The sequence below is a fragment of the Paenibacillus sp. BK720 genome, from assembly GCF_011761545.1.
In the GTDB taxonomy this organism is placed as follows: domain Bacteria; phylum Bacillota; class Bacilli; order Paenibacillales; family Paenibacillaceae; genus Pristimantibacillus.
This window is the reverse complement of record NZ_JAASRQ010000007.1, coordinates 1-230,686: the sequence shown is the minus strand read 5'-3', so window position 1 is coordinate 230,686 and position 230,686 is coordinate 1. Positions and strand designations below refer to the sequence as shown.

The following is a 230,686-nucleotide window of genomic DNA, read 5'->3' as shown; positions in this document are numbered from 1 at the left end:
ATTCCTTGCTCGCTCTCCTCACAATATCACTTGTTATAAAGCGGATTAGGGGAGAGATGGCAAATGAGTCAAAGGGATGGCGCGGACAAGCCCCTCAAATGGTGGCAATTATCTCTTATGGGAGTCGCGTGTACAATCGGTACGGGTTATTTCCTGGGGACCGGGGTTGGCATCAGGATCGGAGGCCCGGGGATTCTTTTGGCCTTTCTGCTTGCCGCCTTTTCGACCTTTGTCGTATTTGATTTACTGGCTCGCATGACCGCCGACGATCCTTTGGACGGATCTTTCTGCGCTTATGCGAACAAAGCATTTGGGCGCTGGGCGGAATTTTCGAGCGGGTGGGTATACTGGTCCTCCGAATTGCTTATTATGGGTAGTCAGATGGCTGCGCTATCCCTATTTACTCGTCTCTGGTTTCCGAATGTTCCTTTATGGATCTTTGCATCCGTTTACGCTTTTTTAGGCATTTGTATTATCGCTATTGGGACAAAGGGCTTTGAACGGATGGAGCACGTCTTTGCGGTCATGAAGCTGGCCGCAATCATTCTTTTTATTCTTATCGCCGCATTAGCATTATTTGGCGTCTTTGGGACAGGCAAACACAAGCCCGGCTGGCCGGTTCCTTTATTCCCTCATGGGCTAAAAGGCGGATGGTCGAGCATGATCTACGCGTTTTACTCCTTTGGCGGCATTGAAGTTATGGGTCTATTGGCGATACGGCTCAAGGAGCCAAAAGAAGCGCCTAAAGCGGGCAGGGTCATGATAAGCGTTCTTACCGCTTTATATTTGGTTTCGCTTACTCTAGCGCTGTCTCTTGCACCTTGGAGCACAATAGATCATAAGGAAAGCGCTTTTGTCTCCTCTCTGGAAGGTTACGGGATTGCTTTTGTACCCCATTTATTTAACGCGGTATTCATAATCGCCGGTTTTTCCACCATGATCGCTTCCTTATTTGCGGTGACGAAAATTATGGTTACTTTGGCTAAAGACGGTAACGCCCCCAAGCTGTTTGCCAAAGTCGGCAAAGGAAAACGCAGCATGCCGTACTTTGCCTTCGGTCTAACGATTGTAATGCTGGCCGGGTCTATTCTGATGGCCTTGCTTATGCCGGACAGCGTCTATGAATACATTACGACCGCAGCCGCGCAAATGCTGCTTTATAATTGGATTTTTACGCTAATGACAGCAGGTAAACTTCTCCGGTTAAGCATGTGGGGGCAAATAAAAAGATGGATTGGCGTTGGAATCATCGTATTAGCGGTGACCGGTACTTTGTTTCATCATACAAGCCGACCGGGATTTTTTATCAGCATCGGGTTCCTCGCTTTAATCGGAGGCTTGACCTTGCTTATGCGAAAAAGATGGAAATCCCCCTCTCTTCAGCCTGCTTCAAAGTAAAATAAACCAACTCCCTATCGGCTATTGAGGGAAGATTTGGCTTAGATGATGCTCCAAATGCTCCAGGTAATCTTTTATCAGCCATTCCAGCGTATGCGTCTCGCCGTTAGCAAGTCTGATCTGGCATGACGTTAACGTTTCGACGGGTACTGCCGACATCACTCTAACCATCGCTCGGTTCAGGCTTTCCCATAAGGCTATAATCTCTCCGGCAGGCGCCGATGCATATTGCTGCGCTTTAACCCAATTGTCCTGGTTATAAGGAGTAATCACATACGGCCCAGAGGCAGATGGAGCTTCAATGATCCTTCTCATATTATTAATGGCCGAATCGCATAAATGGCCGAGAGTTTGAAGACTGGACCATTTCCCGAGCGCTCGCGGCGTTGTCATCCTCTCCTCGGACCAAGCTCTTAAATGCAATGGTACCGATTCAACGTATCTCTCAAGCTGCGCAACCGTTTGTGTAATCATCCTTATCGCTCCTTCTAACGTAGTTGCTCCATTATAACAACGATGGCTCAAGAGCATTATGGAGAGTATTCGATGGTTAACTTCAATGATTTTGATAATAAAAAAACCTCCTGAAGGAATGTTTCCATTCCAACCGGGAGGTTTCTCTTAACAACTTACAAACCAAGGCCTTCAAACGAAGTGACGCTTTTCCCGTCCACATCCACATGAAGGGTATCGCCGGCTTGCGGAATCAAAGCCCAAATATTCGGCAGATAACGGGGAATATTATTGCGGGAAGAAGGAATCGTAATGTTATCGCCGTTAAAATACATCGAAGAGGAAGAACCGCCGTCCATGCACATGGCATTGACAGCTCCACGCTCGTAGAGCAAGTCCTGCACTTCTTTGATACTTGCGCCAACCGAACGGGTCTGACGACCGTCTATCACGACAAAAATGATGCTGCCATCCGCTTTTTGGCCAATGGCCGTGCGTGGACCCCAGCCCCAACCGCCGTCTCCTTCAACCATTTTCTGACCGTTTACGATGAGCTGGGGTTTAAAGCCCGCTGCATATTGTACGCCTAGGTTGACCAATTCATTCGCGCTGTACTTGCCGGTAATCATCACGCCATCCTTCGTAATCCCGGCTACAAATTCTTTCGTATTCTTATTCTGGCTTTTAATAACGCCGTCTTCAATAACGACACCGGTTGAAGCTCCTCCGTTGCCATGCCCATCCAAATCGACAAATCCGCTCGCGTTAATAGCGGCAAGGGCTTTCGCCCGCTTAGCAATAACAAAGATTTGTTCGCCGTGGTCGCTCAGCTTCGAGCTAACCAGCTTAACCCGATTCGGATTGGAGATCGTGATGACTTTTCCTTTGTAGTAATGCGTAGGATTGGTGTAACTCTCAATCGACTCTACGTGCACGTACAAATCCTTATCCGACTTTACGTCGACCAGGCCGCCTAAATCGCCTGCTCCCGATGCGCTATTCACGTAATTCGGATTATTTATATTTTCCAGCATAGCGTCCAAGTCACTTTGCGGTAAAAAAGTGTACTTCGCCCACTGCCGATGTTGTGACGATAATATGGTCTCCGCCGCCATCGCCCGGAGACGATATCCGGAATCTGTAAAGAACATAAAGATACCCGAGATAATCGCCCATACGAGAATAAAGACCCCTATAATACCAAAAAATTTCTTCACAAGTTCCATCCTTTCTTTGCGGACTTCACCCTTTCGATGATAGCCCATTATAAATGCAACAGCTGCGTAAATACTAGAAGTAAATATTTTCAGTACAACCATCACGATGACTTCCACATCTATCAGACGCAACAAATCGATAAATATGTGCAGTTTTCCGCAATTTTTTTGTTGAAATTTTTTCCATGCAAAAAAGCAGCCTTCGTAAAGACTGCTTACCGTGATAACTTTATGTTCCTACCCGTTCCGTATAGGCGTTTTTGAACGACAGCTTTTTGAAGTCATCCTCATTAATAAAGAAGTATAGAAGTCCGGACAAATCCCATTCCATCCCCACTTCAGTGTTCGAATCTGCTTGAAATAATAAAATATCTTTTTGGGGATAACCACCGTATTGCAAAGCTGACATATGCCCTAAAAAACGATAACCAATTCCGACGTCATATGTTTCTTGAAACTTAGATTTAAAAATAAGCGAATATTTATCCAGAACGTCTTTCTTTTTAAGAATTTTATTTTGTTGCAAGTAATCCCCGTCCGGAATCGTTAATTCGAGTTTTTTCTGGATTATTCCCGACTTGAATACCTGTTCTTCCGTTAATGCTTCAGGTGAATCCAGTCTTATTAATTGCGAAGTATCCGCGGTATAATAAACCAAATTGTTTTTTCTTTTTTGTGAATCGAATTTCGGGTTATCATACCATAATTCATAATCATGGACGTAGAAGAAATACAAGATCCCGCTTGCGGGATATTCCGGATTCACGGAATCCATAGGGAATTCTTCCAAATTGATTTGCGCCAGAAAGGACATGGGATGCCCTTCCCAGGATGGCCAAACGAAAGAAGACGGTACATCCGGATGCCCGCCGATTTTACTGGTTCCAACCGCAATCTTATCTTCATCTACTATTTGGGGAACCATATAAAAGCCTGGTCTAATCTGTTGCTTAATAACATTCCAATACGAACCTAAACCCGCTTGATCAACCATGGAACCTATTTCGTCTAAGGTTGGATCGAACCTCTTATCGTTGTATAAAGCTATAAAACTGGATCCCATCTCTATATCTCCCTTCGAACACGATGACATAGAGAAAATCATGATCATCCCTATAACAACAACGGTGAAAAACCTCATAGCCTTATCTTTCATTTTTAAATATCGCCTTCAAAACCCTATCCAATCTGCCAGACTGGACTTGCTCTTTGATCCCCCATACTTGACCGAGCAATACAGGGGGAATAAAGATGGGATATATCCAAGAATAGGTCCCCTCAAGGACCAGCTCTCCAAGTTGAAAACGTCCTTGATCATCCAGCCGTATTGCCCATCGATCGCTGTAGGCGGTTATTTTTCTCTTCTCCACAAACTTTCTTGCCGTTGTATAATCAAATGTTTTTATGCGTTCTTTATTGCTTTGTTCGACCATAGCATTAAACTTCTTCTGTTTGTCTTGCCAGCTAAAAGTAGAATCCCATACTTCAATTAGCTGATAACCCTTCAGCCCCGAGTTAATAATAGCTTCATGAATATGATCGCTGACAAAAGGATAATGAACGACATTATCTCCCTCATGGAATTTGACGCGCATAATATGATGCGGCTTAACAAGCTCCTCATGAAAGGCATACTCCGTGTATTCCGAGATGATATTGCTTCCGTTTAACCTCTTAATCAGACTGTTCTCGGCATCAATACAGGATACATGGTTAAGCACGTGCAAGAAGTAATAGGTAACTCCTTCAAATTCAAAAGGAAGGAACTCTGCTTCTCCGGCATGAACGGTTGATTCAAATACAGTCTTTGCTTTCTGATTGATAAGGAGAGCTCCATTATGACAACCCATAATGTCACTTGGTTTGCCATAATCGCGCAAATCAACCTCCGGAGCATTCCACCGATCCCCTAACTGTGTTCCATTAAATTGCAAACGTTTAAAATCATCCATATTGTTAATTTTAAAGTTGTTAAAAGAGGGATGATAATCTAACAGCCAAATTTTCAAAGTTAAAACACTCCCAAATATTTAATCAAACACTCTAATTAGTATCGGATTAAGGAATGTTTAACATTATATCCCTGCTGCTCTATCACTATTAATCATGCTCCTCCAGCCAAACATCCTTGAAGTCAATCCAGCCTAACGGATTTAAATTCACGCCGCGTACGGATGGATGCAAATACGCATTTCGAGGCGTGCAGTATAATAATTCGGATACTTCCTCAAGAGTTACCTCGACAGGCTCCACTTGGCCCCCGAAACGTTCATATAAGGTAAGATACCGTTCATCCAGCAACATGTCGTTAGCCCTCCCTAACTTTCCAGGATAAGAAGTTGGGGCAAGTATACACTTCTTCCAAGCGTTTGGGTAGCATGAAGTTCGCGGATTTTACTTTTCGGGATCCGGGCACCATTTTGCAAGAGGGAGGAAACTGACGTACGCGGCTCCGCTTATATGAAGTTACCTATGAATGAACCAGGAGATTAGAAAAAGCAATGCGCCCAAGACGATAACCGTGTAAAAGAAATACGAGAACCACCGTAATGCCTTTGGCAAGCTTTTTAGGTCTGCCCGTTGACTCGGAACCCCCATTACCTTCTGATAATGTTCGGTAGCATCGTTAAAAGATACAACCGTTGAAGCGCTTGTTTCCGTATTCGGTAATTCTTCGTTCTTATTCATATCTTATCTCCTCCTTAATTGGCGGATAGATCTTGGGGCTGGACTCGATCGGTCTTGCTCAGCTTCATCCTATGCTGCCCGGAATCATAGCGGTAATGCCTCACCTCGACAAACGCTTGCCCAGCGCCTTCGCCGCCTGTAACGACAAGTTCGTCATTTCCGGACACCTGGAGCGGATAATGCGGATGCTGGAAGAAGCTTCCGGTCAGCTGTCCCGCTTCATCTTCGAAGGTAACCGGAAAAACCTGCCCGTCCTTCACTCCGAACAGATAAGCTTCAAGCGCATGACAGTCCGTATAACGCGGATAGTACGTAAAAAAATCGGCATCTCCGACCGTGATCATTTGAAGACTAATCATTGCGTCGGTTGGCTCAATAATCTCGAGGTCTTCCGGAAAAGACATTACTTTCACGGGATCCCCCCCGGCTGCAGGCTGCCAAATCGCTTCATAATCTCCCGTCCAGCTTAGATCGGTTTCCAGCCCGTAACAGCTAGGTGCGCCAAGAGAGACAACCGTCGCATGACTTTTTGGTTGGATAATCAATTGGCCAGCCCGGTGGGAGGCCGTCGCTCTAACCGAAAGATCTTCCTTGCTTAAGTCCGTCAAACCCTCGGTTTCGGATGACTCGGTTGTATCGGTTGAATCACCTAGTTGAGACGTTGAAGGGCTATTTTCCGTGTTTACGCTTTCATTGTCTTGCATGCGATGAGTTGCACATGATGTAAGCATCGTCATTAAAATAACGGTCAGAATAAGCAAATTTACTCTCATTAGCAATCTCCCATTTATAAAAATCTCATTTGCAGTTTAGACGGATGTTATAGCCCCTAGGTTGCTTACATGGTATATCGTATTTCGTTACTGAGCAGTCTCCGCTCTCTTCGTGATCCGATAATGGCTAGGGGACATTCCGTTATGCTGCTTGAACATTTTGCTGAAGTGATATTCTTCGAAATATCCGCACAGCTTGGCCACTTGATTGATGGGATAATCGGTAAAGACAAGATAACCGCATGCCTGACGATTGCGTATATGATCCAAATATTGTTTGGGTCCCATTCCCGTATGCTTCAGGAACATCTTGCGAAGATAGGAAGGAGAGATGTTATGCGTCTTGGCTAATTGTTCGATCCGCAGATTTTCTTTGTAGCTGCTCTCCAAGGTATGCTTGATCTTCTCATAAGATGCAAAAACGCCCGACTCGCCAATATTCCAATCCGGCGCCTTACTGTGCTGCAATTTGTTCAATAACAGCTGCAGCTGCGATTCGGGAACGCTGGAACCGTCCGCTATTCGGGCAGTCCAGCTCTGATTGATTTCCCGGAACCAAGCATCAAACTCTTCGGCTTGCGTATCACCGTATTGACTTAAGAATGGAAGGTTTAGCTTGCCAATCGGCATGACATCCTTCCATACCGCTTCATAGACAAGCTCCGCGCAATCAAACAACACCATGGTCATGCGAAGCGGTGCCTCCGGATCCGAACGCATGGACATTTCCAATCCCGGCCTCAAATACGCCAGCATTCCTGCCTGAACCCGATACTCGGTGTTCGTCAGGAAAGTCCCTCTCCCCTCATGAATCCAATAGAAGCTATGTACATTCACAAGATTGCGAATATCCTTCCAGCCGGGATACGTTAATTTATCGAGAATAAGGTGGATATGGACGACAAGATGCTTTGTTGCATGGCCAAGGTCTGCCACCATTCATAACCTCCAAGAATCATTAAGAGATAAACAGGCTCGAAAATGACAAGCGAAACTCGGTTTCTTCCATTCAGCTGCCCGAGTCGTCATGCTATATTATCCATATTATCAGACGATTCACAAGCTGGCTATGAATAGCTGAAGCCTAAGGAGGATCCGCATTGATTCGTACTTTTCCAGAGCATCTCATTCGTAAAACAACGCTTCTAGACGGACCGTGGGACTTTGTCAGAGATTCTGAAAATAAGGGACAGCAAGAAAACTGGTTCGAGCGATTTCCACATGCCGAGAAATCCCTCTATGTGCCTTCCTGCTGGAATAACGAACTTCATTTATATGATTACGAGGGTATCGCTTGGTACAGGAAAAAGCTGCGGACAGACCAAACTCAGCATGTCCGGCTTATTTTCCATGCCGTATTAGGCCATGCCGATGTCTATCTCGATGGACAACACCTAGGATACCATTATGGCGGATATACTCCGTTTGAAATTATCCTTCCCTCCCTGCCTGCCGGTGAGCATGAGCTGGTTGTCCGGACGGACAGTACCCTCGACCGCTTGACCATACCAACGGAAGTTGTGGATTGGTTCCATTACGGCGGTATTATACGCTCCGTTGAGCTTCAGACTGTGCCCGACATCTATATCGATAGCTTCGCAATTAACTATGAGCTGAATGGAGCAAACGCAGACATTAAGGTTGAGGTGCGTCTTCGCTCCCTCTCGCAAGCCGACGGAACCGCTCATTTCGCTTTATCCGAAAGCGAACGGGATATTTGCTCGAAGCAGATTTCCGTCGGAGCCGGCCAAACGGAAGTGCTTGAATTCGAGTTTCAACTGAACGATGTCCGGCTATGGAACCCCGGTCAGCCTGAGCTCTATCTTTTCCGGGCCGGCATCGAGCAAGACGACAGGTATGAGCGGATTGGTTTCCGCAAAATCGAAACAAAGGATCACCGGATTCTAATCAATGGCGCTCCCGTCTATCTAAGGGGCATTAACCGGCATGAGGAGCATCCGGAATGGGGCTTTGCCTTCCCTCCCAAGCTTATGCAGAAGGATCTCGACATCATTCTTGAGCTTGGCTGCAATACGGTGCGCGGCTCCCATTATCCCCAAAGCTCGTATTGGCTGGATTTGCTCGATGAGAACGGGATTATTTTCTGGAGCGAGATCCCGATTTGGGGTGCTGCACTGCCTAACGAGACCGTCTGCGAGCCTCTGTTTCAAGAGCGTGCGTTAACGATGATGGAAGAGATGGTTCGTATGCACATCCATCACCCTTCCGTTGTATTCTGGTCCGTTCACAACGAGATCGATTCGCGGACGCAAGATGCTTACGAGCTGACGAAGCGGATGGTCGGGCTCGTGAGAAAGCTGGATTCCAGCAGGCTTGTTACCTATGCCACCATGCATCCTCTCGAGGATGTTCTGCTTCCGTTATTCGATGTCATCGGCATCAACAAATATTATGGCTGGTATGAAGGCCAGGTTGAAGGCTTTAAGGAAATGCTTCAACAGTTCCATAAACGGGCGGAACGGTTGGGCGCGGGAGATAAACCGGTTCTGATGACGGAATTCGGCGGGGCCGGGATCTTTGGCGATGTCGGTTGGGAGCCGCGGCTGTTCAGCGAGGATTACCAAGCCCATATTGTCACCGAAGCGCTTGGCCTATTTAAAGAGGATCCCCGCGTAGGAGGCACTTATATCTGGCAATTTGCGGATATCCGGGGCGATCTGAAGAGCAGCGGCAAACATTTCCGCGACCGGGCGAGAAGCTTCAATAACAAAGGACTCGTCAATGAATACCGCAAGCCGAAGCAGTCCTTCCGCGAAGTGCGCCGCATCTACCGGGCTTGGAGCGAGCAGGATTCGTAGACAGGAAAAGAGACAGCCGATGCCGGTTGTCTCTTTTGTTCATTTATTGCTTTTGATAGCGGAACCTGTTATCCGCCATTTCAACGCCGCTGCAGTTTTCAAACCGAACAAGCCCGCCTGCGTCTGGCTCTGCCGTACTTTCTTGGCCCATTTGTTCAAGCAGAATATCGTTTCGACGGAAAACAAGCCCTTCCGTGCTCCGCGCCGATAGCAGCGGAGCTTGGGAGACTTTAAACCGGTTATCTTCTATTCTGATATTCCGGTGCACCGGCATCTCTCCCGTAGAATGCTCGTTCTCGGGAGCGATCCGGAGAATGGGAAACTCCGCTCCGCCGCTGAGATCGAATACATTGCCCGTAATGAGCAAATCCGTCACCGCGCCCGATTCATACCATGAATTCGCATCGGCCGAGACCAGAATGCCGCTCATGTGTATGCTTTCGAACCTGTTATCCCGTATAGTCGTTTTTCTTGGCGATGTTACCAATATGCCGCGGGTCGGAATGCGAGCAAAATGGTTTCTCTCAATAACAATTTCCGGGGTCCACGTCAGATTTTCCAGGACATCCTGTTCCCCAAGCAGGGTTGGAGCCGGCTGCTCCAAGGTCAGGAGGAACTCACGCGGATTAAGACTCTCTACCGCGGCAATCCTTCCGGCAGCGTAGGATGCAAGACTATCCGCGCTAACAAAAGCGACTTCGTCGCCAGGGAAGTAAGCCTGGAATCCATACGTTTGCGGATGCATGAATCTGACCTTCACTTGATTGGGTGCCGGTTGGTCAACCATTCGCAAGTAGGTACCATGAACGTTGATCGCATCGTCATGGGCACCGGCAAACTTGCTGTCCGTAATGGAAACAAGCCCACGGCAGCCGGATAAATGAATGAAGTCGGCGAATCCAGCAACCGTTCTTCCAGTCTCGCGGCGCGGCGCCAATTCCAGGCTGGAGAAGGTCAAGTCTTCGCTGAACTGGCCAACAACGCCTAATCCATGCATGAAATGGATTCCCAGCTCGGTCAGGCGAACCCGCCTGCAGCCTGCAATCAGAACGCCAACCTGGTCGCGTATGCCATCCCGCATTTGAACGGTTATCCCGGGCCTGACATCCGGAATGGCATTGTCACCGAAATGGAATCGAAGCCGGCGACTGCCGGTTTCTTCAATGCGCTTTGCCCGGGACGGCCAATCGTCCACCCGCCAGGTGCGGTTTGCGTCTATGTCGCAATGCTGCACCGGCCCTCCCCGGAAAGTCCAGCCCTCGCCTACCCAGGTAAGCCGCCCGTCTTCCAGCTTGTATTGCGAATCCGGATGCACCTGTACATCGAGTTCCTTTTCTCCGATCCGCTCTACCGTCATCTCCGTTACGGTCGGCCGGGCATAATCGAAGCGCAAATTGCGAATTTCAATATCCTCGCAGTTATCCAGCAGCAGCATCGTTTGTTTGCCATGGATAACGAACAGGGAGCCGTTTCCCTCCAGCGTAAGGCGGCGTTGACCTTTCATCAGCAACGCGATCGTTCTCGTGACGTCAGGATTCTCCTCTTCGCTGGCTGTATTGGTAATAGAATAGGCTGCTTTGTCTGCATGCTCCGGATAGAAATGATACGTTCCGTAAGGCACCTCCAGAACCACTGGGCCAGCATGAGCGCCAGCGGCCTCAAGGGCTAGCCGCATAATCGTCCCCGCGTTCGCTTGCAAATGCTCCGCATCGCCGAAGTCCGTCAGCGGAATCACCTTCACGGAAGCGAAATCCGGATTTCCGTATGTCGTCATGCCATACTCCTTCTTAGGTGTGGTCTGCTCACCGATATTCCGACTCTACCATTCCGCAATGCTGCCGTCCCGATGGCGCCATACCGGATTTCTCCAGTTATGTCCCACCGCAGCCATTTGTCTGACATGGTCTTCGTTAATTTCAATTCCGAGGCCGGGACCTTGCGGGATTGTCACTTGACCGTCCTTATAATCGAATACCGCCGGATCCTTGAGATAATCGAGCAAATCTCCGGTCTCATTGTAATGAATGCCCAGGCTTTGCTCCTGGATAAAAGCGTTATGGGAGGTCGCATCAACCTGCAGGCATGCGGCCAGAGCGATTGGTCCCAGAGGACAGTGAGGCGCAAGCGCCACATCGTAGGCCTCCGCCATCGAAGCAATCTTTTTGCATTCGGTAATTCCGCCTGCGTGCGACAGGTCCGGCTGGATAATATCCACCGCCCCATCGCTTAACAGCTGCTTGAAGTCCCATCGCGAGAACATCCGCTCGCCGGTCGCAATCGGAATCGACGTATGCTTGGTAAGCTCCTTGAGAGCTTCATTATTCTCCGGCAGTACCGGCTCCTCGATAAACATCGGACGGTACGGCTCCAATTCCTTGGCCAAAATCTTGGCCATGGGCTTATGGACACGCCCATGGAAGTCGATTCCGATCCCAATGGATGATCCAACCGCATCCCGTACCGCTGCTATGCGGGCAACGGCCTGGTCGATTTTGTCGTAGGAATCAATATATTGAAGCTCTTCCGTACCATTCATCTTCACGGCGGTAAATCCGGCAGCAACGATTCTCTTCGCTTCTTCCGCTACCTCGGCCGGACGGTCGCCGCCAATCCAGGAGTATACGCGCATCGTATCGCGGCAGGCGCCGCCAAGCAGTTGATAGACTGGAGCATTAAAGAACTTCCCTTTTATATCCCACAGGGCTTGGTCGATCCCCGAGATCGCGCTCATCAGAATCGGACCTCCCCGGTAAAATCCCGAACGATACATCATCGACCAATGATCCTCAATCCGCATCGGATCTTTGCCGATCAAATATTCCATCAGCTCGTGAACGCAAGCTTTTACCGTTTCCGCGCGCCCTTCCACGATAGGCTCGCCCCATCCCGTGATTCCTTCATCCGTTTCAATCTTGAGGAACAGCCAGCGCGGCGGAACTTGGAACAACTCATAGCTTTGGATTTTCATAATGTCCTCCTGGTAAATGAGTGATTGCAATGCAGCAGTTATGAAAGCGGTCGCAATAATCGGGAAATCGGTTTCAGCTAACTTATTCTTCGCCGGTAAGGAAATTCCCCCTTTAGCACAAAAGAAAAACGTGCTCGTCCAACAGGACGGCACGTTTCGGAAGCCGATCAAGATCGATTGGTTCATGGGAGATCAGGCAGACGGGCTCATCTCGGATAGCTGACATTCATAATATCCATAAACGGAACCTTATCCAATCCCGAGGCTGTCTCGACATGGACCCTGCCCGTTCTTGAATCCATCGCCGCAATAACGCCTTGAACCGGTTCTTCCCTGCCCCATACGGTAAGGACGATCGTGGATGTTTCGTAGAAAGCTTCGCTTAACTGATTCCCTATCTCTTCTAATACGAATTCGTCCCTGGTTGGACGCTTTGGCACCTTTGCTTTCGCCATCTTTGTCTATTACCTCCATTAAACCTTTCCGCTTGTTGTCCAATCATAACATATCCCGGGAGGATTCATGCGCCATTGGAGAGAAAAAAATCTTCCATCCGGTATAGCTGTTAAGAGCCAGCAGCCCGAACGCATTTTACTCCGCTCGCGGGAATAGACATAAAGGTGGCGAGAGATTGACGATGGAGGTAAAAGAATGGACAATACTCAAGGTCGTTCTGACAATAATGCCGCGATGCCTGAGCGGAAATCAGCGAAAAAGGAGCATCACCATGGCTTGTCGGCGTCGCAATGGAGCGCTTTAGACAGCCCGGCCGCTCTCCACTCGCAAACCGTAGGCGCTCGCGGCCCGATTCTCGAGCAAGACAGCGTGCTGCATGAGACGATGGAAGCCTTTATACATAACAAAATTCTCGAAAGACCCGTTCATGTCAAGGGCTGGGGTGCATTTGGCTACTTTCAGACCGTGCATTCCATGGCCGCCTACACCAAGCTCTGCTTCTTGCAGCAACCAGGCTATCAGGTTCCCGTTACGGTCAGGTTCTCGCTGGCGGTCAGCAACAAGGGAACACCGGATACCTCCCGCAACGTACGCGGTTTCTCGACCAAATTTTATACCGAAGACGGCGTCTTCGACCTGGTTTTCAACCATATTCCTGTCTTTCTGATCAGAGACCCTATTCGGTTTCCGGAATCCATAAATGCGTTATCGCCTTCGCCTATTAATAATTTAATTGACCCCGAGAGGTTCTGGAGCTTTGTCGCAAGAGCACCGGAATCCATTCATTTTCTGGTATGGCTGTATTCCGACGCCGGGACGGTTAAGAGTCTACGCCACATCCCGGGGCATAGCGTAAATACGTACGTCTGGAGAAACGCGCAAGGCGTCCGCACCTATGTCAAATACCACTGGCTTCCTTACGCCGGTGTTCAAACCATCGATGCCGGGGAATCTGCAGAACTTAGCTGCAAAAATCCGGATTACGCCGGTCAGGATCTGTACGATACGCTTGCTTGCGGAAAAACGGTAGAGTACGGGTTATACGTTCAGCTCATGGATCCTGCGGATGAGGCCAGCCTTCCCTATGATCCTCTCGACGATACGAAAATTTGGGATGAGGATCAGTTCCCTCTTCTTCCGGTCGGCAAGCTTGTCTTGAACCAGAATCCGGACGATTATCGGGAGCAGGTTGAGAAGCTTGCCTTTTCTCCTTCCAATCTGCTGGAGGGCGCCGAGCTGTCTGACGATAAAATGCTGCAAGGACGCTCGAATATATACGCGGACTCCCAGCGTCACCGGATCGGTCCGGATTTCCGTAAGGTGCCGATCAATCATCAGGCGAACTGGACTCCGGGCTCCATGCAAACCAGCGGCAATGGCCGTTATGTTGAAGGGCATCTTGTGAGGTCCGAAATTCCGAAATCCGATGATTTCACGCAAGCCGGACAGTTTTACGATCGTCTGCAGCCGGTACAGAAGGATCATCTCGTCAGCAATCTCGCCGGTGATCTTGGAGCGGCATGCGAGGAAACCCAAGCCATTGTGCTCGGTTATTTGAACAAGGCATCGGCCGAATTGGGGGAACGCGTTGCCAAGCAGATTCACGCGCAAAAAAGCTGACTTTACATGCAAAAACCGCTCCCGAAAAGGGAACGGTTTTGTTTTTGTCACAACAATAGAATAGATAGATCTGTTATACGGTTACTATGGCTCGAGTCTGAACACGGTAGATGCCTGAGCCGAGGGAAAGCACAAGCAATCCGCCTTCCTCCCGGAAATCAATAACGCCGGAAGCCGTGCGAAGATCGGCGCCATTGACCGAGATGGCATCAGGCAGCGCACCTTGCAATCTCACTTCCGCAGTCGTGTTGGGAGGAAGCTCAAACTCGTAGCTCACAGCACCGTCCACTCCTGCACTCCACCCGCTGCGGATCAATCCATAAACGGATTTATAGGAGGCTTTCGCGTAAGTAAGGCCGGAATCCGTGCGCGGACGGAAAATAATATGCTTATAGCCCGGCTGGGATTCATCCAGATCAAGTCCGGCTACCACCCTGTACAGCCATTCCCCGATAGAGCCGTAAGCGTAATGGTTATAGGAGTTCATATCGTCGCTCCAGAAGGTACCGTCCGCTTTTATGCCGTCCCAATGCTCCCAAATCGTTGTCGCCCCTTGGTGAATGGAATAGAGCCAGGACGGGTAATCCTCCTGCTGCACCAGCTTAACCGCCACGTCATGATAGCCGTTCTCGGACAATACATGACTCAGGTAAGGCGTTCCCACAAAGCCGGTCGTCAGATGGAACTTTTGCTCCGTTACGTAGTCTGCCAGCGTTTTGGCCAGCCTGTCGCGCACCGAACCTTTGACGAGTCCAAACATCAGCGGCAGTACATGAGCGGTCTGCGTATGAGCGGCAAGCCTCCCGTTAGGGGTTAGGAATTCGCGCTCGAAGGCCGCTACAATACGGTTGTAAAGCTCGCGATAGTGCTCGGCATCGTCCGTGCGGCCAAGCACCTCGGCGGTTTTGACGAAGAGTTCCGTGGAATAGGCATAATAACAGGTTGCGATCAGATCTCTTGGCGTTGCGCCGACGTAGTCCCCTTCCTTGGCGTCCAGGCCCAGCCAATCGCCGAAGTGGAAGCCGGTATTCCAGAGGCATTCGTCGCTGCCTTGTTTGCGAATATACTCGACCCATGCCTTCATGCTGTCATACTGCTCTTCAAGCACGCGCTTGTCTCCGTAGCTGAGGTAGATCGTCCAAGGACAGATTACCGCGGCGTCTCCCCAAGCCGCGGAGGAGTGAGAATTCTCGTCCAGCACATGCGGGATAACAAACGGCACTCCCCCGTCGCTGCGCTGATCCGTCTTCAGGTCGCGCAGCCATTTCGCGAAAAACGGTGCCACGCCGTAATTGAAGGCGGCGGTACGGATAAAGACCTGAGCGTCGCCCGTCCAGCCAAGCCGTTCATCACGCTGCGGGCAGTCCGTCGGAACATCCAGGAAATTGCCGCGTTGTCCCCATGCAATATTTTGCTGGAGCTTGTTTAATAAGGGATGAGAGCATTCGAAAGCACCCGAAGCCTCCATATCCGTATGAAGGACGTGTCCGGTGAATTGATCCAGATTAAGCGCAGCATCCTGCGGCCAACCCTCGATTTTGACATAACGGAAGCCTTGGAACGAGAAATGCGGTTCGTATTCCTCTTCCCCGCCTTTGCAGATATAACGCACCGTCTGCTTTGCTTTGCGCAAGTTGCCGATATAGAAGTTGCCTTCCCGGTCCAGAACCTCGGCATGCTGAATCGTCAGCTCCGTGTCTGGCGGCAGCTCGATGCGGAAATGCAGTCGCCCGACCATGTTTTGCCCCATATCGAGCACGGTTTCGCCGGCAGGGGTATGAATAAGAGCGATAGGCTTCAGCTTTTCGGTTATGCGCACGGGTTCGTTTTCCTGCATCACCAGGATATCCTTCGATTGAGCTAGCTCCGTTACGCCAGCCCAGGCCTGATCATTGAAGTCCGGCCCCGACCAGCCCTGAATTTCCAGCCGGGCATCATAGGTTTCGCCATGATACAGCTCCGACATGAGGATCGGACCGGTTGAAGCGCGCCAAGAGTTATCGCTGACGACGATTTCGGATGTTCCGTCTTCGTAGTCAATATGAAGCTGAAGGAGCAAGGCTCGAATGCTGCCGTAAATGCTCTTCTGGTTGTTCCAGGCAAGATCTCCCTTGTACCATCCGTTTGCCAGAGAAGCTCCGATTACATTGCTGCCTGCCGCAAGCCGCTTCGTAACATCGTAAGCTTGCGCCTGAAGCCTGCTCGAGTAACTCGTCCAGCCCGGCGTATATTCCCAATCGCCAACCCGTTGGCCGTTCAGCTCAAGCTCGTATAGTCCAAGCGAAGTCGCATACAAGGTTGCGCGGCGGATAGGGCCGCGAGCCGCAAAGCTTTTGCGGAGCATAAAAATCTCCTCCGACTGCGGATCGATAGATGACGCTTCGGGCGTTATCCATGATGCTTTCCAATCGGCGGCTTGGAGCAACCCCATCTCCCAATAGGCAGCCTCGCTCCATTGCGATTCGTTGCCTTTGTTATCCCATGACTTCACCCGGTAATAGTAACGGCCTCTTGCTTGCAGCGGCTGCCCGCCGTATTCGATCAACGTCGACTGCTCCGATTCTATGCGCCCCGTATCCCATACCAGCTCTGACTCATCAAACCCGTCCAATCCGCAGGATACCTGAATCCGATAAGCGAGCTGAAGCACATGAACGTCATTTGATTGAAGCTGCCAGCTGATACGAGGCGATGCAACTCCGAGTCCGATGGGATTGCGCAGGTATTCGCTGCGCAAATGGTTTACTTGCAATAAAGACATATTCGATAGTCCCCTTCCCGCAATCTAGTATGCTAAGCATTAACTTGATTGTAGGGCAGGATAGAATGACATTCAGGGGATGATCCGGACATTTTCATAGGGGTATCTGGACATCTTGCAAACGGTTTCGTACGATAGAGACAGATATTTTCCGCAGTTGAAAAGGAGCCTGAGCGATGAGCGCAAAACGAAGCACCTATGTCATGTCGGCTGCGTCTTTTTTCGAGCCTGGCGTACCGCTTTATGTTAACCGCGCCTACGAAAGCTTTGACATGGATGAGCATTCGCATGAATTCGTGGAAATTACTTACGTCAGCGAGGGTGCCGGCGTTCATTATATTGCCGGCGAAGCCGTGCCGGTTGAGCATGGGACGCTATTTTTTATCCCCGTCGGGCAAAGTCATGTATTCCGGCCGAAAACGCCCAAGAAAGACCGGCCTCTCATCGTTTACAATTGCATATTTCCGGCTTCGTACCTGGCCGAATTGCGGAACGGTTTTCCCCCATTCTCGGAGATCAATGCTTGCTTTGCGGATGAGAATTTGACCTGGTTTTCCGTGAAGGATCCTGCCGGCGAATTTCATTCGATGTTCCGCGAGCTCCATCAGGAGTTTGCGGCCAAGCCGCCTGGTTACCTCGTGATGCTCGCCTCTCTTGTTATGCGAATCCTGACGGAACTTTACCGGCACAAACTGCAGAACGGCGCACCTCCCGGAGAACGTCCGCAATGGATTAGCGTCGACGAGGCTATCGCGTATATCGACGCTCACTATTCAGCCGAGCTTAAGCTTGGAGAGCTGGCCGCGCAGGCACGGCTTAGCGAGCGTCAATTCAGCCGCTTATTCCGCCGTCAGACCGGCATGAGCTTTGTTGAATATATGCAGGGCATCCGCATGGATGCGGCTTGCAAGCTTCTGACCTCCAGCCGAAGCAGCGTGGAGGACATTGCCGGCGCGGTAGGCTACTCGGACCTAAAGTTCTTCTACCGCCTGTTCAAGAAAAAAACCGGGGTTACCCCCCGGCAATTTCGCGATGCTAGGCTTAAATAAGAGACAGGAATCTGTTCATAACGGGTTGCCGCTTCCATATTCCTTTTTTCTCAAAAGCTCATTAAAAATATTAGTTACTTCCGCATAGCCAATTAACCGGGAGCCTTCCTGAAGCTTAATGATTTTCCCAATCCAAAGACTATTGGGATACACTTCAGGCGTAATAAAGGTAATCGTTCCCTTTATTGTTTCCCCCGGTTCAACGATACCGCTCTCCTACTGGTGTTCACCTGTCGTTAAATAGTCGGGTTGCACCAGATGGACTGGCCGATATCCCGAATATGCCGGCCCCTGTCGGCCAATGTTTTCCTTAAAGCTGAGAATCGTACTGAGTGCTTCTATATCGTCCATGCATCTGTTCACCTTCAAATTCGAATAGTTACTTAAGCCGGAACGAATCCCCTTCGTCCACCGCATCGTACAGCTTGCAGCGGGAATCGGGCATCTTGAACGGAGAGTGGAGAATCAGCTTCCATTCCCCGTCAAACGTTTGGAAAAGCATGCCGTGACCGCTGTCGTCGAAAACAAGCGGCGCCAGCTGCTCCCACGGTCCTTCCAGCTTGCCCGTCGTTGAACGCGCAATGGTCTGGACATAACTCCCCTTATCGTAGGTAGACCATAACATGGTCAGATTGCCGTCCTTGGTCCGGTAGAGTTGGCAGCCGTCGGTTACATAGACCGACGGTGTACCGTCGACTTTATGATCGCCGTTATCCCACGGGGCTTCCGAGCCGTAAAACAAATGGATGGGATCCGATGCCCGATCGCTCAAATCGTCCGTCAATCTTACCGCATCGACGGTTCCGTCCGCCGTCTGCACCCACTCATGACAATAAACCATCCAAGGCTTTCCTTCTTCGTCCATGTACAAGGTGCCATCGAGCGTCATATGCTCTTCCGGCGGAACCGGAGCATCCCGCTTGATGATCTCGAACGGTCCCTCCAAAGAATCGGATACGGCGATAACGGAGCCGCGCCATTGAAGCGGATACCCCCCGTTCCCCTGTCCTTCCAGTTTCTTGTCGTTATTATGCAAGGTAACAAAAAGATAATATCTGCCTTTGTACGCATGAACCTCCGGCGCCCAAGCGCCATGCATCGGATTCGCCCATATTCCGTCTGGAATCGCGAATACCGCATACGGTCCTTCCCAATTGACGAGATCCTTGCTTTTATAAGCGAGCACGCCATAACGATCCATGCCATGAATCCTCGGTCCGCCGCCCGTATACAAATAATAGGTTTCCGTAGTCTTATCCGCTACGACGAACGGGTCATGCGCCGGAATATCGGCCAGCAGATGGCCTGAGCTTGGGTTTGCAATGTCTGAAGCGTCGTTATACACGTTCATATCAACAATCCCTTCCTATTGGTTGTAATCCCTAAGAACAATTCTGTATCGTTCCGGCTATTCCTTTATCCGCTCCCGAGTTTTCCTGCATGCTAGTCCAGATGCCGTCTCCTGTATTCGCCGGGCGGCATCCCCATCTGTTCCGTAAATACGTTCGTAAAATAATGAACCGACTTAAAGCCGGAATCCGCGGCAATTTCCTTCAGCGAAGCGAGAGAGGTTTTCAATAAAATCTCCGCATGCTTTAACCGCTCACTGCGCAAGTAGGCCAAGAAGGTATCTCCCCCGTCCATCTGAAACAAGCGCGATAGCTGCCTGGTTGACAAATTCATATAATCCGCAACCTCCTCAATCTTGAGCGGCCTGGAAAGATTGTCTCTAATGTATTGCTTCGACTGGCGTAGAACCGCATAACGGGTGGAATCGGTCGACCTGGCCGGGTTTGGCGCGGATGCGTTTCCATCCTGACCGTAAGGCTGCACCAGACTCGAAAGCAGCAAGCCGGCCATTGTGGTCAGGTCCTCGATCTCGTTGTATGGCTGGCAGGACGCATGATGGTACAGTCCAAGCCAATAATGGATAGACCGCGTATAATCGGCATTCTTAAATACCACGTTACCCGACTCCAGGTTACTGCCGTAGCGGCGCAATTCCTCTTCGCGCGAGCCATTCGGGTCGAGCTCGTAAGCCACGTAGATAAGCCCCATCCCGTTCTCGCTGCGGATCTGGTGCCAGACACCAGGCCGTGAAACGAACAACGTCCCTGCCTCAAGGCCATAAACGGTATCCTCATCCTGGTATTCGCCTTCGCCCGAAAAGACATAGCAAACTTCATAATAGGAATGCTTATGGATATGGTTGCTGTAATGCTTCGATCTCCAGTCCCAATAGTGAACCCTGAACGCGAGCCCGCTTGCCTTGCATTTCGTAAGCATTTCGTTTAAAAAACGGCTGCCTTTATCAATGGCTTCTATATTCATTTCTTCACATCCTGGCGTAAATTCTTAAAAGGATGGCTTTTTTAGCTAAATACACCTGATGCCAACAATCCTATAATCAGAGTATAAGTAATCGCTTACCAACCATTCAAGCAGAGGAGCGAAAAAAATGATTAATCAAAACGATGTAGAATTTTACAAAGAAAATGGCTATCTCTTGGTTCAAGGCTTATTCTCTCAGCAAGAGGTTGAGGATATGAGAAAAGCCATTGACGGCATTCTGAATCGTGCCGCTCAATCGAAGTTTGATGCCAACCATACCTGGCAAGGGGAGTACTTGCCGCCGGAGCAGCTGAAGAAGCTCGTCTTGAAGGGCTTCCATGACGTTCAATACCATGACGCGGCCTTCATGCGCGCGGCCATTCATCCGAATATGGCTGCCGTCTTATCCCAATTGATCGGTCCGAACGTTCAGCTGCATCATAGCAAAATGCTCGTAAAGCCTCCCGAAAACGGCGCGGCCTTCCCGCTGCACCAGGATGCTCCTTACTTCCCTCATGCGAGCCACACCATGCTGGCGGCAAGCGTTCACCTGGATGATTCCGATATGGAGAACGGCTGTCTATGCGTCATCCCGGGCACGCACAAGAACGGCATGATGCCGCATGTCGGACGCCATTACCTGGATCACCGGGAATATCCCATCTCGATGGCGACGCCTTGCCCAGCCAAAGCCGGGGACGTTCTCTTCTTCAACTATTTGACGGTTCACGGCTCGGACGTCAACCGCAGTACCCGCAACCGCCGCAACGTGCTGTTCCAATACCGCGATCCGATGGATGTCCCGACTTTGGATACGCATGTCAACTGGGGTCAAGGCCTTATGATATGCGGCGAAAACCCGATCTACCGCGAATACCATGCCAATCATACCCTGCAAGCGAAGTAATTATAGCGCCAAAAAGGCAGCCCGCGGGCTGCCTTTTCTCTATTCGGCGCTTGGCTCTCCCAGCGCTTTGCGAATTTCATACGGGGCTTCATCCACTTCCGTGTCCAGCCCCAAAGCCAGCTTCGCCAGCTGGCAGCCGATAAACGGGCCGGCCGTTAGACCGGATGCGCCAAGCCCGTTGCCGATAAGCAAATGATCCCAACCCGGAACGGCGCCAAATACCGGCAGAAAATCCGCGGTAAATGGACGGAAGCCTACGCGTACCTCCAGGAATGTACTGTCTGCAAGCTCCGGAGCAAGAGCTAGCCCCTTATTCAATACCTCCTGCATGCCTCCAGGCGTTATCCGCGTATCATAACCGGCAATGTCATTCTCGTGCGTCGCCCCAATGACTATACGCTGCTCGTCGAAAGCAAGAAGATACTGATCCGTTGGCGGCATAACAACAGGCCAGCTGTCAGTCCGGTGCTCATTGTTCTTCAGCTGTACATGCATGATTTGGGCTTTCTGATAGCTGACTTGGAAATCCAGCCCAAGAGGCCGCAGCAAAGACCCTGCCCAAGCTCCCGCGCAGACGACAACCTTATCAGCCCCATAGAAAATGGAACCGCTCTTAACGCCTGTAACCCTGTTCGCTTCGCAGGCCAATCTAGCATCGCCGAAAATCATTTCCGCTCCATTCCGAATAGCCGACCTAATGAGCGCATCGCGCAGCGCCCGGCCGTCCACTCGTGCAGCCCCGCCGATATGCACGGATGAAAAGCCTTCCGCTAGCAGCGGGAACCGCTCCCTCGTTGCGTTCTCGTCAAGGGAAGTTATGCTGCCGATCTCCGGCGCGTCTTTACGCTTTTCGTAAGCCCGCTCCGCCATTTTTGCGATTTTATCCGGATCCGTATGTATGCCGAGGGCTCCTACCCGGGCGTAACCCGTATCGGTCTCCCCTTCGGCCTCCAATTCCGCAATTAACGCCGGGTAATAACGCGCTCCGCCCTTGACAAGCTCGTACCAGGCTTTATTCCGTCTTTGCGACAGCCATGGGCAGATGATGCCTGCCGCGGCATCCGTAGCCTGTCCCTTGTCCTTGCGATCTATAAGAAGAACCTCGGCGCCGTTCTTCGCCAAGTGATAAGCCGTTGAAGCGCCAAGTATCCCTGCTCCGATAACGATAACCTTCATGAATACACTCCTTCCACCTTTTCTATTATAACGGTCTGCAACGCAAAAACGACAGCCGTAGCTGCCGTTTCGCATGTCATTATCGTTTTTGGCATTTTATCATCAAGAATGTAAATGGCGGTTTATTAGGCGCGTGTTTGTTCGGCTCGACCATTTCCGTTATTTCGAACAGCCCATAGTGCCCGAACTCTTGACGAATGGAGTCCGTGTCGTAAAAGAACATCTTGAGACCTTCCATGATCTCATAATAGTCCTTGTCCAGCTGTTTGCCTTTACCGTACATGGGAGCATCCTTCGATATCGTCGTAAAAACCATATAACCGTCAGGCTTTAACTGATTATAGCAAGCCTTGATAAATGTCCCCCTCGCTTCGGGACTCAGTAAATGAAGAAGCGCATAACTGTAAATCCCGTCATACAGCTTGCTATCGTACGGCATATCCTCTACCGAACCGTGAAAGATAGGGACGGTCAGCCCTGCTTTTTTTGCGAGGTCAATGGCGGTTTGGGAAATCTCGATCCCCGTTACCTTTATGCCGTTATCTAGAAATATTTTTGCGTTTCTCCCATAACCGATCCCCGGTATCAAAATCTCCTTCACGCTCTTCTCAAGGAAATAGTCCTTGGTCAGAATCGTCGAGTCGGATGGCTCATAGCCCCACATGGTCTGATTTTCAACAAAGCTTGCTTCCCAAAATTCGGTCATGCCTCAATCTCCTTATTGCTTCTAGGTTGTCAACAGCTTCCGATACGTCTGCTCATCCGATACGACATATAATCTGGCATCCGGCGGAATCGGATCGTTTAATTTGCGGTTAATGCCAAGATCCCCCCGATCGGACAGAAGCGTTGCTCCCTGCGCCAATGCCCCCTGGAAGGCATCCTTGTAGGTTTTCCATTCCGGTCTGACGGGAATTTCGTATATATCGTCACCAACCTCCCGCCGGATCAACTGGTTTATTATTTCCGAGCTTCCCTGCTGAAGCGCAGCCCGAACCGCCAGCCTGGAGACGGCATCGTAGGACAGGACAAAATCGTTGACATGGACATGCCGGAAATTTTTCGTGTTCTTCTCCTGCGTGATCTCCACCGTCGTATGGATCGCGGGATGCATCCGTTCGATGCTGGAGGCGATTAATAACGTCTTGCCGTCTGCAAGGGCCGGCTCGTCAATCCGAGTATCCGCAAAGATAATAACCGCCTTTGCCTGCTTGAGCATTGCCTTCTCCAGCACCTCCTCCGAGGAGGGATCTCCGCTTATGAAATGAATCTCGGCACGGTCCGTGACGGGATGCTTATCGGCTTCATCGATCACGACAATATGAGAGGCTGGCGAGAAGGACAAAATTTCCTCTATCGCATATTGGGCTTTCTTGCTCCAGTTAATGAGAATGATGTGGTCTTTTCCGTGAAAGTTCAATTTCCCTGCCTCCCAATGTTTATATACGGTGGATAAAAGATCGATGATTTTACCGATAATCAAGCTGAGCAGACCGATGCCGAATACGTAAATAAACAAAGTGAAAATTTTGCCCCAAACGGTTTTCGCGAAATAATCGCCGTATCCTACCGTCGCCATCGTCGTCATGACCCAGTAAAGCGCGTTGAACCAGGTATGAAAGGTCGTTGGCTCAATGGCGTACGCAATGGTGGCGCTGCCGAATACAAAGGCGATGACCACGATGAAGATGGTTCGTTTGGGTACCCGCAATACCTTCATCATCGTCCTCATAAAAAAAGGCAATACGCAGTCCTCCTCCGGATAAATTGGATATCGTTATCCCAAAGTATTCGGCAAGGAGGACAAAAACCCTTTACAGAAGCTTCCAATTCTCTTCCGTAAGATCGGCCATTACGGCCATAGCCGCCTTGCTGCCCGAAGCAGCGGCATAAATCAATTGCGAAGGCATCACATAAGCGGCATCCCCCGCGGCGTACACGCCTTCAACCGTGGTTTTTCCCATCTCGTTCGTGATAACAGCTCCGTTTTCCATCGTGTCGTAACCTAACGCCTCGCTAAAATCGAGGTTTGGAATTTGTGCCGGGTCAATAAAGCCCCCGCTGCGTTCAATCGACGTGCCATCCGTAAAATGAACCCGTTCCAGCATGCCGTTTTGCCCTGACAAAAACGAGATTGGCGTATCGATAACGGTTATGCCTCTAGCTGCAAGCTGCTCCCTCTGCTCAACATTTAGAGCTTCTGCAGCTCCGTTCGTGCATACGATACAATCGCGGCTCCAGTTCTGAAGCAGCTTCACTTTATGAAAGGCATGCGGTTGATCCGAAATGATAACCAGTGCCTGGTCTCTTAACTCCCAGCCATCGCAGAACGGACAGGCGAATAAGCTTTTCCCGTAGAATTCCCGGATGTCTTTAATCTCGGGCAGTTCTTCTCTCAATCCTCCGGCCAAGATGATCTTGCCCGCTTGAACTTGTTCCCCTGCCGAGGTGTCGATGACGAATCCTTCTTCCGAGCTCCGGATATCCGTCACGCCAATCTCCCAATGCTTAACCGTCGGATAACCAAGCACCTCTTCATAGGCGATACGCCGAAATTCCGAGGGTTTCACCCCGTCCCTCGTAATAAAGCCATGGGAAGCATGCGTTACCCGATTCCTCGGCCTTGCGTTGTCGAATAGGGCAACCGTCTTTCTTGCCCTGCCCAGCACCAGTGCTGCGTTCAGGCCAGCCGGCCCGCCTCCGATAATGGCAACATCGTATTTCATCAATGAATACCCTCCTTGTTCATGAATTTCGTAGACTTTAAAGACTCTTAATGTCTGTGATATAGGCAAAAAAGGACATTGCCCTGAAAAATGCCAAGGCAATGCGGCTTTATTTCATCAGATCCACAAGCTTCGTATTTCTCAAATGCTGTTCCATGGCATCTTCAGCCGTCAGCATCACTTGGTGAATCTGGCATTCCGGATTCCCGCTGCCGCAGCATTCGAAGATCGAAGTAGTCCCCTCAATCGCATGAATAACGTCCAGAAAAGAAAGGTCTTCCTTCTTTCCTCTCAGACGGTAACCGCCATTCGCTCCGGAAGCCGACTCAATCAGCCCCGCTTTTACAAGCTTGGTCAAGATCTTCGAAAGATACGTAGGCGATAAACCCTGCTTATCCGCAAGCTGCTGAACGCCAACCGGTCTGTCCGGTGCAGCTGCAATGAGAAAGGCCATGGTGTGTAAGGCGTAGTTCGTCGCTTTTGAATATTTCATGATGATGAGCTCCTAATCACAGACTTCATGTGTCTATAATAGCTTTGATTAGAATGAACCGTCAAGCGCTTTTCTATTCATCTGCAAAACAATTTTAAATCGTACTGAATAAATAATAGCCCAAACGACGAGCGTTCACTTTATCTTCGCGCCGTGCGACATCGCAAATAAGACGGTTTGCTCGCGGTCCATTCTCAATCCCGCAACCGAGATGGATTTGAAATCCACCCCCTCCATCTTAGCCCCTCTGACATCGGTATCTTGCAGCTTCGCTTTGGCCAGCACGGCCATCGAGAGATCAGAATCCCGCAAATCGGCCTTCTCCAGATTGGCTCCGGTCAAATCGGCTTCGATAGCACACGGCTGTCAAGCCCCCATGTGAACGCCTCGGAAAGTCAAGCTATTTATTTTTCAGTGCGGCGCAAAACAAAAAACCGCGTGCCCCGCGGTTTCGTGTTTAAAGGACGGGGGCTTGATACATCGTTTTGAAAATATGGCTCAGTTGAACGCTCATATGCTCCGGCGTCTGGCTGAAGCCTTCCTCATTCCATTGGATCAAAAGCCCCATGATGGCATTCACCTGATACGCAACAATAAACGAATTGCTCTGCCCTTTTAGCCCGGTGCTTTCAATGATAAGCGCCTTAATTTTCTCGAATAATGAGTAGTAGTAGGAAATGGAGGATCTCTTATCGAACACGATTTCATAGAAGGGCTGGTACTTTTTCACATGATGGAATATCCGGATGGTTCCGGGGTCGAGCATGGTGTGATTCAGTTCCGTCACATGCCGGTAAGGCTCGTAATAGGACTCCTCGAGATCTTTAAGCAGGTTATTCAGATGCTCGTCGAATAACGCCCCTACATCGTTGTAATGCAAATAGAAGGTTCCCCGATTGACGCCGGCCTCCCGGCACAGCATGGAGACGGAGATCGACTCCAGTGTCTGCTTCTTAAGCAAGGCAAGCAAAGCCTCGTGCAAAGCCCTCTTCGTCTTTATAATTCTAAGATCATTCTCGTTCATTATCCTGCTACACCTCATGACTGTCGGTTTATCGCAATTTCCAGTCTTATAAGTATAGCATCATCTGAGCAGAAAAAAAGTTGCAAACCTAAGCAAGTGTTTATTTTAGGATCCGGATTAGAAGCCTGCCGTCCAGCCCGCGTCCGCGGCAAAAACAACGCCGTTGTCGAAGCTCGATTCATCCGAAGCCGGGAACAGAGCCGCCTGCGCAATCTCCTCCGTCTGACCAACGCGCGTGATTATGCCTTGCGTCACAAATAAATCGGTTCGCGCAAATACAGGGTAACCATATGGCGTCACTCTCCGAATGAAATAGTATCCCGGGATCGTACGTTTTTCCTCCTTGAGAGAAACCCTTTACCATTTAATAATAGTTTTGCAAGATAGTTCATGTTTGAATAGGAGGAATTAATGATGAAACTTGCCCATTCTCATCACGCCTTCACTCGCAGACTACTATCCTTTGTTTTGGTGCTGTCCCTGCTGCTGACGTTTATTCCCGCGGCAGCAAATGCGGCAGACCGCGGTACCTGGGCACCCAATGTGTCCTATGCCGTGAACGACACCGTTACATACAACGGTACAACCTACAAATGCATTCAGAGCCATACTTCCTTAACAGGCTGGGAGCCTCCCGTTGTACCCGCCCTTTGGAATCCCGTTCAAGGCGGTGGCGGGGATACGACAGCGCCAAGCGTACCTGGTAATGTCCGGGTTACCTCAACCACCTCATCCAGCGTCACGATCGCATGGAATGCATCTACCGATAATGTGGGAGTAACCGGCTACGATGTCTATCGCGGAACCATACTTGCCGGCAGCACGAACTCCAGCACGCTTGCCTTTACCAATACCGGGCTTAGCGCCAGCACTTCATACTCCTTTACCGTAAAAGCGAAGGATGCGGCCGGCAATGCCTCGGCAGCAAGCACCGCGGTTAGCGCAACAACCTTAGCCCCCACAGCCGACCAGACAGTCCCTTCCGCCCCTGCCAGCTTGCGTTCAACGGCAACCACTTCAACCAGCGTATCGCTTGCCTGGAATGCTTCCACCGATAATGTCGGCGTAACCGGCTATGATGTCTACAGAGGAACCACGCTTGTTTTATCCGTCACAGGAACATCCGCTAACGTGACGGGACTTACCGCTTCTACTGCTTATAGCTTTACGGTCAAAGCGAAAGACGCGGCCGGAAATGTATCCGCGGCAAGCAACGCTTTAAGCGTCACTACAAGTCCAGCGAATACGGGCGGCGGCAGTCTGCCGAAGCATACGCTGACGGGTTACTGGCAGAACTTCGTGAACGGAGCCGCTAACGTGAAGCTTGGCGATGTGCCAAGCGAATACGATATTATCGTTGTGTCCTTTGCGGAGATGGACCAGTCGAAGCCTGGCGGAGTCACGTTCAGCGTGGATTCAAGCTTGTCTTCGGCGCTTGGCGGTTATACCAATGCCAACCTAATTAACGACATCAGTCAGAAGCATGCACAGGGCAAGAAAGTCATCTTATCCGTGGGCGGCGAGAAGGGCAATATTAACTTGAACAGCTCTTCGCCTAACGTATCTAATTTTGTGGACAGCATGTACGGCCTCATCACCCAGTTTGGTTTCGACGGCATCGATATCGATCTGGAGAACGGCATGAATGTAGCGAATCTCACCACCGCGGTGCGCCAGCTTCAGCAAAAGGTCGGTTCCGGCTTTATTCTAACCATGGCGCCTCAAACCATAGATATGCAGAATGCGAATACCTCTTATATGCAGCTCTATACCAACCTGAAGGATATCACTTCGGTCATTAATGTTCAGTACTATAACTCCGGCTGCATGCTTGGCCGTGACGGCAAATGTTACTCCCAAGGCACCGTTGATTTCCTGACCGCCCTTTCCGACCTTACGCTGCAATGGGTTGCCCCGTCGCAGCTCGGTATTGGCGTACCGGCTACTACATCGGCGGCAGGCGGCGGTTATGTCGCTCCTGCGGTTGTAAACCAAGCCGTTAAATGTCTGGCAACCGGCAGCGATTGCGGCACGTATAAGCCGGTAGCGAAATATCCGGATTTCCGCGGCGCTATGACCTGGTCCATTAACTGGGACGCATCCGGCAATTATCTATTGGCCAGAACCGTGAAGCCGTATCTCGCGACCTTGCCGTAAACCAACAAAAGGAGCTTATGCCAACGAGACATCGTTGGGCATAAGCTCCTTTTGTTCTTTATTATTCAAACCATTCGCTGAAATGTTCGGCCAGATAGGCCAGCTTGACTTCGGTCTGCCTGCCGCCTCCGCCTTCGTGCCCGTTAAACGGATAAATGACGATCTCTTTCTCCGTTTGAATCCGATTGTAGGTGGCGAAATACATTTGAGCCGGACAAGTCTCGTCCTTAAGCGCAACCGAGGCAAGCACGGGGCACTTAATCCGGTGAGCCAGATTCATCGTATCGAAATAGCTTAAGTTATCCATGACAAGATCGGTTTGCTCCGGATGCCTCTTCAAGTATTCGGCTACCGCGCCAAACGCTCCGTGATTCCCTTCAATGCGGGCGACCAGATTGCTGTTGCTCGGAACGTCGACCATAGCCAGCTTCGGACGGTTATCCAAGGCTACGACCGCCATGCCCAGCGCCCCGCCTTGGCTTCCGCCTTCAATGACAATCTTGTCCGCATCGATATCCGCCTGCGCGCAAGCGAAATCGATGGCTTTGAGACAATCCATGTAAGCATACCGGTAATAATATTCCCATTTGTTATGCACGCCTTTGCTGGCGACATTCGAGAGGAAGCCATGCGTATAGCTGGCGCTGTTGCCCGTTGGGCCGCCCTGGTCCCGGCAGTCCACGGCTAGAACGGCCATGCCCATCATCGTCCAATGCATATGACCGGCAGGCTCTCCCCGGCTTCCCGAGAAGCCATGGTAATGGATAAGGCACGGATATTTTTCTTGCTTCAGAAAGGCGGGGACAATAAGCCAGCCGCGGATTCTTGTCTCATCGAGGCCGTTAAACGCGATATCGTAAACCTTGACATGCTTGCCGGAATAATTAATCTCCGTCCGTTCCGGTTGAAGCGGTACAGCCCTTGCCTGTTCAATCGTAGCGCTCCAGAAGGAATCGAGATCGTCTTTGCCCGTTAACGGAGGAAGATAACGATATAAATCCCTGGTTACTTCTTCAATATAACCCATCTGTCAGATAAACCCCTTCTTCATTCATGTGATTAATGATTAATCCCACTAAATAAATTCAACCTCTGAAGCTTCCAGGAGTTTGACGCGTTCGGCAAATGAGCGGTTGTATTCTTCAATGATCTTTTCAGCGCTGCGGGAGCCTTGTCCGCATGTGCTGTGGGCATCCTTCACTACAATAACGTCGTAGCCCAGTTCGACTGCCCGCCGGCATGTCGCGTCAACGCATAAGTCCGTCTGCAGACCGGACAGGACCAGCTTTTTAATCCCTCTGGCGGCCAGCTCATCCTGAAGATTAGTCTCGCGGAAAGAATCAGGCACGTGCTTTTGAATAATTAGGTCTTGGGCTGCCGGCGCAATTGCGGTATGAATCTCCCAGCCCGGTGTATGGGTTTCCAGGGGTGCTCCCTCTTCCTCATTGTGCTGGACATAGATAACCGGATTATGACTCTCCCGCGCTTTGGCGAGGAGCAATTGAATACGGTTTAACAGCTGTTCCTCTTCATGAATAGGATAATCCTCGAGAAACATGCCGTTCTGAACGTCAATAACCATTAACGCAGTATCCTTGCTCACTTGCATACAGCTCCCTTCAATCGCATTAGGATAAATAAGGAGTTCGCTGAAGACCTTCCGGTATCCTTTTTAAAGGAGCAAAATCGCCGCGCCAAGCATTGGCGTCATCACCATGCAGGTCTTGAGCATAACCGCGGGCACGCGTTTCGTGAATTTCGCGCCGATATAAGAGCCAAGCATCGTGCCAATCACAACGGCGATCAGCAACTGAAGGTCCAAGTATCCGACAGAGTAATAACCGGCTCCTCCCGCTAACGCGATAGGCATAATAACAAGCATGGTTGTTCCTGCCGCGAACCGCATGGACATGCCCAGCATGAGCATCAGCCCAAGCTGGATGAATGGAGTTGATCCGATCCCGAACAAGCCGGACAAGGCCCCCGTTACCAAACCGATAGAAGCAGCGGACGCATAGAACCTCATGCCGCTTGCCTGCATCGGCGTTGATGGGCTTTTCCCGCCATGCTTAGCCTGATAAGCCATTCTGAACCAAAGAGCCAGACCGGAGCTGAACAGCATTCCGGAGGTCATCCAACCTAACCGATCCTCCGGAATAAAGGAAGACCAGCCCGAGCTGACCCAGGCGCCTGCCGCGCCTGCCAGGCCAACAATGGCGCCGGTCTTCAGAATCATATTGCCTTCGCGGTAATGGCTGACGGACCCGGATAAAGAGGAAAAGAACATCGCCGCAAGAGCGGTGCCAAGCGCCGTATGAATCGGATAACCGAAGGCAACCGTCAAGATCGCGATAATAAAACCCGATCCCCCTGCCCCGACAAACCCAAGCAAAAGTCCTAGAAGCAGCATTGCAGCCGTCACTTCAACAAGCATCATTTCTTACGTCCTCCAAACCTGATGCGCGACGGTAATCCCGATTGGCGGCGCAAAGTTCTCTTGAACATAGCTTTCCAGCTGAAGCATCATGACGGATTGATTATTTCCATACTCCGGCCACTCAGGCAGCTCAGAGGTATTCGGGTCACCGCAACGGATGAATGCATTCCAGCCTGCGCGCATCCCGGCAGCTAGACCTGCGGCTTCATCCGCAATGAAATAAGGATCGTTTGCTTGATTGGAGAGATCTCGCGTTGGGTTTTCTACATGGTTAATCAAGCTGCCTTCGTAACCGTGAATGGCTCCAAGCCAACCTCCGTACGTTAGCCTGTACATCCATACCTGCGCACCCGAGGCCGCAACCGCTTGCCCGAGCTGCATGCAGCCAATCGCATACAAATGCTCGGTTAACGCTTTGCTCCAGGCCTTTTCCGCGGGAATCGTCCCGGAATGCCGGATGAAGGAATGCCATACCATCTGTTGATTCTCGCCAAACAGTCTATTCAGCGTGTCGGCATGGGGCTGCTGTAAGCCCGGATCGTTGAAAATAAACATGGCCGCTTCGTCCTCGTTTGTTCCGATCAAGAGAGGCGGCAGCTTCTCTGCTTCTGTGAGATAATGGATGGGATCTAAAGGAATAAGAAGGCCATCCGCAACGGGCCCAAACATATGGAGATTGCCGGCTGTATCCGGTCCAACCTTCATCTGAGCCTCGATCAGCTGCTCGGCCGGCAGTTCGAGAAGCCGCTCCGCTTCCTCCGGCTTCAACCCTAACGTTTGAAGGAGTCTGCTCGTGGTGACGGCAGCGGTATTCCTGTCCCTTATGGATTGCGTCGCCCCGCTTTGCGCAACCGCTCGATGGAACAGTCCTTCCGCGGCCTTCATGGTGTACAAGGTTGCCGTACACTTGGCACCGGCGGAATTCCCCATAACGGTTACTCGCGCAGGATCGCCGCCAAAGGCGGCGATATTCGTCTGAACCCAGCGCAGCGCCGCGATAATGTCCAGCATGCCGTTATTTCCCGATGTCGCGTATTCCTCTCCAAGCACCTCTTCCAAGGCAAGAAAACCCATGGCCCCAAGCCGGTAGTTGAGCGAGACGAAGACCATATCTTCTTCGGCGGCATAACGGCTGCCGTCGCAGTCCGCACCTTTGCCGGATATAAATCCGCCGCCATGGACGTAAACAAGAACAGGCCGAAGCGCCCCCGCAGCACCGGATGTCCAGACATTCAGATTCAGACAATCCTCCGAGTACGCAAGCTCCGGAAAGGAACGGTTAGGGTCAACATGCTGATAAGCGATTGGGCCAAAAGCGCCGCAGTCCCTGATTCCCTCCCATGCCTGAGGCGCTTGAGGCGGCTTGAATCTCAGCTTTCCGACCGGTGCTTGCGCATATGGAATCCCTCTATATACATAGCAGCCGCTTAATTGAACGCCTTTTACTTGTCCCGATGACGTTTGAATAATCACTAGAGCCCTTCTCCCATCTGTATGGTGATGTGATCATTATAATCTTGAGAATCCATGAATTCTAATATATATTTAGGCATAGCAACTATAACCCTAAGGTTATAACAAGGAAAGAAAAGGTGAATCCATTGGAGCTCCTGCAACTGAAATATTTTCAAACGGCGGCGCGATTGCAGCACATGACGCAGGCCGCCCGGCAATTGCATATCTCTCAGCCTGCCCTTAGCAAAATGATCGCTTCCCTCGAAGCGGAGCTTGGGGTAAAGCTGTTCGAACGCACCAACAAATCAATCCGGCTTAATGAGCATGGCATCCATTTTCTGATCAAAGTGGATATCGCTCTTCAAGCTTTGGAGGATGGAAAGAAAGAGCTGCAGGATTTGGTGGAATCTCCTTCCGATTACATCACGCTGGATGTACGCGTCTCCTCCCATCTCCTTCCAGGCCTTCTTGCCGATTACCGCAAGACGAGACCGGATACGCAATTCCATCTGCTTCAGCACGCTTTGCCCGGCGAACATGCTTACGACTTTGACTTATGCCTGTCAGACGGGGCTGTGCCTCCGCCCGGCTGTCATTCGGTCGCCTTGCTGCGGGAGAGTATTGTCGTTGCGCTGCCCTCCGAGCATCGTCTGGCAAAGCGCGACCGGATCAGCCTGCAGGAATTGAAGGAGGAAAGATTCATCAGCCTTCCTCCCGGCAAATCGCTGCGGGAGACTACGGATGCCTTCTGCCGGCTCGCCGGCTTCACGCCGCCTATTCAGTTTGAAAGCGATGATCCCGCCACGGTCCGCGGTCTCATTCGGGCGGGTCAAGGGCTAGCTTTTCTTCCTGCCGTTACTTGGGGAGGCTCAACCGGACCGGACGTGGTTACTGTCCCTCTGAAGGAAGAATATTGCGAACGCTCCATCTCGCTTCATTGGCCCAAGGGACGATACCTGACACAAGCGGCCGCGTCGTTTCGGGATTGCACCATCCGGTACTTCTCGGAACTGGCCGATGCTTATTCCAAAGCCTGAAGCTCGTATAGCTCCCCGCTCAAGGATTGCAGATAAGGCGCCCATTCCCCGCTAATGTAGAGGTGGAGCTGATGCATCGCGCGGGTACATGCCGTATAGAACAGCTTCCTTTCGCTCTCGCGATGATAGGACTCCGACGATGCGTCGTAGATCGCGACGGCGTCAAACTCCACGCCTTTGGCCAGATAAGCCGGGATAACCATAATGCCTGATTCGAAGGTTAACGTTTCCGTTGTAATGAGGCGAATGTCTTCCATTCCGTTCGACGTCAGCGCTTCGTAAGCCTCCTTGCTTTCGGCTGCGTTCTTCGCAATGACGGCGATCGACCGGTGGCCTTCCGCCTGGAGAGACTCAAGATCTTGAACAAGCTGCCGGAGCAATGCCCCGCGGCTGCTAGCCGTCGTGATCAACGGCTTTTTGCCATGACGGTCAAACGGTACGATCTCTTCCCCGCCTGGGAGCATCAGCCTGGTGAACTCCACGATCTCTTTCGTCGACCGGTAGCTTTGCAGGAGCGGAATGAGGGTAGTACTCTCCTCCCCGTACAGCTTAAGCAGCGGCGAGTCTTTTCCCCCGAGCTTGGAGGATTGGGTAAAAATCGCCTGCCCGAAATCGCCAAGCACGGTCATGCGGGCATTCGGGAACAGCTTCTTCAGGAACGCGTATTGGAATGGCGAATAATCCTGGCCTTCGTCCACGAAGATGTGGCGGACAATCGTATTCATCCGGGAGCCTTCAATTAATTCCTTAAGAAACAGATAAGGCGTGGCATCTTCATAGAACAGCTCTTTTTTGGCCAGCTTCTCCTTCGTTTGCCTGCAAATTTCCGGCCAGTTGGCCGGCGCTGCCGCACCTTCGGTCATCCGGCTATAAGCCGTTTCGTCTTCGTCAAACAGCTGCGCGTAAAGCCCGTTTACATCGACGAACTTCATTTTCTTCACCATCCGGCGTAAAGGCTTGAAATGCTCCTTCACAATCATTTGGCGCAGCAGGTCTTCCTGTTGTTCGGAGAAGTCGAAGATTTGATCCTCTCCCTGATTCGTAAACTTGCGGGCGCGGTCCAGCGCTTTCGCATAACGCTCGGAAACGTCAAACAGCTCTTCGTCGCGCTGGAATTTCTTCAGGATCTCGCTGTAAGCCTCCACGTATTGCTCGTTATCAAGGTAATCAAGCTCTTTATCCACCCACTCCGCCGACAGCTCGTTGCGCGCGAATTTGCGCAGTTCCTTCAATACCCATTCCTGCAGCAGGATAACCCGATTGGCGAGGCGGACGGAAGGATCGTAACCGTAAAATTGCTCGGACAATTGCCTCGAAGTAATGAGCTCGCGATCCCGGAACCGTATGCTCTTAAACAACATGCCTTCACGGCTTAGCCATCCTGCGTACTTCTGAAGCGCATGAAGGAAGGCTTCCGATGCTTTGTACCGAATCCCGTCAACCCGTGCTTCATATCCATCAGCCGCTTCCTGCGTGAGCACGTATTCGATCTGTTCGAACGGGTCCTCCAGTTGCATGGCTGCCCCCAGCCAGTAGTCCAAATATTCCTGGAAGGTCGTCTGCTGCATGTTTTCCTCGCCAAGCTCGGGAAGAACGGTTGAAACATAACTATTAAACATCGGATTAGGCGAGAAAAGCACGATCTGGTCGGCCGTCAACCGCTCTCTGTGCTTATACAGCAAATACGCTGCCCGCTGAAGGGCAGCCGAGGTTTTCCCGCTTCCGGCCACTCCCTGCACGATCAGCATCCGGCTGGTATCGTTGCGGATAATCGCGTTTTGTTCCTTCTGAATCGTGGCCACTATGCTTTTCATCTGGTTATTGGCGCCTTGCCCGAGCACCTGCTGCAGCATGGAATCACCTATAGTGACGCTTGCATCAAAGAAATTTAGAAGCTCCCCGTCTTTAATCTGGTACTGCCGTTTGAGCTCCATCCTTCCTGCGATCCGTCCGCCAGGCGTCGCGTAGGAAGCAGGACCCGGAGAATAGTCGTAATACAAGCTTGCGATCGGCGTCCGCCAATCGTAGACCAGAAAGTTCATTCCGTCCGATGCCAGGAAGGACGATAAGCCGATATAGACCTGCTCTGCCTCATTCACGCCATCCTCTTTAAAATCAATGCGCCCGAAATAAGGGGATTGTTGAAGCCGTTTCAGGCTTTTCCACTGCTGGCGCCTTTTCTCGTGAGTCCGCTCCCGCTCGGATAATAACGCGGCCTGCTGATTGATGCTGAAGAACGTTTCTTCGAAATCTTCGTCCGAGCTTGTATTGACGGTCACTTCCTCCCAAAAATGCCTGCGTATATTCGAGGCCTGACCGTACAGCTGATCCACTTCCGGTTCGAGCTCCGCAATTTTTTCTTTCAGCTTAACTTTCACTTCATGAAGGCGATTTTGCTCCTGATCCCATTCTTTCTGCATCATAACTATAAACACACTCCTTCTCGAATTTTAAAAAAATCTCGAAAATAAACGTTTGACATTTGACAACCGCATGCGCCGCATGATATTATATAAGTGTAGATAAGATGTGCTTAGTGCGACCATACATATGAAACTCATGCAGAGGTTTTATTACTATAGCATGATTTTTTTTGATACGCAATCGTAAATTCCGCCTCGTTGTCCATACGAGGCTTTTTATTTTTATCCGTCATACAGCAAGACCGCCCTTCTCTTAAACGAAGGGCGGCCTTTTTTTTGTTTGTTACAGCTCAACGATTTTAGTCGCGATATTTTCGCAAAATGCCCGGTCATGCTCGACAAACAGAATGGTTGGCGTATGCTCCAGCAGCAACTCTTCGATCTGCATGCGGGAGATGACGTCGATAAAGTTCAAAGGTTCATCCCATACATGAAGATGCGCTTTCTCGCTTAAACTCTTCGCAATTAAGACCTTCTTCTTCTGGCCTCCGCTGAAGGCGGAAATATCCTTCTCGAACTGAATCCTGGAGAAATCCAGCTTGCGCAGAATAGCCTTAAAAAGACTTTCATCGATTCCGTGCTCTCTGGCGTAATCCGTCAAATTGCCCCGCAGGTGGGAAGTATCCTGGGACACGTAAGAAATTTTGAGGTTGCTTCCCTTGCGGAATGTCCCTGTATAAGTCAGGTCTTCTCCGACGATCAGCTTAAGAAGACTGGATTTGCCGGAGCCGTTACGGCCGGAAAGTGCGATGCGTTCTCCCTGCTCGATCGTAAAGCTGACGTCCGTGCATACTTCCTTATCGCCATAGTAAACCGAGAGCCGCTCCAGCTCCACAAGCTGAGGCTTATGGTAAGTCAGCTGCTCGAGCTTCAAGCTGTCGGAAGACTCGATATTTTTCAATAGCGTGGATTTCTCGTCGATTGCCGTTTGCTGACGCTGCTCCATCGACTTCGAGCGCTTCATCATTTTGGCTGCTTTATGTCCGATATAACCTTTGTCTACCTTGGAGCCGGAATTTCTCGTGCCGTTCTTTGTCTTCTCGACTTCATGAGACCAGTTATTCGTGCGTTTCGCCGCATCCGACAGCCGCTTAATATCTTTTTTCAGCTTATCATTCTCCGCCAGCTCGTATTGATCCTGCCGCTCCTTGTTCTCCCACCAGTCAGAGAAGTTGCCCTTCTGAATTTCGATATTCGTTCGGTTGATGGAGAGAATATGGTCAACGCAATGATCCAGGAAGGTACGGTCATGGGAGACTAGGATAAATCCGCTCTTGCTGTTCAAATATTGGCTGACCAGCTTCCGCGCGTTCATGTCCAGATGGTTGGTTGGTTCGTCGATAAGCAGGAAGCTGTCCTCTTTAAGGAATAAGGCGGCAAGCAGCACCTTTGTCTGCTCACCGTTCGAAAGCGTATTAAACGGCCGGTACAGAACATCATCGGATACCTGTAGCAGCGTCAATTCGCGCACGAGCTCCCATTGCTGGTAATCCGGATAAATTTCCTCGACGACATCCGCCGTCAAATATTCCGGATGCTCTACCCGGAACGGAAAATACTCGAACGTTACGTTCGCCGAAATATGTCCGCTGTATTCGTATTTGCCAAGCAGCAGGTTCATAAAGGTTGTTTTTCCCCGGCCGTTGCGACCGGTAAAGCCCAGCTTCCAGCTCGTATCAATCTGAAAGCTGACATTCTCAAAAATATTATCGTAGCTGCCCTCATGGGCAAACGTAAGGTTCGAGACATTAATCAATGACATGGAAATTCCCCCCGCAATCAAAAAGAGCTGCAAGAAAGTTACCTTTCTCGCAGCTCAAATGAATACGGCAAATCCGGCCCTTGGATACCGTCCAAACGGTCGGAAAAGGATATTCTCCTGAGTGAAAAAGAGGTAGTAACTCTCTTGCGCATAGAAAAATAAAACAATCGAAACGGATCGTTATCGTTCGTTTTATTCTTGTCTACCGTCGCAAGAAAATCCTACATATCTTTTTCAACCCCAATCCTTAAATTACAGGTATCTTAACATACCCTTTTTTGAAATTCAACCAATGGAATTGAGAAAATCCGTCATTCGACCAAAGGCTTTTTCCGCCGATGCTTGGACATACCGCGGAGAATAAGGATCCGCAAAGCCATGATTTCCGCCGAATTTGCGGATTTGGACCTGCGTGTTGCCCCGTAATTCGGCTATCAACTCATCCACGTTAAACGAGGGCTCGGCTTCCGGATAAAACAATAACACCGGGCAGGCAAGATTGATCTCCTTATAACTACGGATTCGGGAGCCATAGTAGCCCACCACCGCCGAGATATCGGGGCTCATGCCGCACATCCAGGATGCTGTTGCCCCAACGCTGAATCCAACAAGGAATAATTGTCGGTATTGCGGCTTTAGCTGACCGGTTAATGTTAGTATGGCGGAAGATGCTTTATCGAATCCGACATGCTCCGTAAAATTTCGGTAAGCCTCTTGCTCTTGTTCATAACCAAAAGGCTCTTTCCGGTCGAGCAGATTCGGAGCATATACATCATACCCCTGCTCAGCCAATTTTGTACACATCGTTGAGATATGCGAATTCAGACCGTAGATCTCATGGACTACGATAACGGCCTTATCCGAATGCTGCTTGATCTCAATCCTCGTCATTTTTGCCTTCTCTTCCCTTTCCTTTGCCTTTATGCTCGTCTGACGGCCCTTTCTTCGTCTTATCTTTCTCCGGTTTATCGTGCTTCGGTTTTTCGCGACCCGGTTTATCGTGCTTCGGCTTATCCTCTTTCTCCTCCTGTTTCTTCCCGGTATCCTTTGGTTTCTTCGAAATCCCAGGCGCTTTCGCAAAGGCCATTACCGGCTCGCCTTCAAGAGCTTCACTCATCAGCTTCTGGAATACGGCTGCTGCTGCCTTCGAGGTTGTCGTCAGGTAGTGGCTGGCATCCGTATGGTCATAACCCAGCCATACCGCTCCAACCAACTGCGGCGTATACCCGACAAACCAATTGTCCTTCATCCCTTGTCCGCCGGTTCCCGGCATTTCGGTAGTACCCGTCTTGCCTGCTACCTGGCGATCGCCAAGGGCCGCTGCGTCGCCGGTACCTTCCTTGACGACTCCTTCAAGCATCGCAGTCATCGTCCGGGCAACGGCAGGCTCCGTCACTTTCACGCTGCCGTTGGAATCGAATTGGGCTGTTGTCTCCCCTTCAGCCGGCTCGATCCGAGTAATGGCATGTGCCGGAATCCGCGTTCCGTCATTCGCGAATACGCCAAAAGCTTCAGCCATGGCGAGCGGCGAGACTCCTTCCTGCAAGCCGCCTAAAGCAAGTCCCAGCGTCCGGTCCGAATCCGTAAGCTCGATACCGAACCGCTTTGCGGCTTCCATCCCTGCATCAATCCCCATCTCATTAAGCAGCGATACCGCAGGCACATTATAAGAATGAATGAGTGCTTCATAGATCGATACTTCGCGATGATAGCTGCCGCCCGCATTTTTGGGCTGATAACCTCCGAAATTAACCGGTTCATCCATTAAAGTACTGTCCGGAGTATACCCACGCTCCAAAGCCGGCGTATACACCGATATCGGCTTCATCGTAGAGCCCGGCTGGCGTTTCAGCTGCACCGCCCGGTTAAAGCCGCGGAACGGCTGCTCGCCGCGGCCTCCGATGAGAGCCCGTATCCCGCCGTCTCTAGGATCTACAAGCACAGCCCCGCTTTGAATCAGCTGATCCGAGCTGCTCGACGGAAAGAGGCTGTCCTCCGAATAGACTTGCTCGGCGGCTTCCTGCATCTTCCTATCCAGAGTCGTATAGATCCGGAATCCTCCGTGAAGCACTTCATTTTCCGTTAATCCATATTTCTCGCTTGCCTCTCGAATGACCTGATCGATGAAATACGGGTATTTAATGGCGTCACTGCTGCTTGGCTTCGAGCTTTGAATATGAAGCGGCTCCTTTACCGAGGCCTCATAAGTCGATTGATCAATCTTGCCCTGATCCTTCATAAGCTTCAGCACGACGTTTCTGCGGGCTTTCGCTTCCTCCGGATGGCTGTAGGGCGAGAGTGCCGAAGGCGCCTTGATCATTCCGGCAAGCAGTGCCGATTGCGTAAGCGACAGTTCGTTCACCGGAATGCCAAAATACACCTCGGAAGCCTTCTTAATCCCCCAAGCCCCTTCGCCAAAATAAATCTGGTTCAAGTAAAAGGTTATAATCTGCTGCTTATCGTAATTTTTCTCGATTTTCTCGGCGAGCAGCAGCTCCTTCCACTTGCGGGTCCAGGTCCGTTCCTGGCTAAGAAACACGTTTTTCGCCAGCTGCTGCGTAATGGTGCTTGCTCCCTGTACCGTCTTGCCATTAGTCAGATTGGTCATCATGGCACGGGCAATCCCTTGCAAATCCGTGCCTTTATGCTCGAAGAACCGTTTGTCCTCTACGGCGACTACCGCTTCGATCAGTTGCTCCGGCAGGCTGTCATAGCTGACGGCTTCGGCTTTTTTCGGCGAAATGCGAAGCGCTTCTTCGTTATTCTGATCGTAAATGATCGTGGCGGCAGGCAGCGGCTCCTCCAGCAAGGACACATCCTGCCTCTCAACCATGAATTTAAATGCAATTACTCCCACTACGGCGAAAAAAACGCAGGCAAGCATAACAAGAAGGACAAGCTTCTTCCATAGTCCCCGTTTTTTTGCTTTTTGATAATGCATCTCTGATCTCATTTCAACTTCCTCCAAGCTTGCTGCAACAACCTGTTACTTTTGTCTTGGATAATCATTCGCAGTCAAGACCCGTTTTCTGTACGTAGGATCTAAACAAATGCCATTATAAGAAAAAGTCTGCGATATACGGACCTATAATATCAACCGCAGCAGCATGACGGTTACTACGCCCGTGATAATCGTGCCAAGCAAGCTGCGCGTGAATATCGCTACCAAGAAGGTGGGCAGCGCGGCAAACAGCTCGATGTTATCCTGCAGAGCGGTAAGCTTACCGCCGGTCATCAGCAGTTCATTGCCTAATAAGGCTGCCATAACCGCAACCGGTATATAGCTTAGCCATCGCATCGCGAGATCCGGGATTTGCAATCGGCTGAGCACAACAAGCGGCAGCACCCTGGGAACAAAAGTAACGATTGAAGCACCTAGTATAATGGCAAGAATATCCCATCTTATTTCCATCGTTCAATCAACACTCCTATTGTTGCCGCGCTTACGGTAGCGATAATAACCGCCACGCTTCCCGAGGTCACCGTGCTTGCACCTACAACGATAATCACCGCGCTTACGACAACGACCATATCTCTGAACAGCTTCTGGCGGCCTAATAGCTGCAAGACCAGCAGTCCAATAAACATCGCAGGCAACGCGAAATCGAGCCCGAACTTCTCCGGATTCGTAATCCATTGCCCCAGAAAAGCTCCCGCCATCGTAGCAAGTATCCAATTGAGATAGGCCGTTACATTCAGACCGTTCATCCAAGATTCGCTAAGCGCCCTCGTGTTTGAGGCTTTGTTCATAGCCACTCCAAAAGTCTCGTCCGTCAAAAGCGTACCGATCATCACGGTCTTGAACGCCGTCAACTGGCGGAAATAAGGAGACAATGCCGCGCTTAGCAGCAGATGCCGAAGATTAACGATAAATACGGTAAACACGATTGCCGCTATGGAGCCTTGCGAGGCTACCATACCGGCGATAATAAATTGCGCGGAGCCGGCATAAATAAGAATCGACATCAAGGTAATTTCCAGTACGCTTAACCCCGAGGTATGACCAACCACTCCCGCCGCGAATCCGATGCTTAAATACCCCAGTAAAGTAGGTACGCAATCCTTCACCCCTTGAAGGAAGCCGTTCTCGTCTCTTTCCATTCTAAGCTGTACGCTCTCTTGCTGCATGTACTTCCCTCTCTTACGATAAGCTATCCCTTTATCTTAACATAAAAAGAAGCCACCGAACGCGGCTTCCTTAATCCTTTTCAAGATGCATTTCCGTCTAATCGTTTGTTACGATAATTCATGCCGCACCTCTCCAAGCTGTCGATTCTCCTTAGGCTTTGACTTGAACAAGAGAATTCCTGCCAGAAGCGCAGCTATGCCAATGGCTTTCTGCGGCGTGAAAGGCACCCGCTCGAGTCCAAACCAACCGGCCGAATCCCACCATAAAGCGCAAAGCAGCTGGGAGGCCATTACGATCGTTGTCCCATAGCTTGGGCCCAATAGCCTTACTCCCTTTACGACGCAAGTGACTACGCCGATGCCAAGCAAGCCGCTGAACCAGAACCAGACGGGCATCGGCTTCCAGCTCAGCAAATCCGCTCCTTCAAACAGCAACCCCATGCCTAACGAAGCCATAAAGCCCATTCCAAGCACTAGAGCCGTAGTTGTATGCGAATTCGCGGCCGCATTGACTTTATTGTTGAACAAATTCTGCACGCTGACCAGCGAACCCGCCATCAATGCCAGTAATATACCTGTTAACATCATTTCTGCTCCTTCCGGTCCCCATTCTCGTAAATATTTTTTCCGGCAGTCTCTTCAAGTCCCTTGCGGTCTTTCACGAGAAGCGTTCCCCGGCTGCGCTCGATCAGGTTCATGCCGGTGAAGCCGAGAATAATGCGATTCAAGTGCCGGTAGCTTGTTCCGATAAGATTCGCCATATCCTTCAGATGAGTCGTGCTGACTATAGCATCCTCCGGGGTCGTTACGGAGAGCAAATAGCTTGCCAACCGGACTTCGACCGGGTACAAGAGATTAAAGCTAAGCGACACCGACTTGTTATAAAACTTTTCGGTGACGAGATGCAGCATAAATTGCAGGAACGGTACTTCTTCCCGATATAGCTTCAGCCAACGCTTGTGAAAAACAATGGTCTCCACTTTGGTTACCGCGGATACGGTATTCAAATTTTCCAATTCGTTCAGGCATTCAATCTCGCCGAGCACGCCTAGCGGGGAGGTAAAATTAATAAGCAGCGTCTTCCCGTCTGCCGAGGTCGTGTACACCTTCACTTTTCCAAGCATGAGAAAGAAGATATACTCCGGTATTTCGCCTTGCTTGCATAGCGTGTCGCCCGGTTCGAACCGGTATAACGCCAGATGCTGCCGAAGCGAGCTTGGGAATACATCGTCTAACGCGTATTGGGTTAGGTATTGATCGATCCTTGCATCATCCAAAATTTCTTTCAACGGGCGGCCTCCCCTTTCTAAGGGATATTTTATCCGGTCAGAACGATAAACATAAGATTCCGGTAATCATAAGGGCAATGCCGATCCATTGCGGGGCTCTTAACCGGATTGCCGCATTCCCGAACCAGCCGGCTTTTTCCATTCCTAATGTAACCAGGATCTGGGCAATCAGCACGGACGATACCGTAATGGCTGCTCCGTTATGGTGAAAAGCCGTAATGTTGCTGAAAATGATAAAAGCCGCAAACGCTCCTCCGAACCGGTAGCGAAGCTTCACTTGATTGAGCTGCTTCCACGACCGGTCGCCTGTGAGCCATACGATTAACAACGCGGCAGCAAAGCCCGTTCCTTGCGTCAGAACAGCGGCCTGCCAGGTGCCAAGCTGCTCGCCAATCGCTGAATTGGCAGTCCCTTGCAAGGTTAGAAACACACCGCCCAGCACGGCAAATAGAATGCCTCTCATCACTCGTCATCCTCCTCGTTCGTTTCGCTCTTCTAATTAAACGACGAGAGTGAAAAAACAAAAAGGACATATGTCCTAAACTCTCTCTTGAAAGACAAATAAAAAAAGCATCATTGCCTCTTAAGCAGCGATGCCTTCCTTATCTTTTTCCGTATACTCTTCGTTCTTGCCTTGCATTTGCTTGTTCATCTCGCGAAGCTCTTGCAGCATCGTATCCAGCTCGGTGCGCAGCTGATGAAGCTCGCTTTTGCAAAGGAATTGAAGCTTATCCAGTTCGCTTGTGCTCATATTGCCCATGCGGATCTGGTAAAGCAGCTTGTATTGCATCGATTCGCTTTCGCTGATTCGGTACTCCGGCATTCTTGCAGGTTCTGTTTTTTGGGCTTTCATCGCTTTATTTGGCTCCTTTATCGTTTGTTCTACCGTTAGCATAAAGGAGCTGTATTAAGGATGTATTTAGCCAATGTTAGATAAAAATTAATTTTCAATCCAAATGTTATTTCCGTGCTTTGATAATCAAGAACCAAGGATTAGTCATTAAACGGCCGTACCAACGCTTATACCAGTCTTCCGCTTCCGGGTGCTCCATATCCGCCTTGGCAGGCTGCGGTTCAATCATTCGATCCAGTGTAAAATATTCCGTCGTCGCGTTAACAATATCCATCATGGATTTATGATAAAAGGTTACCTCCACGGGTCCCGTCTCCTTCTTATTCCATACATCCGTTAATAATTCATGGGCGAAATAGTCCGTGCGTTCAAACTCACGGAACACCATAAACGGATGATGGACCGAGAATTGCATTGTACCGCCCGGCTTCAGCACGCGTCGCATCTCCCGGAAGACGGTTCCCCAATCCTCGACGTAATGCAGGGTAAGCGAGCTGACAATAAGGTCAAACGATTCGTCCTCAAACGGCAGCGTCCGGCCAAGCTCGCAGACCAATACGTTTGCTTTATCCCCTACTCTTCTCTTGCATGCCGCAACCATCTCCGGGCTAAGATCTATGGCTGTGACTTGCGCTCCACGTTCAACGAATTGCGCGGTATACCAGCCTGCAGCACAACCCGCATCCAGAACCGCCATGCCGGACATAGAGTCCGGCAGCAGCTTCATCATCGCCGGCCGTTCATAATAGGCATTATGCCCGCTGCTTTGATCGACGGACTGTTCGTACGCGATGGCCAATCGGTCAAATGCCTTCGAGACTTTTTCATTCATTATGCGTCACATCCTCTTGTGGACATTTCCTTTATTCACGAATGCTTGCGCGCCTTCCAGATGCAGCAGCTCCTTTTTCATTTGAAGCCCGCCTCTGTCAAACAAGACCATCTTACCACCCCGTAAACAAAACAAAAAGCCGCGAATTTAGCGGCTTCCTGCAACGACCTTATTCAACGATTAATTTGCCAACCATCTTGCTGTGGCCTGCGCCGCATACAACCGAGCAATGGAATTCATGCTCGCCGGCTTTGTCGGCCGTAAATTCCGCCGTACCGTTGTTTTCCTTGATATCGACGTTATAATCCGGAATCGCGAAGCCATGGAAGCCCTCGGCGTTGTTCAAGGTGATCTTTACTTTGTCGCCTTGTTTGACGCGGATTTCCGGCTGATCAAATTCGAAGTTCTTCGCTTTGATTGTGATCGCCTTCGATCCGCCACCGCCTGCGGCATTATTGCCGGCATTGGTCCCTGCGTTTGTTCCGGCGTTTGTTCCCGCATTGGTACCGGCGTTATTGCTTGCGCCCGTATTGGCATTATTGTTGTTCTTGCCTGAATTTGATCCGCATCCCGCAGCCGTTCCCATCACGGTTACGGCGAGAGCGGCAATCATAAGCAGCTTATGGATTTTCATTGCGGCTGTCTCCTATTCGCTTTTAATTTTTTGTCTGTTCCAGCTCGATAACGTTGGATTTGACTTCCGGTTCGTCATCGGCAATCCCTTTTGTTGAATTCCGGAACTCGCGCAGCGTATCGCCAAAGGCCCGTCCAAGCTGAGGCAGCTTTGCCGGCCCAAAAACAATCAAAGCGATAGCCAAAATAATAATCAGCCCTGAAATTCCTACGTTGTTAAACATACGATCCCTCCACAATCAAGTCGTTTGTACAGCAAACTTCCGCCTATAATAACGCGCCGATATAAAAGCGCTGATCTCGAAGAGCAGAATGAGTGGAACGGTCACGGACAAATGGGATACAAAATCCGGAGGTGAGATAAGTGTTCCCACAACCGCCAGACCTACATACGCAAATTTTCGCACCTGCTTCATTTTGCCCGGAGTCAGCATCCCGATTCGGGTAAGAAATGTCATAGCGAGCGGCATCTCGAAAGCAACCCCCATCGGAAGCAGGAAGCTGATCAGAAAAGACATGTAATGCTGGATGCCGTACACCTCTTGAGCTCCCATCGACTGATTCAGCTTGATCATGAACCGGATCATCATCGGCAGGGCTACGGTGTATCCGAATAACACGCCGCCAACGAACAGCAAGGACGAGGTCGGTACATAGACCAAGGTGCTTTTGGCCTCCGCGTCCGTCATGCCCGGTCTTGCGAATGCCCACAGATGGTACATGAGGAAAGGAAGCGTCAGGATAATCCCTACGAGCAGCGCGCATTTCATATACACTGCTATGCCGTCCGAGAGAGCAAAGACGCTCCATTCCACCTCAATGGCTCCCAAATGTCCTTTGACGAAGGTCAATATTTTCGGCGCCGCGTACAGCCCCACGCCCAAGGATGCCAAAAACCAGCCGGCCACATAAATGAGGCGTTTCCGAAGCTCGGTTAGATGACTGATCAGATCGCTGCCGACAGTCTCAGCCGCTTCGCCATGCTGATTGCTCACACGAGTGAACCGCCTTTATCGATGTACTTCTGAACCCCTTCCGCCGTCCGGTAAGCCAGCGCGCCAACCGTTGAGGTAGGGTTATATCCGCTGTTATGCGAGAAGTTGGATGCACCGCAGATGAAAACATTTTCCGCATCCCACATTTGCAGGTAATTATTGACGACGGATGTCTTGGGATCCGTTCCCATTATCGTTCCGCCCGTGTTATGGGTAGACTGATACGGAACAATGTTGTATTGCTTGAGCGAGTCGTGAATTTCCGTCTTTGTTCCGCCCATTTGATCGGCGATTTCCTTCGTCTTCTGCGCGATAAATTTGACAAGCTCGCGGTCCTGATCCTCGAAATCGAAGGTCATCCGGATAAGCGGCAATCCAAGCGCATCCTTGTATTCCGGATCAAGATCGAGGAAGTGATACCGGTTCGGCATGCTGGCGCCTTGCCCGGTAACCGACAACACGCGGTTTGAATTATGGATCGTCGCTTTTTTGAACTCGGCTCCCCATTTCGGCGTACCGGCCGGGACCGGCTGATACTGAATCGGGCGGAGACCGGTCTGCGTAAACCGGATGTTGGCGCCATGCAGGAACTTGAGATCGCTGTGATCAAAGTTATCGCCGTTGAAATCATCGATGCTGCTCCCAAGCGCGCCCGCGCCCATAGCCAAGTTAAATTCGCGATCCTCGTAAAAAATGCTCGTGCTGGCACCGTTTACTTGGTAAGCGTAATTGCGTCCGACAGAGCCTTTTTGCGACTGCGGATCATACGGTTCGCCTAGCTTGGAAAGCAACAGCAGTCTTACATTGGAGAAGACGTAGCTTGCAAGAATAACGACGTCGGCAGGCTGGATATATTCTTCTCCGGTCGGGGTATGCACGTAAGTGACGCCGGTTGCTTTTTTGCCTTCATGATTGATTTTGATCACGTTGGAATGGGTGCGGACCTCCAATTTCCCCGTCTGCTTCGCAACCGGGAGTACCGTGACAACGGGATCGGCTTTCGCGCCGTATTCGCAGCCGAACCTCTCGCAATACCCGCAGTATTGACATGGAGCACGCTCAACGCCATCCGGATTTTTATAAGGCTCCGACAGATTGGCCGAAGGGATTACATAAGGATTGTAGCCCAGCTTCTTGGCCGCATCCTCGAACAGCTTCATTCCCGGAGTCTTCTTCATGGGACCGGTAGCAAATGGAGTGGACATCTTCCCGATATTGGACGGCAGCTCCTTCTCTCCCGATATCCCCGCCATTTGCTCGTACTTCACAAAGTAAGGCTCGAGCTGATCATAGGTAATGCCCCAGTCGCGAAGCGTCATATTCTCCGGAATTTTTTTCTTGCCGTAACGCTCCACCGTCTTGCTGTAAATCTCGAAGTCGTAAGGGAGGAACCGATAGTATTGACCGTTCCAGTGAACCCCGGCCCCGCCTAAACCGTCGCCAAGCAAAAAGGAACCGTATGTACGCATCGGCAATGCTCTCATCTTCATGGTATTTCGAAACGTTACCGTTTCTTTGGACAAATCCTGCATCAGTTCATAACGGGCAGCGTAGCGAAGCTCGTCATGGACATGGTAATAATCCTGCGTATCACGGCTTTTGCCGCGTTCCAATCCAACCACGGAAATTCCGGCTTTGGTCAGCTCGGCGGCGATGATGCCGCCAACCCATCCCATTCCGACAATAACGACGGGAACCTTTGGTAGTGTAGTTGCCATCTATGCTTCACCCCTTATCTATCCGAGCTCAAGATGATCGTGCAAGCTTAACGGATCAAGTTTGACAAACTCGTCTTTGTCTACGTATTCGGTATAACTCATCTGGTTGCCGGGGAAATTTCTCATCTTCCAGCCTGCCATATTCCGGTTGCCCCCATATAGAGGGTCAGCATAAGCTCCTTCCAGCGTCAGATTGAGAAACATCGCGAAGAAGTTCGACGCAGGGAAATCCTTTATGCTGGTATCGTTCTTTTCAAAAGCGGTCAGAACGGCATCCTGATCCTCCGGCGCAATTTCGACAAACGGCTTCTGGTATTTGGTATTGCTGTATTGATTCAGGGCATCCAATCCTAACGCGATTAGTTCTCGACGTTTGAAGATGAGCTGATAGCCCTGCGTTTCCTCCGCCTTGTAATAAGGCGGGAGCATATAATCCCGGGCATTATAGCCGTATTGACTGACCATCTGGTGGTCGATGAAAAAGGCTACTCCCAGCTCCTTGGCGCCAGGACCCAAATCATCCTTCGGAAAGAGCCGTTCCGTTGCGGCTTCCGCCGTCAAGAACTGATCCTGACTAAAAAACATCAGCGCCTGATTATAGTCTCTATCCTCTGGTGCAGTCCCCGACTTGCCCGGTTCCGGTGCTGTTTCCTTCACCGTCTGCTTCATATTCGAACCTACAAGTCCTCCGATGACCCCGCCTAGCACTACCCCGCCAAGCGCTGTACCGGAATATTTAAGGAACCTTCTGCGCGATTCGTCCTGCGGCTGATTCGGTTTATCGTTCGCCATAATCGTTGTCTCCTTACTACCCGATTTAGTAGGTTTTCTAATTTTCTTCCAAGTGATCTTAAATTATTCATGAATTATTCCAATTGAGGAAACAGAAAAAAACCCGCCCTTTTTAATAGCGAGTTTACTGATAGCCTAGAACGGGTCGATCCTTACTTTAATACCATGGAAGCAGTTCTATCATTAGGAGGATTGTTAACTATGTTTAGAAGAAGAGCGACAATTAACAAAAAAGCTGCACCTTGTTACAAGGTGCAACGTCATGTCCATGAGTTTCTGGGCAGCACTCAGCTTGCCGAAGAAGGAAATGATCGTCATAATCATCGCTTCGCAGGTGTTACCGGACAGGCGATACCGCGAGGAAATAGCCATGTTCATGAAATTGACTTGACCAATACGGATTTCTTTAATCATTTTCATAAATTAAAAAAAATTACGACTGGTCCTGCTATCCCCGTCGGAAGAGGCAAGCACGTTCATTTTGTAAAAGGCCAGACGACCTTCAACGATGGTCATGTTCATCAATTTAAATTCTCGACTTTAATTCAAGCGCCGCTGGTTAAATAAAAATAAGATAGACTGTCGGCATAACCGGCAGTCTATCTCTTTTTCTGAAACTATGTTAATACGTTCACCGGCGAACCTGCCAAATACGCTTCGATATCTTCTACAATGCCCTTGTAGAAACCGCGGTACGCCGCTTCCGTTACGTAACCGATATGCGGGGTCGCAAGGACATTCGGGAGCAAGCGGAACGGATCGTCTTGAGGCAGCGGCTCCTGCTCGAATACGTCGATCCCTGCTCCGGCGATTTTGCCGCTCCTAAGAGCTTCAAGCAAAGGCTTCCGCTCCACAATAGGGCCGCGCGAAGTGTTAATGAGAAAAGCTGTCGGCCGCATCCGCTCCAGCTCTTTTTCACCAATCAAGCCCCGGGTACGATCGCTTAGCACCAAATGTATCGAAACGAAGTCGCTGCTCTCCAGCAGCTCTTCCTTGGAGCCAGCCAGCGTAACGCCGGCTGCCGCAGCTTTCTCTGCCGTCAGGTTCCGGCTCCACGCCGTCACCTTCATGCCGAAGGCTTGTCCGATCCTTGCCACATTGGTTCCGATATGGCCAAGTCCCAACAAGCCAAGCCTCTTGCCATGAAGATCGACGCCAATCGTGCTTTGCCAGCCGCCGTTTCTAACCGCTTCGTTCTCCGGCACCAGCTTTCGGGCGAGACCGAGAATAAGCGCCCAAGTCAGCTCGGTAGTCCCCTCGCCTCCCCCTTTTGTGCCGCATACCGTAATTCCCTGTTCGGCAGCTGTGGCCAGATCAATGGAAGCGTTGCGCATACCGGTTGTTACGAGAAGCTTCAGGTTAGGCAGCCGCTGCAGTAGCTCCTTGCGGAATGGCGTTCTTTCCCGCATGACGACAACAATCTCGCAATCCTGTACGGAAGCGATAAGCTCGTCCTGATTCTCGAAATGATGATTGAATACTTGAACCTCGATCCGATCCGTCACTTGCGACCAGTCCGCCATACGTAATGCAGCGTTCTGGTAATCATCCAATACGGCGCATTTCATTTGTTGTTCTCCTCCTTCTCTTAGAAAGCAAATAGAAAGCAAAACAGCAAGCTCCTTACCCGCTATTCTGGGGGGAGCTTGCTGCAAACAATCTCTATTATTTCGGTTGGATATAACCTTCCGCCTTGAGCAGTTCCGCAATCAATACGGCACCGCCGGCCGCACCGCGGAGCGTGTTATGAGACAAGCCAACGAATTTGAAATCGTACAGGGTATCCTCGCGCAGACGGCCTGCGGATACGCCCATTCCTTTTTCAATGTCGCGGTCGAGCTTCGTTTGCGGTCTGTTCTCTTCTTCGAAGTACGTGATGAATTGCTTAGGCGCGCTTGGCAGACCCAGCTCTTGCGGACGGCCTTTGTACTCGGACCAACGCGCGAGGATCTCTTCCTTCGAAGGCTTGTTCTCGAAATTCACGAACACCGTAGCAAGGTGACCGTCCGTTACCGGAACGCGGATGCACTGCGTCGTGATCAGCGGAGCGCTTGCTTTCACGACTTCGCCGTTCTCAACGCTGCCCCAGATACGGAGCGGCTCCTGCTCGCTCTTCTCTTCTTCCCCGCCGATGTAAGGAATCACGTTATCCAGCATATCCGGCCAGTCCGTAAAGTTCTTGCCTGCGCCGGAGATCGCTTGATACGTCGAAGCTACGACGGTAGTTGGCTTGAATTCGCGAAGAGCATGAAGCGCCGGTACATAGCTTTGAATCGAGCAGTTCGGTTTTACCGCGATAAAACCGGTCGTTGTACCGAGACGTTTTCTTTGGGCTTCAATAACTTCAAGATGTTCCGGGTTGATTTCGGGAATAACCATAGGAACGTCCGCCGTCCAGCGGTGAGCCGAGTTGTTGGACACGACAGGCGTACCCGTCTTCGCGTAAGCTTCTTCGAGCGCCTGGATCTCTTTCTTAGGCATATCTACCGCGCAGAATACAAAATCAACGCCCTCAGCAACCTCTTCGACCTTCGATGCGTCCTGGACCACGATATTTTTAACCGCTTCAGGGATTGGAGTGTCAAGCTTCCATCTGTTTTGAACCGATTCCACATACGTTTTGCCTGCCGAGCCTGCGCTTGCGGCAATAGCCGTTACTTCAAACCAAGGATGCTGATCCAGCAATTGCACGAAGCGCTGGCCAACCATGCCCGTTCCACCAACAATACCAACTTTAAGTTTTTGCGACATTTGTTCTTCAAATCCTCTCAGTCTGATTTTGTATGCCGTACCTTATACCTTACATGTATGCGGTACAAATCCCTTTGCTAGCCGCGAAAAATAAAAAAATCCCACCCCCAAGACCGTAGTCTCAGGGACGAGATTTGAATACCCGTGGTACCACCCTAAATTCGCGGATATGTCGCCATATCAGCCTCTTCAAGTACGGCATTGCAGTCCCAATGCTTATACTCTAGCTCTATAACAGGAGCTCCTGTCACACCATCCCCAGCCTTGCCGGTTCCGATGCGCTGCTCAGAGTCTTTCTTCAATAAATCATTCTTTACTCCTTTTCAGCATGCCGGAGCTCTCTGGAAAAGAATTGATTTATCTACTCGTCTCGTCATTGCATTTCATATTGCAGTTATAATAACAAAAAACGAATCCGAGGTAAACCCATTTTCGCAAAAAAATTAACGGCTGGCTGCCGCTCTGAGATTGAGCGTCTTGTAAGCTTTCGCGTAGACCCATAACGCGTTCAGCAGCAGGATGGCTCCCGTTGTCAAAAAGACTGCCCGGATGCCTAACCACGCCGCTATTTGCCCGCCGAGAATCGAACCGATGAAAACGCCTAAATAACCAGCAGACATTGTAAAACCAAACATCCTTCCCGTGAGAGCATCCGGCGTGATTTTTTTGATCAGAATATTAACCGACGGATTTAGTCCACCTGCCGCCAGTCCCAATAAAAATCGAAGCGCCATAAGCTCCCAAGGCTGATGGACCAATGCCTGCGGTATAAACAACAGTCCGGCAACAATCAAAGCGGCCAGCATCACTTTGTGCGCGCCAATCTTATCCGAAAGCCTGCCGAGCCTTGGCGCGGCGATCATGTTGGCCAGCCCGGACGCGGAAAATATAAACCCGGCCAACAAAGCCACATGCTCGGTACTGCTCGTTAAGCTTGTTACGTACACCGTTAGCACGGGCTCAATGGAATACATGGCGAGAGTCAAGGCAAAATACGTCACGAACAAAGTGATCGTCAGGTTCTTCTCGGGGATACTGCCCCAGACTTCCTTCATCTTCTGCGCTTTTTGGTCTATGCGCGTGAAATTCTCTTTCACAAACAACAAGGTTGTTAAAAAAGCGAACAATAAAAGAACTCCGGTAATAAAGAACACATTCCGCATGCCGAAATGCAATTCTATGAAACCGCCGATCGACGGACCTAACAAGGAACCCGCAATCCCGGCCGTAGACAAGGTCCCAAGCGCCCAGCCGGCATGGGCTTTCTCGGTCTGCGTTGCAATCAGCGCCGTGCAAGCCGAGGCGTATCCTGTAATGATTCCCTGCAGCAGGCGAAGGCCAATCAGCTCATACACGTTTTGGGCAAAGCCCATGCTGAAAATAACGATCGCCATGCCGAGGCTGGCCCGCAGCAGCATCGGCTTTCGCCCGTATTTGTCCGCCGCGATTCCCCATATCGGGGAAAACACGGCGGACAGAATAAAGGTAATCCCAAACGCTAAACCGGAATACTGCTCTACCATTCGGGTATCGGAAACGCCCAGATGGTGGATGTACAAAGGCAACACCGGGGCGATCTGGCTCATGCCGATGCTTGCGACGAATACGCCAAACCAACAGACGAACAGGTTTCTTTTCCAAATCGGCATACCTGTCATCTCCCTTCCTCCTGCTGCTGCCGGGTGCTCTATCCCAAGGTCTCGATCCAGGCCTCAACCGTCTTCACGTCCGCCTGACGCGGGAAGACCTTCTCGGTTAGGACGCGGTGAACTTCGGGATCCGCATCCAGACAGGCATCCTGCAATACGGTAATGGCATAATCCTTGTCTGCCGCCTCGCGGATCGTAGACAATACAACTCCGCTTGTCGAGATGCCGCAGAGAATAAGATTCTCGACCTGCTTCGCGCGAAGAATAACCTCCAGATTGCTTCCGGCAAAAGCGCTGATCCGGAACTTCGTAACGACCGGCTCGCCCGGCAGCGGCTTCACCGATTCGTGAATCTGCGTGGCATCGTCATGGATCGTCATGCCGCCGTGCTGCGCAACCACCGAAAATGACTTATTGCGGGGGCTTACTTCCGGATAGCCTTCGTTAAAGCCGACACGGACAAAAATAACCGGAATCCCATGCTTCCGCGCAGCCTCCAAAGCTTTCTGAAAAGGTTGAATAACCTCTTTGTTATCCGCAAACCGGGATACGATTCCGTTCTGCAAGTCCATGATTACAAATGCGCTTCGTTTCGCGTTCAACATCGGTTGTACACACTCCTAACGGTTATGTTAATATAAGCGGAGAACTCTCCTCTTGATATTAAACGGAGAGCTCTCCGGTTGTCAACCAAGCCTAAAAATCATGTTTCGCAGATAGGAAGTGATCCGGTCATGAATGAAGAATCAACGAATCACCCGCTGAAGCCCGAACGCCGGGATGCCGCCGAGAACCGTCAGCGGATATTAAATGCGGCTCTTCAATTGTTCGAACAGCATGGCGTGGAGCAGGTCAGCATGAATCAGATTGCCGCAGAAGCGCAAATCGGACCGGGTACGCTATACCGGCGTTACCGCAACAAAAGCGAGCTGTGCCTGGATCTTATGAAAGACAATCTGGTAATTTTATTCGAGGATATTTATGCCTACCTCGAAGATCATCACTCCGACTCGCCAAGCTCCAGACTAAAGGGTATTCTTGGCTTGTTTATCAAGTTCCGCGAAAAGAAATCCCAGCTGCTGCGCGGCGTTGAGGATTCTTCGCAAGCCAACCGGCCGAGCACCCGGCAAAAAGGCCCTCTCTACCATGAGCTGCATGAAATCCTTGTTCAGCTGTTTGACGAGATGCTTGCCGCTGAAGGTAAGCCCGAGCCGAACAGCGTATTCCGCGCCGATATGCTCCTCAATGGCGTAAGCAGCGAATCGTATCTGTTCCAGCGGGAGGTCCGCGGTTATACGCCGGAAGAGATCCTCGCGCATCTCAGCGCAACTTTTATCGCCGATAAATAGGCAACACGAAAAAACCAGCCCTATCCCTATGACTAGGAATGTGGGCTGGTTTTCGTTGTTTCACAAGCGCACTAAAGGCTTTTCCGCCGGTCCTTCGACAACTTCGCCGGTAATCGAGAAGCGCGAGCCGTGGCAAGGGCAATCCCAGGTCCGTTCCCCGTTATTCCATTCCACCTCGCAGCCCATATGCGTGCAGGTCGTATCGACGAGAAAGAGCTGACCGTCTTTATCCCGGTATCCTCCTGCACGGCGGCCTTGAATCTGCACGACGCTGCCTTCGTCCTTTTCAAGCTGCTCCGGACGTTTCTTGACATACTCCAGCTTGCCGGAAATCAGATGCTTCGCAACATCCGCGTTGTCCGAGATCAGCTTGCCGACTGTTTTCCATGACAGGGACCGGGAAGGCGTAAACAGCTCCGCGTACGGGTTATCCTTCTCCATAATAAGATCCCGGATAATGAGGGCAGCCGCCGTACCGTTCGTCATCCCCCATTTGCGGAAGCCCGTTGCGACAAAGACGTCGGGATGAGACGCCGTAATCCTTCCGATAAACGGTATTTTGTCCCCCGTAACCAGATCTTGGGCAGACCACCTGTAGGTAATTTCTTTAATCTTGAACTGATTCTCCGCAAACTTCCGCAGCTCATCATAATGATTGATCGTGCAGATTCCTTGTCCCGTCTTATGGCTTTGCCCGCCTAGAATAATCAGCTTATTCCCGTCCTCGAGCGGGGCATAACGCACGGAGCGCTTCGGATCCTCGGCACTCAGATACATGCCGCCCGGATACTCGTCTTCCACCTGCAAGCCAAGCACATAGGAGCGATCCGCGTGCATTCTTGCAAAATAAAAGCCTTGGCCGTCGTAAAACGGAAAATGGGTACAGGAAACAACATATTTGCACCCCACCCGATGTCCGTCGCTAGTCATCACTTTCGGCGTATCCACATGCTCCACGTCTACGGCGGTTGTCTGTTCATAGATTTTGCCGCCCGCCTTCAGAAATTCCCGAACAAGCTTCAGCAAATAGTTGAGCGGGTGAAACTGCGCTTGCGCATCCATCCGAACAGCGCCGAAGAGCGGCAGGTTAAGCGGAATTTTGTCCAAATAAGCACCTGGAATGCCTAGCTCCTGATAAGCTTTCGCTTCGTTTTCCACTTTGACGACATAATCGGCATGATGGGTATAGACGTAGGCGTCCTGTTCGGTATAACCGCAATCAATCCCATGCTTGCCGATCGTTTCGCGGATGAAGTCCATGGCGTCCTTCGCGGCCCCGTAGTAGAGCGAAGCTTTTTCCTTGCCTTCCGAGCGGATGAGCTCGTCAAAGATCAGATCGTGCTGCGCCGTGATTTTTGCGGTAGTGTGAGCGGTCGTTCCGTTCAGAATCTCTCCCGCTTCGAGCAGCACAACCCGAAGGCCCTCCTGACTCAACAAATAAGCGGTTGTTATACCGGAAATCCCTCCGCCTACTACAACCACATCGGCTGCCTCGTCTGATTCAAGCTTCGGAAACTTACCCTTTTCATGCTGGGATGCAGTCCAATAGGACTCGGGAAACTGCGGCAGATCTTTATGGTATGACATGGTTGTCGGTACCCCTCTCAACGGCATTTGGATTTCCTTAATTTGCACGTTTGGAAGGAATTTATGTGCAGGCCTGCCCTATTTATTCGGTTGACGTTCTCGAAGCTGCCGCAAAATAAGCACGCCTGCCATGATAATAACGCCGCTTAAGGCGTAGACGGTCGACAACGAGAATGCGTCCTTCAAATAGCCCGACAAAAACATGCCGACAACCATCATTCCCATGAACGCAGGCATAATAGCCCCTGATACGCGTCCCATAAAGGCCATCTCGGTGTTGCGCACGATGAGCGTTTGAATGCCTCCTTGAATGGCCGGATATACCAATCCGCTAATGATCAATAAGAGAATGGTCAGCCAAATCAACGCGGATATGCCGATGCCAATCGTGCAGATCGCCGTAGTTAGCAGACCGGCGATGAACAGCCGCTGCGGCTGTATTTTTTTCGCTATGCCTATCATCGCGGCACCTCCAATCAGCATGGCGGCGCCGTTTGTCATGACGAGCCATTGCAGAAAGGCTTTTGACTGTCCAAGCTGTTCCACCACGATAAAAATTTGGAGCGGCTGCGTTAGACCGGAAGCGAATCCGACAACCGCAAAGCTGAGGCATAAGGTTCGCAGAGCCTGGTTCGACCATACGTACTTTATGCCGGCTGTCAGCTCGCTCATAAAGCCGGATTGGAAGCCGGAATGCCGTTCGATCGCATCCCGGGGCAGCGTTGCCAGAATAAGCGATGATCCAAGGAATAAGACGGCCGTCAGAATAAGGGAGACATGAATGCCAAGCTTCAGAAAAATAAGCGTGCCAATAACCGGCCCAAGAACCGTAAAAACCGCGGCAAGGGTTTGGGACATCGCCATGACGCCTTGCAGCTGCTCGCCCGGCACATGGCGTTTGTACAGCTTCATCGCGGAAGGTTGGGAAAATTGCGACAGGCTTGCCGATAGAAAGGATCCAATCAGCAGAACATTCCAACCGCCGTTGATCAGCGCAAGCAGCACGCCTGCAACGGAGAGCGCCGAGAGCAGATCGCTCCCCACCATCGTCCGCTTCGGACGCCATCTGTCGGCAAAGGTGCCTCCGATTAAGGCGAACAGGAAGATAGGGGCAAATTCCGCCACCGAAATAAGAGAGACATAAACCGGATTATTGTGAGTGAGATCCGTAACATACAGCAATACCGCGTAATTCCGAATCCATATCCCGAGATGCAGCAGCACCCGGGAACCAATGATCGTACGCACATAACGATTGGAGAACATAACAACTACCTCGTGATTCGTAAGATTTTTTTGCATTGGCGATGGGATCGAGAAACGATCCCTAGTGTCATTTCGACGATACAACTGAGCTGCTGTCCTCACCTCTTTCCGATTGATTGCTGCTAGCTTAATCATGGATTTCCTATCGATTGCGTTTAATCAAATGATCGTATTTACTTGTTTAGTAATTTACTAATTTACTAAATAACTGGTGCTAGTGTAATCCGGATTAGCGGCCCGCGTCAAGGCATTTTTTATAAACTTGGCCAGCTCTTTCCCACCTATGAACTCAAAGACGGGAACAAAATTAATAAATCTTTTCTTCGCCCCCTGTCACAAATCCGGCCGTTCGATTGTCTTAGATACGAAACCGACAGATACGAGATAAATGGAGGAATCATAAGATGCTTTTACCGAAGAGGAATATGTAGGACTCCTTTTAGCCATAAACGCAATCAACAGCTGGAACCGCGTAGCGATTGCAACAGGCATGTTCCCTGACTGTTTCGTGAATTAAGCGTCACCTTTAATAGTCAAATAAACCACTCCTCGGGATGAGGGTGGTTTCTTGCCGTTCGTTAGAGTATGATCAAAATAGTTAAATTTTGGAGGTCGATAAGATTTGACGGCTAGCGATACAGCTTTGGATATTGAACAGCTTTACCGGGAGTATAAACCGCTTCTAACTTCCATCGCCTACCGGATGCTGGGTTCGATGAGTGAAGCGGAAGACGCGGTCCAGGATGTGTTCGTTACCGTAAGCAAGCTTAATGGCATCGACATCTCGCATCCAAAAGCGTATTTGGTCAAACTCCTTACCAATCGAGTCTTAAACGTAATGAAATCGGCTCCGCGAAAGCGCGAGAGCTACCCGGGACAATGGCTGCCCGAGCCGGTCAGTGACGGAACCCCGGAATCCTCGCCTCTCGATAATGTGATTCAGCATGAACAGTTGGGCTATGCCCTACTCGTGCTGCTTCAGAACTGCACGCCGCCCGAGCGTGCCGTATTTGTCCTGCGGGAATCCTTCGGTTATGAATACTCGGAGATCGCCGCCTTGCTGGATAAATCCGAAGCGGCCTGCCGGAAAATATTCAGCCGTGCGTCCGCCAAGATCGGTCACTCTTCTTCGCGAAGCGAAGAGAATAAGGCTACGCTCGATGAATCCATGACCCGCTTCGTGCAGTCCTTCTCCGAAGCGATCTATTCGGGACGGCTGGAAAGCTTCATCCATCTTCTTACCGATGACGCGGTCATGCTGACGGACGGCGGAGGCATCGTGCGCTCTGCGCTTAATCCGATTATGGGTCCGGGCAGAATTATCGCCTTTTTGGAGGGCATTGCGCGGAAAGGCGCCTTTGAAGGAAGCTGGCAGCCGATTATCGTCAGCGGACAGCAAGGATTGCTGCAAATCAAGGATAACGAGCCCGTTAAGGTCTATCTGTTCGAGCCCGATGAACAAACGGGTAAAATTCGTTCCGTATACTCCATCTCCAATCCGGAGAAGCTTACAAGAATCCTTTAAATACCCAGACCGTTTCCCTCTTGCCGGGAAATGGTCTTTTTTATTGCAAAATGTTTTCTTCCGGTGTAAAATAACCAAACATCCTACGTTTGAACGTTTGGGAAGGAGCAATGCTATGCTAAAGCAAACAAAGCGACTAACACTGGTTGAACAAGTGGCTGAACAGATTGAAGGATTAATTGCTTCCGGTCAATGGGCGGTTGGCACAAAGGTTCCCCCTGAGCCTGAGCTGATGGAGCAGCTGCAAGTCAGCCGCAATACGCTGAGGGAAGCGATCCGTGCCTTAACCCATGCCGGATTGCTGAAAACAAGACAAGGCGACGGCACTTACGTCAGCTCCTCCAGCGCGCTTGGACCCGTACTAAAGAAGCGGATTCAACGATCCAGCTGGCTGGAAACGCTGGAGGTCCGGCATGCCTTGGAAAAAGAAGCGGCTAGTCTCTCCGCAGAGCGGCGGGACGAGGAGGACTTGGAACGGATGGCTTATTGTCTGGAGCAGTGTAAAGAGGCTATTCACAGGACGGATGCCGACGGTTACGCCCATTGGGATATGGAGTTCCATCAGGCCATATTCGCTTCCTCGCGCAACGGGCTGCTTATCGAGCTGTACGATTATATTTCCGACAGCGTACCTCCTATTCTTGTGGACATGTTTAACAGAGACCGGTTCCACGGCTTCCATGACAACCACGCACGGCTGCTTGAGGCGATTAAAGAGCAGGACAGCGCCAAAGCGGTAGAGATGGTACACCAATACATCGGAGAAACACAGCAGCATTTTCAGAATGAAGATATCACCGGAGGACTAGAACAACATGGAACAAATCAGCAAAATAACAAAAGCAGACCTTAAGAAAATTTCCGGTCTGCTGCTCGCTTTAAGCCTTATTTTCGTAGCTGCCAATCTTAGGGCTCCCATCACTTCGGTCGGACCGTTAGTCAGCTACATCCGCGAATCAACCGGAATCTCCAATTCCGTTGCCGGACTTTTGACAACCGTTCCTTTGCTCGCGTTCACGTTTATGTCTCCCTTCGCCCCGCAGCTCGCCCGGCGATACGGAGTGGAACGCGTCATATTTATCGCTTTGATTTTTATCGGAATCGGTACGTTATGCCGCTCCATTTCAAGCTCCGTTGCCCTGTTTGGCGGGACGATCCTGATCGGCTTGTCCATTGCCGTCTGCAACGTCCTTATTCCCAGCCTTGTAAAAAAAGATTTCTCAAACAAAATCGGCTTAATGACCGGTATATATTCGGTATCGATGAACCTATGCGGCGCTCTTGCTTCCGGCATTAGCGTACCGCTTGCCCGCGATGCGGGCTTTGGCTGGCAAGGCGCGTTAAGCTGCTGGCTCGTGCTGACGGCCGTGGGCATCGTCTTCTGGCTGCCTAGAATGAACCAGTCCCGTCAAACGGCTACTATATCCCAAGCGAGTACGGCTGCGGGTGAAGCCAAGCCTTGGCGCTCCTCACTTGCTTGGCAGGTTACTTTGTTTATGGGACTGCAATCCTTTATCTTCTACAATCTTGTTGCCTGGCTTCCGGAAATTCTGAACAGCCGTGGCATGACCAATGATACCGCCGGCTGGATGCTGTCGCTTATCCAGTTCTCGATGCTGCCGTTTACGTTTGTTATCCCAATCATTGCAAGCCGGATGAAGAGTCAACGAGTACTCGTCGTTATTACAACGGTGCTGTACCTGGTTGGCATAGGCGGCTTGCTGCTGGACGGAAACGGCTTGGTTCCGTTATGGTCGGTGCTTATCGGCGTTGCCGGCGCAGGCTCGTTTAGCCTCGCGATGCTGTTTTTCACCCTGCGTACCCGCACTTCCCATGCCGCGGCGCAGTTGTCCGGAATGGCGCAATCGGTCGGCTACCTTCTGGCGGCTATCGGCCCGCTCGTCTTCGGGATGATCCACGACATGACCCATCGCTGGACGGTATCGATAGGTATGCTCATTGCCGCAAGTTTGCTTATCTTTATATTTGGCATGGGTGCTGCCCGGGACCGCTATGTGGGCGATGAACGATCCTAAGTTAACAAAAAAACCAACTCCGCTTTTCACATCTCGGAGTTGGTTTTTTATCTAGCCTTCCACGATATCCGCTTCCAGCTCGCTTGCGATTTCGAGCATTTTCGGAACTACCGCCTCATTGCTTACTGCCACATAGAGATCGCCGCTATACAGCCGGAAAGGAATCTTAACCTCCCCATAGCTCCACATAAAGAAATCGCCCTCAATGGACATCGTGCTCTCCGGGCCTTTTACCGTAAAGACCGTGGTGTATTCGAAATCCGGCTTGGCTGCAAACAATTGCTTGCATTCGTCTAACGTCATATCCTGAACGTTGCCTGTTTCCTTCAAAGATCTAGTAATGCGGTAACGCTGACTCATCGTAATAGGCCTCCCGTAAATCTTATGTAAGTGCCTATTAGTATACATGACTTCCGACCCGCCTTCAAAACGGAAAAACCAGGCTGCCCATTAAGAGACAGCCCGGTTCATAAATGACTATAGAATAACGCCGTCTTTAAAAATCGCAATCTCGCGGAAGCCGTTACGCTCGTTGTTCGTCTCCCTCTCGCCTGAAGCAAGCTCGACAATCTGGTGAAGCAGCTCTTCCTGAAGCTCCTCCATCCGCTTTCCTTCGATCAGCTGACCCGCGTTGTAATCGATCCAGTTCTTTTTTCGTTCCGCCAGCTGCGTATTTGTCGCGATCTTGACCGTTGGAACCGGACCGCCAAAAGGCGTGCCGCGTCCCGTCGTAAACAACACGATATGAGCGCCCGCAGCCGATAAAGCCGTAACCGATACCAGATCATTGCCGGGCGCTTGAACGAGATTGAGGCCCGGTTTTCTTGACGGTTCCCCATACTGGAGAACGTCGGTTACCGTTGCATGGCCGCCCTTTTGCGTGCAGCCAAGCGACTTTTCCTCAAGCGTCGTAATCCCGCCGTCCTTGTTGCCCGGTGACGGATTCTCGTAGATCTCCTGGCCATGGCGGATAAAATAGCCTTTAAAGTCATTAACGAGGCTAACTATCCCGTCGAAAACTTGCTCATCCGCCGCGCGGTCCATTAGAATCGTCTCCGCGCCAAACATCTCCGGCACTTCCGTTAACAGCGCCGTGCCCCCGGCAGCCGTAATCGCGTCCGCGATACGGCCCACCAGAGGGTTCGCCGTAATGCCGGAAAACCCGTCTGAACCGCCGCATTTCAGGCCAATCCGCAGCTTGGCAAGAGGCAGCTCCTGACGTTTGAATCCGCTGGCGTACCGGACCAGCTGTTCGATCAGCTTGAGCCCTTCCTCCAGCTCATCCTCCACCTCTTGGGATTTCAAGAACTTAACGCGGTCCGGATTATAATCGCCAATCGCTTTCTTGAAGGCTTCAATCTGGTTATTCTCGCAGCCGAGACCGATGACAAGCACGCCGGCCGCATTTCCGTGCCGGACAAGCGCGGACAGCAGCTTCTGCGTCGCCGTCAAATCGTCGCCAAGCTGGGAGCAGCCGTACGGATGAGGGAAATGGTACACGCCGTCAATTCCTTGCCCTTCGAACTGGCGGCCAGCAAGCTTGGCCAGCGTCTCGCAAGTTTTGTTAATGCAGCCAACCGTGTTGATAATCCAAATTTCATTCCGTATTCCGATCTCGCCGTCTTCGCGAACGTAACCTTTGAAGGTTGACGGCCAAGACGGACTGACCTCTGCCCTAGCCGTATCCGTCTTAGGCTTGTATTCATACTCCAGAACCTCGCCTAATCCGGTACGGAGATTATGCGTATGAACCCAGCTGCCAGGCGTTATATCTTCTCTGGCAATTCCAATCGAGTAACCGAATTTATGGACATGAGCGCCGGCCGCAACGGGTTGAATCATAATTTTATGCCCGCGCGGCACCGCTTTGTCCACCGTAACCGATTGCTCGCTGCCGTCGGCCGAAGGCCATCTGACGATCTCGCCGGGTTCGATATCCCTCAGAGCGATAACGACATCGTCCTGCGGATGAAGCAGCGTTGCGTTTGTAATCGTAGCATTTCTCATGCTTGTTCCTCCAATTGCGCAAACTCGGACGTTAACCGGTCCGCCAGGCCGGCTAATCCGTTTAGATCCGTTCCCCACCATGCGTCGCGCCCGAGAACAGTCTCCAGCAGCTCCTTCAAGCTGAGCTCGCCGTTATCCACCCTGTTCCAAAGGGAGGCAAGCTCCGCCAGCATCGCCGCATCGTCGCGGATGAGCAGCCGTCTTCCATCCAGACGGCTGCCGGCATAAACGCCTTCCTCCGATTCCTTTACTCGGTACAGCTTAAGCAAGGAGGCGAATGCCTTTACAATTAACGGAGGCAAATCGCCAGTTCGCTCGTGATAAGCCATTAGAGTCGGCAGCAGACGCACCTTGAATTTGGATAAACTATTCATCGCAATATCAATCAGCTTATGCCGCACGTAGGGATTGGCGAACCGTTCGATAACCTGCTCCGCATAAGCCTTCATCTCCGCTTCCGGCAGCGGAACGGATGGCACAATCTCATTGAAAACGACTTCGCGCAGTTGTGCGCCGTACTCCGGATGCTCGATGACTTCGCGAACTTCATTTAGTCCCTTCAGCAGCCCGTATGCCGCCATCCAGGTATGCGCTCCATTCAGGATCCGTACCTTCCGGAGCTGATAGGACTGCAGATCGTTTGTCCATACGACGTTTAATCCCGCCTTTACGAACGGAAATCGTTCGTCAAGCTCCTCTTCCCCTTCAATCGCCCAAATATGATAAGGCTCAGCCGCATTCAAGAGAAGGTCCTTGATCCCCCATTCCGCATAACGCTCATTCGCTTCTTCGGCCGGGAAGCCCGTTACAATGCGGTCTACCAGCGAATTCAGGAAACGGTTATGCTTCCGGATCCACGCCAAGAACGCTTCTGGCAGCTTCCAATCCGAAGCATGCTGCAGCACGATATCGCGCAGCTTATCGCCGTTACGCTCAACAAGCTCGCAAGGCAGCAATAGAAGACCTTTTGCCGGATCGCCGCCGAAATGCTCAAACCGGCGGTACAGAAGCAGCGTGAGCTTACCCGGGTACGATAAAACCGGCTGATCCGGCGCCCATTCCGATGTCTGGTAGACCAGACCCGCTTCCGTCGTATTGGACACGACAAGCTCCAGGTCAGGGTTAGCCGCAAGCGCGAGGAAACGGTCCCATTCCTGATACGGATCAATAAAGTCAGAGAAGACCGAGATCAGCTCGCGGCGATCAACGAGCTCCCCTTCATGCAGTCCTCTGATCCATTGATAATACAGACCGTCCTGCTCCCTGAGCTCCCGCAGCTTCGCTGCGCCCGTTGGACGAGGCTGGGATACCGCAATGCTGCCGTTAAAAAGCCCCTGTTCATTGCAGCGGTGAATCATCCAATCCACAAAGCCGCGAAGGAAATTGCCTTCGCCAATCTGCAGCACCTTTACCGGATAAGACTTCATCCGGTTATAGGATGAAGCCTCTCCTTCCTTCAGGCTGGCATAATTCAAGGATGGCAGATTATTCGTCAGAGCGCTCATTGGGCAACCTCCGCCTGAACCTGAATGCTCGCCGATTCCGAACCAAAACGGAAATATTGCTCCGCGTTGCGGTAGCAGATGCCTTCCACGATAGAACCAAGCAGTTCCATATCCGCGGGCACTTGCCCGGATTCCACCCAGTCGCCAAGCAAATTGCACAGAATCCGGCGGAAGTACTCGTGGCGCGGATAAGACAGGAAGCTCCGCGAGTCGGTTAGCATGCCGACAAACCGGCTGATCAAGCCCATATTCGCGAGCGATTTCATTTGGGCAAGCATGCCGTCGATCGTATCGTTGAACCACCATGCCGAGCCAAGCTGGATTTTTCCAGGAATCGTGCCGTCCTGGAAGCTGCCGATAATGGACGCAAGCACGTCGTTATCCGAAGCATTCAAGGAATAAAGAATCGTGCGCGGCAGGCCTCCGTTATTTTCCATGCTGTCGAGCAATCGGACAAGCGGTTCTGCCAACGAACCCGTGTTAATGGAATCATAACCGGTATCCGGACCCAGACGTTTCATCATCGCTGCGTTGTTGTTGCGATGCGCGTGAATATGAAGCTGCATCGCCCAGCCATGATCGGCATACAGACGGGACAGGCAGACCAGCGTGAAGGTCTTGTATTGCGCTTCTTCCTCCAGGCTTACCGGTTCGCCGCGGAGAGCTTTCGCAAAGATCGCAGCCGCTTGCTCTTCCGTCGCATCCGCATGCAGAACCGTGTCGATGGCATGGTCGGACAGCAGACAGCCGGTCTGATGGAAGAATTCCACTCTCTCCTTCAGCGCTTTCAGCAGCAGGCTGTAGTCAGAGACTTCATAACCGCTTGCCTCTTCCAGACGGCTGATCCAAGGCAGGAACGTCGCGCGGTTGATCTCGAGCGCCTTGTCCGGACGAAACGACGGCCTAACCTGAAAGCCGTGCCGGTCTTCCTCCCTTAGCTTGATGTGATACTCCAGCGAATCCGCCGGGTCATCCGTTGTGCATACGACGCGCACATTGGAAACGCGCACCAGCTCCTGCGGCGTCATCCCCGTACCCTCAAATACGTTATTCGCTTTCCCCCAGATAACAGGAGCATTCTTCTCGTTAATTATTTCATCTATTCCGAACAGCCGCTTTAGCTCCAGATGGGACCAATGATACAGCGGATTGCCGATCGCCATCGGAACGGTCCGGGCATAAGCGAGAAAACGGTCATAATCGCTGACACCCTCGCCGCCCGTCACATACTCCTCCGCAATGCCGTTAGCCCGCATCGCGCGCCATTTATAGTGATCGCCATACAGCCATACCTCGGTCAAGTTACGGAATGGCTTATTCTCGTAAATCGCTTTCGGATCGAGATGGCAATGATAGTCGATAATCGGCATCGGCTTTGCGAATTGCTCGTACAACCGGGCAGCGGTTTCGCTGTTTAATAGAAATTGATCATCCATAAAAGCCTTCATCCGAAATTCCCCCTATTCGTAAAAGCGTACCAGGTCATCGACTTTCACCGATTGGCCCGTACGGATCGATTTGTTGGCCGCAATGCCTGTCAGGATCGAACGAGCGCCGTCAATATGGTTAGCCGCGCGCTTGAAGCGGTCCTCCACCGGCACGCCAAAGATATCGTTCAGCAGAACCGGATCGCCGCCTCCGTGGCCGCCTTCGCCTTCTTCGAATTCCGCCGTATAGGCTTCGCCAAACATCGGGAAGACGATGATGTTGACGCCTTGAACCGCGCCTTCCAGGGCTTTATCGCCGCCGGAGTTCACGTAGGACTGTTCGATTACCGTCATTTCGATGCGGCCTTTGGTACCGTTGAACGCAATCCGGTAGCCTTCCCAAGGCAGATAAGCATTAAGAGAATACGTCAGCAGGGCTTTGTTCTTGTAACGAACCATGACGCTCATCGTGTCTTCGATCGAGATACCGTCGCCAAACACGCTTTGATCGCGGCGGTAGCCGTCTTCTTTCTCCGCGTCGTAATACATCGCTTTCAGATGCTCGTTGTTGTCGAGCGGCAGGGCAAACGGATCGTTCTCCGCGTTTGGATTGCCGGTCGCGCGGTCATAGAACTTGGTAACGCCGCGCTTCTCGGCATTTTCCCGGCCGTAGAACAGCAGGTCGCCCATCGCGAATACCGTATCCGGCTCCGAACCAATCCAGAAGTTCACGAGATCGAAATGATGCGTCGATTTGTGAACAAGGAGTCCGCCGCTGTTGCGTTTGTCGCGGTGCCACCTGCGGAAGTAGTCCGCGCCGTGCTGCGTATTCAGCAGCCATTCGAAGTGAACAGAGGTTACATCGCCGATGGTACCGTTTTCAATAAGCTCGCGGGCTTTTGTATGATGCGGAGCATAACGGTAGTTGAACGTTACGCGCACTTGGCGGCCCGTCCGCTCTACCGCGTCCAGAATCTCCTGGCATTTCTCTTCGTCTACCGTCATCGGCTTCTCCGTAATCACATCGCAGCCAAGCTCGAGAGCACGGATAATATATTCATGATGCGTGCGGTCTACGGTCGTAACGATCACAAATTGCGGCTTGATCTCCTCGATCATGCGTTCGAACTCGTCGCTCCTGTATGTCTTCACGGCCGGGTAATCGTATTTGTCCTGCAGAAGCTTGTTCGCGTAGTTCATGCGGGTCTGGTTAATATCGCAAAAGGCAAGCAGCTCCGATGTTTCGCGGTAGGTCGTGGCAATCGCTCCGTAAAAAAATTCCGCGCGCCCCCCGGTTCCGACTTGCACGTACGTTTTCTTGTTAGACATTGGTTTGCACATCTCCTTATTGGCTGTTATTGGATTTCTTATAATCCAAATGTACAGCAATATCTGCTCAATATCTCCGCAATCTATGCTAGAATTAATTCTATACCGCATATTTTGTCATTCGGGGGTCTTTGATCATGAATTTAAGCAATGAATTATTCTATGGAGATTCAGAGGATCTTTTCTTTCTGGAATATAACAAGCGCAAGGGTCATTTCACGATGTCCGTCGAGCATATCCACGGTCAATACGAGCTTTATTACCTGTTCAGCGGGGAACGGCAGTACTTCATTAAAGACCGCAAATATCCGATTGCTGCCGGGGATCTGGTCCTTATTCCGGCCAACGAGCTTCACAAAACCTCGGATACCGGCGTTCCGAACCATGCGAGAGTTGTCCTCTATTACAATGAAAAATATTTCGAGCAATACGGCAAGGATGAGGCAAAGCTGCTTCTATCCCCTTTCCTTGGCTCGCGCCGTGTCTTCCGGCTTGCCCATCAGGAGCGCCTTCGCTTTGAACAGCTCTTGTATGGCCTTCTTCAGGAGGTGCAGGAGCGCCCCCCTGGACATGAAATGCCGATTCGCCATGCGGTTGCCGAAGCCCTTCTGTTCGCGGCGCGCCATGCCATTCATACCGCGCCGGAGTCAAGCGACGGCTCCGTTCCCCCTTCCCCGGCGGCAGCCAAAGCGATGGAAATCGCCAGCTATGTTGCCGATCATTTCCGCGAGCCGCTTACGCTCGACAGCTTAAGCAGGCAGTTCCATCTAAGCGCCAGTTACTTGAGCCGCACGTTCAAGAAGTACACCGGCTTCGGGCTGACGGAATATATCGGCATTACCCGGGTGAAGGAAGCGCAGCAGCAGCTTCGCGAAACGGATGAACGAATTACCGAAATCGCGGCGGATGTCGGATTTGAAAGCCTGTCGCAGTTCGAGCGCGTTTTCAAGACGCATATCCGGCTCTCGCCCCGCGATTACCGGAGCCAATACGGGCAAAAGGAATAATTTGTTTAGCACAAAATATCCTTCGTCTTTTCCGTCTGCCTTAAGGTATAATAGAAGCCTTGCAACTAGAAAAACATCCGGGAGTCAGTAGCATCCATGAATTCACTGTCGCATTATCCAAAAGAAATTAAAGTGTTCCTTATCGCCAGTCTTATTAACGCCATTGGCAGCGCGCTGATGTGGCCGCTCGTCACGATGTTCGTCTTCGACCAGCTTGGCCGTACGATGTCCGACGCCGGGCTGGTCATTCTCGTTCAGTCCATCGGCGGAATTGCCGGACAACTGCTTGGAGGCGCGCTGTATCACCGGGTTGGCGTAAAAAAGCTGATTATCGGCGCACTCGCCTTAAATGCCGCGGGACTGCTGCTTCTGCCGGCTTTAAGTCATGCCTGGACCGTATTTATAGTCATGATGGGCCTCATCGGACTGTTCAACGCCTTGTCGATGCCCGCTATCCAGGCCTTTATCGGCTTCCGATTTGCCAAGCAGCGCGGAGAGCTCTTCAATATCGTCTATATCGCCAACAATATCGGCGTGGCGGTTGGGACCGCGCTAAGCGGCTTTCTGGCCGATGTCTCTTATTCGCTTAGCTTTGTCCTGAACGGCGTTACATCCGGCGTATTCGCCTTGTTCTTCCTCTTCTATCTGCAGCGGGTTGGTACGGGCAGCGGGGATCATGCGGCGGAATTGATTCGAAAGAAACGAGCTGCTAGCGGCGCAGGCCTATGGCAGCTCCTTACCGACATTCGGCTTTACTTGTTTATGGCTCTGGGCGGAATGCTGATCAACCTCGGCAACAGCATCTGGAATACCGGCGTCTCGCCTTTTATTATCGAGCAAGGAATGTCGAAGCAAATGTTTGGCTATCTCTGGACGCTTAACGGCATTCTGATCTTTGTCGCCCAGCCGGTGACCAATCTGATCAAACGGCTGGCAGCAAGCTCGATTAAATCCCAGCTAACGGCTAGCGCCGTACTGTATTTGAGCGGTTATGCCGTGATATTGCTCATGCACAGCTTCCCGGGCATGGTAATTGGCATGATCCTGACGACGTTAGGCGAAATGCTGATCGCGCCGGCCATTCCCGCGTTCTTAAGCGAGAACAGCGGCAAAAACGCTCCGTTCTATTTGGGCTTGACCGGCGGAATCGGTTCGGCCGGACGCGTGATCGGCCCGTATATGATGGGCGGACTTTATGACGGCGGCGGATTAACGCCCGTTGCTTGGCTTGCGGTTATTACCGCCGCGTTATCGGCAGGCTCCTTCCTGATTCATTCTTTGGTCAACAAAAAGAATCAGGGACCTGCCAAACGCTTGCAATCGGGCAGCGTCGGCGCTTCTTGAACAAAAGGCTTGAACCCGTGATGGTTCAAGCCTTTTTTTAATTACGGTTGTATATTTAGGAAAGATGCGTAGTTAAGCCGGAATATGACTCATATGTATGAAAAGGATGGCCATAATACCGCTGTTTCTGCCCTCAATGAAACTAAAATGATGCGAACTCGAGGGGGTGATACCGATTCCTCTTGTCACTCGTGCGACATTTAACGCTACCGGAGCAATTACCTTCACCGGGAATACGCTCGGTTTAAGCCGTTCCGAGACGGCCGGCGTTCCGGGAACCCAGGATAGCATAGGGGCTTTTTCGACGATCAATACCGCATCTGTTTACGGTACATATCCTGCCGGTACGACAAGCGCTTTTGCCAGCAACAGCTCCTCGGCGGTCCTGACCCTGCCGACGGGCAGCACCATTCTTTACGCCGAGCTGATCTGGGGCGGCTCCTATATTAACGGAACGACGGACCTTAGCGCGTTCATTAATAACCCCGTTTCCTTCACTACGCCAGCCGGAACGTTTACGGTCTCGCCGGATTCCGCAACGAGCAATCAGGTCAATCTGGGCAATGGCGCCTCGGCTTACGTACGGTCCAACAATGTAACTTCGCTTATATCGCAAGGCGGCGCAGGAACGTATACGACCGGCAACGTGGTTGGTACCATTGTCATCACGGGTGATTCTACCGCCAATCATTGCGGCTGGACGTTAGGCGTTATTTACCAGAACCCGTCCCTGCCCTTCCGCAACATGTCGCTGCGCGCCGGAGCGGTGCTCGTGCAGGCCGATTCCGGTCCGGTTTCCACGACCTTGACCGGATTTGCAACCCCTATCTCCGGTACGCTGGGAGGCAGGGCTTTGTTCAGCGCCCAGGAAGGCGACGCCAACCGGACCGGCGACCAGGCCTTGTTTGGTCCAACATCCGCAACAGCGGTTGCGTTATCGGGCCCAAACAACTTTGCGAACAACTTTTTTGCTTCGCAGATCAACAACGATGCAGGCAACCTGAATACAACGGGCACCTTCGGCAGCCGCAACCAGACGAACGGCGCTCCGGGCACCAATATTATCGGCGGCCGGCAAGGCTGGGATATTACGAACGTTGATGTGTCCGCTCGCCTCGTCAATAACCAGCCTTCCGCCGTGCTTACATTGACAACCTCCGGCGATGCTTACGTTGTCAACGGAAACGCCATTCAGATCAATATCAACTCGCCAACCATCAACGTCGTCAAAAGCGCAAGCGTCGCCGGTGCCGTCGTTGGAGATACCATTACGTATACCGTAACGGTCAGCAATACGGGTACGGCAAATGCGGCCAGCGTCGTTCTCACCGATGCTTTGCCGGCCGGGCTTACTTTCGTAAGCGGGAGCGTCACGGTTGGGGGGATACCGCGGCCTACTTACGATATCATTGCCGGCGCACCGCTCGGAGCCTTGAACATCAACGGCTCCGTTGTCGTTACTTACCGAGCCGTCGTCAGCTCGCTTCCGAGTACCTTCCTGCTGCCTAACAGCGCGCAAGCGGCCTTTACGTTCCAGATGGTCGCGGGCGGCAACAATATTACCGGCGTTATTCCTTCGAATACCGTATCCGTACCGGTCTACTCGCCAATTATCGGCATTACCAAAAGCTCGAACCGGACGACCGCAACCGTTGGCAGTACGGTTACTTATACCCTATTCGTTGCAAATACCGGTAATCGGGCCGCTAACGTTACGCTAACGGATAACATTCCAACGGGAAGCTCCTTTATCAGCGGAACCTTTCGGGTTAACGGCGTAGTCGTTGTTGGAGCCAACCCTGCCGCCGGCGTAGCGATCGGATCCGTTGCCGCAGGCGCGACGTCTACCGTTACCTTTGACGTACAGGTCAACGCTTTGCCGACTCCGCCGCAATTCGTGGACCAAGGCACGGCGGCTTATACGTTTTCGCCGCCCGATGGCCGTACCCTGTCCGGTTCGGCAGCCTCCAATACGCTAACCCTGCCCGTCTCGCTTCCGAGCATAACTTTAACCAAGTCCGTGAATGTAACGGATGTTGCCGTTGGAGAAACGCTTACCTATACTTCGGTCATTGCGAATAACGGAACGGAAGCCGTAACGAATGTGACATTGACGGATGTGCTCCCTTCGGGAGCAGCCTTTGTTGCGGGAAGCGTAACGATCGGCGGCACGCCGAACGCGACGGCGAATCCGGCAACCGGAATTGCCGTCGGAACCGTAGCGGCTAACAGCTCCGTTACCGTTAGCTTGCAAGCATTGGTCAGCTCCATGCCGGCCAGCGCTCAGCTGGTGAACCGTTCCAACGTTTCTTACACCGTAGGTACCTTCTCGGGTACGGCCGCTTCCAATACTACAACAACGCCTGTCTACCAACCCGTCATTCCGCTGACCAAATCGGCAAGCACAACCAAGGCTACGGTTGGCGATACCGTTACGTATACCATCCTTGCCCGCAACACCGGCAACCTGGCTGCGACCGTAACGCTGTTCGACAATATCCCTGCCGGATCGAGCTTTATTCCGGGCTCCGTAACGATTAACGGCGCGGCCAGCCCGGCTTCATCGCCGATCACGGGCATTGCGATCGGCAGTCTGGCGATTAACGCCTTGACAACCGTCACGTTCCAGACGCTGCTGAACGCCTTGCCGTCTCCGCCCGTTCTGAACGACCAGGCAACCTCAACGTATTCTTATACCTTGCCAAGCGGCAGGACGTTAAGCGGCAGCAGCAGCTCCAATACCGTGTCCATAACCGCTTCCTCGCCGAATGTTACCGTATCCAAAACGGTCAACGATACGGCAGCGGCCGTTCAGGACGTGCTCACATATACCGTACTCGTCACGAATAACGGGATAGCGCCGGTGACTAGCGTCGTATTATCCGACCCTATTCCTCAAGGAGCAGCCTTTGTTTCGGGCAGCGTTACGATTAACGGAACGCCTTCGTCTCTCGCTAATCCAAACGCAGGTATTTCGCTTGGCACGATTAGCGCCGGTACTACCGTCACGGTGGCTTTTCAGATTCGCTTCACATCGCTTCCTCCGTCGGGCAGCCTCAGCAATGCGGCGAGCGCGGCTTTCACTTCCGGCGCGTTTACCGGCAGTTCAACCTCAAATACCGTTACTACGCCGATCTCGCAAGCCGTTGTTACGGTAAACAAATCGGCAAGCACCGCCAATGCAACGGTTGGCGATACGTTTTCTTACAGCTTTGCTTTTACCAATACAGGCAATGCCGCGGCAAACGTTACGTTGTCGGATACGGTTCCGAGCGGCGCCGTTTTTATTGACAACAGCGTTCTTGTTAACGGAGTGCCTACTCCGAATGTCGGTCCGGCAACCGGCATTCCGGTTGGCGTTATACCTGCCGGAGGATCCGCAACGGTCAGTTATGTGGTAAACATCGTTTCTTATCCGGCTAGCAGACAGCTGGTCAATACAGCGACTGCAGCTTATAATTTCACGCTCTCCAACGGACGGGTCATTAACCGCTCCGCCTTATCCAATACGGTTACCGTTCAAGTTGCGCTGCCGAATGTTTCCCTAGTAAAAAGCGCCAGCCGAGCCGTTGTCGTAGCCGGCGATACCATGACTTTCGCGTCCGTTCTGACGAATAACGGCATCGCGGCGGTGAACAACATTGTTTTGCGTGACCCGCTTCAATCGAATGCGGCTTTTGTACCTGGAAGCGTGTTGGTTCAAAATGTTTCTCTGCCGGCAGCCTCTCCCGAAGCCGGCATATCACTCGGTAGCCTGGCGCCAGGAGCATCGGTTACCGTATCCTTCGAGGTGATGATAACGATGGCAATCCCTTCACAGATTACGAACCAATCGACTGCCAGCTTTACTTCCGGCACCTTCTCGGCAACATCCGCATCCAACACGACGGTTACGCCGGTCACACAGCCGCAAATCTCGGTCGTCAAAAGCGCCAGTACGAGCAATGCCACGCTTGGCGACTCCATTATTTACACGTTAATGGTATCCAATTCCGGCAATCTGGCAGCGGCGACGATTGTTACGGATACCATTCCGGCCGGCACTACCTTCACCGAGAATAGCGTTATCGTAAACGGAACGCCAATGCCGGGGATTTCCCCGGTTACCGGGATTGATATCGGCTCCCTGGCTCCCGGCGCAACAACAACGATTACTTTTGGCGTTGTCGTTACTTCTCTCCCGTCTCCGCAAACGATAAGCAATACGGGAACGGCATCTTACGCGTATACGCCCGCGGATGGCCGCACCTTAACCGGTTCCGTCGATTCCAATACGGTCACCTTCCCGGTATCGGCCCCAAATGTCGGGGTAGCACTAAGCGCGAATTATACCGTCGTAACGGTCGGGGATACCATCACTTACACGGCTGTCATTACGAATAACGGGATTGAAGCGATCAACAACGTGCAGTTTACCGATCCTGCCCCCGCGGGAACCTCGTTTATTCCGGGAACGGTTACGGTTAACGGCACGCCGGTTCCCGGAGCCAGCCCGATTGGCGGTATCCCGGTTGCCTCTATACCTCCCGGCGGCACAGTCACGATTACGTTCGACAATAGCGTCAACTCCGTACCGGATCCCGCCGTCCTTAACAATACGGCTTCGCTTACCTTTACTTCGGGAGCTTTCTCGGGTACGGCATTCTCCAATCAGGTATCGACGCCGGTAGATCTGCCCGTCGTTTCCGTAGTTAAAAGCGCCAGTACGTCGAATGCTTCCGTCGGCCAGACGGTCACTTACACTTTAACGGTATCGAATACGGGGAATTATCCGGCTACCGTTACGATAACCGACAATATTCCCGCCGGTACCTCCTTTGTGCCAAACAGCGCTTTAGTGGGTGGCAATCCCGTGCCAGGCGCTGACCCGGTAACCGGAATTCCGGTTGGCTCCGTAGCAGCCGGCGCATCGGTCAACGTCACGTTCTCGGTCGTTATCGATTCCCTGCCGTCGCCTCAGCAGCTGTCCAATACCGGCACGGCCGGCATAACCTATACGCTGCCGGACGGCAGGTCCTTTAATCAGACAGCCGTGTCCAATACGGTGACCTTCCCGGTCTCCGCGCCTAACGCCACGGTTGTCAAAAGCACACCGTCTACCGCCGTATCGGTTGGCGATACGGTCGTTTATACGACAACCGTTACGAACAGCGGCATCGCCACGATCTCGAACGTCCTATTCACCGACCCGATCCCTTCGGGCTCCAGTTTTGTTCCAGGTTCCCTTACCGTTGACGGCGTTGCGAGACCTGCGGCGAATCCTGCTACGGGCGTCATCATCGATGCCATCAGCCCGGGAGCTGCAACTACCATTGTATTTAACGTCCTTGTGACCTCCCTGCCTTCGCCGGCTGCGCTGAACAACCAGTCTTCCGTCACCTTCACATCCGGTACGTTCTCGGGTGTTACCTTCTCGAATAGCGTGACAACGCCGGTCTATCAACCGATTCTTAACGCGGTCAAAACGGGCAGTACCGCAAATGCTACGATTGGCGATACCATAACGTATACGGTGGCAATCACCAACACCGGCAACTACGGAGCGGACATTACGCTGACAGACACGATCCCGGCAGGTACCGTCTTTGTTCCGAACAGCGTAATTGTCAACAATCAGCCGGTGCCGGGCGCTGACCCGTCTACCGGCATTCCGCTAGGCAATGTAACAACGTCGGCTACCGTCTCCTTCTCCGTGCTTATCCAGTCGCTGCCGCCGGGACAACAGCTTACGAACCAGGCATCCGCGACTTACGCGTATACGCTTCCGGACGGCCGCACGTTAAACGGATCCTTCACTTCAAATACGCTGCTTATTCAAGTCTCCGCGCCAAACGTTGCGGTAGTCAAATCGGTTCCGGTCACAACAGCCGTGGTAGGCGATACCGTTACCTACACGATTGGGGTAACCAATAACGGCATTGCGCCAATCAATAACGTTATTGTTGTTGACCCTATCCCGACGGATTCGGTATTTGTCGCCAACAGCGTAACCGTAGACGGGCTTCCGCGTCCCGGCGCATCGCCGGCTGCCGGCATTTCGCTTAATACTATCGCTCCCGGCGTAACGTCAACCGTGACGTTTAATCTGACGATCACCTCATTGCCTTCACCTGCTCAACTTAGCAACCAAGCAAGCGCAACCTTTACTTCCGGCGCTTTCTCCGGAACGGCATTCTCCAATACCGTGGTCCTGCCGGTGTATCAAGCGATTATCGGGATTCTGAAAGCCGCGGATACGTCCAATGCTACGGTTGGCGATACCGTAACCTACAATCTGATTGTGAGCAATACCGGCAACTTGCCGGCACAGGTTACGATTACGGACCCTTCTCCAACCGGCGGCGCGTTTGTGCCGAACAGCGTGCTTGTTAACGGCGTGCCGCAGCCCGGCGTTAATCCTTCCTCCGGTTTCTCCATCGGCACCGTTAACCCTGGCGAGTCCGTTGTGGTATCCGTTTCGTACGAGGTCATTATCCAGACGCTGCCGCCTTCCCAACAGCTCGTTAATACGGCCAGCGGCAATTATTCGTATACGGCGCCGGACGGCAGAACGATGACCGGTACGGTCAGCTCCAATACGCTGTCTATCCCGGTATCTTCTCCGGATGTATCCGTCGTGAAAAGTACTACCGCAATCGATGCGGTTGTTGGCGATGTCATTACGTATACGATTGTCGTCACGAACCTTGGCATCAGCCCGGTCAACAACGTCATCCTGGTCGACCCTGTTCCTACAGGTACCGTATTCGTGCCGGGCAGCGTAACCGTGAACAGCATCCCGGTGCCTGCGGGTAATCCGAATACCGGCATCTCCGTCGGAACGATTGCATCCGGTGCGTCTTCGACGGTTACGTTTAACGTGCAGGTGGTCACGATATGACCCCGCCCCATGCATTCAAGCTGCTGAACCAGACGCATGTCCGGTTCAGCAGCGGCATTTACGATGGAGTCGCCTATTCCAATACGGTGCAGACGCCGCTTGCCGGGCCCATTATTACGGCGGATAAATCCGCTTTCCCGCAGAAGCTGAACCGGAATCAGTCCGTTACTTTCAGCATTCGTATTTCCAATACCGGCAACCGTTCTGCGGAAATACAGCTGCAAGACTTATTTCCGGCTGGTTTATCCTTTATTCCCAATAGCGTTCTGATCAACGGCTCCCCACTGCCGGGCGCTTCGCCGCAGGCGGGGATCCCGCTAGGGAGCATTCAGGTTGGCAGCACGGTTCAAGTCCTTTTTCAAGCCATCGTTGTGTTTATCCCTGACTCGCATCTATTCGAGAATGAGGCCACGCTGCTTTACGCGTTTTCTACCCAGGATGGCAGAGTCGTTTCCGAATCCGTATTATCCAATAAAGTCACGCTTGAGGTTGTGCCGTTTCAATTGGACGCGCACGCCAGCTTGAGTACGCCGGTCACCTTCCTCGGTGATGTCGTCTTCTATGATCTGATCATTCGGAACGACGGCCTGCTTCCGATGGAAAATGTCATGGTATATCTGCCGCTGCCCGAGGGATTTGAATTTGTGCCGGGCAGCGTTGTGATCGACGGCGTGCTTGTGCCCTGGATTGATCCCGCCTCCGGCATTTATATCGGATACCTGGCTCCGGGCGCGGTTGCGTCCATTCGGGTTGCGATCCGGCTTGCCGCGATGCCTGCCGAGACGCAGGTTCCGTTTCAGGCGATTATCGAGTATACCGTTAACGGTACGGTGTACCGCGCGCTGGCCAATCTGCTTATCTTAAACATTACCGCCCCTTCCTTTTCCGTAAGCTTGGGCGTAGACTCTGTCCGGGCTTCGGCATGTTCCAGCTTGACTTATACGGTAACGGTCAACAACGAGAACAGCTTTGCCGTCGACGCGTATCTCATCCGGCTTATTCCGCAAGGTACGGTGTTTCTTCCCGATAGCATCATGATCGACGGAATTCCCCGCAAAGGGACGAATCCCGCTTCGGGTCTTTCTCTAGGCACCTTATTAGCAGGATCAACTGCCGTAATGACTTATCAGGTCCTGCTCCGGAACGGGAAACAGGAAACCGGTTATCCTCAAATCCCGAATCAAGTCGAAGCCATTTATACGTACAGGTTGGCGGACGGTCGGGTAGTCAGGCAAAATGCCGTATCCAATCCGGTTGCAACCGATATTTTCGGAGCGGTTATTTCCGTTCGGGCTAGTGCAAAGCCGATGTATTACGAGGTGGAGCGTTCCGTCCGCTTTACCGTCTGCGTGCAAAATTCGGGTAATCTCGCAGCCGAAGTGACCTTGTACCGAACCGAATATCCGAAGGGCTTCTGTCTGCTTGACCCGCAGGTGAATGACAATCAGGTCCCTTCCTTCGGGGTATCGGAAGGCTTGAATCTCGGTCTCCTTGCTCCGGGTGCAACCGTAAAGGTCAGTTATTGGATTTACGTCACCGACTCCGAAGACATTGCGAACGAATTGCTCACGCAGGTTGCCACACGATTCACGGCCCGTTTCAGCTCCAATTATGAAGACAGCACCTGCAGCGGCGAAAGTACGTCGAATGAACTGATCCTGCCGGTTGATCAGGATATCGAATAAAAAAAGCAGAGGCTTCGGCAGCCTCTGCTTTTCCTTCTGTTACTCCACTGTAGGATCAATATTACATTCTTCAAGCTTTAAAAGCTTGGTCTTATACTTCCATTTGTATCCGAGCCAAATGGCAAGGAAAAACGGAATCCCGATATAGGAAGCAAGCATAAACGTCCAGTCTACCTTGCCGTCCGAGAACGCGCTGAAGCTTTGACCGATAATAACGATCATGCACATGACGCCCGCGAGAATCGGACCAAACGGATACCATAAAGAACGGTACGGCAGATCCTCTACTTTGCGTCCTTGCGCCACGTAAGCCTTGCGGAAACGGTAATGGCTGATCGCAATGCCCAGCCAAGCGATAAAGCCGGACATACCGGACGCGTTCAGCAGCCAGACGTAGACTTGTCCGTCGCCGAAGAAGGAAGCCAGGAAAGCCAGCATGCCAATCGCCGCCGTAGCAAGCAACGCATAGACCGGAATACCGCGCTTGTTCAATTTCGCGAAAATTTTCGGAGCTTTGCCTTCCTTCGCGAGTACCCATAACATACGGGTCGAAGCATACATGCCCGAGTTGCCGGCCGACAGTACCGAGCTCAGGATTACGGCGTTCATAACGGATGCGGCAATGCTGAGACCTGCTTTTTCAAAAATAATCGTAAATGGACTAGCCGCTACGCTGTCATCCGCAAGCGTGTCGGTTGTGTAGGGAATCAGCATCCCTACGACGAAGATCGCCAGGATGTAGAACAACAGAATTCTCCAGAATACGCTGCGGATCGCGCGCGGAACGTTCTCGCGGGGATTCTCGGATTCCCCTGCCGCGATACCTACCAGCTCCGTTCCCTGAAACGAGAAGCCTGCAGCCATACAGATCCCCAGGACCGCAAGCCATCCTCCCGATATGGGAGCATCGCCGGCCGTAAAGTTGCTAAAGCCAACCGCATCGCCTTTCCAGATTCCCACGATCATCAGAAGGCCGATGCCGATAAATACAATGACGGTTACAATCTTTATCATGGCGAACCAATATTCGGATTCACCGTAGCCTTTGACGGACAGCAGATTAAGACCAACCATTAAGACCAGGAACAGCGCGCTCCACAGGAAGGAAGGGCTGTTCGGAAGCCAGAATTTAATAATCAAGGTTGCGGCCGACAGCTCCGCAGCAATCGTAATGGCCCAGTTATACCAATAGTTCCAGCCGAGAGCAAAGCCCAAGGATGGATCCACGAATCTTGTCGCATACGTACTGAAAGTACCGGATACCGGCATGTAAGTCGCCATTTCGCCAAGACTGGTGACAAGAAAGTATACCATGATGCCAATAATGAAATAACCAAGCAATGCGCCGCCCGGACCGGCATCGTGAATCGCACCGCCGCTCGCGAGGAACAGCCCCGTGCCGATTGACCCGCCTAGGGAAATCATCGCCATATGCCTGGACTTCAGGCCTCTGCGTAATTTGTTCTCTTCTTTCACGAACTCATACTCCCCTTATCTACGTTTCCAATAGTGTCCCGATAATAGCAGCCTTATAAACGCAAAAAAGCCGCCTCTCTTTGCAAAAACAAGAAAGACCGCCTCGTCTTCCTCCATTCCAACTATCAAGATAGCACAACATATTGCCGTTGATTGAAGCAATATGACAGTTCCGTTCCTGTTCGGAGACGGCCCCAGCCCGTGACGGTCAGTAAACCGGACGGCTTCGGCGATGATGCCTTTCGTTCGGGATCCACGGTCTTACCGGACCTCCCCCTGATCTACTGATCAACATCGCGACCTCTACCTCATCGAATTGGATGAGGATTTACTATTTAATTTGACTGACATTGTCTTATATTAATGACCTAAGACCGATAAAGCAATGGATAAACAAACCAATTTTCCGTTTTGAACAAACGATTATACCAGGCGCAGGATACGACGATAGACGGTTTACAAAATTTCATCTTTCACCTTTTAAACTCATGAAAAACGGCAGCCATTTGGCTGCCGCTTGCTTCTTCTTATCCTTTGAGAAGTTTTCCGTTAAACAATATATTCAACGTGCGAATAAAGAGTACGAGCAGCACGGCGCTCAACAAAGCCAGAACGATAACGGCAATTGCGGTTAACGGCCATGAGTCGGCGTAAAGCGCGTACTTTAAAGCGGCATTGCTCAGCGCAGCCATCGGGAAGCTTACACCCCACCATGAAGCGCCAAACGGGATTGTTTTCTTGAACACTTTAAAGAACAGGACAAGGAACAAAAACAGGCCGAAGTAAAACAAGATGGACGCGAAGGAATCAACCCGCTGCTCGAAATTCGTGTAACCGAGAAATCCAACTTCGAACGGTGCAATCATAATAATCATGGAAGGCACTAGGCCGGCCGGCATCGGGGCGTGCTGGATCAGCCTGGATAGAATCAAGGTAAAGTAGACTAATGCCACAAATCCACCGATTGCAAGGGATAACAAGTTCACTTCGTGCGCCCAAGGAAAAGGCATTTGCCCGCCGGCAACGGAAATATCCAGGGTTCCCACCACGGGAACCAGCAAGGCTGGAACCATATTTTCAGGTTTGTGATTTCCGTTCAACAAGCGTGAAACGAAAACTAAACTTAGGACTAATGCCAGTACAGTCCCTATTCCCCAAATCACTTGTCCTGCCGCCTGACTATAGCTTCCAATAACCGAGGAAAGCAGAAGAATGGCAATCGTAATCGTACCAAAAAAATTCCCAAGGACGGGATGACTAAATTCGTTCTTTACTTGCTGAGGATATAAAACCCACTTTAAGAGGTAGCTTATGCTTAATACGATAAAGATGACAATAGCCAGAATCCCGATGGCATCCGCGATGACGGTGGAGGTACCCCATAGTTGGTTTGCTTCTCTCCAAGCGAGAGACAGACCGGATATCCCCATAACCGATGCAAATAGATTAACGGGCAAAAATTGGATGGAACCGATGCTTCTTTGTTTATTGACGGCAGTCATGGATTGCATCAAACGGACACCACTTTCTATAAGTTTTAGCGGAGTGCAATCTGCATGCCGATCAACGATCTCCTATTCGCCCATTGTATGAAAATCGCAACCATTGATCAATATCGTTGTTTCTATGATAACGATAGATAAAAACAATGATCTGTATAATTCCTCCATACACCGTCAATACTTGGAACACCTTTGCGACGAAATGGAGAGCAGCCAGGATGAAAGCGAGCGAAAAAATTACGGGAAATCAACTCAGTTTTCTGTTATTTACGTTTATTATCTCTACGAACTTATTAACGGTCCCTTCCTTCATGGTCATGTTCAGCATGCAAGACGCGTGGTTGTCCGCCCTGTTGGCACCGGTCACGGGAATCGTCAGCATATTGGTGATGATTGAACTGGCGAAGCGATATCCGGGTCAGACCCTTACGCAATACTGCTCGAAAATTCTCGGTAAAGGGTTAGGAAAATTAGTAGCGGCCAATTACGTTTATTACTGGTTTGTTTCTATCACGACCATTACAATGCAGCATACGGGGTTTATCAGTACGTTATTGCTTCCGAAAAGCCCTGTCCTCATCATCAGTCTGACATTTCTTGTCGTATGCGGTCTGGCTGCTCATCTTGGTATTGAAGTAATCGCCAGAAGCAACGAGTTTCTTACCATGCTGCTGCTTGTTTTTTTTGTGCCTCTTTTGATTCTAACCGTAAAAGAAGCTAATTTTAACGAGATTAAGCCGATTCTAAGCGATGGCCTCTTTCCCGTCTTAAGAGGAGCAGTCAACCCTGCAGGAGGCTTCATGAATCAGGTCTTTATATTGGGATGGCTCCTCCCTTACTTAAATCAGCTTAAGGCAGCCCGTAAAGTTTCATTTATTGCGCTTTCCGGCATTTCCCTGATTTCTGTCAGTATCGTGATGCTTACGATTATGATTTTTGGTCCGTTAACGGGCAAACTGACCTATTCCTTTTTGAGCGTTGTCCAATACATCGGAATCGAAGGCTCGTTCGAGCGCCTGGAGGCTATCGCGGTTTCCACTTGGGTAATAGGCTGTTTCGTTAAGGTTTCCGTGTCCATGTTTATTTTTAGCCTGTGCGTAAGCCAGCTATTTGAACTGCGCAATTACCGGAGCATGATCTTTCCGCTTACCCTGCTGTCTCTGGTCGGATCCGTCTGGATCTTCAGGAATAGCGCCGAGCTTCTGAATTATCTAGCCTTCACATTTCCGTTGTTGGCCTTCATGAATCAAAGTCTGATCCCTTTATTGCTGCTGTTGATCGACTCGATGAGAAAGAAAATGAAGCGTTCATTATTTCAATAAACCCTCCCCGATCGGCTCGAGCCAGATTTGAAATGCCAGAATAAAACTCGGTACCTTAACTTGAGCAATCAGCAGCGAGCCTACCAGCATGGAAAGGCCTAAAATCCCCCCGCAAACAACGATCTCCCTCGTCTCCTGCTTCCTTCGCAGGGTCCTCATGAAGTAAATAAACCAAGCTATCACAAAAAGAGCGTAACCAACGATACATGCAGTCAATGGATAATCTCCTTCCCGCTTAATTGCAGAGGAGGTCCAGCCATACCGGCGCCTCCGATGGACAGCTTCACGTCAATGGCGACCTCCGCTTCGGAAAACTTGCGGTCCCATTGCGCTTGTACGGCATTCCATGCCTTCGGCTTATTCCGGTAAAGCTCCCGTCCTAAACCAACGGCATCGGCGTTATATCGCTTTTGCAGCTTGACAACGGCATCCTTGATTTGTTTTTCCGCCGCTTTCTCTACTGCCTGTTGGACCAGCATAAGATTTTGCGGCCGAGTAACATCGAGAGTCGAATTATTCTCGATGAGGGTGCCTTTTGCATGCAATATAATTTTAAATTTAATGCGTTCCCCTTGAACGTCCGATGTAATCGTGCGATTGGCATGCGTGACGAGTACTCCCACGTTCCCTTTGCCATCAGGCAGCTCCGTATTGATTCGGCCATCCTCCATGTGATCTCTCGCCCAATTTAAGCCATTCGCCTCGTAACTATTCAGCATGCCGACTAATTTCATATCTTTAAACACGGCTGCCCCGGACAGCTTGAACACGCTGGTTTTGCTCTGGCCTATGCCTTCCGAATCCGCCTCAATGACTCCCATAATGGGAGTAACCCCTTGGCTGGTTGCCGCCATGAAGAAATCCCTCAAGGTTACGGCGATTTCGCTTTGCTCAATCTCCATCTCTTTGACAGCTTCCATCGGCACCTGATCAAAGGGATACTGCGCTTCCAGAACTTGTTTAGCCTCTCCCCCTTTTACGGCCATGATATATGTTTTTAAGCGTTGACGCGGATCGTGGGCGAATACGTCCAGCACGTCGTTAATCCCCTTCCTGCCCAATGACTCGCCAATGAAAATCACGCTGCGATGGGAGGTGAAGAGCCTCCTGGAGCTCTTTTTTTGAATTTTTTCAAACGCGTCGTTGACATTCATGCCCGTGGCAGACATGACAAAAAATTTTTTGTGCTGATCCCCCTTCCCCCCCGTCTGCGAAGAAGACGGAAGGGCAAGCTGCAGGGTCAACATGCTCTCGCCCTTCTCCGTCAAATCAAATGCCGAACCCGTTATAAACGCAAGATCGTTAATTTCCGTACGATCCCAGCAACCGCTGGTAACTAAGAGGAGTAAGACTAAGCAAATACGAAGCAATGGTTTCATCTTAAATCCTTTCTCTTTCTTAACCGACTGGCCATCAGCTACTTACGTTTATTGCGGTAGGGACTTGGCTTTTGTCCGGCAGGTTCCCGAACGGGATTGCTCCCTCCTGTTGCCTGCGGCCTGAATCTTCTCGACCAGATCGGCGATCGAATGAGGATATCCTTCAGATTGGTTGTTGTAATCGGGCCTAGCGGCGTCAAATACGGAACGCCAAACGAGCGCAAGGAGGCGACATGCAAAACGATGCATAAGAAACCAAGCACGATACCGTAAAGCCCTAGCGTTCCCGCCAAAAAAAGGAGCGGAAAACGCAGCAGCCGGATACCGCTCGCGAAATTATAGCGCGGAATGGCAAACGTGGCGATGCCCGTTATGGATACGATAATCACGACCGGAGCGGATATAATGCCTGCTTCCACGGCAGCCTGTCCGATAACCAATGCCCCCACGATGCTGATCGCTTGACCGATTTGCTTGGGCAGACGAATACCCGCTTCCCGAAGCGCCTCAAAGACAACCTCCATAGAGAGCGCTTCGAACATGGCGGGGAAAGGTGCGGCCTCTCTCGAGGATGCAATGCTCAATACCAAATTTGTCGGAATCATCTCTTGATGGAAGGTGGTTATCGCCACGTATAAAGAAGGAGCAAAGATCGCGATGAAAATAAACAAGAAACGAATCCAACGGACAAAAGTGGCAATCGGCCAACGTGTATAGTAGTCCTCGCTGGCTTGAAGCCCGGTCCAGAAGGTCATAGGAACAATTAACACAAACGGGGTGTTGTCGACTAGTATGGCTATTTTGCCTTCCAGAAGCTCGGCAACTACGACATCCGGGCGTTCCGTGCTATGAACCTGCGGAAACGGCGAGTACGGTAAATCCTCGATAAATTCCTCGATGTAACCGGAATCAAGAACGCCGTCAATTTGAATGCGGCTTACCCTATCGCGGACTTCTTCAATTAGAGAATCCTCGGCAATTCCAGCCACATAAGTGATGACAACCTGCGTCTGCGTCAAATCGCCGATTACGACGGACTCCGTTTTCAGCCTTGCTGATTTCAGTCTTCCCCGTATTAAGCCCAGGTTCGTTGCTATATTCTCGATAAATCCATCTCTTGGTCCGCGAATAACCTGCTCGGAGGAGGGCTCCTCAAGACTTCGGTGTTTGACGCCGTTTGCCTTGACCAGCAGAGCCTGACCGTCCGAGTCGGTTAAGACGGCTGCATAACCATCCAGCACCTGTCGAACGATCTCCTTCACTTGAGACGATAGCTTTGTCGCCCCCGCGGAGATGATTGATTCGCTTAATGCCGCCGCTCCCAAAGCTGCAGGCTCCGTCTCTTGTTCATTGCCGCTCTCGAATAACGGCTTCAGAATATGATCGTCAATGACCTGCTCGTCGACGAGACAGGCAAGATAAACAACAAGCGAATCTTGTCCGGCATAACGCGCTTTTCGGAATACAATGTCGGAGCAATTCTTGAATATGTCTCGGAAAATCGTCTCATTTTGCTCCAGAGCCGAGGAAAGCTCCTCCCTCCCGACATCCTCCGGCGACACTTCGGCTATGGATGGAAATTTGGGTTTTGCCCGCATCCATTTCTTGAACCGTTTCACTTGAAATGCCCCCTTAACAGATCCCACGGTATGGATATAGCTTCCCAATTATTGCCGTCTAATATTCCAACAAACAACATAAAACCATGAAGCTCAGCTCCATGGTTTCCTGATCTGTTGTGGGATATCTCAAGTTCTTGGCACAAGTATCGCATGATTATTTCTGATCTGACGGTAGGCAGCCGAGATACACATCAATAGGCCTGTTGTCACAAATACGCCAACCGGAAATGCCCATGTCCCCCAATCCGGGACGATAAGAGGCATTAACGATACGCCGAAGGCAACGGGCACAGGGGTTTTGAATACCTTGCAGAGAATAAAAGTGATCAGCACGTTAATCGCGCCGCTCCCAATCACTGAACCCGGCAACAGATGATACACGCCAACCGCAAGTATTGCCGTTAGAGTCAATACCGCCAAACGAGGCGATATCATCCTCCAATGGAATTTCTCCGTATGAAACAGCTCGAATATGAGGGCAAACACAGGCGGAATGATGAGTACATTTAATTTAGTTGTGAAGGCGAATCCGATCCAAAGAGCCAGAATCAAGGTTATAATGACCGTATCCTTCATCTTGCGAGCATCATTACTTGTCAATTTTGCCGGATCTCTGAACGCAAACGCGGCAATCATAATCACAAACGTGAATATAGCCGTAGAGATTGCGAACGTATAATCGTGCAGACCCAAAAAAATAGGCAGCAACGCAGCGGGAATCGTAGGGCCGAAATTAACGCGAAATACGTGCATCAGAATGACGATTAGAATTAAACCTAACCAGATCTTTAGCAAAGGCGGCATTGACATATAATTCAAGGAAGTTCCGATGAAGGCGCCCAATGTTGGGGAAAGCCATAAGTGAACTGGATTTTTGATCCAATGCGGTACCGGAAACACCATAACCCCCATTGCCATGCCGGCGATTTCGGGAAAAAGTATATCCCGCTGATTGGATACGGCAGCCACCGCAAGCATGAGACAAACTAAAAGGTATGCCGTTAAAAAACGCCCGGATTTAAGAGAATCCCAAAACATTTCGATTCGTCTCCTTTTCAAATCATCGCTTCGTTTCAGATGCTCCAAGACATCATCCCTAATATCCGCCAGCTTCTTACTTCCTATACAGATTATTGTAGCTATTTACTTCAAGAACCTAATTCGGGAAATCCACGTCCGGAGGTGGCATTTGAATGAAGGAGCAATCGGTTCGAGAATGACGTTTGCCTCGTATCCAAACATACTCCCGATCATATTTTTCCAATAAGCCCCCGCCCGTATATCTCTCGTTCAGAACTACCATTACGTATTGGCCGAAAAACAAAGCATTATCAAAATCCGCGTCAAATTGAAGGCGATTTTGATTCACGGTTATCCCATCCCTCTCTTTTCAGTACCTGTCTCGCACCTTCATTCTATGAAAGATGCTACGATAGATCAATATCGTAATCTCTATGCATACGATAGATAGAATTGATCGTTATTTCAAATTTGAATACAAAAAAGAGGTGTCCCATCGTCATTTCTCATGACTCAATATGGGACACCCCGATTTGAATTCGTTAGACCAAAGGCTGCTGATGCTGAAATACCTTCTTCACGTGCATGATCGAAGCAACATTACGCGTTGTGATGGAATAAACGCCCCACTCCGCGTATTGGCGCATCAGCGTTTCATCCTCGACGGTCCATGCATATACGGGCAGTCCCTGCCCAGCGGCATATTCCACAAACTCTTGCCGCAGGATTCCGTGATAAATATTTATTCCCATGCAGGAGGCTTCGCGGGCATCCGCACAGGTCTGAATCATCGCTTCCCTGTACGGCATGGTCTTGAATAGTTCGACATTGACGTTTAGCAGCTTGCTCATATCCGGCTGCAGCCGCTGCGCGAGCAGCGCTCGTTCCCGTTCGCAGCCCGAGAAGAAGGCTTGCTTCAGCAGGCCGAATTTTTGGACCAGCGCCGCAGCAGGCTCAATTGCCTCATCAACCTTCAAGTCCAAATTTATGATTTTGCCGGAAGCTTGTACGAGCGGCAATATATCTTCCAGCTTAAGAAGGGGCGGTACTATCCCTATCTCCGGCTCGGCTTGCAGTTTGGTTAGCTCCTCGTAAGTCCTATCGGCTATATTCGCATGAAACCGTTCAACGGTAAGCCATTCATCGTCATGTGCCAGCACGGGAACCCCGTCCTTGGTCACCCGGATATCTTCTTCCAGCACGTCGGCACCAAGCTCGAGTCCAATCCGGACCGAACGCAGCGTATGCGCCTCCGTGTTCATGCTGCCTGCGTGGGCCGTTATTAGCGGAAAGCTTCGCGTCATTCTTGTCACACTCCCAACCAGCGTCTTTATTTCATCATAAGCTTATTCGGATACCGCGTAAATCGCATTCGTGAAAGCAATCATCGTACGCACACCGCGTACGTTCCCTTTAAGCTCTGCCCTAACCCACTTTAACCCATTCCCTGGAACCTCGAAACGATACCGCTCTTGATCCGGGCTTGCATGCTGCTCTCCGATAACGCCAAGGTTGCTTGATAACGAGACCGAATAACGAGCTTCGGGAAACTCCCATAAGCCTGCTCTAACTTGAAAATCAATACTCACGGCAGCCTCGTAGCTATGGCTTCGTTCCTGCTCCGCCACGCGATCGCCAATCGTGTAAACCATCTTGTCGGAACGCAGCTCCAGCATCACTAACGGCCCCATTGTCACCGAAGCTCTTCCGGCGGCAAGCGCGCGAACGGCTTGTTCCGTTATGCTGCCTTCGCTGTCGTCGAGCTGCAAATACGTAACCGATAAAGGTTCGTCCGTCTGTTCCTGTGCATGCCAATCCCTTCCCGCTGTTGCCGCAATCCGGAAGCCGTCGTTTAACCGCTCGGTCCATAGGCGAAACGCCCGGGAATTGTCCGTCTTAATCGAAGGGAACGTGCCCGACCATACCTCGATATAATCGAGCTGGTTCCAGTCCCGAATTTCGAATTCCCAGAAGCAGCCCGTGCACATCGGATTGCCGACGCGATAAGGATGCGCCATGCCGGCAATCCCGCCAAACGCATGGACCTGCTCGATCCCTTCGTGAATATCGCCCGGACCCGCGGGGCGCCAGTCCACGAAGTCCGTCAGCCCGATCGTCACCATATGTCCGTGGAACGTTGTCCATTCCATGCCCGAAATAATGGTCAGTCCCGTCTCCTTCTCGACACTTTCCCTATCCTTTAAACCCGTCATCGTATTATGGTCGGTCAGTGCCACGCAATCAAAGCCAAGCGCCTTCGCCCCTTGCGCAAGCTCCAGCAGGGATTGCCTGCCGTCGCTGTGATTCGTATGACTGTGCAGCTCGCATGCCATCCAGCGCATCCCGTTAAGCCTCCTCATGATGAATTCGCAAGCGGTACCGGCAATCGTCCGTTACAATCTCATGGAGACTTAACGTAACCCTCCACAACCCTTCGATCAGCTCGCCGCTGACGAATCCCGGAGACGCATCCTTGCCTTCGATAAACAGCAGCTGTTCCGGATCATGCCGATGACCGGCGCCACGATGCCGTTTGGGGTCGTCGACGGATACGGTAATCAGGTTTTTAAGAGGAAGAAACGACTCCCAATTCTCCAGCAACCGATTGCGCTGCGCCGGTTCCGTGTATTTGTTGATGCCGGCCGCAATTAATGGTCGAGCTTGTTCGCGGTCCTCGAGATTTTTAGGTGTGTAAGCGAATTCGATCCAGAGCTTTCCGCCCTGTCGATCCAGATGAAAGCTGTAGGCAATATGCGTCTTGGAGCAGACCGGAGTCACCCGCCCCTCCGCTTCCAGAACAAGACGTTTCATGAAGAACGCGCCCCCTCTTCCTTAATCATGCTGCGAATGTAGAAGTAACCCATGAACGAGCATAGCAGGAAGGTAAAGAACGCCAGCGCCGAAGCCTGCTCCTTCTCCTGAAATACGCCGAATATTTGTTCCATCGATACGCCAAGCATTTGCGGTGCATTAGGCCCAAGCAGGAACGGCGCCGTGAACGAGCCGATTACGCCCATAAAGACGAAGGTTACCGCGACAAGCAGCGTTTTGTAAGTGAGAGGTACGATAAACCGGGTGAAGATTCGGAGTCTGCCCGCACCTACGTCTTTCGCGCTTTCCATCACCGAATCCGGTATCGCCGACAAGGCAGACCCGAGCAGCATGGTCGTGAACGGAATATTGAACCACAGATTCGCGATAATAATGCCTTTCATATCGAAAATAATACGCGGGATTCCGCTCCCGCCAAACAGCAGCACCCACCGGGCTGCCCAGCCGTGGTTGCCCAACAGCTGAATCAAGCCGTACGTGGCAATGACCGACGGGATAAACATCGGGATCATGTACATATTCCGGATCCACCCGACTAACCTGCCTTTGTTGAAACGCATGTAAGCAGCCAGCGCATAACTGACAAGGAGCACGATGACGACCGAAATAACCGTTACTTCCAGCGAGAATACGATGTTGGAGCGCATGAGCTTGTCGGTAAACAGGAACTTGTAATTCGACAGGTCGATGCCGCCCTCCTTATTGGTCAGGCTCTCCTTAAATGATACGGCGATTGGGATGACGACCGTGACGAACAGCAGAAGAAAAGAGGGGATGACCAGAAGCAAGCCCAGTATCCCCATTTTTACTTGTTTGCTCATCATTGCGCCGCTACGTCGCTCTGCCAGCGTTTGTTGATTTCATTGCCCAGGTCGCCGATGTTGAAGGTCCGGAAGCCTTCAGCCACGCCTTTGAAGGAATCTTGAATGTCCTGCGGCATGTTCGACAGCTGGATGCCAGGGAAACCGTGCATTTTCGTCACCACGACCGACTGCGCTTCCGGGGACAGAACGAAGTTCAGAAACTCGTTAACCGCGTCCTTCTTATCGGACAGCTTCGGTACCATCAAGTAAGTCGGACCGCCGTTGAATCCCGGCGTAATTTGCGCGATTTTCGTCGTAGCCGGCAGCTGGCCGTTACCGATTTGCTCTAGCGCCATATCCGACCAAGCCGGGATCATGTCGACTTCGCCGCTGATGAGCAGATCCAGCGTGCCTTGGTTTTTCTTCGGATAAATGCCTTTGCCGTACACGTATTTGCCAAGCTCCTTCAGCGTGTCGAAGCCTTTGCCCCACTGCTCCTCAATGCTTGGATCGGAATTATGAATCGCCTCTTCCGGAAGCTTGTCGTACAGCGTCGTTGTGACAAACGAGCTGCCGGCGCCGCCCGTGGAAGGATCGTTGTAAGCGAAGCGTTCCGGATTGGCTTTAATCCAAGCGAACAGCTCGTCCAGCGTCTTCGGAGGCGTCGGCACTTTCTCGCTGTTGTACGCGAGCACCACGGCGGACGAACGGTACGGGACGGCCAGGTTGGATACGTCCTTCATCGTATTCGCGTCAATGGAAGCAAGATTGCTGATTTTAGCCGGATCAAGCGTTTCCCACAGATCGTCTTTTTGTCCTTGGGTTACGTTGCTCAGCCCGTCCTCGTACAGATCGATGCCGCCGGAGCCTTTGCCCGCCTGCTTCGCCGCGAGAATGCGGTCATACGTAGGCTGCGCGCCGGTACCGGACGGAATATACACCTCTTTGACCTTGATGTTCGGATGGTCCTTCTCGAACATAGGGATAATCGTGTCCCAAAGATTCTTGACGTTCTCGGAGCCCGTGAAGTAGAAGCTGAACTCGACCGGTTTGGCCGACGTATCCGCCGAGGCCGTATTGCTGCCCGCATTCGTAGCGCCGGCGTTAGATGCCCCGGAATTGGCAGTATTCGTATTATTCGAGCTTCCGCAACCCGTGAGAAGAGCGGCGGTAACGGTTGTTACAGTCAATAAAGTTAGGGTGGATTTTTTGCTTAACATGCTTGTTTGCCTCCTTGGCATTGAGGAATTGTTGGTCATGCAGGGCATTCGACAGGCTTAATCTTCCGGATACGCAATGACTTTTTTGAAGCTGACATAAATCTGATCGCCTGAATTCATTTCCTTGACGGCATCCCGCGGCTGAAACGCGCGGATAACGCCATAATCCGGCAATTGAATGGAAACTTCCGCATAATGACCTAGAATCATAATTTGCTTGACGACGCCGGGCAGCCCTTCTTGCTCTTGTCTCGACATGTTGACATCTTCGGGCCGAATGGCCAGCCATACTCCGCCGGACAACGTTTTCGAGTTTGGAAACCTCAACTTCCCTACCGTTACTTGGCCTTCCGAAACCACCCCTTTCAAAAAATTCATCTTGCCGATAAATTGAGCGACATACAGCGTGTTCGGCTGATCGTAAATCTCCTGCGGCGATGCGATCTGCTCGATATTCCCATGATTCATCACGACGATGCGGTCGGAGATAGACAACGCCTCTTCCTGGTCATGCGTAACGAATACCATCGTGAGGCCGGTCTCTGCCTGAATCTCCCGCAGCTCCTCCCGCATCTCATGCCGAAGCTTAGCGTCAAGCGCCGAGAACGGCTCATCGAGCAGAAGAACGGCGGGCTTCAATAGCAGGGACCTGGCAAGCGCAATGCGCTGCTGTTGACCGCCCGACAGCTGGCCCGGAAATTTGTTTTCCGCGTCCGGCAACCGTACGAGCTTAAGCACGTCTTCGACCTGTTTACGGATATCGGCTTTCTTCATCTTTCGTATTTTAAGACCGAATGCCAGGTTCTCGAACACCGTCATATGCGGCCATAGATTGTAGCCCTGAAAGACCATCGAAGTCGGACGTTTCTCCGGCGGCGACTTGAGCACGCTCACGCCTTCGATGAGAATGTCCCCGGAATCCGGTTCGAGAAACCCGCCGATGCTGCGCAATACCGTCGTTTTGCCGCAGCCGGAGGGCCCTAGCAGCGTAATGAGCTCGCCCTTACGCACATCTAGCGAGATCGAAGTTACGCCTTCGCCGGTTTTATACCGTTTCGAAAGCTGTTGAACGGATAGCTGGATTTCCCGGCTGCCCCGAATTGGGTGAACTTCTTGCTTGTTACGTTGAATGCTTTGATTCTCTTGAATATCTTGGATGCTCTGAACCATAACCGTAATAGCCTCCTTTGTCTTGCGATAATGGCCTTGCCTCGTTACTTCAACGTAAACCCGCTGGACATGACATCCGAGCTGACGAAACGTTTGGCGGCAAGCAGCAGAATAATCGTTGGCGCCGTCAAAATGATGGAAAACACCGCGCCGGCAAAGGCTGGATAATCGCTGATAATGGAATACATCACAATCGGCATCGTTTTGTAATTCGGGATACCGACCAGGAACGTTCCTTGCGCTTCGTCCAGCGAGTTAAGGAAAGTGAAGATGGAAGCGACGATAATGCCCGGCATAGCCATAGGCAAAGTGATTTTAAGGAATACGCGGAACGGTCCCGCTCCCACGTCTCTCGCCGATTCTTCCTGTGCTTGGTGCACGTTCCGGAACGCGGCGGTTGGAATCCACGTCATGAACATTAGCACGTTGATCATATGAATCAGGACAACGCCAAGCAGCGTGTTCATCAGACCAAGCTTGTAGAAAAGCACCGCGATCGACACATACAGCCCCATCTTCGGAAACGCATGGGTTAAGAGGAAGGAAAACAGGAAGAAGCGGCTGAACGGGAATCGAATGCGCGCGAACGCATAAGCTGCCGGAATGCATAGCACGATAGACAGCCCCGTTACGATGGCGGCGATCATAAAGGACAAGCCGATGGATTGCGGAATGTCCTCCTGCTTGAAGACGAAAGCCCACCATTTCATGGACCATTCCGTTGGCATAACGTCGGGATAGCTCCATTTTCCGGTGAAGGCCAAAATAGCCAGGTTCAGCAATGGTCCCAGAAAGAAGACAACGAAGATGACAAGCACGATAAATTCAATGATTTTTCTTGTTCCGAGTGCTTTGAAATACCAGCGCATGAAGGGTAATCGCTCCTTTCGGTATGAATTTACGGTTATTTGGTAGACTGTCTGACGACTAGCCGTGGCACCAATTGATTGGGAAGCTCCTTGCTTTGTTCCTGCCGGATCAATCGGTCTAACAGCCGGACGGATTGCGTACCCATCTCCCCGGCATCCACCTTGACCGTCGTTAAGGATGGCGAGAACATGGCGGCAAAATCAACGTCATCGAATCCGACAACCGATACTTGCTCGGGAATCCGAACCCTTTGCTCCAGCAGAAACTTCATTGCGCCCATTGCGAGCATGTCATTTGTGGCGAAAAGAGCCGTATACGCGCCTTTCCGAAATTGATTCCACTCCCGGCTCATGATCTCGTAGCCTTCTCCGAAAGTCGAAGTCGCCGCGGATTGAATGGACACATCCGACTGCTGGAGACCGGCTTGCATGATAGAGGTCATGAATCCTTTCAGGCGCAAGTGGTGGCTTCGATGGCTTTGCGGCCCCGCAACGACGAATATCCGTTCATGCCCGGTTTGCGTCAAATGTTCGGCAACAAGCCGCCCGCCTTCTTCATCTTCGTTGACGATATGGATAACGCCGTCCACATCCGTCGAACCGTTCACCATGACGAACGGGATGCCGAAGTTCGTAATGTGATCAATCACGTTCTGCTGCAGCCGGCTGATGAGAATAAGCCCGTCCACCCGCTTCTCGATCATGAAGTCGGCCGATCGATACGACATATCGTGATCCGTTGTAACGAATATCGAATAATTCAGCCGTGCCGCTTCCAGCAAGACGGCATCGACGATTTTCCCATAGAAGGGATGTGAGGCAATCGGAAGATCCCTTCTATACAAAAGCACCCCAATGTTATGCGTTCTTTGCGACACCATAGCTCTTGCGACCGCATTCGGTTTGTATTGCAATTCTTCGACTAGCCCAAGTACCTTATCGCGAGCTTCCGGACTGGAATATCCATTCCCGGAAATAATCCGCGAAACGGTCGATTTGGACACTCCGGCGCGCCGGGCGATTTCTTTGATGGTCGGATTATCCACGGGTGCACTCCCTTTCACAGCTGTGAGACCGTTCCCATATGGGATCGTTCCCATACGTATAGATTAAAGAGCGGATGTTTTATCTGCGTTAAACCGACCCTAAGGAATTGTAAATCCAGCGGCATAAATGTCCAGAAAAATGGAAAACCGCCGAATCGTGTCATGATTTCGGCGGTTTTGTGTAAAATGTAAATGTATTCGGTTATTTATTTCTTGGGAGTATATCTATCTGGATAATTGAGCATGGCTGCAACTTGACCGTTAAAAAGGATGGTCCCGAATAAAGGGCTGGTCTTATCTAACGTTAATTGACAGCTTGTAATCGGTTTGTTTCCGACATTTATTCCTTTACCTAATGATTCGTCCGTTACTTCGACTCCATTATTGCGATAAATCTCCTCAACCTTAGCCTTCCATTGTTCATTATGCTCAAGTGTATCGTCTTTCCAGGTAACGCTTAACGGTTTACTTATTGCGGTATATCGATATTCCCCTTGGCCGCGCTGTTTGGTTAAGTTTTGCTCGACGTCTTCTATATCTTCCGGTTTAAACTTAGCGGTAATCCCAATTAAAACAGGTTCGGAGAAATAATAATCAAACGTCAAACTGTATTCAGCAGGCCGGCCACTTATCATTATCTTTCCTTTGCCGATGAAAGTGCTAGTAGTACCAAGAGTTGTTTTGGTTACATCCTTTTCTGAGATTCCTAGGACATGAAAGGCCTCGGTTACGTTCATACCCCATTTAAACTTTTTTATAGGCGGAGGAGTTCCGTATGAAGAGTGTCGACTGCAACCGGTAAAAATAAGCACAAGTACCGCCATTAACATGAAACATAGGCCACATTTACGCAAATCATTACCTCCTAATGCTCTGTTTGCGATACGTTATACCCAGTTTTTCCCTCACGGCATTATACGCTGGGCAAACCATAAATGTTGCGCTAAAAAAGGCAGCCGTATCCCCCAGCTGCCTCACTTGATGTTCATAACGTACAAACTATGATTTCAACCTCCGTATCATCAAAAGCCTCTTTGATAATCTCTCTTACTTTTCCCCATTGAAGCTTATCAAGGCCGCATCCTATTTGCGGCATAGCAAGCTTGGTTATTCCTTCAGATATACACAGCTCTTTCATCGATACAACAGCTTGAGTAAGGGATTCGTATGTGGGTTTATGCCAGTATTTCGACTTGGTAATCAGATTCAAGGCTCTTCCTACTTTATAGCATTTTCCTATTTCTAATGAACTCCTATTTGCCGCATCTTGAAGAGCTTTAAGTTTAAACCTCTTCCTAAATTCAACCGCAATTCCTGCACCCATTTTTGCATCCGAAGAAATGCAGTGAGCTAAGTAATAATCCTCTGTCATCGTGAACAGGTCTCTTTTTATTTCTTTAAAGTCCATGCATGCCGCCCCCATCCAGATCAATACGAAATGTCTTAATATAACATTACCACATCTTGGAACTTAACTGACCTATGTTTCAATGAAAATGGCAGCTGATCCTCTCACCAGCTGCCATTTTGCTACACTTCATTGTTCAAGTACTTAACTGCTTCTTACGAGAGAGTAGCTGTTTGTACTCTTCATCAAGCTCAACATACCGGATGTCAGTTGGCTTCAGCATGCTTAGTTCCGCAAGCACCGAAACGATGCGATTCGCGATAACCAGCTTCTCCTCTTCCAGCTGCTGTTCGTTCCTGTCGCCCGAACCTAGTACACTCTGCGTCCGCTCGCGAAACGCTTTGTAGCCGGATTCAATCCGCTTAATATGACCGTCCTCAAAAACGAGCAGCTTCGTGCAGATTTTATCCATCAGATATCTGTCATGCGAGACTACGATAAGCGTACCTCGATACTCCGACAGTGTCTCTTCAAGCTGCTCGCGGCTTGCCAGATCGAGATGGTTGGTCGGCTCATCCAGGATGAGCAAATCCTGCTCGCGCTGCATAAGCAGCGAAAGCTTGATCCGCGTGCGTTCTCCAAGGCTTAGCTGAGCTATCGGCTTTTGAAGCATAGACGCATCGAAGCCCATATTGGCCAGCAATGTCCGTGCTTTCCCAATATCGCTTCGGACTTCATGACTCTCCTGCAAAAGCTCGAGAACGGTTTGCCGCTGATTGAGATCCGATACATCCTGCGTTAAATATGCGACTTTGGCAGTTGGACTCATCCATAGCTGCCCGGAATCGACCGTTTTTTTGCCCAGCAGCAGTTGAATAAGCGTTGTTTTTCCGCAGCCGTTCGGCCCAAGCAAACCGATCTTCTCCCCGCGTTGCAAATAAAAAGAGCTATCCTTAAACAAGGAGCGCATGCCGTACGACTTGCTAATCCGCTGTGCTTCTACGATTCGCCGGCCGCGTTTGTCCGGGTGATCCCACCCAAAGAACACCTTAGCTTCCTCATTAGGCTTCTTCACGCCTTCAAGTTCGATCTTTTCCAGGCGATGAATGCGGGATTTGATTTGCTTATCCATGCTTTTGGCTTTGCTGCGGTAGAATTCCTTCACGCCTGCGCGCATCTCAGCCATTTTCCCAACCTTGCCTGCTTCGCGATGCGCTTTCTCGGACCAGCTTTTCAACCGTTTGATTTCCGCTTCAATCTTCTGCTCGTATTTCTGCCGTTCTTCATACTGATGCAGTTGACTCTGGAAGCGACGGGATTTTTCTTCCCTATAGAACGTGTAGTTACCCGGGAACGACGTCGACACGCCATCTTGCAGCTCAATGATCCGATCCACCGTTTGATCGAGAAAATAACGATCATGCGATATGACAATTGTCGTCCCGTTGTACCGTCGCAGCTCTTGGACGAGGGAATCTACCCCTTCGAAATCCAAATGATTCGTTGGTTCGTCGAGCAGTAAGATATCTGGCTTTGAGGACAAAATATGCGCAATCGCCAGCTTCGTCTTCTCTCCTCCGCTCAATCCCGCTAAACGCGCTCCGTCCCACTCCTTCACCTTTTGCAAGCCGAAATGGCTTGTAGTCTTTAGAAACTGCTCGGTTTCATGGGCCAATTCGGAATGATCTATCATGTTGCTGAAGGTATTAACGGTATACGAAGTCGACTGCAGCAAATAACCGATTCGAAGCTGATCCCGGTGGAAGGTGATCTTGCCATTGTCAGGAAGAATCGTACCGAAAATCAGGTTGGCTAGCGTTGTTTTTCCCGCCCCGTTCATCCCGACCAGGCCGATACGCTCACGGTTTGCCAAGTCGGCGTCTACGTTTACGAGCACATTCGTGTCGCCAAAGCTTTTTTTAATTCCGCGTAAAGTTAATATTGTCATTCCAATCACCACTTCTAGTTTAGTTAAACAACTGACAGGGGTTATGATTGTCGAATGACAAGGTGAAACGGCTACCGCCGTCCGTGGTGGCGAGCGCGTTTCAATCCGGTGAATTCTAAGCCATGTTTATTAGCACAGCTTATATGCGCTTAGAATTCAAAAAAACCGCAGGGCGCGCCTGCGGCTAAGGATATGCGGATATAGGAATAGCGTGAAAATACCCTAAATAGACGCCAATAAATGGCATCCACCAAGGTGGAAGGAGATCTCTCCAATAGACACACGTATCCTAATCCGCTCCGCGCATAGGCTGAGCTCTTATCACTTATCGTCATTTTCGAAAATCATGATCGACAGGAAATTAGGTCCACATGATGTCTGATTAGATACCTCCAATAATTTAAGATAACCCATTATAGCATGGCAATATCGCGCTTGCACCCCTCTATTTTCCAAAAGGGTAATAGGTTCCATTATCGGTCTTCATCTATAGCTAATGAATCGTCTCAAAAAACGCAAGATCAATTTGAAGATCATGAAGTTGTTTTAGATGGATTTCGGATATATGCTCCAAGAGTTCGAGTCCTTTGTCTGTTAACGAAAGAAGAATACTTCTCGCGTCATCCGGATTCGGCCGGCGCTTTATTAGTCCGGATTTCTGACAGCGGGATACTAAACCCACGCAAGCATGATGCGTAATTTGAAGCTTTTCAGCTGCCTCGGAAATAGTCGCGTAGTCACGTCCCGGATAGCCCTGTATGACAAGGAGTAATTGATGTTGCTGCGGCGTTAAACCTACCTCCTTGGCAACGTTTTCACTAAAATGCATAAATACACGCAATTTATACCTGAAGCTGGCCAATTGCTCGTACAAGGATTTTGTCATAATTTGAGTTGACATTAATACATGCTCCTCTACATATTTATATCGTAATACGATACAATTTTCGGAAAGTTGAGGTAAGCCAGTACTATTAAAGGGATTAATAATCCATTTTAGATTGGGGATGAGCTTATGAAAGCAATGGAGATTTTCAAATCCATTTCCATCGGAATATTGATTGCTGTATTTGCTCTTGGGCTTTTACCGTTTCTAGTCGTATTTAGTTTAGCAGACATGTACGGGTTACCTGAAAATTACGAATGGCTTGAGCCCCCTTCACTTTTGTTCATGCTCCCAAGAAAGAAGAAGGTTAAAAAAGAATAGTTGTTATTCTTTATTTGTGAAAGTGAATTTGTATTCCCAACTGCCGCAAATTATGAAGCCTTCATTCTGCAGACGATAGAGTCCCTCCAACTGCCCGGATCCCTTGTTTAAATAATTACTCCTGTTTAGAGTCAGGCCTCTCTTGTTTATCTTCTACTAAGAGGAGTGAGGGCTATGAAACGAGTTTCGAAGATTCTTCCGTTTTTCAAAAATCTGTACAGCCGCTTTCGCGATGATGACGTTCCTGCTCTAGGAGCGCAGCTTACGTATTATTTTATTTTGTCCTTTTTTCCGTTTCTAATTTTTGTGGTGAGCTTGATGAGTTTTGCCCGGCTGTCTGGAGATAGTGTCGTCGCTGAGCTAATTCGCTTGATGCCCGGGCAAACAGGCGAAGCGATCCAAGCGATTCTGGGGGAGGTAACAAACGACAGCAGGGGCACTTTGTTATCGATCGGCATGATTGCTACGCTCTGGTCGGCCTCCAATGGCGTGAATGCGGTCATTAAAGGAGTTAATAAAGCCTATGATGTCGAAGAAAACCGCCCGTTTTGGAAGGTTCGCGCGATTTCGCTTGCGGCTACGGTTGTGTTAGCGCTTGCTATTTTGCTGGCGATTGTTTTGCTGATTTTTGGAGAGGTGATCGGTGAGTTTCTGTTTGATTGGTTCGATTCCCCTGTAGGCTTCGGACTCATCTGGGGCACCTTGAAATACGTCGTTCCCATTTCGTTTATGATTGTTGTTTTCTCGCTGCTGTATTGGATTGTCCCCAATCGTAACATTCATTTCAAATCGGCCGTCCCGGGTGCTCTGTTTGCGACCTTCGGCTGGATTGCTTCATCGCTTCTGTTCCAATTCTATATTAACAACTTTGGGAACTATTCCAAGACGTACGGAAGCATTGGCGGCATTATCATCCTGCTGATCTGGCTGTATATCAGCTCAAATATTATTATTCTGGGCGGAGAGGTCAATGCTACACTTACAGCCGCGAAAGCAAGGCCCTCTGTTCATAACGCACTGCCGAACGGCAGCCGCAAGCAAAAACACTCTCTAAATCTGTAGTCCGACGAGCGGATTCAATAAAGCGACTAGCCAAGGGGCGCATGGCGCTTCCCCGATACAATGATGAAAACAGCAGCCGAACTTAATTAGCCGGCTGCTTTCATATGTCAGCACTCTATGCCTACGATGATTTCATAGCCATTATTTTGTAAATGCTTCTTTATAAATTTCAATGACCTTCGTAAGAATAGTAAGGTTATTATCTATGCTTCCGCATTCTAATCCATGATCGGCATTCGGAATTTCAAACGCCCTTTGATTGCTTTTCATTTTGAGTGCATGTTCCCTAGTAAAGTACGGATCGTTCCCGCCATAAATGACGATTCCCTCTGATGTATTTATAAATGGAATGGCATCGACTAAAGGGGTTAAGTAGATATGCTTTATCTTTCTCTGTAAACTTCTGTATACTTCACCTGCTACAATGGTCCCCATGCTTTTGCTAATAAAAATGATTTCATTATAGTTATCTATTATTTTTTGAATGGAGTCTAAACATTCCTCTACAACTCTTGATAAATCCTTCATGTCTAAACCGGTTCGAGCGGCTTGATAGCCGTATTCCATTATAAATAAATCATTATGGTATTGAAGAGCGGTATTCCCCGCATAGTAAAGAAGCGGTAGTTCACAAGAGTAATTTTTACCCGGGAATAGAACCACAAGTTTATGGTTTCGTTCTTGAACCGAAATAAGTTTTTGCTTTAAATCTGTTCCCCAATAGGACGGAACCGTAATCATCTCTAACTTCATTTCTTTTCAATCCCTTCGTATAACCGTTTATATGGCTATTTCCACCATTGTATGTCTAATGCACAGGTGAAAGCAAAGGAGGTTCACTTCAGTTAAATATCGCCTCGAAATAGTCAATAAGATTTCGCTATTTAGACATTAAAGCCTGATTGCTGTATGACAAAACCCGTCTATAATGAAGCCATTACCATGTGGTTGGAAAGGAGCTCTCCGGATTAAATGAATGAAAAGCAACAAGCGCCGCGGCAAGCCGGCAATAAAAATTATACGGCTGCCATCGTCACGATTTCGCTGATCGCAAATATCGTTATACTTCTCTTGTTCTTCTCGCCGATTGGCTACAAGGGAGATATCGATTTCGACCTTACCATCTTCCCCAGAATCAATGGGCTATTGAACAGCTTCACCTTTATCTTCCTGCTGGCCGCGTTGATCGCGATTCTGCGGAAGAACGTTAAGCTTCACAAAGGGTTCATTCTCGCAGCCTTTTCTTCAACCTTGTTGTTCCTTGTCTCCTATTTAACCTTTCATTATATGTCCTCGGAGACGGCGAGCTTTGGCGGAGAAGGCGTAATCCGGCCGATTTATTTCTTCATCCTTATCTCGCACAGCTTTCTGGCGGCCATCATCGTTCCGTTAGCTTTGTTCACGCTCGTATGGGGATGGACAAACCAGCTGCATAAGCATCGCAGAATCGCCCGTTGGACAATGCCGATCTGGCTTTATGTCAGCTTGACCGGGGTTGTCGTGTTCCTTATGATGGAACCTTATTATTAAGTTAATCTTAGCCATAGAGGGTTGTTGAAGATCATATCTTCGACAACCCTCTTGCATTTATCTCATCCCCTTCATTCCTTCATAGATTTTTCCTGTCCATATTGAGACCATAAGCCCTTTATCGGATCCCCGCATGCCACATAATTTTTCCATTCAATGGCTATAGTAAGGAAATCAATGGAATAGGAGGAGATCCATATGAACCCGTCTGTAGCAGCATCAGAGCAATACTTCAGCCGGCAATTCTTCGAACAAAGCGATTTTCAATCGAAAAAGCTGTTGATCGGCGGAATAGAATACAGACTATTCTATCTGGACACCTTGATTGATTCCTCCCATATTCAGGAGTTTATACTGAAACCGCTGCTCTCCCGGCCTATGAGTGAGGTTCGCGAGGTTATATCGATTCTCGACTATGCCGAGACCAATCGCCTCGAAGAAGCCGTTCAAGCAATTGTATGCGGCAAGACGGTGCTGCATCGCAACGGGGAGAGCAAATTGTATCTGCTTGGCGCGGATCTGAAGAAGGAACGCACCATTAATATTCCGACGAATGAACGTGTTCTTCGCGGAGCCAATGAAGCATTCATAGAGAATCTGGATACCAATCTTAATTTGATGCGCAAGATGATTCCTTCAACCGAGCTTATTGTCAAGACGTATACGATAGGACGATTATCCAAGACGAAGGTATCGGTTATGTACCTGAAGTCGGTCGCTGAGCCGTCACTTGTTGCAGAATTGGACAAGCGCCTGCTAAGCATCGACATCGATTATACGGATGCGCCAGGTTTTATTGACGAGCTAATCCGTGACAAGAAGTTCAGCTTGTTCCCTCAACTCTTAATTACCGAACGTCCTGATCGCGCGCGCGCGTATTTAATGGAGGGAAAAATGGTTATCGCGACGTCGGGATCGCCGGATGCCATTATTTTGCCGGTCACGTTCTGGTCTTTTTTCCAAAGCCCCGACGATTACCATATTAGCGCGATTCTTGGAACCTTTTTCCGGCTTCTTCGTCTTGCTTGCTTCCTGCTGACCATCGGGCTGCCGGCCTTTTACGTGTCAGTCAGTTCCTTTAATCCGCAGCTGCTGCCGATTAACTTCGTGAATACGCTGCAAAGCTCATTGAAATACGTAACTTTCCCACCGTTAGTCGAGACGCTTTCCATGATGCTTTTGCTTGAAATTTTAAGAGAGGCCACCATACGTCTAGCTAGTCCAGCCGGTCAAACCATAGGCGTTGTCGGCGGTATTGTTATCGGAACCGTAGTGGTACAATCCAATCTGGCGTCCAACACGATGGTTATCGTCGCCGCTTTAACGGGCTTGGCTTCTTTTGTTATTCCATCCTACGAGATGAGCAGCGCGGTAAGACTGCTCGGTTATCCTGCGATTTTACTTTCTTCGGTCTTTGGGCTGCTTGGTCTGGCTTTCTTTTTTATGTTGATGATTATTTACCTATGTCAAATGAGCACGATGGGACAGCCTTACTTTACTCCCCCTTTCACATTAAGCGGGATAAGGGATACACTGATCCGCTCACCCATTTGGAACCTGCGTAAAAGGCCAAACGGAACAGCATCATATAATCAAACTAGGCTGCGGCATCCAAGGAGTTGGAAGAGATGATGAAGGAAGAAGCGATCACCGGAAGACAGCTAATCACCTTAACCATAATGGCTCAGCTTGGCATCGAGGTTCTATCCCTCCCCCATGCGGGAGCCGAAACTGCCGGTCACGATACGTGGCTGGCTGTTTTGATTAGCGGATTAGCCGCGCAAATTGGAATTCTACTAATCTGGTGGCTGGGCAGCCGGTATCCGAACCGGAACTTCTATGCGTATACGCGAGAAATTGTTGGCAGACCTATCGGTATTGCCCTCAACCTTTTGTACGGATGTTATTATGCCTTCTCGGGGCTTCTCATTACAGCCCTATACGCCGATATTTTAAAACGTTGGATCTTTTTGTTTACTCCAAGATGGCTGATCTTCCTTATGCTGTTTATCCTTTGCGGATACGCAGCCACTTCTACGCTAAAGAGACTGGCCTTCATCTCGCAGACCTTTATGATTTTCCCCGTCATTTGCTTTCTCCTTATTGCGTTTAGCGGCATTTACGGGTTGGATCCAAGGAATCTTCTCCCGGTCTTGTCGGGAGGCTGGTCGCCTGTAATAAGAGGAGTATATGTCGCCTTCAGCGCTTATATCGGCTACGATCTGCTTCTATACGCTTATCCCTATGTGCATGCCGGCAAGAAAAAGATTCTGCTTGCGATATCCATTGCCAATGCTTCCACGATCGTCTTTTATGTAACCGTCTGCCTCGTCTGTACCACGATGTTTAGCCAGAGGCAGCTGATTATCGTGCCGGAGCCGATAATTTTTATATTAAAAAACTATCGCATTCAAATATTGCAAAGCCTGGATATTCTGTTTCTTGTCTTTTATGTCTTTGTAGTCTGCCCCACGATCAATGTGTACTTTTTTCTCGCTTCCAAAGCCTTTGTGCATTTGCGCACCGCAGGACTAGGCAAGCGGTATATCTGGGTCTGGATTCTTATTGCGGCTTGCTTTATTGCAAGCTTCTCACTGACAAAGCGCATTGATATTTTGCGAATCGCTTCCTTCCAGGATCGGTTTTCGATTCTCATCGTCGCTGCATTCCCACTTCTCCTGCTCCTTATTTCCGGGATACGGAGTGCCGGGAGGCATCGGGCATGAAGAGATCCATGATTGCCTTACTCATCTGCGTTTTTATTACAGGCTGCTGGGATCAGCTTCAATTAAAAAAGCTGCTTTTTGTCGATATTATCGGGATTGATTACGAAGGCAACAGCAAGCAGCTTAAAGTGGATTATGTCATCTCCGCCCTTCGGGAATCCAATCAAGGCGCTGGCAGGCCGACTTCCCTGCACATGGAGGCAACGGGGTCCAATCTGTATGACGCCGTTGCCAATACGAACAAGGAAATTCCAGGCACACTTTCGGTTCTCGAGACGAGGCTTTATCTGATAAGCTCCCGCTTCGCGAAGGACGAACCGCTGCGGCATCTGGACATTGCCAGCCAATTTGCTTCCAATCCGTTATACGCTTATTTGGCTGTATATGACGGTGATCTCTCAAAGCTGCTGGACCAAAAAGGGATGAGGGATCAGACCGTTTCCAACTACCTTATCGGTCTTCTTGATGACGAGATCCGCAGAGGAAAAATTCCTTCCAATAAATTGCTTCATTACATTCTCGGAGGTAACCAGTTCATGAACGATTTCGCCTTGAACAGGTTCGAGCCCTTTAAAGGCGATGCACGCTTGAACGGTACGGCCTTATTCAGCGACGGTCGTTATACCGGCAAAAATCTGAACAATGAGGAAACGCAGCTTGCAACCTTGATGGAAAGCCCGGCCGGGAAAAACCAATTGCTCTCCGGCCAACGGAATGGCAAGTCCTATTCGGTACTCGTACAATCTGCCAAACGCCACTTTCATATGGTTACGGATGCAGACAAGCTCCGTGAAATTGAAATTGCCTTGCAGCTGCAGCTCAAGCTGGTTGAGGATGGCTCCGAATTCAAGAAGCATACGGATAAGATGCTGCAGGAGATGGAATTCGCTATAGCAGCGGATCTTACGACAAGAATAACCAAGGTTATGGCCGCTCTTCAGCAGGCGAATTGCGATTACTTGCAGCTCGGCCATGAGGTCGCCGTCTATCATCCAAGCCTATTCAAAAATCTCGACTGGCGGGAGCAGTATCCTTCGCTTAGCATTAAGCCGAAAGTAACCGTAAAAATTCTGAACACTGCGATTTTGGAGTAAGAGAACGCCAGAGTTCGCCTGAGCCGTTCCAAGCGGACATAAAGACAAATGGCCCCCATTAAGGGGACCTGGCTATTTCGATAGTTGTACATGCAGACTCAAAAGTCCTTCCGTCGAATGGCATACAAACCTGCCGCAAGGAAAACCGCGAAATAGACGGCGGTGTAATATAAAAAAGCGTCCGATGGCGGATTTACGATTGAAAAGTAACCTAATGAATCTCTGGAAGAAAACGATTCGCCCAGGTCTTTAACCTGGAATAAATCCGATAGCATCCGCTGCTGCAGCGCATCGGTTGGTATAAGCAAACGAATCAGACCCGACACCATCTCCATCGTATCGGCTGTTTTCGTTGATTCATTCGACGTAAACATCCCCGCGGCAATAACCCGGTCGAGCATGGTACCCAGCCAGCCCATTCCGAAGAGCAGCACCATGGCAACTCCGTTGCCAAGCGGCGCAAGCCAGCAGGAGGCAAGCATCGTCAAGGTAACCATCAGCAGTACCGGAGTGACGAACAAAGCAAGCGCCGGACCAATGGCGGACCAATCCGGGTGAACACCCGTCGCATACGTTACGATCCCAAGAATGGACACGAATAAAATAAGCGCATATGCAAGACAAAACGTAACAAATCCGAGCCAGCGGCCAAAATACCAAAACGCGCGTTTTATCGGCCTCGCGAATACCGATTGCAGCACCCCATGCTCCGCTTCTCCTGTAATGGCAGCGACAGAGCTGAATATAGCCAGAAATCCTGTTGCAAAGGAGGCAAAGAAAAAACCGATCCATAGCAAAATAGCGCTTCCCCTGAAGCGGTCAATTAAATTATCCAAGCTTATAATGCCGGAGTCGTAATGCGATACCGATGCTCCGGCGCTTCGCGCGATAAAATAGAACGCGATCCAGAACAATATCGTAAGCAGCAAAGTCATCAAGGTGACTTTCTTGCGTATCAGCTCTTTCCAGGTTAACATCCATACGGCAATCACCGGTTTTCCCCCCTATGCTCCAAACCCGATACTGCCTGCAAAAACCATTCATCCAGGCTTGACTTCACTTTCCGTGTCTCGTATAAAGCCAGGCCCTGCTCAATCAGCAGACGGTTAAAATAGCCAACCTGCTCGTCCTCGGCAAGCTCGGCCTCCAGCCATAGCTCTCCCCAAGCAGGCGTGTCGCCGCCTTCCCAAGGTATGATGTCTACCGGCGTAATCATCGCTTCGCGAAGCCAATCCAGCAGCTCGGGAGTCATGCCGCCTACCCGGAAGCGCCATCTTGTTGAAGCCCGAAGCACGTCCGATACGCGCCCGTCGGCCAGAATTCTGCCATTGTTCAGCAGCGCCACATGATCGCACAAAAGCTCCACATCCTCTAATAGATGGGAGTTCAAGAAGATCGTTTTCCCTTCCTTGCGCAGACGCTGGAGCAGCTCTCTTACTTCATGACGGCCAACGGGGTCCAAAGCGGATGCCGGTTCGTCCAGAAATACGATGTCCGGATCGGCCAACAGCGCGCAGGCAAGGCCAAGCCGCTGCTGCATTCCTTTGGAATATCCTTTAATCCGGTCCCGTCCCCGCTGTCCGATCCCGACCTCGTCCAGCAATTGGTTAATCCGGCGGTTGACCTCTGAGCCTTTCATTCCGCATAGCTTGGCATGAAAACGCATCGCCTCTTCTCCGCTTAACCATCCGGGATAACGGAATAATTCCGGCAAATAGCCTATGCGCCTCCTAGCCTCCACCGAACCGGCCGGTTGACCGAACAATAACGCCTTCCCTTCCGTTGGCGTCGTTAACCCTACCAGCATTTTGACAATGGTGCTCTTGCCGGCCCCGTTAGGGCCAAGGAAGCCAAAGGCTTCCCCGGCAGGAATGCGGAGCGTGACATCGTGACAGCCGCGTCCGTTCCCGTAGTTTTTCGTTAAGTTGAATGTTTCGATGGCATAACTCATTGTGCGATCAATTCCTTCACAATCCGTTCGGCTTCTTCGCGGGAAGCAGCGTCATACATTTGAACCTGCGTAACTTTTCCGTTCTTCAGCCAAGTGGCGTTCCAGCCATTCCAATCATTTTTGCTGCCCTCGAAATAGACGTCCGTACCGTTCACGACCGATTTCGTCACGTTGCCGTTCGTAATAATCGGGAATGGTACCTCTCCTTCGGAAATTCGCGTGCTTTGCATCAATACGTTTTTCAGGTTAGCGGGCAGAACAGGGAATCGGATCAATGCTTCATAAGCGTCTTCCGCCTCAATAGACGGGTCCATTTCGACCACCGGAACCGGAATGATGTTGACTCCGACATAATGCGATTTCTCGTTTGAATCCACGAAGCTGTAATCGGCGTTGATTCCTTCGCCCATCCGCAGCGTGATCGCTTTGCCGTCAACGGACGCCGGCAGCAATTGCTTCGCTCCGAGCTTTTTCATCACATCGTTAATCTCATCCACATCCAAGCGAAGAGTAAGAGCCTGCCCTTGCTGGGCGTAAATTTGAAGCTCGGCTTGCTTCCCGTACGGCGGCAGATCCAGCTTCTCCTTAAGCTCAATCCCGTACTTCTCGCGTACTTGCCCTACCGTTAAATCGGAGGCGTCTTCACCGGTAAAGGTGCGCTCGAATTGGCCAAACTTGTTGCTCGATTCCGCAGACACATCGGCTCCGAAGAAGCCCTCCAATGCCGTTTTGAAATCATCCTCCTGCACAACCGCAACCTGATTCATCTTAAACTTGCCCAGAATGGAAGCCAGCGCTTCGTTTGTAGACGGAATCGCGATTGCGGCGCAGATCAGTACGGCAGCCGCGGCAACGCCCGTCTTCACGCCATGCTTCTTCAACCAGCCGCGATATGGGGATGGAACAGGCTTCGCCGCGCGGCGTTCCTGTTCTTCGAGGGCTCTCTCTGGATATGCGGAATGCTCTTCTCCGGTCATGGCCGTTAAACCTGCCGCTTTATGCTCCGTATCCTCCGCGGTTACGCCTTCCTTCGTCCACGCCGCCCAAGCCGTAGAACCCTCATGCTCTTTCAGCTTAAGCGCAAGCTTGGCCCAAGCGTCGTTCGTCTCTTCCGGAGTAGGCAAGTTTGCTTGCTTCCGTTCATCAATTGGATGATTTGTCATCTGCTCTCTCTCCTTATTCATGCGACCATTGATTTTCGTGCTTTAATGCTTGCTTTCTTAATCGTTCTCCCGCCCGCTTCAGCAGCATGCCTACTTGAGGCTGCTGCACGTTTAATTCCTGCGCGATCTCCGAATAGCTGTATCCCGAGTAACGGAGAAGCAGCAAATCTCTGTCCCTTTCGGGCAAAGCGTTCAGCCAGCCTTGAATCTGCTCTTCCTCATCCTGCCGGATTACGGTCTGCTCTCCGGATTGGAAGGTCTGCGGCTCCGTCATCAGCTGCTTCTCCTGCCGCTGCACCAGCATTCGTTCTCTTGCCTTCTGATCCAGATAATCGTAGGCGCTTCTTGTTAGAACCTGATGCAGCCAAGCCCCAACGGCTTCCGGCCTTGACGGCGGATTCTTGTATAATTTCAGGAATACCTCCTGAGCCAAATCCTCTGCAGCCGATTGATCCCGCAGGAGTGCTATTAATTTTCGAAGTACGGACGGATAATGCTTATGAAAGATATCTTTAAACAAATCCGGCGCCGGATTGGAAATATTCATTCTCCATTGCCTCCTTGATATTCAATTGCCTTAACGCTTGCCCCGGGCTTAACGTTGACATGTATAAGACGGCTATCGACTCTATTTTGTAACACCTGTAGCCCAAATATGAAAAAAAAGATAAAATGACGCAAAAAGAGACTCTACCAATCGAGCAAGTAGAGTCTCTCTAATGCGTCTTAAGCCTTAACGGTAAACTTGTCGCGCGCCAGCTTGGTGGCTTCCACCATGTTGCGCAGCGAAGCGATGGTTTCATCCTTGCCGCGCGTTTTCAATCCGCAGTCCGGATTAATCCAGAACAGCTTAGGATCAAGAACTTGAAGCGCGCGGTCAATCATGTTTGTCATTTCTTGAACATCCGGTACGCGAGGGCTATGAATATCGTAAACGCCAAGGCCGATGCCATGCTTGTACGTATTCACTTCAAAGCTGTGGATCAGCTCGCCGTGACTGCGGGAAGTCTCGATGGAGATAACGTCCGCATCCATCTCTTCGATCGAATCAATCATATCGTGGAATTCGCAATAGCACATATGAGTGTGAATTTGCGTGGTGTCCTGAACGGTGCACGTTGTCATGCGGAACGCTTTAACCGCCCAATCCAGATAAGGCTTCTGCTCCTCTTCCTTCAGTGGAAGACCTTCCCGTACAGCCGGCTCATCTACCTGGATCATGCCGATGCCGGCATTCTCAAGCGCTTCTACTTCCTGGCGAAGAGCATAAGCAAGCTGATAAGCGATTTGCTCGCGTTCAATGTCGTCGCGGACAAAAGACCAGTTCATAATCGTGATCGGCCCCGTAAGCATGCCTTTCACCGGACGGTTTGTTTTGGATTGCGCATAGACGGTTTCTTCAACTGTCATAGCTTCCTTGAAGGCAACATCCCCGAAAATAACCGGAGGCTTCACGCAACGGGAGCCGTAGGATTGCACCCAGCCGTTTTGAGTGAACGCAAAGCCCTCAAGCTTCTCGCCGAAAAATTCAACCATGTCCGTCCGCTCAAACTCGCCGTGCACCAGTACGTCAAGTCCGATTTCTTCCTGATAGCTGATCCAAGCATCAATCTGATCTTGGATAAAGCTCGAATACTGCTCGTTGTTCCATTCGCCTTTGCGCCACGACTGGCGCGCTTTGCGTACTTCCGTCGATTGCGGGAAGCTTCCGATCGTTGTGGTCGGGAACAACGGCAGCTGCCATTTCACCTGCTGAGCCGCATTGCGATCCGCAAACGGGGATTTTCTTGCCGGTGCTTGCGATGCAATGCGCGCTACCGCGGATTGAACATCCGAACGGTTCCGGGAAGCGGACTGCTCTAGCGCCCCAACGTCCGATTGGTTAGCCTGAAGCGCTTCGGCAACGGACGCTTCGCCATTGTTCAAGGCTTGCGTAAGCAGCACGACTTCGTCCAGCTTTTCATCCGCAAAGGCAAGCGCATTCTTAAGCTCGGGCTGAAGCTTGGTCTCAGGCTTTGTCGTAACAGGGACGTGGAGCAGGCTGCAGGAAGTTTGGACGAGCAGCTTGTCGGCCGGAACAATTCCTTGCAGCTCCTTCAAAAGCTCCAGCTTCTTCGCAAGCGATGCCTTCCAGATGCCGCGGCCGTCAATCACGCCGGCGCCAAGCACTTTGCCGGCCGGGAAGCCGTATTGGCGAATCGCGGACAGGTTGCCTTTTAATCCATGCACGAAATCTAAACCAATGCCTTGCACAGGCAGATTAACAATTTCCTTGTATTGATCCACGGATTCAAAATAAGTCTGCAGCAAAATGTTGAGACCAGGCACTGCTTCGGCAATTTTGCCGTATACCGTTCTCAGACGGGCCAAGTCGTCATTGCTCAGCTTGGTTACAAGCACCGGCTCATCGATTTGCACCCATTGAACGCCTTCCGCCGCAAGCTCTTGAAGCACCTGCACATACAGCTTAAGGAGGATCGAGAGCCAGGAGTCAACCTCGGAGCGGCCGTATCCCTTCGACAGCTTGAGGAAGGAGAACGGGCCAAGAATAACCGGTTTGCCTTCGATCCCGAGCTTCTCTTTCGCTTCGCGGTATGCGATAAGCGGTTTATTTTCCGTAAGAGCCGGCTGTGCGCCATAGAACTCCGGAACAATGTAATGATAGTTCGTGTTGAACCATTTCGTCATTTCGCTTGCCGCAGCGTCTTTCGTGCCCCGGGCGATGCCGTAATAGACGGAAATGGGAACCGGACCGCCGTTATAGGAAAACCGCTTCGGAACGATACCGAACATGGCGGCCGTATCCAATACCTGATCGTAGTAGCTGAAGTCATTCACCGGAATGAAATCGATGCCTTTGTCCTGCTGTTTGCGCAGATGGTTCAAGCGAATATCCTGCAGCTGTTTGTGAAGCTCGGATTCCTCCAGCTTGCCTGCCCAGAATGCTTCCAGCGCTTTTTTCCATTCGCGGTTTTCACCGATTCGAGGGTAACCCAATACACTGCTCTTTGCCATCTTGCAACAACTCCTTAAGCTTTTGTTACAAGAAAGATATCATGGATTTCAAGTTATAGTGTAACTGTAAAATACTATATCCAGCTATAGCCAATAGCTATATCAAGGAGCGGGAGCTATCGCTTGATGCAAAGCCTCGATATAAGCGGTTCCAAGCTTGGATAACGCGGTGCTCCGGTGCGCAATCCAGCCTACGTTAATCGTCTCGTCCGTCTCAAGCGGCACGGGTATAATCTCGTTTCCGTTCAGATCCGCGCTAAGCACGCCGGTTGAGATCGTGTAGCCGTTCAAGCCAATCAGAAGGTTGAACAACGTTGCGCGGTCGTTGACCCGGATGCTTTTCTTATGCGATAAGGTGCTTAGAATCTCCTCGGCGAAGTGGAAGGAGTTATACTCCCCTTGGTCAAAGGACAGATACGGAAACTCGTCCAGCTGGTCGATCGTTACCTTTGCTTGCTTCGCGAGAGGATTCTTGATGCTGATGAAAATATGCGGCTTGGCCGTAAACAGGCTCGTGAACTGCAGGTTCGAGTCCTTCAGCAGCTTATTGATGACTTTGCCGTTGAATTCGTTCAGATAAAGGATGCCAATCTCGCTTCGAAGGCTTTTTACGTCCTCGATAATTTCGTAGGTCTTCGTTTCCCTAAGCGACAACTCGTATTCCTCTTGGCCGTATTCCTGGACTAGACTTACAAAGGCATTTACGGCAAAAGCATAGTGCTGCGTGGACACCGAAAAATGCTGCGGAGACGGCTTTTTATTCAAGTACCGGCCTTCCAGCAGCTCCGCCTGCTCCACCACCTGACGGGCATAGCCGAGGAACTCTACTCCCTCCTTGGAGAGGGATATCCCTTTATTCGAGCGCTCGAATATGGCCAGCTGCAGCTCTTCTTCCAGATCCTTAATGGCGTTCGACAGCGTTGGCTGCGATATAAACAGCCTCTTCGCCGCTTCGTTAATGGAGCCGCGGTTCGCGACTTCAATGATGTATTTGAGTTGAGTTAAAGTCATCTTCGCCTCCCGATTGCTGTTGAAGCTTAAGTTTCTTCCTATCGCGTATGCCTACCTGTCCGTCTCGCCCGGCTGCCAGCCGGTATCTTGCGACCAGAGATGCGCTCTATGCAGAATGTCCCATACGATGGGGGCTTTGCCTTCAACATACTTGATCCGCTCATGCTTGTGCAATTCCATCAGGCGGTGCTTCTCTTGCCCGTAACGCAGGCAATCCTTAGGGTGCTGCCGCAAATAATCGCGGAGCAACAGGTTCATCTGCTCCGAGAAGCTTCCTGCCTGCCTCACGTGAATATGGGTTCTGCGAGTACCGGGCGCTTCTCTGAAATACCTCTTTGATAAATCCGGATTGTCATCCCTATACACGAATCCGAGCTGTTCAATATTGGGTTTATAACGATCCAGCTCGTCCAATCGGGAGACGGAGATTTGAATATCGATGATCGGCTTCGCATCCAAACCGCTAATCGAAGTTGATCCAATATGATCAATTCTTAACGCAATATCACCTAAAGCTTCCCGCAAGCTTGCGGCCGTCTCTTGGAACATGAACGGCCACCTCGGGTCATGCTCCGCAATTCTCCATTGGTCCTCCACGCTTACGACCTCCCTCCTGCCTTGAATCAGTCTTCAAACAATTCTTTGAGCACCGTCTTCCGGTTCTCGAGAAATCTGCGCGTCACAATATAGTGCAGCGTATCTTCATATGCGATTTCCTCAACGGGCTGTTCATCGAAATTATAAATTTGCGCTTCCGGATACCCCAGAAGAATCGGAGAATGCGTTGCGATGATGAACTGGGCCTCCTCCGATAAATCTTTAATAACGCGCATAAGCGCAAGCTGCCTGGCCGGCGATAACGCCGCCTCGGGCTCATCGAGGAGATAGATCGCTTTTTTGCCGAACCGGTGCTTGAACAGCGACAGGAAAGCTTCCCCGTGCGATTGCTGGTGCAAGGAACGGCCGCCGTAATTGCGTAACACATCGGGATCAAGAGTGTCGATATAAGAAGCAAAGTGATAAAAGGTTTCGGCGCGCAGAAAAAAACCGTTCGTCACCTTGGGCATCCAGGCTAGCCTTATAGCGTTGCCCAGTATCGCCGAAGATGCCTCTACTTCATAAGCGTTATTCCTGCCGCCTCCTGCCGTATGGAAGCCGCATTGATAGGCAATCGCCTCAAGCAAGGTGGATTTGCCCGATCCGTTCTCCCCAACCAGAAACGTTACGTTTGAACGGAAATGCAGCCTTTCCATCGACCGGATTGCCGGTATCGTGAAGGGATATTCCCGCTTGTTTATGTCCTCGTCCCGGCTGATCTCCACGCTTCTTAGAAACACAAGCTTCAACTCCTAGCTCTGAATACTTGAATGAGAGTTCTTGACTATGTAATAAAAGGGATCCTCAATCATTAACTCTTTGAGATCATTTTCGCTTAAGATATGAATCTCCTGCGCATGATCGCCTGTTCCATAGCCTTTGGTCAAAACAACGATAATTTCATTATCGCCGTCCTCATTCAGATCAGCAACCTCTATTACCGGATAATACGCAGGATTGGTTACATTGGACCATGGGAACGACTTGGACGCGTACGATGCGCTGACAGAGATCCTTGAACGAATCTCGGTTTCCCAATGTTTCATTCCCCATAAAAAAACGACTATCTCGTCAGGAGATAGTCATTGCTTCGTCAGGGCTGCACACGCGGCTTATCCGCTTGGCAATTCGGGCTTGGAACCAGCCCCAGCTGGGCCAGCTTCGTAAGATAATAGCATTCTTCCCGCATCATATGATCGGGCATTAACGGACTGATCCGGTCAAGCACCTCATCCGTAACTTCCAGCTCCTCCAGCTCCTTCAGAAAGGCGACAAACAGCTTCATCTCCACATCCACTTCTTTATGGAGCCGCCTGAAGACGGGAAAATCCTTCAATTCCGTCCTCATGTAACCTGCCATTTCCACGCTTTTTAAATAAAGCTCATTAAACCGTACTTCGAATAGCTGCGTCCGCTTGATCATCGGCTTCTCGACAAAATCGAGGTCGCTGCCGATCGAAGCGGCATGCCCTGCTGCATCGGGCAGCCACAAGAAATCATGATGAAGAGCATCAAACACAGGTACCGGCTTGCCGGCGGCAAGCTCCTTCAAAATTCGAAGATACTCCTCCAGCTCATTCACCATATGGTTGAGAAAAGTCGGAGTCAGCATAATCTTTACTTTCCCAAACAAGGCTCTTTCCAGCAAATTCAGCTTAAAAGACCGCATTTCGATCGTTAAATCAAGCGCTTGCCTGCTAATGGACAAACAATCCGTCTCCGATGAAGATTGTCTTGCATACTCGAGCAGCTGGTCAAAAGCCGTTATAAAATAGTTGGCAAGCTTGATATCATTGCTCTCTACCGGCGACAGGGTATTTAAAATAAACCTGCCATGATCGCCCAAAATTTGCAGCCAGAAGCGATGCTCATACCATTCAGACTTGGCCAATCGCTGATCCCTCCTCCGCTTCATTCCTATAGATGGTATGAAGGGAACCGCCCGGATATAACGTTTAACCTTGCTTTGGCTTGATTGTAAATAGAGCGATAAGCGCGGCGGCAACGCAGCATGCGGTTAACAGCCAGAATAAGGAGGATTTCGTATGCGCGATAAGCAACGCGGCTAAGGGAGGGCCTGCCGCAACGCCAAGAAACCGGATACTGCTGTATATGGAGGTGATCGTGCCGCGCTGCTCCTTCTCAATTCCTTCCGTCAGCAGGGCATCAAGGCTTGGCAATGCCGCTCCAAGGCCAATGGAACCCGCGAAGAGGATGATAATAATGAACCATATCGAGTCCCTTCCTCCAAATGCCAAAAAAATAAAGCTGCCTGCCGCTTCAATGAACCCAATGACGCTAATCCATTTCATCAGCTTCTTGTTCTGACCGATCCATTTGCCGATCGCCCATGAGGTGGAACAGAGGGCTGCAAGCGGAATAGCAACGAGACAGCCCTTGAGAAAGCCGTGACTCCCCCGTTCCTCCAAAATCTCGGATAAATAAAACAAGGAAGCGAATATCGCAAACATATTGATTCCGCCCGCCACGTATACGCCCCAAATCCATCTTCCCTTTTCATGGAACAAGGAAATGACATTCCGCACGAACTGGCCAAAAGGAACAGCCGGTTTTTTATCCTTCGGAGCTTTAACCCATATGGCAACTAAAAGAAAGGAAATCAGGCTGAATACCGGAATGAACCAAAATGGCATATACCACGTCCACATGGCCAAAGCCGACCCTATAATCGGGGCAAGTACTTTCCCAAACGTATTTGCCGTTTCGACAAGGCCAAGTCCGTTGCTTACATCCTCTTCCTTCTTGAATAAGTCCCCGACAAGCGGAAGCACGACCGGGAAGCAGCCTGCCGCTCCCAACCCCTGAAATAACCTCCCCGTCATAACAAGAGCATACGGTTTATCGAACGAAATAGCGGCAAAGCCGCAAAAAGCGCCGGCGGCCGCAACAAGCAGCAGCCCGGGCAGAATTACTTTTTTCCGGCCTATGCGGTCTGACAAATATCCGGCAATCGGAATAAATATGATGGCTACAGCCGCATAAGCCGTAATTAGCAAACTGGATTGTACCGCGGTTATTCCCATCGCTTTCTGCATGGAAGGAAGGACTGGAATCAAAATGGAATTCGCCAAGGTCATCGTTAAAGGAATAGTTGCGATGGAAGCCAAATCTAATTTTTTCTTCTTCTCCATTACATCCTCCAAGTAAATCAGTCGGGATTAAGTTGAGCACCGCTTATTAGAATGTCCTCTGCCGCGCAGTTTATGACGGAGAAAAATAATTGAATAGTAATTGAGTTGCTTGGGACTCTATACGTGTTCGTCAAACCAAAGGAGGAATTAATCCATGCAATTCGCAAACAACAATCAAGCAAGCCAGTCCCTTCATCAATGCGAGCAAATGATTCAACAGCTGGTTAACCAAACGCAGCAAGCCAGCCAAAATTATTCGATGCTGCTTCAGCAAGAGCAGCAAAACGCGCAGCGTCTTCAAGAACTTGCGGCCCGCGAGCAAAAAGCAGCCCAAATCATTCAGACCGCTCTTCAAGGTCATCAAACGGCTATCCAGCAGTTACAACAAGTATCGCAGATTTGCAAACAAGTGGAGAGCATGATTCATACGCAATTCAACTCCTCCGTTTCGCAATCCTTTAACACCCATACTCCGTCCTACAACACGGGTTATGCATCGCAGCATTCGTATACGAATTCGAACTTCAACTCCAACAACGAAGGCATGAACTCGCCATACCGTTCGATGCAATAAGACACAAGAGCCCGCTTAAGGCCGGTGCCTGAAGCGGGCTTTTTTATTTACCTGATTTTCCCGTAATCCTTCGCTTTGAATTGAAGCTTGCATTCAATCTCGACTTTGGGATACTCCTCGCGCCAATCCAGCTTCTTCCACGCTTCGTATGACATGCTGTTTCGGACGTGAATGCCGATGCCAAGGCTGTCCACCTTGTGCTGCTGCAGCTGCTTCACCAGCCGATTCGCGCTTTCGGACATTATCTCCGAAACTTTACGTTCCACCTCATGTCTCTGAGCGTCGATGCTAAGTTTTTTGTTCCCGATGTATTCATGAACAGAGCCTTTGAAATAGGCCTTGATCGTAACGTGCATCTTGCCGCCGGCTTTGCGTTCAACATGTACCTTGCGGTTGCTGAGAACGGAAGTGAACATGATATATTCCGGCGAACGCCCGTCTTCGCCGTTGCTCAAGTCCAAGCTCATGTCCCCTTTCTTGAATTTCCCCTTCAAAATGGAAAACAACAAGGCATCGCGATTCGGAATTTTGGCGATATATTTGTAATCCTGAAATAAAGCAATGCCATCAACCGTAATATCTTCGCCCGTTTCCTTCAGAATAGGCGCGACCGGATCGATTCCGTCCTCATAATAATCCCGCTCAAACTCGTATAGCGTTGTTTTCGGAATGCGGTTGTTGCTGCTCGATTTCTCCAGCAGCCGATTGATGTATTTGTCTGTAGACAAATGCTGCTTGTAATTCTTGATCAGCATTTCCTTCGCGTTCCCGTTTACCAAAGTGATCTTGACTAAGGGGGAAATGGAGGTGTCCCTTAATATGCTGTTTATCTCATTCGACAGGTCTTTGCGAGCAAGCGCCTCGGAATAAAGCAGTACGCGGATTTGTCCGTTAACAAGCAGCAGATCGGTTTCGTTGGCAAATTTAACTCTCGCGTCCTTTGAGCTTTTTCCGATTGCGGAATGGACTTCCCTTTTCACTTTTATCGTCGGTTCGGCTCTTGGTATACTGACGGTAATTTCCACCTGGTTCTCCGGAGCCGTATCATAACTGGCCGCATAGGTAAAACCAATGCGCTCCAATATCCGGTAATCGCATCCGGGAAGAACGACAAGCATCAATATCGCCAGCAAGCTTATCAGTAATTTATTCATGAGCGGCACTTCTCCCCATATTCTGAAACATAAGAACGACCAATAACAGAATGGGCAGACCAAATGCGATTCCGCATTCGATCATGCTCAGCGTGCTTAGCCAATCCCCAACCTCGTTTAGCGTCTCCGGAATATAAGCGATCAGAAAGCATGTCAACATGACTATAAAAGCAAGGAAGTTTGCTTTCAATTTCGGGAAAATTTGCTTCAGTACCTCCAGAGCGCACCATTCGTACATCAGGATCGAGAATAAGACGGTAAACAATACAAACCCGTACAGCAAATTCTCCATCCGCTCCATAAACGGAAAACGGATATAGGCTAACATTTCAAGCACGGGAAATGCCTTGTTCTTCAATTGCTCGAGACTATATACCCCGAAAGTAACGATCGAGAGATAGGTATAAGTCATGGTGGTCATGCCATTGCCTATGAGGACCGATTTTACGAACTTTGTCTTCTGGTTCGTATAGGCAAACATGAGAAGGACAACCTCGTAACCAAGAAGCGACGAAAAAATATCCAGACCTTCAAAATAAGTGAAATGCCCTCCTTTGAATAAGTATGGCGTAAGCCTAGACCAGTTGAAATCCGTATAGAAAAAGAACAGAAGAAAGAACATCCACACAAACAGCCAAAAAAATACCGTTGAGGCTTTCGTAATATTGTATAAGCCTTTTGTTAGCAGCCAGAAGACCAGGAGATCCATGATGAAGTTGAATTCCATCGGATCCGTAGTCGGGAAGGCATACATCTGGAAAATAAGAATATATTCCTTCCCCGCCATGCAGCCAAGCATGATCCATACCAAAGCCAAAGCCAAATAAACGGGTACCAGCATAAATTTGGGAATCGACTGCTCCAGGATTTGAAATATTGATCGCCCTTTCCCCAGCTTGTATACCGCCGCAATCAATAAAATATTTATGGTGGCGATAAGACCAAACCCCAGCATCGTAATCCAGCCGTTAGTGCCGAAGGTCTCCGCGAGCAGCTGCGGAAGAATTAACGCCATGACACCCGTTTGAATCATATGGACGAGGATGGTGGTATGGAATGGGGAGAGCTTTTCCTTCGTCTCCGTATTCATATGGTCACTCCTTGGTTTTATTTCGCACCATATTCGGGGAAGAGCTTTGCGAAGGTCTTTCCCGCAAGGCTGTGAAGGGAGCACGAATAAAAATGTCCTTCCAATCTTTTGGCTTAAACGGGGCAACCGGATTCAGATATGACGTCCCCATGCTGGTTAAGCCGCTCAAGTGAATGACGATAGCCGCGATGCCAAACACCAGTCCCAGATTGCCTAAGAAGCCTGCCAGCATGATGAGTCCAAACCGGATTAACCGAATCGAAGCACTCATCACATAACTCGGAATCACGAAAGACGCAATGGCGGAGGAAGCAACGGCAATGATAAGAATGTTACTGGTCAGCCCCGCCTGCACGGCCGCCTGTCCGATAACGATACCGCCTACGATGCCAATCGTCTGTCCGATTTTGGTCGGAAGTCTGGCTCCCGCTTCGCGAAGCAGCTCAATGGTTACTTCCATTAACAAAGCCTCATACAATGGCGGGAAAGGCACCCTGCTCCGGGATTCCGTTAACGTCATGAGCAAGTTTTCCGGAATCATCTCGTAATGAAACGTCGTAACCGATACATACAACGCGGTAAAGCTGATCGTAATAACAAACGCGACGAAGCGAAGCAGTCTGATGGCGCTGCCCAGTATCCACCGCTGATAGTAATCGTCCGACGAAGAGAAAAACTCGAAAAACGAGGTAGGCAGGGTCATGACGGACGGGCTTCCGTCCACGATTCCCGCTACCCGTCCGGCCACCAGCTTCGAGACAATCGCGTCGGGACGCTCGGAAGTCAGATACTGCGGGAAAATCGAATATTTGTTGTCGTCCAAGTATTGAATGAGCATATTCGTATCAAGAATGGCATCAACCTCGATTTGCTGAATGCGCTTCTTCGCCTCTTCGACAAACTTCATATTAACGATATCCTTCACGTAGAGCAGATACACGTCCGTCTTGGAAACCTCGCCAACGGAGAGCTTAATCACCTTGAGATGCGAGCTCTTCAGCCTGGAGCGAATCATCGCAAGGCTTGTATTGATTTGCTCGGTGAATGCATCGTGAGGGCCTGTAATGACCGTTTCCGTCTCCGATTGACTAATTGCCCTCGCTTCCGGGCTATAGACATTGAATACATAAGCATCCGGACCGTGAAAGATGGCAATGCCGCCGGATAAGACATCCAGAATCAGCGTTTTGCTGCTGGTTGTTTTAAAGGATTGCAAGTGCGCGAGCATCTTAGCGACATCCTCATCGCTTCCGCTTAGCAACGGAGACAAAATATGCCGGCTGAGCTTATCCTTATCCGTCAGCTGATCGAAATAAACAAGATCAACACGGTGATCCGGAAACGCACGGTGCGTAATATCGCTGCAGTCTATAAACTCGTCCATCGTGTGCGCGAGCGTCGGCGGCTGGGAGTTCTGCTCGGGCGGAGGCTGCTTATCCTGATTGCTCGCCGATTCTTTTATGATCATGTTTCGCAATGCTTTAGAAAAGGTCATCCGCGCATCCTCCTCTCCTGACAAGGATAGAATAAAACTTAGTTTGCATAATCTTCCTGAAAATTAACCAAAAAAAACCGCGATCCGAGATCGCGGCTTCTTAATATAGTCATCAGCTTAATAAAGTTGGTTATCTGTTTTCACCTTGACCTGCAGCGCACCGTTATCCGCTATCGAATCAATCGTGACGTCGGCTTTTCCTCTATAATTATTTTCGATGTAGCCAAAAATCGTGATTTCCTGTTTCGTAAGCTCATCCTCATACCTTAGCGTTATGGAGCCCTCACCGAAATTTTGGGGTAGGACATGGAGTTTTTGCTCCGAATGAGCCTTCAACCCGAAGGTTTGCGTACCGTTGGGAAAAACAAGAACCAGCTGGGAAATGTCCTCCTCCAGTTGATTGTGGACCGTAATCCGAAAGCCCTCGTCACTCTTATGGGATAAGACCATAATCGCCAGAGTAAACAAAATAAATGCGGCAGCAACAATTTTACGCATGACTACCTCCTCTTCTCGCTAGTTACCAGTGTAATCTCATTGCCGCCGCATGTAAAATAAACCAAAAAGAGAAGTTTGCCCGTTCTTTTGTTAAGCTCCTTGTTTTGCAGGTACGGAGAAGCCGAATTTCAAAAACACGTCAAGCGCTTCCTGCGTTTGCAAATAGGTATAGAAATCTTCCGCTTCCTTGCCGTGCTTCGTTGCTTTCACGATTCCCACCGGATACTGGATAGCCATGTAGGTTGCCGGATCTACGGTAAACGCGATTTTTACTTTATCCGAGGTTAAGGCATCGGTCTTATACACAAAGCCTGCATCCGCGTTGCCCGTCTCTACATATTGAAGCACTTGCCTAACGTCCTTGCCCTGCACGGCTTTGGATTGCAGCGAATCCCACAGCTTTGCATTCGTTAACGACTCTTTCGCGTAATTGCCGGCAGGAACGCTCTCCGGAATACCGATCGCAACATGCTTCACTTCCGCATTGGTTAGATCGGCTTCCGTTGCAAGAGCTGCGCCGCCATCAGCCGGAACTACGACAACAAGCTCATTGCTGAGCAAATTCGTTTGCTTATCCGTATCGATAAGCTGCTTGTCAACCAGTGCCTTCAAGTTCTTCGCAGCGGCGGATAGGAACAGGTCTGCCGGAGCACCTTGTTCAATTTGCCGCTGCAGAGCGCCCGACGCGCCGAAGTTGAAATTCAGCTTCACATTCGGATTTTTCTCTTTGTACATGTTTTGGATTTCGATAAGCGCGTCCGTCAAGCTCGCCGCCGCGGATATCGTAAGCTCAACTTGCGTTGTGCCGGCATGACTGCTGTCTGCGTTGGTCCCGGCTGCGTTCTTGTCAGCCGCCGTGTCGTTGTTCCCGCAAGCCGCCATAACGAGAACGGTGATAGCCAGACCTATTAAAACCAAACTGCTTTTAAACGTTTTCCTCATCCGGTCTCCTCCAAATATATCTGTTTATATCTATTTTTAACTAGTTTATATCATAGGTCATTATGCATTCCATCAGAAAATTGACTGTTTGCTACGGATGCGATCGCCATTGCTCGTGGATTCCTTCAATAAGTTATAGCGTTGGAATTCACGAGCAAAAGCGAACGGCTGTGCAGATTACAACTGCACAGCCGTTTTTTGTTAAGTCAAGTCTTCTTTCGTGATTGCAAATAAGAGATGATCTTCCCATTGACCGTTAATTTTTAGATAACGCTGAGCCAAGCCTTCTTGCCGAAAGCCGGCTTTTTGGAGGACGCGGATCGAACGCTCGTTTTTTGGCATTACGCCAGCCTGAATACGGTGGAGCTGCAGCTCGGCGAAGGCTTTGCTGACCGCTTCCGATACGGCTGATGTGGCATAACCGCGACCGTTATGAGCCTGATCGATAAAGTAGCCCATATACGCATTCTGGAACACGCCGCGGGATACGCTCGTCAGGGCTATCCGGCCTATCAGCTCGTCCCCTTCCCTCAGGAATACGCCGTAAAAATAAGCCTGCTCCCGCTGTGCCGCGGAAATACCGTTGCTAATTTCCTTCACCTGTTCTTCGAGCGTATAATGCCCTTCCCCTCTAATAGGTTCGAAAGGCTGGGAAAATGCGCGGTTCCTCAGCTTCAATTCAAGCATCGGCTTGGCATCTCCGAGCTCGAGCAAGCGCAAGTAAATCCCGTTCGTACTCATTGGCGCTATTCCTTCGAACGCTCGACCTTATGGACGAATTTATCCACTAATTGCTGCAGCACCTGCAAGGTGGCAAAGTCCGTTAACCGGCCGTCATCGTCAAATTTCAAATGCGCCTGGGCAAGCTTCAGCTCAGGACGGTTCACCGGATCCATATCGAGGGCGAAAATGAGCTGGCGCAGGTTGGTTTGCGCGCGTGCCGTGCCGCTTGGACCGGTTGTAGCACCCATTACGGCCACCGGCTTCGCAGCTAGCGGCGCGCCGATACTTTTCCGGGATACCCAATCAAGCGCATTCTTGAGAACGCCCGTGATAAGGCCGTTGTATTCGGGAGTACTGATCAGAAAACCGTCTGCGGAGCTGCACAGCTCGGCGAACTGCTTGACGGATTCCGGCAGATCCTCCTCGAGATCCTGGTTGTACAGCGGCAGATCGCCAAGGTCGGCGTAGGTGTATGTATAATTTTCCGGTAGAAACACCGCCGCGTTTTTCAGCAGCGTTTTGTTCAGGGAAGCCTTGCGCAAGCTGCCTGTCAGGCCAACAATATGATAGGATTGCGTCATGATGTGCATCTCTCCTTCAATTCTTAAAGTATACGGTGCAAATTACGGCACAGCTTTAAGATTAACCGATTTCATCCTCCTCGTACATAGCCGCCTCGCGGTCCCGGATATGCCGCCGCAGATTTGAAGCAAGCTCCCGGTCGATGGTTCCTTTCTCGTACAAGGTCTGAACCTCGTCCCTTTCGGCCTGAATGGCCACCCAGTGCAGCTCTTTCCTCGCTTCGTTGAAATCATGCGTCTTGTTTTTCGTATGAACAGGCATCGCCTTCATCCGTTTAATAATCTGATGATAATACGCCGTTACGCATTCGGTGGGATCGTCTTTCGTGTCGGGCTGGCATCTGGCATCCATCTCTTCAAGGACGGCCTCCGAACATTGAAGTCTTAATCCGCGCAGCGTGGCAATATCCGCATCGGTGAACGCCAATTTTCGGCCCGCGCTTGTAAAGTTTGCTTTCACTTTGCTCCATAAACCCTTCAGCACCATTCGCCATAGATGGAGCCGGTTGGCCAAAATCAGCTCGATTTGATCCAGCATCTTATAATAGAAATTCGCATGCTTCTCGCTGATCGTACCTTTCTCGAGCTGCTCGTTAACGTATTTCCGCTCGATATCGAGCGCGATCATCCGCATTTCCAGCTCCTGCTGGCGGCGGCGGGGCAGCGGCCGGTTCTGATTTTCAATCATCTCCAGCTCCAGAATCATCCTGCGGTATTCAGCAATAACGGACTCGATCGCCTCCTCGTTGGCCTCATGAGTTACCCGTTCCAGATGACGAATAGCAGCCCCCATCACCTTCATTTGCCATTCCCGCTCCTCATGCGCCTTCTCGGATTCGTCGGCGGCAACCCGTTTTTTCGCGATGAGCGGCAGCAGAATGCTGGCCGTCAGAAGCGATAAAAGAATAATAAAGGCGGCGAGAAAAACGATTAAGTCTCTTTGAGGGAACGGATCGCTATTGTTCAGCACAAGCGGAATCGAAAAAGCACCAGCGAGCGTAACGGCTCCCCGCACGCCGGAAACCGTCGTCAGAACGATGACTTTGAGTCTGAGCTTATCTTTTCCAAACCAGGTGAACAGAAAGGTCCAGACGAACCGAAGCACCAGCAGCAGGACGAAAATAACGATCGCGTAACCGATGACGACCCCGTTATTAAAATTGGGATCCTTGAAGATCACCGAGGCGACCTGCGGGATTTGAAGACCTAAAATAACAAAAACAAGCCCGTTCAAAATAAACAGAATAACCGACCAGGTATTGACCGACACCGCCTTCATCCTTGGCATGCTGTGATCAACCCGGTCATCTTCAATGGCATGGACGATCCCGCCAGCGACTGCCGCAAGGATACCGGATACGCCAAGCTCCTCCGCGATAAGATAGAGCAGAAACGGCGTAACGAGCTGCAGCAGCATATGCATCGTCTCGTCTTCCAGTCCCGCCCTTCTAAGCAGCTGCCGGATTCCTATGATGAGAAACGCCAGCACGGCCCCGATCAGCAGTCCGCCGGCAGCAATCATAATAAAGCTGAACGTTGCTTTGTGCAGCGAGAATACGCCCGTCATCGCTGCAGCAATCGCGAATTTGAAGGCAACGAGGCCGGAAGCATCGTTCATCAGGGCTTCGCCTTCCAATAGGCGCATCAAGCTTTTGGGCAGCTGAATCCGGCCGGCCAAGGCGCCTACGGCAACCGCATCCGTCGGAGACAGAATAGCCGCGAGACCAAAAGCGGCTGCAATAGGTATCGTCGGGATCATCCAGTGTATCGTGTAACCCACAACAACAACCGTTGCAAACACCAGCCCCACGGACAGCAGCAGAATGGGTGCCCTCAGCCTCCACAGCTCGTCGCGCGGAGTATTTCTTCCGTCGTTGTACAAGAGAGGAGCGATGAACAGGATAAAGAACAGTTCTGGCTCCAGATGCAAATGGAACCCAATCGGAATAACGGCAATAAGAGCTCCGAGAGCAATCTGTATAAGCGGAACCGGCACAAATGGAATAAAGCGGTAAATGACGTTGGAAACGCCAATCAGGACAAGCATAACGAGTACGATAATAAAAATTTCCAAGCGGGCTCCTCCATCCTTTCGTATTACAAAAGGGACCAGCCGCGTAATGCGATCGATCCCTTCCGTTCTTTCCGCTACCTGCCCATGTCCGTCAGTCCGGGAGCATGCTCATTTGGCAGCTCGGGATTGTATGGTACCGGATAACCGTTTGGCGGAGGCACAACTTGCAGATCCCCGCCGTTGCGGCTTGGCGATTTTCCGGTAAAGATCTCGCCTATTCTCGTCTCGTCCAACCGGAAGTTGAATTGGGCGTTATGAAAGCCCATTTCCACGTACTTCCGGCATTCCGGATATTTGTTAATATCGTAATTCGGTACGGGGAATAAATTGCCCCAATTGACGCCTAAGGTTTCCAAAGCCTTGGCAAACGCATTCTGATGGGCATTATCCCGGACAATCAGGAAAGCCAAGGTTTCCCGGAAGGCTTTATTCGAGCTCATCTCGTAGATCCGGGATTTTTGGAGTACGCCCGTTGATTCAAGCAGAAGATTGTCCAGAAGATCGGCAATTAAGTTGCCGTGATTATAAACATAATTGCCAAGCCAGGGATTGCCGCCTGCGTCTACCGGCAAAGAACCCTGTGCGCCAACAATAAAGTGATGCGGGTTCGCATGCTTCACCGCCTCGTCAAGCGGAGCATTGTCTACACCAGCATTACCCGGAATTTCTTCGCCTGAACCAGTCAAGAGTTGATTAATGGTTGTCTGCACCAGCTCGACATGGCTGATTTCCTCCAAGAACACGCCTCTAATCAAGTCGCGGTATTGCGTCGCTTTCCCTCTAAAGTTCGTGCTTTGGAAAAAATACTGCATCATCGTACGCATCTCGCCGTAATGACCGCCCAAAGCCTCCTGCAGCACTTTAGCTGCGGCCGGATCCGGTTTATCCGGTACAATCATGTTAATCAAATCTTGTTTGTAGAAATACAAGGTGAAACCTCCTTTAGTTGGCTTAAGCGATAATAGCATGCGTCTTAAGAAAGTAATTCATTCGATGGTAATGATTTGCCGGGGAATGGGACAAATTACGGGCAATCAGGAAAGCGAGGGATACCGATGCAAGAGCATGAAGAGATGTCTTACGGCGAGGATTATCATTACCTCCCGGTTACTTCAATAAAGAGCGGTAAGGGCCAGGAGGTTCTGCCCGACTTGTACGGTCTGACCGTCCAAATCGTGAATGTCTGTTTTATAGGGCTGCCCGGACAAAAAAACTGGGTCCTCGTCGATGCCGGCATGCCGCATGCTGCCGATACGATCATCGCCGAAGCAGAAAAACGCTTTGGTCCGGGAGCAAGACCGGACGCTATTCTTCTGACGCATGGACATTTCGATCATGTCGGATCGGTTGTGGAGTTGGTTCGCCATTGGAAGGCTCCCGTATACGCCCATCCGCTTGAGCTTCCATATCTCACCGGTCAGCGCAATTATCCGGAGCCTGACCCTACGGTAGACAGCGGGCTTGTTGCGAAGCTGTCCCCATTTTTTCCCGTTGATGCTATCGATTTAGGACTCCATATAGCAACGCTGCCGGAAGACGGCTCCGTTCCCCATCTGGCGGGATGGCGGTGGATTCCTACCCCCGGGCATTCTCCGGGACATGTATCCTTCTTCAGGGACAGTGACCGGACCTTGCTCGCAGGGGATGCTTTCGTAACCGTTAAGCAAGAGTCGATGTGGAGCGTCATTACGCAAGAGCTTGAAGTAAGCGGCCCTCCTCGCTACTTAACGACGGATTGGAAGGCGGCTTCCGAATCGGTCCGCAAGCTCGAGGCTCTAAAACCGGCCGTTGCCGTTACCGGGCACGGGATGCCGATAAAGGGAGATTTGCTCGCGAGCAGTCTGGAAAATCTGGCGCGCAATTTCGATATCCTGGCCGTTCCGGAGCATGGGAGGTACGTTCAATAACAAAAATAGACCGCGGATGGATGTCCGCGGTCTATTTTTGATTGAGGATTTAATCCAGAAACACCTTATCACCTTGCTTGACGGTGCCGGTCTTGACGACAGAAGCGTATACGCCGAAATGCAGGTTAAACTCTTCGTTCACTTTTCGAAGCAAAGTAGGATCCTTGACTTGCGTGTCCGGATTCATGGTAATGAGCACGCAGCGCTGGCAGAAGCTGTCCACTTGCAGCCGCGCATCGCTAATCTTCAGCCTTCGGCCGATCCAATCTCCTTCGGTAATCGAGTCGTCCGCGACCTTAACCACGAAGTTGGCACGGAAACGGCGCTCGTCAAGCTTCTTGCCCCAAGTCTGCTGAAGCTTGTTCAAGGAGCTGTCCGTAATGATCAGAATACTCGCTCCGTCCACGGACAGCAGCTGCGGATACTCGGGATGCGCTTCTTTCATAGCCGACATCGACAGCCTTGTCTTTGTCTGGCCCTGGACCTCCTCCAGCAGCCGTTCATCCCAGCCGTACTCTTGCCCGTCCGGTCCCGTAATCCGGATTTCCCCATCCTGGAACGTCGCCCGATAGTTCAATAGATTAGGGATGTTCCTTGCCGTTATATATTTATGCCAATCCTTCTTCGTCTCATCGTAAAAGGTGGCAAACCTGTCACCGAGCATGCCGTACTCTTCGATTGCGCAATGCTCAAGCTTCTCGCCCGCAAACGATTTCACCGGATAACGGTAAATCTCTTGAATCTCGCCGATTTGCACGTTCTTATACTCCTTTATCTTAACTGCTCAAGCAATTCAATGAGGCGCATGTATTGCCATTCCCGCTCCTGATCGGCAATAAGCTTGGCTTGCGCTTTATCAGCCAGATCCCGGATGGCCGTAGCCGCATAAGACGCGGCATGCACCGCATGACTGGCAACATGGGCCGTTGCGGCCGCATGACCGGCCGCCCGGGCGGCACGGGATGCTGCGCTGCTCGCGGCAATGACATCCCGAGCAGCGGTATGCGCGGCAGTTGCCGCCTTGCGCGCGGAGGACATCGGAAGCTCGCCTCGCGACCAGGCGCGGGCTGCAAGAATAGCCTCCCGCATCCGGTTATCCTCGGAGAGGACAACTTCGAAGCATGGACGGGCGCGGTCGGCACAATCTGCCGCCCATAAAGCCAGGACGCGATGATCGACCTGTTTGACCAGGTCTGCGATACGTCTGTCCGGATCGATTAGCCCCTTCATATTCTGCTCACCTGTCGACTGTCACTTTGTTCCATTGTTCCTCGATCTCCTTTATTTGTCGTAAATGATGACGGGTATGCATGTCGATCAGATCATGCCACTCTCTGGCATTCAACCAGCCAAATCCTCCATGTCTCACCTTATAGGAAGGAGGAATGGCGGCAATCCGCAAATCCCAAGCCCTTATGTTATCTATTAATTGATTCAGATCATGAAGATGATCGGCTTTATTTTTCGCGTCGTTAGGACTGTACTCCATGCCTTCCGGCAACTTGATCTTAACCGGCGGAAAAGCTCCCTCTCCGAACAATCTCTCCCCTGCTTCCGTTTTGCCGAGCGGCTGCTCGCTGCAGGACTCTTCGCATTGCCTGATATTGTCCAGATATTCAAGAGCAACATCACTGATATGCGAATAGACCTGGCCGATGGACCAGGTCCCGGGCTTCTTCCGGTAACGTAATTGTTCTATAGTATACTGATCAAGCTTCTCCATATAAGTATAAATAACTTCCAGACCTCTCATTGGCCACCTCTTTATGCACGCCCTACCTACAGTATATACCGTTCGCCAGAGATATTCATCTCTATGACCTGTTCAATAGAGCGGCTGTTGTTATTTACAATATGCCGGTTCTCCACGCCCGATTCCTTCCCTACTCCTGATGGGTAGGAAATGATATAAACTTGGTTGATAGCAAGCCTTTCCCCTCCCGGAAAAAGAAAACGCACTTTCCGTCAAGGGAGAAGTGCGTCTGTCTTCTTAAATTATAATAGTTCGCTATTCTTGCAGTCAATCGAGTTACAGCGTTGCTTCCGCTTTCGCTTTCGCTTCGGCAATGGCGGCAAGCGCTTTTCTCCAGCCTCCATAGGCAGTAATGTCCTCGCCATCAACCGTTCCGTAAGCCTCGCAGATAAAGCCTGGTACGATACTGCCGTCAGCGAGCTCGACTTTGCCAATCCCAAGCGGCGCCGGTATAGCAGCCGTGAAGGCTCCGAACGTGGCAATGGGCATCTCCCATACCTCTACTTCAATTGACGCCCCGCCCTGCGGCAGCTTTAGCAGCCCCGGCTTGGGCGGAATCGTCTGAAGCTTCATCAGCTTATAAGTCGGTGAAGTCCGGTCCTCGCGGATAAAAACGGCCCCATGCTCCTGCATTTGGCGTTCCAGAGGCAAACCTCGCATATGCAAGCCGCAAACGGCCACAAGCGTAGATGGCTGAGATTCTCGCGCCGTCCGAATAGTCTCGGCCAAACGGAACAGCATCCCTTCCTCACCCGATGCCGCAAACAGCGTAATCCCAAACGGCAAATCCGGTGCCGCATCGCCGGAAGGAACGGCAAGCGCGCTTTGATCCAGCAGGTTGCAGTGATTCGTATACAGCCCCATCGCGCTATTCGTGCTGACCGGGTCAGCCGCGACTTGCTCGCGAGTCCACGTTCCCCCTGCCGTCGGCATGATCAGCACCCCGTCTTGAAGCAGCTTTTTGGCTTCCAGCTTATAGCCCTGCAGCTTGTGAAAGGCGGTGAACACGGATGCCGCGTCAAATTCCGGCTTAGTCGCGCTGCGGAGTACCTTCTCCGTTACCGGAAACGTAACGCCGGAATGGGCCTCAATGAAGCTTCCCAGCGCCGACCAGCGCTCGGCTACCCATGGACCTTCATATAATAAGGCGGCCGCAGCCTGGAACAATTGAATATCGACGTATTCAACCGGAAGCTTGATCGCCTTAAGCTTGTTTACGGATTTCTCCCAAGCCAAGCGGTACGAATCGGCAAACGGTCCATAAAAAGTCAAGGGACCACCCGGAAGAAGCAGCTTTGCCGGGAGCTTGCGCTTGCCAGCCGGTATCTCCTTCGACCATGGATCATCCGCATGAATGCCCCGGACAACTTGGTCCACCAGCTCCGCATCCTCGAGATTATGGGCAAATACCGTCACGCAATCCAGACTTTCGCAAGCCGGAACAACCCCTTTGCTCGGCCATGCGCCAACGCTTGGTTTCAGACCAACCAGATTATTCAGCGCGGCAGGCACCCGGCCGGAGCCGGCCGTATCCGTTCCAAGGGAAAATACCGCATGCCCCAAAGCGACAGACACGGCAGAACCCGAGCTGGAGCCGCCGCTGATGAGCTCCGGACGCAGCGAATTATGCGTATCGCCGTAGGGACTTCTGGTCCCGACAAGCCCGGTTGCGAACTGGTCGAGGTTCGTTTTGCCGACCGGGATTGCGCCTGCTTGGATAAGTCGTTCGACAACCGCCGCGTGGGCGGAAGGCAGGTACGAATATTCTTCGCAGCCGGCCGTTGTGGGCATGCCGGCGACGTCGATGTTGTCTTTTACCGCAAACGGGATTCCCCACAGTGGCAGCTGCACACGATCCAGCTCCTGCAGTTGGTCCAGATAACACTGGATGTAAGCCAGCGACGGCGGCGTTATCCAAATATGCTTTTCTTTATCGGCTTCGGCACGTTCAATAATGGACTCAATCACTTGCGAAGGCGTTAGCGTACCTTTTAAGTATTGCTCTCTAAGCCAGGAAATGGTCAATACCGATTGAAGTTCGCTCATATACGGGTCAGCTCTCTTTCCGCTAGTTTCGAAATGCCAACAATCAATTGGCCGGCATTAACGCCGTCCCCCGGCTTAACATGCACGGAATGAATAATGCCGTCAAACGGAGCATTTTGCGAGAACTCCATTTTCATCGATTCTACGATAATAAGCGCATCGCCTTTCTTGATCGCATCGCCCGTACTTACAAGCACCTTCCAAACGCTGCCCGGCATGGAGCATTTCATGGCATCCACGTCAGAAGGCAGCTCTTCGTCGCTGACCGGCTTCGCGGAATCCTGCTCCGACACGTACTCGGCAAGTCCAAGCTCCTTCCAGCGCTCTCTTTCTTCATTAAATGCCATTTGCTGCCGGCTCCGGAACTTATCCGCGCTCTCCTCGATGGATTCCAGGAATTGCAGATATTGGCCAAGGTCAAACGTGGTTTCCGTAATATCCGCTTCGAACCTGCCGCGCGGGAAATCCTCCCTCAGCTGCAGCAATTCCTCAGCCGTAACCGGGTAAAATTGAATCTGGTCGAAGAAGCGGAGCAGCCACGGCCTGCCGGCCTTGAAGCTTTCCGTCGAACGCAGCTTGTTCCACATTTGGATCGTACGGCCAACAAACTGGTAGCCGCCAGGGCCTTCCATGCCGTACACGCACATGTAAGCTCCGCCGATGCCGACGGCATTCTCCGGCGTCCAGGTGCGGGCCGGATTGTACTTCGTTGTTACCAGCCGGTGACGCGGGTCGATTGGCGTAGCCAGAGGCGCGCCAAGATAGACGTCGCCGAGACCAAGCACCAGGTAACTGGCGTCAAATACAATGCGCTGAACATCATCGATGCTGTCAAGGCCGTTCACGCGTCGGATAAACTCCAGATTGCTCGGGCACCAAGGCGCATCCGGGCGAACATTTTGCTGGTAACGGTCAATCGCGAGCTGCGTAGCCGGATCATCCCACGATAAGGGCAGTCGGACAATACGGGACGGTACGCGGATCGATTCGAGCGGCGGCAGGCCGCCGTCAATGGCAAGCAGCTGTTTGGCCGCTTCGCGGACGCTCATCCGCGAGGCATCGATATGCACCTGCACCGAACGGACGCCAGGCGTCAGATCAAGCACCGGAATAACGCCGTTCTCGCGGATCGCTTCTACAAGGGCATGCACCTGGAAGCGAAGCAGAAGATCCAGCTCCAGGGAACCGTACTCGACAAGCAGATTCTCGTCGCCGCTGCAGCGGATGGTAATCGGGAACTTGCGCCCTGCGGCCTCGCGGTACAGAACCGGATATTCCGGCGAAAAGGCATCATGCGCCGCCGGCAGTCCGCCAGCTTGAAGCTCATTGGAACGCCCTTGCCCAATTGCGTCCAGCAGTTGCTCCTGCCGCTTGCGAAGCTCCTCCGCTTCTTCCAGCGTTACAAGCTGGAAGCGGACTTTATCGCCCGGATGAAGCTGGCCCAGCTTCCAGAACTCAGCCGAAGCCGTTGTTACCGGACAGACGAAGCCGCCAAGGCTAGGTCCGTCCGGACCAAGCAGGATCGGCATATCGCCGGTCAAGTCGAGCGTTCCGACCGCATAGGCATTATCGTGAATATTGGATGGGTGAAGGCCCGCTTCCCCGCCGTCTTCTCTCTCCCACAGCGGAGCCGGACCGATCAGCCGCACGCCGGTTCTCGAGCTGTTGAAGTGAACCTCAAAGCTTGTTTTCGCAAGCTGCTCCAAATACTCCGGCTTCAGAAACTCGCTTGTGCAATGCGGCCCCGGAATAACGCCAATCGTCCACTCGCGGGAAATTGACGGCTGCAGCTTTGCAGGGAGCGAAGCTTTAACTAAGCTCTCCGTCGTTCCTTGTTGGCGGTTCGCGCCAAGGACATCGCCGGTTCGCAGCGCGCGGCCGCCATGACCGCCAAAGCCGCCAAGCGTAAACGTTGACGCGCTGCCCAGAATAAGCGGCATGTCAAATCCTCCTTCGATCAGGAGGTACGTGCGCAGGCCTTCCTCCGACTCACCGAAGCTTAGCACTTGTCCGCGTTCCGCCCTTACCGGCGTGTACATTGGAATTGCCTCATCATCCAGAGCCGGCTTCATATCAGCACCGGTTACGCAGAACAGCATGCTCTCACGGAATTTATACGAGCCGCCGCGCAGCGTCAGCTCGAGACCGCTCGCTTGATCCGCGTTGCCGAGCAGCTTATTGCCGATCCGAAAGGCAAGCGGATCCATCGGTCCGCATGGCGGTACGCCTACATCCCAGTGGCCTACCCGGCCCGGATAGTCTTGAACCGTTGTCTGAACGCCGCCGTCCAACACTTCAAGCGCGGACTCTGCCGGGGCAAAGCCGTTTAACAGCTGCGTATATACATCGCCTGCAAGGAACTGACTCTCGTCGAGAAGCGCCTGAACATATTGCAGATTCGTCGTAATGCCATAAAAACGCGTCTCGTTTAAAGCCTGTTTCAGCTTGGCAATGGCATCCTCGCGGTTCTCGCCATGCACGATTACTTTAGCGAGCATGGGATCATACAGCGTGGTTACCGTAATGCCGTCGCGAACCCAAGTTTCCGTACGGGCTTCGCCGGAAAATAACGCCTGATCCAGCTGACCCGCGCTTGGACGGAAGCCTTGCAAGCAATCCTCCGCGTAGATGCGGGCCTGAATACTATGACCCTTGGACTCCGGAACAAGAGCTTCCAATCCGTTCAGCTCTCCCGCCGCTTCCTTCAGCATCCACTCCACGAGATCAAGACCAAGCACTTCCTCGGTTACGCCATGCTCCACCTGCAGGCGGGTATTTACTTCAAGGAAGTAGAACTTGCAGCTCGAAGGATCGTACAGGAACTCAACCGTTCCCGCGCTGCGGTAACCGGCCACGGCCGCAAGGCGCTTCGCGCAGGCAAGAATTTCAGCCCGCACTTCCTCCGGGAATTGCGGAGCCGGACTTTCCTCGACAACCTTCTGGTTGCGGCGCTGCACCGAGCAGTCCCGTTCGCCGAGAGCTACAACCTCGCCATTGCCGTTACCGAAGATCTGTACCTCCACATGGCGCGCTTTCGCAATATATTTCTCGAGGAACATGCCGCCGTTCTTGAAGTTAGCCTCCGCAAGATGGCGCACGCTACCGAAGGCAACGCGCAGCGCTTCTTCGTCCGTGCACACCCGCATGCCGATTCCGCCGCCGCCTGCCGTGCTTTTCAGAATTATTGGATAGCCGATATCGGCTGCATGGGCAACCGCTTCATCCAGCTCGGTCAGAAGAGGAGTACCGGGCAGGAGCGGAACGCTTGCTTTCTCGGCCAGCTCGCGGGCGGAATGCTTGAGGCCGAAGGCTTCCATTTGCTCTGGAGTAGGCCCAATAAAGACAATGCCGTTATCGCGGCATGCGCGGGCGAAATCCGCGTTTTCGCTCAGGAAACCGTAACCCGGATGGATAGCTTGCGCTCCGGTGTCTTTGGCAATCCGCAGAATAAGATCCGCGTTCAGATAGCTCTCCTTAGCCGGTCCTTCGCCCAGAAGCACCGCTTCATCCGCCATGTCTACATGCAGGCTGTCTTGGTCGGCTTTCGTATATACGGCAACGGAGGCAATTCCCATGTTGCGAAGGGTTCTTTCGATTCGAACCGCAATTGCTCCCCGGTTGGCAATCAGTACTTTAGTAAACATGTAATCTCTCCCCTTCTCCCCAGATGGCTAGTCGTTCCAGATCAAGACGCGAATCGGCGTCGGATTATAGGCATTGCACGGATTATTCAGCTGTGGACAATTGCTGATCAGAACAGCCGTCCGTCCGACGGATTGCATTTCCACGTAAGCTCCCGGCGAAGAAACGCCGTCGTCGAATTTCAAGCCGCCTTGCGGCGTAACCGGCACATTCATGAAAAAATTAACGTTCGGCGCCAAATCGCGCTTGCTGTAGGGCTCGCCCCGCCGTGCCAGCTGAAGCATGAACGTATCCCGGCAATTATGCATGTGCAGTTTCTCATGGGCGTAACGGACGGTATTGCTCTGAGCGGAGCAGGAGCCGCCAACCGTATCATGCCGGCCGCAGGTATCCGCAACGATCTTCACCAGTTCCTTGCCCGATTCGGCAAGCAGAACCGAGCCGGTGGTCAGGTAAATGTTCTGTTGATTCGTCATCGTAGCTACGGCACTGTAATGATCCTCCGGATTATCCGCATCGAAGAACAACGTATCCGCTGCTTGATTCCCCTCCAGATCCACGATGCGGAGCACTTGACCAGGCTCCAGATCATGCATCCAGCCATCCCCTGCCAGTACTACTTCGTTATAAATCGCTGCCTCAGGCAAGCGCGTGCTTTCTACCCGGTTAAAGCTTCCCATAGGTTGTATCCTCCTTAAATAAATTGCGGAAGCCATTTATACTTCGTAAGCGTCCACTTAATGAATTGCGAAGCCATTCAGCTTCGTAAGCATCGATTTTTCTTAATATTCCGTCTATTAAAGCCCCAGCAATTGATGGTAGCTCCATGTATTCTCGAATGCCCTGCGGTTCTCCGGCCTGAAGTTCAAGCAATAATCTTCCTCGCTTACCGGTTCGGCTGCCGACACTTCAATCGCAACCGGCACTGCCGGGTATTCCGTTCTTGGATCAAGCGGATTAGGAGTATTCGATACGACTAGCAGAACGTCCATCTCCGTGCGAAGCACGACCGATGCGCCCGCCTCGCAATGACCAAGCTCATAATGCATTTGCCCGTCGTCATCCACATACACCTTGGAGAACAAGTTCACAACCGGCGACATATCTCTCAAGCCAAGACCGCTCCGCGTTAGCTCGACAGCGAAGTTCTCTTGTCCGGACCGGAGCCATTCATTCCGAAGCTCCTGGTAGGTCGTCTTGCCGTACTTGCGGTCGGTTAACGCTCTTGTCGTGTAGCCGCTGATCGTATCATGCCAGCCCAGGCTGTCTTCCACGATGCTTGCAAGCACTCTGCCGTTATCGCTCATAAGCGTATTCCCTTTCGTCAAATGCGCGGTATATTGTGCCTTCAACGAATCCGGCATATTGTAGCGTTCCGTCAAATCCTTGGCGTTAAAAAGCATAATCGACAGGTTCGCGCCTGCTTCCATAGCCGTGAAGCGAATCTGTTTGCCCTTGCTTACGGCTCCCGACCATTTTTCCCCTGCGCGAATCGCTGTTTTCCAAGTGCTGCTCATCGTTATTTCCCCCTTTGAATAAAAAAAGCCCGGGAGAATGATCTCCCAGGCTTTTGTCCTTCCGTGTCATATGGCCGGGCTGCTTCGGTAAGCTTCCGCCATACGCCGTCTCTCGGACCAGACTTGACGTTTACCCGTCAACGGAACCCTAGACAGCTTTTTCGCTCCGTCAATTCCGGAGCTTATTCAAATGTGATGTTTGCTAACATATTGCAAGTATAAGTGGATCGATTTTCCGTGTCAATATACATTACATAAAAATTATTTAAATTCCGTCTCGATCGCTGGCGTTGCCGGGAAGATTGGAGCTGATGGCGTTTCCTGCGCCATGCGCAGCTTTCTGGTGCGGAACAGGTAATACGCAACGCCGAAAACGAGCCAAATGCAGCCAAGAAGCAGCGCTTGAGAGTCAAGCAGCGTGATGAGCCAAATAATGAACGACGCTCCGATCAAAGGGAAGATCAAATATTGGAACGTTTGTTTGAGCGAGCGCTGTTTGCGTTTGATGAAGCATTCCACTATGACAGAAATGTTAACAAAGGCAAACGAGGTTAAAGCGCCAAAGCTTACGAACTTAACGGCCATATCCAGACTGATAACAAGGGCAAGAAGCGAAATGACGGATACAAGCACGATATTGTTAACCGGGGTACGGTATTTGGGATGCAGGGCTCCAAAAAACTTTTTCGGCAGAATCGAATCGCGGCCAAGCACGTACATCAAACGGGAAACGCTCGTTACGGATGTCAGACCTTGCGTGAATATCGCAAAAATCAAAACGGTCGTAAAAATCGCCCCTAATGCCGCCCCGCCCGCAAGCTTCATCAGTTCAAAGCCGGCTGCGTCCAGATTATTAAAGGTCAGGTTAGGATATCTTACCTGAATCAGGACGGATGTTGTAATGTAGAGGATACTCGCTATCAAAATGATGAGCATAATCGCTCTTGGGATCGTCTTTTTCGCGTCGATGGTCTCCTCCGACAGGGTCGACACGGTATCGAACCCAAGGAAAGAGAAGCAGATCAGCGAAGCGCCCGCAAGCAGCGTCGACAGTCCGGTGTCCATGTGGGTGAACGGCAGCACGACGTCATGCACGCCAGACAGGCCTTTCATCAGGTATCCGCAGAACAAGGCAATAAAAATAATTTGGAAGAGTACAAACAGCTTGCTTAAGCTGGCGGAGAATTTTATTCCCGCAATGTTGACGACTGCCAGAATAATATTCAGCAAAATGATCCACACATAGGCTGGAACCGCAGGGAATTGGGCATTCAGATAAATGCCGAAGGTCAGGCAGGCAATAATCGGGGAGAACAAGTAATCGAGCAGAATCGCCCATCCTACCGTAAAGCCGGGAATAGGATGCATCGATTTCTTGACATACGTATAAGAGGAACCGGAACCCGGGAAGATCTTGGCCATAATGCTGTAGCTGTACGCCGTAAAGAAGATGGCAACGATCGAGAGCGAGTAGGCTTCCGTTATCATTCCTTTCGAAGCGTCGTAAGCGATGCCGAATACCGAGAAGTAAATCATTGGCGTCATCCAGGCCAATCCAAGAGCAACGACCTGAACGAGCGTAAGCGATTGGCGCAAAGTAATTTCTTGTTTCATCTCCATACTCCTCCCTTTCTCTGGACAAACAGGCGAAACGGCTTCGCCGTCTTTAGGCGGCAGAACGCGTTTCAATCCGGAGAATAAAAAAAGCCGCGGGAAGATATTATTCATATCCTCCCGGGCTTTTCTCCCTCCGTGGACACAGCCTGCCGGCTGTGCGTCCTCTCTCGGACCAGGCCAGCGGAATAGATCGCTGCGGAACCCTAGAGAACAATGGCTATTCAGTTGTTTGCGTAATGTAAGCTTACATACTTTATTTCAACTTGATGTTATTTAATATAACATGTATATTTTGTTTTTCAAGCCCTTTGTTTAAATTTAATTGCATTTATGTTCGATTTGTTCACATCAAAGCATTTACGCTTACCCGTAAGCGCAGAAAAAAGAGGGCCACTCTTCGCTGGAAGAGCAGCCCTCTTTCTGTTTCCTACCGCATTATCCGCCAGTTTCGATCCTCTGATGCCGTCAGCCGGCCTTTCGAACGAATATAACCAACTGCGATGTCGGCCATATCCTCCGCTCCTTCATAGAGAACGGGCTTCCCTCTAAACATATCGAAGTTTCCGCCGCCGCCAGCGCGGTAACTGTTCATGACGACGGAATATTCGGCTGTCATAGCAAGCGGTCTCCCGTTTCGAAAAAGCCTTGTAATGCGTTTGCCAATCGGCAATGACAAATCAATGTCATATTCGATACCCGCCCACATGTCGTAATTGTAATGCTGGGCTTTGGGCTGGAGATAAGCCTTGCTTACACCTGGTTTTCCGTCCGCCCCAAGCTCAAAGTATGCGGCAGACTGCTCAAGCGCCAAGCGGATATCCTCTCCGGTCAACCGAAGAACCGTTAGCGTGTTTGGATATACAAAGGCCGACAGCACATCCCTTACCGTGATGACAGCTCCAAAGCCCTTGGATTCTTCGCTAAGCAGAGCCGCAGCGGATATTTCCGCGCTAGTCGCCTCAAGCTGGACTGCATGAATAAATTGCACGAAAGGATGCGGTGACCTTCGGCATTCAAACGGATCGCGTACGGACAAGTCGCCTTCCGTTGTTCCGATAGGCTGGTCCAGCCAATCCTGCGTCCTTTTCTCCATCTCACGGGTTAGCGCTTCTACCTCTTCATCCGCCGCCGTATTCGCTTCCGGCTTAAGCAGCCGGGCCGTCTTTGAAACCGTCCGCCAGCCGTCATCGCCGTGCTCGAACTCAAACGCAAGATGTCCCAGAGCTTGTCCGTTGCTGCCCGTCTGCACAACGAGCACCCCGTTTAGCTCCTCCGCGATCAAGCGGTGCTGATGACCGGTAATTAGCGCATCGATGCCGGGGACTTCCATGCAAATCGCGTAAGCCTGGTTCTCGCCGGTTAACCGCTCTGTGGCTTGGCCATTGTCCAAATCGCGTTCGAAGCCTCCGTGATAGCTGACAACGAGAAGATCCGGCTGCTCATGCTCCCGTATGTAGGCGACCCATGCCGTGACGGCTTCAAGGGTGTCCCGGAAATCCAGCCCTTCAATATGACTGCCTTTCTCCCAATGCGGGATATAATGCGTCGTAGCTCCAAGGATAACCACTTTCAGCTTGTCCTCTATCCGCTTCACGAGATATGGACGGCCTAATGCCGGTACTCCCGATTCCTTAGTAAGAAGATTGGAGGATAACCAGGGGAAACGGGAAGCCTCAACGGCTTTCGCCAACTTGGCAAATCCATAATTGAACTCATGATTCCCCGGTACGGCCGCGTCATATTGAAGGCTGTTCATGACTTCAATGCACGGATGAATGCCGGCGGCATGCGCTGCCGCGTAAGCGGCGAACGGCGAACCCTGAAGCATATCTCCATTATCGATAAGCAGCAGATTCGGACATTTCGTTCTCTCTTCCTTAATAAGCGTGGCCAGCTTGGCAAGTCCGGAAGGAATCTCTTCTCTTGTCCGGTAATCCACCGGATGAATATAACCGTGTATATCGCTGGTAACCAGGATGACGCATTTCACGCTTTCTCTTTCCACAGTCCGTCTTCCTCTCCTTTCGAATAAGCGCTATTGTATCAGAGCCCTATACGCCAAGATACGACTTTATGCGTATTTACAAATACTTATCTCCCCATTGACCTACCGTTAATAGAGATTACCTATAGTGGACGAGTATTTAAAATATAGAATTTTTTGGAGGGTTCTGGAAGTGAAGAAACTGCACTTGATCGTCCTACCGCTGTTATTGCTCGCTTTATTGGTTAGCGCCTGCGGCAACAACAGCAACTCGAGCGCAAGCAACAATGCCTCGAACGCTGCAAGCCCGTCAAACGAAGCATCCACCGAGCCGTCCGAGACCCCGACGCCGGAAGAAAGCAAAGCTCCGGAAGGTTATGTTCCAACCGAACTGACCGTTCAATTCGTCCCTTCGCAAAACGCGGATACGCTGGAAGCGAAAGCAAAGCCGCTTGAAAAGCTGCTTGGCGATAAGCTTGGCATTCCGGTGAAAGTAAGCGTATCGACCGACTACAACACCATCATCGAAGCTATGGCTTCGAAAAAGGTAGACGTAGGCTTCCTGCCTCCTACCGCTTACGTGCTTGCAAAAGAAAAAGGCGCAGCCGAGGTTATGCTGCAAGCGCAGCGTTTTGGCGTAGACGACGCTACAGGCGCTCCTACTACGGAGCTGGTAGACAATTATAAGTCGATGATTATCGTGAAGAAGGATTCGCCAATCAAAACGGTTGCGGATCTGAAAGGCAAAAAAATCGCTTACCAGAACGTGACTTCCTCCGCAGGTTATGTATGGCCGGCAGCCGCGCTGATGGACGCGGGTCTTGACCCGCTGAAGGACGTTCAACCGGTTACGGTAAAGGGCCATGACCAAGGCGTTCTCGCTGTATTAAACGGCGACGTGGATGCCGCCGCGATTTTCCAGGATGCACGCACGCTCGTATCGAAGGATTATCCGAAAGTATTCGAAGATACCCGCGTTCTTACTTTCACGGAGCCAATCCCTAACGATACCATCAGCGTTCGCTCCGACATGAATGCGGATTGGGTCGCTAAAATTCAGCAGGCTTTCATCGATATCGGCACTGACCCGGAAGGCCATCAAATCATTTTCGACGTCTATTCGCACCAAGGTTATGTGAAATCAAGCGACAGCGTATTTGACATCGTGCGCCAATACAACGAAAAAGTAAAAACCGAGTAGTCTTCTATTCTTCGTCAATTGACGCCAACTAAGGCATCGGACAAGCCAGTACATCGCCGCCTGCGGCCTGTACTGGCTTGTCCCGTTACCGAAACTTTCTAAAAGGATGGGTTCCCATGATCGAGCTTCGCCAAGTATCGAAAATTTACCCGAACCAGACCAAAGGGTTAAACCATATCAACTTGACCATTCAAGAAGGAGAATTTATCGCGATTGTCGGTTTGTCTGGCGCCGGCAAATCCACCCTACTCCGCTCCATTAACCGGCTCCATGATATTTCCGAAGGCGAGATCTTGATCAACGGCCAATCGATTACGAAAGCGAAAGGGAAGAAGCTTCGGCTGATCCGCCGGGATATCGGCATGATTTTCCAAAGCTTTAACCTGGTCAAGAGATCTTCCGTCCTTCGCAATGTTCTGGCCGGAAGAGTTGGTTATCACTCTACCCTCCGAACCTTAACCGGCCGGTTCCCGAAGAAGGATGTCGATCTGGCTTTTGAAGCGCTGAGCCGGGTTAACATTACGGAAAAAGCTTACTCCCGCGCCGACGAATTGTCGGGCGGCCAACAGCAGCGCGTCGCAATCGCCCGCGTGCTTGCCCAGGAAGCCAAAATTATTTTGGCCGACGAGCCTGTTGCTTCCCTGGATCCTCTAACGACCAAACAGGTCATGGACGATTTGAAAAAGATTAATCAGGAGCTTGGCATTACGACGATCGTGAACCTTCATTTCATCGATCTGGCCAGAACGTATGCGACCCGGATTATCGGCCTCCGCGCCGGCGAGGTGGTATTTGACGGGCCCGTATCGGAAGCGACGGATGAACGGTTCGCCGAAATTTACGGTCGTCCGCCTGCGCGGGACGAGCTGCTTGGAGAGGTCGTCGTATGAGTCTTCACGTCGATATGAAGCCCGTCGCGCCCCAAAAGACGGCCCGTCCCAAGCCGCCAGGCCGGATCAAGCATTATTTGACCATCGTATTGATTCTTGTTCTGCTCTGGGCGAGCGGCAAGCAAACCGAAGCATCCCTTCCGGAGCTGATTACCGGCATGCCCAATATGTGGGATCTGCTGAAGGAAATGTTCCCGCCGCGCTGGAGCTACTTCGACAACATTGTTCACGGCATGCTCGAAACGATTCGCATGGCTTTGATCGGCACAACGATTGGCGCGGTATTGTCCGTTCCGGTATCCTTGCTGTGCGCGGCTAATCTGACGCGTTACCGCTGGCTGTATTATCCGTCCCGGTTTCTTCTTAATCTTGTTCGCACGGTACCGGATTTGCTTCTGGCCGCGATCTTTGTAGCCGTCTTCGGCTTGGGCCCGATTCCGGGGATTCTGGCTCTAACCGTCTTCTCGGTGGGCCTTATCTCCAAGCTGACGTACGAGCTGATTGAAACCATCGACCAAGGACCGCTTGAAGCCTTAACGGCCGCAGGAGGCAATTTTGCGCAAAAAATCGCGTACGGCGTCGTCCCTCAAATCCAGGCGAACTTTATGTCCTTCGTGCTCTATACCTTCGAGATTAATGTTCGCGCCGCCGCCGTATTGGGTCTTGTAGGCGCAGGCGGCATCGGTCTTTATTACGAAGCAACGCTTGGTTTCCTGGAATACGACAAGACAAGCGTCATCATCCTCTTTACGCTTGCCGTAGTACTTGTTATTGACTATGCCAGCACGAAGCTAAGGGAGAGACTGCTGTGAATAATGTCATTATCCAAAAACCGAAAAAAAATCCTTATCGTTGGCTGATCTACGCCGCCCTGCTCGCTGTGTACGTATGGGCATTTAGCGGCGTGCCTTTTACGGGCATTAAAGAAACAGCGGGAACCATTATGAAATCGATTCTTACCGGTCTTTTTCAGCCGGATTGGGATTATGTGTATTTGCCGGACGGCGAGGATTTATTGCGGGGATTACTGGATACGCTGGCTATTTCGGTTCTGGGAACGATAATCTCTGCGATAGTCAGCTTTCCTTTTGCCTTCTGGGCGGCCAGAAATATGAGCAGATTTCGGATGGTTGCGGGATCGGGTAAAATCGTTTTGAGCTTTGTGCGCACCTTTCCCGAGCTCGTTATGGCCCTCCTCTTTATCAAAGCCGTTGGTCCAGGCTCGTTCGCTGGCGTTCTCGCCCTTGGCATTCATTCCGTCGGCATGCTGAGCAAGCTGTATGCGGAGGAGATCGAGAGCATCGACCGCGGTCCGTCAGAAGCCTTGCTTGCATCCGGTGCCAACCGGTTCCAGCAATTATGGTTCGCCGTGCTACCTCAGGTGCTCCCAAGCTTTTTATCCTATACGCTGTACCGGTTCGAAATTAATGTCCGATCTGCGACCATCCTTGGTTTTATTGGAGCAGGCGGAATCGGCACGCCGCTCATCTTCGCTTTAAGCACGCGCCATTGGGACCGTGTCGGCATTATTTTGCTTGGGATTATCGTCATGATCACCATCATTGACCTTATCTCCGGCGCGATCCGCAAGAAGCTCGTATAATAAGCGAACCCCCGGTTGATCCGTTCATCCGGGGGTTTTTACGCTCAATATGGACCATCGTCTTGCCCTGACTCCTGTACCGGAGGGGCAAACGGAATTGGTTAAATGCCTCCGAGGCAAATACCCAATCACATTCGCTCCCCCCACATATATTAAAGTATACTCCAGACGTAAGGAGGTGTTGTGAATTATGTCAGGTATTGGCCATGGATTTAACAACGTTGGTTCAATTCTTGTGCTGTTCATCTTGCTGGTGATCATCGTCTGCGGTTGCGGTTTTGTAGGCGGTTGGGGTGGCGGCTGCGGCGGCGGCTATCCAGGAGTTGGAGGCGTAGGTACAGGTAAAGGCTACTACTAATCCATGCAGCATCATGCCTCCATGAATGCTGATGAATGTTAATCTCTAAATATATGCATGAAACAGAAGACCCCTTTACGGGGTCTTCTGTTCGCTTTCGCATGGCCTGTCAAACTTCCTACCAACTCATTTATCCTGGCAGGATGATTCCAAATAGTCTTCTATCTACGAGATAGAGGTCCAAGCACTTGCTAACCTAGAAGCATAATCTATAGTGTATTCTAAATTACTAGGAGGTTTTATTCTTTATGGCATCTTCCGGTTTCATTCTTGTTCTGTTCATCTTGTTGGTTATTATCGCTTGCAGCTGCGGTATCTTTGGCGGTGGCTGCGGTACTTCTTACGGATATCGGGGTAAAAAAGAAAGCTAATTCAACAGACTAAACCAAAAGACTCCGCGAGGAGTCTTTTGGTTTAGTTACCTGATTCCGCGTGCATGGCATCAACCGATTTGCTCATTAGCTTGAATATAAAGTTAGGCGCAACCCGGCTCATTAGCTTAAGCAGATTGCTTTGTCCCGGACGGATTTCAAACTGGTCCTTCTCCATAGCTTTAATGACATGACTAACTAGCTCGGATACCTCCATCGCTGTGCTGCCCTTCATATCATTGGCTTCAAACGCGTCAACCAGCGTCGTTTTCGTTAATGGCGGAGCAAGCTCAAACACTCGAACACGCGTGTTCTTGAGCTGGACCCTCAGAGAGCGGGTAAAGGAATGAATGCCGGCTTTCGTAGCCCCGTATACGGGCGAGATCGCGAATGGAACAAAGGCCAATGCGGACGAGACATTCATAATGGCCGCGGAAGGCTGCTTTAACAAATGGGGCAAGAACTGGTTCACCATGCGGACCGGGCCGCTCAGATTCGTCTCGATTTCGCGGCTGATGTCGTGAAGATCGGCTTCCTTCCGCTGCAAATTGATTTTCCGCATCAATCCCGCATTATTTATTAGCATGTTCAGCTCCGGGAATTGGGCGGTTACGCTGTCGTATAACTTTGCGATAGCTTCGGGCTCCGTAACATCGCAAGGGAACGCATGAAGCATAGGGTATTGCAATCTCGCTTGATCCAGCTTGGCCTGATCCCGGCCGGATACGATAACCGTGTTGCCGAGGGCCGATAAGCGGCTGGCCAGCTCTAGACCGATGCCGGATGCTCCTCCGGTAATAAGAATGGTATTGGAATGAAGTTGCATTGGGTTTATCCCTTCGATTGTGAGTTTGTCGGCTGTATTTTACCATTCCGCGACCTGCTTTGTCACCAGAATAAGGAATTGCTGCAACAAAACAAAGCAGAGGAGCCTCATGCCCCTCTGCTTGTCGTTATTTAATATAATAGTTGCTGACGAGATCGCCTTGGATAACGTCTGTCGGGATTACGAATTCCGGAAGGCCCATAGAGCCCGGTGCAACTTCGTATTTGTTAAAGACGATGACCAGCTTGCCGTCCTTGTTAATATAGAAGCTCTGGTCCTTCTTGATCGACGAGAACGTTTCCTCTATCGGGAGATAGTCGACCGCTCCGGCAATCCAATAGATCTTGCCGTCTTCGCCTTTCATCTGTTCTTTCATTTGGGCTATAATATTGTCGCTCACCAGTCTCAGATACTGATCATCCTTGAACAGCATCGGCAGCGTAATCAGTCTCTGGTTCTTCTTATCGATCGTATCGAACTGCATCACCGTGGAAGAGGATGCGGCCGTCTGCAGAAAATAACGGCCGATTGACAAAATCGTATCGTTATCCGTCTTCACTTCATATCCGGCATCTATGCCGACATGAGCGCCGTTCAAGCCCTGCTTCTTCAAATCTGCAATCTCATCCTGAAATTGGTCATACAACGCTTTGCTCTCGGCCAAATATTTCTGGTTAAGCCCCAGCTGCAGCTCCTTGTTTTCCATATTCGTGATCGCCGGTACTTTGATATCGGCTTCGTAATTGGACTCCTTCAGCTTGAACTCCTGCAAGGTAAGCACTTTGACGATCCGTTCCACGCCAGGAATGGAAGCCAGCGCATTGGCAACCGTCGTACTGGCATTAATCGCAATCAGAAATACGAGTATCGCCGCAGCTATCGTCATCCCCTTCACCTTCAAACGTTTCGCCCTGCGGGTATGCAAGGCTTGTTTGATGGAACGGTTAACGATAAGATCCAGCTCCTCGGGAATCGGTACCGAATGATACTCCTTCCGCAGATGCTCCAATAAATCACTCATCCATTAGTCTCCTTTAAGGAAGTATCCTTCAGCTTCGCGCGAAGCAGTCTCAACGCCTGGTACAACCTTGTTTTGACCGTATTCACATTCTCCTGAAGCACCTCCGCCACTTCTTCGATCTTCATATCCTCGAAGAAGCGGAGGACAACAACTTCCCGATATTTAGGGGGCAAATCCGCGAGTGTCCTGACCAAATCGATGTCCATATAAGAATCCTCGGCGCCAAGCGCGTAAAATTCCAGCTTTTCCAGGTCCATCGGATGAACTCTCTTGTGCTTGCGCAAGAAATCCAAAGACGTATTCACAACGATCCGGTAAAACCAGCTTTTCACCGCGGTGGAGTCCTTCAGCAGCTCGATACTGGTCATAGCCTTATAAATCGAGTCTTGAACAATATCGAGCGCATCCTCTTTGTTTTTGACATAGCTATATGCCAGCCGGTATATGTTTTCCTTGTTTTCTGTAATGCAATCGGTCAGTAGTTGTTCTGACTTTCTGTTCATGGCCGGCATACCCTTCTCTATTTATGGTCACTTGGAGATCGCATCGATTAGCATGGACGCATAATACTCGGCGCCTTCACGCTTCAAATGAACGCCATCCTTCGCGAAATAATCTTCCTTCCCTTCGCTTGCAGAATACCAGTCTACTATGGTTACATTGCCGTACGCCTTAGCAACTTCTGGAAGCATCTGATTTACTGTATCCTGCCAATTCCGCGGAACCCGCGTATTCACGAGATAAATATGCTCAACCTGATCAAGCGACTCGATTAAAGCCTTCAGTTGCTTGTTGGTAAACGCTCCGTTTGTCCCCAGCTCCAGAACGACCGTGCTGCCTAGCGTATGATCGGCCTTCATCTGGTCGATTACGTCCTGCGCCTGCCTCATCTGACGGCCAACTTTACCGTCCACGACAATGCCGGGCATTCCCTTTTCAAGAAACGGTGCGGCATCGAGAATAACGGAATCGCCGATCACGGTAATTCCTTTGCCGTTACCCGTTTGATGGACGGGAGGCTTTATCGTTTCAACAGGTGGCTTATTCGGGTCATCCGATCCCTTTTGAGGCGGCTCTGTTGAGCTATCCTTTGTCGCACCGGCATCCGCTTCCGGTTCTTTGGACGGTTCGGGCGTATGCTCCGGCTTAGACGTCTGAACAGGCTCCTTTGTAGGATCCGGCGTCTCGTTTTTCGTCGGTTTGCTTGTTTCGGTATTCGTATCCGGTTTATCCGTATGCGGATCGGGAGTCTCACCGATAGCATCATTTTCCGGCTCCTTGGCAGGAGGCGGAGTTGGAGATGGCGGCGACGGCTTCACGTCATCATGCCGGATATTATCCGAAACAACGGTAACCGGAGCCGATGTGGCCTTCAGAAGCGAGCTGCCGAAGCTTGGCGTAAATAATAATGGAATAATAATCAAAAAAGCTAGAGGCTGTACGCCAAGCCATCTGACGGATAATACCGTCCGGAATTTTGCCCGAAGCGAGCCGCGGCGAAGCGGTTCCTCCACGTATTTGTAAGACAAGGCTGCAAGCGCAAAGCTTGCCGCAATCTGGACGACAATCAGTAACGGACCCGGGGTAACGGCCTGATTGGAAGGGTTCGTTAAAATAATTATAGGATAATGCCAAATGTATAAGCTATAAGAACGAACGCCGATCCACTTCAGCGGTCGAAGCCCCATGGCTTTGGCCAGGAAGCTGGCAGGATGCGCCAGTACGGCGATTGCAATTGCAGTAAGTAACGACAAGCCCAGAAAACCGCCGCGGTATAACGAAGCATCGTATTCGTTCATCCGGTGCATCATGGCGATAAGCGCAATTATGCTTATGCCTCCGATCGCATCCATTGAAAACCGGGAGGCTTTGGAAACCGCTGCATTCAGCTTATGACTCGGCCATACAACCGCCAATGCCGCACCGATCAAAAGACCAAACATTCGGGTATCCGTTCCATAGTAGACCCGGCTTGGATCAGACCCTGGCACGTACAGGAATGCCATTGCCAACGCCGATGCGACAGCCGCGATAAGAATCATGACGAACAGCTTGCCGCGGCGGTGGGTCAGAAGCAATAACAACGGCCAAATCAGATAGAACTGCTCTTCGATGGACAACGACCATAAATGTCCGATCGGGGACGGCGGGCCAAAGCTTTCGAAATACGAGACCTGATGGAAAATCAGCCACCAGTTATTAACGTAGAACAGCGATGATAAGTAGTCGCCCTGCAGATGGTTTAATCGGTTGGGATCGAGTAACAACAGCCATATGGCAACGAACAACAGCATGCAGAACATCGCAGGAAGAAGCCTGCGTGCTCTTCTTATCCAGAAACCCTTTAAATCCAGCCTTCCATGGCGCTGCTTCTGAATAAGGATTTGATCGGTAATGAGGTAGCCGGAGATAACAAAAAAGATGGCAACTCCAATTAATCCTCCTTGCGCCCACTTCATGTTCAGATGGTAGGCGATGACGGCGAGCACCGATAAAGCCCGCAGTCCGTCAATTCCCGGCATGTAACGTTTCTTGCTGTTCATGTTGTCTTCCATTGCTGTTTCCGTCCCTTACATATTAAATAATTTTGTTATGTATTCAAGACGCTTTAAGCCGCCAAAAAGTTTGAGCTTTTTCATGGAAATTTAGAACAAAAAAAACAGCATCCCGACACTTCAGGGTATGCTGCGGGCAAGCCTCTCGATTCCTGTTTTCATTTGCTCAAAAGAAGCATAGGAGTAAGATAGACGGAGATGATTCCGATCCGCTTTATCATACAGGTATCCGGGATTTAGCAAGACTCCGTCCTTAATCGCGGCATCAAACAAGGCAGGGACGGAAATGTCGCGTTTGAACCGAAGCCAAATATAGAAGCCTCCCGTCGGCACCTCCCATTCCGCCGCCTCTTTCAAATAAGACTCCAGCAGCTGAAGCATATAGGCGCGGCGGGACCTCAGCTCCTTCCTCACCTGGTCTAAGTGCTCCTCGTACAGCCCTTGCCGAAGAAACTGCATAACCGTCCATTGGGATAACGTGCTGGCTCCGTAATCGGACTGCATCTTTACGTCGGCAAGCCGGTGGATGACCTGCTCCGGCCCGATAACCCAGCCGATCCGCAGTCCTGGACTTAACGTCTTGGACATGCTCCCGATATACAAGACCAGCCCGTTCTGATCCAGCGATTTCAACGGCGGAGGGGATGGCTTGTCCAGCCAAAGATCGCGGTACGCATCATCCTCCAATATCGGCAGCTTGTGCTTTACGCATAATTGGTACACGTCCTGTCTTCTCTTCAAGGACATCACCTTCCCCGTAGGATTATGGAAGCTTGGGATAGTATACAGTAACGTCCCTTTTCCGCTTGCCGCATAACGCTCGAGCGCGATTGCGTCCAGTCCTTCCTCGTCTAAAGGCAAGCCCCACATACTCATGCCGGCAGACTGAAAGACTTGAAGGGACTGCAAATAGGAAGGAGATTCGGTTAGAACGGATGAACCGTTCTTCAGCAGGCCAAGGGCTATGAGCTGCAAAGCTTGCAAGGCTCCGGAAACGATAAGGACCGAATCCGGCGAAACGCTTATTCCATAGCCCGTCATATGCTTGCTGATCTCCTCCCTAAGCGAATACAAGCCGCGGGGCTCCGGATAGCCGAATATATCCGTTTGCGAAGGCTGCTGCCGAAAAATCCGGTTCATTGCCTTCGGAAATAAATCCGGGGAAGGCTCCCCTGTCCCAAGACGAATGATGTCGGGAATAAACTCGGCATGGTTGATATCCTGAATGGTCCGTTGGTTGGGCCGATGAACTCCTGTTTTTACGTAAGACTCCCAGTCCGGTAATTTGGGTACCTGCTTGTCCCAAGCCGAAGCTGCGGAGACGATGGTCCCGCTCCCGCTTTTCCCTTCAATCAGACCGTCTGCCGCCAGCTCCGCGAAAGCTTGCACCACGGTACTCCGATTCACGCCGAACACTTTCGCGGCTGCCCTTTCCGTAGGGATACGGCTGCCCGTCGGCCACTCTCCGCTTTCGATTTTCGAACGGACATAATCCGCGATTTGCCGGTAAATCGGAATGCCTCTGCTTCGGTCCGGCCTCCAGTTCGTTTCAAACTTCATCGGTATCTCCAATCTTTGATTTCGTATTGGTTGGTATGCGGCCCAACCATTTGGATGGCGACAATGTTTCCTCCCGCCCTTACAATAAGTCCATATTTTCAAATAACGAAAGGCTGTGTTTCCTTTGCCATTCCTGCACGGTTTATTGCTGTCCATCGGGCTCATCCTGCCCCTTGGCGCGCAAAATGTATTTATTTTCTCGCAAGGCGCGCTGCAGCCCAAATTCCGTACGGCTCTTCCGGCCGTCATTGCCGCGGCGGTATGCGATACGCTTCTCATTCTGCTGGCGATTCTTGGCGTCTCTGTTCTTATTATAAGCGTACCCGTACTCAAAACCATTCTTATTATCGCCGGAGTCCTGTTTCTTGCTTATATCGGCTGGGTCACTTGGCGTTCGGGCGGTGGAGTCCCCTCATCCTCAGAAGCCAGCCAGTACTCTCCGCGCAAGCAGGTTATGCTTGCCGTTTCGGTATCTCTCCTTAACCCCCATGCGATTATGGATACGATCGGGGTCATCGGCACAAGCTCCCTGGATTACAGCGGCCTCTCGAAAGGGATGTTTGCCCTTGCCTGTATTTTCGTTTCCTGGCTTTGGTTTTTCTCGCTTGCCACGGCCGGACGGCTGCTTGGCAGACTGGACTCCGGCGGCCTGATGCGAGCGATGAACAAAATCTCTGCCCTGCTTATATGGGCTTCGGCTATTATGATGCTTGCTTCAAATGCAGGGGATATCCGGTAGTGCCGTTATGAGAAAAAGGCCGGCTGCATGCTGCATGCTGCCGGCCTTCTTCTCATGGCCCGATATTTTCCTTCACGACCTTCTGCGTTTTCAAATCCGGTCTTCTTAGCGTAAAGTCGCTCGACGCCTCCAATTTCGCTTTTTTAAACAGGTCGTCCCATTCCTTGGCAAGCGGCTTGTACTTGCGGAAATGAAACCGGTAATAATGCTGACCGAAGCCAAATACGTCAACGCCAAGCTCGTTCTGAACGTAGCGGAACGTCTCCTGCATTTCCCCGTTTATATATTCGCTTGTCAGCTGCTCAAGCTTCTCGTAGCCTTTAATGGTAGTAAGCTTGATGTCGCGGTCGATGCTTGTAATTTTACCGTCCCCTTCCACATGAAGCCTAAAGACGGGCTGATCCCCGTTCATCCCGACTTTGACTCTGCTGTGCATATGGTAGAATTGCACGGCAATCGCTCCCGGACTGGTTGGTTTGCCTCCGGGTCCAGGCAATGAGAACAGACTGTTATTGACATAATCGCTTGCCAGCATGACCATACGCGTCTGATCGTTCGTCAGGAATCCTATTAGCTTATCTCCCCTAAACACGGCCGCGCCGGACAGTTTGACTATAGCAACGGGATGGATCGTTTTTATGGCATCCAGACTCTCGCTTTTTTCGACATCTCCCGTTATAGTGACGGCGCCTAGCATAAGCGCCCGGCCTTCGCTTAGAATGGCCTGTGCGATGTCGTATAAATGGCTGCGGGGGATTCCGCCGTAAACCTGCCGGTAGGTTTCCACCTGCGTTTGAATTTTATAGGTCGCGTACTGCCCCCTGGCATAGACGGTTTTCAAAAAATCCGACGCAGGAGCTCCCTTGCCGACAAGCACGAGAACGTCTTCTCGTATGTAACGGTTGCGCTGCAATACGTCCATGAATTGATTGATTCCCTCTCGGGCCAGCTTCTCGTCAATAATGATGACGCGGATATGGGCTAGTATCGGATAACGTTCCAGACTTTCGTTCAATCTGGAGACGGCCTCCGCAATCGAGTTCCCTTCCTTCGTGTAAATCGCCGTAGGCGTACCTCCCTTCCCGCCTTTGTTCGGGTCCGTCTCCAAGGCGTTGACAATTTCGAAGGTCACCCTGTATTTCATGTGATGCCCCTTCTCCAATGCCACACCCGTTACCAGTGAAGCTCTGTTAAGCTCGATCTGGTCCCAGCAGCCCGATACCGTCAACATCAAGGAGAAAGCGATGAACAGAACGACAATACGTCTCAACGCTCTCATGTAACCCTCCTTTTATCCCATTTGGAGTATAGGGACAAGTAAGGCACTCCAAACGATTCAATGCGGGTCAACTGTATCATCAGCAGGCAGCATCCCATTACAAGGCCGTACAGTCCGATGACCGAGCTGAGAATAATCATGCCGAAACGGAAAAATCTCACTTTGGAGCCAAACGTATAGATCGGCGCGACAAAACCGGAAATGGCCGTCAGCGAGACCACAATGACCGTAATGTTGGAGACAATTCCCGCTTGCACGGCCGCCTCCCCAAGCACCAACGCGCCTACGATGGAAATCGTCGGACCGACTATGCGAGGCATCCGCGTTCCGGCTTCGCGCAAGATCTCGAACGTAATTTCCATTAGAAGAATTTCGATGCTGGCAGGGAAAGGAATCCCTTCGCGCTGCGCGGCTATGCTGGTAAGCAGAATACTGGGGATAAGCTCTTGATGATAACTGGTCACCGCGGTGTACAGGGCTGGCACGATGAGAGACAGAATAAAAGCAAAGTACCGCAAATAACGGGAAAAGGAACCAATAACAAACCATTGGTACTCATCCTCCGGCGACTTGAAGAAGTCGGTGAAAATAGAGGGAACCACCAGCACAAACGGACTTCCGTCCACAATAACCGCTATCCGCTTATTTATCATCTGACGGCAGACGGCATCCGGACGTTCGCTGTTGTATACCGTAGGAAACAGCTGTATCCCTCTGCTCTTGGAGTGTAGCAATTCCTCGATCCGACCGGAATCAAAAAGACTGTCAACCTGCGAGCTGTTCAGCTTCTCCCTCACCTGTTCCAGAATCTGCGCATCCACTTCACCTTCCAAATAAGCGATATACACCGCGGTATGCGTCATATAACCAAGCTCGAACTTCTCGAAACGGAGGTTTATATGATTAAACCGCCTGCGAATCAAGCTCATGTTCGTATCCGCCGACTCGGTAAACCCGTCCTTTGGCCCCCGTACCACATTTTGAGTGGAGGGCTCTTCGATCGACCTTGAATTCAGCGATCTGACGTCTACGGCAAGAACGAGGGAAACGCCCTCGATCATAATCGCGGCATATCCAAGGACAATTTTATTTGCGGCTTCATCCAAGCTGCGCAGAACTTCGTGCTGAAGACCGGAAAAGTGACAGGCGTTGAGCCGGTGGAAAATCTCTGCTTGGGTAAAGTTCTCGTTGTTTTCGGGTAAATCAAACTCACTCAAGACCTGCTTCTTTATAAAATCCGAGCTAGTCATGGTAGTCAAATAGCATAACAGCCCTTCAAACGGACCGATACGCACGGAAACCGCGGCAAAGTCGGTGGTCTGTCCAAATTTTTCGTTTAACGTTTGCTTCACTGTTTCCAGATCGCGGAGTTGCCCCCCGGAAGTTGTCTCCGTATTCATGTCGTGGCTCCTTTCCGGTAACGGATTCGAACGATCACCAGGGTTAAGAGAGGCACCAGCAGCTGCAGCGGAATATGAAGCGTATAAATCACGTACTTCAAGCCCTCTGCGACATGCTCGGCACTGTTACGCGTGACAAGGATGGAGAAAGCCCCTGCGAGAATGGCAAGGGGGAAGGCGAAATCCTCCGGTTTTCTCTTGAGTACGTAAGATATCCCTTCCATGGCGGCGTATAGGAATACCGCGCATTTCAATAATGTGCCGAAAATGATAATAAGCGCGATTAACGCATCCATCCGGGTAATGATGTTTGCGATGTTGATGAGCCTTGCCGCATCCAGCAACGCGAACACCGAATATTTCTTCATCTCGATACCCAGCGTACAGATCTGGATGAGATCGGTTATGGATAAAATGAAACAGGTGCTGATAAAAGCGTACAGGGTTACTTTACGGAACCCTTTAGCACCGCCCAGCTGCGGCTGAAAGACAAGGAATACCACACTTTCGCCATAAGGAAACCAGATGGAATGGGTGAACGCCGATTGAATGACCGGCCATAGCCCTTTGGACAAGAAGGGAAGCATTTGTTCCAGAATGATCGAGCTGCTGAACAGCAGCAATATGCCAACGGTGGCTAGCATAAACAGTACAATCCACAGAATGAGGGACGCAAATCGGGCAATGGCGTGAATGCCGCCTAAAGCGCAATAAGCGACCAAAAATACAAACAACGTGGTCAGAAACGGAACGGGCGTCATGCGCAGCAATGTGCTCATGATAAGCTCGATCATATCCCTGACGTTGCGCGCGGCGATATAAAGGAAATAAGTCGAATAAATTAGGATAAAGACTTTGCCCGTCGCTTTCCCCCACGCTTTTTCCAACAAGGGGTAAAGCCCGAGATTATCCGTCGACGCCAGCATGGCGCTGTAGATGACAAGCAATAAACAAGCGGGAAAAAAAGCGAAGATGCCAGTCAGCCAAGAATCGGGGACTAAGCTGGGCGTCCCGAAAATAATGGATGTGCTGAGCAGAAAAACAAGCTGCATCGCAAACGTGTCAATCGTATTAACTTTGCTTGGCATCACGCTTCTCCCCACCTTGATTTTTGGGTTTACTGCCGAATCTTTTCTTTAATCGTTCAGATATTCTGAAGTTAATCCACGCGGCTATTGCAAAGGCTCCTATGAACATAAAGATTGTCGAGGTATCCGGATACACGGGAAGCAAATGCACAATTGCCCTGGAAAAAGGCTGTTGAAACACAAGCATATCCAGCATAGCCATCATCAGCAAACCAAGCATCATCATGATGAAAAGCCCGAGGATGATCATTCGACACCCTCCCTAACGTTTATGGTTATTGTCATTTTGCTCCAATGACATTGGAAATATGTACAAAAAAAGCACCGCGGCGTAACCGAAGTTACAACCGCAGTGCTTTAAACCGCCTGATCCGTGAAATTATCCGTAAGCAGCTCTTCATGTCTTGAAATCGCGATGTCCATAATTTTCCGATATATGTCTACGGCATATTCGGGCCTTAAGCCGTACTGCTCGGAGAGCTCGACAATTTTCTTGAACTGCTGTTCTTCCCGCTTGGGATCTTGCGCGTGGAGCTGATTTGCCGCTTTGTATTCCCCTACCGCCTCAGTAAAGATGAATCTTTGTGCCAATAAGGCAACAATCTGTTGGTCCGTCTTGTCAATGGCCGATCGCAGTCCTTCTAATACTGTCATGTGCACCCTCCGTAGTCTGATGTCGCGTAGACGCTTTATAGCAGTAAAGCAAACCATATATATTGAAGATAACATACAGATGTATAGTCTGTAAACGAAAAAAACCATCCATTCCTGAACAATTCAGAAATAAATGGTTTTTTCGTTCGGATTAGTGCCCCATCATCATAGGAGCTTCCACGACGGAGCCTTCATCGCCTTCAGCTCTGACCGGTTTGCGCAGCAGCAAGCCCAGCAATGCTCCCGCTACGGCGATTACGACCACAACCAGGAAGGTTTCCCCGTAGGAATGATACATGGCGTCAAGCTCCGGAGCCTGACCGGGCACCGTCGCATCCTTAATCTTCGTAGTCAGATAGGTGCTGAGTCCGGCTATCGCAAAAGATGTCATCACTTGCTGCGCTGCGGAGGTTAGCGAGGTAACGCGGCCAACCAGGCTCGGCGGAGACGCTTGAATCAGATACGTATTCATCGGCATCATGGACAGCCCCATCCCGACGCCAAACAGTCCGGAAGTCATGAGGATAAGCGATAACCCGTCATCCGCGGAAATGTTCGATAACAGGAACGAAGCAACTCCAACAATGCTAAGCCCGGTAACAAGCAGAGGTCTTGCCCCAATCCGGTCGAACAGCCTGCCTCCAATCGGCATAAAGACCGCGGAAGCGATCGCTTGAGGCAGCATGATCAGCCCGGACTCCGTTGCCGTATGACCCTGGACTTGAATGAGAAGCATCGGAATGAGGAAAAACGTTCCCATAAGCGCAATCTGCGTAAACCACTGGACAATGATTCCCTTGCTGAAATCCATCGAGCGGAATACGCGAAGTTCAAGAAGCGGCTGCTTGCTGCGCAGCTCAACGAACACAAAGATAATCAGGGAAGCGGCGCCTACGATGAGACCGGTCAAAGTCTGAACCGATGTCCAGCTTGTTCCTCCTTCGCTTACCCCGTACGATAAGGCCGCAAACGCGAGCGGCCCGAAAATAATGCCCGGAACGTCCAGCGATTTTACCTCCTGGCGTTCAATGTTAGGCAAGGTGCGCATGCCTGCAAAAATTCCGATGATGCCAAGAGGAATATTGATAAGGAAGATCCAATGCCAAGTGGCGTAATCGATTAACGCGCCGGCCACAACCGGACCTAATGCGGGAGCGATCAGAACAGGAATCCCAAGCATCCCCATCACCGAGCCAACCTTCTCAGGAGGACTAAGCTTGTAAATGATCGCGAAGGCAATCGGCATAACCATGCCGCCGCCAAGACCTTGAATTACCCGGAATAAGATCAGCATTTCGATATTGCCTGCGAAGGCGCAAAGCAAGGAACCAAACGTAAACATCCCCACTGATACGAGGAAAATCCGCTTAGCCCCAAACCTGTCGGACAGCCAGCCTGCCAGCGGAATTACCGCAGCTTGCGCAAGCGCATAGCCCGTTGTCGTCCACTGAACGACGGACAAGTCCTTGCCGAACTCCTTCATGAAGCCGCTTAACGCGACATTCATCGCCGTCCCGTCCAGAATTACCATAAACAAACCAACGATAACCGCAATTAGAGGCGCGATGATCGATCGGATCGTAAACGTACTCGCGTCAGGCACGGCTTGAATAGTTGATTTCGTCATTTATATCCTCCATTCTCAACTTCTTTCATTTGGATTATAACCACAAAATGACCAATGGTCAACATTATTTTATACCGACGGTCATCTTTTTATTTTGTTGAAAATATCGGAAAATATCTCATTTTTCGGCTCCGATTGTCATAGTCACGTTGCCCCTGCCATCAAATTATTGTACCATTGGTCAATAAAAGTTTGAACCCATAATAACCGTGGATATGCTATACTGTAGGCAATAAACGGAGGATGATGGCTGTGAACCGAGAAGAGAAAAAGCTCGAGACCAAAAACCGGATACTTGAAGCGGCGATGTGCCTGTTTGCCGAGCAAGGCTTTGAATCCACCACCGTCGCCCAAATTACGGAAGCTGCCGGCGTTGCCAAAGGCACTTTCTTCAACTATTTCAAAACCAAAGAGGATGTCCGCGGCAAGCTGAACAAGCTGGTTGCCATTGATGAAATCGTAAATCTGAAGCATAAGCCAGGGCCTTACGCCCCCCGCTTCCTGGCGCTGGTTAAGTCGCTTGGCGATGCCATGGCCGAGAATCAAGGCATGCTTCTGCTATCGATTCAAGGTATGCTCGCGAACAACCAGAACATCGAGGAAAGCAAAGAAGGCTTCTGTCTGATTATGGACAATCTGATTCCCGTATTCGAGAAAGGCCAGCAGACGGGCGAGTTCACGACAACGATTCCTGCCCCGACGATGGCGTGCATCGCAACGCAAATCTATTTGGGAACGATGCTTAACTGGGTAATGGGCATATCGAAGGAAGGCTTTGGAGACCAGCTGCTGATCTCCTTCCAGGTGTTTTTCGATGGGATTCTGAAGAAATAACAGGCAAACCAAAAAACCGTGCCAATGGCACGGTTTTCTCTTTTATTCCTTGATTAACTCCTTCAACGGGACATGAACTGCTTGATTATGACCAGTCCAATGCCAGCCCCAAGCGTATTCAAGATAATATCGTCAATATCGAAGCTTCCGACTCTGGTTACGAGTTGAATCGCTTCTACAAGGAAAAGTGTAAGGATTATAGCCGCGAGACTTCTGGCTGCATGGAACAATCTGCGACTAAGCAGCGGGAAGCAGACGCCAAGCGGAATGAACAAAACGATATTGCCGAACAGGTTCTTCATCCAGGCATCGGCATTGTAAGCATGCCGGTGGTAGATTAACGATTTGATCGTATGAAACGGGACAAGGTTGTAATTATAGTCCGGCCATCTGTAACTGCTGCCGCGAATAAACAACAGCTTGATCATAACGAGACTATACAGCATGAACAAGACAAGAACGATGACATGCACGGGCTTCGTCAAGAGCCTGTTCGTTTCAATCTTTCTCATAAGGCATACCCACCTCTTTCACCGTGCCAAAAAAAGCAGCGGTTGCCCGCTGCTCTCTTCGTTATTTGCGGAAGGCTAATCCCTTCTCGGCAAGCGCCTGGCGAAGCAGGACGATTGCGGTTGGGCCGACGCCATGGAGCGCCAGCACCTCGGCTTCGGTCAGCCCTGAAAACTGCTCAAGCTTCAAGTAACCCGCTTGAGTAAAGGCGCGCTTCGCCGGCTTGCTTAGCTTGGCCGGAAGGTCACTCGCTTGATCCATCGTATTCGCTCCTTTGCTCTATACCGCTGCTTCTACGTTATCTACCTGCTTCACCGTCTTCTTTCTTGGACCGGAGAAGTTAAGAAGCAGGAAGCCCGCCACAAAGATGAGCGTACCGATAATGATATAGCTGGTAATCGGATCCCGGAAGAAAATATACGCCCACAGAATCGAGAATAACACGGAGCTGTTTCCAACGATGGCTACCACGGCGAACGGCACCCGCTTCATCGCCTCCGCGAACCAGAAGAAGCTTAAGCCCGTAATAACGCCAAGGCAGACCAGTGCCAGCCAAGCACCTGCCGTCGACACTCCCGTAAATCCTTCGCTTTGGAACGGAATGGGAATCGATACCATCAGCGTTGCAATCAGGAAGACGGAGAAGTTCATATTACCGTTATCCATGGTCTTGACCAGCATGCGCTGGCTCATGACATGAACCGCCGCGCCGATTCCCGCCAGAGTAAACAAGATGGTGGTTAATCCGCTGCTTCCCATCAGCTCGTCGAGCGGAACGCCGTTCCAACCGACGACGATAACGCCAACAACGCATAATGCCGCGGAGATCCATCCTGCGCGCGTCACCTTTTCCTTAAAGACGAAGCTGCCTGCAAACAGCAGAATGACGGTCTGAACGGGTTGTACGAGAATATTGCCATAAGAGTAACCGATCATCAGCGCGATGTTCTCGAATATATAATTGGCGGATTTGCCCGCCGCCCCGTACCAGAGCCATTTCATCCGGTAGCGGAACTCAATCCTCCCATTTTTCATCAGCAAATAAATCCCAAGCACAACAACGCCAAAGAAGAACCGGCAGAAGGAGATGATGGAGCTGTCGACCATCGCGGAAGCTGTTTTTACAAGCACGCCAACAAAGCTCCATGCCAAAGTTGCCAAAAATAGAAACAGATAACTCACAAGCAGCCGCACCTTCTTATGTCCATTAAGTAAGTTCCATTACGCAAGCGTATAAAGTATACTCCCCGTTTGGGAAGGCTGTCTATATAAAAGACGATTTTCGCCAATCAAATATGGCCATGCGAACGCCGTCTTTCCGCAAAAAAAGGCCCTTACCCCACTGGATAAGGACCGTTTTGCATTTATTTCTCCAGCTGCTCGCGCCAGAAATATTTCGGCTGCCAGCCAAGCAGCGATTTCGCTTTGTCGCTGTTCAGCAGCGACTCAAAGCCTTCGAGCGGCGCCCGGAAATCGGTAACTTCCGGGTAACGGGCAGCCATCAGCTCACGGCTGGCGATGTCCATGCTGGACTCGTCGTTCGCAAGGTTTATCGCTACCGAACCAAGCCCCTCCGCTTTAATGGCAAGCTCGCAGGCTTCCGCAACGTCGCGCGTATCGATGTAGCTCCACAGAATGCGCTCGCGTTCCTCCGGCTTATGGATAAACGAAGGGAACCGTTCATACCATTCCGGCGGGATGACGTTGCCGAGGCGCAGCGATACGACCTGCATGCCGGTACGGCGGTTGAACATATCGGCTGTTGCTTCGTTAACGATTTTGGACAATCCATAGCTATCCTGCGGGAGCTGCGGGTGAGCCTCGTCCATTGGTACGTATTGCGGACCAAACGGGTGCTCCGCGAAGCAGATGCCATACGAGGATTCGCTGGACGCAATAACAGCCTTTTTGATGCCAAGCCCAGCCGCGGCTTCCAGCACGTTGTAAGTAGACATTACATTGTTGCGGAAGGTGACCTCCGGCGGCACCATGCCGGCTCTCGGAATAGCCGCCATATGAACGACCGCATCTGCGCCAGCCAGCGCTCCGTAGGTCTGACCCAGATCCTCCAGGTTCACGATTAGGGTCGGACAAATCGATTCGTCCGGTTGACGCGTATCTACGTTTAGCACCTCATACCCTCGGTCCACAAAATGCTTAACGATCCATCGTCCAAGCATCCCGCTTCCGCCGGTAACTACGACTTTAGCCATCTGGGATGTCTCCTTCTCTTACTTCAGAATAGTTTCGATTTGCTCCAGTACGTCTTCGCTCAAGGTAATACCCGAAGCTTTCGCATTTTCCGTCACTTGATCCGGACGGCTTGCGCCAACAAGCGCGCTTGCTACGTTTGGTTGACGGAGAATCCAAGCCAGCGCGAGATTGCCTACGCTGATGCCGAGCTCTGCAGCAATGGTTTCCAGCTGGCGAACCTTATTGATTTTCTCTTCCGTGATGCCTTTGCCCATCCAATCGATCTTAGCCGCGCGGCTGTCCGCAGGGAATTCGGTTGCAGACGTGTATTTGCCGGTCAGCAGGCCTTGCGCCAGCGGCGAGAAGACGACTTGGCCGATGCCGGAGCGTTCGCTAAGCGGAATGATTTCCTTCTCGATATAACGCTCAAACATATTATAGATCGGTTGGTTAACCACAATACGGTCCAGCAGGTAACGATCCGCTACGCCAAGCGCTTCGGCGATTTGCGACGCCTGCCATTCGCTTACGCCGACATACAGCACTTTGCCGGAACGCACCAGATCATCGATCGCGCGAAGCGTTTCATACAGCGGGGTTTCCGCGTCATGACGGTGGCAGTAGTAAATATCGATGTAATCATGGCCAAGACGCTTCAAGCTTGCATTCGCCTGCTCGATCACATGCTTGCGGGACAAGCCGCGGTCGTTAGGGCCATCGCCCATCGGCCAGAACACTTTCGTAGCCAGAACATAGGATTCGCGCGGATACGCTTTCAACGCTTCGCCAACCAATTCCTCCGCGCCGCCACGCTCGTACACATTTGCCGTATCGAAAAAGTTAATTCCCAAATCGTAAGCCGTGCGAATCGCGTTTACCGCATTTTCGCGTTCCACGTAACCGCCATATGTAAGCCAGCTGCCTAAGCTGATTTCGCTAACCTTCAGACCTGTACCGCCAAGTTTCCGATATTTCATCGTATTGCTCCTCCATTCGTTTACCGAAAATTTTTATTCCAAACCCAAACGGCTGTTCTCCAGCCAACCTTATTCTAAAGGACATCCGCCGGGCTGAAAAGAACTGAAATGTTTTTCATTAGATTGGTTCGAGGTTACCTACTATACTTAGATATACCTCGATACATACAAAAAAACGGCCGCCCTCAGGCGACCGTCTCGCAAACTCGATTATTCAAATTCAACGTTATGATAAACCTGTTGAACGTCTTCCAAATCCTCAAGCGCGTCAATCAGCTTCTCGAAGGATGCGACCGCATCTTCCGGAAGAGTAACGAAGTTTTGCGCAAGCATCGTTACTTCGGCTACCGCAAACTCCGAAATGCCGGCATTTTTGAATGCCTCCTGCACCGCATTGAATTGATCCGGTGCCGCATAGACCATGATAGTCTCGTCTTCTTCCACGATATCCCGAACGTCAACGTCTGCTTCCAGCATAATTTCCATTACTTCATCCAGCGATTTGCCTTCCACGCCGATTACGGCGGTTTGGTCGAACATGTACGATACCGATCCGCTTACGCCCATGTTGCCGCCGGCTTTGTTGAAAGCCGAGCGCACTTCCGGAGCCGTGCGGTTCACGTTGTTCGTCAGGGCATCCACGATAATCATGGAGCCTGCAGGACCAAATCCTTCGTAACGAAGCTCGAAATATTGTTCGTCCGAGCCGCCTTTAGCCTTCTCGATCGCGCGGTCGATAATCGCCTTCGGTACGTTATACGTCTTCGCGCGCTCAAGAACGAACTTCAAAGCGCCGTTGGATTCGGGGTTAGGCTCGCCTTTCTTCGCCGCTACGTAAATTTCAAGACCGAATTTCGCATAAATGCGGCTTGTGTTAGCGTCTTTCGAAGCTTTTTTTTCTTTAATGTTATTCCACTTACGACCCATGCTGCACCACTTTCTTCATTTTTCTATATGCCTATTATAACGGCTTTTCCTTGTATTGGACAACCCTAATCCGATTGCGGCGCAGAACGGCAAACTCCTTAACGTCTTACTTGGAGCTTCTGAAGTCTTAGAGCATTCAGGACGACGGATACGGAGCTTAAAGCCATTGCCGCTCCGGCTACCCAGGGCGCAAGCAGGCCGATTGCCGCAATCGGAATGCCAAGCGTGTTGTAGCCAAGCGCCCAGAACAGATTCTGCTTAATATTCCGCATCGTCATCCGGCTGATGTAGATCGCATCCGGGATGCTCTCGAGATCGCCGCGCATCAGCGTAACGTCCGCCGCTTCCATCGCCACATCGGTCCCGGTCCCTATCGCCATGCCGATATGGGCGGTAGCCAGCGCGGGCGCATCGTTAATGCCGTCGCCAACCATGGCAACGATATGGCCCTGCTGCTGCAGCTTTTTCACTTCCGCCGCCTTGCCTTCCGGCAGTACCTCGGCCAGCACATGATCAATTCCGGCCTGCGCGGCAATCGCTAACGCGGTGCGTTCATTGTCCCCGGTAACCATAATAACCTTGATTCCAAGCTCTTTGAGCCGCCCAACCGCGGATACCGAGCTCTCCTTAATCGTATCCGCAGCCGCGATGATCCCGGCGTATTGCCCATTGATGGCAACCAGCATCGCCGTCTTGCCCGCTTCCTCCAATTGGTTCATGACCGGGTAAACCTCCTTCGCATGAACACCGTTTTCCTCGAGCAGCCTGCGGGTTCCGATCAACACCGATTTCCCCTCCGCGACGGCCCGGATCCCAAAGCCCGGCAAAGCTTCAAACGACTCCGCGGAAGCAAAAGGTATACCCCTCTCCCGTATACCGTCAGCTATCGCAACGGCGAGCGGATGCTCGGAGAGCTGCTCCGCTCCGCCAACCAGCCGCAAAAATTCCGTTTCGTCCCCTTCGTCCGCAACAAGGATATCCGTTAACGACGGTTTTCCGTTAGTTACCGTCCCTGTTTTATCGAGAATAATCGCATCCACCTTGTGGGTCTGCTCGAGATGCTCGCCGCCCTTGAACAATATGCCTACCTCCGCCGCACGGCCGGAACCCGCCATAATCGAGGTGGGGGTCGCGAGTCCAAGCGCGCAAGGGCAAGCGATTACCAGGATCGCGATTGCGGTCTCGAGCGCGGCGGTCAAATCTCCCGGCTTGACAAAAATCAGCCACACCAGGAAAGCGACAACCGCTATACCCGTTACAATCGGGACGAAAATGCCGGAAATAACGTCTGCAACGCGTTGAATCTGCGCTTTGGAGCCTTGCGCTTCCTCCACGACCCGGATAATCTGGGCAAGCGCCGTATCCGCTCCTACCTTTGTCGCCTGCACCTTCAAAACGCCGTTCCCGTTAATGGTTGCTCCGATTACGGTATCGCCCGGGCTTTTCTCCACCGGCAGGCTTTCGCCCGTCAGCATCGCTTCGTCAACGGCCGAAGCGCCTTCCAATACCAAACCGTCAACCGGAATCTTCTCGCCCGGCCGGACCATGACGATATCGCCTTTGATCACTTGCTCAAGCGGAATGTTCCATTCCTGTCCGTCCCTTACGACCGTAGCCGTCTTCGCTCTCAGTCCCATAAGCGACTTGATCGCTTCCGAGGTCCGCCCTTTGGCCAATGTCTCGAACAGCTTGCCAAGCAATACAAGGGTTATCAGAATCGCGCTGGTCTCAAAGTACAGCTCTGGAGCATGGTGCATGGATGAGCCTTCCGTTTCCCATTTGACCGTTGCGTATAAGCTGTAGAAATAAGCAGCCGACGTGCCAAGCGCGATGAGCACATCCATGTTGGCGCCGCCGTTGCGCAGAGCTTTATACGCACTCATATAAAAGGAACGGCCGATGTAGAACTGTACGGGCGTTGCCAGAACAAGCTGGAACCACGGGTTCATAAACAGCTCCGGCACATACAGCCAGGAAGTAAACGAAAAATGTCCAACCATGCTCCAAATAAGCGGAAGCGATAATAAGGCTGATATGGCGAGCTTCCTGATTTGCCCCTTTTTTTCGGGATGCTTCTCGTCCGCTGCTCTTTCCACGCGTTCGGACGCAGAATAGCCCAGCTGCTCGACCTTGCGTTCTATATCTTGGGCGGAAACTTCACTCGGCGCATATTCCACGCGGGCCGTTTCCATCGCGAAGTTCACCGTTGCGGAGGCAACGCCCGGAAGTTTGTTCAGCCCTTTCTCTATGCGGTTCGCGCATGCGGCGCAAGTCATTCCGGTTATATCAAAGGTGGTCTGGTCATGATCATTCGTTTGCACGGGAGCCATAAGCAACACATCCGTTTCTTATTATCGTTGATTGGCTTCAGTATACCCCCCACCCGTATATATGTCAATCATTAAAAATACCTATAGGGGGTATATTGAGCGGTTATCCCGTCCGCTCAAAAAAATCCTGCCTGACAACAAGCTGTCAGGCAGGATCAGTTCTATCTATTATGCGCCAAACGATTAGAATACTTTCGTCGTCCAGGACTCGCAGTTCCACGTTTCCGTAACAACCTGCTGATAAAATTCAGGTTCGTGGGAAATCAGGATAATGCTGCCTTTGTACGCTTTAAGCGCACGGGCGAGCTCTTCCTTCGCGTCTACGTCCAAGTGGTTCGTAGGCTCGTCGAGCACAAGAAGGTTCGTCTCGCGGTTAATCAGTTTGCAAAGGCGCACCTTCGCTTTCTCGCCGCCGCTAAGCACCGCGATTTTGCTCTCGATATGCTTGGTCGTGAGACCGCATTTCGCGAGCGCCGCGCGAACCTCGAACTGCGTAAACGACGGGAACTCGCTCCAAATCTCGTCGATACAGGTATTGTTGTTTGTTTCTTTCATTTCCTGCTGGAAGTAACCGATGCTCAGGATGTCGCCAAGCTGAACCGAGCCCTCAAGCGCAGGGATTTCACCAAGGATGCTGCGGAGAAGGGTTGTTTTGCCGATGCCGTTCGCTCCGACAAGCGCAATCTTCTGGCCGCGCTCCATGCGGAGGGTCAGCGGTCTCGACAGCGGTGAATCATAACCGATAACCAGGTTATTCGTCTCGAAGATCAGCTTGCTGGACGCGCGTGCCTCGATAAAGTTGAACTGCGGCTTTGGCTTTTCCTTCGCCAGCTCGATCACATCCATCTTATCCAGCTTCTTCTGTCTCGACATCGCCATGTTCCGGGTCGCAACGGATGCTTTGTTCCGGGCAACGAAGTCCTTCAGCTCGGCAATCTCCTGCTGCTGGCGCTTGAACGCCGACTCCAGCTGCTGCTTTTTCATTTCGTAAACTTCCTGGAAATGATCGTAGTCGCCGACATAACGGTTCAGCTCCTGATTTTCCATATGGTAGATCAGGTTGATTACGCTGTTCAGGAACGGGATATCGTGGGAGATCAGAATAAACGCGTTCTCGTACTCCTGCAGGTAACGCTTCAGCCACTCGATATGCTGCTCGTCCAAATAGTTGGTAGGCTCGTCCAGGAGCAGAATGTCCGGCTTCTCGAGAAGAAGCTTCGCGAGCAGAACCTTCGTGCGTTGGCCGCCGCTCAAATCATGCACGTCTTTATCGAGGCCGATGTCGGTGAGGCCAAGGCCGCGTGCCGTTTCATCGATTTTCGCATCGATCAGGTAGAAGTCCTGGTTCGTCAGCGTATCCTGAATCGTGCCGACATCCTCCAGAAGCTTCTCCAGCTCCTCCGGCGATACTTCGCCCATGCGGCCGTACATGTCGTTCATCTCTTGTTCCATGTCAAACAAATATTGGAATGCGCTCTTCAGTACGTCGCGCATGGTCATTCCTTTGCTAAGCACCGCATGCTGGTCGAGGTAACCAACGCGAACCTTCTTCGACCATTCGACCTTGCCGTCATCCGGCTGAAGCTTGCCGGTAATAATGTTCATGAACGTGGATTTGCCTTCGCCGTTTGCGCCGATCAGACCGATATGCTCCCCTTTGAGCAAACGGAACGATACGTCGTTAAAAATCGCGCGGTCGCCAAATCCATGGCTTAATCTTTCAACGTTTAATATACTCATGAATGCACCTTTTCTTTTTAATCTTTTTTCCTCGTTATATTATAAGCGTTAGAGGGCTCATAACTCAATGAAGGATGTCAAGAAAAGATGAAAAAAGCGGCCTTTTGCAAGGCCGCGCCGTCAAATGACGAATAAATCGGAAAATCGATCCACCTCTATGCGCTCCAAAGCTTCCTGATCGAGGCATAAAGCGGCGATCCGACCGGCTTGCTTCGCCGGGAACCGCGTCCGCAAATTCTCCTCGAATTTGCTCACCAATAAAGGTATGCCTTCCTCTCTCCTTCTCCGGTGGCCGATCGGATATTCCACCTCTACTTTGCCGGTTGAGGAACCGTCCGCGAAAAACACTTCAATCGCATTGGCGATCGAACGTTTCTCGGCATCCAGATACTCTTTGGAATACCTCGGATCCTGAGCCGTGCGCATCAGATCCCGAAGCTTATCGATCCGCGGGTCGGAAGCCGCCGCATCCTCGTAATGATCCGCCGTTAATTCGCCATGCAGCAGGCCGATCGCAACCATGTATTGCAGGCAGTGATCGCGATCCGCCGGATTATGGAGCGGTCCCCGCTTGTCGATGATGCGGATCGCCGACTCATGGGTCGTAAGCTCGATCGCGGCAATTTCGTGAATCCGGTCTTTCACAAGCGGGTGCAGCCGAATAGCCGCCTCAACGGCAGTTTGCCCGTGGAATTCCGCCGGAAACGAGATTTTGAACAAAACATGCTCCATGACGTAAGACGCAAACGGCCTTGCCTGAACGACAGGCTTTCCTTTAAACAGCGCGTCCTGGAACCCCCAACCCGGGGCGGTCAGCACGGACGGATAGCCCATCTCGCCACGCAGAGCCATCATGGCGAGCCATACCGCGCGGCTTGTCGCGTCGCCGGCAGCCCAGGATTTTCTCGAGCCCGTATTAGGGGCATGACGGTACGTCCGCAGAGCATGACCGTCAAGCCAGGCATGCGAGACGGCATTTACGATCTCGTCCTTGCTTCCCCCAAGAAGCTGCGCCACTACGGCGGTCGAGGCGATTTTGACAAGCAGCACGTGATCGAGCCCTACCCGGTTAAAGCTGTTCTCAAGCGCGAGTATTCCTTGAATCTCATGCGCCTTGATCATCGCCGTCAGCACTTCGCGCATCGTAAGGGGCGCTTTGCCTTCGGCTCTGTTCTTGCGGCTTATATAATCGGCGGCAGCCAGAATCCCGCCAAGATTGTCGGAGGGATGGCCCCATTCGGCGGCCAGCCACGTGTCGTTGTAATCGAGCCAGCGGATCATGCAGCCGATCTGAAAGGCCGCCGTGACCGGATCCGTCTGCGTTGAAGTACCCGGCACCCGCGCGCCATTCGGCACAACGGTGCCCGGTACAAGCGGACTTAGAAGCTTGGCGCATTCCGGATAACGGAGCGCCAAGAGTCCGCAGCCGAGCGTATCCATCAGGCAAAGCCTAGCCGTGTCGTATGCTTCCTCGCTCGTCAGCTCCTTATGAAGTACGTAGTCCGCGATATCGACCAGCAGCGGATCGGGCTCGGGACGGTTCGTTTGAAACGTTACGGACATTTAAGTCGTGCTCCTTCCTGACAGGTCGTCACTGAACTAGCGCTGATCGAGCGGCAGCCACTCCTGCGGATCGGGTCCGATATAATCGGCGCTTGGACGGATAATCCGGTTCCCTGCCCGCTGCTCCATGACATGCGCCGACCAACCCGCAAGACGGGACAACACAAAGACAGGAGTAAATAACGGTGTGGGAATCCCCAAATGAAAGTACGCCGAAGCGCTGTAGAAATCCAGATTGGGGAACAGCTTCTTCTCGCGGCGCATCACCTGTTCGATTCTCTCGGAAATCTCGTACAGCTTCCGGTCGCCGGCCTGCTCCGACAGGGCAAGCGCCCACTCCTTAATCACATCGGAGCGGGGATCCGAAACCGAGTAGACGCGATGGCCGAACCCCATGATCAGCTGCTTTTGCCGAAGAGCCTCCAGAATACCCGCCTCCGCGTCATCCGGATTGTCGTATCGCTCAATGAGCGCCATCGCCGCCTCGTTGGCACCGCCGTGCAGCGGTCCGCGCAGCGTGCCCACTCCGGTTGTAATCGCGGAATAATAATCGGATAGCGTGGAGGCCGTAACCCTTGCCGCGAACGTAGAGGCATTGAATTCATGCTCCGCGTATAACGTCAGGGAAACATCCAGCGCTTTGGCATGCTGCTCCTCCGGCTCCTTCTGATGCAGCAGCTGCAAAAAATGCGCAGCCGTATCGCTACCGGCTCCGGCCGTGTCGATTCGTATGCCTCGATTCTGGTAGTGATACCAGTACAACAGAATCGATGACGTGCAGCCAATCAACCGGATCGCAATATCCAAAGCCAAGCGCCCTTCCTCCTCCGGCTCGAACGAGGCAAGGGCAGAATAGCCGGTCCGGAGCACATCCATCGGATGGGTGCTGCCAGGCAGCAGCTCTAGTATGCCGGTTAAAGCGGGCGGCAGCTCCCGGCTTGCGGCGAGCTGCTTCCGGAACATGCCAAGCTGCTCGGAATCCGGAAGCCATCCGTACAAGAGTAAATAAGCTGTCTCCTCAAAGGCTGCGAATCGGGCTAAATCGTAGATGGAATAACCGCGGTACGATAATCCCTTCCCTTCCTTGCCGACCGTCGAAATTCGAGTCTGGCCGGCGATAACAGCCGCAAGGCCTCCTTGCTTGGGTACCGGCATACTACCCCTCTCCCTTCTCCTCCTTTTGCTCCGCTCCAAACAACGCGTCAAGCTTATGTTCATAGTCATAATAGTGAAGAAAATCGTACAGCTCCGCCCGCGTCTGCATCAGATCAACTACCTTCTGCTGCGAACCCTCTTCGCGGATTGCGCGGTAGACGCGCAGCGCCGCAGCGTTCATGGCCCGAAACGCCGATAAAGGATACAACGCCAGGCTGACTCCCGCATCCCGGAGCTGTTCCACGGTGAACAGCGGCGTTTTTCCGAATTCCGTTATATTCGCCAGAATAGGTACCTTCACGGCCTCGGCAAACCTCTTGTATTCGTCCAGACTGCCGACCGCTTCGGGAAAAAGCATATCGGCTCCCGCTTCCACATACCTCTGGGCACGCTCAATGGCGGCCTCAAGCCCTTCGGAAGCCAGAGCATCCGTTCTCGCCATAACGACAAAGCTGCCGTCGGTCTTTGCGTCTACCGCGGCTTTGATCCGGTCGACCATCTCTTCCGTCCGCACCATGGCCTTGTTGGGGCGGTGACCGCATCTTTTTTCCGCTGCCTGGTCCTCGATATGGACGGCCGCAACGCCGGCTCTCTGCACTTCCTTTATCGTTCTGGCGATCTGAAAGGCACCGCCAAAGCCGGTATCGATATCAACTAGCAACGGCAGCTCCGTTACGTTCGTAATCCGGCGAATATCCTCCAGCACGTCCTGAAGCGTCGTTATTCCCAGGTCAGGAAAACCAAAGGAAGCATTGGCAACACCCGCGCCGGATAAATACAAGGCGCGAAAGCCTACCTGCTCCGCCATCATGGCGGCATACGCATTTATCGCCCCCGCCACCTGAAGAGGCTGCTCCGCCTGAATCGCTTCCCGAAGCTTAAGTCCGGGGCTACTTCGCATACAAGTCACCTTCATTTCATCAATCTGCCGCTGATCACAAGGCGGTGAATTTCATTGGTACCCTCGTAAATTTGCGTTACCTTGGCATCTCTGAACAGCCGTTCGGCGGGATGCTCCTTGGATAACCCCTCTTCGCCCAACAGCCGGACGGCTGCTCCGGACACGGCAACGGCCGTATCGGAAGCAAACATCTTGGCCATTGACGCTTCCTTCGTGCAAGGCCTGCCTTCCTGCCGAAGCGAAGCGGCACGGTAGACCAGCAGCCTGGCGGCCGCCGTTCTTGCCAGAAGCTCCGCCAGCTCGGTGTCCCGGGAAGTATAGGGAGAGCCCTTTGGCGGACCAAACCGATCGCGGAGGAGCTGTATCGAGGCTTCCGCAATTCCAAGCGCTTGCGCGGCTATGCCGATGCGGCCGCCGTCAAGCGAGCCTTTGGCAATCGCGAATCCTTCGCCGTCCCGTCCCAGCCGGTACTCTGCGGGAATACGCAGCTGTTCGAAATGCAGCTCGCAGGTATTGGAGCCATGTAGACCCATTTTCCGTTCCGGCTTGCCGATATGAAGCCCCTTCGCATCCCCCGGCACGATAAATGCGGTAATGCCGCCTGCACGCTTCGTCCCGTCCGTGACGGCAAATACGACGTATACCCCGGCCGCCCCGGCGTTGGTAATAAACAGCTTGGAGCCGTTTAGTTCATAATGGTCGCCTTTCCGTTCGGCTGACGTCCGTATAGCCGCAGCATCCGAGCCCGCATGCGGCTCCGTTAAAGCAAAGGCCCCAATCCACTCGCCGGAAGCCAGCTTTCGCACGAATTGCCCGCGCTGCTCCTCCGTGCCGTAATTCAGAATGGGAAGCGTGCATACGGAGGTGTGCACGGATAAGATAACGCCAACCGCAGCGCTGATTCTCGACACTTCGTTAATCGCGATAATATAAGAGATAAAATCCGATCCGGCACCGCCCCACTGCTTCGGAACGGGGATTCCCATCCACTCCCGCTCCGCCATCCTGCGGATGATCTCGGCAGGAAACCGCTCCTCGGATTCCATACGTGGCACGGCCAATGCGATTTCCTGAGCGGCAAACCGCCGAATAGCCTGCCGGATTGCTTGCTGCTCCTTCGTAAACCGGAGTTCCATGGACAATCGCTCCTTTCGGGTGCGATTCTAATCGTAGTTGTAAAAGCCCTTCCCGGTTTTCTTCCCTAACCAGCCGGCGGAAACATAGTTGCGCAGCAGCGGGCACGGCCGATACTTCGAATCGCCAAACCCCTCGTGCAGCGTCTCCATGATGTACAAGCAAGTATCCAGCCCGATAAAGTCCGCGAGAGCAAGCGGGCCCATCGGATGATTCATGCCCAGCTTCATAATCCGATCCACCGCTTCAGGCGTTGCCACGCCTTCATATACGGCATACACCGCCTCGTTAATCATCGGCATGAGAATCCGGTTCGAGATAAAGCCCGGATAATCATCAACCCGTACCGCCGTCTTCCCAAGCGATTCGGCAAGGGCAACCGTCGCTGCCAGCGTTTCGGCAGAGGTGGCAAGCCCCCGAATCACTTCCACAAGCGCCATTACCGGAACCGGATTCATAAAATGCATGCCAATCACCTGCGAGGGGCGTTTCGTCACGCCAGCGATAGCCGTAACCGACAGCGAAGAGGTATTTGTCGCAAGAATGGCATGCGGCGGGCATAGACGGTCCAATTCCTTGAACAGCTTCCGTTTGAGCTCCAGCTGTTCAGGGATGGCTTCAATCACAAAGTCGGATTGCCGGCAGGCTTCCAGCGTAACAACCGGCGTCAGCAACCGCATGGCGGCTTCCTGCTGCTCCTTTGTCAGCCGTCCTTTCTTGACGAACCGTTCCAGGGAGCTTCCGATCGCGTACATTCCCCGCTCAACCGCCGCTTCCGTAATATCGTAAAGCGCGGTCTCATAGCCGTATTGCGCCAAAGTCTGGGCGATGCCGCTTCCCATTTGCCCGGCTCCCAGAACGGTCACCTGACGGATTTGCCGTACCTGCTCCATCGCCTTCACCCCGTTCTCGTTCAAGCTTTCGTTCAAGCATCAACCTGAAGCAACATCGCGTCGCCTTGCGCTCCGCCGCTGCAAATCGCGGCGATCCCTAATCCGCCTCCCCGCCGCTTCAGCTCGTGAATCAGCGTCAGGACAATGCGGGCGCCGCTTGCGCCAATCGGATGTCCAAGCGCGATCGCCCCGCCGTTAACGTTTACCTTTTCGGGATCCCAGCCAAGCATTTGACCGCTGATCAGCACCACCGAAGCGAAGGCTTCGTTCACTTCAATAAGATCGATCTTCTCCAGCGGAACCCCCGTCTGCTTCAGAAGCTTGCGGATCGCAAGCGCCGGGACGGTTGCCAGATACGCCGCTTCCGCGCCTGCCGAAGCATGCCCGATTACGGTCGCAAGCGGCTTAACGCCAAGACGAACGGCTTCCTCCGAAGACATGACCGTTACCGCGGCAGCCCCGTCATTCACACCGGGAGCATTGCCGGCCGTAATCGTCCCGGTCCGGTCGAAGGCGGGCTTTAATCGGGCCAGCTTTGCCGCATCCGTATCCGGACGGGGACACTCGTCGGCAGCATGCTCCGTCCCATCATCGAGGATAACGGGAACGATTTCCTCGGCAAAGCGGCCGCTCTGCCGAGCGGCTACCGCGCGCAAGTGGCTGCGAAGCGCCCAATCGTCCTGCTCTTGACGTCCGACATTAAACTCGTCTGCCACCCGGTTGCCCAGCGAGCCCATCGGCACCTGATGGAACGCGCAAAACAAGCCGTCATGATTCATCAGATCAACGAGTGCCGTATTGCCCATTCTAGCGCCCCATCTCGCCGTTGGAACGGCATACGGGGTGCGACTCATACTTTCCATTCCGCCTGCCACAACGATCCGGGCATCACCGGAACGCACCATTTGATCGGCCATCGTTATGGCCCGCATGCCCGATGCGCATACCTTGTTTATCGTTTCCGACGGTACTTCCCAGCTTAGACCCGCCAGCCTCGCCGCTTGCCTGGACGGAATCTGACCGGCTCCCGCCTGAAGCACCATCCCCATAATGACGCCATCTACTTGACCGGGCGAAATACCGGATCTTTGCATGGCGCCCGTAATCGCGGCAGCCCCAAGCTGAACGGCTGGTACGGATTTGAACTGGCCGCCAAACTTGCCAAATGCCGTTCTTGCTCCTGCTACGATGACTGACTGACGATTAAACATGCCGTCCGATCCTCCTATTCCGACTCCAAGCTTAAAATAGCCGGGTACGACTGCGCCGAGGCAGCTTCCAGACCTTTGGCATCCCGCAGATAACGTTCTACGAGGTATTCGCGCATATAGCCGTATCCCCCAAAAATCTGTACCGCCTCGGTGGCCGTCGCAACCGCGTGTCTGATCCCGTAAAGCTTAGCCATGGCTGCCTTCGAGCTGCCTGGCAGGCCTCTGTCAACGGACCAGGCCGCATCATAGACAAGCCACCTTGATGCCTCCACATTCGCCGCCATATCCGCCAGTTTAAACGCAATGCCTTGCTGGCGTCCGATCGGTTTACCGAATTGCGTTCGTTCCTTCGCGTAGGCTAAAGCGGCATCCAATGCCCCCTGGGCAATTCCCGTAGCTTGAGCAGCCGCGCTAAGATCACGCATAACGTTAATGCCGTTAAATACATCTTCAGCGCTTGGTTCCTTGTTTCCCTTAACCACATTAAATAAATAACAGTCAACCGATTGAAAACGAAGCTCCGCGCTTGGCATTCCCCGCAAACCAAGCTTGCTTTTCCGAGGCTCGCAGGTTAAGCCGGGACTGTCACCCGAAAGAATGCTGAGCGAAAGTTCTCCGGACCGGTGCCTGATGAGCCCTATATAATCATCCGCAATGCCAGCCAACTCGACGGACGGAATAGATCCGACAAGATTATAGGTGTCTGCAGCCGTCCTTTTCCCCCTTAGAGTCGGATGCGAATAAGCAATAGTTCCGAGTCTTTTTCCGGTAGTTAACGGCATTAAATTTGTCTCCCGCAAATGCTCGCTTCCATGCTTGGCAAGCACCCACGCCGCTGTTGTATGCGCCCCAAGCACAGCCGAGGTGGAAGCACATACCCGTGCAAGCTCTTCCAAGACAATCGAATAAGCGAGTATGTCGCTTCCCGCTCCGCCCCACTCCTCCGCAATCGGAATCCCCGTTAAGCCCATTTCCGCCATATCGTCGAACAAGCGGCGGTCAAACCGTTCAAGCTCATCTCGCTCAACCGCCCCCCGGGCGAGCTCGCTTTCCGCAAAATCCCTTACAGCCGCACGCGTCAGCTCATATTCCTCGTCCAGCTGAAACCGCATCTCCCCCTCCCCCTTTCCGCAAAAGGACAACCTATTCGACGGATTCCGAACCACTATCAATATATGAAGGAGCCTAACGCTAACATGCCGCGCGCAATAAAAAAGGAGCTGTCCCGTGAGTCATGAATATGACACTGGGACAACCCCTCTTACATTCAGTTTACTGGGACTACGCCTTCTTCACGCCCGTGTAGATATGAATGGCGTCCCTCAAGAAAGCAGCCGCTCCCGGCTGATCGGTATCGTAGTAGGCGGTGAACCGTTCATCATCCACATACATTTGGGATAATCCGGCATGAGCTTCCTTCGAGTACTCCTTCCAATAATACATCAGCCAACGCTTGTGAAGCTCCGCCGTTTTCTGCGCCAGCTCTCCCGCGGGATTACCGGTTTTAATGGCTTCCGCCAAGGCGGTTTTGATCTCTTCACCTAGCCGTGTTACTTCATCATACTGCTCCTGCGTCATGTTGCTCAGCTTCGCATTGGACGCGTTTACGGCATCCTCGCCGTATTTCTCACGGATTTCCTTGCCGTATTTCCTCTCGTTCTCATCAATCAGCTTCTGCTTGAAGCCTTCGAATTTTTGTTGGTCAGACATAGTCATTCTCCCTTCCGCATGCTCAATGGATTGCTCGACAATCCGGATCAGGACATCCAGCTGCCGCCTTCTGTCGAGAAGCTGCTCGCGGTGCTCCTTCAGCGCAGTCGACTTATCGAAAGCCGGATCATGAATGATCTGCCTGATTTGCTCAAGACCTAGACCAAGCTCGCGGAAGAATAATATCTGCTGCAGCAGATCCACCTCCGCCTGCCCGTAAATCCGGTACCCGGACGAACTGACTCTTGCCGGCTTTAACAGTCCAAGTTCATCGTAATACCGCAAGGTTCTTGTGCTTACGCCCGCGAGCTGTCCCAGCTTCTGTACGGTATATTCCATATTGCTCACCTCCCGACAACCCTACTCTACACCTTGACGTAACGTCAAAGTCAACGGCATTTTTCTATTTTTCTTAGCTTTTTATTTCCTTCATTATACAATGCATGATTTAGTCAAAGCCCGCTCAATCTAGAAGGGTTGGAGGTGAAAAATATGACAGGACGCAACAATAAGCCCGACAATGACGGACCGGCTGCAAGCCCTTCGCGCCTTGACCAATTCGGCGATAAGCTTGCCGACAATTCCGGATCGGTTCCGAAGAAGAACAGCAGCAACAATACTTGCAAATAAAAGTGAAAAAAAGGACTGCCGGCAACGGCAGTCCTTTCCCGCTTATGGCTTAGTCGCAGCCGACTCGACGGCGGCTTCAGCCAAATACAGCTCCTTCATAATGGATTCAATCGGTATAGCGTCAATCGCCATGTCCACAATGCCATAGACCTCGTTAAATTCCCGGATGAAACGTTTCAGAGGCAGCACGCTCGTATCAATCTCCAGCGCTAGCTCCAGCGGACCTTTCCGCTCCGTAACCGTCATCCCCTGGATGCGAATATCCGGCACGACGGATTCCGTCGTCAGACGGACAGACTTCTTGTCGCCAAGCCTGCTTCTTAAATCGCCAAGCGAATCATCCACCACAATCTCGCCATGGTTGATCACGATCACCCGCTCCGCGAGCAGCTCGACATCCTCCAGGTCATGCGTGGTTAATAGAAAGGTAACACCTTGTCCGTTCATGCTCCGGATAAAATGGCGGATATTCTCCTTCGCAATCATATCCAGCCCAATCGTGGGTTCATCGAGAAACACGATATCCGGCCGGTGCAGCATCGCCATTATAAATTCGCATTTCATACGCTCGCCTAATGACAGCTGGCGGGTTGGCTTTCTTATGATATCGCCAACGCCAAGCAGCTCGGTGAGCTCATTTAACGTGGACTGATACTGCCGCTCCGGAACGCCGTATATCGCTTTGTTCATATAGAAGGCATCGATGGGAGGAATATCCCATAGCAGCTGCGACTTCTGTCCGAAGACGGCGCCAATGCGGCCGACATACTGTCTTCTCTGCTTCCACGGAACAAGCCCCAGCGCTTTTACCTCACCCGATGTCGGGTGCAGGACACCCGTCAGAATCTTGAGCGTCGTTGACTTCCCCGCTCCATTAGGGCCAAGGAAAGCCAGCATTTCTCCTTGCGGAACGGTAAAAGATAAATCATGAACGGCCTTGATCTCCTTCATCGGCCGTCTGATCAAATTACGCGTCACTTCGCGAAGCGTATGGCCTCGTTCATGGGTCGTATAGGTTTTCGTCAGATTTCTGACTTCAATCATGCGAACTCGTCTCCCCTTCGTATCCTCTGCTTACGGCTAGCCGCCGGCACTTGTGTAACCTCTCAGCATCCGGTTCCAATACAGCATCCCGAGCGCCAGGAAACCTGCAGCCGGCAGCAGCGCCCATAACCCTCCCCAGCCGGTCCGGCCAAGCAGCGCTTCGGCGGGAACAAAGGCAATCAGGCCTACGGGAAGAACATAAGTGAATATATTTTGCAGCGATTTCGAGAAGATGGTTCCCGGATACATGCCGAAGCTTGCAAAGGCGTCAAATATATCAAAGACCCTGCTGCTGCCGACCCAGCGGAACAGCATGCCGGACAAGAACAGCGATACCGCGCATAACATGGTTACCGACGCCAGGAATAGAAGCACGAACTGCAGCCACGCCCCCCCGCCGGGCGTTTCCATCCCGTTTAAGGCGTAAACGAACAACACCGTGCCGCTGAACAATCTTCCGAAATCATCCGGGTCAAAGCCCGTAATCATCGCCATCAGCATAACGGGTCTTGGCCGGAGCAGCAGCAGGTCAAACGTTCCTTCGCGGACATGGCCCAGCGTAGTCCCTACCATCCCGAAGAAGAACGGAAAGGCAATTCCCTTGGACAACGCGAACACCGCTTGAATTAGCAGCGCCTCATGCATGGTCCACCCGGGAAACGAAGCGCCCGACTTGTACACAAGCAACGTAACGAGCGGAACGATCAGATCTCCGATAACGAGCATTAGTACACTGATGAAGAAATGGCTGCGATACGCCATCTGCTCCGCAAATTTGGTTCGAAGGACCGCGCCGAGCAACGTCTCTCTCATACGCCCACCCCCGTAAATCTCCGCATGGCAGCGTTGTACAGAAAGGTCATGGTTAAAGCGGCGACCGCAACGGCAACGGCTTGCAGGCCTACCGCCTGAGGCAGCGACAGATGGAAGCCGGCAAGCTCATAGTCTCCTCCATATACTCTGGTCGGCAAATAAGTGATGAACTGAAAAGGCAGGAAAAACAATATTTTCTGCAGCGCATCCGGGAAGAAGGACAGCGGGATAAATACCCCCGCGCAAATATCCTTCAGCAGCAGGAACACCCGCCGGATTCCTTCTGCCCGGATCAGCCAGAAGGCGGTTAGTCCAACGCAATAATTGATCATAAAGTTCATCAGGAAGCTGAACGCAATCGACAAGATCGCCCAGCCCGGAGCCGCGGGCTGCAGATTTACGCCAAAGACAAAGATAAACAAAAGAAGAACAGGCAGCACTTCAACCCATAGCGCGAGCGAGCGGTGGCCGATCTTCTGGGCAAGCGCGAAGAGCCAATGCGGCAGCGGCCTTAGGGCAAAGGTGACAAACTTCCCGCTGCGCACCAGCATCTGCAGGTTCCAGTCGGCGAAGTCAAACGAGATGTAATGGATAAGGCTGGCGACGCCATAATAGGTAAGCATTTGTTGATAGGTCAGTCCGTTTAACGTTTCATGCCCTTGGTATACGGCCTTCCAGATAAACACCTGAACCAGGAACATGACAGGACCAACGAGCAGCGAAGCCGCCATATGCGACCGGAACGCAGCCCACTCCTTGTAGGTCGCTAAGCCGATTGCGGAAATGACGGCGGTCAACCGCTTCACAGCCAGCCGGAGCCGATAATATTTTGCGTACCGTTAATCGACTCCGGACACCAGTCCAGATTGGAAGGCACAAAGAACACAACGACCGATTGATGCTGAGGATCAACCAGCAGCTTGCAGCGTCCTGCCCCTTCGTGACCGTATGAACCGACAGGCAGCCAGTCGTCATGCCCCGTCAGATTGGCTCCAAGTCCGTAAGTAAAGCTTTTGATTCGCCCTCCCCAGCAAAAGCCTTCAATCCCGCTGTTCAGCACATTCGTGCTCATCTTCTCGACCGACTTGCGGGACAAGATTTTGACGCCGTCAAGCGTTCCGTTGTTAAGCAGCATCTGACCAAAGCGATACAAGTCATCCAAGGTGGAGTTCAAGCCGCCTCCGGCTCTTTGGGGACTGTACTTGCGGTCATGCTTCTTCGTATCGCGGTTCTCCTCCTGCACGTTAATCCAGCATACCTCGCCCAGCAGCTCCTCCGGAATTTCGAAGAACGTACGGTTCATGCCAAGCGGCTTTACGATCTTCTCCATCACGTACTGCTCGAACGGAATTCCGCTTGCGCGGGATACAATCTCGCCCAGGACATTGAATCCGGCTGACGAATAACTCCACTCCGCGCCGGGCGCCGATAACGGCTGGCCGGACAAGAGCGATCGAATCCACTGGCTGCGGCGCAGCTTCTCCAGCTCCTCCGGATCCGTGACGGCATCCGGCCCTTCCGTCTCCGGCTCGAAGGCGAAGAGCATATCCCACCAGCCTCTCGGATAAGGCTCCTGGAAGTAGCCGGGATCCGCCTGCAGGCCTGAAGTATGGGTCAAGAGGTGCCAGATTTGAATTTTCTCGTACGTGGCATTTTTGAATTCTCCGATCCACTCCGATACCGACTGCCGGAGAAACAGCTTGCCCTGCTCGACCAGCTGGAAGATCGCCGTTGCCGTAAACAGCTTGGTTACCGACGCGATCCTGCGGATCGTATCGTCCTTGTAGACCGAATCGGGATCCGTATATTTGAGCTGTCCGAAAGCCCCTTTTGCAAATATCTTGCCATTGGAAGAGAGAAGATAAGCCGCGCTTTGAATCCGGTTCTGTTCGATAAGCGACTTGAAATGCTCCTCCAGCCGAAGCCGCGCATCCGGATCGAATCCGGTCTCCTGCGGTTGTATTGCCGTGTATACATCCGATGTTGACATGGGCATCCCTCCGTTAAAGGCTAATTATTATTCCAATCCCGACCAGACGATAGCCCGCGGGGTAACGACCGATTCATTCGTAAAGCCTTTATGGCTTGGAACCAAAAATGCGAATACCAGTTCCTCGACTGGATCCACGTATAAGCCGCAGTGACCGTAGCCTTCATGCGAGAAGGTTCCTTTGCTGGCCAGATCGAAATGATCCACCGACCAGCCTAACCCGTATTTGAAATCCGTATGAAGATTGCCCCAGCCCCTGTTCGTTAAGCCATGCAGATGATTGGCCGTTTGCAGCTCGACGGACCTTTTGGACAACACGCGATTGCCGTTACCGGCTCCGCCGTCCAGCATCATCTGCCCGAATTTCCACAAGTCCTCCAGCGTCGAATAAAGACCGTTGCCCGCCACGTTCGGCATGTCCGCCGTCCGCTCGCGCGGCTCGTATATTTCTCTCTTCTCCCAATCATTCGTGCAGCAGACCAAGCCCCGTTGTTCTTCCGGCACCTTGAAGAAGGTTTTAGTTAAGCCCAGGGGAACCAGAATCTCATCGTGTATGTACGCCTCGTAGGACTTGCCGGATACCTTGGCGATAATCTCGCCCAATACGGCATACCCGCTTGAGCAATAGATCCATTCCTTGCCCGGCATGCGCTGCATTGGACCGGATAACACAACCTGCAGCCAATTGACATGCGGATAAGCCTTCTTCGCTTCGTGCGCCATCCACTCGTACCACGGAAGACCGTAAGGCTCCTGATAAAAGCCGGGATCTCCCTGAAGGCCGGAGGTATGGGTAAGCAGCTGGAAAATCGTAATGCCGCGGTGCTTATCGTTATCGAATTCGGGAAGGATCCGGCTGACGGATTCCGTCAGGAAGATTCTCCCGCGGTCAACCAGCTGATGAATGGCAACCGCCGTGAACACTTTCGTGATCGAGTAAATCTTCCGAATGGAATCAGGTCGGAGATCCGCGCTGCTTTCTTCATGGCGGAGCTTGCCAAGCGAGCGATGCGCGAATACCTTTCCTTTTCTTGCGATGATATAGCTTGCGGCCTGAATCGTGCCGTTTCCGATAATGGAAGCATAATGCTTGTCGAGACGGCGGAGATGCTCTCTATCGAAGCCGACTTCCTCCGGACTGGCGCTGGTCCAGCCTTCATGAATGTGAATCAAGTCCTGCATTTGAATTGACCCCTCCCTAAATTGGAGAATCATGGAAATAGAAATATATTCCTATTCTAAGAGCACGAATGTTCGTATGTCTATGCCTTTTTCGTGTATAAACAAAATATATTTTGCGGTTTGTTTAAAGCTTTGAACTTTTCCCGTAATAAAAAAGGCAGGACATAAGCACATCCGCGCTTTGTCCTGCCTTTGCGTTTCTCTACAAGCTCTGCTCGCTTACTCCGGTCTCCGGATCGAAGGTCAGCATCTTGGTTCCGATTTTATCGATAAAGAATCGATCATGACTGACGGTGATAACCGCTCCCGGGAAATGAATTAACGCCTGCTCCATCACCTGAATGCTCGTCAGATCAAGGTGATTCGTTGGTTCGTCCAATATGATAACGGCAGCCCCGGATAGCAGGCATTTGGCAAGCGCAACGCGGGCCTTCTGCCCGCCCGACAGGTTGCCGATAAATTTGCTCAGATCATTCTCCGAGAATTGCAGCATGGACAGGAACTTATTGACCTTTTTCCGCGGCGCATCCAGGCCAAGCCCATACGTATTCACCGCGTGGCTGACCGTATCCTTCGGATCAAGCTCCTCCCACATCCGGTTGAAATAAGCATAGCTTACCCCTCTCTCCCAGACGACTTCTCCGGACTCCTGCTTCTCCTGCCCCGTCAACACTTTAATGAGAGTGGATTTCCCGCTCCCGTTAGGGCCAACGATCACAAGGCGGTCTTCCTTTTGAATGTCAAAGCTGATATTCTCGAAAATCTGTCTGCCGTCATAAGTTTGGCTGATTTGCTTCACTTCGCATAATTTGTCCGGAAAACGCAGCTTCTCGTAAATATCGGTGATCAGCACATTAACGGGATGAGGCTCAATCCGTTTCTTGTTATCCGCTAGTTTACGAGAAAGACGGTCTTTCGAGGTCTTTTTGCTGCTTCGGCTATCTATGGCTTCAGCTTCCATCAGGAGAAGCTCTTCTTCCCACTCGAACTGGCGGTCCAGCTCCTTCTTGCGCATTTTCTTCTTGCGGACGTAATCGGTATAATTGCCGTCGTATTCCTGAAAATGATAATTCTCGATCTCAATCGTTTTCGTAACGACTTTATCGATGAATTCCCTGTCATGGGATACCAGAATCATCGCTCCCTTGAACCGGAACAGCCACTGCTCCAGCCAAGCGATGCCTTCCATATCCAAATAGTTCGTAGGCTCGTCGAGCAGGACAACATCCGGTGTTTGTATGAGCATTTTCGCTAGTGCCGCGCGGTTTCTCCAGCCTCCGGACAACTCGTCGACCGGCTGATGACGCGAATTATCGTTGAACCCCAGCTTCGTAAGCACGGTGTTAATCTCGACGGACACATTCCAGCCGTCCAAATGCTCCATTTGCTCGAACAATTCCGCCTGTCTCGAGAGCAGCTTGTCCATCTCGCCGTCATCCGTTACCGATCCCAGCTTCTCCGCAACCTCTTGAAGCTCTCTTTCGATGAGGGCAACTTGCTCAAAACACATCTCCAGCTCCTGTTGAACGGATAAGCTGCCGCTTAGTTCGGAGAACTGCGAGAAGTAGCCGATCTTCACTTGTGGATCGATCTCGACCTTGCCGGACGTTGGCTCCTCCTTGCCCATAATAAGCCTGAATACCGTCGATTTACCCGCACCGTTACGGCCAATCAAGCCAACGCGCTCCCCTTGACTCAGGCGAAAATAAATATCGCGAAAGATCATAGCGCCTTCATATTTCTTGGTCACATTCTCTAATCTAATTACGCTCATCGCTATCATCCTTTCATTCTTCTACCGATTATAACACTATCAAGTACGATTCCGGGTATAATGAACAAGAGAATATGAAGCAGAAGAGGTTTGAGATGACGGTATTTAAAGGATTAAGCAAGGAAATTACGACTGCATTGAGCAGCCTAGGCTTTGACACCCCAACGGAGGTGCAGGCGAAAGTCATACCCGTCGCGCTTGAGAAAAAGGATCTGGTCGTCAAATCGCAAACCGGCAGCGGCAAAACGGCGGCTTACGGCATTCCGCTCTGCGAGCTTGTGGAATGGAACGAGAATAAGCCGCAAGCTTTAATCCTGACGCCAACCCGCGAGCTTGCGGTTCAGGTCACGGAAGACATCGCCAATATCGGACGGTTTAAACGAATCAAAGCGACGGCGCTTTACGGGAAATCCCCTTTCCATATTCAACGGGCTGAACTAAAGCAACGGACGCACATGGTAGTAGGGACGCCGGGACGGGTGCTTGACCATATCGAGCGAGGCACGCTCGCGCTGGACAGACTGGCTTACTTGGTCATTGATGAAGCCGACGAGATGCTGAATATGGGCTTTATCGAACAAGTCCAATCGATTATTCAGGCATTGCCAAGTAACCGGGTAACGATGCTGTTTTCCGCCACCTTCCCCGAGGATGTCGCCAAGCTGTCACGGCGGTATATGGACAATCCCGCGAAAATCGAGATTCAGGCGAGCGGACTAACAACGGCAACCATCGAGCATTCCCTTATTGAAATAAAGGAAGCGGATAAGCTGGCCTTGCTTCGGGACGTACTTGTCGTGGAGAATCCGGACAGCTGCATTATTTTCTGCCGGACCCAAGAGAATGTCGACAAGCTGTTCCGGTCGATGGCCGAACTCGACTATCCATGCGATCGCATCCACGGCGGTTTGGAGCAGGAAGAACGTTTCGAAGTGATGAATGCGTTCAGAAGAGGCCAATTCCGCTATTTGATTGCTACGGATGTAGCTGCAAGGGGGATCGATATTACGAATATCACCCATGTCATTAACTACGATATCCCGCTGGAGAAGGAAAGTTACGTGCACCGTACGGGACGCACGGGACGCGCCGGCAAGAACGGAAAGGCGATTACGTTCCTGGCGCCTAATGACGGCAAGCGGCTGGCGGAGATTGAAGACTATATTGGCTTCGCGATCCCAAGGGTGCAGGCTCCTTCCGAAGTAGACGTTGGCCAAGGACTTGACGATTTCCAACGCAAAATCAATGTCGGGGTTGAATTGAAAAAAGACCGCCGCGAGCAGCTGAACAAGCAAATTATGAAGCTTAACTTCAATGGCGGGAAGAAAAAGAAATTCAGGACGGTAGACTTCGTCGGAACCATCGCAAAGCTCGAAGGGGTAACGGCTGACGATATCGGAATCATTACCATACTCGATCATGCGACCGATGTTGAGATTCTGAACGGAAAAGGATCGCTGGTGCTTGAGCTGATGAAGAATACGACGGTAAAAGGCAAGCAATTAAAGGTACGCAGAGGAAACAAATAAATCCCGTTCACATACAAAAGCCGCTTCAGCTCTATCGGACATAGAGCCAAGCGGCTTTTGTATCTGCGATTAGAATACGCGCGGGCGAAGCGTTTCTCTCTTTTCCCCGAATACGCGCTGCTCCAGGTCTTCCAGACGGCGTTTGATCATGAAATAATCGAAGGCTTCCTTGTCCTTCATTAGTTCCTTATGTATGTTCGCCAGGTCAGCTTCAAATTTCACGATCAGCTCCTGCATGCGGCTGTAGTCCTTGATGATCTCGTCGAGGAACTCATCCACCTGCTCTTGGCTGTAGCCTCTCATTTTTTTCTCAAACTGCTTAGCATGTATGATTTGTGCTGTTAATTGAATACCGTATTGACTCAACTCGCTCATGGTATAAATGCTCCTCTCAAAACTCGATAAAAATGACACCTAATCTATATAATACGACGATTTTCGACTTTCTGCAAAGCCGCTCTCTTCCAGGTAACGAAAAAAGGCCGCTTAACGCTAAATCGCGTCAAGCAGCCCTAGAAAATTCGACTCATGATTACCGGTTATTTCAGGTAAAAGACTTCTCTTAACGGACGAATCGGCTCGGCTTCGCGGAAGTCGAACGATCCCTCCACCATTTGAGAGGTGATGGCGTTCCAACGGTTGCACGCTTCGCTCTCGGCGATTATGCCGAACGCCTTCTCGACATCGTCGCATTCGAAGCAGTAGAAAAACTGATTGCCATTTTGAAAGATCGAATAATTCCGGATGCCCGCTCGCGAATGCTCTTCCATGATCTCAGGCCAAGGGGCCAGATGCATGGCTACGTATTCCTCAAGCATTTCCTCTTTGATTTTCCAGGTCCAAGCGAATTTATTGCTGTTCTCCATTTGCTACCTCTCCTTCTTTCGCCTTCGTTGCAGAACGCCAATCTTTCCCTTCGTTATGAAGACGTTTACCTAATACTGACAGGTTCAATAGTAGGCTATCCATGTGATGGTGTAAAGAGAAGATTTTTCACGCGATATTTGAATCGGCCAGCGGGCAATCTAATGTCGCCACAGGTTGTAGGCGCCATTCTATCGCAGGGAGGAATAACAAACATGTCGCATAATAAACGACGCTCTTTCCAAGGTAAAATGCATGCACTGCAGTTCAACTCGCTGGAAGCTGAAAATAATGTGGCGGGGTCAACGGACCGGAACCGCAACCAAAAAGGCCATGTTCCGAACAGCCCTTCGACAGGCTAGATGTTCCGTTACCCATTAAGGCAAATGAAAGGAGGAGCTCCGTCATGGGAGCTCCTTCGTTCGCTTGTTCAAATAACCGATCATGTCGCTCCAATTCGCCCTGCCGTAATAATCTTCGGCAACCGTCAGCTTTGTGAGCCAGGATAAAGACCGTCTTGCGCCCGGTTTGATGAGCTTGACTTCCGCGGAGCCTTGGCCGGATTGCACAAATGCAATCATCCCGTTGGTCATGATGGTTGGGGCATAATCGCCATAGCCGTCGATGCCTCGCGTCAGATTTTTGCTCTGGCCTGAACGAAGATTGACCTTCGCCAGCAATGGCAACGATCTGTCCTCTTCATCGCCCGACCAGGCCGCATCTTTCCTTCGGGACACAATAATCGCTTCGTCGCGATCCCATGTAAAATCGTTATCGGCATAGCCTTGAGGCGTCAGCACCCGCTTCTTCAACGCAGGGACATCCTCCAGGATCGTCAGCTTTTTGTTTGATGTCGCTTCCCTTCCCGTGCCTTCGATGAAGGCTAGCTGGCCGCTTGACGGCGCCCATTGAAACCAATCGGAATAGCCAAGCATCTGTCCGGCGTTCACAAAGCTCTGGCCGTCAGAAGACAATAGGATCAAGGTGTTGGCATCGGAAGACAAGGAAGCGGTTGGCTTCGCGATAAACGCGATCCATCTTCCGTCCGGCGACCATTTGAACGGGCTTGTCTGAATGGCGAAAAAATCATCCGATTGCGCGGGCAGCCGGTAAAACAGCTGCTTCGTCCAGGCACCGGCCGAACCGTTAGGCTTTAATACATACAGCTCAATCGGTGCCCAGCCGCCTTCCGGCAGCAGCTCAGCCGCTGTAGACGCAAGCAGTCCGCTGCCGTCCGGCAACCACGAGAACTCCCCTGCATTGTCCATGATATGGTCCTGCGAATGGTCGCTTGGCCGGTCAGCCGACATCACGCTGAGCGTTCTTCCCGACAAGATGGCCACTCGATTGCCGTTTGGGGCCCATTTGGCATTGGTGCCTTCTCCCAGCTTGCGCATCCCGCCGGTTGCGGCTTCGTAGGTCCACACTTCCGGCCTGTTCTCATTCCGGAGGAAGGTCATCCATTTTCCGTCCATCGACCATTGGGGGCTCCGGATATATTCTTCCTTCGTCAGAGGCTTCTGAACCTCATCAATGGCCAGCCATAAGTTATTGGTCCGGATAAAAGCAGCCTGCAGCGCTGCCCGTTCCCCTTCTGCCGCTGCGCTGGTCGCAGAAAGCAGAGACGAGCTGACAACAGCGGAAAGGATTAATGCGGTTAATTTTTTGATCACGGCAGCAATCCCGTCCCTTCATTACTATCATGATGCTGGGATTTGAACGCAACTTCCTCGGGCAGCTTCTTCGACATGCTCGGGATATCCCTGTGCTTGTATTCAATAAGCTCGGAGGAATAGACGGACACAAAGACACGTCCCCCGCCGGCAAAGGCCCGAATCAGTACCGGCTGATTGTATTGGTTCTTGAATACGAAATCCGGCCCGTCCCAGCTGACGGTAGCATCCCGCCCAGGCATCACGTATGGCACATGCCGGCTATGCGAATACCGCTGGATGATTGTGAGCCCCGCGCTGTCAATGGCATTGAATAATGTGGAAGACACCTGGCAAATGCCTCCTCCCACTCCCTCTGACAGTTCGCCGCGGACGATTATCGGCGCACTCATATACCCTTTCTCGGGGGTTCTTGGCCCTACGGTACGGTTAAACGAGAACGTCTCGCCGGGAAAAACAACCGTGTTCGATATCGCTTTTGCAGCCAAGGAAATGTTATGGGAACGGTTCTTATTGCTGCTGTTGTAATAGGTGACATAGTGGCCAATCGCTTTTTCTTTAATGCTGGCAAGCAGCTCGCTGTCTACCCTCGCGTGCATGTGGGTTATGGGTAGCTCAATGGTCGATGGCTTGTTGTTAAAGAAATAGCCGTAAAATTGCGTGGCAAATTGATCGCGGTCCAGCTGATAACCCGATTGTTCAGGTACGATCGTCCCCCTATCGCCGATATAAGCGTTTACCGGCGGCATGCTGATTCTTTTATCCAGCTTGGACAACAGGCTATCGAACTTCCCGGTATCCAGAAAGGATGTTCCCGGAAGACCGTATTCCTCCCGCTTAATCTGGGCTAGCGGTTGTCCGCGGAATTCGATGGTTAGATGTTCTGGCACGATATAAGGCAGCTCGGGCTGTACGGGTTGTACAGGTTGCTGCTGCAGCAAGATAGCAAGTCCGGCTATCCAAATTCCGTTAAATCCCATTCTTCACTTCTCCTATCGTCACATAAGCGCTATTTAAGCCGAGAATAATAATGGACAAGGGATAGTATGGTTCGCAGAAGCTTCAATTATTTAGAAACGGGAGGAAAATATGCTTTTTAAGCGATTTAAGCGTGTTAGGACGTGCATAACGATCGTGCTTGTATTCGCCCTTGCTTGGATTCCGGAAGATCGTCTCCATGCAAGGTCTGCTGTGATGAAAGAAGCAGCCGACGGTCAATCCGTTCTGCGATTAACCGTCAAATCAAGTCCTGACGCTGCCTTCGAGGACCATGAGAGGATAAAAGATCCGGATATCGTAAGCGCCGTTTATTCTCCGAATTGGCAAGCATCCAATGAAATCCCGCGTTTCTCGGATCTGTATATTTCCCGGGAAGGCTTCTCCGTACCTTCATTTCGCGTGGATGTCAGCGGTCGAGTATGGGATGAGACGCAGTCAAAAATGCTTGCTCTACCGGAAAAAGCCGTCGCAAAGCTGCAGCAGTCCGCCGAAGCCTTGCGCGCGCGTCATTACGGACAATTGCTGGATTGGCAGGACGCGGAGAAGCTCTTCTCCAGAAAAGCCTATTTTGTCATAAAGGATATGGAGACCGGGTTATCGTTTCGCGTGCAGCGCAGAGCCGGGCATGATCATGCGGATGTTCAACCTGTAACCAAGGCGGATACCGAAATTATGAAGCAAATTTACAACAAGGGCTGGACGTGGGACAGAAAGGCGATAATCGCGGAGAAGGACGGCCGGCAAATCGCGGCTTCCATGAACGGAATGCCGCACGGCGGAGACGGAATACCGGAGAATGGCTTTTCGGGGCATTTTTGCGTGCATTTCCTGAACAGCTCTACCCATAAATCCGAAAACCCGGATTTGCCTCATCAGCTAATGGTTTACAAGGCTGCAGGTAAGCTTCGGAATTATTTTGCAGACTCGTCCCCGTTTCTCCTTGGCCAAGGCTTGCTTGAAGCCTTGCACCATGAAGAGCCCGAGATGATCCGAATTCTTACGGAAGGCCTGCCCAAAGAGCAGTCGGAGGCGCTGCTTTCGCAGCAGCAGGATTGGCGTTCTATCCGCCGGAAGGACGGCCGTGAATTACCTCGGGAGGAAGCCTGGCTGTCCGAGGTACAGCTGGAGGCTGAGACCTTGCACGCATCCCGTGGCAAACGGCTGGTGCAATTCCACTCCCGATTCGTGCGCATGAGTCCGATCAGCCCGTGGGAGATGAAAGAATTAAACATTTCTTGAAAACAATAACGTCCGCTTCCTTCTTCATCTAGAAGGAGCGGACGTTATTGTTGCCTGGCTTAGAACGGGCCATTTACGGATGTCCCGTGCATATGTGGATTTGCCATATTCGGACTTGTCATGCCAGGGCTCACCATGTTAGGATTTGCCATGTTTGGCTGCACGTTAGGCTGGATATTAGATTGTTGTCCAAGCGATTGCGTTGCCGGTAGATCCATGTACGTTTTATGACAGTACATATTGGAGATTCGCGGAATGACAACCGTTTCCCCATGTTTGAGGGATTTTGGATTCGCGATATGCAAGTTGGCTTCCTCTAGCAGCGTGCTTGGGATGTTGTACGCGTGGGCGATCTGCTCCATCGTATCTCCCGCCTGCGCTTGGTGATGAGCATAGTAGTAGTTGCGGTCGTCCTCCCGGATAAAAGGGAAAAAGAACGGCGAGAAAAAGAAGAACGGGAACAGAAAACGACCTGGGAAGAAAGGATGCGGGAAAGGCCGGAACGGTGGACGGAATCCGCCGCCAAAGCCGCCGCCGCCAAAAGGAACAAAACCTCGATTATCCATCTTGATACCTCCGTCATATAGTCATTTGACTATATAACTTATTGACGCCTGGGCTAAAAGGTTCCTGTTTCCCGTTAAGTCGTTATGTTAAAGCTTCTTATAATCGCGTTTCATAATATTCATAACCAGACTCGCCCATTTGGGATTGGTCGGGCAATATTTTCTCGCTACCTTGTCAATCGTCGTGTAGCCTTTACCAACGTAATTTTTTGCCAGCAGCTGGCCGAACTTTCGGACGCTGTCGCTCTTCGTTTCGAAGGCGAATGCTCTGTTGTATTTATCGCTGTCGATTGCGTTTAGGCCAAACAAATTGTTTTTCTTCTTAGCCAGCGTACTCTTGCCATTTCCGCTTTCGAGCTTCATGACGGCAATGGTGAAGTAAGCGTTAATCCCGTATTCCTCTTCCACTTCGAGAACGGCCTTCTCCAAACCGTGATTCGCAAGCGCCGTTTTTTCGAACAGCTTCGCAATATGTTCTTCCGTCAGCCCCGAATCCGATTCCACCGCGGATGTTGGCTTTCCGGGATCGGAAGGCAATGGTATTGCTTTGGCAGGCTTAATCTCCAACGTATCGTTAAGCGGCGGTTCCGCAATTGTATTCGCTTTCGCCAGTACTTGGACCTCAAGTTTCTTTTCGGCAGCCGGGGCAGCCTTGACTTCCAGCTTTTCCGCATAACGCCCATGGACAAAGCCTTGATCCTTCAATGCCAGCCATCCGTTATCCGTTGCGTGGTCCACCTCGATGGTGTCCCCTTGCTGAAGCACTTGAATTATATTGGAGTCTGCATCCGGCTTCTCGCGGACGTTGAGGTAAAACGCGGTTACTGCGTATGTAAGAATGGGCGGTTCTTGCACAGAGGGCTGCGCGGCTGCGCTATGTATTTCGGGGAGGGTACTTGGCTCGGGTTCCGTCAGAACAGCTTCTTGCCTTTCTATAGGCTTTATTTCAGCGGCTTCCGGCAGTTGCGGCGTGAACAGCTGCAAAGCGTCACTTACCACGATATTGCCGTCTGCAATGGATAAATGAGCAGTAGATAAATCATGCGTTACTTCAGCAGACACTTTATTTGAAGGTAAAAAACGCGTGCTCAAGGTCATGAACAAAGCTATACAAAGTACATATACGAGCACTTTTGAATTGATTTTTGTACGCATCGTTACACCTCTTCCCTCGTTTTTGTAAATCAGACATACCTGCTGTGGTATAGGTTAGATTGTACATAGGAGGATTTGAAAAACGTGTCAAATATCCTGCGCGGCTTGCTTGTTTCTTTGTCGGAGCTTCATGCCAAACTTTGGCCGAAAAAGCGGATTCGGAGCGGATGCCGTCCATTCGAATCGCTTTGACCACAATACGCACGAAAAAGTCGCACCCATCTGACTCGATCCGCGAAAATTAGTAAAATAAAAACAAAAGAACCGCATCAGGGTGCGGTTCTTTAGCTTTATTTGTACTATTCTTCCGGCATTTGAGGTCCGGGATGAGATTTGAGATACTGCTCGATCTGTTCAAGCGTCCAGCTTGGCCCTTGAAGAAGGGTGCCGCTCCTTGCCTGCTCCAGCAGCTCCAGCAGCCACTCCTTCTCCGCCTCCCCGAATTTCTTGACTCCGTTAATCATCATGCGGGAGCCGGCAGGAAGAAAGGTTCCTTTGATCTCCAGCACCTTTTCCATGCGATTAATACGCTCTTCGCAAGCTGCCAGCTGCTTCAGCAGCAGCTGCTCGAGCAGCTCCTGATCGCCGTAACGAATGAAAGGCAGCGCGAGGAACAAGGGATGCTGCGGATACGAAACTTGGCTGAGCTGCTCGTACAGCAGTTTATGGAATGCTTTTTTGCCTTCCTCCGTAATCCGGTAAATCGTCTTGTCCGGGCGGTTATCGCCCGGAACCGCTACAATCTCAGCCGTTTCTATCAGGCCGTGGTCCCGCAGCTGGTCTACGGCGTAATACAAGGAGCCGTCGCGCAGCTTGAACGATTCATTCCAGTTCCGCTGCTTAATCGTTTGTCTTATATCGTAAGGATGTCGGTCTCGTTCCATTAGAAGCCCCAATATTAACAGCTTCATCGACATGGTCCTTATCTCCCAGAGAACGATGGCTCCGGCTTGCCTGCATCGTCTTTGGCTTGCGCCTGATTCGCCTGATTCGATTTTGCAGGAAGCTCAAGTCGCGCGCGTCCCATCAGAATCGCGAATACAAACGCCAGTACCGGCAAAATAACATTCCACTGGAAAATAAACAGAATGGAATCGGACAGCTTGCCAAGCAGAATCGTTACGAAATCCGCGGGCAGCCCCATTTTGGCCTGAACCGTCGGATCAAGCAGCGCCTGTCCGCCTTTGATCTGCGCAGCCATTTCCGGCTTAATGCCCTGTACGTCTTGCAGCGAGTTTTGGAAATGCGTTTTTTGCATGGCGCCAAACACGGTAATGCCAAGCGCGGAACCGATTGTGCGGAAGAACGTGATCAAAGACGACGCCGAACCCTTGTATTGCGGAGGAACGGAGTTCAAGGTCGAGATATTCAGCAAGGAGAAGGATACGCCGATACCCAGGCCAATGATAACCATAAATACGGTAATCAGAGCACGGCTCGAGGTGGCATCCATCACATACCCAAGCAAATAGGTGCCGATCATCAATACGATCGATGAGGCGATCATGACGTCGCGGAAACGGACTTTGTTCGCAATCCGGCCGCCGATTTGCGCGCTCACAACAACGCCCAGCATCATCGGTGTCAGAACCGTGCTTGTGCTTGTGGCCGACAGATGAAATACGCCCTGCATGAACAGCGGAATATAAGTAGCGACGGCAATCATAATGCCGCCGTACAGCAGGCTGATCATCATGCTGCTCGTAAACAGCTGCTTCTTGAACAAGGTCAACGGGATGATCGGATCCTTCGCCATTTTCTCGACAAACAGGAAAACAACGGCCAGAATGCCCGCACCCGCAAGCAGCGAGATGGTTTTGAACGAATCCCATGCCCAGCCGTCGGTGCCGCCAAGCTCGAGACCAAACATCAGGAGCAGGACAGCCGCCATCAGAATAACCGCACCAGCCCAGTCAATCACTTGCTTCCGGTGGTTTTTCGATTCCTGATAGCCTCTCATGATAAAGATCAGAGACAAGATCCCGATTGGAACGTTGATGTAGAAAATCCAGCGCCAGCTGATATTGTCGGTAATGGCACCGCCCATAATGGGACCGAATACGCTCGAGATGCCAAACACCGCACCAAACAGACCCATCATCTTGCCGCGCTTCTCCGGCGGGAACAAATCGAAGATGATGGTGAAGACAATCGGCATAATCGCGCCGCCTCCGATACCTTGGATCGCACGGTAAATAATCAGCTGCGTCATGTCGGTTGCCGTACCGCAGAGAATGGAACCGATCAAGAAAAAGATCAGGCCTGAAATAAAGAACCGTTTCCGCCCGTACATGTCGGACAGCTTGCCGAAGATCGGCGTTGCGACCACCATTGCGATCATATAAGCGGAATAAACCCATACGAATTTATCCATGCCGCCAAGCTTCTCGATGATCTTAGCCATCGCCGTCGATACGATCGTCTGATCGAGCGCCGACATAAACAGGCCAAGCAAAAGGCCCGCGATTACTAATTTCACACTACTTTTTTTCGCGTCCATACAAACTTCCCTTCTGTAGTCATTTGACCTTACTCAAATTTGATTACCCTAACTTATTATACTCAAATTTGAGTGATGATCAATCCCTAAAAGGAATAAATATATTGTTAAGGGATCTGGTGTATAATGGCAGAGAGAAAACAATCGATAAGGTGGGATTTGTACATATGTCTTATTTGTCGTTAAGCACCTGGAGCCTGCACCGCAATCTCGGCCCGCTGCGCTGGACCGTATGGAACGAAGAAACCGGCACTCACGACACGTCCGTTCAAGAACAGCCGTTGTTGCATTCTCTGCTCGAGCTTCCCGCGGAAGCAGCGGGTCGCGGATACCAAGCCGTTGAGGTCTGCCACTTCCATTTCCCGTCCGTCGAACCGGAGTATCTGGCACAAGTAAAGCAGGCTTTTGCGGCAGCAGGCTTGTCCTTCGATACCTTGCTGCTTGATTACGGCGATATTACTTCCTCTAATCCAGCCCGGGTGGAAGCCGATACGGCTTATATCCGCAAGTGGATTGAGACAGCTTCCTTAAGCGGAGCGAAGCAGATCCGGGTTGTGGCAGGCGAAGCAGACCCGACGGATGACGAAGCCATATCGACATCCGCAGCCAGATTGGCCGAGCTTTCGGAATACGGCCGCACGCTTGGCGTCAGGGTCATCACGGAGAACTTCAAGGCGCTCACCTCCACTGGCGCAAGCTCCATGAAGCTGCTGGATCAATGGGGCGAGCAAGCTGCTACGATCACGGATTTCGGCAACTTTAAGGGTGAGCTGAAATACGAAGAAATTGCGCTTACGACTCCGCTCAGCGTATCGGTCCATGTCAAGCCCCAATACGACGGCAACGGAATTCCGGATGAAACCGAGATTCGCCGCTGCCTGGACACCGTCGCTTCCGCCGGATTTAACGGTGCTTATGTGTTGATCTACGACGGTCCGGGCGATATGTGGGAAGGCATGGAGCGAGTGAAAAGGATCGTCTCCTCCTATCTGGCTGTATAGACAGAGAAAGAAGCGATACGGGGGAATCCCTGCATCGCTTCTTTTTTTCTTGCAACAAACTACCCATTTATGTTCGTATTCGACGAATGCGCCGCAATGATGAGGTCCATCTGCTCGTTCCAGGCCTCATCCTCCGCACACTTCTCCGGATGAGCTTCAAACCAATCAATGGTCCGTTTAATCCCTTCCGCAAACGGCACGGTGGCCGCAAATGCCGGTACAAGCTTCTTGATCTTGCTGTTGTCAAATACCGCGCTTACCGCTTTGTCGCCAAGCAGGCCGCCTTCCAAATCCGGGTCATGGGCGATCAGGAAGTCCGACGAAATATGTACAAGGTTCGGCTTAACGCCGGCGGCGGCGCCAATGGCCTCGTAAATCTGATTCCACGTCAGTACTTCATCCGATGTAATATGGTATGCCTCGCCAATCGCAGTCCGCTCGCCAAGCAACCCTACGAAACCTTTTGCAAAGTCCGAATTATGTGTCATCGTCCATAGGGAAGTGCCGTCGCCGTGAACAATAATCGGCTTGCCCTTGCGCATGCGCGCAACAAGCGAATAAGGATGCGGCCAGCTGTTCAACGATGCCGGGATCATCGTATCCCCGTACGTGAAGGAAGGACGGACTATCGTCACCGGGAAGCCGGATGCGGCATGTTCCTTCATTAAAAGCTGCTCGCAGGCGATTTTGTCTCTCGAATACTGCCAATAGGGATTTTCCAGCGGCGTTGCATGCTCCGTTATGATATAATGCTGCAGCGGCTTCTGATAAGCCGAGGCCGAGCTGATAAAGATATACTGCTTCGTACGCCCCCGGAACAATTCGATGTCGGTCTGAACATGCTCCGGCGTAAAGGCGATCCAATCTACCACGACGTCAAATTGATAATCTTCCAGCGCTGCCGCGGCGGACTCGGGATCCCGGATATCTCCTGTAATGATCTGCGCGCCTTCGGGTACAAATCCGTCCCGGTTACCCCGGTTGAATAAAAAGAGGTTAAATCCTTTCTGAACAGCAAGCTTGGAAACGGCCTGGCTGATGACGCCGGTACCGCCGATAAACAATACATTCATGTCTTATCGCTCCTCCAACCAACATTAATGGCTTACCACAGTAATAGTGTAAAGCTTAAAAGCAACCGGAGCAATGTTTAAGGTATAATAGAAAGATAGAACAATAGAATAGGAGATAAATGATGGATATTGTACAACTCCCATTAACCCAAATCGATGAAGATACGGACCAGCCCCGCTACCAGTTCGACGAAGAAGCTTTGGTCGAGCTGATGCGTAATATTGAGGAAATCGGGCTTCTTTCCCCCATTAAAGTAAGAACGATTGATGGCGGAAGATACAAAATTATTTACGGCAACCGCCGTTATAAAGCCTGCAAACGCCTTGGACTTGCTACGATCCCTTGCATCGTGACGAACATGACCGATGAACAAGAGATCTATTTGGAGCAAATCGCGGAGAACCTGACGCGTCAAGGCTTCTCTCCGATTGAGGAAGCAGAAGCTTTCAATAAGCTGATGACCGATCCGAAGTTCAGCCGATCCGTTAAATTCCTGGCCAGCAAATTCGGCAAACCGGAGTCGTACATAAAGAACAAATGCGAGCTGCTTAAATTCGGCAACTCGGTTCGGAAGCTTATCATTGGCGGCACGGAAATCCGCAAGGACCGTCTCACGGAGGACCAGCTGCTGCCGCTCAAGGATTTGCCCATGGAGCATCGCGATCCGCTGGCTCTGATTATGGCAAGAGACGAAATGCCGCCTTCGGACGTGAAGAAAATCGCCAAGCTGTTCAAAGACAAGGACATTTCTGCCGCAACAAAAGACAAGCTGCTTTACAAATCCGGTCCCGGATTGCTGGAAACCTGGTCTGTGCAGCAGCATAATAAGGCGGAGAAATCGAAGCCGGCCGAACCAAAGGCGCCTAAGGCGGAAAAGCCGAAGTCTACCGAGACCGAGACAGCAACAACAACTGCAGTCGAGACTATTCCTGCTCCGGTCAGTCCCTACGAGGCCATGGACAAGAAGCTGAATCAGCTCTTGGCTGTCCTGCCCTCTTTCACCCCGCTGCCCAATGAAGCGGCTTTATCCTTGCAGGAACTGAATCCCGAGGAGAGAATGGAGCTGATCAGGCGAATGGAAGCACTGCTGGAGCAATTGCGCAGCCACGCCGAGGAATGGGACAAGCTCAAAAAAATCGCTGCAGCCAATTAATCCGGTAAGCACTTCTTGATATGCCCTTTTGTCCAGACCAGGAATCGGATAGATAATCCCGAAAATCATCGCAAAGAATGGCCAAATGCGGAAGATCGCGTACAAGACAGCCGCGTTTGGCCTTACGATTCCTGCATCTGATCTGATCATACCTCCCGCCTTCGGTCCGCGTTACGCGCGGTCAGGATCCAACCCCTTTGTTTCCCGGCCAAACAGCATTACCGTTAGCGCGCCAATGACGACCGCAACAAAGAAAACAATAAACACGGCATTAATCGTTGTGCCGTTGTCAATTAACAACCCCACCAGATACGGTCCGATAATCCCTCCGATTCTCCCGAAAGCCGCAGCAAAGCCTACTCCAGTCGAACGAACGCTTGTAGGATAAAGCTCCGGCGTATAAGCATACATAGCCCCCCAAGCCCCCAGATTGAAAAAGGACAGGAAAATGCCCGCTGCAAGAAGCATCCCGGCTGTACTGGCATTACCGAACCATAGGGCGCATACGGCCGTCATAAGCAAATAAATGCCGAGTACCGCTTTTCTGCCTACCCGTTCAATCAAATAAGCAGCCGTAAAATATCCCGGTAATTGCGCTAATGTAATGATAAGCACGTATTGAAAGCTCTTCACGAGCGTAAAGCCTTTCAATACCATTACGGTTGGAAGCCATAGGAACATCCCGTAATAAGAAAAGACGACGGTGAACCATAATATCCACAACGTTACGGTTGCCCGCCGGTAAGGACCGGACCATAGGGAGGACATGCGCTCGCCAAAACGAAGCCTTCTCCTGTCGGCCTGCTCCTTAAAGCGCGGGGAATCTTCGATTGCCCGTCTGAGGAACAACGCATAAACCGCGGGTATAGCTCCGATAACAAGTGCCATTCTCCATCCGAAATGCGGAATAAAGAAGTAGGAAATAAGAGCGGCAAGTATCCAGCCTCCTGCCCAGAAGCTCTCGAGCAGAACAATCGCTCTGCCCCTCACTTCAACAGGCACCGATTCGGATACTAACGTTGATGCAACCGGAAGCTCCCCGCCTAAACCGAATCCCGCCACAAAACGCAGAATAGCCAGAACAGCTAAATTAGGTGCTAGGGCTGACAATCCGCTGGCTGCGGAAAATAAAAGCAAAGTCCAAAGCAGAACGGTTTTCCGGCCGTAGCGGTCGGCAAGCGACCCGGATACCGCAGCGCCAAACGCCATTCCGGTTGAGTTTATCGCGGCAAGCAGACCAATCTGCTCGGCATTTAGGTGCCAATCGACGCTTAAAGCCGCTGCGATAAACGAGACAAGGCCAACGTCCATGGCGTCGAACAGCCAGCTGAATCCGGCGCTTAACAATAATTTACGGTTTTTGGAAGTCCGCCATAATGCTGCAGCCTCACTCATCTTGACCCTGCCCCCCATTCTTAAACTATTCGGTATTTACAATGTGCCCTGGAACGAATGCCAATATGTAACAGGTAAACCGAATGGGACAAATATAATGCGCAATAGGATGGGAAATAGAGATTATGGGAGCTGGAGGAAGCGGAAATGGGAAATAAACAACCGATTGTTATCGTGGTTATTCCAATAGCGGAGGTTAGAAAGTTCATTCTGATCGATATCGTTATCAGTACAGCTGCATACTACGCCCTAATCATTCCTTTTCATTCGTTTATCGCAGCGACAGCCGGAAGCATGACCTTACCCATGCTGATCCGGCGTACGTTAAAGCTGCGCAGCGGACGGTAGCCTGGTCAGTTATTGAGCCACTGGGAAAGAGTATGGCGAAGCAGATAAACATAACTGCTGTTCTGCCGCAGCACTTCGCGGAACCGATCCGGGTAATCCGTGTATATGCCGTCAACTCCCCAGCTCAATGCCCGGTCCATGTTTAATTGATAATTTACCGTATACGGGTAAATGCGAAGACCCGATTTTTGAACTTTATGAACATAAGCAGCATTGATTTTCGGAAAATTAGGGCTGATCCCCGTAGCATATTTTTTGATTTTATTTAAGGAAACGCTGCTGATCCGAGCCGGCGTGTTATACCACATCAGCTGCAGTAATTCGATCCTGTCGTTCATCCGGTGAATTTTCTTTAAGCTCTTGACGTCAAACGACTGGATGATGACTTGATCCTCAAGCCCGTATTGGCGGATGGTCTCTAGCAGCTTTTCTTCAATTCCCGGATTGTAAGGCGAGTCTTTAATCTCCAGAATATAATGGGTTTCTCGGCCGAATGCGGCGAATATCTCGGATAGAGAAGGCACTTGCTGCCTCGCGAACTCTTCTCTTGCATACATCGGATGATGCCGGTTAAACCAGGAGCCGGCATCCAGCTGCTTAATGGCATCAAGGGTCATGGCCCTCACCTTGCCTTTTGCGTCAGTGGTACGGTTAACCGTATTATCATGCATCGCAATGATCTGACCGTCCTTCGTAAGCTGAAGATCAATCTCGATATAGTCCGCTCCCGCTTCAATAGCGCTGCGAAAAGCGGCAAGGGTATGCTCGGGTGCATAACCGGATGCACCGCGGTGGGCAATAATAGCCGCGTGCTTCGCAATCCGCTGGCCGGCCGACACAGCCGGCTGCTCCGCTAAAGACAAGATAAGGATAAGAACTACGGCAACAAGCAAGCCATGCAGCACATAGAAATAAAAGGACGGTATTTCTTTCCTTCGCATTGCTGAACGCCTCCCTTCCCTTGCCCTTAACGTCTCACGGCATTTCCCTTTTTATGCGATTTATCGGCCGGACGAAAAAAAGCTGCCTCCGTATTTAAACGGAAAGCAGCTGTATGGTTTCGATTAATAAGTAGCGCCCTGCAAAAACTTCACGCGTTCGCCCATCGGCGGGATTTCGTTCCCTTCGACGTTAATCTCGATAACGATAGGTCCTTTGGATTGATCGAACCAGTCTTTCGCAAGCTCCGGCCGAAGCTCGTCCAAGGATTCAGCTTGCGCGTACCGGACGCCAAGCGCTTTGGCAACATCCGCGATGCTTGTGCGCTGCTGGGAGAAATCTTCCAGGCAGCGTCTGTACTGCATCATATGTCCGTGATACACCATGCCAAGGCGGGCATTGTTAATGACGACAAATACAATCGGGAGATTGTATTCCTTGGCCGTCAGCACTTCCATGCCATGCATGAAGAAGCAGCCGTCCCCGGTAATACTGATAACCGGTCGGGCCGGTTCCGCAAGCTGAGCGCCCAGGGCACCGCTAATTCCCGATCCCATTCCGCCAAAGTTAATGTTGATATCGAACTCTTGCGACTCGCGGATCACGAGATTTTGAATCGAGTAGGTCATAAATTCGCCGATATCTACATAATACCGGGCATTTTCTGGCGCAAGCAGATTAAGCTGGCGGATTGCGGCTCTCGTATTCCAGTCCTCCGTCCCCGGACCCGCTGCTTCCAATGCGGCAGCGGCTTCCCTGTAGGCGGCCGAGATCTCCTCAAGCTGCTCTTCCTGTACGCCTGCGGTCAGACGGTCGATCAGTTGCCATACCGCAAGCTCAATGTCTCCGTGCACCGGGTAATCGGTATCGAAATTTTTGCCTAATTCCCGTTTATCATGGTCGATATGAATGATCTGTTTGCCGCTGACAAGCCGCTCGTCCCAACTGCTTGTTGCCGACTCGCCTAATGCGGAGCCAACAATCATTAACAGATCATGATTATCGCCGCGCAAGTAATCGACCGCCGAATCATTGCTCGCCAACCCGTATACGCCAAGAGCAAGCGGATGATTTTCCGGGAAAGCGCCTTTGCCGCGAGGGGTTGTCGCAACGTGCCAGCCGGTCAGCTCGGCGAAACGCCGAACCGTGTCTTTAAATTCCTTGGAGCCGTGTCCAAGCATTAACGCGCCCCGGCGCCCCGCTTTCTTGATGGCTGCTGCCGCGGCTTCAATCTCATCCGCGCTCGGCTGGACGGGCTGCGTCTGAACCGCCGTCAACGCTTCCGGCTCGCCAATCTCCGTCATTTGCATGTTGATCGGAATCGTAATATGCACCGGTCCGGGAATTCCGCTGATTGCGGTGTTATAAGCTTCGGCCAGAACGCGGGGCAGATCTTCGGGATTAGTGACGGTCTTGCTCAGCTTGGTGACGGAGGCGAAGATCGGGTCCGCATTCAGCTCCTGTCCTCCGCCCTTGCCGAATTTCGTAGTTGGAATTGCGCCCGTCAGGAAAATAACCGGAAGCTTCTCGCGCCATGCATTTGCGGCAGGCGTGACCAGATTCGTTGCGCCGGGACCGCTCGAGCCCACGCAAACGCTTGGAATACCCGTAATTCTTGTATAGGCTGCCGCCATATACCCTGAACTTGACTCATGCTTGGCTACAATGGATGTTAATTCTGGAAGTTCATGCAAGCAATCATACAAAGCATTGATAGAGCCCGCCGGGACTCCGAAAATGTACTTGACCCCTTGACTGACCAAAAATCTTAATCCAGCTTCGATTGCTCTCATCTTATTCTCCTTCTTAACTCTTTCTCTTATTTCTTAACGGTAAATTTGAATACGGAGCCTTCCCCTTCCGTCGATTCAAACGAAATGATCCCCCCGTGCATTTCAATCAGCTGCCTCGATATCGCAAGGCCAAGGCCTGTGCCGTTAATTTGATTGTTCACCTGGTAAAACTTCGTGAAAATATTTTTCTGCTTCTCCACCGGAATTCCTATGCCGGTATCAATCACTTCGATCGTCATCCCGTTGTCTTCCATGTAAGCCTTGATCGTAATCTTGCCTCTTTGCGGGGTAAACTTGATGGAATTGGACAAGAGATTGAGCAGAATTTGCAGAATCCGCTCGCGGTCGGCCCGCATCGTTCTATCCTCGCCCGCGTGGATCTCAACGGCAAGCTCCAGCTTCTTCTTATTGATCAGAGAATCTACGATATGCGTGGCTTCCCGGATCAACTCTTCGAAATCGAACTCCGAATACGTCAGTTCGAATTTCCCGTTCTCCATCTTGGCGAAATCAAGCAGCTCATTCACCTGATTCAGCAGACGCTCGATTGATTTGCCTGCCGTCTCCAGCAGATCGAGCTGGGAGTCGTTCAGCTTGCCCAGCACTTCCTTGCGCAAAATATCAACGGTACCTTTGACGGCCGTGATAGGCGTACGAAGCTCATGGGATAGCGTTGCGATAAAATCGCTCTTCAGCTCATTCAAATACTCGAGCTCCTTCACCAAGCCCTCAAGCTTGAAGTTCGCCTGCTGCAGCTCCATTGAACGAACATTGACCGAATAATCCAGATGCTCGGTATGAATGGCGTTCGCCAGTGCAGTCGCCGTTACATCCGCAATAGACTGGCAGAATTCGATCTCGCCCGGCTCGTATTCACGGCACTTGTTCATGGTTGGGATGACGACATCGCCAAACACGCGGTCTTTTGCAACAAGCGGGATAAGAAGCAGGCTTTTGATGCCGAACATCTCGCAAGCCCGGTGATCCGGACGCGGATCCTTGTAAACATCCGAAATCGCTATCGCCTTTTTCTCCGTAACAACCTCGTAGAACAGCTTGTCCTTATCAATGCTCAGCTTGATATCTTCGCGGTGCCTATTCTTCCATTCCTCCTCCGTTACGCTTACCGAGGAAATATGATACGGCTCGATCGTACGCTCCTTCTCGTTATACAAGTGGATCCCCACTTCATCCGAGCCCGTTGCCCGTTTCATATAATGGAAGCAGGTCTTTAATACTTCGCGCACTGAGAGCGACTTGGACAATGCTTTCGTCGCATCCAGCAGCAGCTGCTGCTTGTCCACGAGATTTTTCGTGTTTTCGAACATCTGGATATTGTGAATGGCGACGCTGACCATGTTGACGAACGCTTCCGTCACTTCGATTTGTTCGCGGGTCAGATTCATCGGCTTCCCGAAATCATGGACGAAGACAACGCCGAATACCGAATCATTCACAATGACGGGAATCCCCAATATGGACTTGATTTTCATCAGCAGCTTCTTATCATCGTCAATCCGAGGATCAAGGTTGGTATCGTCGATGTAGTCGCTTGCTCTTCTCTCCAGAATATCGCAGACAAAGCGGTCCTTCTGAGGATCAATCAGAAGCTCCGTAATATCGATCGACATCTTGTTTCCCTTGTACCCGATGAAAGTGCCGTCAGGCTGCTTGAGGAAAAATCCGACCAGATCCGCCTGCGTAATTTCGCTTGCGATGGCGTCAACGAAGACCTGCAAAATATCGGACAGCTCAAATTGCGAATTAATCACTTTCGTCATCAGAAATAATTTCTTAAAGCTCTTTAATTCCATCATAAATTTTCACCTATCCATCCGTTTAATAGATCGTGATCTGATTTTTGCCGCTTTGTTTGGACCGCAGCAAGGCCCGGTCGGCAAAGCCGATGATTTGTTCAAAGGAATAATGGTCAGAGCTCTTCGTAATTCCGATGCTGACTGAAGCTTTCGCGCTCTGTTCCACGAGCGAGCCGATTGCAAGTTCGTTTACCGTCCGGATAATCTCCTGCGCGGTCTCCATTGCTTCCTGTTCCTGCTGCAGCAATACGAGAAACTCGTCCCCGCCAAAGCGGAAGGCAAGATCCTTCTCCGGCGAGATAGCCTTCTGAATAATGGAGGCAATCGCTTTCAGGACTTGATCCCCCACGAGATGGCCAAACGTATCGTTGATGTATTTGAAATTGTCCATATCGATCATCAGCATCGCGCCGTAATCGGCCAGGCTAACCGACGACTCCAACAGTACCTCATTTAAATACATCCGGTTGTACAGTCCGGTTAAAGCGTCCGTATTCGCTCTCTCGGACAGCTTTTCTTTGTCGCTCATCAAGCGCTCCAGCTTCTGCTTTTGTCCCAGGGCATAGCTCACTTTCATTTCGAGCAGATCAAGGTCGTAAGGCTTGGTCAAATAGTCAAACGCGCCAAGCTGCAGGCCTTGCAGGATATCCTTCTTCTGCACGTTGGCAGACAAGAAGATAACGGGCGTATCAAATTCTTTCCGGCTCATCCACTGCTTGCAGACGTCAAAGCCCGACATGTCAGGCATCATTACGTCCAGCAGGACGAGATCCGGACGAATCTCATCGTACATCCGTAATGCCTCAGAGCCGCACTCCGCCGTATGTATGCTGTAATTTAAGGCGTTCAAAAATATACGAAGAATCTGTACATTATGCGGTTCATCGTCTACGATGAGTATCTTTTCACGCAATGACATACTCCAACTCTCTTTCCGATTTCATTCACCTGTAGATATGGTTCTCATCGTCATTTGCTCGTCGATGATCTCAAGGAACAGCATAACGAGCTGTTCGTCAAACTGCGTATTCACGTTCGTAATTAACTGCTTTCGGACTTCCTCGACATGAAGGGTGCTTCGGTAAACCCGGGTTGAAGTCATTGCGTCGAAAGCATCCGCCAGGCTGACGATCCGGACAAGCAGCGGGATTTCATCCCCTTTTAAGCCATCCGGGTAACCTCCTCCGTCAATACGCTCATGATGCCACCTGACAATAGGCAGAATGTCCTTCACTTCCGGCAGGTCCTTCAGAAGCTGGTAGCCGATAGCCGGATGCTGGCGGATAACGTCAAACTCGTCATCGGTTAGCCTGCCGGGCTTCATCAGAATATGATCCGGAATAGCCAGCTTTCCAATATCGTGCAGCAGAGCGGCCAGCTTCAGCTGCTCCAGCTCGGACGGACATAGGCCAAGCTTTTCTCCAAGCAATGAGGAATAAAAGGCGACATTATAGCAATGGTCCACCGTGAAGCTGTCCTTCATCCGCAGCGTATTAAACAGGCTCTCGTAAGACTGTTCCTTCAGAAATTGCTTGCGGAAATAGATCTTGTCGATGAGCTGGTCCATATGCAGTTTGTTCATTCGGCAAATTTGAAGCTCTTCGGGTGTTAATGATCGCTGAGATTGAAAACAGAGCAGGAGTGTGCCATACGTTGCGTTGCGTTTAATATGGAAGGGATATATCGTGTGGAAAGACGTCTCCGCAAGGGAGATTCCGTCTATCGTATCATCTAGCCGCAGCGGTCTTCCATCCGGAATACGCTCGAAAAATTCAGCCTTTACAGCAAGCTGCTGCAGCTGGCCGGTATCCACCTGCAGCATGTTGTACGAATACGCTGCCGGCTCCTGACGCTGAGAATCTTCCATTAGAAATAAACAAATTTGCTCGCAGCCGATCGTCTCATTTAAAAAATGACCAAGAAGCCCCATTGAATCAAATATGGAGTTTGAGTTAATGACGCTCTTGAAAAATACCGAATTATGCATGCTTCAACCTCTATTTCTCATGAATACATGAAGCTTTAATCCTTATTTCATTCGACATATAGTCATTTTTTCCTTCCTTTGTTTAGAAAATTTTGTCGTTTCGCGCGAAGCTAATATTTGACATTACTCTCTCGCTTCTTCCCTTAGCGGCTTCGCATCGGCCGGAATATGCCGCAAAGGGATCAATTCCGCCTCGAAGCTCCCTTCATAATGAAAAACCGTTCCCAATACCGGGCTGCTGACGATCACGCTAATCCGGAACTTTTCCCGGTCATCGTCATACCATTCGGTTACATCGGCCGTACCGGTGAGAAGCGCTGGACAGGTAAATTGAATGGGTCCTTCGTAGAACCTCTGATCCCCCGAACGGATTCTGATCCCCCCGTTGCTTGCAGCCGTGATGTCCAGATCTACTGCCAAATGCTGCTTGTTCCCCAGATAGTCCACGACTCTGTTTCTATCGGCACTGTAAATCATCGTTGCGTCAAAATGCCGGATGGCCCGCTTGAACTGAAATTTGCGGATCCAGGTTACCGTCTCACGGCCAAACCCGTCCCGATACGCGTAATTTTCTATCGTGAACGGGATGCCGCTTCCTCCCTGGGGAAACATAATGTGACGAGAAGCTCCCAATGCAAGCGGTATAGCTGCCCACTTGTTGAACCAGATCCGGTCCATGACCCCTTGGCCGATCGAAGCGACCCGATCCTTGCTGCTGAAACCAAACCGCTCCTGAATGCGCGGATGGAGATTATTGAATCGCGCACCCAATGCTTGTTCATAGATGGATCCGGTCATTGCCGCATCTCCCCTTTCTTGCGGATGCAATTGGCGGCATCAGGCAAGTCCCGGGATGTCCATATCCCAGTCAAGCAGAAGCCTATCATGGCCGCGCTTAATACAAAAGGATTAAACGGCTGAGCCAGGAGCGATGGCGTACAAATCAAAGCGCCTCCTGCAAGAGCTGATAAACCGACAACCTGCAGCCGGTAAATCCACTTTGAACGGTGATAAAGCAGCATCAGAAAACCTAACAAAATCTCCGCGGCCCCAAGCCATTTCAGAGCTTGCAGCTCCATTCCCGGGAACATATGCATGCTTTTCATTATGCCTAGCTCTCCTGCTTCCGGAAACATCCACTTCGGAACAAGGCCTTCATAAAACCATAGCAGGCTTAGCAGCCCCGTGCTCAAATAGTGAATCAGCGTCCGCTGCAGGCTGACGGCCGGCGGGATTTGCTTCTCCAGCCACAACCGCAATACATCAAAGCTAAGAGCGGTAGCCCAGCCGAATAAAGGCCGGAACAAAAGGCGGTCGAACCAATGACCCAGCCGGCCGAACCGGGTGGCATAATCGTATTTCGTAAGGAAGGTAATCGAGTCCGCATTCGGGCGGTACTGCCAATACCCCGCTCCATGTCGGATTAAAGAGAACGGCTGCTCCGAGCCAAAGGCCAGCGTAGACAGCCTGACCCCCGTTCCTTCGCGTACCGATGATTTCGCGCGGCCAGTCCCGCTGATCCTAAGCCCGAATCCAATTCGCGTCTCATAAAGAAAGTCTTGCGTGTTCCTCTCCGACTTGCGGGGCAGGTAGTTGATGCTCGAAAACCGCAGATCCCACTGCTCGTGCAGCTCGGCGGTTTGGGTATAAGTCCATAGGCTTTCCATGTCGGCATGAATGATCAGTTCCACGTATATCGGTTTTCGTTTCATGAATTCCAGCTCCCTTCCCCTACATTCTAGGACGGGAGGCTGAAAGCCGGCAGTTCTAACTTTTGTAGAACCCTCCGGCATAAATAGGCCGACTGAACGTATGCTGACGCTTCTCCATCAAAAAAGCGGTGCAGGAGATCCTCCTGCACCGCGATAATATTATTTGGGCGGGAGCAAGCCTTTGCGCCGCACCTTTTCAACGGCTTCCTTGCGGCTTGTTACTCCCAGCTTTTTAAGCATTTTGTTCACCTGATTTTTCAAGGTGCTCTCCGTCTTGTACAGCTTCTTCTCCATCTGCGGCTGCGTATAGCCCTGCTCGATCAGTTCAAACACTTCCCGCTCGGCGGCCGTCAGCTGCCTCAGCTGCTCCTCCCGCTTCAGCCTTGCGTAATCCTTGAGCAAAGCGTCCATCGCGCGGGGATGCTGATACGCATTCCGTATCACATGGGGAAGCTCCTTGTAATTGGTCTTCTCCACGTAGTTGACCGCACCGGCTGTAAAAGCCTGCATGATGATTGATTCGTCCTTCATCGACGTCAGCATAATGATCCTTGCCGGATGAATATCGTTAAGCTCGATAGCGGTATGAATGCCTTCTTCCTGGTAGTCCGTCAGCTGAATATCGAGCAGGACAACATCGAAGTCCAGCTGCTGCGCTTTCTCGAGCGCTTCTCGCGATGAGGTTGCGAAGCCTGCGACTTCCAGATCCGGCTCGCTGTTCAAATAAGCGGACATGGCCCGGATCCAGTCCGGATCATCCTCGACAAGAAAGATTTTAATCGTTGACACGGCATTCTCCTCCCGTCAGCCTAAGCGGATGCTTTTGGCGGCAAAATGAAAAATAACGGTTGTCCCTTCATTCTCCCTGCTCATAACGTCAACAGAGCCTCCGCTCTTCTTCATCACATTGTAAACGTAGGAAAGGCCAAGGCCAAAGTTGCTGGAGCGGTTCTTCGTGCTGAAGAACGGTTCGAATATCCGTTCGAGCTGATCGGCCGCTATCCCTCTCCCGTTGTCTTTAATCCGTAACTGGACGGATTTCTTTTCCCGCTCCAGAGAAATATGTATGACCCCTCCGGTCTCCACCGCCTCCGCCGCATTCACCAATACGTTGCCGAGGGCTTCAGCGAAATGAACGGGATCGCCAATCACTGTCGGGCTGCAGGCATAATCGCCCCGTACCCGGATTTCCTTCTGCTCGAACAGCCCTTTATGTTTAGCCAAACTGCTTTGAACCAGCTGGTCCAGCTTAAACGGCTTCTCTGACAGAACGATGTCCCGCATCTGGCTGTGAATCCGGTTCACCATGCCAACAAGCATATGATCCGAGGCCGACGTGATGATAGCCAGATGGGACAACGAGTCTGGCGAGCGTTCCGCCAGCTCCCTCTTCAGATTATCCGAGCTGATGGCAATTTTGCCGATTTCGTTTTTGATCGAATGATTAAGCTGGACCGCACCGGAGCTGACCGCTTTCATCGTCCCTTCGAGCGGGTCCTTCTCAAAGCGCAGCCTTACTCCCAGCACGCCGTAAATAAACGTGCAGATAAGAGCCACGGACAACGAATAAATAATGAACAAGGACACGTACCGGAAGGCATCCAATTCCGGAGCAACGACAGCCGCTACGTTAATAAGCAGCAGCACAGCCAGTATAGTCGGCACGATTATAAGGGTTGCGATAAAGCGGTTCCGCCGCTTGCGGCGGTTCGTCTCCTTCCATAAGGAGACGATGAGCAAGAGGCACGCGGCGAGGTAGTACGGAGCAGCCCAGCCCAGAAGGAACCGGTAATCCAGACGGATTTCCGGTTTTATCGGCGTCGATAGCATCATCCACGCGGGGATAACGAGCAGAGCCAGCTTCAAATAAAGCCGGGCTCTTTTTCCGGGTACCAGCTCGGAATAAACCACGCTGAATATAAGAATGCCGTATGGCGATAACGTATGGTTAAGCAGCTGCTCGATGTTCGCCCAATCGTCATAGCCATACCGGATCAATACATCCGTTAAGCCGCCTATCGCGGCAGCGCTCAGGAAAAAAGCCGCCCAGCGGTTCATCTCGCTGCGGGGATTGTTCATCAGCAAGATGAAGGCGGCAGTAACCAGCGCGAAGAAATAATAAATCATCCGTTAGGAGACGGACAATCCCAGGTACGCAAGCAGCAATGCTGCTGTATTTACGATCGCGTCGGCGTGCGTCCGTTCCATCGCGTGGGAGGCATGAACGCCGGGTCCGATCAAAGCGGCGCGTATGTTGTTTCCTCCCCGCAGCGCAGCAGAAGCGTCGGATCCATAATGCGGATAAATATCGACGGCGTAAGGCAGCTGATGCTGCTTCGCAAGCTCAATCAATCTCGAAGTCATCTCGTAATCGTACGGTCCGGAAGAATCCTTGGCGCAGATCGATACATCCCGCTCCGTCGTGGACAAATCGTCTCCAATCGCCCCCATGTCAACCGCAATAAGCTCCGTAACGTCGGCTGGCATGTAGGAATTGCCGTGACCTACCTCTTCGTAAGTGGAGAAAATAAGCTTTAAAGTCCGCCCCGGTTTTTGATCGACCCGCTTCATCCATTCCAGAAGACCGAATAACGCCGCGACGCTTGCTTTGTCGTCCAGATGCCGGGATTTCACCCAGCCTTGCGGCGTAATCCGCACTCTAGGATCCCAAGAGACGATATCGCCTACCGCAATGCCCAGCGACTCCGTCTCTGCCTTGCTGGACGTATTCTCGTCGATTCGGATTTCCATGTTGGCCTCGTCCCGCTTCCATTCCCTTGCGTCCGGATAGACATGGACGGAGGTTTTGGTAGACAAAACCGTGCCCTCGTATTGCCTTCCGTCCCTGGTATGGATCAGGCAATATTCCCCTTCAATCGTTTGCATGTCGTATCCGCCAATGGGGGTAATGCGCAGCATGCCGTTCGATTTAACGGAACGCACCATGGCGCCAAGCGTGTCGACATGCGCGGTGTAAGCAATCGCATCCGCCGAATCGCCGCTGCCCGCAACCGTGATCATTCCGTTCCCTTTAGGCGTACGCTCCATCGCATAACCCAGCTTCGCCGCTTCTTCCTCGAGACGGTTCATAATGTTCGTGCAATAGCCGCTGGGACTTGGTATTTGAAGAAGCTCCTCCAGAAATTTCAAGATATATCTCCGGTTTAACGTTTTATTTAATGGATTTTCCATGAATAATCTCCTCCTGCTTATTTCTTGGAATATGCCTTTTCATGAAAGGCGGTTATGTAACGGAACAGCTGCCTTCCGCTCCCGTCCCCAAGCCATGCGTTTTCCTGACTGAGTGGTTTGTACATGGCCCGGTATGGCTCCGGCACCCAGATATAAGAATGTTCGTAATCGGTAATGGTGAACCCGTTCCGCTCCCAGAACCGGATGCGCTGCTCGTTTATCCGGTTCTGCTCCGACTCCACTTCAATGAGAAGTCCGTCAAGCTGCATGCACTTTTGCGCCCATTCTTCAATCGCTGCGATTAGTTGAGAGCCGATCCCCTCTCCCCTCCGCTGCTCGGATACCGCGATGTAATCAATAAGCAATATTTTCTCTCCGCCCGTAAGCCCTGACAGGGCCATTGCTTGTACCCGGCCTTCATCGGCAAGCGTATGGAGAAAACACCGCATTTTCCGGAACATGCCGTTAATAATGGCATCGGGCTTTCGCCCTTGCTTCGGGAATGATTGTTCGTAAAGCTTCTTCGCAAGCGGCCACAGGGAATTATCGAGTTCATTCAAGGTCGTTAACAACATTTGTTGCGATGACTCCTTTTTCGCGTCTATTCATCTAATTTCTAGTGTACCACTTCCGGCCGTTATTGACGTTATTTTCAAAATGTACGATAGTAAATAAATAATTGTTCGCGTGAATTTCTCTTCAGTTAGGAGCTTATTGGATTTATGGCTAATGTTATGAAAACATCCTTCATCCGGCTGGCCGCTGCGGCTATTGTCGGCATTTGCACGGGATCAGCCTCCGCTTTATTCCTGACAACCCTGGAATGGGCAACGGAAACGTCTATGACGCATACCTGGCTGCTGTGGCTGCTCCCCCTTGGCGGAGCGCTGGTCAGCTGGCTTTATATGCAATACGGCAAAGATGCGGCAAAAGGCAATAACCTGCTGCTTGACCGAATCTATGGCGGTGAGACGGCTGTTCCACTGCGCATGGCGCCGCTTGTGCTGTTTGGCACGATTGTTACCCATTTGTTCAGCGGCTCAGCCGGACGGGAGGGCACGGCCGTTCAAATGGGCGGCAGCTTGGCGGAAATGATCGGCAAGCGCTTCAAGCTTAGCGGCGCTGAACGCAAAATCATCCTGCTGTGCGGGATCAGCAGCGGTTTTGGTTCGGTCTTTGGCACTCCGGCCGCCGGCGCGATATTTGCCCTGGAGGTTGCCGCGCTTGGAGCGATCTCGCTGCAATCGATTCTGCCGATATTTCTCGCGAGCTACGTTGGCCACTATACGACATTAGCCTGGGGCGTGCATCATCTTCATTATTCGATGGGCACGGTGCCACCGATTAGCGGTCTGTTACTGGTCAAAATTGCAGGGGCTGCCGTATTGTTCGGGTTTGCAGCCCTGTTGTTCGTCAAGTTAACCCATAAGCTGAAAGCCTGGTTTACGAAGCTTTTGCCCAATCCGATGCTAAAAAGTTTGGTTGGCGGCCTGATCGTCATCGCGATGGTCTATCTCATCGGCTCGAGGGAATACGCAGGCCTTGGTCTTCCGTTGTTGCAGCATTCGTTCGAAGAAGCCGCTGCTCCGCTTGCTTTCTTGTGGAAAACCATCTTGACTTCGATTACTCTAGGAGCCGGCTTCCAAGGCGGCGAAGTTACGCCATTATTCGTGATTGGCTCAACGCTTGGCAGCGCGCTTGCCAAGCTGCTGGCGGTATCCGTTCCCCTGCTTGCGGGAATCGGGTTAGTCTCGGTCTTCAGCGGGGCTACCAATACGCCGCTGGCCAGCTTTATTCTCGGCCTTGAGCTGTTTGGCTTGCAAGGCTGCGGCTGGCTCTACATGCTCATCGGATGCGCAGTCGCTTACTTGTGCTCGGGGGCTCCCGGCATTTATTCCGCGCAGCGTTCGCGGCGTTATTTCAAAGAATTGTGGCATTAAGCACCCTTAGGCCTTGTGTCTTCATAAGATGGAGAAGCAGATGACAGAGAGGGTGCTGACTCTCCAAGACGCGAAAACCTTCACCGGCTTAAGGATCCGAACCTGCCAACAAGTACAAAAACAGCCGTAAACGCATAACGTTCAACGGCTGTCCGTATGTCTGATCCCCTTATTTGCCGAAGCGCTGGCGGTAGCCGCATTTGCGGCACAGCTCCTCAACCGCTTCCCTTCTCGAGAAGCCGTCAACGAGGTTTGTCGCCCGCTCGCCCTCGATAATGTCCGAGAACCGCTGCTCATTCATATTGCCAAGATTGATTACCCCTTCACCGTCGAGACAGCACGGCACCACGGTACCGTCAATCAGAATGCCTGCCTGATTCCGAAGTCCGTAGCAGAAGCCTTTGCCGTCGTCTTCCTTTGCCCTTAGGTCCGGCCATTCGAATTCATAATCCTGATTCAAATAGACGCGCTCGGCGATTTTGACTCCGCTTCCGGGCATAACCTTTTCTTCAATCAGATAATCCAACTCGAATTCACGCTCAATCATCGACAGAATCTCGCGGTTCCGCTGTCTCTCCGCATTCGTCATATTATCCTGCGCCAAATTCCACAAGCGGAACGATGTGATCATATTCGTCTGTTCCATGGCCTCCCGGACGAAGGATAAAACTCCGCCGATATAGCCCTCTTTATCCTTGGAGCCGGCATGCCCGTCAAAGCTGTGAAGCGAGAAATTCATCTGCCGGAGAGCCGGCTTGGACAGCAGCTTATGTTTATTTTTTTGAAGCAGCGTTCCGTTCGTCGTGATATTGACCTTAAAACCCTTCTCGTGGCTAATATCGAGCAGCTCGTCAATCTTGGGATGAAGAAGCGGCTCGCCCTTTAAATGAAAATAAATATAGTCCGTAAACGGTTTGATCTGATCAAGCCGCTCCTTGAAATCTTCTATGCTGATAAATCCTTTTGCGCGTTCGGTTGGTGGACAGAAGGAGCACGCCAGGTTGCAAATACTCGTAATTTCGATATAAAATTTCTTGAATCTCTTCATGCTTCAAAGCTCCATTCTCTCGCGTTGCTAATCGTCTACCCACCATTATACCATTAAAGTCAATCAGGAGGTTGGTTGGATTATGTTTATGCAGGGTCAAATGTCCATACAGCAAAAAGCAATGATGCTTAGGGGTCGTCCGGTCGGCATTTCGCTCCGCAACGGCCAAGGCGTATCCGGAGTCGTCTGCAACGTGCAAGGCGGCGAGGTTTACGTCATGCAATATATGTACGCCACGCAGTTCGCTACCTTCCATTACAGCCTTAACGACATTAACGATATATTGCCGTTTCCGGCCTGCTAGCAAAAAAACCGCGAATTACGCGGTTTTTTGTGCTAGCCTCAGCGGACAATGACGGCAATGATTTTGTTCAGGGCCACATAAATCTTCGCGTGAAACGCTTTGAGTACGACGACTCCTTTTTTCACGGCCACGACGCGTCCTACAATCTCTTCGCCGGAAACCGTTTTAAGCACGACAAGCTTAGCTTTCTTTTTCGCGGCCTCCAGAACCTCAGGAATTTCAATCGGAAACAGCACTCCCAAGGCGATCCCCCCTTTCCTTTCAGCTACTCTAGTAATATGAGAATGATAGGATAGGGTTCGGGCTCTCCGAAAAAAACAGCGGCAGAACCGGATAGACATCCATTCTGCCGCTGATTGGCCGTAAGACTATTCTTTTATAACGGATTTATTAATGGCCGGAATCATATCGGGCGAATATTTGCTGTACAAGCCGAGGCGCCATAATGCCGCGCCTTTCAACTGATAACGCTTGGCAAGGCCAAGCTTGTCGTCAATCGACTGCGGAGTTTCCGCACTCAAATCGATGCCAAGCAGTAGCTTCGATTTGGGCACGCCGGCTTTTAGAGCCAGTTGAATGGCTTCATTTACCTTATTATTCGGATTCGGCACTTGAGCCGCCGTCCCGGAAGGATTGTATTTATAGGCCATCAGAACAAGGTCGTCCGCCAGGCTGGCCAGCGTCTTGTAATCATAGCCTTGATAAGCGCTGTTTGGCGCATGCACGACAAGAGACAAGGCTATACCCTGCGGGAGTGCATCCTTCAGCTGCTTCACGTACCCGTTAAGCAGCTTCTGCTGCTCAATCTTGTCCATTTGGAAGCCAAGCCCTTCAAAATCCAGGACAACGCCGCCAAAGCCGTAATCCGAAATTGCTTTTGTTATGCCGCTGATTGAATTGGCCCGAAGCGTCTCGCTGCCCATCATCGTCGTCAGTTCGTTTTGCCCGTCAAGGGAATAGACCATCAAGTAAGGCTTGATCGATTTGTTCGCAGCATCGCTTACTAGCGATTGCGGCGTGATATCGCCGCTAGGCTCCGGAACCCGGTATTCGGTGCCCTCGAGCGTAAAGTTGCCGTCGCGGTCGATCCGGCTCCAGCCGTATGCAACGGAGTTCGCGGAATTGACCAGCTCCCGCTCCGCGAACGAGGATAACGCGTAGAATGTGCGCAGATGCATCGCTTTTTGCGGCGATTTGATCGTTACGGTATTGGTTGACTGGCTCCAGCCAACCTGAGCGCCGAATTGGGTGCTGAAAAAGCTTAACGGAATAAGCACGCGATTATTTCGCATCATTGGCGCAGCCGGCAGGTTTACGTTTGTCCCGTTTACGACGGCAGTCCCGCTGCCAAGCTTCATGGAAAGCTTTACCGCTTTGCCTTGCTTGGAGCCTTCCGCGGTAACGGTCTGCGTCTTCTCGTCCCAGACGACCTTCTGAAGGCCAAGCGCTTCGCCGATGGTACGGAACGGAACAAAAGTAACGCCTTTTACGATAATTGGCGGACTATCGAAAGGCAGCTCTACATCGTCTAATAGAATCGTGGTCTTCGCAGGTACGGCCGACGTCGCCGTAGCCGTCACGGCAGCCGCGGACTCGGCTTTCCCTTCTGCAACACCGCTCGTTAACAAGGCAAGAGCCAGTACGGCCGCGGCTGATTTGATTCCCCATTGATTAATCATCTAAAACCTCCCATGCTCTACCCTGATTCTACCAACAAGTGGAAGCAGTAAAGCAACGGCCCTAGTATATCAAATTTTTGCTAGAGAGCACAAATGATAGAATCCTCATGAAAGAATGACGAAAAATGGCGGGACCCTTCTTAGCGAATAGGTCCCGCCATCCAGTTATACCGTTAAATTCCGGTGCATGCCGTAATAAAGGCCTTCCTTCTCCATCAGTTCGCTGTGGGAGCCTTTCTCGGCTATCGTTCCCTTGTCGATAACGAGAATCGTATCGGCATTCTGAATCGTGGACAGCCGGTGGGCGATGATAAAGCTGGTGCGCCCCTCCATCATCTGAAGCATCGCTTCCTGAATACGGAGCTCGGTCCGTGTATCAATGCTGCTGGTCGCCTCATCCAGAATGAGAATCGACGGCTCCGCGAGAATGGCTCTTGCAATGGCGAGCAGCTGCCGCTGTCCTTGGCTCAGGTTGCCCCCGTTCTCCGTAAGCGGTGTGTCGTACTGCTGGGGCAAGCGCCGGATGAAACCGTCCGCCCCCGCCATGCGCGCCGCTCTCCGAACCTCCTCATCCGTTGCTTCCGGCTTGCCGTACTTCAGATTTTCCTTAACCGTACCGGAAAATAAATACGTATCCTGAAGCACTATGCCAAAGGTCCGGCGAAGGCTGTCCCTCGTGTAATCCCGGATGTCCCTCCCGTCAATGAGGATCCGCCCGCCAGTCACGTCATAGAACCGGCTGAGCAGGTTAATAACGGTTGTTTTCCCCGCTCCGGTTGGTCCAACCAAGGCCGTGCTGCTGCCGGCTTCCGCCTTGAAGCTGACGCCTTTCAGAATCTGCACGTCGCTGCGGTAGCCGAACTGCACGTTTTCGAACACAACCTCGCCTTTGGGAGAACCAAGCTCGATGGCATCCGGTGCATCCTCGACCTCTTCCTTCTCGTCAAGCACCTCAAATACCCGCTCCGCTCCTGCAATCCCCGATTGAAGAACGTTGTACGTGTTCGCCAAATCCATCATCGGCCGGACGAACTGCCGGGAATAGCTTAGGAAGCTGGCGATAATCCCCACCGTAATCATCCCGTGCACGGCCATAACCCCGCCGACTATCGCTACGGCCGCAAAGCCGATATTGTTAATCACGCTGAGCAGCGGCATCATAAAGCCGGACCAGATTTGCGCCTTCGTGCTTACTTTGCACAACTCGTCATTGTCTTTGCGGAAATCGGCTATCGAGGTCGCTTCATAGTTAAAGGCCTTCACTACCTGGAAGCCGGTAATCGTCTCCTCGACTTGACCGTTTAGCCGTCCCAGCTGCGCTTGCTGGTTTTTGAACAAGGCGCTGGTTCGTTTCGTAATCGTTCGGGCAAGCAGGAAAACCAGCGGCACCGTAATCAGGCTTGCAAGCGTCAATAGCGGGCTCAGCACCAGCATCATGATCAGCGACCCGAGCAAGGCGATGGATCCCGTCATCAGCTGCGCCGATGTTTGCGAGACGGAAGTGCTGACGTTGTCGATATCGTTTGAAAGACGGCTCATCAATTCGCCGTGCCGGCGCGTATCGAAATAAACAAGCGGCAATCGCTGCAGCTTCTCAAACAAGGTGCGCCGAAGCCGGCTGACGATCCTCTGGGAGATCCCCGCCATCATCCATCCCTGAAGGAAGCTGAGCGATGCATCCGCCAAATAAGACGCAACCAGGGCAAACAGCACAAGGTGCAGCAGACCAAAATCGACGGCGCCTTGGCCTCCTGCCATCGCGTTTACGGCAACGCCAATTAAATACGGTCCAAGCAGCATAATGGCGGAATCGATCAGGATAAAGCCGAATACCAAGGCAAGCTGCTTACGCTCGCCGCTCAAATACCCCCATAAGCGCATTAACGTCGCTCGGAAGTTTTTCGGTTTTTGCTTAGGTCCGCCGCGTCCGCCAAATCCGGGACCGCCTGGACGGCCTCCCATCGGCACATTAACCTCGGAGCGCGCTGTGCCGTTATTGCCGGGGTCGGTTCCGTTAGGCTGAGGCATGGTTGTCCACCTCCTTGCCGATCTGCGAACGGTAAATCTCCTGATAAACCTGGCAATCCTGCATCAAACGGTCATGATTGCCCATGCCTACTATTTCTCCGTCGTCCATTACGATGATGGTGCTCGCATCCTTCACGGAGGAAATCCGCTGGGCAATGAGCAGACAGGTAACTCCTTTAGCGTAATCGCTTATCGCACGTTTGATCGATGCTTCGGTCGCGCTGTCGAGCGCGCTTGTGCAATCGTCGAGAATAAGAATATCCGGCTTCCGGATCAGCGCTCTCGCAATCGAAATCCTCTGCTTCTGCCCGCCGGAGAAGTTCACGCCGCCTTGGCCAATCATGGTATGGTACTGCTCAGGCAGCTCGGAAACAAACGAATGCGCCGAAGCCATTTTGGCCGCATCCATGACCTCTTCCATAGACGAGTCCTGCTTGCCGATCCGGATATTGTCCACAACCGGACCGGTGAACAGCACCGACTTCTGAGGCACAATGGCAATCCTCTCTCTCAGCTCGTGGGCATCGACTTCCCGAATGTTGATGCCGTTAATCCGCACCGCCCCTTCCGTAACGTCATAGAATCGGGGGATCAGGTTTACCAGCGTGCTTTTTCCCGAGCCGGTTGATCCGATGATGGCAACGGTCTCCCCGGGCTGGCAGCTGAAGCTGATCGATTTAAGCACGGGCTCGCCGTCAGGTCCTTCATAAGAAAAGCTGACGTTGTCGAATTCGATAGCGCCTTTGCCCTGCAGCTCCTTCACGGCAGATTGCCGAGCAGGGTCCATCATGGGATTGGTCTCCGCAAGCACCTGCACAATCCGGCCCGTTGACGCCTTCGCCCGAACGAACATGTTGAAAATCATCGTCATTGCAGTCAGCGAGAACAGAATCTGCGTCATGTAGTTAACGAACGCGATAATATGACCGACCTGGGTATGTCCGTCGTTGACCCGGATGCCGCCGAGCCAGATAACGGCAACAATTCCGATATTCATCGTCAGCGTAACGCCTGGACCGAATACAGCCATGACCCGCTGAGCGGAAGTGGACCGGGCTTCATATTGCTTGTTGATCCCGTTGAATTTATCGACCTCGAGGTCGAACCGGTTAAAGGCTTTCACAACTCTTACGCCGGACAAATATTCGCGCATAACGCCGTTTAACCGGTCTAACGCATTTTGCACCTTCAAGAATAATGGCAAGCCTACCTTCATGTTAAGCACAATCATCAAACCAACGATCGGAATGACGATCATAAGAACGATGGATAAGTACGGGTTTAACCGGAAGGCCATAATAAACCCTCCGATGCAAAGCATGGGAGCTTTGACAAAAATCCGCATCATGCCGTTGACGAAGTTTTGAACCTGCGTCACGTCGTTGGTAAGCCTTGTAACGAGCGAGGCACGGTCGAAGCGGTCAACGCTTTCAAAGCTTAACCCTTGAATTTTCTCGAACAAATCCTGGCGAAGCTCTGCGCCAAACCGCTGGGATACGATACTGGAGACAATATTGCGGCCGGATGCCGCAATAGCGCCTCCGAGCGTAATCAGCAGCATATAACCTCCGAAATGAAGCACCTTATCCATCTCTTTGGTCGCAACCCCTTCGTCCACGATATGCGACATCATGGTCGGCTGAAGCAAATCCGCCAATGCCTCAACGCTGACGAGCAGGACGCAAAAGGTGAACAGCAGGCCGTATTTTCTCACATACTTCATCATGTGCTGCACGCGTAGAACCCCTTTCCTATATACGATAGCATGCCTATTTCAATTGGCTTTGCCATAATACAAGCGACTTCTGATCACTCTCCGCTCCAATTTCCTTCAGCAGCCTTCCTTCCTCCGTCAACGCTACCGTCTCTCCGTTCCAGCGTTCCACCACAATCTTCGAGAGATGCTGGCGGCGAAGCAGCGTCATAAAAATCCATTTCAGCTCCTCTGACGAAGGAGGCTTGGAGGATTCCTGAGGATCCATCGTATGGATCCTTTTGCCGTTGTTCTCCATCCAGTACAGCCATTGATCTCCCCGTATAACGAGAAAATGCCCGGGCTTTCTGGCAAAGGAACAATCCTTGCCCTCCGGCCATTCCATGATCAAGCCAAACGGATTGGCCGGATCTACCGCCGACAACAGCGTAAGCGTCTCTTGCGCAGGGCTTCCCGAAGAGAATGGTTTACGAATAAGCTCGGCAATCTCCGGTGTCGTAAACTGCATCGTTATCGATCCGTCGATAAACAATCCGCGCGTCAACGTGCCCCATTCCTCGAGCCTGCGGAGAACCGGCTGAAGACGGTCCCAGCTGTAAGGCGTAACCGAAGCGGTCAACTCCTTGGTAACGATTCCGTACGTCCCCACCAAATGGCGGATCCAATACATCTCCGGCGAGTCCGTATCCGTAGACGTATACCCGGATTGCCCTTCTTCCGGCGAAGCCTCTTCCAGACTGCCGGTCCAGTACCATCTGCCGAGTCCCGATCCGGTCTTTGCCCAATCCTTGCTTTTCTTTAGCGTTAATAGCCGCAGGGGAGCAAATTGGTCATTGGAGGCATGGCCTTCCCAAGCAAGCTCCAGCAACGCCGACAACACCTCCGTCGGAAGCTTCCCGGTCTCTCTAGCCAGTCGGGTAAGGAAGCTTGCCCCGCTCTTCTTCAACAGCTCGAGCAGCTCCGGATGCGACGCGGCTTTTTCCCTGCTCGCCGCCAGATAAGGCTCATAGATCGAACGGCTGCCTGCGAGGAAGAAGGCAACTTTCCCTTCCTTTTCGTCCGGCTGCTTCTTGCCGATCCAGATGACTTCCCCCGTTGCGCACAGCAGATCAAGCTCATCCTTCCGGTAATCCGCAACGCGGGAAGGGAAAATAACCGTTTCCCAATGCGATAACGGCAGAAAAATACCCTGCAGACGCTCGATCACAAGCTTGAGGCCTTCGCTCCCGCGAAGCTGCGTACCTTGCAGCGCGTGCTGACGAAGCGCAATCTGAGCACACCAGCGGATTGCGGATACCGGCTGTATCTGCTTGCGGGCTTCCCCAATCGAGAGACGGATCATACGCTCCGCCGCTCGCCGGGTCGACCAGATCCTTTCCTCCGGCGACGCCGCAAAAGGCGCCTGATCGAGGCTGCCCTCCTCACGCAGCTTGTCGATTAGTCTCTTCGCTTCCGCTAACGGCAGCTTGGGATAACGCTCGCATAGCTCAAGCTCGGTAAAGGCGATTCGGTTATCGGCAAACCGGCGGATGATAAAGGCAGCTGCTTCATCCGACGCCGGAAAGGCTTCGTAAATGTCCCGTTCATCGCGGCAAATCCATCGGTATTCCTCTTCCGGCGTGTCTTCCGATGGTTGATAGACCGCAAGCTCTCCGGTTTGCAGAAGCTGCTCCGCCCATTCCAGCGTCCTTGTCCCAGACAGCTGTATCAGCTCGTCCGAAGCCAGATCGCCTCGGCGCTTCAGCAGACGGATAACGTCGCTTGGTTCACGAAGCTCCGGTTCCGGTTCCGAGAGCCTTTGCCGCTCCGCTTCCAGCACCTGCTCGGGAATAGCGCTGCGGATAGCCTGCTCGCCGAACAAACGGCCCGCCATCTCCTTGCTGACATTCATAAGCTGCATTTGAATGGCCGGATCCAGCCCATCGCCTTCGTAAATCCGCATATTCACGTAATCCGCCAGAAATTGGGTAGCCATCGGGGACGGATATTCCGTCTCCTTCACCACCACCTCAATCTCACCCTCCTGAATGGCGGTTAACAAAGCGCGAAGATCATCCAAAGATAAAAACTCATGCAGGCAAGCCTTCATCGCTTCCGTCAAATAAGGAAAATGCTCGGCATACGGCAAAGCATTACGAAGCAATTCCTCGCTTCTCAGCCTCTTCTGCCACAGCGGTGTTCTGCCGAAACTGCGGGATAATAATAACGAGGTTTCGGCAATATGACGGAAGGCAATAGCCAGTAGCGGCGATCCCGTAATCGCTTCGGTCAGCAGCGGCTCCACATGACCTGGCGTAACCCCCCAGATGGTCTGCAGCCAGGAGGAATCCCATTCCGGCAGAACGAATTCGATGCCGTTGTCTTTTGCATTGCCGTACAGCCGATATGGCAGCAGCAGCTCGAACTGCCGCTCGATTGCCAGAAGCCAGGTCCGGTTGAGCCGTCTGCCGAACGGGTTATGCATAATGACATGCGTTTGGTTCATCAGATCGCGGTAGGTCTCAACGACGATGCGTTTATCCGTCGGCAGCTCGCAGAAGGATTGCTGGGAACCGATTAAAGACAGGAGCTGCTGCGCCGTATAATCATCCATCTGATAATGCTCGGACAGCCAGCCGATCAGCTTATCCTCGTCTTCCCGTTGAAGACGCTCTTCGATTTCCGCGATAAACGCCCCGACTTTTTTGCCTAACGCATACGTTCGCCCAAGTCCTTCAGCACGCCAAAACGGTATTTCGCTAAAGCGGTTGCCCGCCTCGGACACATAGACTCGATCCTTATCGATCCGCCGAATCATCCAGCCGTTCATGCCCAGCTGGAATACATCCCCTACGCGGCTCTCCTGAACGAATTCCTCGTCGAGCTCGCCGAGATGGACGCGGCTGTCCACATGATGCACCGGATAAGCCGAGCTTGAAGGAATCGTACCCGCGCCGGTCAATGCGCCGATCATCGTATTCCGCCGCTTCACGAGTTGATCCGTATCACGGTTCCAATCGAGCAGCGGCCTCATAAACGGATAAAAGCCCGCCAGCACCTGCAGCATGTCCCGAAGCCTGCCGATTGGAAAGCTTCGGTAGCTGTCGCTTCGGGCGATCAGCCTGTGCAGCTCGCCCACCGCCATGTCCTGCGCGGCAACGATGGAGATCGTCTGCTGCGACAGGACATCGAGCCGATCCCGCGGGATCTGGATCGGCTCGATATCTCGCTCGGCAATTAATTTGCCGAGCACCGCCATCTCCGGCAGCACGCCCCGCTGCCGGGCGACCATCGCGCCGCGGCTCGCGCTGCCGACGGCGTGGCCCGCACGGCCGATCCGCTGAATGCCGGATGCGGCCTCAATAGGAGAATCGAGCTGAATAACCAGCTCGATATGCCCCACGTCTATGCCAAGCTCGAGCGAGGAGGTTGCCACAATGCAGCGCAGCTCGCCTGCCTTTAGCATTCTCTCTACTTCCAGCCGCCGCTCCTTGGCAATACTCCCATGATGGGCTCTTGCCATCTCGTAGCCGGCATGATCATTCAGCCGCAGACATAAGCGTTCGCATAACCTTCGGCTGTTTACGAAAATAATGACCGAACGGCAATCGGACATCAGCGCAAACAGCCTGTCCAGAATCGGCAGCCACACCGCTTCTCGGGTCTGCATCGGCTGCGATTGATCAGGCATCGTCAACGTTACTTCAAGCTTTTTGCTCATATGGCTTTCCACGATCGTTACCGGACGCGGCACTAGACCTAGCGGATGAATGAATCCTTCACTATCGGCCACTTGTTGCTCATCTTTCCTACTGCCTGCCGGTTCCTGCCAGCCGCCAAGAAATCTTGCCACGCGGGCAAGCGGCTTCTGCGTTGCCGATACGCCGATTCGTTGAATCCGTCTTCCGCATAACTCCTCCAACCGTTCGAGCGACACGGACAAATGCGTTCCTCTTTTATCCGCTGCGAGATCGTGAATCTCGTCAATAATCGCGTAAGAGACCGTCTTTAGCATTTCCCTCCCTTTCTCGGAAGTGAGAAGAATATACAAGGATTCCGGCGTAGTGACCAGAATATCCGGCGGTTTCCGATACATAGCGGATCTAACCGAGCTGGTCGTATCCCCTGTCCGAACGCCGCTGCGGAGTCCCGGCCAGTTCGCATCCGTTGATGCGGCAAGCTTATCGATCTGTTCGATAAATGCTACCAGATGATCATGGATATCGTTATTAAGGGCCTTAAGCGGCGTAATATAAAGCAGCCTTACGCCGGCCTGACGCTGCAGCTGCTTCATTTTGGCAATCCCATCGAGACACGGAAGAACGGCGGCTAATGTTTTGCCCGAGCCTGTCGGAGCCGCAATCAACGTATTGTCGCTAGCTGTAATCGCTTTCCAAGCTTGTTTTTGCACGTCGGTCGGCTCGCCGAACGAAGCCTCAAACCATTCCGCAAGGGATGGATGAAATGAAGATAATGACGAGCTTTGCATGACTTTCAGCTCCATCTGATTATAGTCGGTCACAATTCCTTTACTACTATATTATATCAGCACAATCGGGCAAGCGCCAAAACGAAAACAGCGCATAAAATCCCCCTTCTGAAGAAGGAGTCCTTCATGCGCCAGCTTGCTAATTGTGGATACAAATTGTATCATAACACTATAACACTCTTCTATGGGATGGGAAGTGCCGGAATGTCCGTCATCCTTCGACTGCCGATAAGAGGGCTGCTGCTATGGCTGCTTTTTTTCAGTCTGACTGATGCCTTATTTACCGATATCGGAATAAGATTAAAGCTAATAACCGAGCTGAATCCGTTTGTATCTTGGCTGTATAACTGGCACTCTATCGCTTACTATGGCGTTAAGCTGTTATTTCCCATTCTCTTTTTGTGTATTTATCCTCGGTTAAGTACCCGCTTATGGATCCATTATTCCGCTGTCATCCTATTCCTGCTCTACTTATTCGTTAACATGTACCATTTACTGTGGGTGGCACTTGCTCTCGTGAACGGCCATCATGGATGAAACGAACGCCAGAAATCGCCGCGCTCATCAATAATGTTCATTATCTGCGAGTAAGGGATTCTGAATTCAGGAAAGCCTGCTGCGTAAGGCGCAATCTCATAAGGCTCGAAATACAGATGCAGCGCATCCTGCGTTACGAAAAACGGTTGATCCGGTTTGATGCCTTTATACGTATCCGGAAAAACATAATCATACTGAGGGTCCGTTTTGATCTGCTCCCCTACGAGATCGCTCAGCACCTTCACGTAGTCACTGCCAGGTTTGAATAAATCCTTCAGCGTATACATGTCTCCATTGGACACATCGATATGGGCATAGACCTTCGTTGGCATGCCATGTGCTGCCCCAGCCGGATAATTATAGCCCGTCATTTCAATCTCAAGCAGGTTTTTCTTGAACAACGTCACTTCGTAATCCCCGCTATACGTATAACCAAGCTGCTCATCGCCAGGGATCGGCTTGACCTGCGACATTACCTTAAGCGTTTCGTTCAACCGCTCCTGCGCTGCATGATCGGCGATCCCTTCAACTGCGGGATAATAGACGACATAGTCCTTATTCGGCTTATATTTATGCTCTCTTACGAGATAAGGCAAGCGAAGCGGAATGACCGTGTTAGGCTCCCATTCGATACGTCCGTTACGGTTGGCGTATTTAATCCTTTGGTCAATATTTACCTGTATCAAGTCATCCTCGAGCTTCAAAGTACCGCTTCCTTGGAACTGCGGATAGCCGGGAGCCGGATTGCCGCTGGTGTTAATGAAGAAGGTCGTCTTGCCGTTGCTGGCGGAAGCGAGGCCTTTTCGATACGGCTGCACGTCCGTGTAGACAAATTCCGACAATCGTTTGCCATCGGAATCGAAGATCGCATACAACGAGCCAAGGAACGGTTGATCCGGATCAATCGCTTTCCCTACCGCATACCGCTGCTGGCCAATTGCCATGATATCGTTATAAATCGTTTGTATAACCAGATTTCCTTTTGTGTCAATCACGCCGTATTCCGAGCCAAAATCCTCCGCGTTATTCACGATTGCCCGGCCATTCTGAAACGGAAATGCCATAGAATAGGTCGGCTGAATCTTTACCGTGCCTTTCTCGTTGATGTAGCCATATTTCCCATTCGCCGTCTGTTGGAAAGGCAATAATCCATCCCCCAGAACCCCTACAAACTGATAATGATATTCTGCTTCCTTGGAACCGTCATGACGGATTAAAGCATAATCATTGTCCTTCATTTTTACGACGGCATGCCTATTGGAGAAATCGGTGGCATCTTCATAACGAAGGGGTATAACCTCCTTGCCCGACCGGTCAATGTAGCCATAGACGATTTTTCCGCCTTCCAGCTGGTTGTTTACCATCGCTCTTCCGTCATGCATATCTGCCATATAGGAATAGCCATTGCTTGTAACGATAGCTCCCGAATCATTAAGCAGCCTGTATTTGCCCTTGTCGTCTATAACAACCGCTCTTCCTTCCGAGAAAGGTGCAATATAGCTATAAACGGGTCTGACAAAATAAGCACCTGTTGTGTTAATCAGGCCATCCCCATTATCCGCACTTACTATAGCAAGCCCATTCGTCTGAAAATCCTCTGCACGGTCTAAGCGCGGCGGTATCACCATCGTGCCGATTCCATTAATATAGCCCCATCTCGTTCCGCTAGTCGTTTTTTCTGATCCCGGATAAAGAGAAATCGCTCTAGTCTCCAGAGTCCGTTCATCAGGTACAATATTCCGAAAACCTATAGGACTCCATTCATAGACCGCGCGCCTCGTCTGTTCTTCCCCAGTCCGCCAATTAATAATAAGATTATTAACCATCCGGCTAGTTACGGGAGCAGCAGTTAGCTCAGCAACACTATAACCTTCGCCCTTCGCAGCTGCAGCAATCGTCCATCCGATATGACGGTATTGCAAAATATGAACATAAAGCTCATCCTGCCAGCGATACACAACCGTTAGCTCCGGAACGCCATCCCCGCTTAAATCCTGGGGATAAATCGCGTATTCGTTAGGAGGATCCTCCATCATGACTAGCTCCGCCCCCGGAGGCAGTGAAGATTGTGCCAATCGGATAATCTGGTCATTGATCCAGTCCATTCGCCTTTGGTCCCCTTTCCCAGCACATTACATCAACTCACTATTCGTATGCGGAAAATTAGGAGAAATATGACAGGTTTTGAATAGAGCTTGGACCTTCGTTTGGCGTCTTACCGCTTCTTCCGGAATAAGAAGCAGGCAGCGATCGCAATGGCAACATAAATTAGGAGGACTATTCCAAGCGTAACCATTCTTTCCGACTTGCTCCCGTCCGCAAACAATACGGGGCCAAGTCCAAAGAAAGTGACTAGAAGGAATACGATTAGCAGTACAACACCTAGAAGTAACCTTATTCTCAGCGCCTCCTACTTGTCTAACGTCGACTCACAGAACACAATCCGGTTCCCGAACGGGTCGCCGATTCTGCATTCCAGCGTGTTCCACGGCGTTTCTTCCAGTCCGGGTCTTGCATATTTATAATTCTTGTCCAATAATTCGTGATGTAATTCCCTTATTCCGGTCATTTCAATGCGAACAGCCGAACCCGGACTGCAGTCTCCGTGATGTTCGCTCAAATGCAGTCTTATTCTCCCCCTTGAAATCTGCATATACAGTGGCATTTCCGGTTCAAAACGATGCTCCCAATCCACGGTGAAGTCTAAAAAGTCCAAATAAAACTCCCTTGCTTTTGCCTCGTCAAATATACGAAGAATCGGTACCAGCTGTTCAAACTTCATCATGCCTCTCTCCTTTATTTCATAAGGGCGAATGTCATACTGAGTAATCGAATGCTTGTTAATTTCCCCTGTATGGTCTTTAGATGCCGGTGCTTTATAAAAATTCTCGGTCATATAGCATATTGCAATACCAGTCGCGGACATGTTCAATACTGCTTACCGGTATAAAGATACCATTGATTCTATTAGAAATAGGATTCATAAACGTCCTGCTTTCTTCTCATGTATAAACTTTTTTTCGCATTGCGCCAAGGACAATATTGTATTGATCAGGATCATGGAGATGGGCATTCTTGAATTCCCAGCCCCCATGCTCGCCAATAAAGGCTTCAACTCCGATCATCCCGCCTCTAGTACGGATCTCTTCCACGTATTCGTCGAATTCTTCCCAGCCCATATGGATATAGGTATCCCAGCCATAATCCGGCCCTTCCCATTCCGTTGGATAACTGTGACGCTTGGTTGAAACGGCATTCGGTTTCACATCTTCTCCGGAGACAGCTTGTTGAAGGATAAAACAGACCTCGTCACGCTCCGCATGTCCCCAATCATCAATCGAAAATCCTAAGCAATCGCGATAATACGCTTGCGACTTAACCAGATCCGATACTAATCGAACCTGAATAGTCTTCCCGAGCTTAACTCTGGACTTGCCCTTTTCTTCTTCAAGCACTTGTTCGCTCATGAGATTGACCTCCCGACGATTGATCTACTGATCCTTAAGCAGATCCGATATCAGAATTCCATTGATACGCAAACCATCAATATTGCAGTTATCAATCGTTACATTGGATAAATCGCAGGCATTGAACTGGGATTTCGAGAGATTGCAGCTTTTAAAAGTGGTTGGTTCATATTGTCCATCCGGTTTGTATTGCGGCTCGCCTTCATTCGGTAGAACGACATTCGTAAACTTAGTGCCAATCAGATAGACATGATCAATGCTGGCCTGACTGATATTTGCAAGCTTAATACTTACCCCAGTCATGTTCGCATCCGTAATTTGAAAATCACTCATATTCACATCATTCAATTTCATGGCGCTCATATTTACGTTATTAATCGAAGTTCTTGCCAGGCTGACATTATCGATTACCAGCTCTTCCGCGCGAACCTCCTGCCACTTCGCACCTGAAATATCCGATTGCCGCAGATCATACGGCCCAACCTTTAAGCTCATCCTCAGATCTCCTCCAACAAATAGTTATTCAAACAGGTAAGTCGGTACAAATTCTGCCTTTATTACCCAAATAATAGCATGAAAACAAAAAGGGAACAAGTGTTTGCATTTCTTCGGAATTGTGTTATGATCTTCTAAATTACTCTATTTGAATTCCGCCGCTTCGTTTGTCTATTGGCCATACACCAATTAAAGGCATAAGCATGAATGATAATTCTCCATACAATTACATTTGTAAACAGTTCTGCTTTTAGTATTTAACGGCCTTTAACGCGAGCCATTGAGGAAGCGCAGCCGAAGGATTGTCATGCCAATTGGAGTAGCTATCTATTTGTTCAGCGGTTAAATTATCGCCTTCGTTCTCTGAATCATCGACCCAGAACCAACCGTTCTCCGCATACATCTCTTCGATATGCTTGATATGAAGGCTGGCGCAAACAACAGCATTCAATATATCCTGAATTCTCCAGCCGTAGGTTGGCAGTTCTCCAAAGGGTCCCGTTAGGTGATAAGGCTTTTTTACAGTGAGAGCTTCTTTTGCCTTAATTCCAAACGGCCGCATAAATGGGTGGATATCGTGCATGATATAGATTCCGTTTCTCTTTAGAACCCTGCTAACATTATTGTACATGGACTTTAGATCATGGATCCAAACGTGAACGCCATTTGAAGTATAGACGAAATCGTATTCTTCGCTTGGAAGTTGCGACAACGACATCGTATCTTCGCATATGAACTCTATGTCCCAGCTTTGTTGCTTGGCAATAATGGAAGCGTTCTCTATTTGTTTATCGGAAATATCACTGGAAGTGACTCGAGCTCCCAATAAATGAAAAGCAAAAACCGCATGATTATCTCCGCTCGAAGGAACCAATACCCGTTTTCCTGTTAAGTCCGGGAAGGCCTCTCTAATCATGCCATATGTCGTTGGATGGAAAGCGGACGCAGGAACCGATATGATTTTTGCTATCGCCTCTTCGGTTCTATATTTCAAATACCAAGTATCTGACCACTCGTTCCAGCTGTTCTTCACCTTATTCTCGCTGTTCATCTGATCATTCCTCCAATTCGCATGCCGGATATAAACCACCATTAACAGAAACAGATGTACGGAGTAATTTAATGATTTGTTTGGCTACGTTAGCTGGATCCATTAAATTCCCTTCTGCCTTCTGATCCGCAAAATATTTCGCTAATGCCATATCGGACTCTCGTGCTGTCTGCTGCATTGGTGTGTCCATCATCCCTGGGTCAACTGCATAAATTTGAACTTTATTTGCCGCCTGACCCTGATCTTGCTCCATTCCTATACATTGGGAAAACATATTCATCGCGGCTTTGGCCGAGCAATAGAGACTCATGCTTGGTGCAGGATACTCTCCGGATCCGGATGAAATATTTACGATTTTTCTACCTACACGCCAATCCGAAGTCAACCGAATAAAAGTCGAGGTAAGAAGCATCGGAGCCACAAGATTGAGTTGTATATTTTTCATGATTTCCTCATCCGAGCAAAGATGAATCTCTTTTAATGGCGTTACTAAAGCCGCATTATTAATCAGGGTTATAGAATCGAGGTCATATTGATTAATAGCCGAAATAAGATTTTGTACTACAGTTTTAATATTCTCCAAATGAGTGAGATCAACAGGATAAAAGTAGTATTTTCCTGCTGCAGCGTCTTTGCCAATTACCTCATTATTCGTGCGGGATAAACCGATAACCGTGTTCCAATCCTCTAGAAGGTTATTAGCGAGCTCAGCTCCAAGTCCGCTGGATACTCCTGTAATGATGCAAACATGATTAGGCATGATAATCTCATCTCCTCTTCATTTCCCTAATCATAATCATATAGTAGGTAACAGAATTGCTCACCGCCAGAAAAAAGAAAACAACTGCCAGGAACATCACTACGCTAAAATAAGCATTATTCTTATCTTCCACTATAAGAAATAGCAAAGGGATTAATGAAACCACAAATCCTGAAATAAACAGAATACTCAACAGCCTTCTCCATTTCATCCTCTCACTCCCGACTTTAAGAGTTGACCCTCTATTGACTTCAACATTTTTCCAGTAAAAACAAGATTAACACATCTGAATGCACCATGCACGCAAAACTTCAAACTCGTATTCTAGCAGACCAAAGCTTGTGTATACCGATTAAAGAGCTTGGTTATTGAAAAGAACTAGAAATACATTCCCATTTCATGCTATATTGCATAAGGCTAGAGATTTTGATGAAGAGAGAGGTTACAACATGATTGATCGTACTATTTTGGTGAAATTCGGAGAGCAAACAACCAACGAACAGCTCCAAGAGATCGTAGATCGCTTTAAGGCGCTGAAACAACATTTGACAGGTGTCGTTGAAATTAATGCCGGCATTAATTTCTCGGATAACAACAAAGGCTACCAGCTGGTCCTTCGCGTCAGATTCGAAGATAAAGCTGCGTTAGAGGCTTATGGCCCTAACCCGCAACACCAAGCTGTAGCAGCGCTTATCCGCGAGTATGGCCGTGAGGACAGCATAGCAGCGAATATCGAAGTGTAACCTAAAAACAGCGGATCGCTTTGCAAAGCGACCCGCTGTTTTTTCGAACAATAAACTGTCTTACTCGGTTACAACTATTAAAATAACAAAAAATCCGATCATAGTTGATCGGAATTATACTTGATAATGGTGCCGGCGATAGGAGTCGAACCCACGACCTACTGATTACAAGTCAGTTGCTCTACCAACTGAGCTACACCGGCATAAAAGGTATATTTACACCTTGAAAACTGGATGCGAAAGTTTGAATTCCTTAAGTCATTTATGGGGCCCCTGCAAAGTACTCGGAAGTAACTCCGAAGCATTTGCTTCACTTTATGGGGTATCCAAGTTTATGCTTCCGAAGTACGTTTCCTTCGGAAACGTTGTAGGATAAGCCCTCGACCGATTAGTATTCGTCAGCTCCACACATTGCTGTGCTTCCACCCCGAACCTATCAACCTCGTCGTCTTCA

The 230,686-nt window shown here is 51.1% G+C and carries 212 protein-coding genes, 1 tRNA gene, 1 rRNA gene, 2 pseudogenes, 3 riboswitches and 1 other annotated feature; of the genes and pseudogenes, 46 read left to right on the top strand and 170 right to left on the bottom strand.

The annotated features are described in order from the left end of the window. Positions 1 to 63 precede the first annotated feature (63 nt). A complete protein-coding gene (locus tag FHT67_RS25410) occupies positions 64 to 1,398 on the top strand; it encodes an amino acid permease (RefSeq protein WP_167201723.1) in 1,335 nt (444 codons plus the stop codon). 21 nt (positions 1,399 to 1,419) lie between these two features. Here the strand turns inward: FHT67_RS25410 and FHT67_RS25405 are convergent, their stop codons facing one another. The 8 genes from FHT67_RS25405 to FHT67_RS25370 form a co-directional block, all read right to left on the bottom strand. Continuing rightward, the gene (locus tag FHT67_RS25405) at positions 1,420 to 1,872 is read right to left on the bottom strand and encodes a DinB family protein (RefSeq protein WP_167201722.1); all 453 of its coding nucleotides are present in this window, start codon (positions 1,870 to 1,872) and stop codon (positions 1,420 to 1,422) included. Between the two features lie 155 nt (positions 1,873 to 2,027). After that, the gene (locus FHT67_RS25400; RefSeq protein WP_167201721.1) at positions 2,028 to 3,068 is read right to left on the bottom strand and encodes a phosphodiester glycosidase family protein; all 1,041 of its coding nucleotides are present in this window, start codon (positions 3,066 to 3,068) and stop codon (positions 2,028 to 2,030) included. 229 nt (positions 3,069 to 3,297) lie between these two features. Continuing rightward, positions 3,298 to 4,224: a YwqG family protein gene (locus FHT67_RS25395; RefSeq protein ID WP_132309355.1), complete on the bottom strand. Its 927-nt coding sequence runs from the start codon at positions 4,222 to 4,224 to the stop codon at positions 3,298 to 3,300. Next, complete coding sequence (locus FHT67_RS25390; protein ID WP_167201720.1) at positions 4,214 to 5,077, bottom strand: imm11 family protein; 864 nt, start codon at positions 5,075 to 5,077, stop codon at positions 4,214 to 4,216. The genes FHT67_RS25395 and FHT67_RS25390 overlap by 11 nt, the downstream gene beginning before the upstream one ends. Positions 5,078 to 5,168: 91 nt before the next feature. Continuing rightward, the gene (locus tag FHT67_RS25385; RefSeq protein ID WP_167201719.1) at positions 5,169 to 5,372 is read right to left on the bottom strand and encodes an SgrR family transcriptional regulator; all 204 of its coding nucleotides are present in this window, start codon (positions 5,370 to 5,372) and stop codon (positions 5,169 to 5,171) included. 162 nt (positions 5,373 to 5,534) lie between these two features. Continuing rightward, positions 5,535 to 5,756, bottom strand: a complete 222-nt coding sequence (locus FHT67_RS25380) for a hypothetical protein (protein WP_132309349.1) — start codon at positions 5,754 to 5,756, stop codon at positions 5,535 to 5,537. Between the two features lie 14 nt (positions 5,757 to 5,770). Further along, positions 5,771 to 6,364 (bottom strand): hypothetical protein, encoded by a 594-nt coding sequence (locus FHT67_RS25375; RefSeq protein WP_208403544.1) that lies wholly within the window; start codon positions 6,362 to 6,364, stop codon positions 5,771 to 5,773. 252 nt (positions 6,365 to 6,616) lie between these two features. Further along, positions 6,617 to 7,468 carry an AraC family transcriptional regulator gene (locus tag FHT67_RS25370; RefSeq protein ID WP_167201717.1) on the bottom strand — a complete coding sequence of 284 codons (852 nt, stop codon included), beginning with the start codon at positions 7,466 to 7,468 and terminating at the stop codon, positions 6,617 to 6,619. Positions 7,469 to 7,629: 161 nt separating this feature from the next. On the opposite strand from FHT67_RS25370, the gene FHT67_RS25365 reads away from it, so the two are divergent. Further along, on the top strand, positions 7,630 to 9,348 hold the full coding sequence (locus FHT67_RS25365) for a glycoside hydrolase family 2 TIM barrel-domain containing protein (RefSeq protein ID WP_167201716.1): 1,719 nt from the start codon (positions 7,630 to 7,632) through the stop codon (positions 9,346 to 9,348). 43 nt (positions 9,349 to 9,391) lie between these two features. On the opposite strand, the gene FHT67_RS25360 is transcribed toward FHT67_RS25365, so the two are convergent. The 3 genes from FHT67_RS25360 to FHT67_RS25350 form a co-directional block, all read right to left on the bottom strand. Further along, entirely contained in the window at positions 9,392 to 11,122 is a 1,731-nt protein-coding gene (locus FHT67_RS25360; RefSeq protein WP_167201715.1) for an alpha-1,3-galactosidase-related protein, read from the bottom strand. 45 nt (positions 11,123 to 11,167) lie between these two features. Then, positions 11,168 to 12,316 carry a galactonate dehydratase gene (dgoD, locus tag FHT67_RS25355; protein ID WP_132309339.1) on the bottom strand — a complete coding sequence of 383 codons (1,149 nt, stop codon included), beginning with the start codon at positions 12,314 to 12,316 and terminating at the stop codon, positions 11,168 to 11,170. 206 nt (positions 12,317 to 12,522) lie between these two features. Next, positions 12,523 to 12,771 (bottom strand): YolD-like family protein, encoded by a 249-nt coding sequence (locus FHT67_RS25350; protein ID WP_132309337.1) that lies wholly within the window; start codon positions 12,769 to 12,771, stop codon positions 12,523 to 12,525. A gap of 235 nt (positions 12,772 to 13,006) precedes the next feature. Between FHT67_RS25350 and FHT67_RS25345 the strand changes: the two genes are divergently transcribed. Beyond that, the gene (locus FHT67_RS25345; RefSeq protein ID WP_243711718.1) at positions 13,007 to 14,392 is read left to right on the top strand and encodes a catalase; all 1,386 of its coding nucleotides are present in this window, start codon (positions 13,007 to 13,009) and stop codon (positions 14,390 to 14,392) included. A 73-nt stretch (positions 14,393 to 14,465) separates the two neighbouring features. On the opposite strand, the gene FHT67_RS25340 is transcribed toward FHT67_RS25345, so the two are convergent. Beyond that, a complete protein-coding gene (locus tag FHT67_RS25340) occupies positions 14,466 to 17,153 on the bottom strand; it encodes an alpha-L-rhamnosidase (protein WP_167201714.1) in 2,688 nt (895 codons plus the stop codon). Positions 17,154 to 17,329: 176 nt separating this feature from the next. On the opposite strand from FHT67_RS25340, the gene FHT67_RS25335 reads away from it, so the two are divergent. Then, positions 17,330 to 18,202 (top strand): AraC family transcriptional regulator, encoded by an 873-nt coding sequence (locus FHT67_RS25335; protein ID WP_167201713.1) that lies wholly within the window; start codon positions 17,330 to 17,332, stop codon positions 18,200 to 18,202. Between the two features lie 379 nt (positions 18,203 to 18,581). Here the strand turns inward: FHT67_RS25335 and FHT67_RS25330 are convergent, their stop codons facing one another. Both FHT67_RS25330 and FHT67_RS25325 read right to left on the bottom strand, forming a co-directional pair. After that, positions 18,582 to 19,553: a glycoside hydrolase family 43 protein gene (locus FHT67_RS25330; RefSeq protein WP_167201712.1), complete on the bottom strand. Its 972-nt coding sequence runs from the start codon at positions 19,551 to 19,553 to the stop codon at positions 18,582 to 18,584. 92 nt (positions 19,554 to 19,645) lie between these two features. Continuing rightward, on the bottom strand, positions 19,646 to 20,533 hold the full coding sequence (locus FHT67_RS25325) for an AraC family transcriptional regulator (RefSeq protein ID WP_167201711.1): 888 nt from the start codon (positions 20,531 to 20,533) through the stop codon (positions 19,646 to 19,648). Between the two features lie 127 nt (positions 20,534 to 20,660). Here FHT67_RS25325 and FHT67_RS25320 point away from each other — a divergent pair, with 127 nt between their 5' ends. Beyond that, positions 20,661 to 21,440, top strand: coding sequence for a phytanoyl-CoA dioxygenase family protein (locus FHT67_RS25320; RefSeq protein ID WP_132309323.1), 780 nt, complete (start codon positions 20,661 to 20,663; stop codon positions 21,438 to 21,440). A 39-nt stretch (positions 21,441 to 21,479) separates the two neighbouring features. Here FHT67_RS25320 and FHT67_RS25315 read toward each other — a convergent pair whose 3' ends face one another. The 8 genes and pseudogenes from FHT67_RS25315 to FHT67_RS25280 form a co-directional block, all read right to left on the bottom strand. Further along, positions 21,480 to 22,616: an NAD(P)/FAD-dependent oxidoreductase gene (locus FHT67_RS25315; protein WP_167201710.1), complete on the bottom strand. Its 1,137-nt coding sequence runs from the start codon at positions 22,614 to 22,616 to the stop codon at positions 21,480 to 21,482. 79 nt (positions 22,617 to 22,695) lie between these two features. Next, positions 22,696 to 23,322 carry a class I SAM-dependent methyltransferase gene (locus tag FHT67_RS25310; RefSeq protein ID WP_167201709.1) on the bottom strand — a complete coding sequence of 209 codons (627 nt, stop codon included), beginning with the start codon at positions 23,320 to 23,322 and terminating at the stop codon, positions 22,696 to 22,698. A 21-nt stretch (positions 23,323 to 23,343) separates the two neighbouring features. Beyond that, a complete protein-coding gene (locus tag FHT67_RS25305; protein WP_132309317.1) occupies positions 23,344 to 24,360 on the bottom strand; it encodes a potassium channel family protein in 1,017 nt (338 codons plus the stop codon). A gap of 70 nt (positions 24,361 to 24,430) precedes the next feature. Beyond that, complete coding sequence (locus FHT67_RS25300) at positions 24,431 to 25,342, bottom strand: NAD(P)/FAD-dependent oxidoreductase (protein ID WP_132309315.1); 912 nt, start codon at positions 25,340 to 25,342, stop codon at positions 24,431 to 24,433. A gap of 109 nt (positions 25,343 to 25,451) precedes the next feature. Then, on the bottom strand, positions 25,452 to 25,835 hold the full coding sequence (locus FHT67_RS25295; RefSeq protein WP_132309313.1) for an Rrf2 family transcriptional regulator: 384 nt from the start codon (positions 25,833 to 25,835) through the stop codon (positions 25,452 to 25,454). 135 nt (positions 25,836 to 25,970) lie between these two features. Further along, positions 25,971 to 26,177 carry a pentapeptide repeat-containing protein gene (locus FHT67_RS25290; RefSeq protein ID WP_243867465.1) on the bottom strand — a complete coding sequence of 69 codons (207 nt, stop codon included), beginning with the start codon at positions 26,175 to 26,177 and terminating at the stop codon, positions 25,971 to 25,973. A 115-nt stretch (positions 26,178 to 26,292) separates the two neighbouring features. Further along, positions 26,293 to 26,859, bottom strand: a complete 567-nt coding sequence (locus FHT67_RS25285) for a TetR/AcrR family transcriptional regulator (protein ID WP_132309312.1) — start codon at positions 26,857 to 26,859, stop codon at positions 26,293 to 26,295. A 117-nt stretch (positions 26,860 to 26,976) separates the two neighbouring features. After that, positions 26,977 to 27,114: pseudogene (locus FHT67_RS25280) on the bottom strand (3-ketoacyl-ACP reductase); the annotation flags it as partial. A gap of 156 nt (positions 27,115 to 27,270) precedes the next feature. Between FHT67_RS25280 and FHT67_RS25275 the strand changes: the two are divergent. Continuing rightward, positions 27,271 to 29,016, top strand: coding sequence for a fibronectin type III domain-containing protein (locus FHT67_RS25275; protein ID WP_167201708.1), 1,746 nt, complete (start codon positions 27,271 to 27,273; stop codon positions 29,014 to 29,016). A gap of 61 nt (positions 29,017 to 29,077) precedes the next feature. Here FHT67_RS25275 and FHT67_RS25270 read toward each other — a convergent pair whose 3' ends face one another. The 4 genes from FHT67_RS25270 to FHT67_RS25255 all read right to left on the bottom strand — a co-directional run bounded on the left by FHT67_RS25270 (position 29,078) and on the right by FHT67_RS25255 (position 32,926). Beyond that, positions 29,078 to 30,043, bottom strand: coding sequence for an acetylxylan esterase (locus tag FHT67_RS25270; protein WP_167201707.1), 966 nt, complete (start codon positions 30,041 to 30,043; stop codon positions 29,078 to 29,080). A 48-nt stretch (positions 30,044 to 30,091) separates the two neighbouring features. After that, positions 30,092 to 30,619, bottom strand: a complete 528-nt coding sequence (locus FHT67_RS25265; protein WP_167201706.1) for an isochorismatase family protein — start codon at positions 30,617 to 30,619, stop codon at positions 30,092 to 30,094. A 69-nt stretch (positions 30,620 to 30,688) separates the two neighbouring features. Next, positions 30,689 to 31,450 carry a sulfite exporter TauE/SafE family protein gene (locus FHT67_RS25260; RefSeq protein ID WP_481856734.1) on the bottom strand — a complete coding sequence of 254 codons (762 nt, stop codon included), beginning with the start codon at positions 31,448 to 31,450 and terminating at the stop codon, positions 30,689 to 30,691. A 6-nt stretch (positions 31,451 to 31,456) separates the two neighbouring features. Further along, positions 31,457 to 32,926, bottom strand: coding sequence for a carboxylesterase family protein (locus FHT67_RS25255; protein ID WP_167201704.1), 1,470 nt, complete (start codon positions 32,924 to 32,926; stop codon positions 31,457 to 31,459). Positions 32,927 to 33,045: 119 nt separating this feature from the next. Between FHT67_RS25255 and FHT67_RS25250 the strand changes: the two genes are divergently transcribed. After that, positions 33,046 to 33,945 (top strand): LysR family transcriptional regulator, encoded by a 900-nt coding sequence (locus FHT67_RS25250; RefSeq protein WP_347880127.1) that lies wholly within the window; start codon positions 33,046 to 33,048, stop codon positions 33,943 to 33,945. Here the strand turns inward: FHT67_RS25250 and helD are convergent. The 16 genes from helD to FHT67_RS25170 form a co-directional block, all read right to left on the bottom strand. Beyond that, complete coding sequence (gene helD, locus FHT67_RS25245) at positions 33,930 to 36,368, bottom strand: RNA polymerase recycling motor HelD (protein WP_208403541.1); 2,439 nt, start codon at positions 36,366 to 36,368, stop codon at positions 33,930 to 33,932. The genes FHT67_RS25250 and helD overlap by 16 nt on opposite strands. 283 nt (positions 36,369 to 36,651) lie before the next feature. Further along, the gene (locus tag FHT67_RS25240) at positions 36,652 to 38,130 is read right to left on the bottom strand and encodes an Lsa family ABC-F type ribosomal protection protein (RefSeq protein WP_167201703.1); all 1,479 of its coding nucleotides are present in this window, start codon (positions 38,128 to 38,130) and stop codon (positions 36,652 to 36,654) included. 285 nt (positions 38,131 to 38,415) lie between these two features. After that, entirely contained in the window at positions 38,416 to 39,021 is a 606-nt protein-coding gene (locus FHT67_RS25235) for a dienelactone hydrolase family protein (RefSeq protein ID WP_167201702.1), read from the bottom strand. Continuing rightward, positions 39,008 to 41,083, bottom strand: coding sequence for a transglycosylase domain-containing protein (locus FHT67_RS25230; protein WP_167201701.1), 2,076 nt, complete (start codon positions 41,081 to 41,083; stop codon positions 39,008 to 39,010). Before FHT67_RS25230 ends, FHT67_RS25235 begins: the two co-directional genes overlap by 14 nt. A 132-nt stretch (positions 41,084 to 41,215) precedes the next feature. After that, positions 41,216 to 41,542 (bottom strand): AzlD domain-containing protein, encoded by a 327-nt coding sequence (locus tag FHT67_RS25225; protein ID WP_167201700.1) that lies wholly within the window; start codon positions 41,540 to 41,542, stop codon positions 41,216 to 41,218. After that, positions 41,533 to 42,258 carry an AzlC family ABC transporter permease gene (locus tag FHT67_RS25220; RefSeq protein WP_167201699.1) on the bottom strand — a complete coding sequence of 242 codons (726 nt, stop codon included), beginning with the start codon at positions 42,256 to 42,258 and terminating at the stop codon, positions 41,533 to 41,535. Before FHT67_RS25220 ends, FHT67_RS25225 begins: the two co-directional genes overlap by 10 nt. A gap of 108 nt (positions 42,259 to 42,366) precedes the next feature. Next, entirely contained in the window at positions 42,367 to 42,843 is a 477-nt protein-coding gene (locus FHT67_RS25215) for a DMT family transporter (protein ID WP_132309288.1), read from the bottom strand. Continuing rightward, the gene (locus FHT67_RS25210; RefSeq protein WP_132309286.1) at positions 42,843 to 43,547 is read right to left on the bottom strand and encodes a Crp/Fnr family transcriptional regulator; all 705 of its coding nucleotides are present in this window, start codon (positions 43,545 to 43,547) and stop codon (positions 42,843 to 42,845) included. The genes FHT67_RS25215 and FHT67_RS25210 overlap by 1 nt, the downstream gene beginning before the upstream one ends. 37 nt (positions 43,548 to 43,584) lie before the next feature. After that, positions 43,585 to 44,010 carry a DMT family transporter gene (locus tag FHT67_RS25205; RefSeq protein ID WP_132309284.1) on the bottom strand — a complete coding sequence of 142 codons (426 nt, stop codon included), beginning with the start codon at positions 44,008 to 44,010 and terminating at the stop codon, positions 43,585 to 43,587. A gap of 120 nt (positions 44,011 to 44,130) precedes the next feature. Beyond that, positions 44,131 to 44,400 (bottom strand): hypothetical protein, encoded by a 270-nt coding sequence (locus FHT67_RS25200; protein ID WP_167201698.1) that lies wholly within the window; start codon positions 44,398 to 44,400, stop codon positions 44,131 to 44,133. Positions 44,401 to 44,506: 106 nt separating this feature from the next. Beyond that, positions 44,507 to 45,232: a class I SAM-dependent methyltransferase gene (locus FHT67_RS25195; RefSeq protein WP_167201697.1), complete on the bottom strand. Its 726-nt coding sequence runs from the start codon at positions 45,230 to 45,232 to the stop codon at positions 44,507 to 44,509. A 169-nt stretch (positions 45,233 to 45,401) separates the two neighbouring features. After that, on the bottom strand, positions 45,402 to 45,866 hold the full coding sequence (locus tag FHT67_RS25190; protein ID WP_132309278.1) for a cupredoxin domain-containing protein: 465 nt from the start codon (positions 45,864 to 45,866) through the stop codon (positions 45,402 to 45,404). A 22-nt stretch (positions 45,867 to 45,888) separates the two neighbouring features. Then, positions 45,889 to 46,089: a twin-arginine translocase TatA/TatE family subunit gene (gene tatA, locus FHT67_RS25185; protein WP_132309276.1), complete on the bottom strand. Its 201-nt coding sequence runs from the start codon at positions 46,087 to 46,089 to the stop codon at positions 45,889 to 45,891. Between the two features lie 15 nt (positions 46,090 to 46,104). Beyond that, positions 46,105 to 46,860: a twin-arginine translocase subunit TatC gene (gene tatC / locus FHT67_RS25180; protein WP_132309274.1), complete on the bottom strand. Its 756-nt coding sequence runs from the start codon at positions 46,858 to 46,860 to the stop codon at positions 46,105 to 46,107. Beyond that, positions 46,857 to 48,578 carry a GMC family oxidoreductase gene (locus FHT67_RS25175; protein WP_132309272.1) on the bottom strand — a complete coding sequence of 574 codons (1,722 nt, stop codon included), beginning with the start codon at positions 48,576 to 48,578 and terminating at the stop codon, positions 46,857 to 46,859. Before FHT67_RS25175 ends, tatC begins: the two co-directional genes overlap by 4 nt. Before the next feature lie 18 nt (positions 48,579 to 48,596). After that, positions 48,597 to 49,370 carry a gluconate 2-dehydrogenase subunit 3 family protein gene (locus FHT67_RS25170; protein ID WP_167201696.1) on the bottom strand — a complete coding sequence of 258 codons (774 nt, stop codon included), beginning with the start codon at positions 49,368 to 49,370 and terminating at the stop codon, positions 48,597 to 48,599. Between the two features lie 201 nt (positions 49,371 to 49,571). On the opposite strand from FHT67_RS25170, the gene FHT67_RS25165 reads away from it, so the two are divergent. Beyond that, positions 49,572 to 49,937 (top strand): YmaF family protein, encoded by a 366-nt coding sequence (locus FHT67_RS25165; RefSeq protein ID WP_132309268.1) that lies wholly within the window; start codon positions 49,572 to 49,574, stop codon positions 49,935 to 49,937. A gap of 50 nt (positions 49,938 to 49,987) precedes the next feature. Here the strand turns inward: FHT67_RS25165 and FHT67_RS25160 are convergent, their stop codons facing one another. The 4 genes from FHT67_RS25160 to FHT67_RS25145 form a co-directional block, all read right to left on the bottom strand. Then, positions 49,988 to 50,938: a D-2-hydroxyacid dehydrogenase family protein gene (locus FHT67_RS25160; protein WP_132309266.1), complete on the bottom strand. Its 951-nt coding sequence runs from the start codon at positions 50,936 to 50,938 to the stop codon at positions 49,988 to 49,990. A 97-nt stretch (positions 50,939 to 51,035) separates the two neighbouring features. Then, a complete protein-coding gene (asd, locus tag FHT67_RS25155; protein ID WP_132309264.1) occupies positions 51,036 to 52,121 on the bottom strand; it encodes an aspartate-semialdehyde dehydrogenase in 1,086 nt (361 codons plus the stop codon). Between the two features lie 120 nt (positions 52,122 to 52,241). Beyond that, positions 52,242 to 52,507, bottom strand: a binding site (T-box leader). Positions 52,508 to 52,564: 57 nt separating this feature from the next. Then, positions 52,565 to 53,779, bottom strand: coding sequence for a multidrug efflux MFS transporter (locus FHT67_RS25150; RefSeq protein ID WP_481856081.1), 1,215 nt, complete (start codon positions 53,777 to 53,779; stop codon positions 52,565 to 52,567). Positions 53,780 to 53,808: 29 nt separating this feature from the next. After that, positions 53,809 to 54,375: a cysteine hydrolase family protein gene (locus tag FHT67_RS25145; protein ID WP_132309262.1), complete on the bottom strand. Its 567-nt coding sequence runs from the start codon at positions 54,373 to 54,375 to the stop codon at positions 53,809 to 53,811. A gap of 129 nt (positions 54,376 to 54,504) precedes the next feature. Between FHT67_RS25145 and FHT67_RS25140 the strand changes: the two genes are divergently transcribed. Then, the gene (locus FHT67_RS25140; RefSeq protein WP_167201695.1) at positions 54,505 to 55,119 is read left to right on the top strand and encodes a TetR/AcrR family transcriptional regulator; all 615 of its coding nucleotides are present in this window, start codon (positions 54,505 to 54,507) and stop codon (positions 55,117 to 55,119) included. Positions 55,120 to 55,179: 60 nt separating this feature from the next. Here the strand turns inward: FHT67_RS25140 and FHT67_RS25135 are convergent, their stop codons facing one another. Both FHT67_RS25135 and FHT67_RS25130 read right to left on the bottom strand, forming a co-directional pair. After that, a complete protein-coding gene (locus FHT67_RS25135; RefSeq protein ID WP_167201694.1) occupies positions 55,180 to 56,706 on the bottom strand; it encodes an FAD-dependent oxidoreductase in 1,527 nt (508 codons plus the stop codon). 78 nt (positions 56,707 to 56,784) lie between these two features. After that, on the bottom strand, positions 56,785 to 57,972 hold the full coding sequence (locus FHT67_RS25130) for an MFS transporter (protein WP_167201693.1): 1,188 nt from the start codon (positions 57,970 to 57,972) through the stop codon (positions 56,785 to 56,787). A 409-nt stretch (positions 57,973 to 58,381) separates the two neighbouring features. Between FHT67_RS25130 and FHT67_RS30710 the strand changes: the two are divergent. The 4 genes and pseudogenes from FHT67_RS30710 to FHT67_RS25115 form a co-directional block, all read left to right on the top strand. Then, positions 58,382 to 58,489, top strand: a pseudogene (locus tag FHT67_RS30710) (carboxymuconolactone decarboxylase family protein); the annotation flags it as partial. Between the two features lie 105 nt (positions 58,490 to 58,594). Next, the gene (locus FHT67_RS25125) at positions 58,595 to 59,497 is read left to right on the top strand and encodes a sigma-70 family RNA polymerase sigma factor (protein ID WP_132309254.1); all 903 of its coding nucleotides are present in this window, start codon (positions 58,595 to 58,597) and stop codon (positions 59,495 to 59,497) included. Positions 59,498 to 59,612: 115 nt separating this feature from the next. Further along, positions 59,613 to 60,350 (top strand): FadR/GntR family transcriptional regulator, encoded by a 738-nt coding sequence (locus FHT67_RS25120; RefSeq protein ID WP_167201692.1) that lies wholly within the window; start codon positions 59,613 to 59,615, stop codon positions 60,348 to 60,350. Further along, positions 60,313 to 61,533: a CynX/NimT family MFS transporter gene (locus FHT67_RS25115; RefSeq protein WP_167201691.1), complete on the top strand. Its 1,221-nt coding sequence runs from the start codon at positions 60,313 to 60,315 to the stop codon at positions 61,531 to 61,533. Before FHT67_RS25120 ends, FHT67_RS25115 begins: the two co-directional genes overlap by 38 nt. Before the next feature lie 51 nt (positions 61,534 to 61,584). On the opposite strand, the gene FHT67_RS25110 is transcribed toward FHT67_RS25115, so the two are convergent. The 5 genes from FHT67_RS25110 to FHT67_RS25090 form a co-directional block, all read right to left on the bottom strand. After that, a complete protein-coding gene (locus FHT67_RS25110; RefSeq protein WP_132309248.1) occupies positions 61,585 to 61,893 on the bottom strand; it encodes a hypothetical protein in 309 nt (102 codons plus the stop codon). 117 nt (positions 61,894 to 62,010) lie between these two features. Next, complete coding sequence (locus tag FHT67_RS25105) at positions 62,011 to 63,540, bottom strand: UxaA family hydrolase (RefSeq protein WP_207918165.1); 1,530 nt, start codon at positions 63,538 to 63,540, stop codon at positions 62,011 to 62,013. Beyond that, a complete protein-coding gene (locus FHT67_RS25100) occupies positions 63,537 to 65,045 on the bottom strand; it encodes a tagaturonate reductase (protein WP_167201690.1) in 1,509 nt (502 codons plus the stop codon). The genes FHT67_RS25105 and FHT67_RS25100 overlap by 4 nt, the downstream gene beginning before the upstream one ends. Then, entirely contained in the window at positions 65,042 to 66,493 is a 1,452-nt protein-coding gene (uxaC, locus tag FHT67_RS25095) for a glucuronate isomerase (RefSeq protein ID WP_167201689.1), read from the bottom strand. The genes FHT67_RS25100 and uxaC overlap by 4 nt, the downstream gene beginning before the upstream one ends. Positions 66,494 to 66,505: 12 nt before the next feature. Further along, complete coding sequence (locus tag FHT67_RS25090) at positions 66,506 to 67,801, bottom strand: Gfo/Idh/MocA family protein (RefSeq protein WP_167201688.1); 1,296 nt, start codon at positions 67,799 to 67,801, stop codon at positions 66,506 to 66,508. Positions 67,802 to 67,938: 137 nt separating this feature from the next. Here FHT67_RS25090 and FHT67_RS25085 point away from each other — a divergent pair, with 137 nt between their 5' ends. The 4 genes from FHT67_RS25085 (at position 67,939) to FHT67_RS25070 (ending at position 78,717) form a co-directional block, all read left to right on the top strand. Beyond that, on the top strand, positions 67,939 to 68,808 hold the full coding sequence (locus FHT67_RS25085; RefSeq protein WP_167201687.1) for an AraC family transcriptional regulator: 870 nt from the start codon (positions 67,939 to 67,941) through the stop codon (positions 68,806 to 68,808). 96 nt (positions 68,809 to 68,904) lie between these two features. Continuing rightward, positions 68,905 to 70,152, top strand: a complete 1,248-nt coding sequence (locus tag FHT67_RS25080) for an MFS transporter (protein WP_167201686.1) — start codon at positions 68,905 to 68,907, stop codon at positions 70,150 to 70,152. A gap of 166 nt (positions 70,153 to 70,318) precedes the next feature. Then, on the top strand, positions 70,319 to 77,032 hold the full coding sequence (locus tag FHT67_RS25075; RefSeq protein ID WP_167201685.1) for a DUF7507 domain-containing protein: 6,714 nt from the start codon (positions 70,319 to 70,321) through the stop codon (positions 77,030 to 77,032). After that, positions 77,029 to 78,717 (top strand): DUF11 domain-containing protein, encoded by a 1,689-nt coding sequence (locus FHT67_RS25070; RefSeq protein WP_167201684.1) that lies wholly within the window; start codon positions 77,029 to 77,031, stop codon positions 78,715 to 78,717. Before FHT67_RS25075 ends, FHT67_RS25070 begins: the two co-directional genes overlap by 4 nt. 39 nt (positions 78,718 to 78,756) lie before the next feature. Here the strand turns inward: FHT67_RS25070 and FHT67_RS25065 are convergent, their stop codons facing one another. Then, positions 78,757 to 80,148 carry an amino acid permease gene (locus FHT67_RS25065; protein WP_208403582.1) on the bottom strand — a complete coding sequence of 464 codons (1,392 nt, stop codon included), beginning with the start codon at positions 80,146 to 80,148 and terminating at the stop codon, positions 78,757 to 78,759. Between the two features lie 168 nt (positions 80,149 to 80,316). Continuing rightward, positions 80,317 to 80,507, bottom strand: a riboswitch (Lysine riboswitch). 213 nt (positions 80,508 to 80,720) lie between these two features. Continuing rightward, complete coding sequence (locus tag FHT67_RS25060) at positions 80,721 to 81,704, bottom strand: SLAC1 anion channel family protein (protein WP_132309230.1); 984 nt, start codon at positions 81,702 to 81,704, stop codon at positions 80,721 to 80,723. A 209-nt stretch (positions 81,705 to 81,913) separates the two neighbouring features. Between FHT67_RS25060 and FHT67_RS25055 the strand changes: the two genes are divergently transcribed. Beyond that, positions 81,914 to 83,017, top strand: a complete 1,104-nt coding sequence (locus tag FHT67_RS25055) for a GerAB/ArcD/ProY family transporter (protein WP_167201683.1) — start codon at positions 81,914 to 81,916, stop codon at positions 83,015 to 83,017. Between the two features lie 212 nt (positions 83,018 to 83,229). Here the strand turns inward: FHT67_RS25055 and FHT67_RS25050 are convergent, their stop codons facing one another. The 3 genes from FHT67_RS25050 to FHT67_RS25040 form a co-directional block, all read right to left on the bottom strand. Then, positions 83,230 to 84,396: a Ger(x)C family spore germination protein gene (locus FHT67_RS25050; protein WP_167201682.1), complete on the bottom strand. Its 1,167-nt coding sequence runs from the start codon at positions 84,394 to 84,396 to the stop codon at positions 83,230 to 83,232. Positions 84,397 to 84,434: 38 nt separating this feature from the next. Next, on the bottom strand, positions 84,435 to 86,015 hold the full coding sequence (locus tag FHT67_RS25045) for a spore germination protein (protein ID WP_167201681.1): 1,581 nt from the start codon (positions 86,013 to 86,015) through the stop codon (positions 84,435 to 84,437). Between the two features lie 129 nt (positions 86,016 to 86,144). Then, complete coding sequence (locus FHT67_RS25040; protein ID WP_208403540.1) at positions 86,145 to 86,822, bottom strand: hypothetical protein; 678 nt, start codon at positions 86,820 to 86,822, stop codon at positions 86,145 to 86,147. A 57-nt stretch (positions 86,823 to 86,879) separates the two neighbouring features. On the opposite strand from FHT67_RS25040, the gene FHT67_RS30425 reads away from it, so the two are divergent. Beyond that, a complete protein-coding gene (locus FHT67_RS30425; protein ID WP_279591597.1) occupies positions 86,880 to 87,008 on the top strand; it encodes a hypothetical protein in 129 nt (42 codons plus the stop codon). Between the two features lie 572 nt (positions 87,009 to 87,580). Here the strand turns inward: FHT67_RS30425 and FHT67_RS25035 are convergent. The 12 genes from FHT67_RS25035 to FHT67_RS24980 form a co-directional block, all read right to left on the bottom strand. After that, positions 87,581 to 88,342, bottom strand: a complete 762-nt coding sequence (locus FHT67_RS25035; protein ID WP_132309220.1) for a glycerophosphodiester phosphodiesterase — start codon at positions 88,340 to 88,342, stop codon at positions 87,581 to 87,583. Between the two features lie 42 nt (positions 88,343 to 88,384). Further along, a complete protein-coding gene (locus FHT67_RS25030; protein WP_167201679.1) occupies positions 88,385 to 89,380 on the bottom strand; it encodes a CehA/McbA family metallohydrolase in 996 nt (331 codons plus the stop codon). A gap of 4 nt (positions 89,381 to 89,384) precedes the next feature. Then, entirely contained in the window at positions 89,385 to 89,849 is a 465-nt protein-coding gene (locus FHT67_RS25025) for a hypothetical protein (RefSeq protein ID WP_167201678.1), read from the bottom strand. Next, complete coding sequence (locus FHT67_RS25020) at positions 89,846 to 90,691, bottom strand: ABC transporter permease (protein ID WP_132309214.1); 846 nt, start codon at positions 90,689 to 90,691, stop codon at positions 89,846 to 89,848. The genes FHT67_RS25025 and FHT67_RS25020 overlap by 4 nt, the downstream gene beginning before the upstream one ends. Further along, positions 90,691 to 91,893, bottom strand: a complete 1,203-nt coding sequence (locus FHT67_RS25015; RefSeq protein WP_132309212.1) for an extracellular solute-binding protein — start codon at positions 91,891 to 91,893, stop codon at positions 90,691 to 90,693. Before FHT67_RS25015 ends, FHT67_RS25020 begins: the two co-directional genes overlap by 1 nt. Positions 91,894 to 91,950: 57 nt before the next feature. Further along, positions 91,951 to 92,976, bottom strand: coding sequence for an ATP-binding cassette domain-containing protein (locus tag FHT67_RS25010; RefSeq protein ID WP_167201869.1), 1,026 nt, complete (start codon positions 92,974 to 92,976; stop codon positions 91,951 to 91,953). A gap of 131 nt (positions 92,977 to 93,107) precedes the next feature. Then, complete coding sequence (locus FHT67_RS25005; protein ID WP_132309210.1) at positions 93,108 to 93,932, bottom strand: ABC transporter permease; 825 nt, start codon at positions 93,930 to 93,932, stop codon at positions 93,108 to 93,110. Positions 93,933 to 93,967: 35 nt separating this feature from the next. After that, positions 93,968 to 94,978 carry a LacI family DNA-binding transcriptional regulator gene (locus FHT67_RS25000; RefSeq protein WP_347880126.1) on the bottom strand — a complete coding sequence of 337 codons (1,011 nt, stop codon included), beginning with the start codon at positions 94,976 to 94,978 and terminating at the stop codon, positions 93,968 to 93,970. A gap of 206 nt (positions 94,979 to 95,184) precedes the next feature. Then, the gene (locus FHT67_RS24995; protein WP_167201676.1) at positions 95,185 to 95,808 is read right to left on the bottom strand and encodes a hypothetical protein; all 624 of its coding nucleotides are present in this window, start codon (positions 95,806 to 95,808) and stop codon (positions 95,185 to 95,187) included. A 155-nt stretch (positions 95,809 to 95,963) separates the two neighbouring features. Then, a complete protein-coding gene (locus FHT67_RS24990; RefSeq protein ID WP_167201675.1) occupies positions 95,964 to 96,386 on the bottom strand; it encodes a macro domain-containing protein in 423 nt (140 codons plus the stop codon). Positions 96,387 to 96,522: 136 nt separating this feature from the next. After that, complete coding sequence (abc-f, locus tag FHT67_RS24985; RefSeq protein WP_167201674.1) at positions 96,523 to 98,274, bottom strand: ribosomal protection-like ABC-F family protein; 1,752 nt, start codon at positions 98,272 to 98,274, stop codon at positions 96,523 to 96,525. Between the two features lie 493 nt (positions 98,275 to 98,767). After that, positions 98,768 to 99,175 carry a MarR family winged helix-turn-helix transcriptional regulator gene (locus FHT67_RS24980; RefSeq protein WP_132309200.1) on the bottom strand — a complete coding sequence of 136 codons (408 nt, stop codon included), beginning with the start codon at positions 99,173 to 99,175 and terminating at the stop codon, positions 98,768 to 98,770. A 114-nt stretch (positions 99,176 to 99,289) separates the two neighbouring features. On the opposite strand from FHT67_RS24980, the gene FHT67_RS24975 reads away from it, so the two are divergent. Both FHT67_RS24975 and FHT67_RS24970 read left to right on the top strand, forming a co-directional pair. After that, positions 99,290 to 99,481 (top strand): hypothetical protein, encoded by a 192-nt coding sequence (locus FHT67_RS24975; RefSeq protein WP_167201673.1) that lies wholly within the window; start codon positions 99,290 to 99,292, stop codon positions 99,479 to 99,481. Between the two features lie 174 nt (positions 99,482 to 99,655). Next, the gene (locus FHT67_RS24970) at positions 99,656 to 100,543 is read left to right on the top strand and encodes a YihY/virulence factor BrkB family protein (protein WP_167201672.1); all 888 of its coding nucleotides are present in this window, start codon (positions 99,656 to 99,658) and stop codon (positions 100,541 to 100,543) included. A gap of 141 nt (positions 100,544 to 100,684) precedes the next feature. Here FHT67_RS24970 and FHT67_RS24965 read toward each other — a convergent pair whose 3' ends face one another. Then, positions 100,685 to 101,296 carry an alpha/beta hydrolase gene (locus FHT67_RS24965; protein WP_167201671.1) on the bottom strand — a complete coding sequence of 204 codons (612 nt, stop codon included), beginning with the start codon at positions 101,294 to 101,296 and terminating at the stop codon, positions 100,685 to 100,687. A gap of 219 nt (positions 101,297 to 101,515) precedes the next feature. On the opposite strand from FHT67_RS24965, the gene FHT67_RS24960 reads away from it, so the two are divergent. From FHT67_RS24960 to FHT67_RS24945, 4 genes are all read left to right on the top strand, one after another. Next, positions 101,516 to 102,073: a DUF420 domain-containing protein gene (locus FHT67_RS24960; RefSeq protein WP_132309192.1), complete on the top strand. Its 558-nt coding sequence runs from the start codon at positions 101,516 to 101,518 to the stop codon at positions 102,071 to 102,073. A gap of 198 nt (positions 102,074 to 102,271) precedes the next feature. After that, positions 102,272 to 103,705 (top strand): spore germination protein, encoded by a 1,434-nt coding sequence (locus FHT67_RS24955; RefSeq protein ID WP_167201670.1) that lies wholly within the window; start codon positions 102,272 to 102,274, stop codon positions 103,703 to 103,705. Continuing rightward, a complete protein-coding gene (locus FHT67_RS24950; protein WP_167201669.1) occupies positions 103,702 to 104,799 on the top strand; it encodes a GerAB/ArcD/ProY family transporter in 1,098 nt (365 codons plus the stop codon). Before FHT67_RS24955 ends, FHT67_RS24950 begins: the two co-directional genes overlap by 4 nt. Continuing rightward, positions 104,796 to 105,893: a Ger(x)C family spore germination protein gene (locus FHT67_RS24945; RefSeq protein WP_167201668.1), complete on the top strand. Its 1,098-nt coding sequence runs from the start codon at positions 104,796 to 104,798 to the stop codon at positions 105,891 to 105,893. Before FHT67_RS24950 ends, FHT67_RS24945 begins: the two co-directional genes overlap by 4 nt. Before the next feature lie 98 nt (positions 105,894 to 105,991). Here the strand turns inward: FHT67_RS24945 and FHT67_RS24940 are convergent, their stop codons facing one another. The 11 genes from FHT67_RS24940 to FHT67_RS24890 form a co-directional block, all read right to left on the bottom strand. After that, the gene (locus FHT67_RS24940) at positions 105,992 to 106,885 is read right to left on the bottom strand and encodes an ABC transporter permease subunit (protein ID WP_132309184.1); all 894 of its coding nucleotides are present in this window, start codon (positions 106,883 to 106,885) and stop codon (positions 105,992 to 105,994) included. Further along, positions 106,882 to 107,844 (bottom strand): ABC transporter ATP-binding protein, encoded by a 963-nt coding sequence (locus FHT67_RS24935; protein ID WP_167201667.1) that lies wholly within the window; start codon positions 107,842 to 107,844, stop codon positions 106,882 to 106,884. Before FHT67_RS24935 ends, FHT67_RS24940 begins: the two co-directional genes overlap by 4 nt. After that, positions 107,841 to 109,007, bottom strand: coding sequence for a hypothetical protein (locus FHT67_RS24930; protein ID WP_167201666.1), 1,167 nt, complete (start codon positions 109,005 to 109,007; stop codon positions 107,841 to 107,843). The genes FHT67_RS24935 and FHT67_RS24930 overlap by 4 nt, the downstream gene beginning before the upstream one ends. Positions 109,008 to 109,020: 13 nt before the next feature. Next, complete coding sequence (locus FHT67_RS24925; RefSeq protein WP_207918164.1) at positions 109,021 to 109,554, bottom strand: sigma-70 family RNA polymerase sigma factor; 534 nt, start codon at positions 109,552 to 109,554, stop codon at positions 109,021 to 109,023. 179 nt (positions 109,555 to 109,733) lie between these two features. Then, on the bottom strand, positions 109,734 to 112,022 hold the full coding sequence (metE, locus tag FHT67_RS24920) for a 5-methyltetrahydropteroyltriglutamate--homocysteine S-methyltransferase (protein WP_167201665.1): 2,289 nt from the start codon (positions 112,020 to 112,022) through the stop codon (positions 109,734 to 109,736). A 102-nt stretch (positions 112,023 to 112,124) separates the two neighbouring features. Next, positions 112,125 to 113,033 carry a LysR family transcriptional regulator gene (locus tag FHT67_RS24915; RefSeq protein WP_132309176.1) on the bottom strand — a complete coding sequence of 303 codons (909 nt, stop codon included), beginning with the start codon at positions 113,031 to 113,033 and terminating at the stop codon, positions 112,125 to 112,127. Between the two features lie 51 nt (positions 113,034 to 113,084). Then, complete coding sequence (locus tag FHT67_RS24910; protein ID WP_167201664.1) at positions 113,085 to 113,630, bottom strand: GrpB family protein; 546 nt, start codon at positions 113,628 to 113,630, stop codon at positions 113,085 to 113,087. Positions 113,631 to 113,656: 26 nt separating this feature from the next. Next, positions 113,657 to 114,370 (bottom strand): AAA family ATPase, encoded by a 714-nt coding sequence (locus FHT67_RS24905; RefSeq protein ID WP_167201663.1) that lies wholly within the window; start codon positions 114,368 to 114,370, stop codon positions 113,657 to 113,659. 12 nt (positions 114,371 to 114,382) lie between these two features. After that, positions 114,383 to 114,676 (bottom strand): hypothetical protein, encoded by a 294-nt coding sequence (locus FHT67_RS24900; protein ID WP_167201662.1) that lies wholly within the window; start codon positions 114,674 to 114,676, stop codon positions 114,383 to 114,385. Between the two features lie 47 nt (positions 114,677 to 114,723). After that, positions 114,724 to 115,521, bottom strand: a complete 798-nt coding sequence (locus FHT67_RS24895; RefSeq protein WP_208403535.1) for a DUF2935 domain-containing protein — start codon at positions 115,519 to 115,521, stop codon at positions 114,724 to 114,726. Positions 115,522 to 115,585: 64 nt separating this feature from the next. Then, on the bottom strand, positions 115,586 to 116,782 hold the full coding sequence (locus FHT67_RS24890) for an MFS transporter (RefSeq protein ID WP_167201660.1): 1,197 nt from the start codon (positions 116,780 to 116,782) through the stop codon (positions 115,586 to 115,588). A gap of 154 nt (positions 116,783 to 116,936) precedes the next feature. Here FHT67_RS24890 and FHT67_RS30560 point away from each other — a divergent pair, with 154 nt between their 5' ends. Continuing rightward, positions 116,937 to 117,356: a hypothetical protein gene (locus FHT67_RS30560; RefSeq protein WP_167201659.1), complete on the top strand. Its 420-nt coding sequence runs from the start codon at positions 116,937 to 116,939 to the stop codon at positions 117,354 to 117,356. A gap of 47 nt (positions 117,357 to 117,403) precedes the next feature. On the opposite strand, the gene FHT67_RS24880 is transcribed toward FHT67_RS30560, so the two are convergent. From FHT67_RS24880 to FHT67_RS24840, 9 genes are all read right to left on the bottom strand, one after another. Next, the gene (locus FHT67_RS24880; RefSeq protein WP_167201658.1) at positions 117,404 to 118,510 is read right to left on the bottom strand and encodes a Ger(x)C family spore germination protein; all 1,107 of its coding nucleotides are present in this window, start codon (positions 118,508 to 118,510) and stop codon (positions 117,404 to 117,406) included. Continuing rightward, positions 118,503 to 119,600 carry a GerAB/ArcD/ProY family transporter gene (locus tag FHT67_RS24875; RefSeq protein ID WP_167201657.1) on the bottom strand — a complete coding sequence of 366 codons (1,098 nt, stop codon included), beginning with the start codon at positions 119,598 to 119,600 and terminating at the stop codon, positions 118,503 to 118,505. The genes FHT67_RS24880 and FHT67_RS24875 overlap by 8 nt, the downstream gene beginning before the upstream one ends. A gap of 4 nt (positions 119,601 to 119,604) precedes the next feature. Next, entirely contained in the window at positions 119,605 to 121,095 is a 1,491-nt protein-coding gene (locus tag FHT67_RS24870; protein WP_167201656.1) for a spore germination protein, read from the bottom strand. Between the two features lie 117 nt (positions 121,096 to 121,212). Beyond that, positions 121,213 to 121,593 (bottom strand): hypothetical protein, encoded by a 381-nt coding sequence (locus tag FHT67_RS24865; protein WP_167201655.1) that lies wholly within the window; start codon positions 121,591 to 121,593, stop codon positions 121,213 to 121,215. Positions 121,594 to 121,683: 90 nt separating this feature from the next. Continuing rightward, the gene (gene modA / locus FHT67_RS24860; protein WP_167201654.1) at positions 121,684 to 122,535 is read right to left on the bottom strand and encodes a molybdate ABC transporter substrate-binding protein; all 852 of its coding nucleotides are present in this window, start codon (positions 122,533 to 122,535) and stop codon (positions 121,684 to 121,686) included. A gap of 201 nt (positions 122,536 to 122,736) precedes the next feature. Next, positions 122,737 to 123,276: a GNAT family N-acetyltransferase gene (locus FHT67_RS24855; RefSeq protein WP_132309154.1), complete on the bottom strand. Its 540-nt coding sequence runs from the start codon at positions 123,274 to 123,276 to the stop codon at positions 122,737 to 122,739. A 5-nt stretch (positions 123,277 to 123,281) separates the two neighbouring features. Next, complete coding sequence (locus FHT67_RS24850; protein WP_167201653.1) at positions 123,282 to 123,839, bottom strand: NADPH-dependent FMN reductase; 558 nt, start codon at positions 123,837 to 123,839, stop codon at positions 123,282 to 123,284. Between the two features lie 61 nt (positions 123,840 to 123,900). Continuing rightward, on the bottom strand, positions 123,901 to 125,913 hold the full coding sequence (locus FHT67_RS24845) for a Na+/H+ antiporter (protein ID WP_132309150.1): 2,013 nt from the start codon (positions 125,911 to 125,913) through the stop codon (positions 123,901 to 123,903). Between the two features lie 74 nt (positions 125,914 to 125,987). Then, entirely contained in the window at positions 125,988 to 126,881 is an 894-nt protein-coding gene (locus FHT67_RS24840; protein ID WP_481856080.1) for a manganese catalase family protein, read from the bottom strand. Between the two features lie 87 nt (positions 126,882 to 126,968). Here FHT67_RS24840 and FHT67_RS24835 point away from each other — a divergent pair, with 87 nt between their 5' ends. After that, the gene (locus FHT67_RS24835) at positions 126,969 to 127,820 is read left to right on the top strand and encodes an MBL fold metallo-hydrolase (RefSeq protein WP_243867464.1); all 852 of its coding nucleotides are present in this window, start codon (positions 126,969 to 126,971) and stop codon (positions 127,818 to 127,820) included. Between the two features lie 49 nt (positions 127,821 to 127,869). Here FHT67_RS24835 and FHT67_RS30555 read toward each other — a convergent pair whose 3' ends face one another. The 9 genes from FHT67_RS30555 to FHT67_RS24790 form a co-directional block, all read right to left on the bottom strand. Then, positions 127,870 to 128,577 carry an MOSC domain-containing protein gene (locus tag FHT67_RS30555; RefSeq protein ID WP_167201652.1) on the bottom strand — a complete coding sequence of 236 codons (708 nt, stop codon included), beginning with the start codon at positions 128,575 to 128,577 and terminating at the stop codon, positions 127,870 to 127,872. A 14-nt stretch (positions 128,578 to 128,591) separates the two neighbouring features. Beyond that, positions 128,592 to 129,050, bottom strand: a complete 459-nt coding sequence (locus FHT67_RS24825) for a putative immunity protein (protein WP_132309144.1) — start codon at positions 129,048 to 129,050, stop codon at positions 128,592 to 128,594. A gap of 7 nt (positions 129,051 to 129,057) precedes the next feature. Then, positions 129,058 to 129,573 (bottom strand): DinB family protein, encoded by a 516-nt coding sequence (locus FHT67_RS24820; RefSeq protein WP_167201651.1) that lies wholly within the window; start codon positions 129,571 to 129,573, stop codon positions 129,058 to 129,060. A gap of 276 nt (positions 129,574 to 129,849) precedes the next feature. After that, positions 129,850 to 131,619: an allophanate hydrolase gene (atzF, locus tag FHT67_RS24815; RefSeq protein ID WP_167201650.1), complete on the bottom strand. Its 1,770-nt coding sequence runs from the start codon at positions 131,617 to 131,619 to the stop codon at positions 129,850 to 129,852. Continuing rightward, entirely contained in the window at positions 131,616 to 135,263 is a 3,648-nt protein-coding gene (gene uca / locus FHT67_RS24810) for an urea carboxylase (protein WP_167201649.1), read from the bottom strand. Before uca ends, atzF begins: the two co-directional genes overlap by 4 nt. Before the next feature lie 27 nt (positions 135,264 to 135,290). Further along, positions 135,291 to 135,941 carry an urea amidolyase associated protein UAAP2 gene (locus tag FHT67_RS24805; RefSeq protein WP_132309134.1) on the bottom strand — a complete coding sequence of 217 codons (651 nt, stop codon included), beginning with the start codon at positions 135,939 to 135,941 and terminating at the stop codon, positions 135,291 to 135,293. 117 nt (positions 135,942 to 136,058) lie between these two features. Then, a complete protein-coding gene (locus FHT67_RS24800) occupies positions 136,059 to 136,778 on the bottom strand; it encodes an urea amidolyase associated protein UAAP1 (RefSeq protein WP_167201648.1) in 720 nt (239 codons plus the stop codon). A gap of 40 nt (positions 136,779 to 136,818) precedes the next feature. Then, positions 136,819 to 136,941: riboswitch (guanidine-I (ykkC/yxkD leader) on the bottom strand. A 98-nt stretch (positions 136,942 to 137,039) separates the two neighbouring features. Beyond that, positions 137,040 to 138,392, bottom strand: coding sequence for an APC family permease (locus FHT67_RS24795; RefSeq protein WP_167201647.1), 1,353 nt, complete (start codon positions 138,390 to 138,392; stop codon positions 137,040 to 137,042). Between the two features lie 115 nt (positions 138,393 to 138,507). Next, positions 138,508 to 138,613: riboswitch (guanidine-I (ykkC/yxkD leader) on the bottom strand. Between the two features lie 209 nt (positions 138,614 to 138,822). Further along, on the bottom strand, positions 138,823 to 140,400 hold the full coding sequence (locus FHT67_RS24790) for a 5'-nucleotidase C-terminal domain-containing protein (protein WP_167201646.1): 1,578 nt from the start codon (positions 140,398 to 140,400) through the stop codon (positions 138,823 to 138,825). A gap of 172 nt (positions 140,401 to 140,572) precedes the next feature. Here FHT67_RS24790 and FHT67_RS24785 point away from each other — a divergent pair, with 172 nt between their 5' ends. The 6 genes from FHT67_RS24785 (at position 140,573) to yjcZ (ending at position 144,802) form a co-directional block, all read left to right on the top strand. Further along, entirely contained in the window at positions 140,573 to 141,580 is a 1,008-nt protein-coding gene (locus tag FHT67_RS24785) for a phosphate/phosphite/phosphonate ABC transporter substrate-binding protein (RefSeq protein ID WP_132309126.1), read from the top strand. Between the two features lie 116 nt (positions 141,581 to 141,696). Next, on the top strand, positions 141,697 to 142,470 hold the full coding sequence (gene phnC / locus FHT67_RS24780) for a phosphonate ABC transporter ATP-binding protein (protein WP_132309124.1): 774 nt from the start codon (positions 141,697 to 141,699) through the stop codon (positions 142,468 to 142,470). 14 nt (positions 142,471 to 142,484) lie between these two features. Beyond that, positions 142,485 to 143,282: a phosphonate ABC transporter, permease protein PhnE gene (gene phnE, locus FHT67_RS24775; protein ID WP_167201867.1), complete on the top strand. Its 798-nt coding sequence runs from the start codon at positions 142,485 to 142,487 to the stop codon at positions 143,280 to 143,282. After that, positions 143,279 to 144,073 (top strand): phosphonate ABC transporter, permease protein PhnE, encoded by a 795-nt coding sequence (gene phnE / locus FHT67_RS24770; protein WP_167201645.1) that lies wholly within the window; start codon positions 143,279 to 143,281, stop codon positions 144,071 to 144,073. Before phnE (FHT67_RS24775) ends, phnE (FHT67_RS24770) begins: the two co-directional genes overlap by 4 nt. A gap of 190 nt (positions 144,074 to 144,263) precedes the next feature. After that, positions 144,264 to 144,431 (top strand): hypothetical protein, encoded by a 168-nt coding sequence (locus tag FHT67_RS24765; RefSeq protein WP_165930718.1) that lies wholly within the window; start codon positions 144,264 to 144,266, stop codon positions 144,429 to 144,431. 248 nt (positions 144,432 to 144,679) lie between these two features. Then, complete coding sequence (gene yjcZ, locus FHT67_RS24760) at positions 144,680 to 144,802, top strand: sporulation protein YjcZ (protein ID WP_132309118.1); 123 nt, start codon at positions 144,680 to 144,682, stop codon at positions 144,800 to 144,802. A 43-nt stretch (positions 144,803 to 144,845) separates the two neighbouring features. Here the strand turns inward: yjcZ and FHT67_RS24755 are convergent, their stop codons facing one another. The 5 genes from FHT67_RS24755 to pdxR all read right to left on the bottom strand — a co-directional run bounded on the left by FHT67_RS24755 (position 144,846) and on the right by pdxR (position 150,764). Then, the gene (locus tag FHT67_RS24755; RefSeq protein ID WP_167201644.1) at positions 144,846 to 145,628 is read right to left on the bottom strand and encodes an SDR family oxidoreductase; all 783 of its coding nucleotides are present in this window, start codon (positions 145,626 to 145,628) and stop codon (positions 144,846 to 144,848) included. Positions 145,629 to 145,755: 127 nt separating this feature from the next. Then, positions 145,756 to 146,649, bottom strand: a complete 894-nt coding sequence (gene rsiV, locus FHT67_RS24750) for an anti-sigma-V factor RsiV (RefSeq protein ID WP_132309114.1) — start codon at positions 146,647 to 146,649, stop codon at positions 145,756 to 145,758. After that, complete coding sequence (locus FHT67_RS24745) at positions 146,646 to 147,152, bottom strand: RNA polymerase sigma factor (RefSeq protein WP_167201643.1); 507 nt, start codon at positions 147,150 to 147,152, stop codon at positions 146,646 to 146,648. Before FHT67_RS24745 ends, rsiV begins: the two co-directional genes overlap by 4 nt. Before the next feature lie 27 nt (positions 147,153 to 147,179). Then, on the bottom strand, positions 147,180 to 149,204 hold the full coding sequence (locus FHT67_RS24740) for an acyltransferase family protein (RefSeq protein ID WP_167201642.1): 2,025 nt from the start codon (positions 149,202 to 149,204) through the stop codon (positions 147,180 to 147,182). Between the two features lie 120 nt (positions 149,205 to 149,324). Further along, positions 149,325 to 150,764, bottom strand: coding sequence for a MocR-like pyridoxine biosynthesis transcription factor PdxR (gene pdxR / locus FHT67_RS24735; RefSeq protein WP_132309109.1), 1,440 nt, complete (start codon positions 150,762 to 150,764; stop codon positions 149,325 to 149,327). Positions 150,765 to 150,888: 124 nt separating this feature from the next. Between pdxR and FHT67_RS24730 the strand changes: the two genes are divergently transcribed. Continuing rightward, positions 150,889 to 151,503 (top strand): LysE/ArgO family amino acid transporter, encoded by a 615-nt coding sequence (locus FHT67_RS24730; protein ID WP_167201641.1) that lies wholly within the window; start codon positions 150,889 to 150,891, stop codon positions 151,501 to 151,503. A gap of 52 nt (positions 151,504 to 151,555) precedes the next feature. On the opposite strand, the gene FHT67_RS24725 is transcribed toward FHT67_RS24730, so the two are convergent. The 6 genes from FHT67_RS24725 to FHT67_RS24700 form a co-directional block, all read right to left on the bottom strand. After that, a complete protein-coding gene (locus tag FHT67_RS24725; protein WP_167201640.1) occupies positions 151,556 to 152,782 on the bottom strand; it encodes a Ger(x)C family spore germination protein in 1,227 nt (408 codons plus the stop codon). Next, on the bottom strand, positions 152,779 to 154,182 hold the full coding sequence (locus FHT67_RS24720; protein ID WP_167201639.1) for a spore germination protein: 1,404 nt from the start codon (positions 154,180 to 154,182) through the stop codon (positions 152,779 to 152,781). Before FHT67_RS24720 ends, FHT67_RS24725 begins: the two co-directional genes overlap by 4 nt. Next, positions 154,179 to 155,270, bottom strand: coding sequence for a GerAB/ArcD/ProY family transporter (locus tag FHT67_RS24715; protein WP_243711717.1), 1,092 nt, complete (start codon positions 155,268 to 155,270; stop codon positions 154,179 to 154,181). Before FHT67_RS24715 ends, FHT67_RS24720 begins: the two co-directional genes overlap by 4 nt. After that, the gene (locus FHT67_RS24710; RefSeq protein ID WP_132309099.1) at positions 155,254 to 155,520 is read right to left on the bottom strand and encodes a hypothetical protein; all 267 of its coding nucleotides are present in this window, start codon (positions 155,518 to 155,520) and stop codon (positions 155,254 to 155,256) included. Before FHT67_RS24710 ends, FHT67_RS24715 begins: the two co-directional genes overlap by 17 nt. Before the next feature lie 107 nt (positions 155,521 to 155,627). Next, positions 155,628 to 155,924, bottom strand: a complete 297-nt coding sequence (locus tag FHT67_RS24705; protein WP_132309097.1) for a chorismate mutase — start codon at positions 155,922 to 155,924, stop codon at positions 155,628 to 155,630. Between the two features lie 151 nt (positions 155,925 to 156,075). Beyond that, entirely contained in the window at positions 156,076 to 157,551 is a 1,476-nt protein-coding gene (locus FHT67_RS24700) for a DHA2 family efflux MFS transporter permease subunit (RefSeq protein WP_167201638.1), read from the bottom strand. A 252-nt stretch (positions 157,552 to 157,803) separates the two neighbouring features. Between FHT67_RS24700 and FHT67_RS24695 the strand changes: the two genes are divergently transcribed. Beyond that, entirely contained in the window at positions 157,804 to 158,385 is a 582-nt protein-coding gene (locus FHT67_RS24695) for a TetR family transcriptional regulator (RefSeq protein ID WP_167201637.1), read from the top strand. Between the two features lie 62 nt (positions 158,386 to 158,447). On the opposite strand, the gene FHT67_RS24690 is transcribed toward FHT67_RS24695, so the two are convergent. From FHT67_RS24690 to FHT67_RS24615, 16 genes are all read right to left on the bottom strand, one after another. Beyond that, the gene (locus tag FHT67_RS24690; protein ID WP_167201636.1) at positions 158,448 to 158,897 is read right to left on the bottom strand and encodes a VanZ family protein; all 450 of its coding nucleotides are present in this window, start codon (positions 158,895 to 158,897) and stop codon (positions 158,448 to 158,450) included. 61 nt (positions 158,898 to 158,958) lie between these two features. After that, positions 158,959 to 159,156, bottom strand: a complete 198-nt coding sequence (locus FHT67_RS24685) for a helix-hairpin-helix domain-containing protein (protein WP_167201635.1) — start codon at positions 159,154 to 159,156, stop codon at positions 158,959 to 158,961. 18 nt (positions 159,157 to 159,174) lie between these two features. Continuing rightward, positions 159,175 to 160,077, bottom strand: coding sequence for an EamA family transporter (locus FHT67_RS24680; protein WP_167201634.1), 903 nt, complete (start codon positions 160,075 to 160,077; stop codon positions 159,175 to 159,177). A 182-nt stretch (positions 160,078 to 160,259) separates the two neighbouring features. Continuing rightward, positions 160,260 to 161,108 (bottom strand): NAD-dependent epimerase/dehydratase family protein, encoded by an 849-nt coding sequence (locus FHT67_RS24675; protein ID WP_132309085.1) that lies wholly within the window; start codon positions 161,106 to 161,108, stop codon positions 160,260 to 160,262. Positions 161,109 to 161,126: 18 nt separating this feature from the next. Further along, on the bottom strand, positions 161,127 to 162,065 hold the full coding sequence (locus FHT67_RS24670) for an aldo/keto reductase family protein (protein ID WP_132309083.1): 939 nt from the start codon (positions 162,063 to 162,065) through the stop codon (positions 161,127 to 161,129). Between the two features lie 210 nt (positions 162,066 to 162,275). Further along, entirely contained in the window at positions 162,276 to 162,992 is a 717-nt protein-coding gene (locus FHT67_RS24665) for a YebC/PmpR family DNA-binding transcriptional regulator (protein WP_132309081.1), read from the bottom strand. A gap of 98 nt (positions 162,993 to 163,090) precedes the next feature. Continuing rightward, the gene (locus FHT67_RS24660) at positions 163,091 to 165,322 is read right to left on the bottom strand and encodes a heavy metal translocating P-type ATPase (RefSeq protein ID WP_167201633.1); all 2,232 of its coding nucleotides are present in this window, start codon (positions 165,320 to 165,322) and stop codon (positions 163,091 to 163,093) included. A 183-nt stretch (positions 165,323 to 165,505) separates the two neighbouring features. Further along, complete coding sequence (locus FHT67_RS24655; RefSeq protein ID WP_132309077.1) at positions 165,506 to 167,062, bottom strand: ABC-F family ATP-binding cassette domain-containing protein; 1,557 nt, start codon at positions 167,060 to 167,062, stop codon at positions 165,506 to 165,508. A gap of 120 nt (positions 167,063 to 167,182) precedes the next feature. Continuing rightward, on the bottom strand, positions 167,183 to 168,625 hold the full coding sequence (locus FHT67_RS24650) for a bifunctional 2-methylcitrate dehydratase/aconitate hydratase (protein ID WP_132309075.1): 1,443 nt from the start codon (positions 168,623 to 168,625) through the stop codon (positions 167,183 to 167,185). A gap of 36 nt (positions 168,626 to 168,661) precedes the next feature. Beyond that, a complete protein-coding gene (locus tag FHT67_RS24645; RefSeq protein WP_167201632.1) occupies positions 168,662 to 169,780 on the bottom strand; it encodes a citrate synthase/methylcitrate synthase in 1,119 nt (372 codons plus the stop codon). A gap of 1 nt (position 169,781) precedes the next feature. After that, positions 169,782 to 170,681 carry a methylisocitrate lyase gene (gene prpB, locus FHT67_RS24640; protein WP_132309071.1) on the bottom strand — a complete coding sequence of 300 codons (900 nt, stop codon included), beginning with the start codon at positions 170,679 to 170,681 and terminating at the stop codon, positions 169,782 to 169,784. Between the two features lie 11 nt (positions 170,682 to 170,692). After that, positions 170,693 to 171,817, bottom strand: a complete 1,125-nt coding sequence (locus tag FHT67_RS24635) for an acyl-CoA dehydrogenase family protein (RefSeq protein WP_167201631.1) — start codon at positions 171,815 to 171,817, stop codon at positions 170,693 to 170,695. Positions 171,818 to 171,844: 27 nt separating this feature from the next. After that, on the bottom strand, positions 171,845 to 172,708 hold the full coding sequence (locus tag FHT67_RS24630) for a 3-hydroxybutyryl-CoA dehydrogenase (RefSeq protein ID WP_132309813.1): 864 nt from the start codon (positions 172,706 to 172,708) through the stop codon (positions 171,845 to 171,847). A 32-nt stretch (positions 172,709 to 172,740) separates the two neighbouring features. After that, positions 172,741 to 173,919: an acetyl-CoA C-acetyltransferase gene (locus FHT67_RS24625; RefSeq protein ID WP_167201630.1), complete on the bottom strand. Its 1,179-nt coding sequence runs from the start codon at positions 173,917 to 173,919 to the stop codon at positions 172,741 to 172,743. A 14-nt stretch (positions 173,920 to 173,933) separates the two neighbouring features. Next, positions 173,934 to 175,031 carry an acyl-CoA dehydrogenase family protein gene (locus FHT67_RS24620; RefSeq protein WP_167201629.1) on the bottom strand — a complete coding sequence of 366 codons (1,098 nt, stop codon included), beginning with the start codon at positions 175,029 to 175,031 and terminating at the stop codon, positions 173,934 to 173,936. 169 nt (positions 175,032 to 175,200) lie between these two features. Beyond that, positions 175,201 to 175,968 carry a MerR family transcriptional regulator gene (locus tag FHT67_RS24615; protein WP_167201628.1) on the bottom strand — a complete coding sequence of 256 codons (768 nt, stop codon included), beginning with the start codon at positions 175,966 to 175,968 and terminating at the stop codon, positions 175,201 to 175,203. A gap of 153 nt (positions 175,969 to 176,121) precedes the next feature. Between FHT67_RS24615 and FHT67_RS24610 the strand changes: the two genes are divergently transcribed. After that, entirely contained in the window at positions 176,122 to 176,259 is a 138-nt protein-coding gene (locus FHT67_RS24610) for a hypothetical protein (protein WP_015844360.1), read from the top strand. Positions 176,260 to 176,301: 42 nt separating this feature from the next. On the opposite strand, the gene FHT67_RS24605 is transcribed toward FHT67_RS24610, so the two are convergent. From FHT67_RS24605 to FHT67_RS24580, 6 genes are all read right to left on the bottom strand, one after another. Further along, positions 176,302 to 177,303 carry an ABC transporter ATP-binding protein gene (locus FHT67_RS24605; RefSeq protein WP_132309061.1) on the bottom strand — a complete coding sequence of 334 codons (1,002 nt, stop codon included), beginning with the start codon at positions 177,301 to 177,303 and terminating at the stop codon, positions 176,302 to 176,304. A 36-nt stretch (positions 177,304 to 177,339) separates the two neighbouring features. Continuing rightward, complete coding sequence (locus FHT67_RS24600) at positions 177,340 to 178,116, bottom strand: ABC transporter permease (RefSeq protein WP_167201627.1); 777 nt, start codon at positions 178,114 to 178,116, stop codon at positions 177,340 to 177,342. Beyond that, on the bottom strand, positions 178,113 to 178,922 hold the full coding sequence (locus FHT67_RS24595; protein ID WP_132309057.1) for an ABC transporter permease: 810 nt from the start codon (positions 178,920 to 178,922) through the stop codon (positions 178,113 to 178,115). Before FHT67_RS24595 ends, FHT67_RS24600 begins: the two co-directional genes overlap by 4 nt. Then, positions 178,919 to 180,106, bottom strand: coding sequence for a serine hydrolase domain-containing protein (locus FHT67_RS24590; RefSeq protein ID WP_165930720.1), 1,188 nt, complete (start codon positions 180,104 to 180,106; stop codon positions 178,919 to 178,921). Before FHT67_RS24590 ends, FHT67_RS24595 begins: the two co-directional genes overlap by 4 nt. A gap of 27 nt (positions 180,107 to 180,133) precedes the next feature. Continuing rightward, positions 180,134 to 181,288, bottom strand: a complete 1,155-nt coding sequence (locus FHT67_RS24585) for a serine hydrolase domain-containing protein (RefSeq protein ID WP_167201626.1) — start codon at positions 181,286 to 181,288, stop codon at positions 180,134 to 180,136. Between the two features lie 202 nt (positions 181,289 to 181,490). Continuing rightward, positions 181,491 to 183,062, bottom strand: coding sequence for an ABC-F family ATP-binding cassette domain-containing protein (locus FHT67_RS24580; RefSeq protein WP_167201625.1), 1,572 nt, complete (start codon positions 183,060 to 183,062; stop codon positions 181,491 to 181,493). Positions 183,063 to 183,157: 95 nt separating this feature from the next. Here FHT67_RS24580 and FHT67_RS24575 point away from each other — a divergent pair, with 95 nt between their 5' ends. After that, the gene (locus tag FHT67_RS24575; RefSeq protein ID WP_167201624.1) at positions 183,158 to 184,591 is read left to right on the top strand and encodes a DEAD/DEAH box helicase; all 1,434 of its coding nucleotides are present in this window, start codon (positions 183,158 to 183,160) and stop codon (positions 184,589 to 184,591) included. Between the two features lie 69 nt (positions 184,592 to 184,660). Here FHT67_RS24575 and FHT67_RS24570 read toward each other — a convergent pair whose 3' ends face one another. Continuing rightward, complete coding sequence (locus FHT67_RS24570; RefSeq protein WP_015844352.1) at positions 184,661 to 184,966, bottom strand: DivIVA domain-containing protein; 306 nt, start codon at positions 184,964 to 184,966, stop codon at positions 184,661 to 184,663. 164 nt (positions 184,967 to 185,130) lie between these two features. Further along, positions 185,131 to 185,457: an L-rhamnose mutarotase gene (locus FHT67_RS24565; RefSeq protein WP_132309049.1), complete on the bottom strand. Its 327-nt coding sequence runs from the start codon at positions 185,455 to 185,457 to the stop codon at positions 185,131 to 185,133. Positions 185,458 to 185,670: 213 nt separating this feature from the next. On the opposite strand from FHT67_RS24565, the gene FHT67_RS24560 reads away from it, so the two are divergent. Then, positions 185,671 to 185,817 carry a hypothetical protein gene (locus FHT67_RS24560; RefSeq protein ID WP_165930719.1) on the top strand — a complete coding sequence of 49 codons (147 nt, stop codon included), beginning with the start codon at positions 185,671 to 185,673 and terminating at the stop codon, positions 185,815 to 185,817. A 42-nt stretch (positions 185,818 to 185,859) separates the two neighbouring features. Here the strand turns inward: FHT67_RS24560 and FHT67_RS24555 are convergent, their stop codons facing one another. Together FHT67_RS24555 and FHT67_RS24550 are read right to left on the bottom strand one after the other, a co-directional pair. Further along, the gene (locus FHT67_RS24555; RefSeq protein WP_167201623.1) at positions 185,860 to 187,128 is read right to left on the bottom strand and encodes a TolB-like translocation protein; all 1,269 of its coding nucleotides are present in this window, start codon (positions 187,126 to 187,128) and stop codon (positions 185,860 to 185,862) included. Then, positions 187,125 to 188,108 (bottom strand): VanW family protein, encoded by a 984-nt coding sequence (locus FHT67_RS24550; protein ID WP_243867460.1) that lies wholly within the window; start codon positions 188,106 to 188,108, stop codon positions 187,125 to 187,127. Before FHT67_RS24550 ends, FHT67_RS24555 begins: the two co-directional genes overlap by 4 nt. A 214-nt stretch (positions 188,109 to 188,322) precedes the next feature. Here FHT67_RS24550 and FHT67_RS24545 point away from each other — a divergent pair, with 214 nt between their 5' ends. Then, positions 188,323 to 189,366 (top strand): hypothetical protein, encoded by a 1,044-nt coding sequence (locus FHT67_RS24545; RefSeq protein ID WP_481856733.1) that lies wholly within the window; start codon positions 188,323 to 188,325, stop codon positions 189,364 to 189,366. A gap of 59 nt (positions 189,367 to 189,425) precedes the next feature. Here FHT67_RS24545 and FHT67_RS24540 read toward each other — a convergent pair whose 3' ends face one another. The 5 genes from FHT67_RS24540 to FHT67_RS24525 all read right to left on the bottom strand — a co-directional run bounded on the left by FHT67_RS24540 (position 189,426) and on the right by FHT67_RS24525 (position 193,587). Continuing rightward, on the bottom strand, positions 189,426 to 189,932 hold the full coding sequence (locus tag FHT67_RS24540; protein ID WP_132309041.1) for a LysM peptidoglycan-binding domain-containing protein: 507 nt from the start codon (positions 189,930 to 189,932) through the stop codon (positions 189,426 to 189,428). 87 nt (positions 189,933 to 190,019) lie between these two features. Further along, a complete protein-coding gene (locus FHT67_RS30415; RefSeq protein WP_208403533.1) occupies positions 190,020 to 190,994 on the bottom strand; it encodes a glucosaminidase domain-containing protein in 975 nt (324 codons plus the stop codon). A gap of 1 nt (position 190,995) precedes the next feature. Beyond that, on the bottom strand, positions 190,996 to 191,292 hold the full coding sequence (locus tag FHT67_RS29765) for a hypothetical protein (protein ID WP_208403531.1): 297 nt from the start codon (positions 191,290 to 191,292) through the stop codon (positions 190,996 to 190,998). A 94-nt stretch (positions 191,293 to 191,386) separates the two neighbouring features. After that, positions 191,387 to 191,971: a PadR family transcriptional regulator gene (locus tag FHT67_RS24530; protein ID WP_243867458.1), complete on the bottom strand. Its 585-nt coding sequence runs from the start codon at positions 191,969 to 191,971 to the stop codon at positions 191,387 to 191,389. A 38-nt stretch (positions 191,972 to 192,009) separates the two neighbouring features. Beyond that, positions 192,010 to 193,587: an MDR family MFS transporter gene (locus FHT67_RS24525; RefSeq protein WP_132309035.1), complete on the bottom strand. Its 1,578-nt coding sequence runs from the start codon at positions 193,585 to 193,587 to the stop codon at positions 192,010 to 192,012. Between the two features lie 119 nt (positions 193,588 to 193,706). Between FHT67_RS24525 and FHT67_RS24520 the strand changes: the two genes are divergently transcribed. Next, positions 193,707 to 194,588 carry a sugar phosphate isomerase/epimerase family protein gene (locus FHT67_RS24520; protein ID WP_347880123.1) on the top strand — a complete coding sequence of 294 codons (882 nt, stop codon included), beginning with the start codon at positions 193,707 to 193,709 and terminating at the stop codon, positions 194,586 to 194,588. A 59-nt stretch (positions 194,589 to 194,647) separates the two neighbouring features. On the opposite strand, the gene FHT67_RS24515 is transcribed toward FHT67_RS24520, so the two are convergent. After that, positions 194,648 to 195,661 carry an SDR family oxidoreductase gene (locus FHT67_RS24515; RefSeq protein ID WP_167201619.1) on the bottom strand — a complete coding sequence of 338 codons (1,014 nt, stop codon included), beginning with the start codon at positions 195,659 to 195,661 and terminating at the stop codon, positions 194,648 to 194,650. Between the two features lie 122 nt (positions 195,662 to 195,783). Between FHT67_RS24515 and FHT67_RS24510 the strand changes: the two genes are divergently transcribed. Further along, positions 195,784 to 196,815 carry a ParB/RepB/Spo0J family partition protein gene (locus FHT67_RS24510; RefSeq protein WP_132309029.1) on the top strand — a complete coding sequence of 344 codons (1,032 nt, stop codon included), beginning with the start codon at positions 195,784 to 195,786 and terminating at the stop codon, positions 196,813 to 196,815. Between the two features lie 171 nt (positions 196,816 to 196,986). Here FHT67_RS24510 and FHT67_RS24505 read toward each other — a convergent pair whose 3' ends face one another. Further along, positions 196,987 to 198,210 (bottom strand): MFS transporter, encoded by a 1,224-nt coding sequence (locus tag FHT67_RS24505; RefSeq protein ID WP_167201618.1) that lies wholly within the window; start codon positions 198,208 to 198,210, stop codon positions 196,987 to 196,989. A 147-nt stretch (positions 198,211 to 198,357) separates the two neighbouring features. Between FHT67_RS24505 and FHT67_RS24500 the strand changes: the two genes are divergently transcribed. Further along, positions 198,358 to 198,558, top strand: a complete 201-nt coding sequence (locus FHT67_RS24500; RefSeq protein WP_132309025.1) for a hypothetical protein — start codon at positions 198,358 to 198,360, stop codon at positions 198,556 to 198,558. A 5-nt stretch (positions 198,559 to 198,563) separates the two neighbouring features. Here the strand turns inward: FHT67_RS24500 and FHT67_RS24495 are convergent, their stop codons facing one another. The 11 genes from FHT67_RS24495 to FHT67_RS24445 all read right to left on the bottom strand — a co-directional run bounded on the left by FHT67_RS24495 (position 198,564) and on the right by FHT67_RS24445 (position 210,573). Then, positions 198,564 to 199,499, bottom strand: coding sequence for a glycerophosphodiester phosphodiesterase (locus FHT67_RS24495; RefSeq protein WP_132309023.1), 936 nt, complete (start codon positions 199,497 to 199,499; stop codon positions 198,564 to 198,566). 123 nt (positions 199,500 to 199,622) lie between these two features. Next, on the bottom strand, positions 199,623 to 201,290 hold the full coding sequence (locus FHT67_RS24490) for a thiamine pyrophosphate-binding protein (protein WP_167201617.1): 1,668 nt from the start codon (positions 201,288 to 201,290) through the stop codon (positions 199,623 to 199,625). Positions 201,291 to 201,316: 26 nt separating this feature from the next. After that, positions 201,317 to 203,107, bottom strand: coding sequence for a GAF domain-containing sensor histidine kinase (locus FHT67_RS24485; RefSeq protein ID WP_132309019.1), 1,791 nt, complete (start codon positions 203,105 to 203,107; stop codon positions 201,317 to 201,319). A gap of 22 nt (positions 203,108 to 203,129) precedes the next feature. Next, positions 203,130 to 204,026, bottom strand: coding sequence for a GGDEF domain-containing response regulator (locus FHT67_RS24480; protein ID WP_167201616.1), 897 nt, complete (start codon positions 204,024 to 204,026; stop codon positions 203,130 to 203,132). 21 nt (positions 204,027 to 204,047) lie between these two features. Continuing rightward, a complete protein-coding gene (locus FHT67_RS24475) occupies positions 204,048 to 204,974 on the bottom strand; it encodes an HD-GYP domain-containing protein (protein WP_208403530.1) in 927 nt (308 codons plus the stop codon). Positions 204,975 to 205,217: 243 nt separating this feature from the next. Then, positions 205,218 to 205,892 (bottom strand): DUF4166 domain-containing protein, encoded by a 675-nt coding sequence (locus tag FHT67_RS24470; protein WP_132309014.1) that lies wholly within the window; start codon positions 205,890 to 205,892, stop codon positions 205,218 to 205,220. Beyond that, a complete protein-coding gene (locus FHT67_RS24465; RefSeq protein WP_167201614.1) occupies positions 205,889 to 206,806 on the bottom strand; it encodes a DoxX-like family protein in 918 nt (305 codons plus the stop codon). The genes FHT67_RS24470 and FHT67_RS24465 overlap by 4 nt, the downstream gene beginning before the upstream one ends. Positions 206,807 to 206,965: 159 nt before the next feature. Continuing rightward, on the bottom strand, positions 206,966 to 207,595 hold the full coding sequence (locus FHT67_RS24460) for a response regulator transcription factor (RefSeq protein WP_132309010.1): 630 nt from the start codon (positions 207,593 to 207,595) through the stop codon (positions 206,966 to 206,968). Positions 207,596 to 207,610: 15 nt separating this feature from the next. Beyond that, entirely contained in the window at positions 207,611 to 208,933 is a 1,323-nt protein-coding gene (locus FHT67_RS24455) for a sensor histidine kinase (RefSeq protein WP_167201613.1), read from the bottom strand. 3 nt (positions 208,934 to 208,936) lie between these two features. Beyond that, complete coding sequence (locus FHT67_RS24450) at positions 208,937 to 209,998, bottom strand: M42 family metallopeptidase (RefSeq protein WP_167201612.1); 1,062 nt, start codon at positions 209,996 to 209,998, stop codon at positions 208,937 to 208,939. Positions 209,999 to 210,015: 17 nt separating this feature from the next. Then, positions 210,016 to 210,573 (bottom strand): GNAT family N-acetyltransferase, encoded by a 558-nt coding sequence (locus FHT67_RS24445; protein ID WP_132309006.1) that lies wholly within the window; start codon positions 210,571 to 210,573, stop codon positions 210,016 to 210,018. Between the two features lie 147 nt (positions 210,574 to 210,720). Between FHT67_RS24445 and FHT67_RS24440 the strand changes: the two genes are divergently transcribed. Then, positions 210,721 to 211,938, top strand: coding sequence for a chloride channel protein (locus FHT67_RS24440; RefSeq protein ID WP_167201611.1), 1,218 nt, complete (start codon positions 210,721 to 210,723; stop codon positions 211,936 to 211,938). 169 nt (positions 211,939 to 212,107) lie between these two features. Here FHT67_RS24440 and FHT67_RS24435 read toward each other — a convergent pair whose 3' ends face one another. Then, positions 212,108 to 212,986 carry a radical SAM/SPASM domain-containing protein gene (locus tag FHT67_RS24435; RefSeq protein ID WP_132309003.1) on the bottom strand — a complete coding sequence of 293 codons (879 nt, stop codon included), beginning with the start codon at positions 212,984 to 212,986 and terminating at the stop codon, positions 212,108 to 212,110. 100 nt (positions 212,987 to 213,086) lie between these two features. On the opposite strand from FHT67_RS24435, the gene FHT67_RS24430 reads away from it, so the two are divergent. Continuing rightward, a complete protein-coding gene (locus tag FHT67_RS24430; RefSeq protein WP_132309811.1) occupies positions 213,087 to 213,290 on the top strand; it encodes a hypothetical protein in 204 nt (67 codons plus the stop codon). A gap of 38 nt (positions 213,291 to 213,328) precedes the next feature. Here FHT67_RS24430 and FHT67_RS24425 read toward each other — a convergent pair whose 3' ends face one another. The 5 genes from FHT67_RS24425 to FHT67_RS24405 all read right to left on the bottom strand — a co-directional run bounded on the left by FHT67_RS24425 (position 213,329) and on the right by FHT67_RS24405 (position 223,179). Beyond that, positions 213,329 to 213,532 (bottom strand): hypothetical protein, encoded by a 204-nt coding sequence (locus FHT67_RS24425; RefSeq protein WP_132309001.1) that lies wholly within the window; start codon positions 213,530 to 213,532, stop codon positions 213,329 to 213,331. Positions 213,533 to 213,658: 126 nt separating this feature from the next. Beyond that, complete coding sequence (locus tag FHT67_RS24420) at positions 213,659 to 214,969, bottom strand: stalk domain-containing protein (protein WP_167201610.1); 1,311 nt, start codon at positions 214,967 to 214,969, stop codon at positions 213,659 to 213,661. Between the two features lie 165 nt (positions 214,970 to 215,134). Next, positions 215,135 to 216,997 (bottom strand): ABC transporter ATP-binding protein, encoded by a 1,863-nt coding sequence (locus tag FHT67_RS24415; RefSeq protein WP_208403528.1) that lies wholly within the window; start codon positions 216,995 to 216,997, stop codon positions 215,135 to 215,137. After that, positions 216,984 to 218,732, bottom strand: a complete 1,749-nt coding sequence (locus FHT67_RS24410; protein WP_167201609.1) for an ABC transporter transmembrane domain-containing protein — start codon at positions 218,730 to 218,732, stop codon at positions 216,984 to 216,986. Before FHT67_RS24410 ends, FHT67_RS24415 begins: the two co-directional genes overlap by 14 nt. Before the next feature lie 34 nt (positions 218,733 to 218,766). Further along, complete coding sequence (locus tag FHT67_RS24405) at positions 218,767 to 223,179, bottom strand: DEAD/DEAH box helicase (protein WP_167201608.1); 4,413 nt, start codon at positions 223,177 to 223,179, stop codon at positions 218,767 to 218,769. A 204-nt stretch (positions 223,180 to 223,383) separates the two neighbouring features. On the opposite strand from FHT67_RS24405, the gene FHT67_RS24400 reads away from it, so the two are divergent. Next, a complete protein-coding gene (locus tag FHT67_RS24400) occupies positions 223,384 to 223,716 on the top strand; it encodes a DUF5658 family protein (RefSeq protein WP_132308997.1) in 333 nt (110 codons plus the stop codon). Here the strand turns inward: FHT67_RS24400 and FHT67_RS24395 are convergent. The 7 genes from FHT67_RS24395 to FHT67_RS24370 form a co-directional block, all read right to left on the bottom strand. Further along, positions 223,707 to 225,821 carry a WG repeat-containing protein gene (locus FHT67_RS24395; protein ID WP_167201607.1) on the bottom strand — a complete coding sequence of 705 codons (2,115 nt, stop codon included), beginning with the start codon at positions 225,819 to 225,821 and terminating at the stop codon, positions 223,707 to 223,709. The two genes, FHT67_RS24400 and FHT67_RS24395, sit on opposite strands and share 10 nt — an antisense overlap. A gap of 110 nt (positions 225,822 to 225,931) precedes the next feature. After that, entirely contained in the window at positions 225,932 to 226,114 is a 183-nt protein-coding gene (locus FHT67_RS30705; RefSeq protein WP_481856083.1) for a DUF6954 family protein, read from the bottom strand. A 12-nt stretch (positions 226,115 to 226,126) separates the two neighbouring features. Further along, positions 226,127 to 226,501 (bottom strand): glyoxalase superfamily protein, encoded by a 375-nt coding sequence (locus FHT67_RS24390; protein WP_279591600.1) that lies wholly within the window; start codon positions 226,499 to 226,501, stop codon positions 226,127 to 226,129. 217 nt (positions 226,502 to 226,718) lie between these two features. Continuing rightward, the gene (locus FHT67_RS24385; RefSeq protein ID WP_167201606.1) at positions 226,719 to 227,183 is read right to left on the bottom strand and encodes a VOC family protein; all 465 of its coding nucleotides are present in this window, start codon (positions 227,181 to 227,183) and stop codon (positions 226,719 to 226,721) included. A gap of 24 nt (positions 227,184 to 227,207) precedes the next feature. Then, on the bottom strand, positions 227,208 to 227,678 hold the full coding sequence (locus tag FHT67_RS24380) for a pentapeptide repeat-containing protein (protein ID WP_132308992.1): 471 nt from the start codon (positions 227,676 to 227,678) through the stop codon (positions 227,208 to 227,210). A gap of 250 nt (positions 227,679 to 227,928) precedes the next feature. Then, on the bottom strand, positions 227,929 to 228,729 hold the full coding sequence (locus FHT67_RS24375) for a class I SAM-dependent methyltransferase (RefSeq protein WP_167201605.1): 801 nt from the start codon (positions 228,727 to 228,729) through the stop codon (positions 227,929 to 227,931). Between the two features lie 4 nt (positions 228,730 to 228,733). Next, on the bottom strand, positions 228,734 to 229,489 hold the full coding sequence (locus tag FHT67_RS24370) for an SDR family NAD(P)-dependent oxidoreductase (RefSeq protein WP_167201604.1): 756 nt from the start codon (positions 229,487 to 229,489) through the stop codon (positions 228,734 to 228,736). A 449-nt stretch (positions 229,490 to 229,938) separates the two neighbouring features. On the opposite strand from FHT67_RS24370, the gene FHT67_RS24365 reads away from it, so the two are divergent. Beyond that, positions 229,939 to 230,232 carry a Dabb family protein gene (locus FHT67_RS24365; RefSeq protein ID WP_132308988.1) on the top strand — a complete coding sequence of 98 codons (294 nt, stop codon included), beginning with the start codon at positions 229,939 to 229,941 and terminating at the stop codon, positions 230,230 to 230,232. A gap of 127 nt (positions 230,233 to 230,359) precedes the next feature. Here the strand turns inward: FHT67_RS24365 and FHT67_RS24360 are convergent. Next, positions 230,360 to 230,435 (bottom strand) — tRNA-Thr (locus FHT67_RS24360). A 165-nt stretch (positions 230,436 to 230,600) separates the two neighbouring features. Further along, a 23S ribosomal RNA gene (locus tag FHT67_RS24355) occupies positions 230,601 to 230,686 on the bottom strand; the annotation flags it as partial.

Excerpts from the sequence above, each read along its gene's own strand:
- FHT67_RS24525 (WP_132309035.1), bottom strand. The coding sequence starts at position 193,587 with ATGGACGCGAAAAAAAGTAGTGTGAAATTAGTAATCGCGGGCCTTTTG.
- FHT67_RS25240 (WP_167201703.1), bottom strand. The coding sequence starts at position 38,130 with ATGTCATTGATTAATGTCTCGAACCTTACGTTTGCCCATGAGGGCAGC.
- FHT67_RS25335 (WP_167201713.1), top strand. The coding sequence starts at position 17,330 with ATGAGCGCAAAACGAAGCACCTATGTCATGTCGGCTGCGTCTTTTTTC.
- rsiV (WP_132309114.1), bottom strand. The coding sequence starts at position 146,649 with ATGAGTGATTTATTGGAGCATCTGCGGAAGGAGTATCATTCGGTACCG.
- FHT67_RS24850 (WP_167201653.1), bottom strand. The coding sequence starts at position 123,839 with ATGACGCAATCCTATCATATTGTTGGCCTGACAGGCAGCTTGCGCAAG.
- FHT67_RS25110 (WP_132309248.1), bottom strand. The coding sequence starts at position 61,893 with ATGAGTCAGCGTTACCGCATTACTAGATCTTTGAAGGAAACAGGCAAC.
- FHT67_RS24855 (WP_132309154.1), bottom strand. The coding sequence starts at position 123,276 with ATGAGTACGAACGGGATTTACTTGCGCTTGCTCGAGCTCGGAGATGCC.
- FHT67_RS24975 (WP_167201673.1), top strand. The coding sequence starts at position 99,290 with ATGAAAGCAATGGAGATTTTCAAATCCATTTCCATCGGAATATTGATT.
- FHT67_RS24825 (WP_132309144.1), bottom strand. The coding sequence starts at position 129,050 with ATGAAGGGGCTAATCGATCCGGACAGACGTATCGCAGACCTGGTCAAA.
- FHT67_RS24720 (WP_167201639.1), bottom strand. The coding sequence starts at position 154,182 with ATGAATACGGAGACAACTTCCGGGGGGCAACTCCGCGATCTGGAAACA.
- FHT67_RS24980 (WP_132309200.1), bottom strand. The coding sequence starts at position 99,175 with ATGTCAACTCAAATTATGACAAAATCCTTGTACGAGCAATTGGCCAGC.
- FHT67_RS24605 (WP_132309061.1), bottom strand. The coding sequence starts at position 177,303 with ATGATTGAAGTCAGAAATCTGACGAAAACCTATACGACCCATGAACGA.
- phnE (WP_167201867.1), top strand. The coding sequence starts at position 142,485 with ATGAAGCCCGTCGCGCCCCAAAAGACGGCCCGTCCCAAGCCGCCAGGC.
- FHT67_RS24620 (WP_167201629.1), bottom strand. The coding sequence starts at position 175,031 with ATGCGGTTTCAGCTGGACGAGGAATATGAGCTGACGCGTGCGGCTGTA.
- FHT67_RS24400 (WP_132308997.1), top strand. The coding sequence starts at position 223,384 with ATGTCCGTCATCCTTCGACTGCCGATAAGAGGGCTGCTGCTATGGCTG.
- FHT67_RS25070 (WP_167201684.1), top strand. The coding sequence starts at position 77,029 with ATGACCCCGCCCCATGCATTCAAGCTGCTGAACCAGACGCATGTCCGG.
- FHT67_RS24995 (WP_167201676.1), bottom strand. The coding sequence starts at position 95,808 with ATGTTAATGGCGGTACTTGTGCTTATTTTTACCGGTTGCAGTCGACAC.
- tatA (WP_132309276.1), bottom strand. The coding sequence starts at position 46,089 with ATGTTTAACAACGTAGGAATTTCAGGGCTGATTATTATTTTGGCTATC.
- FHT67_RS24610 (WP_015844360.1), top strand. The coding sequence starts at position 176,122 with ATGACAGGACGCAACAATAAGCCCGACAATGACGGACCGGCTGCAAGC.
- FHT67_RS24560 (WP_165930719.1), top strand. The coding sequence starts at position 185,671 with ATGTCGCATAATAAACGACGCTCTTTCCAAGGTAAAATGCATGCACTG.
- FHT67_RS25175 (WP_132309272.1), bottom strand. The coding sequence starts at position 48,578 with ATGGCAACTACACTACCAAAGGTTCCCGTCGTTATTGTCGGAATGGGA.
- FHT67_RS24970 (WP_167201672.1), top strand. The coding sequence starts at position 99,656 with ATGAAACGAGTTTCGAAGATTCTTCCGTTTTTCAAAAATCTGTACAGC.
- FHT67_RS25015 (WP_132309212.1), bottom strand. The coding sequence starts at position 91,893 with ATGTTAAGCAAAAAATCCACCCTAACTTTATTGACTGTAACAACCGTT.
- FHT67_RS24480 (WP_167201616.1), bottom strand. The coding sequence starts at position 204,026 with ATGTCATTGCGTGAAAAGATACTCATCGTAGACGATGAACCGCATAAT.
- FHT67_RS24660 (WP_167201633.1), bottom strand. The coding sequence starts at position 165,322 with ATGGCTCCCGTGCAAACGAATGATCATGACCAGACCACCTTTGATATA.
- dgoD (WP_132309339.1), bottom strand. The coding sequence starts at position 12,316 with ATGAAAATCCAAAGCTATGAGTTGTTCCAAGTTCCGCCGCGCTGGCTG.
- FHT67_RS25370 (WP_167201717.1), bottom strand. The coding sequence starts at position 7,468 with ATGGTGGCAGACCTTGGCCATGCAACAAAGCATCTTGTCGTCCATATC.
- FHT67_RS25225 (WP_167201700.1), bottom strand. The coding sequence starts at position 41,542 with ATGGAAATAAGATGGGATATTCTTGCCATTATACTAGGTGCTTCAATC.
- FHT67_RS24540 (WP_132309041.1), bottom strand. The coding sequence starts at position 189,932 with ATGGATAATCGAGGTTTTGTTCCTTTTGGCGGCGGCGGCTTTGGCGGC.
- FHT67_RS24510 (WP_132309029.1), top strand. The coding sequence starts at position 195,784 with ATGGATATTGTACAACTCCCATTAACCCAAATCGATGAAGATACGGAC.
- FHT67_RS25330 (WP_167201712.1), bottom strand. The coding sequence starts at position 19,553 with ATGAACGTGTATAACGACGCTTCAGACATTGCAAACCCAAGCTCAGGC.
- FHT67_RS25220 (WP_167201699.1), bottom strand. The coding sequence starts at position 42,258 with ATGCAGCAAGAGAGCGTACAGCTTAGAATGGAAAGAGACGAGAACGGC.
- FHT67_RS24380 (WP_132308992.1), bottom strand. The coding sequence starts at position 227,678 with ATGAGCTTAAAGGTTGGGCCGTATGATCTGCGGCAATCGGATATTTCA.
- FHT67_RS24840 (WP_481856080.1), bottom strand. The coding sequence starts at position 126,881 with ATGCTATTATCGCTTAAGCCAACTAAAGGAGGTTTCACCTTGTATTTC.
- FHT67_RS25040 (WP_208403540.1), bottom strand. The coding sequence starts at position 86,822 with ATGCCGCCTTTGCTAAAGATCTGGTTAGGTTTAATTCTAATCGTCATT.
- FHT67_RS24530 (WP_243867458.1), bottom strand. The coding sequence starts at position 191,971 with ATGGAACGAGACCGACATCCTTACGATATAAGACAAACGATTAAGCAG.
- FHT67_RS25120 (WP_167201692.1), top strand. The coding sequence starts at position 59,613 with ATGCTAAAGCAAACAAAGCGACTAACACTGGTTGAACAAGTGGCTGAA.
- FHT67_RS24475 (WP_208403530.1), bottom strand. The coding sequence starts at position 204,974 with ATGGAAGATTCTCAGCGTCAGGAGCCGGCAGCGTATTCGTACAACATG.
- FHT67_RS25350 (WP_132309337.1), bottom strand. The coding sequence starts at position 12,771 with ATGGCGAAAGCAAAGGTGCCAAAGCGTCCAACCAGGGACGAATTCGTA.
- FHT67_RS24745 (WP_167201643.1), bottom strand. The coding sequence starts at position 147,152 with ATGAACAGAAAGTCAGAACAACTACTGACCGATTGCATTACAGAAAAC.
- FHT67_RS25190 (WP_132309278.1), bottom strand. The coding sequence starts at position 45,866 with ATGAAAATCCATAAGCTGCTTATGATTGCCGCTCTCGCCGTAACCGTG.
- FHT67_RS25160 (WP_132309266.1), bottom strand. The coding sequence starts at position 50,938 with ATGAAATGCGCCGTATTGGATGATTACCAGAACGCTGCATTACGTATG.
- FHT67_RS24800 (WP_167201648.1), bottom strand. The coding sequence starts at position 136,778 with ATGAGCAGCACTTGGAAAACAGCGATTCGCGCAGGGGAAAAATGGTCG.
- FHT67_RS24615 (WP_167201628.1), bottom strand. The coding sequence starts at position 175,968 with ATGGAATATACCGTACAGAAGCTGGGACAGCTCGCGGGCGTAAGCACA.
- abc-f (WP_167201674.1), bottom strand. The coding sequence starts at position 98,274 with ATGACAATATTAACTTTACGCGGAATTAAAAAAAGCTTTGGCGACACG.
- FHT67_RS25165 (WP_132309268.1), top strand. The coding sequence starts at position 49,572 with ATGTTTAGAAGAAGAGCGACAATTAACAAAAAAGCTGCACCTTGTTAC.
- FHT67_RS25170 (WP_167201696.1), bottom strand. The coding sequence starts at position 49,370 with ATGGCGAACGATAAACCGAATCAGCCGCAGGACGAATCGCGCAGAAGG.
- uca (WP_167201649.1), bottom strand. The coding sequence starts at position 135,263 with ATGTTTACTAAAGTACTGATTGCCAACCGGGGAGCAATTGCGGTTCGA.
- FHT67_RS24405 (WP_167201608.1), bottom strand. The coding sequence starts at position 223,179 with ATGCAAAGCTCGTCATTATCTTCATTTCATCCATCCCTTGCGGAATGG.
- FHT67_RS24945 (WP_167201668.1), top strand. The coding sequence starts at position 104,796 with ATGAAGAGATCCATGATTGCCTTACTCATCTGCGTTTTTATTACAGGC.
- modA (WP_167201654.1), bottom strand. The coding sequence starts at position 122,535 with ATGAGGAAAACGTTTAAAAGCAGTTTGGTTTTAATAGGTCTGGCTATC.
- FHT67_RS25080 (WP_167201686.1), top strand. The coding sequence starts at position 68,905 with ATGAATTCACTGTCGCATTATCCAAAAGAAATTAAAGTGTTCCTTATC.
- FHT67_RS25060 (WP_132309230.1), bottom strand. The coding sequence starts at position 81,704 with ATGCAATCCATGACTGCCGTCAATAAACAAAGAAGCATCGGTTCCATC.
- FHT67_RS25235 (WP_167201702.1), bottom strand. The coding sequence starts at position 39,021 with ATGACGAGGATTGAGATCAAGCAGCATTCGGATAAGGCCGTTATCGTA.
- FHT67_RS24385 (WP_167201606.1), bottom strand. The coding sequence starts at position 227,183 with ATGAGCGAACAAGTGCTTGAAGAAGAAAAGGGCAAGTCCAGAGTTAAG.
- FHT67_RS25105 (WP_207918165.1), bottom strand. The coding sequence starts at position 63,540 with ATGAGAAATGCTACGATTACAAACGCAACGCTGCTTCATCCGCAGGAC.
- FHT67_RS25140 (WP_167201695.1), top strand. The coding sequence starts at position 54,505 with ATGAATGAAGAATCAACGAATCACCCGCTGAAGCCCGAACGCCGGGAT.
- FHT67_RS24685 (WP_167201635.1), bottom strand. The coding sequence starts at position 159,156 with ATGGATCAAGCGAGTGACCTTCCGGCCAAGCTAAGCAAGCCGGCGAAG.
- FHT67_RS25065 (WP_208403582.1), bottom strand. The coding sequence starts at position 80,148 with ATGGCGATGATTTCCCTAGGCGGGTCAATCGGCACGGGGCTGTTCCTC.
- FHT67_RS25130 (WP_167201693.1), bottom strand. The coding sequence starts at position 57,972 with ATGTTCTCCAATCGTTATGTGCGTACGATCATTGGTTCCCGGGTGCTG.
- helD (WP_208403541.1), bottom strand. The coding sequence starts at position 36,368 with ATGATGCAGAAAGAATGGGATCAGGAGCAAAATCGCCTTCATGAAGTG.
- FHT67_RS25230 (WP_167201701.1), bottom strand. The coding sequence starts at position 41,083 with ATGAGATCAGAGATGCATTATCAAAAAGCAAAAAAACGGGGACTATGG.
- FHT67_RS25215 (WP_132309288.1), bottom strand. The coding sequence starts at position 42,843 with ATGTTAACAGGTATATTACTGGCATTGATGGCGGGTTCGCTGGTCAGC.
- FHT67_RS24435 (WP_132309003.1), bottom strand. The coding sequence starts at position 212,986 with ATGAAGAGATTCAAGAAATTTTATATCGAAATTACGAGTATTTGCAAC.
- FHT67_RS24960 (WP_132309192.1), top strand. The coding sequence starts at position 101,516 with ATGAATGAAAAGCAACAAGCGCCGCGGCAAGCCGGCAATAAAAATTAT.
- FHT67_RS25325 (WP_167201711.1), bottom strand. The coding sequence starts at position 20,533 with ATGAATATAGAAGCCATTGATAAAGGCAGCCGTTTTTTAAACGAAATG.
- FHT67_RS24880 (WP_167201658.1), bottom strand. The coding sequence starts at position 118,510 with ATGAATAAATTACTGATAAGCTTGCTGGCGATATTGATGCTTGTCGTT.
- FHT67_RS25055 (WP_167201683.1), top strand. The coding sequence starts at position 81,914 with ATGAAAGCGAGCGAAAAAATTACGGGAAATCAACTCAGTTTTCTGTTA.
- FHT67_RS24600 (WP_167201627.1), bottom strand. The coding sequence starts at position 178,116 with ATGAGAGAGACGTTGCTCGGCGCGGTCCTTCGAACCAAATTTGCGGAG.
- pdxR (WP_132309109.1), bottom strand. The coding sequence starts at position 150,764 with ATGAAGTTTGAAACGAACTGGAGGCCGGACCGAAGCAGAGGCATTCCG.
- FHT67_RS25385 (WP_167201719.1), bottom strand. The coding sequence starts at position 5,372 with ATGTTGCTGGATGAACGGTATCTTACCTTATATGAACGTTTCGGGGGC.
- FHT67_RS24890 (WP_167201660.1), bottom strand. The coding sequence starts at position 116,782 with ATGGAGAAGAAGAAAAAATTAGATTTGGCTTCCATCGCAACTATTCCT.
- FHT67_RS25315 (WP_167201710.1), bottom strand. The coding sequence starts at position 22,616 with ATGAAGGTTATCGTTATCGGAGCAGGGATACTTGGCGCTTCAACGGCT.
- FHT67_RS24430 (WP_132309811.1), top strand. The coding sequence starts at position 213,087 with ATGTCCATACAGCAAAAAGCAATGATGCTTAGGGGTCGTCCGGTCGGC.
- FHT67_RS25340 (WP_167201714.1), bottom strand. The coding sequence starts at position 17,153 with ATGTCTTTATTGCAAGTAAACCATTTGCGCAGCGAATACCTGCGCAAT.
- FHT67_RS24715 (WP_243711717.1), bottom strand. The coding sequence starts at position 155,270 with ATGCCAAGCAAAGTTAATACGATTGACACGTTTGCGATGCAGCTTGTT.
- FHT67_RS25260 (WP_481856734.1), bottom strand. The coding sequence starts at position 31,450 with ATGCTTGTTGAAGTGACGGCTGCAATGCTGCTTCTAGGACTTTTGCTT.
- FHT67_RS25100 (WP_167201690.1), bottom strand. The coding sequence starts at position 65,045 with ATGAGCGCTCTGACGAATAATCTGCCATCCTTGAATTATGCCAGCCTG.
- FHT67_RS24950 (WP_167201669.1), top strand. The coding sequence starts at position 103,702 with ATGATGAAGGAAGAAGCGATCACCGGAAGACAGCTAATCACCTTAACC.
- FHT67_RS24575 (WP_167201624.1), top strand. The coding sequence starts at position 183,158 with ATGACGGTATTTAAAGGATTAAGCAAGGAAATTACGACTGCATTGAGC.
- FHT67_RS24470 (WP_132309014.1), bottom strand. The coding sequence starts at position 205,892 with ATGACCGGATCCATCTATGAACAAGCATTGGGTGCGCGATTCAATAAT.
- FHT67_RS25150 (WP_481856081.1), bottom strand. The coding sequence starts at position 53,779 with ATGACAGGTATGCCGATTTGGAAAAGAAACCTGTTCGTCTGTTGGTTT.
- FHT67_RS24415 (WP_208403528.1), bottom strand. The coding sequence starts at position 216,997 with ATGCCTCAGCCTAACGGAACCGACCCCGGCAATAACGGCACAGCGCGC.
- FHT67_RS24585 (WP_167201626.1), bottom strand. The coding sequence starts at position 181,288 with ATGCAGGACTTGATTCACATTCATGAAGGCTGGACCAGCGCCAGTCCG.
- FHT67_RS25405 (WP_167201722.1), bottom strand. The coding sequence starts at position 1,872 with ATGATTACACAAACGGTTGCGCAGCTTGAGAGATACGTTGAATCGGTA.
- FHT67_RS24490 (WP_167201617.1), bottom strand. The coding sequence starts at position 201,290 with ATGAGAGCAATCGAAGCTGGATTAAGATTTTTGGTCAGTCAAGGGGTC.
- FHT67_RS25345 (WP_243711718.1), top strand. The coding sequence starts at position 13,007 with ATGCCTGAGCGGAAATCAGCGAAAAAGGAGCATCACCATGGCTTGTCG.
- FHT67_RS25320 (WP_132309323.1), top strand. The coding sequence starts at position 20,661 with ATGATTAATCAAAACGATGTAGAATTTTACAAAGAAAATGGCTATCTC.
- FHT67_RS24450 (WP_167201612.1), bottom strand. The coding sequence starts at position 209,998 with ATGGAAAATCCATTAAATAAAACGTTAAACCGGAGATATATCTTGAAA.
- FHT67_RS25030 (WP_167201679.1), bottom strand. The coding sequence starts at position 89,380 with ATGCGCTGGATGGCATGCGAGCTGCACAGTCATACGAATCACAGCGAC.
- FHT67_RS25270 (WP_167201707.1), bottom strand. The coding sequence starts at position 30,043 with ATGGGTTATATTGAAGAAGTAACCAGGGATTTATATCGTTATCTTCCT.
- FHT67_RS24835 (WP_243867464.1), top strand. The coding sequence starts at position 126,969 with ATGCAAGAGCATGAAGAGATGTCTTACGGCGAGGATTATCATTACCTC.
- FHT67_RS24675 (WP_132309085.1), bottom strand. The coding sequence starts at position 161,108 with ATGGCTAAAGTCGTAGTTACCGGCGGAAGCGGGATGCTTGGACGATGG.
- FHT67_RS24590 (WP_165930720.1), bottom strand. The coding sequence starts at position 180,106 with ATGTCAACATCGGATGTATACACGGCAATACAACCGCAGGAGACCGGA.
- FHT67_RS25285 (WP_132309312.1), bottom strand. The coding sequence starts at position 26,859 with ATGAACGAGAATGATCTTAGAATTATAAAGACGAAGAGGGCTTTGCAC.
- FHT67_RS24630 (WP_132309813.1), bottom strand. The coding sequence starts at position 172,708 with ATGGAGCAGGTACGGCAAATCCGTCAGGTGACCGTTCTGGGAGCCGGG.
- FHT67_RS25115 (WP_167201691.1), top strand. The coding sequence starts at position 60,313 with ATGGAACAAATCAGCAAAATAACAAAAGCAGACCTTAAGAAAATTTCC.
- FHT67_RS24505 (WP_167201618.1), bottom strand. The coding sequence starts at position 198,210 with ATGAGTGAGGCTGCAGCATTATGGCGGACTTCCAAAAACCGTAAATTA.
- FHT67_RS24710 (WP_132309099.1), bottom strand. The coding sequence starts at position 155,520 with ATGATCATCCTCGGGCTTTTCATCATGATGATGCTTGGTTTGCTGATG.
- FHT67_RS25300 (WP_132309315.1), bottom strand. The coding sequence starts at position 25,342 with ATGAAATACGATGTTGCCATTATCGGAGGCGGGCCGGCTGGCCTGAAC.
- FHT67_RS24365 (WP_132308988.1), top strand. The coding sequence starts at position 229,939 with ATGATTGATCGTACTATTTTGGTGAAATTCGGAGAGCAAACAACCAAC.
- FHT67_RS24485 (WP_132309019.1), bottom strand. The coding sequence starts at position 203,107 with ATGATGGAATTAAAGAGCTTTAAGAAATTATTTCTGATGACGAAAGTG.
- FHT67_RS24915 (WP_132309176.1), bottom strand. The coding sequence starts at position 113,033 with ATGACTTTAACTCAACTCAAATACATCATTGAAGTCGCGAACCGCGGC.
- phnC (WP_132309124.1), top strand. The coding sequence starts at position 141,697 with ATGATCGAGCTTCGCCAAGTATCGAAAATTTACCCGAACCAGACCAAA.
- FHT67_RS25310 (WP_167201709.1), bottom strand. The coding sequence starts at position 23,322 with ATGACCGAATTTTGGGAAGCAAGCTTTGTTGAAAATCAGACCATGTGG.
- FHT67_RS24580 (WP_167201625.1), bottom strand. The coding sequence starts at position 183,062 with ATGAGCGTAATTAGATTAGAGAATGTGACCAAGAAATATGAAGGCGCT.
- FHT67_RS24865 (WP_167201655.1), bottom strand. The coding sequence starts at position 121,593 with ATGCGTAAAATTGTTGCTGCCGCATTTATTTTGTTTACTCTGGCGATT.
- FHT67_RS24420 (WP_167201610.1), bottom strand. The coding sequence starts at position 214,969 with ATGATTAATCAATGGGGAATCAAATCAGCCGCGGCCGTACTGGCTCTT.
- FHT67_RS24565 (WP_132309049.1), bottom strand. The coding sequence starts at position 185,457 with ATGGAGAACAGCAATAAATTCGCTTGGACCTGGAAAATCAAAGAGGAA.
- FHT67_RS25200 (WP_167201698.1), bottom strand. The coding sequence starts at position 44,400 with ATGAAAGCCCAAAAAACAGAACCTGCAAGAATGCCGGAGTACCGAATC.
- FHT67_RS24955 (WP_167201670.1), top strand. The coding sequence starts at position 102,272 with ATGAACCCGTCTGTAGCAGCATCAGAGCAATACTTCAGCCGGCAATTC.
- asd (WP_132309264.1), bottom strand. The coding sequence starts at position 52,121 with ATGTCGCAAAAACTTAAAGTTGGTATTGTTGGTGGAACGGGCATGGTT.
- FHT67_RS24625 (WP_167201630.1), bottom strand. The coding sequence starts at position 173,919 with ATGTTTAATCGTCAGTCAGTCATCGTAGCAGGAGCAAGAACGGCATTT.
- FHT67_RS25205 (WP_132309284.1), bottom strand. The coding sequence starts at position 44,010 with ATGAGAGGCATTCTATTTGCCGTGCTGGGCGGTGTGTTTCTAACCTTG.
- FHT67_RS24445 (WP_132309006.1), bottom strand. The coding sequence starts at position 210,573 with ATGTTGTTAACGACCTTGAATGAACTCGATAATTCCCTGTGGCCGCTT.
- FHT67_RS24690 (WP_167201636.1), bottom strand. The coding sequence starts at position 158,897 with ATGAGAAAGATTGAAACGAACAGGCTCTTGACGAAGCCCGTGCATGTC.
- FHT67_RS25360 (WP_167201715.1), bottom strand. The coding sequence starts at position 11,122 with ATGACGACATACGGAAATCCGGATTTCGCTTCCGTGAAGGTGATTCCG.
- FHT67_RS24650 (WP_132309075.1), bottom strand. The coding sequence starts at position 168,625 with ATGTCCGTAACGTTTCAAACGAACCGTCCCGAGCCCGATCCGCTGCTG.
- FHT67_RS24700 (WP_167201638.1), bottom strand. The coding sequence starts at position 157,551 with ATGACGAAATCAACTATTCAAGCCGTGCCTGACGCGAGTACGTTTACG.
- FHT67_RS24805 (WP_132309134.1), bottom strand. The coding sequence starts at position 135,941 with ATGGGAAGCTTTAACCGGGTAGAAAGCACGCGCTTGCCTGAGGCAGCG.
- FHT67_RS24990 (WP_167201675.1), bottom strand. The coding sequence starts at position 96,386 with ATGGACTTTAAAGAAATAAAAAGAGACCTGTTCACGATGACAGAGGAT.
- FHT67_RS25195 (WP_167201697.1), bottom strand. The coding sequence starts at position 45,232 with ATGAATGAAAAAGTCTCGAAGGCATTTGACCGATTGGCCATCGCGTAC.
- FHT67_RS25395 (WP_132309355.1), bottom strand. The coding sequence starts at position 4,224 with ATGAAAGATAAGGCTATGAGGTTTTTCACCGTTGTTGTTATAGGGATG.
- atzF (WP_167201650.1), bottom strand. The coding sequence starts at position 131,619 with ATGAGCGAACTTCAATCGGTATTGACCATTTCCTGGCTTAGAGAGCAA.
- FHT67_RS24875 (WP_167201657.1), bottom strand. The coding sequence starts at position 119,600 with ATGAATACGGAGACGAAGGAAAAGCTCTCCCCATTCCATACCACCATC.
- FHT67_RS24635 (WP_167201631.1), bottom strand. The coding sequence starts at position 171,817 with ATGGAACTCCGGTTTACGAAGGAGCAGCAAGCAATCCGGCAGGCTATT.
- FHT67_RS30560 (WP_167201659.1), top strand. The coding sequence starts at position 116,937 with ATGCAATTCGCAAACAACAATCAAGCAAGCCAGTCCCTTCATCAATGC.
- FHT67_RS25035 (WP_132309220.1), bottom strand. The coding sequence starts at position 88,342 with ATGACGCGAAGCTTTCCGCTAATAACGGCCCACGCAGGCAGCATGAAC.
- FHT67_RS24645 (WP_167201632.1), bottom strand. The coding sequence starts at position 169,780 with ATGCCGGTACCCAAGCAAGGAGGCCTTGCGGCTGTTATCGCCGGCCAG.
- FHT67_RS24390 (WP_279591600.1), bottom strand. The coding sequence starts at position 226,501 with ATGATGAAGTTTGAACAGCTGGTACCGATTCTTCGTATATTTGACGAG.
- FHT67_RS24725 (WP_167201640.1), bottom strand. The coding sequence starts at position 152,782 with ATGAGAGCGTTGAGACGTATTGTCGTTCTGTTCATCGCTTTCTCCTTG.
- FHT67_RS24900 (WP_167201662.1), bottom strand. The coding sequence starts at position 114,676 with ATGAAACATTGGGAAACCGAGATTCGTTCAAGGATCTCTGTCAGCGCA.
- FHT67_RS24455 (WP_167201613.1), bottom strand. The coding sequence starts at position 208,933 with ATGATTTATTATTTCTTCGCGCTGGTTACTGCCGCCTTCATCTTGCTG.
- FHT67_RS25050 (WP_167201682.1), bottom strand. The coding sequence starts at position 84,396 with ATGAAACCATTGCTTCGTATTTGCTTAGTCTTACTCCTCTTAGTTACC.
- FHT67_RS25085 (WP_167201687.1), top strand. The coding sequence starts at position 67,939 with ATGAATTTAAGCAATGAATTATTCTATGGAGATTCAGAGGATCTTTTC.
- FHT67_RS24670 (WP_132309083.1), bottom strand. The coding sequence starts at position 162,065 with ATGAAATATCGGAAACTTGGCGGTACAGGTCTGAAGGTTAGCGAAATC.
- FHT67_RS24755 (WP_167201644.1), bottom strand. The coding sequence starts at position 145,628 with ATGCAACTTCATTCCAATACCATTCTTATTACCGGAGGAGCATCCGGC.
- FHT67_RS25410 (WP_167201723.1), top strand. The coding sequence starts at position 64 with ATGAGTCAAAGGGATGGCGCGGACAAGCCCCTCAAATGGTGGCAATTA.
- FHT67_RS24395 (WP_167201607.1), bottom strand. The coding sequence starts at position 225,821 with ATGGACTGGATCAATGACCAGATTATCCGATTGGCACAATCTTCACTG.
- FHT67_RS24705 (WP_132309097.1), bottom strand. The coding sequence starts at position 155,924 with ATGACAGTATTAGAAGGACTGCGATCGGCCATTGACAAGACGGACCAA.
- uxaC (WP_167201689.1), bottom strand. The coding sequence starts at position 66,493 with ATGAAGGCTTTTATGGATGATCAATTTCTATTAAACAGCGAAACCGCT.
- FHT67_RS25380 (WP_132309349.1), bottom strand. The coding sequence starts at position 5,756 with ATGAATAAGAACGAAGAATTACCGAATACGGAAACAAGCGCTTCAACG.
- FHT67_RS25025 (WP_167201678.1), bottom strand. The coding sequence starts at position 89,849 with ATGAAACGTCTTGTTCTGGAAGCGGAGGGGCGGGTGACTCCGGTCTGC.
- FHT67_RS24795 (WP_167201647.1), bottom strand. The coding sequence starts at position 138,392 with ATGAAACAAGAAATTACTTTGCGCCAATCGCTTACGCTCGTTCAGGTC.
- FHT67_RS24935 (WP_167201667.1), bottom strand. The coding sequence starts at position 107,844 with ATGAGTTATGCCATCGAAACATTCAACTTAACGAAAAACTACGGGAAC.
- FHT67_RS25295 (WP_132309313.1), bottom strand. The coding sequence starts at position 25,835 with ATGAAATATTCAAAAGCGACGAACTACGCCTTACACACCATGGCCTTT.
- FHT67_RS24665 (WP_132309081.1), bottom strand. The coding sequence starts at position 162,992 with ATGGGTCGTAAGTGGAATAACATTAAAGAAAAAAAAGCTTCGAAAGAC.
- FHT67_RS24870 (WP_167201656.1), bottom strand. The coding sequence starts at position 121,095 with ATGACCTTTTCTAAAGCATTGCGAAACATGATCATAAAAGAATCGGCG.
- FHT67_RS24500 (WP_132309025.1), top strand. The coding sequence starts at position 198,358 with ATGGGAAATAAACAACCGATTGTTATCGTGGTTATTCCAATAGCGGAG.
- FHT67_RS24655 (WP_132309077.1), bottom strand. The coding sequence starts at position 167,062 with ATGAGTATATTAAACGTTGAAAGATTAAGCCATGGATTTGGCGACCGC.
- FHT67_RS24440 (WP_167201611.1), top strand. The coding sequence starts at position 210,721 with ATGGCTAATGTTATGAAAACATCCTTCATCCGGCTGGCCGCTGCGGCT.
- FHT67_RS24515 (WP_167201619.1), bottom strand. The coding sequence starts at position 195,661 with ATGAATGTATTGTTTATCGGCGGTACCGGCGTCATCAGCCAGGCCGTT.
- FHT67_RS24465 (WP_167201614.1), bottom strand. The coding sequence starts at position 206,806 with ATGAAACGAAAACCGATATACGTGGAACTGATCATTCATGCCGACATG.
- FHT67_RS25275 (WP_167201708.1), top strand. The coding sequence starts at position 27,271 with ATGATGAAACTTGCCCATTCTCATCACGCCTTCACTCGCAGACTACTA.
- FHT67_RS25090 (WP_167201688.1), bottom strand. The coding sequence starts at position 67,801 with ATGTCTAACAAGAAAACGTACGTGCAAGTCGGAACCGGGGGGCGCGCG.
- FHT67_RS24925 (WP_207918164.1), bottom strand. The coding sequence starts at position 109,554 with ATGAATATTTCCAATCCGGCGCCGGATTTGTTTAAAGATATCTTTCAT.
- FHT67_RS24570 (WP_015844352.1), bottom strand. The coding sequence starts at position 184,966 with ATGAGCGAGTTGAGTCAATACGGTATTCAATTAACAGCACAAATCATA.
- yjcZ (WP_132309118.1), top strand. The coding sequence starts at position 144,680 with ATGGCATCTTCCGGTTTCATTCTTGTTCTGTTCATCTTGTTGGTTATT.
- prpB (WP_132309071.1), bottom strand. The coding sequence starts at position 170,681 with ATGCGAAGTAGCCCCGGACTTAAGCTTCGGGAAGCGATTCAGGCGGAG.
- FHT67_RS24765 (WP_165930718.1), top strand. The coding sequence starts at position 144,264 with ATGTCAGGTATTGGCCATGGATTTAACAACGTTGGTTCAATTCTTGTG.
- FHT67_RS24375 (WP_167201605.1), bottom strand. The coding sequence starts at position 228,729 with ATGAACAGCGAGAATAAGGTGAAGAACAGCTGGAACGAGTGGTCAGAT.
- FHT67_RS24495 (WP_132309023.1), bottom strand. The coding sequence starts at position 199,499 with ATGCGAAGGAAAGAAATACCGTCCTTTTATTTCTATGTGCTGCATGGC.
- FHT67_RS25020 (WP_132309214.1), bottom strand. The coding sequence starts at position 90,691 with ATGAGCAAACAAGTAAAAATGGGGATACTGGGCTTGCTTCTGGTCATC.
- FHT67_RS24820 (WP_167201651.1), bottom strand. The coding sequence starts at position 129,573 with ATGAGAGGTCTGGAAGTTATTTATACTTATATGGAGAAGCTTGATCAG.
- FHT67_RS25145 (WP_132309262.1), bottom strand. The coding sequence starts at position 54,375 with ATGTTGAACGCGAAACGAAGCGCATTTGTAATCATGGACTTGCAGAAC.
- FHT67_RS25005 (WP_132309210.1), bottom strand. The coding sequence starts at position 93,932 with ATGCGCTGGTATTTCAAAGCACTCGGAACAAGAAAAATCATTGAATTT.
- metE (WP_167201665.1), bottom strand. The coding sequence starts at position 112,022 with ATGGCAAAGAGCAGTGTATTGGGTTACCCTCGAATCGGTGAAAACCGC.
- FHT67_RS24370 (WP_167201604.1), bottom strand. The coding sequence starts at position 229,489 with ATGCCTAATCATGTTTGCATCATTACAGGAGTATCCAGCGGACTTGGA.
- FHT67_RS24930 (WP_167201666.1), bottom strand. The coding sequence starts at position 109,007 with ATGACAAATCATCCAATTGATGAACGGAAGCAAGCAAACTTGCCTACT.
- FHT67_RS24740 (WP_167201642.1), bottom strand. The coding sequence starts at position 149,204 with ATGGAAGACAACATGAACAGCAAGAAACGTTACATGCCGGGAATTGAC.
- FHT67_RS25135 (WP_167201694.1), bottom strand. The coding sequence starts at position 56,706 with ATGTCATACCATAAAGATCTGCCGCAGTTTCCCGAGTCCTATTGGACT.
- FHT67_RS24550 (WP_243867460.1), bottom strand. The coding sequence starts at position 188,108 with ATGGGATTTAACGGAATTTGGATAGCCGGACTTGCTATCTTGCTGCAG.
- FHT67_RS24545 (WP_481856733.1), top strand. The coding sequence starts at position 188,323 with ATGAAAGAAGCAGCCGACGGTCAATCCGTTCTGCGATTAACCGTCAAA.
- FHT67_RS24965 (WP_167201671.1), bottom strand. The coding sequence starts at position 101,296 with ATGAAGTTAGAGATGATTACGGTTCCGTCCTATTGGGGAACAGATTTA.